General features: G+C 59.5%; 141 protein-coding genes, 2 tRNA genes and 1 other RNA gene. 58 read left to right on the top strand and 86 right to left on the bottom strand.

Annotated features, from left to right (window positions below):
• Positions 1–148 precede the first annotated feature (148 nt).
• The 9 genes from msrQ to mrcB all read right to left on the bottom strand — a co-directional run bounded on the left by msrQ (position 149) and on the right by mrcB (position 9966).
• Entirely contained in the window at positions 149–769 is a 621-nt protein-coding gene (gene msrQ, locus HX783_RS19685; protein ID WP_177017976.1) for a protein-methionine-sulfoxide reductase heme-binding subunit MsrQ, read from the bottom strand.
• Positions 769–1782 (bottom strand): protein-methionine-sulfoxide reductase catalytic subunit MsrP, encoded by a 1014-nt coding sequence (gene msrP / locus HX783_RS19690; RefSeq protein WP_177017977.1) that lies wholly within the window; start codon positions 1780–1782, stop codon positions 769–771. The genes msrQ and msrP overlap by 1 nt, the downstream gene beginning before the upstream one ends.
• Positions 1783–1845: 63 nt before the next feature.
• Positions 1846–2703: a CDP-diacylglycerol--serine O-phosphatidyltransferase gene (gene pssA / locus HX783_RS19695; RefSeq protein ID WP_159959887.1), complete on the bottom strand. Its 858-nt coding sequence runs from the start codon at positions 2701–2703 to the stop codon at positions 1846–1848.
• 144 nt (positions 2704–2847) lie between these two features.
• Positions 2848–3864 carry a ketol-acid reductoisomerase gene (gene ilvC / locus HX783_RS19700; protein WP_003194132.1) on the bottom strand — a complete coding sequence of 339 codons (1017 nt, stop codon included), beginning with the start codon at positions 3862–3864 and terminating at the stop codon, positions 2848–2850.
• A gap of 47 nt (positions 3865–3911) precedes the next feature.
• Positions 3912–4403: an acetolactate synthase small subunit gene (gene ilvN / locus HX783_RS19705; protein ID WP_003176102.1), complete on the bottom strand. Its 492-nt coding sequence runs from the start codon at positions 4401–4403 to the stop codon at positions 3912–3914.
• A gap of 2 nt (positions 4404–4405) precedes the next feature.
• Positions 4406–6130, bottom strand: a complete 1725-nt coding sequence (locus HX783_RS19710) for an acetolactate synthase 3 large subunit (RefSeq protein ID WP_159959891.1) — start codon at positions 6128–6130, stop codon at positions 4406–4408.
• 431 nt (positions 6131–6561) lie between these two features.
• Positions 6562–6891 carry a YqcC family protein gene (locus HX783_RS19715; protein WP_177017978.1) on the bottom strand — a complete coding sequence of 110 codons (330 nt, stop codon included), beginning with the start codon at positions 6889–6891 and terminating at the stop codon, positions 6562–6564.
• A complete protein-coding gene (locus HX783_RS19720; RefSeq protein ID WP_159959895.1) occupies positions 6891–7625 on the bottom strand; it encodes a M48 family metallopeptidase in 735 nt (244 codons plus the stop codon). Before HX783_RS19720 ends, HX783_RS19715 begins: the two co-directional genes overlap by 1 nt.
• 16 nt (positions 7626–7641) lie before the next feature.
• Positions 7642–9966, bottom strand: coding sequence for a penicillin-binding protein 1B (mrcB, locus tag HX783_RS19725; protein WP_159959897.1), 2325 nt, complete (start codon positions 9964–9966; stop codon positions 7642–7644).
• A 118-nt stretch (positions 9967–10084) separates the two neighbouring features.
• On the opposite strand from mrcB, the gene HX783_RS19730 reads away from it, so the two are divergent.
• The 3 genes from HX783_RS19730 (at position 10085) to HX783_RS19740 (ending at position 12557) form a co-directional block, all read left to right on the top strand.
• Complete coding sequence (locus tag HX783_RS19730) at positions 10085–11641, top strand: bifunctional aminoglycoside phosphotransferase/ATP-binding protein (protein WP_177017979.1); 1557 nt, start codon at positions 10085–10087, stop codon at positions 11639–11641.
• A gap of 93 nt (positions 11642–11734) precedes the next feature.
• Positions 11735–12079, top strand: a complete 345-nt coding sequence (locus HX783_RS19735) for a pentapeptide repeat-containing protein (protein ID WP_159959901.1) — start codon at positions 11735–11737, stop codon at positions 12077–12079.
• A gap of 205 nt (positions 12080–12284) precedes the next feature.
• Complete coding sequence (locus HX783_RS19740; protein ID WP_159959903.1) at positions 12285–12557, top strand: TfoX/Sxy family protein; 273 nt, start codon at positions 12285–12287, stop codon at positions 12555–12557.
• A gap of 257 nt (positions 12558–12814) precedes the next feature.
• Here HX783_RS19740 and HX783_RS19745 read toward each other — a convergent pair whose 3' ends face one another.
• Genes HX783_RS19745 through HX783_RS19755 form a run of 3 tightly spaced genes read right to left on the bottom strand, consistent with a single transcriptional unit; the run spans position 12815 to position 15494 of the window.
• On the bottom strand, positions 12815–13582 hold the full coding sequence (locus HX783_RS19745; protein ID WP_177017980.1) for a heme ABC transporter ATP-binding protein: 768 nt from the start codon (positions 13580–13582) through the stop codon (positions 12815–12817).
• The gene (locus tag HX783_RS19750) at positions 13582–14619 is read right to left on the bottom strand and encodes an iron ABC transporter permease (RefSeq protein WP_177017981.1); all 1038 of its coding nucleotides are present in this window, start codon (positions 14617–14619) and stop codon (positions 13582–13584) included. The genes HX783_RS19745 and HX783_RS19750 overlap by 1 nt, the downstream gene beginning before the upstream one ends.
• A complete protein-coding gene (locus HX783_RS19755) occupies positions 14616–15494 on the bottom strand; it encodes a hemin ABC transporter substrate-binding protein (protein ID WP_177017982.1) in 879 nt (292 codons plus the stop codon). The genes HX783_RS19750 and HX783_RS19755 overlap by 4 nt, the downstream gene beginning before the upstream one ends.
• Before the next feature lie 83 nt (positions 15495–15577).
• On the opposite strand from HX783_RS19755, the gene HX783_RS19760 reads away from it, so the two are divergent.
• Entirely contained in the window at positions 15578–15895 is a 318-nt protein-coding gene (locus tag HX783_RS19760) for a Rieske 2Fe-2S domain-containing protein (protein ID WP_159959911.1), read from the top strand.
• Here the strand turns inward: HX783_RS19760 and sfsA are convergent.
• Together sfsA and HX783_RS19770 are read right to left on the bottom strand one after the other, a co-directional pair.
• Positions 15892–16605: a DNA/RNA nuclease SfsA gene (gene sfsA, locus HX783_RS19765; protein WP_177017983.1), complete on the bottom strand. Its 714-nt coding sequence runs from the start codon at positions 16603–16605 to the stop codon at positions 15892–15894. The genes HX783_RS19760 and sfsA overlap by 4 nt on opposite strands.
• The gene (locus tag HX783_RS19770) at positions 16605–17777 is read right to left on the bottom strand and encodes a pyridoxal phosphate-dependent aminotransferase (protein WP_177017984.1); all 1173 of its coding nucleotides are present in this window, start codon (positions 17775–17777) and stop codon (positions 16605–16607) included. The genes sfsA and HX783_RS19770 overlap by 1 nt, the downstream gene beginning before the upstream one ends.
• A 320-nt stretch (positions 17778–18097) precedes the next feature.
• On the opposite strand from HX783_RS19770, the gene dksA reads away from it, so the two are divergent.
• From dksA to HX783_RS19840, 14 genes are all read left to right on the top strand, one after another.
• Positions 18098–18538 (top strand): RNA polymerase-binding protein DksA, encoded by a 441-nt coding sequence (gene dksA, locus HX783_RS19775; RefSeq protein ID WP_034100675.1) that lies wholly within the window; start codon positions 18098–18100, stop codon positions 18536–18538.
• An 83-nt stretch (positions 18539–18621) separates the two neighbouring features.
• Positions 18622–19509, top strand: coding sequence for a tRNA glutamyl-Q(34) synthetase GluQRS (gluQRS, locus tag HX783_RS19780; RefSeq protein WP_159959917.1), 888 nt, complete (start codon positions 18622–18624; stop codon positions 19507–19509).
• 62 nt (positions 19510–19571) lie between these two features.
• Positions 19572–19748, top strand: a complete 177-nt coding sequence (locus HX783_RS19785) for a hypothetical protein (protein WP_003176118.1) — start codon at positions 19572–19574, stop codon at positions 19746–19748.
• A complete protein-coding gene (locus HX783_RS19790) occupies positions 19732–22686 on the top strand; it encodes a sensor histidine kinase (RefSeq protein ID WP_162530298.1) in 2955 nt (984 codons plus the stop codon). The genes HX783_RS19785 and HX783_RS19790 overlap by 17 nt, the downstream gene beginning before the upstream one ends.
• Positions 22687–22708: 22 nt before the next feature.
• Entirely contained in the window at positions 22709–24139 is a 1431-nt protein-coding gene (locus tag HX783_RS19795; RefSeq protein WP_159959919.1) for a sigma-54 dependent transcriptional regulator, read from the top strand.
• Between the two features lie 709 nt (positions 24140–24848).
• A complete protein-coding gene (locus HX783_RS19800) occupies positions 24849–26252 on the top strand; it encodes a polynucleotide adenylyltransferase PcnB (protein ID WP_159959921.1) in 1404 nt (467 codons plus the stop codon).
• A gap of 2 nt (positions 26253–26254) precedes the next feature.
• Complete coding sequence (gene folK, locus HX783_RS19805) at positions 26255–26740, top strand: 2-amino-4-hydroxy-6-hydroxymethyldihydropteridine diphosphokinase (RefSeq protein WP_177017985.1); 486 nt, start codon at positions 26255–26257, stop codon at positions 26738–26740.
• Between the two features lie 229 nt (positions 26741–26969).
• A complete protein-coding gene (gene panB, locus HX783_RS19810) occupies positions 26970–27770 on the top strand; it encodes a 3-methyl-2-oxobutanoate hydroxymethyltransferase (protein WP_177017986.1) in 801 nt (266 codons plus the stop codon).
• Positions 27767–28618 (top strand): pantoate--beta-alanine ligase, encoded by an 852-nt coding sequence (gene panC / locus HX783_RS19815; RefSeq protein ID WP_177017987.1) that lies wholly within the window; start codon positions 27767–27769, stop codon positions 28616–28618. The genes panB and panC overlap by 4 nt, the downstream gene beginning before the upstream one ends.
• Before the next feature lie 242 nt (positions 28619–28860).
• A complete protein-coding gene (pgi, locus tag HX783_RS19820; RefSeq protein WP_177017988.1) occupies positions 28861–30525 on the top strand; it encodes a glucose-6-phosphate isomerase in 1665 nt (554 codons plus the stop codon).
• A gap of 105 nt (positions 30526–30630) precedes the next feature.
• Positions 30631–32568, top strand: a complete 1938-nt coding sequence (gene acs, locus HX783_RS19825; protein WP_177017989.1) for an acetate--CoA ligase — start codon at positions 30631–30633, stop codon at positions 32566–32568.
• 16 nt (positions 32569–32584) lie between these two features.
• Positions 32585–33454, top strand: a complete 870-nt coding sequence (locus HX783_RS19830) for an oxygenase MpaB family protein (protein ID WP_177017990.1) — start codon at positions 32585–32587, stop codon at positions 33452–33454.
• A gap of 58 nt (positions 33455–33512) precedes the next feature.
• Positions 33513–34529 carry a class I SAM-dependent rRNA methyltransferase gene (locus HX783_RS19835; RefSeq protein ID WP_159959933.1) on the top strand — a complete coding sequence of 339 codons (1017 nt, stop codon included), beginning with the start codon at positions 33513–33515 and terminating at the stop codon, positions 34527–34529.
• Positions 34530–34616: 87 nt separating this feature from the next.
• Positions 34617–37550, top strand: a complete 2934-nt coding sequence (locus HX783_RS19840; protein ID WP_177017991.1) for a DUF748 domain-containing protein — start codon at positions 34617–34619, stop codon at positions 37548–37550.
• A gap of 297 nt (positions 37551–37847) precedes the next feature.
• On the opposite strand, the gene HX783_RS19845 is transcribed toward HX783_RS19840, so the two are convergent.
• The 16 genes from HX783_RS19845 to rlmE form a co-directional block, all read right to left on the bottom strand.
• Positions 37848–38468, bottom strand: coding sequence for a BON domain-containing protein (locus tag HX783_RS19845; protein ID WP_159959937.1), 621 nt, complete (start codon positions 38466–38468; stop codon positions 37848–37850).
• Between the two features lie 294 nt (positions 38469–38762).
• On the bottom strand, positions 38763–40868 hold the full coding sequence (gene pnp / locus HX783_RS19850; protein WP_177017992.1) for a polyribonucleotide nucleotidyltransferase: 2106 nt from the start codon (positions 40866–40868) through the stop codon (positions 38763–38765).
• Positions 40869–41063: 195 nt separating this feature from the next.
• The gene (rpsO, locus tag HX783_RS19855; protein ID WP_003176135.1) at positions 41064–41333 is read right to left on the bottom strand and encodes a 30S ribosomal protein S15; all 270 of its coding nucleotides are present in this window, start codon (positions 41331–41333) and stop codon (positions 41064–41066) included.
• Positions 41334–41448: 115 nt separating this feature from the next.
• A complete protein-coding gene (truB, locus tag HX783_RS19860; protein WP_015885916.1) occupies positions 41449–42366 on the bottom strand; it encodes a tRNA pseudouridine(55) synthase TruB in 918 nt (305 codons plus the stop codon).
• Between the two features lie 3 nt (positions 42367–42369).
• Positions 42370–42765 carry a 30S ribosome-binding factor RbfA gene (rbfA, locus tag HX783_RS19865; RefSeq protein WP_016973761.1) on the bottom strand — a complete coding sequence of 132 codons (396 nt, stop codon included), beginning with the start codon at positions 42763–42765 and terminating at the stop codon, positions 42370–42372.
• A 159-nt stretch (positions 42766–42924) separates the two neighbouring features.
• Positions 42925–45450: a translation initiation factor IF-2 gene (gene infB, locus HX783_RS19870; protein ID WP_159959941.1), complete on the bottom strand. Its 2526-nt coding sequence runs from the start codon at positions 45448–45450 to the stop codon at positions 42925–42927.
• 27 nt (positions 45451–45477) lie between these two features.
• Positions 45478–46959, bottom strand: a complete 1482-nt coding sequence (gene nusA, locus HX783_RS19875) for a transcription termination factor NusA (protein ID WP_008057419.1) — start codon at positions 46957–46959, stop codon at positions 45478–45480.
• 47 nt (positions 46960–47006) lie between these two features.
• Positions 47007–47465, bottom strand: coding sequence for a ribosome maturation factor RimP (gene rimP, locus HX783_RS19880; RefSeq protein ID WP_003235029.1), 459 nt, complete (start codon positions 47463–47465; stop codon positions 47007–47009).
• Between the two features lie 140 nt (positions 47466–47605).
• Positions 47606–47682, bottom strand: a tRNA-Met gene (locus tag HX783_RS19885).
• Between the two features lie 96 nt (positions 47683–47778).
• Positions 47779–47864 (bottom strand) — tRNA-Leu (locus tag HX783_RS19890).
• Positions 47865–47886: 22 nt separating this feature from the next.
• Positions 47887–48270: a preprotein translocase subunit SecG gene (gene secG, locus HX783_RS19895; RefSeq protein ID WP_010206600.1), complete on the bottom strand. Its 384-nt coding sequence runs from the start codon at positions 48268–48270 to the stop codon at positions 47887–47889.
• Positions 48271–48274: 4 nt separating this feature from the next.
• On the bottom strand, positions 48275–49030 hold the full coding sequence (tpiA, locus tag HX783_RS19900; protein WP_003194193.1) for a triose-phosphate isomerase: 756 nt from the start codon (positions 49028–49030) through the stop codon (positions 48275–48277).
• A 66-nt stretch (positions 49031–49096) separates the two neighbouring features.
• Positions 49097–50434, bottom strand: coding sequence for a phosphoglucosamine mutase (glmM, locus tag HX783_RS19905; RefSeq protein WP_159959945.1), 1338 nt, complete (start codon positions 50432–50434; stop codon positions 49097–49099).
• A gap of 16 nt (positions 50435–50450) precedes the next feature.
• Positions 50451–51302 carry a dihydropteroate synthase gene (gene folP / locus HX783_RS19910; RefSeq protein ID WP_177017993.1) on the bottom strand — a complete coding sequence of 284 codons (852 nt, stop codon included), beginning with the start codon at positions 51300–51302 and terminating at the stop codon, positions 50451–50453.
• Between the two features lie 8 nt (positions 51303–51310).
• Positions 51311–53221 carry an ATP-dependent zinc metalloprotease FtsH gene (ftsH, locus tag HX783_RS19915; protein ID WP_032803717.1) on the bottom strand — a complete coding sequence of 637 codons (1911 nt, stop codon included), beginning with the start codon at positions 53219–53221 and terminating at the stop codon, positions 51311–51313.
• 200 nt (positions 53222–53421) lie between these two features.
• The gene (gene rlmE, locus HX783_RS19920; protein WP_032862906.1) at positions 53422–54072 is read right to left on the bottom strand and encodes a 23S rRNA (uridine(2552)-2'-O)-methyltransferase RlmE; all 651 of its coding nucleotides are present in this window, start codon (positions 54070–54072) and stop codon (positions 53422–53424) included.
• Between the two features lie 106 nt (positions 54073–54178).
• Between rlmE and HX783_RS19925 the strand changes: the two genes are divergently transcribed.
• Positions 54179–54487, top strand: a complete 309-nt coding sequence (locus HX783_RS19925) for a YhbY family RNA-binding protein (protein ID WP_017139256.1) — start codon at positions 54179–54181, stop codon at positions 54485–54487.
• Positions 54488–54496: 9 nt separating this feature from the next.
• Here the strand turns inward: HX783_RS19925 and HX783_RS19930 are convergent, their stop codons facing one another.
• The 8 genes from HX783_RS19930 to grpE form a co-directional block, all read right to left on the bottom strand.
• A complete protein-coding gene (locus HX783_RS19930; RefSeq protein ID WP_159959951.1) occupies positions 54497–54901 on the bottom strand; it encodes an MFS transporter in 405 nt (134 codons plus the stop codon).
• A 28-nt stretch (positions 54902–54929) separates the two neighbouring features.
• On the bottom strand, positions 54930–55406 hold the full coding sequence (greA, locus tag HX783_RS19935; RefSeq protein WP_083356716.1) for a transcription elongation factor GreA: 477 nt from the start codon (positions 55404–55406) through the stop codon (positions 54930–54932).
• Positions 55403–58624: a carbamoyl-phosphate synthase large subunit gene (gene carB, locus HX783_RS19940; protein ID WP_177017994.1), complete on the bottom strand. Its 3222-nt coding sequence runs from the start codon at positions 58622–58624 to the stop codon at positions 55403–55405. The genes greA and carB overlap by 4 nt, the downstream gene beginning before the upstream one ends.
• Positions 58625–58729: 105 nt before the next feature.
• Complete coding sequence (gene carA / locus HX783_RS19945) at positions 58730–59866, bottom strand: glutamine-hydrolyzing carbamoyl-phosphate synthase small subunit (RefSeq protein WP_177017995.1); 1137 nt, start codon at positions 59864–59866, stop codon at positions 58730–58732.
• Between the two features lie 259 nt (positions 59867–60125).
• Positions 60126–60932: a 4-hydroxy-tetrahydrodipicolinate reductase gene (gene dapB / locus HX783_RS19950; RefSeq protein WP_177017996.1), complete on the bottom strand. Its 807-nt coding sequence runs from the start codon at positions 60930–60932 to the stop codon at positions 60126–60128.
• A gap of 10 nt (positions 60933–60942) precedes the next feature.
• On the bottom strand, positions 60943–62067 hold the full coding sequence (dnaJ, locus tag HX783_RS19955; protein WP_177017997.1) for a molecular chaperone DnaJ: 1125 nt from the start codon (positions 62065–62067) through the stop codon (positions 60943–60945).
• Positions 62068–62383: 316 nt separating this feature from the next.
• Positions 62384–64297, bottom strand: coding sequence for a molecular chaperone DnaK (gene dnaK, locus HX783_RS19960; protein ID WP_159959958.1), 1914 nt, complete (start codon positions 64295–64297; stop codon positions 62384–62386).
• Between the two features lie 102 nt (positions 64298–64399).
• A complete protein-coding gene (gene grpE / locus HX783_RS19965) occupies positions 64400–64960 on the bottom strand; it encodes a nucleotide exchange factor GrpE (protein ID WP_094951702.1) in 561 nt (186 codons plus the stop codon).
• A gap of 253 nt (positions 64961–65213) precedes the next feature.
• Between grpE and recN the strand changes: the two genes are divergently transcribed.
• Positions 65214–66887, top strand: coding sequence for a DNA repair protein RecN (gene recN / locus HX783_RS19970; protein ID WP_159959960.1), 1674 nt, complete (start codon positions 65214–65216; stop codon positions 66885–66887).
• A gap of 85 nt (positions 66888–66972) precedes the next feature.
• Here the strand turns inward: recN and fur are convergent, their stop codons facing one another.
• Positions 66973–67377 (bottom strand): ferric iron uptake transcriptional regulator, encoded by a 405-nt coding sequence (gene fur, locus HX783_RS19975; RefSeq protein WP_017139266.1) that lies wholly within the window; start codon positions 67375–67377, stop codon positions 66973–66975.
• Positions 67378–67475: 98 nt separating this feature from the next.
• On the opposite strand from fur, the gene HX783_RS19980 reads away from it, so the two are divergent.
• Positions 67476–68003 (top strand): outer membrane protein assembly factor BamE, encoded by a 528-nt coding sequence (locus HX783_RS19980; protein WP_053258086.1) that lies wholly within the window; start codon positions 67476–67478, stop codon positions 68001–68003.
• A gap of 63 nt (positions 68004–68066) precedes the next feature.
• Here HX783_RS19980 and HX783_RS19985 read toward each other — a convergent pair whose 3' ends face one another.
• Together HX783_RS19985 and HX783_RS19990 are read right to left on the bottom strand one after the other, a co-directional pair.
• The gene (locus tag HX783_RS19985) at positions 68067–68369 is read right to left on the bottom strand and encodes an RnfH family protein (protein ID WP_177017998.1); all 303 of its coding nucleotides are present in this window, start codon (positions 68367–68369) and stop codon (positions 68067–68069) included.
• Positions 68362–68796 (bottom strand): type II toxin-antitoxin system RatA family toxin, encoded by a 435-nt coding sequence (locus HX783_RS19990; RefSeq protein ID WP_159959962.1) that lies wholly within the window; start codon positions 68794–68796, stop codon positions 68362–68364. The genes HX783_RS19985 and HX783_RS19990 overlap by 8 nt, the downstream gene beginning before the upstream one ends.
• 166 nt (positions 68797–68962) lie before the next feature.
• Between HX783_RS19990 and smpB the strand changes: the two genes are divergently transcribed.
• A complete protein-coding gene (gene smpB / locus HX783_RS19995) occupies positions 68963–69445 on the top strand; it encodes an SsrA-binding protein SmpB (RefSeq protein WP_003235073.1) in 483 nt (160 codons plus the stop codon).
• Between the two features lie 37 nt (positions 69446–69482).
• On the opposite strand, the gene HX783_RS20000 is transcribed toward smpB, so the two are convergent.
• The gene (locus tag HX783_RS20000) at positions 69483–70250 is read right to left on the bottom strand and encodes a GntR family transcriptional regulator (RefSeq protein WP_177017999.1); all 768 of its coding nucleotides are present in this window, start codon (positions 70248–70250) and stop codon (positions 69483–69485) included.
• 251 nt (positions 70251–70501) lie between these two features.
• On the opposite strand from HX783_RS20000, the gene HX783_RS20005 reads away from it, so the two are divergent.
• The 9 genes from HX783_RS20005 (at position 70502) to HX783_RS20045 (ending at position 84323) form a co-directional block, all read left to right on the top strand.
• Entirely contained in the window at positions 70502–72196 is a 1695-nt protein-coding gene (locus tag HX783_RS20005; protein WP_177018000.1) for a lactate permease LctP family transporter, read from the top strand.
• A gap of 70 nt (positions 72197–72266) precedes the next feature.
• Positions 72267–75077, top strand: a complete 2811-nt coding sequence (locus tag HX783_RS20010) for an FAD-binding and (Fe-S)-binding domain-containing protein (RefSeq protein ID WP_177018001.1) — start codon at positions 72267–72269, stop codon at positions 75075–75077.
• A 136-nt stretch (positions 75078–75213) separates the two neighbouring features.
• A complete protein-coding gene (locus HX783_RS20015; protein ID WP_159959967.1) occupies positions 75214–75492 on the top strand; it encodes a hypothetical protein in 279 nt (92 codons plus the stop codon).
• A 104-nt stretch (positions 75493–75596) separates the two neighbouring features.
• Positions 75597–75993, top strand: a transfer-messenger RNA (tmRNA) gene (gene ssrA, locus HX783_RS20020).
• A 382-nt stretch (positions 75994–76375) separates the two neighbouring features.
• The gene (locus HX783_RS20025; protein ID WP_177018002.1) at positions 76376–76636 is read left to right on the top strand and encodes a DUF6124 family protein; all 261 of its coding nucleotides are present in this window, start codon (positions 76376–76378) and stop codon (positions 76634–76636) included.
• A gap of 785 nt (positions 76637–77421) precedes the next feature.
• Positions 77422–79143, top strand: coding sequence for a site-specific DNA-methyltransferase (locus tag HX783_RS20030; protein WP_177018003.1), 1722 nt, complete (start codon positions 77422–77424; stop codon positions 79141–79143).
• Positions 79140–81641: a DEAD/DEAH box helicase family protein gene (locus HX783_RS20035; RefSeq protein WP_177018004.1), complete on the top strand. Its 2502-nt coding sequence runs from the start codon at positions 79140–79142 to the stop codon at positions 81639–81641. Before HX783_RS20030 ends, HX783_RS20035 begins: the two co-directional genes overlap by 4 nt.
• A 571-nt stretch (positions 81642–82212) precedes the next feature.
• Complete coding sequence (locus HX783_RS20040; RefSeq protein ID WP_177018005.1) at positions 82213–82734, top strand: hypothetical protein; 522 nt, start codon at positions 82213–82215, stop codon at positions 82732–82734.
• A gap of 155 nt (positions 82735–82889) precedes the next feature.
• A complete protein-coding gene (locus HX783_RS20045; protein ID WP_177018006.1) occupies positions 82890–84323 on the top strand; it encodes a glycosyltransferase family 39 protein in 1434 nt (477 codons plus the stop codon).
• A gap of 15 nt (positions 84324–84338) precedes the next feature.
• Here the strand turns inward: HX783_RS20045 and HX783_RS20050 are convergent, their stop codons facing one another.
• Entirely contained in the window at positions 84339–84827 is a 489-nt protein-coding gene (locus tag HX783_RS20050; RefSeq protein WP_017139291.1) for a TIGR00645 family protein, read from the bottom strand.
• Between the two features lie 162 nt (positions 84828–84989).
• Here HX783_RS20050 and HX783_RS20055 point away from each other — a divergent pair, with 162 nt between their 5' ends.
• Positions 84990–86813 carry a hypothetical protein gene (locus HX783_RS20055; RefSeq protein WP_177018007.1) on the top strand — a complete coding sequence of 608 codons (1824 nt, stop codon included), beginning with the start codon at positions 84990–84992 and terminating at the stop codon, positions 86811–86813.
• A gap of 135 nt (positions 86814–86948) precedes the next feature.
• Here the strand turns inward: HX783_RS20055 and HX783_RS20060 are convergent, their stop codons facing one another.
• Both HX783_RS20060 and HX783_RS20065 read right to left on the bottom strand, forming a co-directional pair.
• Positions 86949–87266: a hypothetical protein gene (locus HX783_RS20060; protein WP_159960002.1), complete on the bottom strand. Its 318-nt coding sequence runs from the start codon at positions 87264–87266 to the stop codon at positions 86949–86951.
• A 318-nt stretch (positions 87267–87584) separates the two neighbouring features.
• Positions 87585–90023, bottom strand: coding sequence for a Lon protease family protein (locus tag HX783_RS20065; protein ID WP_177018008.1), 2439 nt, complete (start codon positions 90021–90023; stop codon positions 87585–87587).
• 281 nt (positions 90024–90304) lie between these two features.
• On the opposite strand from HX783_RS20065, the gene HX783_RS20070 reads away from it, so the two are divergent.
• From HX783_RS20070 to HX783_RS20090, 5 genes are all read left to right on the top strand, one after another.
• Positions 90305–90793, top strand: coding sequence for a DUF3015 domain-containing protein (locus tag HX783_RS20070; RefSeq protein ID WP_016973832.1), 489 nt, complete (start codon positions 90305–90307; stop codon positions 90791–90793).
• Positions 90794–90883: 90 nt separating this feature from the next.
• Positions 90884–92737, top strand: a complete 1854-nt coding sequence (locus HX783_RS20075; RefSeq protein ID WP_177018009.1) for a DUF4105 domain-containing protein — start codon at positions 90884–90886, stop codon at positions 92735–92737.
• A gap of 259 nt (positions 92738–92996) precedes the next feature.
• Positions 92997–93302, top strand: a complete 306-nt coding sequence (locus HX783_RS20080; protein WP_177018010.1) for a chorismate mutase — start codon at positions 92997–92999, stop codon at positions 93300–93302.
• Positions 93303–93491: 189 nt separating this feature from the next.
• On the top strand, positions 93492–93848 hold the full coding sequence (locus HX783_RS20085; RefSeq protein ID WP_177018011.1) for a hypothetical protein: 357 nt from the start codon (positions 93492–93494) through the stop codon (positions 93846–93848).
• A gap of 160 nt (positions 93849–94008) precedes the next feature.
• Complete coding sequence (locus HX783_RS20090) at positions 94009–94497, top strand: GreA/GreB family elongation factor (RefSeq protein ID WP_177018012.1); 489 nt, start codon at positions 94009–94011, stop codon at positions 94495–94497.
• On the opposite strand, the gene gdhA is transcribed toward HX783_RS20090, so the two are convergent.
• The gene (gene gdhA, locus HX783_RS20095) at positions 94494–95831 is read right to left on the bottom strand and encodes an NADP-specific glutamate dehydrogenase (protein ID WP_177018013.1); all 1338 of its coding nucleotides are present in this window, start codon (positions 95829–95831) and stop codon (positions 94494–94496) included. The genes HX783_RS20090 and gdhA overlap by 4 nt on opposite strands.
• A gap of 348 nt (positions 95832–96179) precedes the next feature.
• Complete coding sequence (gene ettA, locus HX783_RS20100) at positions 96180–97844, bottom strand: energy-dependent translational throttle protein EttA (RefSeq protein ID WP_053137900.1); 1665 nt, start codon at positions 97842–97844, stop codon at positions 96180–96182.
• Between the two features lie 284 nt (positions 97845–98128).
• Between ettA and HX783_RS20105 the strand changes: the two genes are divergently transcribed.
• Positions 98129–101980, top strand: a complete 3852-nt coding sequence (locus tag HX783_RS20105; RefSeq protein WP_177018014.1) for a bifunctional diguanylate cyclase/phosphodiesterase — start codon at positions 98129–98131, stop codon at positions 101978–101980.
• A gap of 240 nt (positions 101981–102220) precedes the next feature.
• On the top strand, positions 102221–103474 hold the full coding sequence (glyA, locus tag HX783_RS20110; protein ID WP_177018015.1) for a serine hydroxymethyltransferase: 1254 nt from the start codon (positions 102221–102223) through the stop codon (positions 103472–103474).
• A gap of 216 nt (positions 103475–103690) precedes the next feature.
• Here the strand turns inward: glyA and yjiA are convergent, their stop codons facing one another.
• From yjiA to HX783_RS20125, 3 genes are all read right to left on the bottom strand, one after another.
• Complete coding sequence (gene yjiA / locus HX783_RS20115; RefSeq protein WP_177018016.1) at positions 103691–104650, bottom strand: GTPase; 960 nt, start codon at positions 104648–104650, stop codon at positions 103691–103693.
• Positions 104651–104836: 186 nt separating this feature from the next.
• Entirely contained in the window at positions 104837–105034 is a 198-nt protein-coding gene (locus tag HX783_RS20120) for a YbdD/YjiX family protein (RefSeq protein ID WP_003176208.1), read from the bottom strand.
• 15 nt (positions 105035–105049) lie between these two features.
• Positions 105050–107116: a carbon starvation CstA family protein gene (locus HX783_RS20125; RefSeq protein ID WP_159960020.1), complete on the bottom strand. Its 2067-nt coding sequence runs from the start codon at positions 107114–107116 to the stop codon at positions 105050–105052.
• A gap of 174 nt (positions 107117–107290) precedes the next feature.
• On the opposite strand from HX783_RS20125, the gene HX783_RS20130 reads away from it, so the two are divergent.
• The gene (locus HX783_RS20130) at positions 107291–107659 is read left to right on the top strand and encodes a PilZ domain-containing protein (protein ID WP_177018017.1); all 369 of its coding nucleotides are present in this window, start codon (positions 107291–107293) and stop codon (positions 107657–107659) included.
• Positions 107660–107663: 4 nt separating this feature from the next.
• Here the strand turns inward: HX783_RS20130 and HX783_RS20135 are convergent, their stop codons facing one another.
• Genes HX783_RS20135 through katB form a run of 4 tightly spaced genes read right to left on the bottom strand, consistent with a single transcriptional unit; the run spans position 107664 to position 111967 of the window.
• A complete protein-coding gene (locus tag HX783_RS20135; protein WP_159960024.1) occupies positions 107664–108398 on the bottom strand; it encodes a hypothetical protein in 735 nt (244 codons plus the stop codon).
• Positions 108399–108425: 27 nt separating this feature from the next.
• Positions 108426–109793, bottom strand: a complete 1368-nt coding sequence (gene radA, locus HX783_RS20140) for a DNA repair protein RadA (protein WP_017139308.1) — start codon at positions 109791–109793, stop codon at positions 108426–108428.
• A 35-nt stretch (positions 109794–109828) separates the two neighbouring features.
• Positions 109829–110368: an ankyrin repeat domain-containing protein gene (locus HX783_RS20145; protein WP_159960026.1), complete on the bottom strand. Its 540-nt coding sequence runs from the start codon at positions 110366–110368 to the stop codon at positions 109829–109831.
• Positions 110369–110425: 57 nt separating this feature from the next.
• On the bottom strand, positions 110426–111967 hold the full coding sequence (gene katB / locus HX783_RS20150) for a catalase KatB (protein ID WP_159960028.1): 1542 nt from the start codon (positions 111965–111967) through the stop codon (positions 110426–110428).
• 287 nt (positions 111968–112254) lie between these two features.
• Between katB and mscL the strand changes: the two genes are divergently transcribed.
• Positions 112255–112671 (top strand): large-conductance mechanosensitive channel protein MscL, encoded by a 417-nt coding sequence (gene mscL / locus HX783_RS20155; RefSeq protein ID WP_159960030.1) that lies wholly within the window; start codon positions 112255–112257, stop codon positions 112669–112671.
• A 61-nt stretch (positions 112672–112732) separates the two neighbouring features.
• On the opposite strand, the gene HX783_RS20160 is transcribed toward mscL, so the two are convergent.
• On the bottom strand, positions 112733–113509 hold the full coding sequence (locus tag HX783_RS20160) for a ferredoxin--NADP reductase (RefSeq protein WP_159960032.1): 777 nt from the start codon (positions 113507–113509) through the stop codon (positions 112733–112735).
• A gap of 456 nt (positions 113510–113965) precedes the next feature.
• Between HX783_RS20160 and HX783_RS20165 the strand changes: the two genes are divergently transcribed.
• On the top strand, positions 113966–114676 hold the full coding sequence (locus tag HX783_RS20165) for a LuxR family transcriptional regulator (RefSeq protein WP_177018018.1): 711 nt from the start codon (positions 113966–113968) through the stop codon (positions 114674–114676).
• 172 nt (positions 114677–114848) lie between these two features.
• Positions 114849–115973, top strand: a complete 1125-nt coding sequence (locus HX783_RS20170; protein ID WP_177018019.1) for a class I SAM-dependent methyltransferase — start codon at positions 114849–114851, stop codon at positions 115971–115973.
• A 65-nt stretch (positions 115974–116038) separates the two neighbouring features.
• Here the strand turns inward: HX783_RS20170 and HX783_RS20175 are convergent, their stop codons facing one another.
• From HX783_RS20175 to HX783_RS20185, 3 genes are read right to left on the bottom strand one after another with little or no spacing between them, the layout of a single operon-like run.
• Positions 116039–116206 carry a DUF2474 domain-containing protein gene (locus tag HX783_RS20175; protein WP_081321503.1) on the bottom strand — a complete coding sequence of 56 codons (168 nt, stop codon included), beginning with the start codon at positions 116204–116206 and terminating at the stop codon, positions 116039–116041.
• A 12-nt stretch (positions 116207–116218) separates the two neighbouring features.
• A complete protein-coding gene (gene cydB / locus HX783_RS20180) occupies positions 116219–117226 on the bottom strand; it encodes a cytochrome d ubiquinol oxidase subunit II (RefSeq protein WP_106579299.1) in 1008 nt (335 codons plus the stop codon).
• Between the two features lies 1 nt (position 117227).
• On the bottom strand, positions 117228–118673 hold the full coding sequence (locus HX783_RS20185; RefSeq protein ID WP_177018020.1) for a cytochrome ubiquinol oxidase subunit I: 1446 nt from the start codon (positions 118671–118673) through the stop codon (positions 117228–117230).
• 319 nt (positions 118674–118992) lie between these two features.
• Between HX783_RS20185 and HX783_RS20190 the strand changes: the two genes are divergently transcribed.
• The gene (locus HX783_RS20190; protein ID WP_177018021.1) at positions 118993–120234 is read left to right on the top strand and encodes an MFS transporter; all 1242 of its coding nucleotides are present in this window, start codon (positions 118993–118995) and stop codon (positions 120232–120234) included.
• A gap of 155 nt (positions 120235–120389) precedes the next feature.
• Here HX783_RS20190 and HX783_RS20195 read toward each other — a convergent pair whose 3' ends face one another.
• The 4 genes from HX783_RS20195 to HX783_RS20210 all read right to left on the bottom strand — a co-directional run bounded on the left by HX783_RS20195 (position 120390) and on the right by HX783_RS20210 (position 124633).
• Positions 120390–122573, bottom strand: a complete 2184-nt coding sequence (locus tag HX783_RS20195; RefSeq protein WP_177018022.1) for a xanthine dehydrogenase family protein molybdopterin-binding subunit — start codon at positions 122571–122573, stop codon at positions 120390–120392.
• The gene (locus tag HX783_RS20200) at positions 122570–123559 is read right to left on the bottom strand and encodes a xanthine dehydrogenase family protein subunit M (RefSeq protein WP_177018023.1); all 990 of its coding nucleotides are present in this window, start codon (positions 123557–123559) and stop codon (positions 122570–122572) included. The genes HX783_RS20195 and HX783_RS20200 overlap by 4 nt, the downstream gene beginning before the upstream one ends.
• On the bottom strand, positions 123556–124080 hold the full coding sequence (locus tag HX783_RS20205; RefSeq protein WP_159960048.1) for a (2Fe-2S)-binding protein: 525 nt from the start codon (positions 124078–124080) through the stop codon (positions 123556–123558). The genes HX783_RS20200 and HX783_RS20205 overlap by 4 nt, the downstream gene beginning before the upstream one ends.
• 106 nt (positions 124081–124186) lie before the next feature.
• Entirely contained in the window at positions 124187–124633 is a 447-nt protein-coding gene (locus HX783_RS20210; RefSeq protein WP_177018024.1) for a DUF4879 domain-containing protein, read from the bottom strand.
• Positions 124634–124843: 210 nt separating this feature from the next.
• Here HX783_RS20210 and HX783_RS20215 point away from each other — a divergent pair, with 210 nt between their 5' ends.
• Positions 124844–126139: an NCS2 family permease gene (locus tag HX783_RS20215; protein WP_159960052.1), complete on the top strand. Its 1296-nt coding sequence runs from the start codon at positions 124844–124846 to the stop codon at positions 126137–126139.
• Positions 126136–127215 carry a tRNA (uridine(54)-C5)-methyltransferase TrmA gene (gene trmA, locus HX783_RS20220; RefSeq protein ID WP_159960054.1) on the top strand — a complete coding sequence of 360 codons (1080 nt, stop codon included), beginning with the start codon at positions 126136–126138 and terminating at the stop codon, positions 127213–127215. Before HX783_RS20215 ends, trmA begins: the two co-directional genes overlap by 4 nt.
• Here the strand turns inward: trmA and HX783_RS20225 are convergent.
• From HX783_RS20225 to HX783_RS20265, 9 genes are all read right to left on the bottom strand, one after another.
• Positions 127198–127665: a DUF2442 domain-containing protein gene (locus HX783_RS20225; RefSeq protein ID WP_177018025.1), complete on the bottom strand. Its 468-nt coding sequence runs from the start codon at positions 127663–127665 to the stop codon at positions 127198–127200. The two genes, trmA and HX783_RS20225, sit on opposite strands and share 18 nt — an antisense overlap.
• The gene (locus HX783_RS20230; RefSeq protein ID WP_177018026.1) at positions 127662–128090 is read right to left on the bottom strand and encodes a DUF4160 domain-containing protein; all 429 of its coding nucleotides are present in this window, start codon (positions 128088–128090) and stop codon (positions 127662–127664) included. The genes HX783_RS20225 and HX783_RS20230 overlap by 4 nt, the downstream gene beginning before the upstream one ends.
• A gap of 136 nt (positions 128091–128226) precedes the next feature.
• Complete coding sequence (locus HX783_RS20235; RefSeq protein ID WP_177018027.1) at positions 128227–129543, bottom strand: TolC family outer membrane protein; 1317 nt, start codon at positions 129541–129543, stop codon at positions 128227–128229.
• A complete protein-coding gene (locus HX783_RS20240; protein WP_177018028.1) occupies positions 129540–130865 on the bottom strand; it encodes an HlyD family type I secretion periplasmic adaptor subunit in 1326 nt (441 codons plus the stop codon). The genes HX783_RS20235 and HX783_RS20240 overlap by 4 nt, the downstream gene beginning before the upstream one ends.
• Positions 130862–132598 (bottom strand): type I secretion system permease/ATPase, encoded by a 1737-nt coding sequence (locus HX783_RS20245; RefSeq protein ID WP_177018029.1) that lies wholly within the window; start codon positions 132596–132598, stop codon positions 130862–130864. Before HX783_RS20245 ends, HX783_RS20240 begins: the two co-directional genes overlap by 4 nt.
• A 174-nt stretch (positions 132599–132772) precedes the next feature.
• Positions 132773–133393 (bottom strand): heme acquisition protein HasA, encoded by a 621-nt coding sequence (locus HX783_RS20250; RefSeq protein WP_177018030.1) that lies wholly within the window; start codon positions 133391–133393, stop codon positions 132773–132775.
• A 103-nt stretch (positions 133394–133496) separates the two neighbouring features.
• Entirely contained in the window at positions 133497–136247 is a 2751-nt protein-coding gene (locus HX783_RS20255) for a TonB-dependent receptor (RefSeq protein ID WP_177018031.1), read from the bottom strand.
• 150 nt (positions 136248–136397) lie between these two features.
• Complete coding sequence (locus HX783_RS20260; RefSeq protein ID WP_177018032.1) at positions 136398–137396, bottom strand: FecR family protein; 999 nt, start codon at positions 137394–137396, stop codon at positions 136398–136400.
• Positions 137397–137459: 63 nt separating this feature from the next.
• The gene (locus HX783_RS20265) at positions 137460–137981 is read right to left on the bottom strand and encodes an RNA polymerase sigma factor (RefSeq protein ID WP_159960072.1); all 522 of its coding nucleotides are present in this window, start codon (positions 137979–137981) and stop codon (positions 137460–137462) included.
• 207 nt (positions 137982–138188) lie between these two features.
• On the opposite strand from HX783_RS20265, the gene aroQ reads away from it, so the two are divergent.
• Both aroQ and HX783_RS20275 read left to right on the top strand, forming a co-directional pair.
• Positions 138189–138629 (top strand): type II 3-dehydroquinate dehydratase, encoded by a 441-nt coding sequence (gene aroQ / locus HX783_RS20270; RefSeq protein ID WP_145162258.1) that lies wholly within the window; start codon positions 138189–138191, stop codon positions 138627–138629.
• A 5-nt stretch (positions 138630–138634) separates the two neighbouring features.
• Positions 138635–139483, top strand: coding sequence for a shikimate dehydrogenase (locus HX783_RS20275; RefSeq protein ID WP_371317699.1), 849 nt, complete (start codon positions 138635–138637; stop codon positions 139481–139483).
• A 126-nt stretch (positions 139484–139609) separates the two neighbouring features.
• Here the strand turns inward: HX783_RS20275 and HX783_RS20280 are convergent, their stop codons facing one another.
• Both HX783_RS20280 and quiC read right to left on the bottom strand, forming a co-directional pair.
• Positions 139610–140275, bottom strand: coding sequence for a TetR/AcrR family transcriptional regulator (locus HX783_RS20280; RefSeq protein WP_177018033.1), 666 nt, complete (start codon positions 140273–140275; stop codon positions 139610–139612).
• 80 nt (positions 140276–140355) lie between these two features.
• Positions 140356–142257 carry a 3-dehydroshikimate dehydratase QuiC gene (gene quiC / locus HX783_RS20285; RefSeq protein ID WP_177018034.1) on the bottom strand — a complete coding sequence of 634 codons (1902 nt, stop codon included), beginning with the start codon at positions 142255–142257 and terminating at the stop codon, positions 140356–140358.
• A 212-nt stretch (positions 142258–142469) separates the two neighbouring features.
• Between quiC and HX783_RS20290 the strand changes: the two genes are divergently transcribed.
• The gene (locus HX783_RS20290) at positions 142470–143804 is read left to right on the top strand and encodes an MFS transporter (protein WP_177018035.1); all 1335 of its coding nucleotides are present in this window, start codon (positions 142470–142472) and stop codon (positions 143802–143804) included.
• A 1-nt stretch (position 143805) separates the two neighbouring features.
• On the opposite strand, the gene HX783_RS20295 is transcribed toward HX783_RS20290, so the two are convergent.
• Positions 143806–144684: a DMT family transporter gene (locus tag HX783_RS20295; RefSeq protein WP_159960082.1), complete on the bottom strand. Its 879-nt coding sequence runs from the start codon at positions 144682–144684 to the stop codon at positions 143806–143808.
• A gap of 199 nt (positions 144685–144883) precedes the next feature.
• Between HX783_RS20295 and HX783_RS20300 the strand changes: the two genes are divergently transcribed.
• From HX783_RS20300 to HX783_RS20310, 3 genes are all read left to right on the top strand, one after another.
• Entirely contained in the window at positions 144884–145300 is a 417-nt protein-coding gene (locus tag HX783_RS20300; RefSeq protein ID WP_159960084.1) for a lipoprotein, read from the top strand.
• 171 nt (positions 145301–145471) lie between these two features.
• Positions 145472–146359, top strand: coding sequence for a neutral zinc metallopeptidase (locus HX783_RS20305; protein ID WP_177018036.1), 888 nt, complete (start codon positions 145472–145474; stop codon positions 146357–146359).
• Positions 146360–147346, top strand: coding sequence for an alpha/beta hydrolase (locus HX783_RS20310; RefSeq protein WP_177018037.1), 987 nt, complete (start codon positions 146360–146362; stop codon positions 147344–147346). It abuts the gene before it with no gap.
• 137 nt (positions 147347–147483) lie between these two features.
• On the opposite strand, the gene HX783_RS20315 is transcribed toward HX783_RS20310, so the two are convergent.
• Genes HX783_RS20315 through HX783_RS20325 form a run of 3 tightly spaced genes read right to left on the bottom strand, consistent with a single transcriptional unit; the run spans position 147484 to position 149548 of the window.
• Positions 147484–148071 (bottom strand): HAD family hydrolase, encoded by a 588-nt coding sequence (locus HX783_RS20315; RefSeq protein WP_159960090.1) that lies wholly within the window; start codon positions 148069–148071, stop codon positions 147484–147486.
• The gene (gene tesB, locus HX783_RS20320) at positions 148068–148937 is read right to left on the bottom strand and encodes an acyl-CoA thioesterase II (RefSeq protein WP_159960092.1); all 870 of its coding nucleotides are present in this window, start codon (positions 148935–148937) and stop codon (positions 148068–148070) included. Before tesB ends, HX783_RS20315 begins: the two co-directional genes overlap by 4 nt.
• Positions 148938–148978: 41 nt before the next feature.
• Complete coding sequence (locus HX783_RS20325; RefSeq protein ID WP_177018038.1) at positions 148979–149548, bottom strand: GNAT family N-acetyltransferase; 570 nt, start codon at positions 149546–149548, stop codon at positions 148979–148981.
• 76 nt (positions 149549–149624) lie between these two features.
• Here HX783_RS20325 and HX783_RS20330 point away from each other — a divergent pair, with 76 nt between their 5' ends.
• Both HX783_RS20330 and HX783_RS20335 read left to right on the top strand, forming a co-directional pair.
• Positions 149625–150545 carry a histone deacetylase gene (locus HX783_RS20330; RefSeq protein WP_159960096.1) on the top strand — a complete coding sequence of 307 codons (921 nt, stop codon included), beginning with the start codon at positions 149625–149627 and terminating at the stop codon, positions 150543–150545.
• Between the two features lie 170 nt (positions 150546–150715).
• On the top strand, positions 150716–151990 hold the full coding sequence (locus HX783_RS20335; RefSeq protein ID WP_177018039.1) for a TIGR03862 family flavoprotein: 1275 nt from the start codon (positions 150716–150718) through the stop codon (positions 151988–151990).
• Positions 151991–152003: 13 nt separating this feature from the next.
• Here the strand turns inward: HX783_RS20335 and HX783_RS20340 are convergent, their stop codons facing one another.
• The 4 genes from HX783_RS20340 to yedA form a co-directional block, all read right to left on the bottom strand.
• Positions 152004–152237, bottom strand: coding sequence for a hypothetical protein (locus HX783_RS20340; RefSeq protein WP_177018040.1), 234 nt, complete (start codon positions 152235–152237; stop codon positions 152004–152006).
• 40 nt (positions 152238–152277) lie between these two features.
• Positions 152278–152628, bottom strand: coding sequence for a hypothetical protein (locus tag HX783_RS20345; RefSeq protein WP_177018041.1), 351 nt, complete (start codon positions 152626–152628; stop codon positions 152278–152280).
• Positions 152629–153039: 411 nt separating this feature from the next.
• Positions 153040–154377, bottom strand: coding sequence for a DEAD/DEAH box helicase (locus HX783_RS20350; RefSeq protein WP_159960100.1), 1338 nt, complete (start codon positions 154375–154377; stop codon positions 153040–153042).
• Positions 154378–154425: 48 nt separating this feature from the next.
• Positions 154426–155322 (bottom strand): drug/metabolite exporter YedA, encoded by an 897-nt coding sequence (yedA, locus tag HX783_RS20355; RefSeq protein WP_159960101.1) that lies wholly within the window; start codon positions 155320–155322, stop codon positions 154426–154428.
• 160 nt (positions 155323–155482) lie between these two features.
• Between yedA and HX783_RS20360 the strand changes: the two genes are divergently transcribed.
• Entirely contained in the window at positions 155483–155935 is a 453-nt protein-coding gene (locus HX783_RS20360) for an Lrp/AsnC family transcriptional regulator (protein WP_145162303.1), read from the top strand.
• A 128-nt stretch (positions 155936–156063) separates the two neighbouring features.
• Here HX783_RS20360 and HX783_RS20365 read toward each other — a convergent pair whose 3' ends face one another.
• Positions 156064–156333 (bottom strand): acyl carrier protein, encoded by a 270-nt coding sequence (locus HX783_RS20365; RefSeq protein ID WP_177018042.1) that lies wholly within the window; start codon positions 156331–156333, stop codon positions 156064–156066.
• 334 nt (positions 156334–156667) lie between these two features.
• On the opposite strand from HX783_RS20365, the gene HX783_RS20370 reads away from it, so the two are divergent.
• On the top strand, positions 156668–156976 hold the full coding sequence (locus HX783_RS20370) for a DUF3077 domain-containing protein (RefSeq protein ID WP_159960103.1): 309 nt from the start codon (positions 156668–156670) through the stop codon (positions 156974–156976).
• A gap of 300 nt (positions 156977–157276) precedes the next feature.
• On the opposite strand, the gene HX783_RS20375 is transcribed toward HX783_RS20370, so the two are convergent.
• From HX783_RS20375 to HX783_RS20385, 3 genes are all read right to left on the bottom strand, one after another.
• A complete protein-coding gene (locus tag HX783_RS20375; RefSeq protein WP_177018043.1) occupies positions 157277–157888 on the bottom strand; it encodes a PolC-type DNA polymerase III in 612 nt (203 codons plus the stop codon).
• Positions 157889–157917: 29 nt separating this feature from the next.
• Complete coding sequence (locus HX783_RS20380) at positions 157918–158394, bottom strand: NYN domain-containing protein (protein WP_017139349.1); 477 nt, start codon at positions 158392–158394, stop codon at positions 157918–157920.
• A gap of 117 nt (positions 158395–158511) precedes the next feature.
• The gene (locus tag HX783_RS20385; protein ID WP_177018044.1) at positions 158512–159276 is read right to left on the bottom strand and encodes a DUF2076 domain-containing protein; all 765 of its coding nucleotides are present in this window, start codon (positions 159274–159276) and stop codon (positions 158512–158514) included.
• Between the two features lie 180 nt (positions 159277–159456).
• Between HX783_RS20385 and HX783_RS20390 the strand changes: the two genes are divergently transcribed.
• Both HX783_RS20390 and HX783_RS20395 read left to right on the top strand, forming a co-directional pair.
• Entirely contained in the window at positions 159457–160116 is a 660-nt protein-coding gene (locus HX783_RS20390) for a YciC family protein (protein ID WP_177018045.1), read from the top strand.
• A gap of 40 nt (positions 160117–160156) precedes the next feature.
• Positions 160157–161245: an endonuclease/exonuclease/phosphatase family protein gene (locus HX783_RS20395; protein ID WP_177018046.1), complete on the top strand. Its 1089-nt coding sequence runs from the start codon at positions 160157–160159 to the stop codon at positions 161243–161245.
• Between the two features lie 172 nt (positions 161246–161417).
• Here HX783_RS20395 and hrpB read toward each other — a convergent pair whose 3' ends face one another.
• Entirely contained in the window at positions 161418–163925 is a 2508-nt protein-coding gene (gene hrpB / locus HX783_RS20400; protein ID WP_177018047.1) for an ATP-dependent helicase HrpB, read from the bottom strand.
• Positions 163926–164007 lie beyond the last annotated feature (82 nt).

Here is a 164007-nt window from a genome sequence, read left to right on the forward strand (position 1 = left end):
CTCTACCAACTCCTTCTGGGCTTCGATGAACTGAAGCAACTCGCTGTCGAATTCTGCGTAACTCTTTGTTTACCAAGGAGTTTTCCGTTTCGACTGCGCCGGAAGTGGGGCGAATTATAGACTTCCAGATTCTGCCGTCAAGCACTAATTACGTTTTTGTTGCAGAAACTGGTTTTTTCGCGATAAGGCGTGGAATACGGCGCATTACGGGTGGAATCCGCAATACCAAAAGCAGCGCGCCTATACATGCATAAATAGCCCACTCCTTGAGGTCGGCCCGCACAATCCACAGCATATGCAGCAAACCCAGCCCAAGAATCACATACACCAGACGATGCAGTTTCTTCCATCGGCTGCCCAACCGACGCTGGCTATAGCGATTGGAGGTCACCGCCAGCACCAATAAACAGAGGAAGCCCAGCGCGCCCACAATAATGTAAGGCCGCTTACGCAGCTCCACCCCGAATTGCGACCAATCAAGACCAAGAATAAAGACGCAGTAAGCCGCCAGGTGCAGAACCACATATGCAAAACACCAAAGCCCCAGCTGTCGGCGGACCGCTATCCACCCCGCCCATCCGCTCAGCTTCTGCAATGGCGTCATGCCCAGCGTAATCAGCAACAGAATTAACGTCCCAAGACCCAATCGGTCCATCAACACTTTGCCAGGGTCGGGCCCAAGCACAGAACTCCACGCCTCATACAGCCAGAAAAAAGGCCATATAGCCGCCGCTATAAAAACGCCTACGCGCCAGATGGGGTAACGCATCAGTAGTTCTTCCGCAGGTCGAGACCGGTATAAAGCGAGGCGACCTCATCCGAGTAGCCATTGAACATCTGGGTCTCGCGCACATTCGGGCTGAACAAACCACTCGGCAAGCGACGCTCCCGCGCCTGGGTCCAGCGTGGATGATCGACCGTAGGGTTCACGTTTGCGTAGAACCCATATTCATCCGCAGCGATACTCTGCCAGGTCGTTTTCGGTTGCTCGCTCACCAGGCTGATCCGCACAATGGATTTCACGCTCTTGAAGCCATACTTCCACGGCACCACCAGACGCAACGGTGCACCGTTCTGGTTAGGCAACTCACGGCCATACATACCTACGGCAAGGATCGCCAGCGGGTTCATCGCTTCGTCCAGACGCAGCCCTTCTATATAAGGCCAATCGATCAGACCAAAACTCGAGCGCTGGCCCGGCATGCTTTTCGGGTCCTGCAGGGTTTCAAAGCGGATGTACTTGGCCTTGGAGGTCGGCTCAACTTGCTTGAGCAAGGCCGAGATCGGGAAGCCGATCCATGGAATGACCATCGACCACGCCTCGACACAGCGTAAACGGTAGATACGCTCTTCTAACTGATAGGGCTTCATGAAGTCTTCGAGGGCATAACGCCCCGGTTTCCCGACTTCCCCATCAACCACCACACTCCAAGGTTCAGTCTTGAGTGAACCCGCATTCGTCGCCGGGTCGCCCTTGCCTGTACCGAACTCATAGAAGTTGTTGTAGTGGGTCGCGTCCTTGAATGGGGTGATGGCCTCGTCCTTCACGGTAACCGCCTGCCATTTCGTACTCGGCAGTTTTTCGGCAAACCAGTTCGGTGCTTTGCCCGGCTCCACGTCTGCGTAACGCGCAGCCTCCTCAGCGTTGGCCCAGCGCGGCAATGCACTGGCGGCCACGCCGGCAAGCGCACCACCGAGCACACTACGGCGAGAAAGATAGAAGGATTCAGGCGTGACATCCGATTCGTGACATTCGGACGCTTTGGGGATTTTGATTAACATGGCAACTCCGCAGCATTGGAGGACTGATGCACCAATAGACTGCGGAGTATGGCGGACATTACATTAAGGCAATGTTTTGTCGCGTCGCAGATGCAGAAGGTACTGAATCGGCCCCGAAGCGGCGTAAATCAGGAACGCCAGCAGCAGAATACGCGGCGGATCACTGAACACGACCGCGAACACCAGCACCACCACGAGGATCGCGACGAAAGGCACACGCCCCTTGAGGTCGAACTCCTTGAAACTGTTGTACTTGATATTGCTGACCATCAGCATGCCAGCAGCCGCAACCATCAAGGCCACCAGGAAGGACATCTTCGAACCCTGGATGCCGTAGTCACTGAAGGCCCAGACGATACCCGCCACTACACCCGCAGCAGCCGGGCTGGCCAGACCAATGAAGTAGCGCTTGTCGGCAGTGCCCACTTGGGTATTGAAGCGCGCCAGGCGCAACGCGGCACCGGCGACATAGATGAAGGCGACCATCCAGCCAACCTTGCCCATATCCCCCAGCGCCCAGGCAAATGCCAGCAATGCAGGCGCAACGCCGAAAGCAACCATGTCCGACAGCGAGTCGTACTCGGCACCGAAGGCACTCTGCGTATTGGTCATGCGCGCAACACGGCCATCCAGGCCATCAAGCACCATGGCCACGAAGATTGCGATGGCAGCAAAGCCGAAATACTTGCTGGCGCTCACCGCATCACCCGCCGCCAATGCACTTTGGGCGCTCATGGAGTTGATGATGGAATAGAACCCGGCGAACAGGTTCGCCGTAGTGAACAGATTGGGCAGAAGATAGATGCCACGATGCCGGACCTTGCGACCTTCCGCGTCATGCCCTTCTTCGACATGCTCATCGATCGGTAGCAGGCTTTCGGCGTCAGAGGCCTGGTGTGGCTCTTCGGGACGTTCGCTCATGGACTTTACCTTGCAACGGTGTGAAAAAATTCGACAAATACTTGCGGCGCTTGTTCGCCCGCAAACGATGCAGCTTTATACCAGAACCAGCCCCTCAAACGAAAAAACGCGGCCTAAGCCGCGTTTTCTCTTGATGCGTACGACTTAGTTTTTAGCTTTGTCGACGATCTTGTTGGCACCGATCCACGGCATCATGGAGCGCAGTTGCTCGCCGATGACTTCGATACCGTGAGCGGCGTTGTTACGACGCTTGGCGGTCATCGAAGGGTAGCCGGTTGCGCCTTCGCTGATGAACATTTTGGCGTATTCGCCGTCCTGAATACGTTTCAGGGCGTTGCGCATGGCCTGACGGGACTCGGCGTTGATCACTTCCGGGCCAGTCACGTACTCGCCGTATTCGGCGTTGTTGGAAATCGAGTAGTTCATGTTGGCGATACCGCCTTCGTACATGAGGTCAACGATCAGCTTCAGTTCGTGCAGGCATTCGAAGTAGGCCATTTCCGGCGCGTAGCCAGCTTCAACCAGGGTTTCGAAACCGGCTTTAACCAGCTCAACGGTACCGCCGCACAGAACGGCTTGTTCGCCGAACAGGTCGGTTTCAGTCTCGTCCTTGAAGGTGGTTTCGATGATGCCGGTACGACCGCCACCCACGCCTGCAGCGTAGGACAGTGCAACGTTTTTGGCGTTGCCCGAGGCGTCCTGGTAGATCGCGATCAGGTCAGGGATACCGCCGCCTTTGACGAACTCGGAACGCACGGTGTGGCCCGGCGCTTTCGGCGCGATCATGATCACGTCGAGGTCAGCACGCGGCACAACCTGGTTGTAGTGAATCGCGAAACCGTGGGAGAAGGCCAGGGTGGCGCCTTTCTTGATGTTCGGCTCGATTTCGTTCTTGTACAGCGAAGACTGGAACTCGTCCGGGGTCAGGATCATGACCAGGTCGGCAGCAGCAACGGCGGAAGCAACGTCAGTCACTTTCAGGCCATGGGCTTCAGCCTTGGCAACAGTGGCCGAGCCTTTGCGCAGGCCAACAGTCACGTCAACGCCGGAATCTTTCAGGTTGCACGCTTGAGCGTGGCCCTGGGAACCGTAGCCGATGATGGCGACTTTCTTGCCCTGGATGATCGACAGGTCACAATCTTTATCGTAATAAACTTTCATGAGGTTCCTCTATATATCCAGGCCGTAAGGCCATTCGCTAATTTGGGTTAGATGCTGAGTACTTTGTCGCCACGGGCAATCCCGGTGACACCACTGCGTACCGTTTCCAGAATCGAGGCCGTCCCGATCGACTGGATGAAGCTGTCCAGCTTGTCGCTCGTACCGGTCAGTTGAACGGTATAAACGCTGGCACTCACATCGACGATCTGCCCGCGATAAATGTCGGTAGTGCGTTTGATCTCGGCACGTTGGGCACCCGTGGCCTTGACCTTGACCAGCATCAGCTCGCGCTCGATGTGGGCACTTTCCGACAGGTCGACCAGCTTGACCACTTCGATCAGCTTGTTGAGGTTCTTGGTGATCTGCTCGATCACCTCATCGTGGCCCACGGTGGTCAACGTCAGACGCGACAGGGTCGGGTCTTCGGTTGGGGCCACGGTCAGGCTTTCGATGTTGTAGTTACGTTGCGAAAACAGGCCGACAACACGAGACAGAGCGCCGGGTTCGTTCTCCAGAAGCAGGGAGATAATGTGCCGCATGATTAAGTACGCTCCGTCTTGTTCAACCACATATCGCGCATGGAGCCGTCTTTGATCTGCATCGGGTAGACGTGCTCGCTGGTGTCCACTTGAATATCGAGGAACACCAGGCGGTCCTTCATGGCGAACGCCTCTTCCATCTTCGGCTTCAGATCTTTCAAATCGGTGATGCGAATGCCGACGTGGCCATAGGCTTCAACCAACTTGACGAAATCCGGCAACGACTCCATGTAGGAATGGGAGTGACGGCTGTTGTAACTCATGTCCTGCCACTGACGAACCATGCCCAGCACGCCGTTGTTCAGGCAGACGATCTTCACAGGAAGGCCGTACTGCAGGCACGTCGACAGTTCCTGGATGTTCATCTGGATGCTGCCTTCACCAGTGACGCACGCGACGTCGGTGTCGGGGAAGCTCAGCTTCACACCCATCGCCGCAGGGAAACCAAAGCCCATCGTGCCCAGGCCACCGGAGTTGATCCAGCGGTTAGGCTTGTCGAACTTGTAGTACTGCGCGGCGAACATTTGGTGCTGGCCCACGTCGGAGGTCACAAAGGCGTCGCCCTTGGTCACTTCGCACAGGGTTTCGATCACGGTTTGTGGCTTGATGATGCTGCCGTCGCCCTTGTCGTAAGGGAACAGGCCGCGGTCACCGCGCCATTCGTCGATCTGCTTCCACCAGCTGGCAACCGATTCCTTGTTCGGTGTTTCGCCGATGTCCTTCAGCGCGGCAACCATTTCGGTCAATACGCTTTCTACAGGACCCACGATCGGCACATCGGCCTTGATGGTCTTGGAGATAGATGCCGGGTCGATGTCAATGTGGATGATCTTGGCATTCGGGCAGAATTTGCTCGCGCCGTTGATCACTCGGTCATCGAACCGCGCGCCCACCGCCAGGATTACATCGGCGTGGTGCATGGCGAGGTTGGCGGTGTAGCTGCCGTGCATGCCGAGCATGCCGACGAACTGACGGTCCGAACCCGGGAATGCGCCGAGGCCCATCAAGGTGTTGGTAACCGGCAGGTTGAGCAGCTTGGCCAGTTCGGTCAACGGTGCGGAACCGCCGCCCAGAATCACGCCGCCACCCGAGTACAGCACTGGGCGCTTGGCCGCCAAGAGCATTTCTGCCGCCTTGCGGATTTGCCCCGAGTGCCCACGAACGGCCGGGCTGTAGGAGCGCAGCTTGGCTTTCTTCGGGAAGACGTATTCGAATTTTTCAGCCGGGTTGGTCATGTCTTTCGGGATATCTACAACAACAGGCCCCGGACGACCGGACTGTGCGAGGTAGAAGGCCTTTTTCATGACTTCCGGGATTTCCGACGCATGCTTGATCATGAAGCTGTGTTTCACGATCGGCCGGGAAATACCGATCATGTCGGTTTCCTGGAATGCATCGGTACCGACCATGGTGCTTGCGACCTGGCCAGAAATGATCACCATCGGGATGGAGTCCATATAAGCAGTCGCGATGCCGGTAATGGCATTGGTTGCGCCTGGGCCGGACGTTACCAGTACCACGCCGGCTTTACCGGTGGCACGGGCATAACCGTCAGCCATATGGGTCGCGGCCTGTTCGTGGCGAACCAGGATGTGGGTAACAGCCGGTTCCTTGAACAGTGCGTCGTAAACATGCAGCAGAGCACCACCTGGGTACCCGTAGATATAGTCGACGCCTTCGTCACGCAAAAAGCGGACGAGCATCTCACCGCCAGATAAAAGCTCCACGTTGTTCACCTCTAAAACGCCAGAATACCGTCCGTTAAAAACCGACGGGTCTTAATAGGTTTACTTCTCAACAGAGCATGAGCGACGGTGGTCGCCGACTACGTCAGCACTGACTGAGCAAGTATTGGGATCGTCCCAAGTGTTGCGGGCTTTTCCCACCCAGCGCGAGGTAACGCGTTGCGGGTGTTACAGGTCGGCGCGGATATGCGCCTCATGATCTGCTGAGCGGGCCTGCTTCTGGCAGTCCCGATACAGCGGACTTTGGATTCTTCTGTTTCAGCCCCTTCAAGTCAAGCAATAATTGCGCTTTTTTCCAACTAAGCGCATGAGAACGCATAAGAAAGGGGTTTGAGGAGGGATAAAACTCGCCTGAATGTCGTCAAGCGGTAGAAATGTGCGCAAGACTGCCGGAAAACCCGGCAGTCAGGCAATTAACGAGCGTCGACGATCAATTGGTCGAACTTTTTCAGCGCATTACGCAAGCCAAGGCTTTCCAGCGGCCGATCGGCGTAAACCATCTCGGCCATTTCCAGGATCCCTGATGCATTGGGCAATGGCAGGTCCTGCTCGAGGATCTGCTTCATGCGCACCAGGAAAATCCATTGCAGCCATTGGTGGAAATCCAGAGTGTCGACCGAAAAAGGCTCGACACTGCTGAGCGCCTCGGCGCTGGGGGACTCCTCGTCCCACCAGCCCTGCACGCGCAATTCGCGCTCAATCAGCAATAACTGTTCGGCAATCGCTGGAAAACGCGCATCCATCAGAGGCTGACCTTGGCTTTTTGACGTGCCTGGGCGGCACCGGCGGCGTCGCCTTGTGCGGCACGTGCATCACCAATCAAGGCCCACAGATTGGCTTGCAGGTCTGGGCGACCATTGGCAAGGGTCAGGCCGCGACGGGCGAACTGCTCGGCTTGCGGCGCATCGCCCTGGGCCATGCGCACTTGGGCCAGGCGATACAGCACTTGCGGCTCACGTGGAGCAACGCGTTGGGCGCGCTCGAGGCTCGACGATGCACCATTCAAGTCGCCACCGGCCTGTTGCTGCTGGGCGGTGGTCAATAACGCCAGAACCGGCCCGTCCAATTGCTCGTCCGCTGAAAGGCCGCCAGCGCTGGACGCCGATGGAATGCCACTCGGCGTGGAAGGCATGTTGTAGGTGCCCTGATTGACCGGCGCCGTTTGAATCGGCGTGGAGTCAACCGGCCCCGATGTGCTTGGCCCTGGCGTCCACGGCTCGGCACTGATCGGTGCGGAGGTCGCAGCACCACCGCCCGGCACCATCACCACTACACCCGAATCCTGGGGAATGGATTGAGGGGTGGCTTGGGCAGGACGCTTGACCACGGTCTGACGGAAACCGCCGTTGGCCGAGATGCGATCGTTATTCGAAACCGTCGTGCTCGAGTCCACAACGGGAATCGAGCCGCGCTGCACGCTTGAGCAACCGCTGAGCACCGCGAGAGCTGTAATAGCTGGAATCAACCACTTGTTCACTTGAAACCCTCTTTGCTTAATTCATCCAGCCCTTGACCCAATCCATCACCGATTCCGCGTCAGCGGGGGCGCTGCCACCGCATGCGGCGCCGGGTGGTGGCTCGCTGCCGCGAATATACGGCATCTGCACTGCGCCCGGACAGTTGGCATCGGAGCCCTGCCCCGTGTGCGGATCAATCCAGGCCTGCACGATGTTGTCCGGTTGCGGCATATTCAGCGGCAGCGGGTCGGCCTTGCGCATGAAACTGGTCCAGACCTGCAGCGCACCGGTGGCACCGGTGAACGGCGTCTTGCCATTGTCGTCACGCCCCAGCCACACCACGGCCAGTACATCCTGGCCGAAGCCGGCGAACCAGCTGTCACGCGAATCGTTACTGGTGCCGGTCTTACCCGCCAGCGTCAGGTTTGACGGCAGCACGCTGTAGACCGAGCGCCCTGTACCTTCACGCATGACGCGCTGCATGGCGTTCTGGATCAGGTAAATGGAGCCCGCATCGAAACGCTGCTGAATCTGGAACGGGTACCGCTTGAGCGGCTCGCCCTCGGCAGTCAGCACGCTGCGAATGCCGCGCATCGGTGTATTGAAACCACCGTTGGCCAGCGTCTGGTACATCGTGGCCACTTCCATCGGCGTCATGGCGCCAGCGCCCAGCAGCATCGATGGGAACGCCGGGAACTCACGGTTGATGCCCAGGCGACCCAAGGTTTTCAACACATTCGGCACACCCACTTCCAGCCCGAGGCGAGAGGTGGAAATGTTGTAGGAATGGGCCAGGCCTTGATACAGGAACACGGTGCCGTGGGATCGACGATCGAAGTTCTGCGGGGTCCACACCTGGCCATCGGCACCTTTGACCGACAGCGGGTCATCCGAGAGCCAACTGGTCAACGTGTATTTGCTCGGTTTTTCCAGGGCCGTCAGATAGACCGCCGGCTTGACCAGCGAGCCGATCGGCCGCACAGCATCCAATGCGCGGTTAAAACCGGCAAAGCTGGCCTGGCGACTGCCGATCATGGCCTGCACTTCACCGGTTTCCGGGTTGGTCACGACCATGGCCGCTTCGACCTCATCGGAGCCTTTACGGCCGGTCAAGCGCTTGAAGGTGTCGTTGACCGAAGCTTCGGCTTTCATCTGCAGAATCGGGTCGAAACTGGTGAAGATCCGCAGCCCCTCTTCGGTCAAGTCTTCGTCGCGATAGTCTTCACGCAACTGGCGTTTGACCAGGTCGATAAAGCCTGGGAACGAGCTGTCGGCCAGCTTGCCGCGGGTTGTAACGCCCAGTGGCATTTTCTTCGCCGCCGCGACTTGCTCGGCCGTAGCCACACCCTGCTGCTCGAGCACGTCCAGCACCAGGTTCCGACGCTCAAGGGCGCGCTCCGGGTTGCGACGCGGGTTGTAATAGGACGGGCCCTTGACCATGCCCACCAGCAATGCAACTTGATGCAATTTCAATTCGGACAACGGCTGGCCAAAGAAGAACTGGCTGGCCAAGCCAAACCCGTGAACGGCGCGCTGGCCATCCTGACCGACGAAAACCTCATTGAGGTAAGCCTCAAGGATTTCCTGCTTGCTGTAATGCAGCTCCAGCAGCATTGCCATCATGGCTTCGGTCAGTTTACGGGTCAGGCTGCGCTCGTTGGTCAGGTAGAAGTTCTTGACCAATTGTTGCGTCAGCGTACTGCCGCCCTGAGTCATCTTGCCGCCGGAGGTGTTGACCCAAATGGCGCGGGCAATCGACTTCGGCGACACGCCCCAGTGGCTGTAGAAATCACGGTCTTCCACGGCAACCAGGGTTTCGAGCAGATACGGCGGCACCTGATCAAGTTTGATCAGGATGCGATCTTCAAGATTTTTCGGGTAAATGCCGCCGATCATCAGCGGTTCAAGGCGTACCACCGGCAGCTTCGAACCGTTGAGAGACGACAGTTCGGCGACGTAATCGCCAGAGAAACGCACGCGCACCGGCTGGGCTTTTTCCAGGCCTTCATAGAACTGGAAACCGCGGGTGTTCAAGTCAACGGTATTGCCGCTGACGGCAGCTGCGCCCGGGCCATTGCTCACTGGCTCGCGGCGGTAGCCCAGTGCATCGAGTTCGGTAAGGAAGTCATCCTTGCTCAGCTTCTGGCCGGTGAACAGTTCCAGCGGGCGTGCGTACACCTTGGCCGGAATGGTCCAGCGCTTGCCGGAGAATTTCTCCTGGACCACGGCGTCGAGGTACACCGCGAAGCCGGCGAGCACCACCAGGCCTACCAGGCTTAGCTTGAGTGCCCAGCCCAGCCACGGGCGCAGGCCGCGGGAAGGAGGTTTTTTACGGGAACGGGGAGATCGGGTTCGAGTCATGGCGGCGGATTATACGCACTTTATTGATGATCAACATGAGCCGGACAGCGGTTTGCACGACCGGCTGTAACCGCCATAATGCCCGCCATGATTTCCCCCCGACTTTGAAGGATCGCCCGTGAGCCAGTCCCTGATCGCTGCCCTGCAAAACCCGGCTTTGTATCCCCATCCGGTTGAAGCGTTTCAAGTTATCGAGACCCATATTTCCTGGGTCATTCTGACCGGCCCCTTCGCCTATAAACTGAAGAAGCCGATGAACTTCGGCTTCCTGGATTTCACCCAACTGGATGACCGTGGGCACTTCTGCAATGAAGAACTGCGCCTCAACCAGCGCCTGACTGAAGATTTGTATCTTGAAGTGTTGCCAATCACCGGCAGCGCCGAAGCCCCACAACTGGGCGGCGACGGCCCGGTGATCGAGTACGCGCTGAAAATGCGCCAGTTCCCGCAAAGCCAACTGCTCAGCACCTTGCAAGCCAACGGCGAACTGACCAGCGCGCACATTGATGAAATGGCCAGGCAGATTGCGCATTTCCACCTCAGCGCACCGAAGGTTCCACAGGAGCACCCGGCCGGCACGCCGGACGAGGTGATGGCACCGGTACGCCAGAACTTCGAGCAGATCCGCCCCTTCCTCAGCGAAAAAGCCGACCTGGCTCAACTGGAAGCCCTGCAAGCCTGGGCTGAAAGCAGCTTCGAGCGCCTCAAACCACTGTTGGTACAGCGCAAGCTCGATGGCTTCACCCGCGAATGCCACGGCGATATCCACTTGGGGAACGCCACGCTGATCGACGGCCAAGTGGTGATCTTTGACTGCATCGAGTTCAACGAGCCGTTCCGCTTCACCGATGTGTACGCCGACACCGGCTTCCTGGCGATGGACCTGGAAGACCGCGGCCTCAAATCCCTGGCGCGCCGCTTTATCAGCCAATACCTGGAATTGACCGGCGACTACCAAGGCCTGGAAGTGCTGAACTTCTATAAAGCCTATCGCGCACTGGTACGCGCCAAGATTGCGCTGTTCAGCATGCCCAGCGAGGCAAGCCCGGTACAACGCGCCACCACCCTGCGCCAGTACCGCAACTACGCCAACCTGGCAGAAAGTTACAGCACGATTCCTTCACGCTTCCTGGCGATTACCCACGGTGTCTCGGCCGTCGGCAAAAGCCACGTGGCCATGCGCCTGGTGGAAGCATTGGGCGCCGTACGCCTGCGTTCGGATGTGGAGCGCAAGCGTCTGTTTGGTGAGCAGCAGGTAGAGAACACGCCACAGGCCGGTATCTATGCCGCCGACGCCAGCGCAGCCACCTATGCTCGTCTGAACGAAATCGCCGATACCGTGTTGCGTGCCGGCTACCCGGTGGTGCTGGATGCCACCTTCCTTAAAAGCGCACAACGTGACGCAGCCGCCAAAATTGCTGAGGCCACCGGCGCGCCCTTCCTGATCCTGGATTGCAACGCGCCGCAAGCTGTTATCGCCAGCTGGTTGGAACAACGTCAGGCGGATAAAAACGATCCTTCCGACGCGACACTGGCCGTAATCGAAGAACAGCAGGCCAATCGCGACCCGCTGACAGCCCAAGAGCTGCTGCTCAGCAAACGCGTCGAGACCAATGAGAGCGGAACCCTGGATGCCTTGGTGGCGCACATCCGCCAAGCCCTGCCAGGTTTGTAAGAAATATTTCTTGGTCGTGTCACCGATCTACCGTGCACGACCGAGAAATAGTGGCATTATAATGGCGTCATAATTCCAACAGGAGTCGCCGTCATGAGTCAGCCCAAGCTTCTTGATACCCCGCTCTACGCGCTCCTGCACAAGGACGACATTCGAGGCTTCAACCAGGAACGCCCCAAAGACGGGACCATCGACATGCGCGGTGGCGACTTCCGCGGGCTGGACCTGCGCGACCTGGACGCCACCGGTGTCGACTTCACCGACGCCTACTTCCGCTCCGCCGACCTGCGCGGCCTGGACTTGCGCGACTGCTCATTGGAAGGCGCCAGCCTGGCCCACGCACAGATCTCCGGCACTTACTTCCCGCCTGAACTGACTGCGGACGAGATTCTGATGTCGGTCAATTTCGGCACGCGCCTGCGCTACCGCACCAAGTGACGCCCCCTGTGGAACCCCGGCTACGCATCCAGCGCGCCGGGTGATTCGCACCTGCCCACATACAAACACTCAGCGCCATTCTTATAAGCGTTTCAGCCGTTCCTGACCAAAGAACTACGCTTTTCCTACTGAGCGCTACACTCCTTTTCAGGCTTGCCTGGTCACGAATACCCACCGCACCATTCGGCCGTCGCAAGGAGGCTTGATGAACGATGAGCTGCAACACCTGAAAAACCTTGGCAAGACGTCGGCGCAGTGGCTGCACGCGGTGGGCATCCACAGCGCGTCCGACTTGCGCCGCCTGGGAGCGGTCGATGCCTACCGAGCCGTACGAACTCGCGGCTTCCGGGCATCGAAAGTGTTGCTGTATGCAATTGAGGGCGCATTGATGGATGTGCACTGGAACGACATTCCCGCGGAGCGCAAGGAAGCACTGAACCGCCAGTTGGATGCTATTTCAGCGCGTCAGAAGATTTAGTTCGGCGATCAGGCCCAGTGTTTACGGGCGTTGCGAACACGTATTGAAGAAATCAGCAGGACGCACGAAAACAAATGTTGACTCTCAAATGAGAATCGTTATGATTATCACAACTGGTCGCGAGATCAGCCGATAACTGAAAGACCATTGGTTCGGACTCTCAGATTATCTCCTCATCAGGCTAATCACGGTTATTTGACCCGGCTCTTGCCGGGTCTTTTTTTGCCTGTAGAAAGCTGCCTGTAAAAAAGCCAGCCTCAGCGTGCAATGATCAGCGGATGACCACGCTCCGGATGCGGCTGCACCAGCACATCCAAACCAAACACAGCCTTGAGCGGTTCCGGTCGCAAGACTTCCGCGGGCGTGTCCAGGGCATGTTGGCGCCCGTCCTGCAGCAGCAAGATCCGGTCACAGTAGCGCGCCGCCAGGTTCAGGTCATGGAGGATCACCAGCACCGCCGCGCCTCGATCAGCGAAACTGCGAATAGCCTGCAACGTCGTGTGCTGGTGCAAAGGGTCAAGCATTGATGTGGGTTCATCCAACAGCAGCGTCTGCCCCGCTTCACCCGGCCATAACTGCGCCAATACCCGCGCCAGGTGCACACGTTGGCGCTCGCCACCGGACAACGCCAGGTAACTGCGACCGCTCAAGTGCCCGACGTCCGCTGCGTGCAAGGCCGCGCTGATGATTTCGTCATCACGCACTCGCCCGGTCTGATGCGGCAAACGCCCCATGCCGACGACTTCTTCGACCCTGAACGCAAAGTCCAGGGTCGAGGTTTGCGGCAACACCGCCAGCCGTTGCGCACGCTGCGAGCCGCTCCAACTGCTTAGCGCTTGTTGGTCCAGCCACACATTGCCCTGATCAGGGTGCAACTCACCGCACAGCGCGCCCAGCAGGGTACTTTTGCCGGCACCATTGGGCCCCAGCACGCCCAGCACCTGGCCCGGCAACAGGTCCAGGCTGACATCGGCCAAGACAGTCTTGCGACCGCGCCGAATCTGCAGCGCTTCGACTCGCAGCATCAGGCACGCCCCCGCAACAACAGGTAAAGAAAAAACGGCGCGCCAATAAACGCCGTCACGATGCCGATCGGTAACTCCGCCGGCGCCAAGGCGAGGCGCGCCACCAAGTCCGCAAACAGCAGCAAACTCGCGCCCGCCAGCACCGAGGCCGGCAATAGCACCCGATGATCCGGCCCCGCCAGCAGCCGCACCAAATGCGGCACCACCAGCCCAACAAACCCAATCATCCCTGCCGCCGCTACCGCCGCGCCCACGCCCAGAGCGGTGCAAAACACCAGTTCACGCTTGAGCCCTTCAACATCAATGCCAAGGTGGCTGGCCTCGGACTCACCCAACAACAGTGCATTCAGCGCCTTGGCCCGGCGCGGCAGCCACAGCGCCACACCGGCGCTCACCAGCAACAAAGGCCACAACCGCGAATAGCTCGCGCCATTGAGGCTTCCCAGGTTCCAGAAGGTCAGGGTGCGCAAGGTGGCGTCGTCGGCCAAATAGGTAAACAACCCCACCGCCGAGCTGGCGAGGGCCGTGAGGGCAATACCGGCGAGCAGCATCGTCGCCACATTGGTCTGGCCGTTGCGGCGCCCGAGGCGATAGACCAGGGCCGTGACGCCCAACCCACCGAGAAACGCACACAACGACAATAAATAAGGCCCGAATGCATCCGGCAACCCGCCAAAAAACGCGCCGCCGACAATCGCCACCGCAGCGCCCAGCGCCGCACCACTGGACACACCCACCAAGCCAGGATCGGCCAGCGGGTTTCGAAACAACCCCTGCATCGCCACACCCGACAACGCCAGCACACCGCCGACCGCCAAACCAAGCAATGTGCGCGGCAGGCGAATCTGCCCCAGGATCAACTCCGCCTGCTCAAGGCCTTGGGCATCTATCGGCAACCCCATCAAACGCAAGGCGGCCCTGAGCGTGTCCAGCAACGGCAGGCTGACCGGCCCCAAGGCCAGTGAGAGCCAGATCGCCAATACACACAACAGCGTCAGCCCGATAAACAGCGTTTTCGGTTTAACCAGAGTGGTCATGGGGCAGGTTTAGCCTGGGACGGATAAAACCCGGCAGACAGCTTCACCAGGTTTTGCGGCAAACGCGGCCCCAGCCCGCCGACCAGCAGCGTCGGGTCGAGCTCAAATACGCGGCCACGCTTGGCCGCCGGCGTTGAAGCCAAAATCGGGTTTTCCTTGAACAACGCCGCGCGGGCTGCATCACCGGTGAGGGCACGATCCGCAAACACCAGCACATCCGGACTCAACCCCGCCAGCGACTCCACCGAAAACGGCTTATAGCCTGTGTGAGTCGCCAGGTTCCGCCCGCCCGCCTGTTGCAGCAGCCAATCTGCGGCGGTGTCTTTGCCTGCAATCAGCGGCTTGCCGCCCGCATGGCCAAGCAACAACAGCACGCCTGGCGCCTTTTGTGTGGCCTGCGCTTTGGTGACCCAGGTTTTTTGCCGCTCAAGCGCCTGTTCATATCCGGTAAACAATTCGTTGGCTTTGGCCTCGCTGCCGAGCAACTTGCCCAAGTGCTGCAGGTTGCCCTTCAGGGTAGGAAGATCCGCTTCGGCCGAAAACATCTCCACCTGCACGCCCGCGCCACGAATTTGCGCGAGCACCGGCGGCGGGCCCATTTCTTCTGTGCCTACCAGCACCTGCGGGCGCAGGCTGAGAATGCCTTCGGCCGACAACTGCCGCTGATAACCGATGCTGGGCAACGCTTTCAGCGATTCCGGGTGCTGGCTGGTAGTATCAACGCCCACCAGTTTCGATTCCCCGCCCAAGGCCGTCACCCATTCCGATAGCGCCCCACCGGCACTGACCCAGCGTTGTGGCAGTTCAGAGGCTTGCGCCCCTTGGTGGACCAGCAGTGAGGCAACGAGCGCGATAGCGCTGGTACTCAGGCGCATAACAGGGTTTCCTTCCAAGGGCAGGGCGAAGCCGGCATTTGATAATTGTTTGCATTTGCACGTCAAGGCACTTAAGGATTGAAATGAAGTTTCTCTGCCCCTCCGACACCCTCGCGCCCAACAGCAGCCTCGGCTTTGAGATCGACGGCTGCAAGCTGTTGGCCGTGCGCCGGGATGGCGTTGCCTACTTCTATATCAACCGTTGCCCCCATCGCGGCATCCCGCTGGAATGGCAGCCCAATCAGTTCCTCGACACCAGCGCCAGCCTGATCCAGTGCGCCACCCACGGCGCGCTGTTCCTCATCGAGAGCGGCGAATGCATCGCCGGCCCGTGCGCCGGCCAAAGCCTCACCGCCCTGCCCGGCCGCGAAGACGCACAGGGCTTGTGGGTGGAACTCTAGTCGCCGATCAGCACTTCCAAGCGCCGGTCGAGGTAAATTTCCTCAGGCGTGACGTGCACGCCGTAAGCCAGCACCTCCACACCCGCAGCCTTGGCCTCGCGCAACGCCGCAGCGTAACCGGCGTCGATCTCCACGGCTGGGCGTACCGCCTCGATTCCCGACAGGTTGACGCAATACAACTGCACCGCCCGCACGCCGTCGCGCGCCAGGTACGCCAGTTCACGCAAATGCTTGGCACCGCGCTGGGTCACGGCATCGGGAAAGGCGGCCACCGCAGTGCCGTCAAAGCCCAGGGTGACACTTTTGACTTCGACAAACGCCGCGCCCTGTGGGTAATCCAGGCGAAAGTCGATACGGCTTTTCTCCTGGCCGTAAGGCACTTCACGCTTAAGCGCGGTAAAGCCATTGAGCTCGGTGATGACGCCGGCGCGCAACGCCTCCTCAACCAGCTGATTGGCGCGCGCCGTGTTCACGCACGCCAGCCGGCCTTGCGGCGTTTCGGCAATCTCCCAGGTGCCCGGCAGCTTGCGCTTGGGATCGGTGGAGCGACTGAACCAGACCTGGCCGCCTTCCACCATGCAATTAAGCATCGACCCGGTGTTCGGGCAGTGAATGGTCAGCAACTCGCCGGTAACGGTTTCGATATCGGTGAGAAAGCGCTTGTAGCGGCGAATCAGCCGCCCTTCTTCGAGGGGAGGATGAAAACGCATCAGCCTTGCCAGCTCCGTAAGCCACGGGCGATTCGTTCGACTGCCTCTTGTAGCCGTTCGAGGTTTTGCGTGTAGGCAAAACGCACATGATGACCGGCCTGATAACGGCCGAAATCCAGCCCTGGCGTAAAGGCTACGTGTTCGGTCTCGAGGAAATGACGGCAGAACGCGAAGGCATCGCCGCCGAACGCGCTGATATCGGCGTACAAGTAGAAGGCGCCTTCCGGCTCGACGGCGATGCCGAATCCAAGCTCACGCAGGGCGGGTAGAAGGAAATCACGACGGCGACCGAACTCGGCGCGGCGCTCTTCCAGAATGCTCAACGTTTGCGGGGTAAAACAGGCCAGCGCCGCGTACTGGGCCATGCTCGGCGCGCTGATGTAGAGGTTTTGCGCCAGCTTCTCCAACTCGCCCACCGCAGCGGGCGGCGCTACCAGCCAGCCGAGGCGCCAGCCGGTCATGCCGAAATACTTCGAAAAACTATTTAGGACGAACGCATCGTCATCGACTTCCAGCACGCTGGCGGCGTCGGTGCCATAAGTGAGGCCGTGATAGATCTCATCCACCACCAAGTGGCCGTCACGCGCCTTGATCGCACTCGACAATTGCGCCAATTCGTCCCGCGTGAGGATGGTGCCGGTGGGGTTGGCAGGCGACGCAACCAGGGCGCCCACGCTGTCCTGGTTCCAATGCTTGGCCACCAGGTCGGCGGTCAATTGGTAACGCACGTCCGGGCCGACCGGCACCAGTTGTGCCGCACCTTCCACCAAGCGCAGGAAATGCCGGTTACACGGGTAGCCGGGGTCGGCCAACAACCAATGTTTACCGGGGTCGACCAACAGACTGCTGGCCAACAACAAGGCGCCCGAGCCACCGGGGGTGATCAGAATGCGCTCAGGGTCGACATTCAGCCCGTAACGCTGCTGGTAAAAACCACTGATAGCCTCGCGCAGTTCAGGCAGCCCACGGGCTGCGGTGTAACGAGTCTTGCCATTCGCCAGCGCCGCCTGGCCGGCCTGGATGATGGGCTCGGCCGTGGTGAAATCCGGCTCGCCGATTTCCAGGTGGATCACATCGTGGCCGGCCGCCTGCAGCTCGTTCGCTCGCGCCAGCAACGCCATGACATGAAAAGGTTCGATGGCGCGACTGCGCGCACTGTAGGGCTGAGCCATTAGCCTTCCTTAACGGTGAGGACAAAATCAGGATTCTACCGAACCCTCACGGTAAAACATGCTCTATTGCCTGCTCGGCCATCCACGATGAACCGAGCAAGCGCTTGCAAAACGACTAAAATCAACAATCGAGACACGCTATACCCAGCCATGGCGGGCTGTTGCTGTTTGCACCCCCGCCAAGTTGGGCCTCGACAACCGGGAGTGGCGCACCCCGAATCTATCTGGTAAGTTCGCCCGCTTGCAGCCGCAGGGCCGGCAGGTGTCGGTGACGTTGCAATCCTGCGCAATGGATTAGAAGAGTGAGAGGCGGTCTATTCATGTCCACCCAAGCAAAGCAACAGCAGCAGAGCCTCAGTGGCTTCACACCTTACGTTGAAACGAAGGGTGAGGAGTACATGGGCAAGCCCATGCGCCAGCACTTCACCAAGATCCTGCAAAAGTGGAAGCAGGACTTGATGCAAGAGGTCGACCGTACCGTTGACCACATGAAGGACGAAGCCGCCAACTTCCCGGACCCGGCAGACCGTGCCAGCCAGGAAGAGGAATTCGCCCTCGAACTGCGCGCCCGTGATCGTGAACGCAAGCTGATCAAGAAAATCGACAAAACGCTGCAACTGATCGAAGACGAGGAATATGGCTGGTGCGAATCCTGCGGCGTCGAGATTGGTATTCGCCGCCTGGAAGCCCGCCCAACCGCGGACCTGTGCGTAGACTGCAAGACCTTGGCTGAAATCAAGGAAAAACAGGTCGGCAAGTAATCCTGTCGAGCTGAACGAATGGGGCGTGCAAACGCCCCATTTTTGTTTCTGGCGTTTACCGATTTTCCAGTAGTATCCGGCCCATGACAGCCTCTACCTATATTGGGCGTTTCGCCCCCACGCCCAGCGGCCATTTGCATTTCGGCTCGCTGGTTGCCGCCCTCGCCTCCTACCTTGATGCCCGCGCCAATCACGGCCGCTGGCTGATGCGCATGGAAGACCTCGACCCACCCCGAGAAGAACCCGGCGCCCAGGCGGCGATCCTGCACGCCCTGGAAAGCTACGGCTTTGAATGGGATGGTGAACTGGTCCGACAAAGCGAGCGGCATGACGCCTACGCCAAAGTCCTCAACGACATGTTCAACCATGGCCTGGCCTACGCCTGCACTTGCTCGCGCAAGCAACTGGAGCCGTATCACGGGATTTACCCGGGTTTGTGTCGCAACGCCGGGCATGCTCAGCACGATGCGGCCATCCGCCTGCGCGTGCCTGAGCTGGAATACCACTTTACCGACCGCGTGCAGGGCGAATTCCGACAGCACTTGGGCCGCGATGTAGGCGATTTCGTCATCCGTCGCCGCGACGGCCTGTATGCCTATCAACTGGCCGTGGTGCTCGATGATGCCTGGCAAGGCGTGACCGATATCGTACGCGGCGCCGACCTGCTCGATTCCACGCCGCGCCAGCTCTATCTGCAGGAATTGCTGGGCTTGCGCCAGCCGCGCTACCTGCACGTGCCGCTGATCGTCCAGCCGGACGGTAACAAGTTGGGCAAATCCTACCGCTCGCCGCCGTTGACACCCGACCAGGCTACGCCTTTGCTGTTAAGGGCATTGCGCGCCCTCGGCCAGCCGGCCGGCGCTGAACTGCTGCACGCCAGCCCGCGCGAACTGCTGGATTGGGGCATTGCGCACTGGGATGCCAGCCGGATCCCGCGCACACTCACGCTGGCCGAAGCGCAATTGAGCTGAAGGCGCTTGCAGCTTGCCAGCCATCCGTTACCATCGCCGCAGTTTTTTAATCAGAGGCCAACATGTACATCTATCGATTGGTCCTGCTGCTGGTCGTCGGGATCTACCTGTTTTCCCCCGCCATCATGGATTGGTGGATCGACGCCACGGGCGCCTGGTATCGCCCCTATCTGCTGTGGCTGATCCTGATCGTCGTGACCTTCATCCTGCAGAGCCAAAAAGATGCCGATGAGCTTTAGCCTCACCCAGATGCTGCTGATCAGCGCCGCCTACCTGGCCGCGCTGTTCGCCGTGGCCTGGATCAGTGAGCGTGGAATGATTCCGCGGGCGATCATTCGCCATCCGTTGACCTACACCTTGTCCTTGGGCGTCTACGCCAGCGCCTGGGCGTTTTATGGCACCGTGGGTCTGGCCTATCAGTACGGCTATGGCTTCCTGTCCAGTTACCTCGGGGTGTCCGGCGCATTCCTGCTGGCGCCGGTGTTGCTGTACCCGATCCTGAAGATCACGCGCACCTACCAGCTGTCATCCCTGGCGGACCTGTTTGCCTTCCGCTTTCGCAGCACCTGGGCTGGCGCGCTGACTACGATTTTCATGCTGCTCGGCGTGCTGCCGCTGCTGGCCTTGCAAATCCAGGCCGTGGCGGACTCCATCAGCATCCTCACCCGCGAGCCGGTGCAGCATCGCGTCGCCCTGGCGTTTTGCGCGTTGATCACGCTGTTCACGATTTTCTTCGGCTCACGCCATATCGCCACCCGCGAAAAACACGAAGGCCTGGTGTTTGCGATTGCCTTCGAATCGGTGATCAAGCTGATCGCCATCGGCGGCGTCGGCCTGTATGCGCTGTACGGCGTGTTCGACGGCCCGCAACAGCTGGAGTTGTGGCTGCTGCAAAACCAGACAGCCCTTGCCGCCTTGCACACGCCGCTGCAAGAAGGCCCATGGCGCACGCTGCTGCTGGTGTTCTTCGCCTCGGCGATTGTGATGCCGCACATGTACCACATGACGTTCACCGAGAACCTCAACCCGCGTTCATTAGTGAGTGCAAGCTGGGGCTTGCCGCTGTTCCTGCTGCTGATGAGCCTGGCAGTGCCGCTGATTCTGTGGGCCGGCCTCAAGCTGGGGGCGACCACCAACCCGGAATACTTCACCCTCGGCGTCGGTATTGCGGCCAACAGTAAATCCCTGGCGTTGCTGGCCTACGTCGGCGGTTTGTCGGCGGCCAGTGGCCTGATCATCGTCACCACGCTGGCGCTGTCGGGCATGGCGCTCAATCACCTGGTGCTGCCGCTGTATCAGCCGCCAGCCGAAGGCAATATCTACCGCTGGCTGAAGTGGACACGCCGCGCGCTGATCGTTGCGATCATCATGGCCGGTTATGGCTTCTACCTGTTGCTGGGCGCCGGGCAGGACCTGGCCAACCTCGGCATCGTCGCGTTTGTCGCCACCTTGCAGTTCCTGCCCGGCGTGTTGTCGGTGCTGTACTGGCCGACCGCCAACCGTCGGGGCTTCATCGCCGGGCTGCTGGCGGGGATTCTGGTATGGATTGTCACCATGCTGCTGCCGCTGGTCGGCAATTTGCAGGGCTTCTACATTCCGTTGCTGAACATGATTTACGTGCTCGACGACACCAGCTGGCACATGGCGGCGATTGCTTCGCTGGCGGCCAACGTGCTGATGTTCACCTTGATCTCGCTGTTCACCAACGCCAGCCCTGAAGAAACCAGCGCCGCCGAAGCCTGCGCGGTGGACAACGTGCGCCGCCCGCAACGCCGCGAACTGCATGCCGCCTCGCCCCAGGAATTTGCCACGCAACTGGCCAAGCCGCTGGGCGCCAAAGCCGCACAGAAGGAAGTCGAACAGGCGCTGCGCGATCTGTACCTGCCCTTCGACGAACGCCGCCCGTATGCGCTGCGACGCTTGCGCGACCGGATCGAGGCCAACCTGTCCGGGCTGATGGGGCCGAGCGTGTCCCAGGACATGGTTGAAACCTTCCTGCCTTACAAGGCCGGCGGCGAAAACTACGTCACCGAAGACATCCATTTCATCGAGAGCCGGCTGGAGGATTACCACTCACGCCTCACCGGTCTCGCTGCCGAACTCGATGCATTGCGCCGCTACCACCGCCAGACCCTGCAGGAGCTGCCGATGGGTGTGTGCTCCCTGGCCAAGGATCAAGAGATCCTGATGTGGAACAAGGCCATGGAAGAACTGACCGGAATCGCCGCCCAGCGGGTAGTGGGTTCGCGCCTGAACACCCTGGGCGACCCGTGGAAAGAACTGCTGCAAGGCTTTATCAACCTGCCCGACGAGCATTTGCACAAACAGCACCTGGCGCTGGACGGCCAGACCCGCTGGCTCAACCTGCACAAAGCAGCGATCGACGAGCCGCTGGCGCCCGGCAACAGCGGCCTGGTGTTGTTGGTCGAAGATTTGACCGACACGCAAATGCTCGAAGACAAGCTGGTGCACTCCGAGCGCCTGGCGAGCATTGGTCGTTTGGCCGCAGGCGTAGCCCACGAGATTGGCAACCCGATCACCGGTATCGCGTGCCTGGCGCAGAACCTGCGCGAAGAGCGCGAAGAAGACGGTGAAATCACCGAAATCAGCGGGCAGATCCTTGAGCAGACCAAGCGCGTTTCACGCATCGTGCAGTCGTTGATGAGCTTCGCCCATGCCGGCGCGCATCAGAATCAGGATGAGGCCGTGTGCCTGGCCGAAGTCGCGCAGGATGCCATTGGGCTGCTGGCCTTGAACCGGCGCAATTTCGAAGTACAGTTCTTTAATCTGTGCGACCCGGACCACTGGGTCGACGGCGACTCCCAACGCTTGGCGCAGGTGTTGATCAACCTGCTGTCCAACGCCCGTGACGCGTCCCCGCCGCACAGCGCGGTACGCGTCAAGAGCGAGGCTTTCGAGCACACGGTCGATCTGATCGTGGAAGACGAAGGCAGCGGTATTCCACAGAACATCATGGATCGATTGTTCGAACCTTTCTTCACCACCAAGGACCCAGGTGAAGGCACCGGTCTGGGCCTTGCACTGGTCTATTCCATCGTTGAAGAGCATTATGGACAAATCACCATCGACAGCCCGGCTGACACCGAAAGCCAACGCGGCACCCGTATTCGGGTGACCTTGCCGCGTCATGTCGAAGCGACGTCCGCTGTGAACTGAGACCGTCGAGAGAATTGAATCAATGCCGCACATTTTGATCGTCGAAGACGAAACAATTATCCGCTCTGCCTTGCGTCGCCTGCTTGAACGTAATCAGTACCAGGTCAGCGAAGCCGGCTCGGTGCAGGAAGCCCAAGAGCGGTTCAGCATTCCCACGTTCGACCTGATTGTCAGCGACCTGCGTCTGCCGGGCGCGCCCGGTACAGAGCTGATCAAGCTTGGCCAGGGCACCCCGGTGCTGATCATGACCAGCTACGCCAGCCTGCGCTCGGCCGTGGACTCGATGAAGATGGGCGCGGTGGACTACATCGCCAAGCCTTTCGACCACGACGAAATGCTCCAGGCCGTGGCCCGCATCCTGCGCGACCGCCAGTCGGCTGGCAGTGCGCCCGCCGAACAGCGCCCCGCCGGCAAGGCCGCCGAGAAACCCGGTGTCGACAACAGCAACGGCGAGATTGGCATTATTGGCTCCTGCCCACCGATGCAGGATCTGTACAGCAAGATCCGCAAAGTCGCGCCAACCGATTCCAATGTATTGATTCAGGGCGAATCGGGCACCGGTAAAGAGCTGGTGGCCCGCGCCCTGCACAACCTGTCCAAACGCGCCAAGGCGCCGATGATTTCGGTGAACTGCGCGGCGATTCCTGAATCCCTGATCGAGTCCGAACTGTTCGGCCACGAGAAAGGCGCGTTTACCGGCGCCAGCGCCGGGCGTGCGGGCCTGGTGGAAGCGGCGGACGGCGGCACCTTGTTCCTTGACGAAATCGGCGAACTGCCCCTGGAAGCCCAGGCGCGCCTGCTGCGTGTGTTGCAGGAAGGCGAAATTCGCCGCGTAGGTTCGGTGCAGTCGCAAAAGGTCGATGTGCGCCTGATCGCCGCGACCCACCGTGACCTGAAGAGCCTGGCCAAGATCGGCCAGTTCCGTGAAGACTTGTATTACCGCCTGCACGTGATCGCTCTCAAGCTGCCGGCCCTGCGTGAGCGTGGCGCCGACGTCAACGAGATCGCCAGCGCTTTCCTGCTGCGCCAGAGTGCGCGCATCAACCGTACCGACCTCAAGTTTGCTCCGGACGCCGAGCAAGCCATTCGGCATTACTCGTGGCCGGGTAACGTGCGCGAGCTGGAGAACGCAGTTGAGCGCGCGGTCATCCTGTCGGAGAGCCCGGAGATTTCTGCCGAGCTGCTGGGCATCGACATCGAGCTGAGCGACTTGGAGGACGACGATTTCATCGGCCTGGCCCCACAACAGGGCGGCGGTAGCAATACCAGCCATGAGCCGACGGAAGATTTGTCACTGGAAGATTACTTCCAGCATTTTGTCCTTGAGCACCAGGACCACATGACCGAGACCGAGCTGGCGCGCAAGCTGGGCGTGAGCCGCAAGTGCCTGTGGGAACGGCGCCAGCGCCTGGGCATTCCACGGCGCAAGACCGGGGTGGCCAGCGAGAGTTGAGGGCGCGCCCCCACAGGTAACACCCTCAGATGTGAAAAAACTGTTACCGCAGCTTTTTCACGTAACAAAAGCCGGGGCTTACGGTAACGAAGCCCCGGTTTTTTTTGGCCCTCAAAAAACCCGAAACCACCTAAAACCCCCGGTTTTGCTGGGCGGCACAAAAGTTGGCACGCACCCTGCTATATGCTTAGTACAAAAACAATAACAAGCTCAGTACCAGACAATAAAAATAAGACGAATCGACTCACGCACAATAAAAACAACACGGCGGAGGCGCAGCTAACTGATTCTTTTGGAGAGGCGTTGCATTTGGGGCTTGCCCCGCAACCAGGCCGAGAACAACAAAAACTGCCCTAAGGCAGAGCCTGAACTGGTTGGATCGTAGATCAGCAACACAGCGACCAAAGCAATCCGTTTGCTCTTGACTCCCGATTGGGAGTGTCATGAAGGTGAAATGTCATGGCGAGGGCGATCAACAAAAACAAGAAGCCCGCAATCAATAATAAAAATAGAGCACGCAACTACTTCTGGGGGAGCTTCGGCTCCCCTTGTAGTTTCCGGCATTTGGCCAACCTTCCCTTTCTTTTAAGCATATGGCGCAACGCCTGCAGCTTGTTCCTACACCATCCCTCGACTAAATGCTAGAATCCCGGCCCATCATGCGGTCATTCTTCGTTATGGCCGAACATTCCTTCAAACAGTGCATCCCATGCTGAAGAAGTTGTTCCAGTCATTCCGTTCTCCCTTGCGTCGTACGCAACACATTCGCAGCACGCCTGAAGTGCTTAACAGCAATCAGCATTCATTGCAGCGCGCTCAGTTCAGCCGTTATGCGGTGAACATCGTCGAACGTTTGCAGAACGCCGGCTACCAGGCCTATCTGGTGGGCGGCTGTGTACGTGACATGATGCTCAATATCACGCCCAAGGATTTCGACGTCGCCACCAGCGCCACGCCCGAGCAGGTACGCGCCGAGTTTCGCAATGCGCGCATCATCGGCCGCCGCTTCAAATTGGTGCATATCCACTTCGGTCGCGAAATCATCGAGGTCGCAACCTTCCGCGCCGGCCATCCGCAAAACGATGACGAGGAAGACACTAACCAGTCCTCCCGCAACGAGAGCGGCCGTATCCTGCGTGACAACGTTTACGGCACCCTGGAAGAAGATGCGCAACGCCGCGACTTCACCATCAATGCCTTGTATTACGACCCGGTCAGCGAACGCATCCTCGATTACGCCAATGGCGTACACGATATTCGCAACAACCTGATCCGCCTGATCGGCGACCCGACCCAGCGCTATCAGGAAGACCCGGTGCGCATGCTGCGAGCGGTGCGTTTTGCCGCCAAGCTGAACTTCGGTATCGAAAAACATACTGCCGCGCCAATTCGCGAGCTGGCACCGATGCTGCGGGAAATTCCCTCGGCACGCCTGTTCGAAGAAGTGCTCAAGCTGTTCCTCTCGGGGTATGCCGCCGACACCTTCGAAATGCTCGTCGACTTGCAGTTGTTCGATCCATTGTTCCCGGCCAGCGCCGAGGCCCTGGAATACAACCCGACGTACACCCACACGCTGATCAGCGAAGCCTTGATCAACACCGACCTGCGCATCAAACAGAACAAACCGGTGACCCCGGCGTTCCTGTTTGCCGCCCTGTTGTGGCCAGCCCTGCCCAAGCGTGTACTGCGCTTGCAAGACCGTGGCATGCCGCCGATCCCAGCCATGCAAGAGGCTGCGCACGAGCTGATCGCCGAGCAGTGTCAGCGCATTGCTATCCCGAAACGTTTCACCCTGCCGATCCGCGAGATCTGGGACATGCAGGAGCGTCTGCCGCGCCGCAGTGGCAAACGTGCCGACCTGCTGCTGGACAACCCGCGCTTCCGCGCCGGCTACGACTTCCTGCTGCTGCGTGAAAGCGCCGGCGAGCAGACCGACGGCCTGGGCGAATGGTGGACCGATTACCAGGACGCCAATGACAGCCAGCGCCGCGACATGATTCGTGACCTTGGCAGCAAAGGCGATGGTGCGGGCGAAGGCCCGAAAAAGCGTCGCCGCAGCTCCGGCAGCAAGCGTAAGCGCAGTGCTGATGCCTCGGGCGCTGCAGGCGAATAAACGTGGAACGCATCTACATCGGCATGGGCAGCAACCTGGCTGCCCCGGAGCAGCAATTGCGCAGCGCCACCCAGGCGCTGGCGCAGTTGCCAGGCACTACGCTGGCTGGCGTGTCGGCCTTCTATCAAAGTGATTCCCTGCTCCCAGGCCAACCGCGCTACACCAATGCAGTTGCCGCCCTGGACAGCACCCTCGCACCACTGGCGCTGCTTGATGCGCTGCAAGCCATCGAAAACGACCAGGGCCGCGAACGCCTTGAGCGTTGGGGCCCGCGCACCCTTGATCTGGATATCCTGTTGTTTGGCGAGCGTCTTATCGACGAGCCGCGCCTGAAGGTGCCTCATTACCAGATGCACCTGCGCGCGTTTGTGTTGTACCCGCTGGCTGAACTCGCACCCGCCGACCTGCAATTGCCAAATGGCCAAACGCTTGAAGAGCTGCTGACGGCCTGCCCGTTTGTCGGCCTGGAACGCCTCACCACCGCTTGACTCGATCCCTGTAACAGCGGTAACACCGCCCTCGTAACAATGCGGTAACACATCCAATTGACTTCCCGAGTCCTCATCACGACTATAGGCGTCCCGCTGCCGCCAACCCGGCGCTGAAGGGCGCAATCCAGGCCTTATAAGCACTGCTCTCAAGACGGTGCGCCTGTATAGAACGAAGACTCACGCGCGTTACTCGCTGTTTCCAAGCGCCTGAACGAGGACCCTTTTCATGCCAGACATTACCCTGACCACCTTGCAGAGCCTCAAGCTCAAAGGTGAAAAAATCACCATGCTGACCTGCTATGACGCCACCTTCGCCCAGGCCAGCTGCCAGGCCGGGGTCGAGGTGCTGCTGGTGGGTGACTCCCTGGGCATGGTTCTTCAAGGGCATGACAGCACCCTGCCCGTCACCACCGATGAACTCGCCTACCACACCGCCAGCGTCAAGCGCGGTAACGACGGCGCCTTTATCATCGCCGACCTGCCGTTCATGGGTTACGCCACGGTGGAACAGACATTCCAGAACGCCGGCAAACTGATGCAAGCCGGTGCGCACATGATCAAAGTGGAAGGCGCCGTATGGCTCGCCGAGTCGATTCGACTGCTGGCTGAGCGTGGCGTCCCCGTGTGTGTGCACATGGGCCTGACGCCACAGTCGGTGAACATCCTTGGCGGCTATAAAGTACAAGGCCGCAATGAAGCCCAGGCGCGCCAGATGCGTGCGGACGCCATCGCCCTGGAACAAGCAGGTGCTGCGATGATTCTGCTGGAGTGCGTACCGAGCGAACTGGCCGCAGAGATCACCCAGGCCGTCAAAGTGCCGGTAATTGGCATCGGCGCAGGTTCCGCCACCGACGGCCAGGTCCTGGTGGTGCACGACATGCTCGGTCTGTCGCTGACCGGCCGAGCACCTAAGTTCGTGAAAAACTTCATGGCCGGCAAGGACAGCATTCAGGCTGCACTGAGCGCCTACGTCGACGAAGTCAAAGCCGTGACATTCCCTGGCGACGAACACGGATTCTCTGCATGAATACCGTTAAAACCGTAAGAGAACTGCGCTCCGCCGTCGCCCACGCGCGCAGTGCCGGTAAACGCATCGGCTTCGTGCCCACCATGGGCAACCTGCACAGCGGCCATGCCACCTTGGTGACCAAAGCCGCGCAGCAGTCGGACTTTGTGGTGGCAAGCATCTTCGTCAACCCACTGCAATTCGGTGCCGGCGAAGACCTGGACAAATACCCGCGTACGCTGGCTGCCGACCAGGAAAAGCTGCTGCAAGCCGGCTGCAACCTGTTGTTCGCACCCACCGTCGAGGAAATGTACCCAGGCGGCATGACCGGCCAGACCCGCGTCAGTGTTCCGCAACTGTCCGAAGGCCTGTGCGGCGCCAGCCGTCCGGGGCACTTCGAAGGTGTGGCCACGGTGGTCAGCAAGCTGTTCAATATGGTCCAGCCGGACATGGCTGTGTTTGGCCAGAAGGATTACCAGCAACTGGCGGTGATCCGCGCGATGGTGCATGACCTGAACATGCCTATCCAGATCATCGGCGAGCCGACCGTGCGGGCTGCCGACGGCCTCGCGCTGTCGTCGCGCAACGGCTACCTCAGCGACGAGCAGCGCGCCATTGCGCCGGTGCTGTACCGCAGCCTCAGCCAGATTGCCGACGCGATAAAAGCCGGTGACCACGATTTTGCCAAGCTGCGTGCCGAGCAGATCCAGCACATCGAAGCCGCGGGGCTGCGCATGGATTACCTCGAAGTGCGCCAAGGCGTGCACTTGCGCCCGGCCACGGCCGAGGATCGCGATGTGGTGATCCTGGTGGCCGCGTACCTGGGTGCGACGCGCCTGATCGACAATTTGCACCTGAACCTGGCCTGACCACTCCCGCCTTTTCTGCTTCAAAAACAGCGCACCTGTTGCCCTCCCCGCTGTGCCGGTATAAAAAAGTACCGGCTACAGCGCAGACAAAGCCAAGACATATCGACACGCTAGGTTTAATGTAATCGCCCTGCGCTCTTGGTTAGCGCTGTCCGGAACCCAGCGCTTGAGAAAAGACTGGACGTTCCGAACCCTGAAGTGTCCTAAAGGCAGTCCCCGTAATAAAAAGGAAACCCGCAGCGATGGCGTACTACCGCACTCCTCATGACGTTACCGCTCTGCCCGCCTGGCAAGCGCTCAATCAACATCGCCAAGCCATGCAGGATTTCAGCATGCGCGAAGCCTTCAATGCCGATCCCCAGCGCTTTTCGCAGTTCACCCTGAGCAGCTGCGGGCTTTTCCTCGATTATTCGAAAAACCTGATCACCACCGAAACCCGTGACCTGTTGGTGGCGCTGGCCAAGGAAGTCGACCTTAAAGCCGCCATCGACGCGCTGTACGCGGGCGAACCGGTCAACTCCTCCGAAGGCCGCCCGGCCCTGCACACCGCCCTGCGCCGCCCAGTGGGTGACAAGTTGTCGGTCAATGGCGTGAACATCATGCCCGACGTGCACAAGGTGCTGAACCAGATCACCGACCTCGTGGGCCGCATCCACGATGGCCTGTGGCGTGGCTACACCGAGAAGCCGATCACTGACGTGGTGAACATCGGCATCGGTGGCTCGTTCCTCGGCCCGGAGCTGGTCTCCGAAGCGCTGTTGTCCTACGCGCATAAAGGCGTGCGCTGCCACTACCTGGCGAACATCGACGGCAGCGAGTTCCACGAGCTGACCATGAAGCTGCGCGCCGAGACCACGTTGTTCATCGTTTCGTCGAAATCCTTCAATACGCTGGAAACCCTGAAAAACGCCCAGGCCGCACGCGCCTGGTACTTGGCCCAGGGTGGCTCGGAAGCCGAGCTGTACCGCCACTTCATCGCCGTATCGAGCAACAACGCGGCAGCCGTGGCGTTCGGTATTCGCGAAGAAAACATTTTCCCGATGTGGGACTGGGTCGGCGGCCGTTACTCGCTGTGGTCGGCCATTGGTTTGCCAATCGCCCTGGCCATCGGCATGTCCAACTTCAAGGAACTGCTGTCCGGTGCCTACACCATGGACCAGCACTTCCAGAACGCCCCGTTCGAACAGAACATGCCGGTGCTGCTGGGCCTGCTGGGCGTGTGGTACGGCAACTTCTGGGGTGCGCAGAGCCATGCGATCCTGCCGTACGACCACTACCTGCGTAACATCACCAAACACTTGCAGCAGCTGGACATGGAATCCAACGGCAAAAGCGTGCGCCAGGACGGCACGCCGGTGTCCACCGATACCGGCCCGGTTATCTGGGGCGGCGTAGGCTGCAACGGTCAGCACGCGTACCACCAGTTGCTGCACCAAGGGACCCAACTGATCCCGGCTGACTTCATCGTGCCGATCGTCAGCTTCAACCCGGTTTCCGACCACCATCAGTGGCTGTACGCCAACTGCCTGTCCCAAAGCCAGGCACTGATGCTCGGCAAGACCCGCAGCGAAGCCGAAGCCGAGCTGCGCGAGAAGGGCCTGCCGGAAGCCGAAGTACAGAAGCTGGCGCCACACAAGGTGATCCCGGGCAACCGTCCGAGCAACACCCTGGTGGTGGAGCGCATCAGCCCGCGGCGCCTGGGTGCACTGGTGGCCATGTATGAACACAAAGTGTTCGTGCAGAGCGTGATCTGGGGCATCAACGCCTTTGACCAATGGGGCGTGGAGCTGGGCAAGGAGCTGGGCAAGGGCGTTTACAACCGCCTGACCGGCGCCGAAGAAACCGTGGCTGACGATGCGTCGACCCAGGGTTTGATCAACTACTTCCGCGGCCGTCACCGCGGCTGAGGCCGGTAGCCCAAGGCCAACGTCCGTTTGGACGTTGGCCTTGAACCCTCTTCCCACAGCGTTCATCTTTATGCCTTGTCCCGAAAACAAGAATAAGGACCGCTCATGTTCGATATCAGCACATTTCCCGCCGCCGATGCCGTGCGCCGGGCTGCGCAACTCAGTCAAGCCGAGTACCAGCGCCTCTACCGCCAATCCATCGAACAACCGGACACCTTCTGGGCCGAACAGGCCAAGGGCTTTCTCGACTGGATAACACCCTGGCATACCGTTCAACAGTCAAACATCAAGACCGGAGCCGCCCAATGGTTTGCCGGTGGCCAACTGAACGTCAGCTACAACTGCATCGACCGTCACCTCGCCCAACGCGCCGATCAACCGGCCTTCATCTGGGAAGGCGATGATCCTGCAACATCTTCCAAAATTACCTACCGCCAACTGCATCAAAACGTCAGCCGCCTGGCCAATGTGCTGAAAAACCGTGGCGTGAAGAAAGGCGACCGGGTGTGCATCTACATGCCAATGATCCCGGAAGCCGCCTACGCGATGCTCGCCTGTACGCGGATTGGCGCGGTGCATTCCGTGGTCTTCGGTGGTTTCTCACCGGACGCGCTGCGCGACCGCATTCTCGACGCCGACTGCCGCACCGTGATCACCGCCGATGAAGGCGTGCGCGGCGGCAAGCCGGTGGCGTTGAAAAAGAATGTCGACAAGGCCCTGGCCAGTTGCCCGAACGTCAGCACCGTATTGGTCGTCGAGCGCACGGGCGCGGACCTAATCTGGGTCAAAGACCGCGACCTCAAGTACCAGCAAGCCCTGGATGCCGCCAGCGACGACTGCCCGCCCGAGCCGATGGATGCCGAAGACCCGCTGTTTATCCTCTACACCTCCGGCAGCACCGGCAAACCCAAGGGCGTGTTGCACACCACCGGCGGCTACCTGCTGCAAGCGGCAATGACCTTCAAATATGTTCTCGATTACCGTGACGGCGAAGTGTTCTGGTGCACCGCCGACGTCGGTTGGGTGACCGGCCACAGCTACATCGTGTATGGCCCGCTGGCCAACGGCGCCACCTCGCTGATGTTCGAAGGCGTGCCGAGCTACCCGGACAGCTCACGCTTCTGGCAGGTGATCGACAAACACCAGGTGAATATCTTCTATACCGCGCCCACCGCGCTGCGCGCCTTGATGCGCGAGGGCCACGGGCCACTGGAAAACACTTCCCGCGCCAGCCTGCGCCTGTTGGGCAGCGTCGGCGAGCCGATCAACCCGGAAGCCTGGGACTGGTACTTCAATGCCGTTGGCGAACAGCGCTGCCCGATTGTCGACACCTGGTGGCAGACTGAAACCGGCGGCATCATGCTCAGCCCGCTGGTCAGCGCCCAACGCATCAAACCCGGCTGCGCGACCCAGCCGATGTTTGGCGTGCAGCCCGTGCTGCTGGATGAGCAAGGCAAAGAAATCAGCGGCGCCGGCAGTGGCGTACTGGCGATCAAAGCCAGCTGGCCGGGGCAGATTCGCAGCGTCTATGGCGACCCGCAACGCATGATCGACACCTATTTCAAACCCTACCCCGGTTACTACTTCACCGGCGACGGCGCGCGCCGCGATGAAGACGGCGACTACTGGATCACCGGGCGTATCGATGACGTGATCAACGTGTCCGGCCACCGTATCGGCACCGCCGAGGTGGAAAGTGCGCTGGTGCTGCATGACCAGGTGGCCGAAGCCGCCGTGGTTGGCTATCCCCACGACGTCAAAGGCCAGGGGATATACGCCTTCGTCACGCCAATGAACGGCGTCGAGCCCAGCGACGAGTTGAAAAAGCACCTGCTCGAACTGGTCAGCAAGGAAATCGGCAGCTTTGCCAAGCCGGAACTGATCCAATGGGCACCGGCCTTGCCGAAAACCCGCTCCGGCAAGATCATGCGACGAATTTTGCGCAAGATCGCCTGCAACGAACTGGACAGCCTGGGTGATACCTCGACCCTGGCCGACCCCAGCGTCGTCGACGGCCTGATCGACAAACGCCTGAACCGCTAGGAACCCCTGAGTCGCCATGGAATTTATCCGCAGCCGCATCGAATCCCAGTTGATGAGCCTTACCGGCCTGTCGCTGGGCCAGCTGGACCTGGAAAACCCCAAAGGCGACCCAGGCCTGTTCGGGCCGGACTCGGTCTGTTGGCAAGTACATGGCGACTTCAGCAGCATGCTTATTGGCGGCATCAGCGCCTTGATGCTGCAAGCGCTGCACCCGCTGGCACTGGCAGGCGTGTGGGACCACTCGAACTTTCGCCAGGACATGCTCGGGCGCCTGCGGCGCACGTCGCAATTTATTTCCGGCACCACCTTCGGTTCGCGCAAGGACGCCGAATGGTTGATTGAGAAAGTGCGCACCATCCACTTGCAGGTAACAGGGCATGCCCCGGACGGGCGGCCTTACGCGGCCAGCGACCCGGAGTTGCTGACGTGGGTACATGTGGCGGAAGTCAGCAACTTCCTCGCGGCCCACTTGCGTTATCTCAACCCACATCTGTCGGGCCGCGACCAGGACCGCTACTACAGTGAAATCGCGCTGGTGGCCGAACGCTTGGGCGCGCGGCATGTTCCGCGTTCACGGCAGGAAATTTCGGATTACCTGGCGCGTATTCGTCCGCAACTGCTGTGCGACGAGCGCAGCCGCGAGGTGTTGCGCCTGCTGGTCAATGCGCCCGCGCCCAGTGCGCTGGCCAAACCTTTTGGCAGCTTGATGATGCAGGCCGGCATCGACTTGCTGCCGGACTGGGCAAGCAGCTTGCTCGAACAGCACCAGAGCGCGCTGCAGCGCCAGATGATCCGCCTCGGGGTCAAGCGCAGCGCGCCGATGCTGCGCTGGGCAATGCGCAATGGTTCGGTGCAGCGCGCCCATCGGCGGATGGGGTTGATGTAGGCGGCGCCCCATAACTGTTAAACTCCGCGCCCATATTTACGCAAGCAAGGCGCGCTCCATGACTCCCTTGAATCAGGCGCTGCGCGCCGCCCTCGATCACCGCGAAGACCTGATCAACCAGCTGCACGCCCAGGGCACCGACTGCTACCGGTTGTTCCACGGCAGCCAGGAAGGCGCCGGCGGCCTGACCATCGACCGTTACGGCCCGCAATTGCTGGTGCAGAGCTTTCACCAGTCGCTGGAAACCGCCGACCTTTTGGACCTGCACCAGCAGATCAACCAGTTCATGGGCCTGGAGTTGCTGCTGGTGTACAACGACCGCTCCCGTGGCAACTCGCGGATCGACCGTGAAGACACGGTGTACCGCGCCGAACCTGCGGCGCTGGAAGACTTGGTCGGCCACGAATGGGGCCTCAATTACCGCGTGCGTGGTCGCCACGCCGGGCAAGACCCGCTGCTGTTTCTCGACCTGCGCAACACCCGCGGTTGGGTCAAGGACCACAGCGCCGGCAAAAGCGTGCTCAACCTGTTCGCCTACACCTGCGGCGTCGGCCTGAGCGCAGCAGCCGGTGGCGCCCGCGAGGTGTGCAACCTGGACTTCGCCGAAGGCAACCTGGCGGTCGGTCGCGAAAACGGCCTGCTCAACCCGCAATTGCCGGCCATGGAATTCGTGCAGTCCGACTACTTCCCGGCGATTCGCCAACTGGCGGGCTTGCCGATCACCCAGCGGCGCGGGCAAAAGCTGCCGAGCTATCCGCGCCTTGAGCAGCGCCAGTTTGACCTGGTACTGCTCGACCCGCCGGCCTGGGCCAAAAGTGCCTTCGGCACCGTCGACCTGTTGCGCGATTACCAAAGTCTGCTCAAACCTGCGCTGTTGGCTACTGCCGACGATGGCGTGCTGATCTGCTGCAACAACCTGGCAAAAGTCAGCATGGAGGATTGGCGTGAACAGGTGCTGCGTTGCGCCGAAAAAGCCGGTCGGCCGGTACGCGACTGGCAAATCATGACGCCGGGAGCGGACTTCCCCTCGCAGGACCAACAGCCGCCGTTGAAAACCCTGATCCTGCAGTTGTAGTACTTTTCCCAAGAGCTCCGGTGCTTCGGAACCGAAAACCCGTGCCATACTCCAAGGCACTCCTGTTCGACATAGATGGCGTCACTCATGCCCAAAGGATTGATCCGCGCCGCTGGCGCCTTGTTGACCGCCCTGGCTCTGTACAGCTTGCTGGGCTTTCTGATTCTGCCGGGCATCGCCCTTCGCATTGCCAACCAACAGTTGGCCAACTACGCCACGGTGCCGGCCCGCCTCGAGCGCATCGAGCTCAACCCGTTCAGCCTGGAAGTCACGGCATGGGGCTTGAAGATCGGCGAACCGGGCAAGGAGCAAGTGGGTTTCGAGCGCCTTTACGCCAACCTGCAGATCGACAGCCTCTGGACCCGCGCCCTGCACCTGGCCGATGTGCAACTCGACCAGCCCAAGACCGAGCTGCTGTTCGACAAGTCCGGCAAGTTGAACCTGGCGCAATTGTTCAAGCTGCCGCCGAGTGAACCCACCCCGACCGCCCCCAACGCCAAGCCGTTTCCGCTGCGCATCGACAGCATCAAGCTGGCCGGTGGCTACGTGCATTTTCAGGATTTGCGCCCCAGCGAACCGATCGAATTCCTCTACAACAAACTCGACTTTGAGCTGAAAAACCTCAGCACCTTGCCGGAAGACAATGCCGACATGACCTTGGTCGCGGCCGGCCCTGAGGGCGGGCAGATCGACTGGAAAGGCAATTTCAGCCTGGTGCCGATCACGTCCGAAGGCACGCTGAAAGTCACCGACGGCAAGATGAAAGCCTGGTGGCCGTATGTGCGGGACTCGGTTCCGCTGGTGCTTGAAGACGGCGTGCTGAATTTCAGCACCGACTACAAATTCAGTCTGGCCAAAGAAACCGAACTGAACCTGACCAACACCGCCGCCAGCATCGCGCCATTTGCGATCAAGGCACCGGATGGTCGGCCACTGGTGCGCCTGGAACGCCTGGACGTCAGCGAAACCACAGTGGACCTGGCCAAGCAGCAGGTCGTAGTCGGCAAGATTCGCAGTAACAAGCTGGAAACCTGGGCCGCCCGTGAGGCCGATGGCCAACTGGACTGGCAGAAATTGTTTGCCAGCCAGCCGAGCAAACCAGCCAAGGCGCCGGAGCCTGCCACAGCACCGGCGACTGCCGACTCGCCGAAAGCTGAACCTGCAGCCCCGAGCAAACCTTGGCAAGTACTGCTCAAGGATGTGCAACTGCGTAACTATCAGGTGCACCTGGCCGACCGTGCGGCCAAACCTGCCGTGGCGTTGGAACTGGGCCCATTGAATGTCGACGTGCAGAACTTCGACAGCCTCAACAAAAGCCCTTTTACCTTGAAGGTCGACACCGGCCTGGGTAAACAAGGCAAGATCCAGGCAACCGGCGAGGTCAACCTCAACCCGGTCAGCGCCAAACTCAAAGTGAATACACAGGACATCGACCTGCGCGTCGCCCAGTCGTATATCAGCCCGTTCATTCGCCTGGAATTGCGCAGCGGCATGCTCGGTAGCAACCTGGATGTGAACCTGAAAAGCACTGAGCCATTGGCGCTTCAGGTCACCGGCCGCGCTCAGGTCGACCAATTGCATACCCTGGACACACTCAAGACCCGCGACTTCCTAAAGTGGCAGCGGCTGGTGCTCGAAGGTGTGAACTACCAGCACGGCGATAGCTTGTCGATCGACAAGGTCAACCTGCTGCAGCCGTATGCGCGTTTCATGATCAACGATGACCGCACCACCAACATCGACGACTTGCTGATCCCGCAGCCGGCCGACAGTGGCGCTAAATCAGCAGGCAAACCTGCGGCCAGTAAAGACAAGCCGTTGGGCATTCATATCGGCCAGATCGCGATCAACGACGGCTCGGCCAACTTCGCCGACTTCAGCCTCACCCCGAACTTCGCCACGGCCATTCAACAGCTCAACGGCCAGATCGGCACCATTGACAGTCGCCAGGCCAAACCGGCCAGCGTCGACATCAAGGGCAAGGTTGATCGCTATGCGCCGGTGACTATCAAAGGCAGCGTGAACCCGTTTGATCCGATGGCGGCGCTGGACATCGCCACCAGCTTCAAACGCGTCGAGCTGACCACGTTGACGCCGTATTCCGGCAAGTTCGCCGGTTTCCGTATTCGCAAGGGCCGCCTCAACCTTGACCTGCATTATGTGATTACCAAAGGCCAGTTGAAGGCTGAAAACAAAGTGGTGGTTGAACAGCTGCAACTCGGTGAGAAAGTCGACAGCGCCGATGCCGTGGATTTGCCGATTCGCCTGGCTATCGCCCTGCTCAAGGACTCTGACGGCAAGATCTCCATTGAACTGCCAGTGACCGGCGACCTGAACAACCCGCAATTCAGCGTGATGCCGATCGTGTGGCAGACCCTGCGTAACCTGGTGGTGCGCGCAGCGACGGCGCCGTTCAAGTTTATCGGCGGGCTGGTGACTGGCGGGGGCTCGGAAGACCTGGGCAATGTGTCGTTCGCCCCAGGCTCCAGCGAATTGAACAAAGACGCCGAAGGCGCGCTGAACACCCTGGCCAAAGCGCTGAAAGAGCGCCCTACCCTGCGCCTGGAAATCGAAGGCACGGCGGCGGCCAGCAGCGACGGGCCGTTCCTGGCCGCTGAGCGTCTGGAACGTGAATATCAGTACAACTACTACAAAATCCTCCAGCGTCGTGGCGACAAAGTCCCGGCCCAGGCTTCATTGCTGGTGGTGCCAGAGAAGGAAAAGGCGCCGTTGCTGGAAGGCATCTACCGCACGCGCTTGAAACAACAGCCGCCAGCCGAATGGAAAGACTTGAGCAGCGATGAGCGCACCGCGAAGCTGCGTGATGGCTTGATCAAGTTCTGGGGCGCCAGCGACGTACTGCTGCGCCAACTGGGCCAAGACCGGGCCAGCACCATCAAGGACTATCTGGTGGACAAGGGGCAGCTGGAAGATGATCGGGTGTACTTCATCGACGCTAACCTTGGGCAGGCGGAGAAGGATGGTCGAGTGGTAACGCCGATGCATCTGGATGCTGAGTAACCGGCAACCAGCACTGATCTAAATGTGGGAGCGGGCTTGCTCGCGAAGACGGAGTGTCAGTCACCAGATGTACCGACTGGCCCACCGCGTTCGCGAGCAAGCCCGCTCCCACATTTTTCTGATCTTTGTCGGCCTGGCGATTTTGTGTTCTGCCCACAATAGAACAGGCCCCGACACAAGTGCCGGGGCCTGTAATGACCACATCCGTGTGGCCGGTCGCATGAACTCCAGAGGTGCTGGGTGGATAACTAACTCACCTTAAGCCGCCGCCGTCTCGTTCAGACGAATAGTTAAGCGTTACTCTGCTTTCAGGCCATCGGCCGATACAGCTTTAACGCCTTTGATTTTCTTGGTGATGTTCACCGCAGTAGTTTTCTGAGCTTCAGTCACTGCGACGGAAGAGGACAGGGAAACTACGCCTTTGTTGGTTTCGACTTTGATGTCGGTGCCAGGAATGCCTTTCTCGGTTACCAGGTCAGCTTTCACTTTGGTGGTAATCCAGGTGTCAGAGGTAGCACCTTTGGCGTCAGCGGCTGCGCCTTTGGTCTTGTCGATGTTGTCTGCTTTAGTAGCGCCGCCAGCCATCAGGCCGTCAGCGGAAACAGCGGTAACACCTTTGATTTTCTTGGTGATCGCTACGGCAGTGGCTTTCTGCGAGTCAGAGATCGCAACTGTCGAGGACAGGGAAACCACACCTTTGTTGGTTTCAACCTTGATGTCCGAGCCAGGAATGCCTTTTTCAGTCAGCAGGTCGGATTTAACTTTGGTGGTGATCCAAGTATCCGAAACGCTTTCTTTAGCCTTGGTAGCTTCACCAGCCGCCATGGTCATTGGGGCTTGGGAAGTCTGAGCAAAGGCTACGTTAGCACCCATGGCCAGAGTCAGAGCGGTAGCAGTAGCGAGAGCGAACTTCTTCATACGAGTAACTCCTGTTTTATTAAAAGTCTGCAGCGTGTATACCTTGATGCTGCAGCGTTAACAGGGTTATTGCAGGCAGCGTGCCAAGTACCAATTGAAAATATTATCTATATAAATCAATGACTTATAAAAACAGCTGATTTTCGGAATCGTGCAACTTGCATGAAGTCGATCGTGCCTGCGTGCAAGTTGCGGCTTTTGAGATTTACTAAGCGCCTGATTTACCGGCATTTTCCTATGGGCATAAAAAAAGGACTCCGAAGAGTCCTTTTTTCAGCGTGAGCTGGCGGGTGATTAAACGCCCGAAGCCTTGGCTGCTGCTACGTCCTTGATGGACAGCTTGATACGGCCGCGGTTGTCCACGTCCAGTACCAGCACTTCCACTTCCTGGCCTTCTTTCAGAATGTCGGTCACTTTCTCAACACGAGCGTCGCTCAGCATGGAGATGTGAACCAGACCGTCTTTGCCCGGCAGGATGTTGACGAATGCGCCGAAGTCGACGATGCGCTCAACTTTACCGACGTAGATTTTGCCGATCTCGGCTTCAGCGGTGATGCCCAGAACGCGCTGACGTGCAGCTTCAGCAGCTTCCTTGGTTTCGCCGAAGATCTTGATCGAGCCGTCGTCTTCGATGTCGATCGAAGCCTTGGTCTCTTCACAGATCGCACGAATGGTCGCGCCGCCTTTACCGATAACATCACGGATTTTGTCGGTGTCGATTTTCATCGCGATCATGGTCGGAGCATTTTCCGACAGTTCGGTACGGGACTGACCGATGATCTGGTTCATCTGACCGAGGATGTTCAGGCGCGCTTCCAGGGCTTGGCCCAGAGCGATTTCCATGATTTCTTCGGTGATGCCTTTGATCTTGATGTCCATCTGCAGCGCGGTAACACCTTTAGCGGTACCGGCTACTTTGAAGTCCATGTCGCCCAGGTGGTCTTCGTCACCCAGGATGTCGGTCAGGATGGCGAACTTCTCGCCTTCTTTAACCAGGCCCATGGCGATGCCGGCAACCGGTGCCTTCATCGGTACACCAGCGTCCATCAATGCCAGGGAAGCACCGCAAACGGAGGCCATGGAGCTGGAACCGTTGGACTCGGTGATTTCCGACACAACACGAATGGTGTACGGGAACACGTCGGCGGCAGGCAGCATGGCGGCAATCGAACGACGGGCCAGACGGCCGTGACCGATTTCGCGACGGCCAGCACCACCCATGCGACCACACTCACCTACCGAGAACGGAGGGAAGTTGTAGTGCAGCATGAACGGGTCTTTTTTCTCGCCTTCCAGGGTGTCCAGCAGCTGTGCGTCACGGGCGGTGCCCAGGGTCGCGACTACCAGGGCCTGGGTTTCACCACGGGTGAACAGGGCCGAACCGTGAGTTTTCGGCAGAACGCCGACTTCGATGTTCAGCGGGCGTACGGTGCGAGTGTCGCGACCGTCGATACGTGGCTTGCCGTTAACGATGTTTTCGCGAACGGTGCGGTATTCGATTTCGCCGAATGCAGCTTTGACGTCGCTGGCGGAAGGCTGGCCTTCTTCACCGGACAGCTTGGCCACAACCTGGTCCTTCAACTCGCCCAGGCGAGCGTAACGGTCGGCCTTGACGGTGATGGTGTAGGCGTCGGAGATGGCTGCGCCGAACTCGGAGCGGATCGCGCCCAGCAGTTCAGTCGCTTCAGCTTGTGGAGCCCAGGACCAAGTAGGCTTGGCGGCTTCAGCGGCCAGCTCTTTAACGGCGTTGATCACAACCTGGAACTCGTCGTGAGCAAACAGTACCGCGCCCAGCATCTGGTCTTCGGTCAGCTCTTTGGCTTCCGATTCAACCATCAACACGGCTTCCGAAGTACCGGCAACGACCATGTCCAGGCTCGAAGCTTTCTGTTGTTCGTAAGTCGGGTTCAGCAGGTAGCCAGTGCTTTCGTGGAACGCAACGCGGGCAGCGCCGATCGGGCCATCGAAAGGAATACCGGAGATGGCCAGGGCAGCCGAGGTACCGATCATCGCAGCGATGTCCGGATCGGTCTTTTTGCTGGTGGAAACGACGGTGCAGACAACCTGCACTTCGTTCATGAAGCCTTCTGGGAACAGCGGACGGATCGGACGGTCGATCAGTCGGGAAGTCAGGGTTTCTTTTTCGGAAGGACGCCCTTCGCGCTTGAAGAAACCGCCAGGGATCTTACCGGCAGCGTAAGTCTTTTCCTGGTAATGAACGGAAAGAGGGAAGAAGCCTTTGCTTGGGTCAGCGGTCTTGGCGCCAACAACGGTCACCAATACGGTGACGTCGTCGTCAACGGTAACCAGCACTGCGCCGGAGGCTTGACGGGCGATACGGCCTGTCTCGAGGGTAACGGTCGACTGACCGAACTGGAATGTTTTGATAACCGGGTTCACGGTGTCCTACCTTCTTTGTGGCTCTTGGGGGAACTTGTTTTCTTGCGAAATTCTTGGGCAATGTCGGGAATCGGCCCGACCCTCGTCCAGGGTAAAACGTGTATCCAGATAAAACTTGAGGCTGGGAGCCTGCCATGGGCCAGCGGGAATCCCACTGACACACGGCAAACAACCAACCTCTAGCGCAATCGCTTATTAGCGACGCAGACCCAGGCGACCGATCAGAGCCTGATAACGACCCAGATCCTTGCCTTTCAGGTAGTCCAGCAGCTTACGGCGCTGGTTTACCATGCGGATCAGACCACGACGGGAGTGGTGATCTTTACCGTTGGCCTTGAAGTGACCTTGCAGCTTGTTGATGTTGTGGGTCAGCAGTGCAACTTGCACTTCTGGCGAACCAGTGTCACCAACAGCTTGCTGATAGTCAGCAACGATTTGTGCTTTTTCTTGAACGTCGAGAGCCATGAGGCAATCCTTTTTTCAGGAAACCACCCAAAGGGCAGTTTCAACAGGCCAGGGACAAATCCCTGTATCTAAAAATGAGTGTTGACCGTGCCTGTTAACAGCCACACTCGTTCGGTCATTCTGACCGAATCAGTCGACGCGGCGCGATGCGCCCGTCTTCGCTCACTTCACCGATACCGATGAAGCGACCGTTATGATCCTGTACCCGCACCATGCCGAACTTCGGAGCGTCCGGGGCACGTACCGGCTGGCCGTTGAGCCAGTAGAACGCGCTGTGCTCCGAGAAGTGCAGCAATGGCCAATCGAGCAAACCGCTGTCCGATGGCATCAGGAAGCGATCAACTGCTTCATTGCCGCCTTCGGCGTGTACGGCTTCCAACTCTTCCAGCGTAACCGTCTGGGCCAGGCTGAAAGGCCCGGCCTGGGTGCGTCGCAGTTCTGCAACGTACGCGCCGCAACCGAGCTTTTCACCAATATCTTCCACCAGGGTACGGATATAGGTGCCTTTGCTGCAGTCCACGGCCAGTCGGGCAGTGTCGCCTTCATGGGCGAGCAATTCCAAGCGCGCAATAGTAACAGAACGCGGTTCGCGCTCCACTACTTCGCCCGCACGTGCCAGCTTGTAAAGAGGCTGGCCATCACGCTTGAGTGCCGAGTACATCGGCGGTATCTGACTGATTTCCCCACGAAAACCGGGTAAAGCAGCTTCAATATCAGCACGACCAACGGTCACATCGCGAACCTGCAAAACATCACCCTCGGCGTCGGCCGTGGTGGTGGTCTTGCCCAGCTGCATCAGGGTTTCGTAACCCTTGTCGGAATCGAGCAGGTATTGCGAGAACTTGGTCGCCTCACCAAAGCACAACGGCAGCACGCCGGTGGCCAGTGGGTCGAGGCTGCCGGTGTGCCCGGCCTTCTCCGCATTGAGCAGCCAGCGAACCTTCTGCAAGGCAGCATTGGAGGTAAAGCCAATGGGCTTGTCGAGCAGAATGATGCCGCTGACGTTGCGACGGATACGTTTGACCTGAGCCACCGCTTACTCCTTGGCGTCTTCAGGTGTGGACGGGTGCTGGCTGTCTTCAGCCACGGCGCGCTCGATCAGGGCCGACAGGTGCGCGCCACGCACGACGCTTTCGTCGTAGTGGAAGTGCAACTGAGGCACGCTGCGCAGCTTCATTTCACGGGCCAACTGCATACGCAGGAAACCTGCGGCCGAATTGAGCACCTTGATGCTTTGCGCGATTTCCTCGCTGCTGTCCTGCCCCATCACGGTGATGAAGATTTTGGCGTGGCCCACGTCACGGCTCACTTCAACGGCGGTGATGGTGACCAGGCCAACACGGGGATCTTTGACTTCGCGACGGATCAGTTGGGCCAGCTCGCGCTGCATCTGATCGCCGATACGCTGGGTACGGCTGTATTCTTTTGCCATGTCTTGTTACCTGTTACTGCCACACGGTGAAACCCGTGGGGTCTGAAAGCGGCAAACGCCCGGCCTGACAAAAGCCAGACCGGGCGTTGCGTTTAGAGTCCGTACGCTGCGCGGGGCATTTGCATGCCCACACGCGGCGTGGCTCCGGAAGTGCGCGAGTTAGAGGCTGCGAGCAACCTGAACCTTCTCGTAGACTTCGATCTTGTCGCCAGCCTTGACGTCGTTGTAGCTCTTGACGCCGATACCGCATTCCATGCCGGCACGTACTTCAGACGCGTCATCCTTGAAGCGGCGCAGGGATTCCAGCTCGCCTTCGAAGATAACGATGTCTTCACGCAGTACACGGATTGGACGGTTACGGTACACGGTGCCTTCGACAACCATGCAGCCGGCAATCGCGCCGAACTTCGGCGAACGGAACACATCACGCACCTCGGCGATACCCAGGATGTTCTCCCGAACGTCGCTGCCAAGCATGCCGGTAAGGGCTTTCTTGACGTCTTCGATGATGTCGTAGATGACGTTGTAGTAACGCATGTCCAGGCCTTCCTGCTCGACGATCTTGCGAGCGCCGGCATCGGCACGCACGTTGAAGCCGAACAGTACAGCGTTGGAAGCCAGTGCCAGGTTGGCGTCGGATTCGGTGATACCACCGACACCGCCACCGACAACGCGCACTTGCACTTCGTCGTTACCCAGGCCGTTCAAGGCGCCGTTCAACGCTTCGAGGGAACCACGAACGTCAGATTTGAGGACGATGTTAAGCGTCTTCTTCTCTTCCTGGCCCATGTTTTCGAAGATGTTTTCCAGCTTGCCGGCGTGAGCACGGGCCAGTTTGACTTCGCGGAACTTGCCTTGACGGAACAGAGCCACTTCACGGGCTTTCTTCTCGTCGGCAACTACGCTCATCTCGTCGCCAGCGTCCGGGGTGCCGTCCAGGCCGAGGATCTCGACCGGGATAGCCGGGCCGGCTTCCTTGATTGGCTTGCCGTTCTCGTCGAGCATGGCACGTACACGGCCGTAGTTCGAACCGACCAGCACCATGTCGCCTTGGCGCAGAGTACCGTCTTGAACCAGAACGGTCGCAACCGGGCCACGGCCCTTGTCCAGGCGGGATTCAACAACAACACCACGGCCAGGAGCCGATGGAGTCGCGGTCAATTCCAGAACTTCGGCTTGCAGCAGTACGGCTTCGAGCAGTTCGTCAACGCCGGTACCCATTTTCGCGGAAACCGATACGAATGGCGTCTCGCCGCCCCACTCTTCAGACGTCACGCCGTGAACCGACAGTTCGCTACGGATGCGATCGAGATCAGCGCCCGGCTTGTCGATTTTGTTCACAGCCACGACCAAAGGAACACCGGCAGCCTTGGCGTGCTGGACAGCTTCAATGGTCTGCGGCATCACGCCGTCGTCCGCTGCAACTACCAGAATCACGATGTCGGTCGCCTTGGCACCACGGGCACGCATCGCGGTAAACGCGGCGTGACCAGGGGTGTCGAGGAAGGTGACCATGCCGCGCTCGGTTTCAACGTGGTACGCACCGATGTGCTGGGTAATACCGCCGGCTTCGCCTGCAGCAACCTTGGCACGACGGATGTAGTCGAGCAGGGAAGTTTTACCGTGGTCAACGTGGCCCATTACGGTCACAACCGGTGCACGGGAAACTGCCTCACCTTCAAACTTCAGGGACTCAGCCAGGGAATCTTCCAGGGCGGTGTCGCTGACCAGGGTCACTTTGTGGCCGAGCTCTTCAGCAACCAGTTGGGCAGTTTCCTGATCCAGTACCTGGTTGATGGTGGCCGGAGTACCCAGCTTGAACATGAACTTGATGATTTCAGCTGCCTTGACCGACATCTGCTGGGCGAGATCGCCAACAGTGATGGTCTCGCCGATCTTCACTTCACGCACGACAGGGCCGGTTGGGCTCTGGAAACCGTGGGCGTTGCGTTTTTTCAGCTTGGCCTTGCCGCGACCACCACGACGGAAGCCATCGCTTTCTTCGTCGGTAGTACGTGGAGCAACGCGTGGAGCAGGCGCTTTCTCTTTGACCGAGGCACGATGTGGAGCGTTTTTACGCTCGCCATCGCCACCACCACCGCGACGATTGTTATCGTCGGCACGTGGCTTGTCCGGACGACGAGGCTCGTCGCGCTTGCGAGCGTCTGCTGCAGGAGCAGGTGCAGCGGCAACCGGAGCGGCCTCACGCACAGCTTCAACAGGCGCTACAGGCGCGGCGGCCGCTTCAGTACCAGCAGGTTGCGCAGCAGCAGGCTGGCGACGCGCTTCTTCTTCGGCGCGACGCTTGGCTTCTTCTTCAGCCTTCTGACGAGCAGCATTTTCTACTGCGCGACGTTCTTCCAGTTCGCGTTTGCGCTCGGCTTCGATTTCTTCCGGGCTGCGCTGTACGAAGACTTTCTTCTTGCGTACTTCAACGCTGATGCTCTTGCTGCCAGCAACACGCAGGGTGCTGGTGGTTTTGCGCTGCAATGTAATCTTGCGCGGTTCTTCCACTTTCGCCTTGTGGCTGCTCTTCAAGTGAGTCAGCAAAGACTGCTTCTCACTGTCGCTCACACCTTCGTCGGCGGCGGTGTGCGGCAGACCTGCCTCACGCATCTGCTGCAACAGGCGCTCCACCGGTGTTTTGACCTCATCGGCCAGTTGTTTCACCGTGACTTGCGTCATGCACTTCTCTCCTCAGGCCGCGCCTAGTTACTCGAACCAATGGGCTCGGGCGGCCATGATCAACTTGCCGGCACGATCATCGTCAATGCCGTCGATGTCGAGCAGATCGTCAATAGACTGCTCGGCCAGGTCTTCGCGGGTAATTACGCCGCGCACCGCCAGTTCCATCGCCAAATCCTTGTCCATACCCTCAAGCGAGAGCAGGTCTTCGGCCGGATGGGCGTCTGCCAGCTTTTCCTCAGTAGCGATGGCTTTAGTCAACAAACGATCCTTGGCCCGAGCGCGAAGCTCGTTGACGGTGTCTTCGTCAAAGCCGTCGATGTTGAGCATTTCTTCCAACGGTACGTAGGCAATCTCTTCCAGGCTGGTGAAGCCTTCATCTACCAGCACCTGTGCCAGGTCTTCGTCGACTTCCAGCTCGTCGATGAAGTTGCGCAGGATGTCACCGGTTTCAGCTTGCTGCTTAGCCTGGATGTCCGATTCGGTCATCACGTTCAGGGTCCAGCCGGTCAGTTGGCTGGCCAGACGCACGTTCTGACCACCACGACCAATGGCCTGAGCCAGATTGTCTGCGCCAACGGCGATGTCCATTGCATGGGCATCCTCGTCAACGATAATTGCCGCCACTTCAGCTGGCGACATGGCGTTGATCACGAACTGCGCCGGGTTATCGTCCCACAGGACGATGTCCACACGCTCACCGCCCAATTCGCCCGACACTGCCTGGACGCGCGAACCGCGCATACCAATGCAAGCGCCCTGCGGGTCGATGCGTTTGTCCTTGGAGCGGACCGCGATCTTGGCGCGCGAACCCGGGTCGCGGGACGCAGCCATGACTTCGATCAGGCCTTCGGCGATTTCCGGCACTTCGATACGGAACAGTTCGATCAGCATTTCCGGCGCGGTACGCGACAGGATCAACTGAGGGCCGCGGTTCTCGGTGCGGATTTCCTTGAGCAGCGCACGCAGACGCACGCCGACACGGAAGGTTTCGCGAGAGATGATGTCTTCGCGAGCCAGCAACGCTTCAGCGTTGTTGCCCAGGTCGACGATCACGTTGTCGCGGGTTACTTTTTTCACGGTGCCGGAGATGATTTCACCCAGGCGTTCGCGATAAGCGTCAACGACTTGAGCGCGCTCGGCTTCGCGAACCTTCTGCACAATGACCTGCTTGGCGGTCTGTGCAGCAATACGGCCGAATTCGATCGACTCGATCTTTTCTTCGACGACATCACCGACCTTGGCGCCAGGGTGCGTTTCGGCAACCTTGCTCGGCCAGGTTTCGATGGCCGGATCATCAAGATCGGCTTCTTCGACGACCGTCCAGCGACGGAAAGTCTCATAGGCACCGGTGTGGCGGTTGATTTCCACACGCAGATCAACTTCGTCTTCAAAACGCTTTTTGGTAGCAGTGGCCAGGGCCAGCTCCAGCGCTTCAAAAATCACGTTTGCCGGTACGCCCTTTTCATTGGATACCGACTCAACAACCAGCAGTACTTCTTTGCTCATCGTACGCCTCGCCTTTCGCAAGCCATTGGATCCGCGGGATCCGCGTCTCAGTCAAAACTGGGAATAATGTTGGCCTTGTCGATCATATCGATCGGCAACAGGAACTCATGGTCTTCTACCTGCACCACGACATCCTGTTCTTCTACACCGCGCAGAAGGCCCTGAAAGTTGCGTCGCCCTTCAAAGGGAGAACGCAGCTTGATCTTCACTTGTTCACCGGCAAATTTTGCAAACTGATCAATAGTGAACAGTGGGCGTTCCATGCCAGGCGAGGAAACTTCGAGGGTGTATTCAACGGAAATTGGATCTTCAACATCCAGGACACCGCTGATCTGACGGCTGACAATGGCACAATCGTCCACCAGCACGCCGCCCTCTTTATCGATATAAACGCGCAACATTGAGTGGCGACCTTGAGCCGAAAACTCAATACCCCAGCATTCATAGCCTAGGGCCACGACCACCGGGGCCAGCAAGGCCTGCAACTCTTCTAGCTTGCTCGACACCTGAACCCCCTCGTGCATGTATGTGCATGCTGTGCAAAATAAAAAAATGGGCGAAACGCCCATCCTTGAAACGCCGTCGAACAGCGGCGTTGAAAGTGTCCAGCTAACAAAAAGCCCCTTAAAAGGGGCTCCGCTAAAACTGGTTGCGGGGGCCGGATTTGAACCGACGACCTTCGGGTTATGAGCCCGACGAGCTACCAGACTGCTCCACCCCGCGACAAAGCTGGGGCGGAAGTATACGACCGATCCCTTACAGGGTCAATGTAACCTTCCACCTACAAGAAAGCCCGCAACAGCGGGCTCTCCTGATAATTGGTACCGAGAAGGGGACTCGAACCCCTACACCCTATGGGCACAACCACCTCAAGGTTGCGTGTCTACCAATTCCACCACCTCGGCAATACAGCGTTTACAACCCTTCTTACTTCTGCTCTTGAGCTGGAGGTACGTCAGTCGCTGGAGTAGCCGACTTTTGCTCTTGAAGCACCGGGACATCATCAGAAGCCGGTTTTGCTTTTGGTACTTCCAACACTGCTGGGTTTGGGAGACCTACTTGAGTCAGCACATGAGCTTTCTCTTTAGCAAAGTAACCTAACCCTAAGCTGGTTATGAAGAAACCGGCGGCAAGTATAGCAGTAAACTTACTAAGAAAGGTAGAGGAACCTTGGCTTCCGAACACAGTATTTGAAGCACCTGCACCGAAAGACGCACCAGCATCCGCACCTTTACCCTGTTGCAACAAAACCAGGGCAACTACGCCCAGGGCAGCCAACAGATGAAAAACGACTACGACTGTTTCCAGCATTTTTTCAGTTTCCCGCGGCGCGACAGATCGCACCGAACTCATCTGCATTCAGGGAAGCTCCACCAATGAGCCCCCCATCGATATCCGGCATGCCGAACAGTTCGACCGCATTGGCCGCCTTCACGCTGCCGCCGTATAGAAGCCGCACACCTTGTGCGACTTCAGAATTCTCTGCCGCCAACTGAGCGCGGATGGCTGCGTGCACATCCTGCGCCTGTTGCGGTGTAGCAGTCAGCCCGGTGCCAATGGCCCAGACCGGCTCGTAAGCAATTACTGCCTTTGCAAATGCACCGACACCCAGCTCCTCGATGATGCTGCCCAGCTGACGCGAGACAACTTCAAGAGTCTTGCCTGATTCACGCTGCTCAAGGGTCTCCCCTATGCACAACACCGGAATCAAGCCACAAGCCTGTGCCGCTGCGAACTTGCGGTTGAGTGTCCCATCACGCTCGCCCATCATCTGACGGCGCTCGGAGTGCCCGACAAGCACATAGGAACAACCCGCATCAACCAGCTGACTCGGTGAAATCTCACCGGTCAACGCACCTTGCATGGGCTCCACCGCAGAATTCTGCGCGCCGACCTGAATCGACTTGCCTTTCAAGCCATCAACCACTTGGTTGATATGCAAGCAAGGCGGGAAAACCGCAACATCAACACCGCTAGGCAAGGCCAAGTGACGAAGGCCATTGATCAGCTCAGCGACACTGGCGCGGGTACCGTGCATCTTCCAGTTACCAGCTACCATAGTGCGACGCATGCTGTACCTCGTCGGTCAAAGTGGGCGCAGATGTTACCCAACCACATCATCACTGGCAAGCCGAATTCAGGCGCAAATTTCAGTTACCAGTTTTGCCAGGTCTTCGGCATGGCCGCGAACCTGTACTTCGTCTTCACCTTCGACCATGACACGCACCAGTGGCTCTGTGCCGGACTTGCGCAACAACACTCGCCCGCGCCCCGCCATTGCCAGGGTTACACGCTCGCAGGCATCTTTGACAGCAGGGTGCTCGATAGGGTTTTCGCCGCCCGCAAAACGCACATTGAGCAAAACTTGCGGGCACTTGCGCAGCGCTTGACGCGCCTGAGCCAGGCTCTCTTCACGGCGACGCAAAGACAGCAACACTTGCAGCGCGGCAATAATGGCATCGCCTGTGGTGGTGTGCTGGAAGCAGACAACATGCCCGGAGTTCTCACCGCCCACCTGCCAGTTACGCTCCAGCAACTCGGCGATCACATAACGGTCACCGACATTGGCACGAACAAACGGGATCCCCAGCTCAGCGAGGGCCAGCTCAAGCCCAAGGTTGCTCATCAGCGTACCGACGACACCGCCTTGCAGCTTGTTACGCTCGTGCAGGTCGCGGGCAATAATGAATAACAGGTCATCACCGTCAACCACCGTACCGGTGTGATCCACCATCAGCACACGGTCACCGTCGCCGTCAAAGGCGATACCCAGGTCGGCATGCTCAGCCAGGACCGCAGCCTGCAGCTGCTCCATATGGGTGGAGCCGCAATTTTCGTTGATGTTCAAACCATTCGGCTGAGCCGACAGCACCGTTACGTCCGCGCCCAGCTCTTTGAAGACACTCGGCGCAACCTTGTAGGTTGCACCGTGGGCACAATCGACAACGATCTTCAGCCCGGCGAAATTGGTGCTGGTAGGCACGCTGCTCTTGCAGAATTCGATATACCGGCCAGACGCGTCGTTGATGCGTGACACCTTGCCCAGCTTGCTGGACTCGACCACCGTCATCGGTGCATCCAGCAGCTCTTCGATCATCAGCTCGATCTCGTCCGGCAATTTGGTGCCCTGGCCCGAGAAAAACTTGATGCCGTTATCATCATGAGGGTTATGCGAGGCGCTGATCACGATACCGGCTTCAGCGTGAAAGGTACGCGTCAGGTAGGCGATAGCAGGCGTCGGCATTGGCCCCAACAGCATCACATCAGCACCGGCGGCGGACAAACCCGCCTCAAGTGCGGACTCAAACATATACCCCGAAATTCGGGTGTCCTTGCCTACCAGGATGCGGCACGCGCCCATGCTGCGGAACGCCATACCTGCCGCCCAACCCAGCTTGAGCATGAAATCAGGAGTAATCGGAAACTCGCCGACCCGACCACGAATACCGTCGGTGCCAAAATATTTTTTAGTCATAAGTGCTCCATCATTCTTATTCGGCTGATTCTACAGCGGCAATCATGCGCACCACATCAACCGTCTCGGCGACGTCATGCACACGCAAAATACGCGCACCCTTGGTCACGGCAAGCGCCGCCAACGCCAGACCACCGTAAAGCCGCTCGCCGACGGGACGGTTCAGGGCCAGACCTATCATGCTCTTGCGCGAAACGCCGACCAACAGGGGCCGACCAAGGGCGTGCAAGGATTCCATATGCTTGAACAGACTCAAATTGTGCTGCAGGGTCTTGGCGAAGCCAAACCCGGGATCAAGGATGATCTTTTCGGCCGCAATGCCCACCGTGGCGCATTGAGCGATCCTTTCAGCCAGAAAGCCACTCACCTCGCCAACAAGGTCATCGTAGTGTGGGCTGTCCTGCATATTCCCGGGCTCTCCGAGCATATGCATCAGGCACACAGGAAGACCGGTTGCCGCCGCTGCATCCAGGGCACCATCGCGTCGAAGAGCTCGCACATCATTGATTAACCCCGCCCCCAGGCGCGCCGTCTCACGCATCACTGCCGGGGTCGACGTATCAACCGAGATGATCACATCCAACTCGCGAGCAATAAGCTCGACTATTGGCGCCACTCGCTCAAGCTCCTCCAGGGGAGAAACCACACGAGCACCGGGACGAGTCGACTCGCCACCCACATCAATCAACGTGGCGCCAGCCAGAACCATCGCTTCGGCATGACGCAGTGCGGCATCCAGCTGGTTGAAACGGCCACCATCGGAGAAAGAATCGGGGGTTACGTTAAGAATGCCCATGACATGCGTATGGGCCAAATCAAGAACCCGGTTGCCGCAAGGCAACCGGATGGAGGACAACACAGAAGTCATTTCAAACCTTAGTGGTCAGCTGCCGGGCCGCCGATCGGGGTTTCAGGGCGTTCGTTCTGTACTACCGGCGGAGTTCCCGACGTACCCGAACCACCTTCCCAATCGCGAGGCTCACGCGGTGTACGACCCGCCATGATGTCGTCGATCTGGTCGGCATCAATGGTTTCGTACTTCATCAGCGCATCAGCCATGGCGTCCAGTTTGTCGCGGTTGTCGGTCAGGATCTGCTTGGCCGTGCCGTAGCACTGGTCAATGATGCTGCGCACTTCGGAGTCGATCAGCTTGGCTGTCTCGCCGGAGAAGCTCGCGCTTTGACCGCCACCGCCACGACCCAGGAACACTTCACCTTCTTCCTCGGCATACATCAAAGGACCGAGTTTTTCCGACAAGCCCCACTTGGTCACCATGTTCCGCGCAATCTGGCTGGCACGCATGATGTCGTTGGAAGCACCAGTGGTGACACCGTCAAAGCCCAGGGTCATTTCTTCGGCAATTCGACCACCGTACAGCGAGCAGATCTGGCTGATCAGCGCACGCTTGGAGAGGCTGTAGCGATCCTCCTCCGGCAGGAACATGGTGACACCCAATGCTCTACCACGAGGAATGATCGACACTTTGTAGACCGGGTCGTGCTCAGGCACGACGCGACCGACAATGGCGTGACCGGCTTCGTGATAAGCGGTGTTCTGCTTCTCTTTCTCGGACATCACCATCGATTTGCGCTCAGCGCCCATCATGATTTTGTCTTTCGCCAGTTCGAACTCTTTCATTTCTACGATGCGCTTGCCGGTACGGGCTGCGAACAACGAAGCCTCGTTCACCAGGTTGGCAAGGTCCGCACCGGAGAAGCCCGGCGTACCACGGGCAATCACGGCCGGAGCCACGTCGTCACCCATCGGCACTTTGCGCATGTGCACTTTCAAAATCTGCTCACGGCCACGGATGTCCGGCAGGCCAACCACAACCTGGCGGTCGAAACGGCCTGGACGCAGCAGCGCAGGGTCCAATACGTCCGGACGGTTGGTGGCGGCGATGACGATGATGCCGTCATTCATTTCGAAGCCGTCCATCTCCACCAGCAATTGGTTGAGGGTCTGCTCACGCTCATCGTGACCACCGCCCATGCCGGCACCACGATGGCGACCAACGGCATCGATTTCGTCGATGAAGATGATGCAAGGCGCGTGTTTCTTGGCCTGCTCAAACATATCTCGAACACGGCTGGCACCGACACCGACGAACATCTCGACGAAGTCAGAACCGGAAATGGTGAAGAAAGGCACTTTGGCTTCGCCGGCAATAGCCTTGGCCAGCAAGGTTTTACCGGTACCCGGAGGACCGACCATCAGTACGCCACGAGGAATGCGGCCGCCCAAGCGCTGGAACTTGCCCGGATCCCGCAGGAACTCGACCAACTCGCCAACTTCTTCCTTGGCTTCGTCGCAACCCGCGACGTCAGCCAGGGTGGTCTTCACCTGATCTTCGGAGAGCAGGCGTGCCTTGCTCTTGCCGAAACTCATCGGCCCGCCCTTGCCTCCCGCACCACCTTGCATCTGGCGCATGAAGAACATGAACACGGCGATAATCACCAGGATCGGGAAGCTGGCCACCAGGAGTTGAGTCCAGATGCTCTGCTGCTCAGGCTGCTTGCCCTCAACGACAACGTGGTTATCTACCAGGTCGCCGATCAGACCGTTGTCCTGGATTGCCGGACGGATGGTCTTGAAGCTGTCGCCATCGTTGCGCTTGCCGGTAATCACGTAGCCATCAACCGCTACGCGCTCGACCTTGCCATCCTTAACTTGCTGGATGAAGTCGGAATAGTTGAGGGTCTGCGGCTCGTTAGGGCTGGAGAAGTTGTTCATCACCGTCACCAGGACTGCCGCGATGATCAACCACAGGATCAGATTCTTTGCCATATCGTTCAATTAACTACCCTCTGAAGCAAGCTCCGCTACTGGCGCGCGCTTCGCATGATATTCACCGGCCTAACTTACTACATTACCTACAACTCTGGCAGGCGCCGTCTGTAACCCTTTGTGAAACTTTGACTACACAATATTCGTAAAGCTTCGTGTCGAAAGCGATATAAAAAAACCTATCGCCCCCCTCAAATTCCTCAAAAACGCTCTTCGCTCGCTGCCCCTTCAACACCGCGGAAGCCACGGCACAGCAGGTATTGCTCGCGAGACCTGTCCCGGGAAGAGTCAGGCTTGCGTGTTTGCACCTTGTCGAACAACTTGCGGATGTTCTTGTGGTACTCGTCAAAACCTTCGCCCTGGAAGACTTTCACCAGAAAATCACCCCCAGGACGCAACACCCGACCTGCCAAATCCAGCGCCAGTTCACACAGGAACATTGCGCGCGGCATATCGACAGCCGGTAATCCACTCATATTGGGGGCCATGTCGGAAATCACAAGGTCTACCTGCGAATTTCCCACAGCTTCAAGAATCTGTGCGAGCACGGCGTCCTGGGTAAAGTCGCCATGAACAAAGGTCACATCGGGGATGCTGTCCATTTCCAGGATGTCGGAAGCGATCAAGCGACCCTGCCCACCAATCAGACGACTGGTCACTTGGGACCAGCCACCGGGGGCCGCGCCAAGGTCAATAACGCTCATGCCCGGCCGGATCAATTTGTCCTTGTCCTGGATCTCCAGCAGCTTGTAGCTGGCCCGCGAACGGTAGCCGTCCTTCTGCGCCTTTTTGACGTAAGGATCGTTGAAATGCTCTTGCAGCCACTTAAGGCTAGTTTTGGAACGGGCCACGGGCCACCTCGAAAAATAAAACGGGTCGTGATTAACTGGGCGGTCCCGGACTCGCTCGGGTAAACTGGCCGCCGCTTTTTACAAGATCAGACGCAGGGGTCAGATTATGCCGCTCACTCAAGAGCAGAAGAAACAGTACAAATCCATTGGCCACCATCTGAAACCAGTTCTGATTGTGGCAGACAACGGTTTGACTGAAGGTGTGTTAGCCGAACTTGAACGCGCATTGGGCGATCACGAACTGATCAAGATCAAGGTCAACATCCTTGACCGCGAAGCGCGTTTGGCCGCCATTGCAGAACTGTGCAAGGTCGGCAAAGCGGACCTGGTTCAGGTCATCGGCAAGATGGCGCTGCTGTATCGCAAGAATTTCAGCGTCAACAAGCAACTGTCGAACGTACACCGCTTCAAGTAACAAAAAGGGTCACGGGCGTGCTTCGCGCGCCCCGCCACTCCATCCCGGCGCCGGCTGTATCACCAGCACCAGGCCGGAGAACCCTAGCACAAGATAGCTGAAAAGCTGCCAGCGCAACGCTTCCGGCAGCCACACATGCACCACGCAAAACATTGCGCATGCATACAGCGCCATCAACAGCAGTTGGCCGCGAATATCCCGCCACAAACTCCCCAAGCCTTCGGCCTTGATCAGCACCAGCACCTGGAGCGTCACGCACGCCGCCGCAAAACCCACCAGCAACGCACTCAGCAATCCGTCGATCTCATCGATCAGCAACGGCGCCAGGCCAATCAGGCCCAGCGTCGGCAATATACCAATGTGCAACAACCACACGCCGCCAACCCAAAGCATCTGGGCAAGCTGCCAAAGCATGGCGCCCGCACGAAGCGGGCGCCGTCTTTCAGATGTGACGAACTTCAACAATCTCGTACTCGATTACGCCACCAGGCGTTTTCACAGCCACCACGTCACCCTCTTCCTTGGCAATCAAGGCACGGGCGAGTGGCGAACCGACGGAGATTTTGCCGAGTTTGAAGTCGGCTTCGTCTTCACCCACGATGTGGTAAACAACGCGCTCATCGGTCTCGACGTTGGCGATTTCCACGGTAGTACCGAAAATAACCTTGCCGGTATGCGGGATGGTCGTGACATCGATGATCACCGCATTCTGCATACGGCCTTCGATGTCACGGATACGCGCCTCAACCATACCCTGCTGCTCGCGAGCAGCGTGGTATTCAGCGTTTTCCTTCAAGTCGCCCAGCTCGCGGGCCGTCCCGATGTCCTGGCTCAGCTTCGGACGGACGACCTTGGTCAGATGGGCGTGTTCCTCTTCCAGGGCCTTGGCGCCCTGGACGGTCATTGGGTATTTGGTCATGCCTTCAATCCTGCGTGTAGATCCTGCAAGCGACGCACGGTCTTTTCCGGACCGAACTTGAGCGCTTCGCAGATGGCTTCGCCAGCAGCAATGGTAGTGGTGCAGTAGATCTTGTGCTGCAAGGCATTACGACGAATGGAGTAGGAGTCCGCGATCGACTGGCGACCTTCGGTGGTGTTGATGATCAAAGTGACTTCGTCATTCTTGATCATGTCGACCACGTGCGGACGGCCTTCCGTCACCTTGTTCACGCGACGCACTTTCAGGCCGGCAGCTTCGATCAGCTTGGCGGTCCCGGCGGTAGCCACGACTTCAAAGCCCAAGTTGATCAGATCACGGGCCACGCCTGCAACCAGTGGCTTGTCATCATCACGCACGCTGATAAACGCAGTACCACCGGTCGGCAACACTTCGCTGGCACCCATCTGAGCCTTGGCGAACGCCTCACCGAAGGTATCGCCCACGCCCATCACTTCACCGGTGGACTTCATCTCTGGGCCCAGGATCGGGTCCACACCAGGGAACTTGGCGAAGGGGAACACCGCCTCTTTCACGCTGTAGAAGTTTGGAATGATTTCCTTGGTGAAGCCGATTTCCTTCAAGGTCTTACCGGCCATCACGCGGGCAGCGATCATCGCCAGGGACACACCGATGCACTTGGAAACAAATGGCACGGTACGCGAAGCGCGCGGGTTGACTTCAATGACGTAGATGTCTTCGCCTTGCAGCGCCAACTGAACGTTCATCAGGCCGACAACGCCCAGCTCCAATGCCATTTTCTTGACCTGTTCGCGCATCTCATCCTGGATGTGCGCCGGCAACGAGTACGGCGGCAGCGAGCACGCGGAGTCACCGGAGTGCACGCCGGCCTGCTCGATGTGCTGCATGATTGCGCCGATCACCACGTCGGTGCCGTCGCAGACAGCATCCACGTCCATTTCGATGGCGCAGTTGAGGAAGTGGTCCAGCAGCACCGGGCTGTCATTGGACACTTTCACCGCATCGCGCAGGTAACGCTTGAGCTCTTCTTCTTCGTAAACGATTTCCATCGCACGGCCGCCCAGTACGTAGGACGGACGCACCACCAGCGGGTAACCGATCTTGCTGGCTGCGCGGATGGCTTCGTCTTCGCTGCGCACGGTAGCGTTTGGCGGCTGACGCAAGTTCAGGCGCTCAACCATTTGCTGGAAGCGCTCACGGTCTTCGGCGCGGTCGATGGCGTCAGGGCTGGTGCCGATGATCGGTACGCCGGCAGCTTCCAGAGCGCGAGCCAGTTTCAGCGGGGTTTGGCCGCCGTACTGGACGATCACGCCTTTTGGCTTCTCGACGCGACAGATCTCCAGCACGTCTTCCAGGGTTACCGGCTCGAAGTACAGGCGGTCGGAAGTGTCGTAGTCAGTGGAAACGGTTTCGGGGTTGCAGTTGACCATGATGGTCTCGTACCCGTCTTCGCGCAGGGCGAGAGCGGCGTGTACGCAGCAGTAGTCGAACTCGATGCCCTGGCCGATGCGGTTTGGACCGCCACCCAGGATAATGATCTTGTCGCGGCCCGACGGCGCGGCTTCGCACTCTTCCTCGTAAGTGGAGTACAGGTAGGCGGTGTCGGTGGCGAACTCGGCCGCGCAGGTGTCAACGCGCTTGTAGACCGGGAAGATTTCCAGCTTGTGGCGATGCGTGCGCAGGTTTTTCTCGGTCACACCCAGCAGCTTGGCCAGACGCTGGTCGGAGAAACCTTTGCGCTTGAGGCGGAACATCAGGTCGCGGTCGATAGAGGACAGACCGAGGGTCTTGACCTTCTCTTCTTCCTTGATCAGATCTTCGATCTGTACCAGGAACCACGGGTCGATCATGTTCATGCCGAAGATGTCTTCGACGGTCATGCCCGCGCGGAAGGCGTCAGCGACGTACCAGATACGCTCAGCGCCCGGCACAGTCAGTTCGCGCTTGAGCACGCTCATGCTTTCCGGGTTGCTCAGGTCGAGCTTCTCGTCCAGGCCGCAAACACCCACTTCCAGGCCACGCAGGGCTTTCTGCAAGGACTCCTGGAAGGTCCGGCCGATGGCCATGACTTCACCCACGGACTTCATCTGAGTGGTCAGGCGCGCGTCAGCCTTGGCAAATTTCTCGAAGGCAAAACGTGGCAGCTTGGTCACGACGTAGTCGATCGACGGCTCGAAGGACGCCGGCGTAGCGCCGCCAGTGATTTCGTTTTGCAACTCATCCAGGGTGTAACCGATCGCCAGCTTGGCAGCGATGCGCGCAATCGGGAAGCCGGTAGCTTTCGATGCCAGCGCCGAAGAGCGCGATACACGCGGGTTCATCTCGATCACGACCATGCGGCCGGTGTCCGGGCAAATACCGAACTGAACGTTGGAACCGCCGGTTTCAACGCCGATCTCACGCAGTACCGCCAACGAGGCGTTACGCATGATCTGGTATTCCTTGTCCGTCAGGGTCTGAGCCGGAGCAACGGTGATCGAGTCACCGGTGTGCACGCCCATCGGGTCGAAGTTTTCGATCGAGCAGACGATGATGCAGTTGTCCTTTTTGTCGCGGACAACCTCCATCTCGTACTCTTTCCAGCCGATCAGGGATTCGTCGATCAGCAGTTCCTTGGTCGGCGACAGGTCCAGACCGCGAGCGCAGATTTCTTCGAACTCTTCACGGTTGTAAGCGATACCGCCACCGGTGCCGCCCATGGTGAAGGACGGACGAATGATGCACGGGAAGCCCAGCTTCTCGAGGACCGCATTGGCCTCTTCCATGCTGTGGGCGATACCGGAACGCGGGCAGTCAAGGCCGATGGACTTCATGGCCTTGTCGAAACGCGAACGGTCCTCAGCCTTGTCGATGGTGTCGGCGTTGGCGCCAATCATCTCTACGCCGAACTTTTCCAGAACGCCTTCGCGCTCCAGGTCCAGGGCGCAGTTCAGTGCAGTCTGGCCACCCATGGTCGGCAGCAGTGCGTCCGGACGCTCCTTCTCGATGATCTTGGCAACGGTCTGCCACTTGATCGGTTCGATGTAGGTGGCGTCGGCCATGTCCGGGTCGGTCATGATGGTGGCCGGGTTGGAGTTCACCAGGATGACGCGGTAACCCTCCTCGCGCAGGGCTTTACAGGCCTGGGCGCCGGAGTAGTCGAATTCGCAGGCCTGGCCGATCACGATCGGGCCAGCGCCGAGAATCAGGATGCTTTTTATGTCTGTACGTTTTGGCATGGGTTTGTCACTCAAATCCGCAGGTCAGTCGGCAAGCCGTCTTGAACAATCTTTGAAGAGCCTGCGGGGGCCACCGACATTCGGGGCCGCCCGCACGCCACTCAGTCAGCGTCGCTTGGCCATCTCATTGATGAAACGGTCGAACAGCGGCGCTACGTCGTTCGGGCCCGGGCTTGCTTCAGGGTGGCCCTGGAAGCTGAACGCGCTCTTGTCGGTGCGTTCGATGCCTTGCAGGGAACCATCGAACAGCGACTTGTGAATCGCGCGCACGTTAGCCGGCAAGGTCGCTTCATCCACCGCAAAGCCGTGGTTCTGGCTGGTGATCATCACCACACCTGTGTCCAGGTCTTGCACTGGGTGGTTGGCACCGTGATGGCCATGGCCCATTTTCAGGGTCTTGGCGCCGGAGGCCAGGGCCAGCAGTTGGTGACCGAGGCAAATACCGAACACCGGGATCTCGGTTTCCAGCACGTCCTTGATGGCCTGGATGGCGTAGTCGCACGGCTCCGGGTCACCCGGGCCGTTGGACAGGAACACGCCGTCCGGTTGCAGGGCCAGTACGTCGCTGGCCGGCGTTTGCGCCGGTACGACGGTCACGCGGCAGCCGCGCTCAACCAGCATGCGCAGGATGTTGTACTTAACGCCGTAGTCATAAGCGACCACGTGATAAGGCAACTCGCTGGCTTCGATGGTCGCATGGCTGTCGGTCTTCAAGTCCCAGACAGTGGAGCGCCACTCATACTTCTCTTTGACGCTGACAACTTTCGCCAGGTCCATGCCCTTCAGGCCAGGGAAGCCTTGCGCTGCAGCAATCGCTGCTTCTTCGGAAATATTGTCACCGACCATGATGCAGCCGTTCTGCGAGCCTTTTTCACGCAGGATGCGCGTGAGGCGGCGCGTATCGATACCGGCGATCGCCACAACGTTGTTGGCTTTCAGGTAATCGGACAGCGACATCGTGTTACGCCAGTTGCTCGCAACCAGTGGCAGGTCACGAATCACCAGACCGGCCGACCAGACACGATCAGACTCGACGTCTTCCGGTGTAGTACCGGTGTTGCCGATGTGCGGATAGGTCAGGGTAACGATCTGTTGGGCGTAGGAAGGATCGGTAAGGATTTCCTGATAGCCGGTCATGGCAGTGTTAAACACTACCTCTCCAACGGTTTGACCGTCGGCTCCAATGGCTTCGCCGCGAAAAATGCTGCCATCAGCAAGGGCGAGTATGGCTGGCTTAGTCAAGAAGACCTCCCGTAAATAAAGCCTGAAAGGGCGATCGCAGGTTGTAAAAAAGCGGAGTGACGTATGGACACGTCACCCCGCTTCTTCACTGAATTATTCTGCGCGCTTTTAGTGGACACACTAAAGCTGTAGCTTACAGAAAAAGGCTTTTTTGGTCCACCGCTAATGAGCCTTAAAGGCAGGGGAATGCGACAGGACGTCGCTTAGCGGGTAAAAACGGGGCCTCAGGATAATCCTGAGACCCCGTTTTAGCTACTGATTAGTGCAGATCCAGCACATCACGCATGTCATACAGCCCCGCCTCGCGACCTTCCAACCAGAGCGCGGCACGTACCGCCCCCTTGGCAAAGGTCATGCGGCTTGACGCTTTATGCGTGATCTCCAGGCGCTCACCTTCCGTGGCGAACAGCACGGTGTGATCGCCGACCACATCACCGCCGCGCACAGTGGCGAAGCCGATGGTGTCACGCGCACGCTCACCGGTATGCCCTTCACGGCCGTAAACAGCGACTTTCGACAGGTCACGCCCCAGCGCGTCGGCAATCGCCTCACCCATACGCAACGCAGTACCCGACGGCGCATCGATCTTGTGACGGTGATGGGTTTCGATAATCTCGATATCCGCCTCATCGCCCAGCACACGCGCCGCCAGGTCCAGCAACTTGAGCGACAGGTTCACGCCGACACTGAAGTTGGCCGCGAAGACGATCGGAATATCCTTGCCCGCCTCGACCAGCAACTGCTTCTGCTCAACGCTCAAGCCCGTGGTACCGATCACCATGGCCTTGCCCGCCTTGCGGCAGAACGCCAGGTTTTTCAGCATCACTTCCGGCAGGGTGAAGTCGATCAGCACGTCGAACTCATCAGCCACCTGCTCAAGGTTACCCGACAACGAAACACCGATACGCCCCAGCGAGGCCAACTCACCGGCATCCGCACCGATCAACGTGCTGCCTGGGCGAACGATCGCCGCGGTCAACCCGGAGGCCGGCGAGCGCTGCTGCACCGCTTCGACCAGCGTCTTGCCCATGCGCCCGGCAGCGCCCATTACGGCTATACGTCGCATACTCACTTCCTTACAGGTCGCCGAAGAAGCGCTTCACACCATCGAAAAAACCGGTGGTTTTCGGCGAATGGGAGTCATCGCCTTCCAACGAGCTACGGAATTCCTCCAGCAGTTCGCGCTGACGACGGCCCAGGTTGACGGGTGTTTCCACCGCTACGCGGCACATCAGGTCGCCAGCACCGCCTCCGCGCACAGGCGCAACGCCTTTGCCTCGGATACGGAACTGCTTGCCGGTTTGCGTACCTTCGGGAATCTTGAGCTTGACCCGACCGTCCAGCGTCGGAATTTCCAACTCGCCACCCAAGGCCGCGTCGACAAAGCTGATCGGCACTTCGCAGAACAGGTGCTTGCCGTCGCGCTGGAAGATCGAGTGCTCGCGCACATTGATCACCACGTACAGATCGCCCGTAGGGCCACCCTGAGTCCCCGCCTCACCTTCGCCCGACAGGCGAATGCGGTCACCGGTATCCACGCCCGCCGGCACTTTGACCGAGAGGGTTTTGTACTCTTCGACGCGGCCTTCGCCGTGGCAGGAATCGCACGGATCGGAAATGATCTTGCCCTGGCCATGGCAACGCGGGCAGGTCTGCTGCACCGAGAAGAAGCCCTGCTGCATACGCACTTGGCCAATACCGCCGCACGTCGGGCAGGTAATCGGCGAGGAGCCTTTCTTGGCACCCGAGCCATCGCACGGCTTGCAATTGACCAGCGTCGGCACCCGAATATTGACGGTGGTGCCGCGTACGGCTTCCTCCAGGTTCAATTCCAGGGTGTAACGCAAGTCACTGCCACGCTGTGCGCCGCCACGCTGACCGCCACGGCCACCGCCGAAGAAGTCACTGAATACGTCGCCGAAAATATCGGAGAAATTCTGACCGCCAAAACCGGCACCGCCGCCACCCATGCTTGGGTCAACGCCGGCATGGCCGTACTGGTCGTAGGCCGCGCGCTTGTTGGGATCAGACAGGCACTCGTAGGCCTCATTGGCCTCTTTGAACAGCTCTTCGGATTCTTTGCTATCCGGATTACGGTCCGGGTGGTGCTTCATCGCCAGGCGACGGTAAGCCTTTTTCAGGTCCGCCTCGCTGGAGCCACGCTCCACACCCAACACTTCGTAATAGTCACGCTTTGCCATAAGTCTTTGCACTCTTAAGGACGTTCGGCGAGACCCTCCTGAGCCTTGCCAAACTCGTTGAGCCCCAATACAGGCCCGGACCCAACTCACGTCAATTCAACGATCCTGGTCATTACTGCTTTCAGCCAGGGACCCGGCCAAAAACGCGGTGACTGTCGCCAGGAAGCAGGAGCATTCCCGATCACACCGCCAACATCCGAACCTTGTCGCATGTTGTAAAAATTCGCATACCCCAGACACGCCAACGCGGGAGCAAGCTCCCGCGCGGCGACATCCTACCAGTCACCGCTTGATAGCGGTCAACCGGGCGACCAACTTACTTCTGGTCTTTGACTTCTTCGAACTCGGCATCGACAACGTCGTCGTGCTTGGCTTCAGGCTCTGCGTGTGCCGCACCCTCTGCCGGCTGGCCTTGCTCGGCGTACATTTTCTGAGCAACCGGCGCGGAGACTTTCGACAGCTCCTCAACCTTGGCTTCGATGGCAGCCTTGTCGTCGCCTTTGATGGCGGCTTCCAGGGCAACCACAGCAGCTTCGATCGCGGTTTTCTCTTCAGCAGTCACTTTTTCGCCCGCGTCGGCGATCATTTTGCGCGTCGAGTGAACCAGGGCATCGCCTTGGTTACGGGCGGCGGCCAGCTCAGCGAACTTGGCATCTGCATCAGCGTTGGCTTCAGCATCACGAATCATCTGTTGAATTTCTTCATCAGACAGACCGGAGTTGGCCTTGATGGTGATCTTCTGCTCTTTGCCGGTGGCCTTGTCTTTAGCACCTACGTGCAGGATGCCGTTGGCGTCGATGTCGAAGGTCACTTCAATTTGTGGCACGCCACGTGGTGCTGGTGGAATCTCAGCCAGGTCGAACTTGCCCAGGGACTTGTTCTGAGCGGCTTGCTTACGCTCACCTTGCAGCACGTGAATGGTCACCGCGCCCTGGTTGTCGTCGGCAGTCGAGAACACTTGCGATTTCTTGGTAGGAATCGTGGTGTTTTTCTCGATCAGCGCGGTCATCACGCCGCCCATGGTTTCGATACCCAGGGTCAGCGGGCTGACGTCCAGCAGCAACACGTCTTTCACGTCGCCGGCCAGTACCGCGCCTTGGATAGCAGCACCCATGGCAACAGCTTCGTCCGGGTTCACGTCTTTACGTGCTTCTTTGCCGAAGAACTCGGTAACCAGCTTCTGAACCAGTGGCATACGGGTTTGACCGCCGACCAGGATCACGTCATTGATCGAACCCACGTCGATACCGGAGTCTTTCAGCGCGATGCGGCAAGGCTCGATGGTACGTTGAACCAGGTCTTCAACCAGTGCTTCCAGCTTGGAGCGCGAGATCTTCACGTTCAAGTGCTTAGGACCGGTAGCGTCTGCAGTGATGTACGGCAGGTTCACGTCGGTCGACTGAGCGGAAGACAGCTCGATCTTGGCTTTCTCAGCGGCTTCTTTCAGACGCTGCATGGCCAGCGGGTCACCTTTGAGGTTCATGCCGCTTTCTTTCTTGAATTCGTCAACGAGGTAGTCGATCAGACGAATGTCAAAGTCTTCACCACCCAGGAAGGTGTCACCGTTGGTGGCCAACACTTCAAACTGGTGCTCGCCGTCAACTTCAGCGATCTCGATCACGGAGACGTCGAAAGTACCGCCACCCAGGTCGTAAACGATCACGGTGTGGTCGCCCTTGGCCTTGTCCATACCGTAAGCCAGAGCGGCTGCGGTTGGTTCGTTGATGATACGTTTTACGTCCAGACCCGCGATGCGGCCGGCGTCTTTGGTCGCCTGGCGCTGGCTGTCGTTGAAGTAGGCCGGAACGGTGATCACCGCCTCAGTCACGGCTTCACCGAGGTAGTCTTCGGCGGTTTTCTTCATCTTTTTCAAGATTTCAGCCGAGATTTGCGGCGGCGACATTTTCTGGCCGTTTACTTCAACCCAGGCGTCACCGTTGTCAGCCTTGGCGATTTTGTAAGGGACCATCTTGATGTCTTTCTGTACGACTTCTTCGTCGAACTTACGACCGATCAGACGCTTCACCGCGTACAGGGTGTTATGCGGGTTGGTCACAGCCTGACGCTTGGCCGACTGACCGACGAGGATTTCACCGTCGTTGGCGTAAGCAATGATCGACGGCGTGGTACGCGCGCCTTCGGCGTTTTCGATAACTTTAGCAACACCGTTTTCCAGCACGGAGACGCAGGAGTTGGTAGTCCCCAGGTCGATACCGATAATTTTGCCCATGATTTACTCTCCCGAAACTTTAATTTGGTTGCCGCAGCAGTGGTGGCTAACTGCGGTAGCACTTAAACGCTTGACTTATAAATGGGGGCCTTGCGGCGGATTTCAAGCCTGCTCATCAATAGAAGGTGCAACAGGTGCAGGAGCCTTGCTCACTACCACCATTGCCGGGCGCAGCAAGCGACCGTTGAGCTGGTAACCCTTCTGGAATACTTTCAATACGCTGTTCGGCTCAAGGTCATGGCTTTCCTGCATGGCCATGGCTTGGTGATGCTCTGCATTGAACGGCTCGCCGCCTTGCGGATCGATGGCTTCCAACTGATAACGCTTCAGGGTGTCCTGGAACATTTTCAGGGTCAGCTCGATCCCTTCGCGCATCGGGCGGATGTTTTCGTCGTCCGGGTTGGACAATTCAAGGCCACGCTCCAGGCTGTCGATGATCGGCAGCAGGTCATTGGCGAATTTTTCCAACGCGAATTTGTGAGCCTTCTCGACATCCTGCTCGGCGCGGCGGCGGACGTTCTGCAGATCAGCGGCGACACGCAACGACTGATCCTGCGCAGCAGCCAATTGCTCTTCGAGCACTTGCACACGAGTCGCCAGTTCATCACCGACAGCCGAATTGGCGTCTGGAGTTTGCGTATCCTGCGTCTGTTCGTCAGCCATAGATTTCTCCTTTCAAAATCATGCGCGAACTCAACTCGCGCTTCTGTTCCGGTATATGGGGCCACAATTTCCAGGTTCAAGAGCGCAAGCGTTACCAAAAGTCTTTCACCTGCCATGGATCAATTCCTGCACGCTCATTCCCCATCGCGCTAAAAAAGCGACTCAATCAAGCAAATCGAGCTAAGCCTCAGGATTGTCAGCCCCGAACAAAACACTGTATAAATAACCAGACCTAACGCCTGGGAGCGCCGTCATGCTCGTGCACCTGTCTGTACATAACTACGCCATCGTTGAACATCTGGACCTCGAACTGGATCGCGGAATGAGCGTAATCACAGGCGAAACCGGTGCCGGCAAGTCGATCATGCTCGACGCCCTGGGCCTGACGCTCGGTGACCGAGCCGACAGTGGCGTAGTGCGCCCTGGCGCGGACAAGGCCGATATCCTGGCCACCTTCGACCTGGCGGACATCCCCGAAGCTGAAACCTGGCTGGCCGAGCGCGACCTTAATAATGAAGGCCCGTGCATCCTGCGCCGCGTTATCACTGCGGAAGGGCGCTCACGTGGCTACATCAACGGCACGCCCTGCCCCCTTGGCGACTTGAAAGCCCTGGGCGAGTTGCTCATCGATATCCACAGTCAGCATGAACACCAATCCCTGCTGAAAACCGACACCCATCGCCGCCTGCTCGATGAATACGCCGGCGCCACCGACCTGGCCCGACAGGTCCAGCTTGCCGCCCAGCGTTGGCGCCAGACCCGCCAGGAGCTGGAGCGTCTCTCCAACTCCGGCGACGAGCAGCGCGCCCGCCATCAATTGCTGAGCTATCAGCTTGAAGAGCTGGAAAGCCTCGGCCTGGGCGAAACCGAGCTGGAGCAGTTGGAGCAGGAACACAAGAACCTCACCAACGCCGAGACCTTGCTGGGCATTTGCCGCCAAGTGGTAGAGCAATGCAGCGAAAGTGATTCAGGCAATGTGCTTAACGCGCTGACGGCGAGTCTTAATCGCCTGTCCAGCGTGAACAACGCCTCCGGCTCGCTGAATGAAGCCACCACGCTGCTGACCAGCGCACAGATCCAGGTCGAAGAAGCCGTAGGAGAGCTGAACCGCTTCCTCGATCACTTCGATGCAGACCCGGCTCGCTTGCAGGAGATAGAAGAACGCCTGGATACCATCTACACCCTGGCGCGCAAGCATCGCATCCAGCCCACCGAAGTGGCGACCATGCAGCAAAAACTGCTGGATGAAATCGAAACCCTGAACGCCAATGACGAATCCATTGAGCGCCTGGGCGACGAACTCGCGTCTTTCGCCCGGCATTACCACGAGAAAGCCCGCGAACTGAGCGAGCTGCGCCAACAAGCCGCCACAAGCCTGGCCAATGCCGTAGAGCAGGAGATTCAGCGCCTGGGCATGCCCGGCGGGCGTTTCACTATCGAATTGCATGCCAACACCAGCAACGAACTGCAACCTCACGGCCTGGAGCAGGTAGAGCTGCTGGTCAGCGCCAACCCTGGCCAGCCACTCAAGGCACTGGCGAAAGTGGCGTCTGGTGGCGAGCTGTCGCGGATCAGCCTGGCGATCCAGGTGATTACCGCACAGACCTCTCGCGTCCCCACATTAGTGTTCGATGAAGTGGACGTGGGTATCGGCGGGCCGACTGCGGAGATTGTCGGCCAATTACTGCGCCGTTTGGGGGAACGCGGCCAGGTCTTGACCGTGACTCACTTGCCACAAGTGGCCGCCCAGGGGCATCAACATTTATTTGTACATAAAGTACGCGGCAGCGATGCGACGCACACCGCTGTGTCGAAGCTGAATAAGTCGGAACGCGTGGAAGAAGTGGCACGAATGCTCGGCGGCATCGACCTGACCAAAGAATCTTTGGCACACGCGAAGAAAATGGTCGTGGCAGCCAAGGCGTAACCCGACAATTTCTTCTATTTAGAAAGCACGAAGGCGACCCTAGGGTCGCCTTCAATCGTTTTGCAGAGCAAATCTGCGTCGATTTTTACTTTTTCTTACGGATGTAAAGAACCAGATTATGGTCCACCAAATCGAAACCATGCTGCTCAGCGATCTGGTGCTGGAGCTTCTCGATTTCCGGACTGGTGAACTCGATAACCTCATTGGTATCCAGGTCAACCATGTGATCGTGATGACCACCGTCAGCCAATTCGAACACCGCATGACCGCCGTCGAAATTATGACGAACCACCAGCCCTGCGGCTTCAAACTGGGTCAGCACACGGTAAACCGTGGCCAGGCCAACGTCCTCGTTAGACTCCATCAGCGCCTTGTAAACATCCTCGGCACTCATGTGGCGCTGCTCAGCAGAATCGAGCATTTGTAGAATCTTGACTCGTGGCAGAGTCACTTTAAGACCGGCTTTGCGTAGTTCGCTATTTTCAACCATGGTTAGCTTTCTCGCGGATGCTGCTTCGCAGCTTCTCTTAATACGGGTATGATCGGCGTTTACGTTGTCCCAGCCAAGATAGTGGAAGTCGCCCACCGATGCAAAACACCAAGCTCTTGCTAACCAGTTTCACCCTTGTGGGACTGCTCGCACTCGCCGGTTGTTCATTCCCCGGGGTTTACAAAATCGACATCCAGCAGGGCAATGTCGTCACGCAGGACATGATAGACCAGTTACGTCCGGGAATGACCCGACGGCAAGTACGGTTTATCATGGGCAATCCCCTGCTGACCGACACTTTTCATGCCGATCGCTGGGATTATCTCTACAGCATCCAGCCTGGTGGCGGTGAACGCCAGCAGGAGCGCGTCAGCGTCATCTTCAATGGCAATGACCAGCTTGTCAGCCTGTCCGGTGACTTCATGCCCGGCGTAAGCCGTGATGAAGCCTTGCTGGGCAAGGACAACGGCACCAACGTGACTGCGCCTGCGCAGGAAGCGGAGAAGCCGAAGTCCGAGGTTCCGGCCAAGCCTGGCTCCTTGCTGGATCAGATCCAGAAGGACGTCGACGGCGTGCAAACCGTTCCAGTCCCGACGCCACAGCCTCTGGACACCGCCCCGCAGTAATTTTGCGGCGCACAACAAAAAGCCCGGCATGCCGGGCTTTTTGTTGCCTGCCGATTGGCAGACTCAGGAATTGCGTTGCTTGGCCATCGCCGCTTTGACCGCGCGTAGCCTGCGCACTTCTTTAGGGTCTGCCAGCAAGGGCCGATAAATCTCAATACGATCACCCGGCTGCACGGCGCGCGCATCCGCATCGGTAACCACTTTACCGAATATCCCCAAGGGGCAATCAGCCAGCGTCAGTTGCGGAAACTGCGCTGCAATTCCCGACGCCTGCACCGCCGCCCTCAGGCTCGTGCCCGACGGCACCGTCACCGCCAACAGGACCTGGCGATCCTCAGCGGCATACACCACTTCAATCTCAACCATGCAGTTGCTTGGCCCGCTGACAAAATGCATCCACCAACGTATTGGCAGCCTGATTGAACAAAGGCCCCAACGTCGCCCGCACGATGGGCCCCGCGTAATCAAAGGACAAATCGAGGCTTATCTTGCAGGCCTTGTCAGTCAACGCCTTGAATACCCACACACCGTGCAGTTGCGTGAACGGCCCTTCCTGCAGGTTCATTTCAATGGATTGCCCAGGCACCAGGATATTGCGCGTAACAAAATGCTGACTCATACCCGCCTTGGCGACGCCGACACTGGCAACCATATGCTCGTCGCTGCTCTCCAGCACCTCGGCGGCAGAGCACCACGGCAGGAATTCCGGGTAACGCGCCACGTCGTTGACCAGGTCATAGAGCGCCTGTGCCGGATAAGGCAGTAAGGCCGAACGTTGAATGTGCGTCGTCATGTGCGCGTTACTTCCACTGCTGAGGCAAACATCGCGAAAGAACAGCCCAATCCGCGAGAGAAAAAAACCGAAGAACTGCCGGTATTGTCCGGGATTCGTCCAACACGCTCAAGCACGCAGGTTGACCGTAGCCGACACGCTCGCAACTCCCTATAATGCCGCCCCTATGGCTAAACAAAAGAAACACCCCACAGGGACCATCGCGCAAAATAAAAAGGCGCGACACGATTACTTCATCGAACATCGGTTCGAGGCTGGTCTGGTCCTGGCCGGCTGGGAAGTAAAAAGTCTGCGCGCCAGCAAGCTGCAACTGGTCGACAGCTACGTATTGCTCAAAGATGGCGAGGCCTGGCTGCTCGGCAGTCATATCACCCCGCTGACCACCGCGAGCACCCACGTGATTGCCGACCCGGTGCGCACGCGCAAGCTATTGCTCAATGCACGCGAACTGGAAAAGCTCGCCGCCGCCGTACAGCAGAAAGGCTATGCCTGCATCTGCCTGTCCTGGTATTGGAGCAAGCACTTGGTCAAGTGTGAGATCGCACTGGGCAAGGGTAAAAAGGAATACGACAAGCGCGATACCGAGCGTGAACGCGACTCCAACCGTGAGCTGCATCGCGCCGTGCGCAACAAGGGCAAGGAAGACTAGCCCTTGTGACGATGTAGCCTGGGGTGAACACCCCGGGCTACATGCCTTTACGTCGCTCCGCCCGAGCCACGCGCTGAACTTCCTGACGCACTTCTTCCAACACTTCCTGCACATACAGCAGGTGACGTGTTGAGACTTCTCGCGCCTGCTCGGCCCGCCCCTCAATAATCGCCAGGTACAAATCCCGATGCTGACTGATCAGCATGTCGCGGGTTTCTGTGCGCTGCTGGTACATGCCGCCGATGTTGGTCACCACATTACGCTTGAGCAGGTCGAACAACCCGCGAATGGTGTGCAGCAACACGGCGTTATGACTGGCCTCGGCAATGGCCAAGTGAAACCGCGCATCCGCCGCGCCCTCTTCCGCCCGGCTCACTTCATCAACGCGCGTGTAGCAATCCTGTAACGCCTCAAACGCTGCGGTCAAACGCTCGCGGTCGACCTCCGTGGCGCGCTGCGCGGCGTAATACGCACATGACGCTTCAAGGGTCTGGCGAAACTCCAGCAGATCACGCTGAGCCTCGGGGTTATTTTCCAGAAGGTGCAGCAGCGGGTCACTGAACGTCGACCCCAAGGAATCCGCCACATAGTTGCCGCCGCCCTGGCGGCTGACCAGCAACCCCTTGGCCGCCAGCTTCTGGATCGCCTCACGCAACGATGGGCGCGACACGCCAAACTGCTCGGCCAGAGCGCGCTCGGCCGGCAAGCGCTCGCCCGACTTCAGCGTGCCCTCAAGGATCATGCCCTCAAGCTGCTCGACGATATCGTCAGACAAACGGCGCTGACGCACCTGATCAAACCCCATAACTCACTCTCCACAATCCCGACCACTCGCCGGGCCCTCTATTCTGGCCTATCCCCGCGCTTGCAGCACCTATCAGAACGCCTTCGATTGATCAGACCAGATCCCCTCGCCGCCTCACCAGCGCCTCATATTTCGCGAGCGGCAAATTGACACACCCCACCCAAGGCTTTTACTCTAGCCGACAGCGACTGTAAATTGGTATTACCAATTATCCAAGCTGACCAAACAACAACAATCAGGGGCCACCCCATATGCAAACCTGGCAACAGCTCTACAGCCCTCTCGGCAGCCTCGGCCTGTCCGCACTGGCCGCCGTTATTCCGATCGTGTTCTTCTTCCTCGCGCTGGCGGTTTTTCGGCTCAAAGGCCACGTCGCCGGCAGCATCACCTTGGCGCTGTCGATCCTGGTAGCGATCTTTGCCTTCCAGATGCCCGTGGACATGGCGCTGGCTGCTGCCGGTTATGGATTTGCCTACGGCCTGTGGCCTATCGCGTGGATCATCGTTGCGGCCGTATTCCTTTACAAACTGACGGTCAAGAGCGGCCAGTTCGAGATCATCCGCAGCTCGGTTTTGTCGATCACCGACGACCAACGCTTGCAGGTCTTGCTGATCGGCTTTTGCTTCGGCGCTTTCCTGGAAGGTGCCGCCGGTTTCGGTGCACCCGTGGCCATCACTGCTGCACTGCTGGTCGGCCTGGGTTTCAACCCACTGTACGCCGCCGGCCTATGCCTGATCGCCAACACCGCGCCAGTGGCCTTCGGCGCACTGGGCATTCCGATCATTGTCGCCGGGCAAGTCACCGGCATCGACGCGTTTAAAATCGGCGCCATGACCGGTCGCCAGCTGCCACTGCTGTCGCTGTTCGTGCCGTTCTGGCTGGTGTTCATGATGGACGGCCTGCGCGGCGTTCGCGAAACCTGGCCAGCCGCACTGGTGGCCGGCCTGAGCTTTGCCGTCACTCAATACTTCACTTCCAACTTCATCGGCCCGGAACTGCCGGACATCACCTCAGCCCTGGCCAGCCTGATTGCCCTGACGCTGTTCCTGAAAGTCTGGCAACCCAAGCGCACCGCGGGCGCGCAGATTGCCGGCGCCACGTCCAGCGCCGTGGTTACCGCCAGTGTCGGCGGCTTTGGTCAGCCGCGCCAAACGGTCGCTTCGCCCTACAGCCTGGGGCAAATTTTCAAGGCCTGGTCGCCGTTCCTGATCCTGACCGTATTGGTCACCATCTGGACGCTCAAGCCGTTCAAGGCGATGTTCGCGGCGGGCGGTTCGATGTACAGCTGGGTCTTCAACTTTGCGATCCCGCACCTGGATCAATTGGTGATCAAAGTCGCCCCCATCGTTACCAACCCGACGGCAATCCCAGCCGTGTTCAAGCTGGACCCGATTTCAGCCACCGGCACCGCAATTTTCTTTTCCGCACTGGTTTCGATGCTGGTGCTTAAAATCGACGTTAAAACTGGTCTTACCACTTTAAAAGAGACCTTCTACGAGCTGCGCTGGCCGATTCTGTCGATCGGCATGGTGCTGGCGTTCGCCTTCGTCACCAACTACTCCGGCATGTCCTCGACCATGGCACTGGTGTTGGCTGGCACCGGCGCGGCTTTCCCGTTCTTCTCGCCTTTCCTCGGCTGGCTGGGGGTTTTCCTGACGGGCTCCGACACCTCGTCCAACGCCCTGTTCAGCTCGCTGCAAGCCACCACCGCGCACCAGATCGGCGTCAACGACGTGTTGTTGGTTGCCGCCAATACCAGCGGCGGCGTGACCGGCAAGATGATCTCGCCGCAGTCGATTGCCGTGGCCTGTGCGGCTACCGGCCTGGTCGGCAAAGAATCTGATCTGTTCCGCTTTACCCTCAAGCACAGCCTGTTCTTCGCCACCATCGTCGGGCTGATCACGCTGGCGCAGGCCTACTGGTTCACCGGTATGCTGGTGCACTGAGACCTGCACGCAATAGGGTAAGAATCGACGCCGGACAACCATGCCGGCGTCTGCTATTTCTGGAGGACCGATGAGCCTGCCTGCTGCTTTCCTGAGCGACGTCGCACAACTGATCCCGAAAGATCGCCGCTTCGACGATCCACTTTCCACCCTCGCTTTCGGCACCGACGCCAGCTTTTACCGACTCATCCCACAGCTGGTGATTCGCGTCGAGTCGGAAGACGAAGTGGTGGCGCTGCTGCAATTGGCCCAGCGTGATCGCGTGTCCGTCACCTTCCGCGCGGCGGGCACCAGCTTGTCCGGTCAAGCCATCAGCGACTCGGTGCTGATCGTGCTGGGTGACAACTGGAATGGCCGCGAGATTCGCGGCCAAGGCACGCAGATTCGCCTGCAACCCGGCGTGATCGGCGCACAGGCCAATGCCTGGCTCGCACCGTTCGGGCGCAAGATCGGGCCGGACCCGGCGTCGATCAATGCGTGCAAAATCGGTGGCATCGTCGCCAACAACGCCAGCGGCATGTGCTGTGGCACGGCGCAAAACACCTACCACACCCTGGCCGGTATTCGCCTGGTACTGGCTGACGGCAGCCGCCTGGATACCGAAGACGCCGCCAGCGTCAGCGCGTTTCGCAACCAACACGGCGCGCTGCTTGAGCGCCTGGCCACTCTCGGCCGCGAGACGCGGGCAAACGCTGAATTGGCCGCCAAAATCCGCCACAAATACCGTCTGAAAAATACCACCGGCCTGTCACTCAATGCCTTGGTGGATTTTGACGAGCCCCTGGATATCCTCAGCCACCTGCTGGTGGGTTCCGAAGGCACCTTGGGCTTTATCAGTGCGGTGACGTACGACACGGTGATTGATCACCCGAACAAAGCCTCGGCGCTAATTGTGTTTCCGGATGTCGAGACCTGCTGCAACGCCGTTACGGTGCTCAAGACCCAACCGGTCTCGGCCGTCGAGCTGCTCGACCGGCGCAGCATGCGCTCGGTACAGGACAAACCGGGCATGCCCGCTTTCGTACAGCAGCTATCGGAAAATGCCTGCGCGCTGCTGATTGAATCCCGCGCCGCGTCGCCGTCATTGCTGCACGAACAACTGGCGCTGATCATGGCATCACTGGCGCCGTTCCCTGTGGAAAAACAGGTCGATTTCACCGAAGACCCAACCGAAAACGCGCGCCTGTGGGCCATCCGCAAAGACACCTTCCCCGCCGTCGGCGCCGTGCGTAAAACCGGCACCACGGTGATCATCGAAGACGTGACCTTCCCGGTCGAGCAGTTGGCCATCGGCGTGAACCGCCTGATCGAGCTGTTCGACAAACATCACTACGACGAAGCCATCCTTTTCGGACACGCCCTGGAAGGCAATCTGCATTTTGTGTTCACCCAGGGCTTCAACAGCAGCGAAGAAGTCGCACGCTACCAAGCATTCATGGACGACGTAGCTCAGTTGGTCGCGGTGGAGTTCGGCGGTTCGTTGAAAGCCGAGCACGGCACCGGCCGCAACATGGCGCCGTACGTCGAGCTGGAATGGGGCAGCGACGCGTATCAGTTGATGTGGCAGCTCAAACGCCTGCTCGATCCGAACGGCATTCTCAACCCCGACGTGGTGCTTAGCGAAGACCCGCAAATTCACTTAAAACATCTCAAGCCATTGCCTGCCGCCGATGAGATTGTGGATAAGTGCATCGAGTGCGGTTTCTGCGAGCCGGTCTGCCCATCGAAGGGCCTGACCTTGAGCCCGCGCCAGCGCATCGTGATCTGGCGCGACATTCAGGCGAAGAAACGCGCAGGCGTCGACACCACCGAATTGGAAGCGGCCTACCACTACCAAGGCATCGACACCTGCGCCGCCACCGGGTTGTGCGCGCAACGCTGCCCTGTAGGCATCAATACCGGCGACCTGGTGAAAAAGCTGCGCGCACGTGATGCCGACCGTACGAAAACTGCCGACTGGCTGGCCAGCCATTTCGCCACCGCGCTGCAAGGTGCGCGGTTTACCCTGCATGTCGCCAATGGCGCGCGCATGCTCCTGGGCGCGCCGCGCCTGGCCAAGTTGTCAGCAACGGTGACCAAACTGTCCAAGGGGCAAATCCCGCAGTGGACCAGCGCCATGCCGCAGCCGGAAAAAGCCATTCGCTTCAGCCCGGCCGTGGCCGATGAGCGACCACGGGTGGTCTACCTCGCAGCTTGCGTCTCACGCGCCATGGGCCCGGCGGCGGGTGATAACGAGCAGATGTCGCTGTACGACAAAACCCGTGGCCTGTTGGAAAAAGCCGGCTACCAAGTCGTGTTCCCCGACAACCAGGACAGCCTGTGCTGCGGCCAGCCCTTCGCCTCCAAAGGCTATGCCGAACAGGCCGAACACAAACGCCAGGAACTGATCGGCGCCCTGCTCCACGCCAGCCGTGGCGGCCTCGACCCGATCTATTGCGACACCAGCCCGTGCACCCTGCGATTGGTGCAAGACCTCGCCGAAACCCGCCTGGACCTCTACGACCCGGTAAGGTTTATCCGCACGCATCTGATGGACCGCCTCGACTTTACGCCGCAAGAAGCCCCCATCGCCGTGCACGTCACCTGCAGCACCCAGCACTTGGGCGAAAGCCAGGCATTGATTGATCTCGCGCGGCGCTGCTCAAAAAATGTGGTGATCCCGGAAGGCATCCACTGCTGCGGCTTTGCCGGCGACAAAGGCTTTACCACGCCGGAACTCAACGCCCATTCACTGCGCTCACTCAAGGACGCGGTGCAATATTGCAGCGAAGGCATCTCCACCAGCCGCACGTGCGAGATCGGCCTGAGCCAGCATGGAGGCATTGATTATCATGGCTTGGTGTACCTCGTGGACCGGGTTACCCAGGCGCGGGCGCATTAAATAGCCAATGAAACCGAACCCCTGCGCGCCGGCGTAGTCATCTGCATAGGCCTCGTTGAACGAGGCTCATCAGTGATGTCACTGGCAGCCCTTGATCGCCAGTAGCGTCGAGCCCTTTTTCGCAAGGAGATACCCTATGAAGCGTTCCGCTCTTGCTGGCTTGTTCATTACCGCTGCGATGATGGCCGCCCCTGTGTTTGCAGCCGGTGACAAAGACCTCTGCCAGATCAACCTGGACAAAATCAACAATGGTAAAGCGCTGCTCGCCACCGACACCAGCGGTAAAAGCGGCGAGATTGACACTGCGGTCTCCCAGGCAAAGGCTGCCCACGCGGCCGGCGATGACAAGAAGTGCATCGAGATCACCTCCAAAGCCATCCAGGATTTGCAGAACAGCGAGAAAGGCGGCCAGTAAGCCCCTGACTGGCTCGCGGCCAACCTTCGGGTTGGCCTTCTGCGAACGTTTGGCGTACACTGCACAGGCTTGTCACTCACTAAGAAACAACGAGTTACAAGCACGGGGCCGTTTAGGATTCGACGCCGGTCGCGAAACTTTAGGTGCATGCCGAGTTGGTAACAGAACTCGTAAATCCACTGTTGCAACTTCTTATAGTTGCCAATGACGAAAACTACGGCCAGGAATTCGCTCTCGCTGCGTAAGCAGCCTTAGCCCTGAGCTTCTGGTACCTTCGGGTCCAGCAATCACCAGGGGATGTCTGTAAACCCAAAGTGATTGTCATATAGAACAGAATCGCCGTGCAGTACGTTGTGGACGAAGCGGCTAAAACTTACACAACTCGCCCAAAGCACCCTGCCCTTCGGGTCGCTGAGGGTTAACTTAATAGAAACGGCTACGCATGTAGTACCGACAGCGGAGTACTGGCGGACGGGGGTTCAAATCCCCCCGGCTCCACCACTTCGAAGCATCGACAGAACCCGCCTAGTGCGGGTTTTGTTGTTTCTGGGGTTTGGAAAACCCGGCCGGTGGGCCTTCGGAATTTTCCTTCAACATATCGCGCTGTTGGTGAACTGGCGTAACCCCATCCACAACGCTAACTTTTCCCCCGTCGCTGCCTATCAGCGACCGGCTTTGACAGGCCGAAAAGTGTAACCTTTCACACCCCTTGATTTAGCGGCATGCTTTGCATGTTCCGTCTCGTTCATGGCGGCTGTGCGTGGGGCATCTTCGGGTGCGCCGGGTTCCTACACTTCCGGTCTGTCAACCCGCGTACAGCTGCCACCCAATCCTGTTTGACAGCAGGGGGCGGTAGCTCCTTAAACAGTGTGGGAGCTTCATCATGAAAAAAATCACCCCCAATCCCCCAACAACCCTCTTCACCCTCGCCTCAGACATTCCGACAGAAACCCTGCTGATCCAAGCCAGCGAAACCCTCGCTTCGCTGAACGCCATCACCACCGATCTTGCCTTCGAACTCGGAGGTGCACACCGTCAAAAGCTATTGGCCAGCCAACAATTAATCGTGTTGGGTGAACTACTCGTCGAAAGTTTATTGAACACGCTTGCGCCCACTAACGACGCACAATCGTCTCCGCAGTAGCAAAACCCAAAAGGGCCGAGTCGCTTTACAGCAACCCGGCCTTAAGAAATCTCCGCACGCGACGCCCATCGAGATAATCGTGGCCTAAACATGAAGGATCCCCAATTTTTCTTACCAAAAATCGATAAATTGGAAAATTTAAAACACCTTCATGAGTCGGCAATTTAGGTTGCACCACACAAAAAAGACCCAAATCCATGGAAGCCGTCGGATACTTATACAGATCTATCAGGGGCTGATCCTATTTCACTTGCGGATCACCAGCCCAGTCAGGCGTTAGGTTTGCAGTACTCGACCGTCCGCATATGCTTACCCAACAGCTTGGCCGTATCAAAATCTAGGACGGAACCAAGGGCGGACACTGCTATTGCCATGAACGCGACTTTGATCAACAAGCGCGGCCACAGATCGGCTTTCAGCTCGGTCATAACCGGATTGATATTGATGCTTGGCCAAATTGAAGGTCGAGCGTGAACACGGCACTCCTATAGACTTACTTTGCTGTTGATCTGGAAGCGGATGGGACGACCAGCTCTCGCTTAGAATAGGCGCGTAGACACATTAAGAGCCGTCCGGCTCCGTGGGCTGGCCCTGTTGACAAACCAACGTTCTCATACACCTCATCGACGGACTGTTGGAGCAGCACGGAAGCACTCAACCACTAAAATTTGCGCCGGAATAGCTCCGCAAAAAACTGAGAATTTTGATCAGGTGGGAGTATTCAGGGGAGCTTTAGTGGCAAACTGGGCGGTCAGAAGATCCTATCCGATTGAGACGCTTTAAGCATGGCCGATAATTATGATGACTATTCCCGTGAGCAGCTGTTACGCCTAATCCGTGAACGCGATCGTGCCCCTAGGCTTGGCCTTGTATGGGAGCGGGACGAAATTGACCACGACTTGTCGGTTAATAACGATTTTGTGGCACTGGATTGGGATGAAAAATTGTCTTGCGGAGATGGGCCGCAGCAGAACCTGATCATCGAAGGTGATAATTTCGACGCCCTGCGCACCTTGCGCATGACTCACGCCGGCCGTGTGAAAGGTATCTATATTGACCCGCCATACAATACCGGAAACCGCGATTTTATTTACAACGACCGTTTTATTGACAAGGATGATAATTACCGCCACACAAAATGGCTAGAATTCATGTTCAGACGGTTGGAACTAGCTAAGGAGTTGTTAGCTGAGGACGGTGTAATTTTTGTATCTATTGACGACAATGAGGTGTTTCACCTTGGCCTGTTGATGGAACAGGTGTTTGGAGAAAAAAATTGTTTGGCAAAACTGATATGGCAAACGGATGGAAATTTCGATAATCAAGCTAGATTTAAAGTCTGTCATGAATACGTGCTTGTTTATGCGGTTGCAGAAAGTCAGGTAGGAGCACCGCCTACAATCGACCCCAACGCAGAGGAGACCGGCAAGCTTTTCCGTGACGTGATTCGGAATACTATTGTGAAGAACGGCCCCAAAAACCCGGTCTCAGAAATCCACCTGCCTGCTGGTTTTCCCGCCGACTTTGAGAGCGGTACAATCCCCGCTCGAATCGACAAATGGCCGCACTTTCTCTCAGACGCAGTGATCGAGGACGGAAAGCTCTCGACAGCTGTCATAGTAAAGAGTGGATGGGCGAACAAGCACCTTTGCGAACGCTTTATAGCAACCGGATTTGCTCCAGTTTGGGATACAAAGAATCAACTCACAACGTTCAAGCTCACGAGTACCGGAGCGATAGAAAATGTGAAGGTGAGGTCTGAAAATCAATCACACGTCATTTCGGTGATCAAAAATGTCGGCAGTGTTCAGTCCTCGGGGGCTGATCTGCTTGCGCAAGGCATAGATTTCACATATCCAAAACCAGTTGGCTTGATCAAATATCTCATCAGCATGATTGAAGATAAAAATGCCTTAGTTCTCGATTTCTTCGCGGGATCAGGGACAACAGGGCAAGCAGTTTTAGAACTCAACGCCGAAGATGGTGGCAACCGCAATTTTATTCTGGTTTCTAACACCGAAGCGACGCCAGACTTGCCAACCAAGAACATATGCCGCGACGTGTGCGCAAAACGTGTCAGTCAGGCTGTTACAGGCTACCAGAGAAAGAAGGGCGGAACTGTTGCCGCGCTTGGTGGTAGCTTCGCCTATCTGCGTTGCCGTCGTGTTCCAGCAGCAAACGTATTTCGCAGCATACAACACACACAAATATGGACGGCGCTACAACTAATTCATGAGGTGCCACTTACTCTTTACAAAGCCGCGTCCTCCCTGCAAATAGCACAAGGTAAGCGTGGCCTATTTATCTATGTGCCGAAGATAAGCGAAACAGTGTTGGACTTACTAAAAACGGCTATCTCCTCCGCGCCGGAGGCTGTGATTTATTCCTGGCAACCAGCTTTGCTCGCGCAGCGACTGTACGATCCGCGCATTTCTTTCGAGCCAATACCAGCGTTTTTAGTCAACCGCTTCGGCGCAAGATCTACTGCTAAAGGAGGCCGCTCGTGAGCGCACCAGCACCCAAGGGTTACCAGCGCGAAGCGGTCAGCAATGCGCTAGAGATATTTCGTTATGCGGAAAACCAACTTCGGCAAACCGATGATGTTGCCAGCAAGGCAGCAGCCACAGCGTTTAACGGCTGCTTACTGCTAGAAGCACCTACAGGGTCAGGCAAAACCCTTATGGCAGGGATGATTGCCGAAGCCTTTGCTGCACCTGACCGCGAGAGCAATGCGCAAATTGTTTGGTTCTGGTTCACGCCATTTTCAGGGCTGGTGGAGCAGGCCAAAGGAGCCATTAAGTCCACATTTTCGGGTCTCCGCGTGCGGGACCTGCAAGGCGACCGTATTACACGAGGCACCAAAAGTGGCGATGTATTTGTAACCACTTGGGCATCGGTAGCAGCCTCCAATCCCGCGAAACGCAAAGTCCACAATGGAGGCGAATTCACGCTCGCACTGGATGAGTTGATCCAAGAACTGCGAAGTGACGGTTTCAGGATTGGCGTGCTAGTGGACGAGGCGCACCATGGCTTCGCAAAAGCACCGGAGGCCGTACGTTTCTATCGTGAAACACTGCGCCCTGAGTTCACGCTAATGATTACCGCAACGCCGGATGATCATGATGTGGAGAAATTCAAGACGGCCGCAGGTATAAGCCATTTACACCGAATTTGTGTTAGCCGTAAAGAAGCGGTGGACGCAGGGCTCATCAAAGACGGGATAAAATCGATTGCTTACCTTGCTGCGGACGATCAAAAAGCACTAGTTGACTTCGCTGCAACTGCGCTTGCCGACGGATGGAGCATGCACAACGCCGTCAAACAATGCTTGCAGTCCGCAGGTATCAGCTTAGTGCCCTTGATGCTGGTGCAAGTAAGCAATAGCAGCACCTCGGTGGATGAGGCCCGTACGCGATTAGCCGCGCTTGGCGTCCCTGACTCAAAAGTAGCTTGGTATACCTCAACCGATCCGAATGACGATTTGTTATCGGTGGCAATTGACGAAAAAAAGGAAGTGTTGATTTTCAAGGTTGCGGTGGCGCTGGGGTTTGATGCGCCGCGCGCCTTCACTCTCGTATCCATGCGCGGCGCGAAAGACACTGATTTTGGCATACAGGTGGTGGGACGCATTCTACGCGTTCATAGCCGTCTGCAGGGACCCACCCTGGAAAATACACTTCCCGAGCTGCTTCGCTGTGGATATGTGTTTTTGGCGGATGCCGCGAACCAAGTTGGGCTAGTCAACGCCGGACAAAAAATCAACTCCATTCAAAGCGAGTTATCTAAAGTTTGCCCATTCACCATGGTGGTGACGATCGCGGGCAGCAATGAGATTCAAGTCAACCAAAACGGCCAAACCCAACTGCTATCTGTGCCGTATGTTCCACACCCATGGCCAACACAGACGACAAATTTGAGCAATCCTACGGATGACAACTCAGGTGCCGTTCCGATAAACGACAATCCGCTTTGGAAGCATACGGGGATTTTGACGAATTTGGTTCTGATGCCCACGGACCCAGGGCCGAGAACACAGAAAAAATCAGATGTACTCCATTCACCGTCAGTTGCGCCTGGCAACCAGCAATATTACGCTCGCGCCGATCTGCCGCGCACCTACAAGTCAGAGAAACTGCCTCTGTCTACCGGAGACTTATTGAACTGCATTGCGGCCAACATCGGCATTGACGATAAGGTGTTTAACGCAGGGTTTCGCCAGTCGGTAAAGGTGACTCGGCAGACAGTCGACTTGTTTGTCAAAGACAGCGATCACATGGAGGCTATGCAGGCTCGCTTGTCTGATTTGGAAATGGCGCGACGCGCGCAAAACGTGTTGTTCGATGCCGAATATTTAGACCCACGTGACCTCCATAATATCTTGTTAAGTCGGCTCAAAACTGAATACAACCATCGTGGCATTGATACGGATGACGCGGGCTTGGAAAACGCTTTGAACCGCATCATGGCCACTTACCCTAATCTCATTCGCTTGGCTGCGCGTGGTTGTGCGGCCAAATTTAAGGAAGTGTTTGATGCGGCCCCTTTGCCCCAATTTGTGGAGCTACCTGCAGGTTCAAGGAAGTCACGCCATAATATCTATGGTGTGATGCCTCAAGATTTAAATGGGCCAGAGAAATTATTTGCGGAAATGCTTGATTCTGACACCTCCGGATCGGTGGAATACTGGTTCCGTAATGAACCACGTAAGCCGTGGTCAATTGGTATTGTGATGCCAGGAGGCGAACGCTACTTTCCTGACTTCGCAATCAAGGTTGCAGGCCGTTCTGCGGGTGACGGCATCTTACTGGTGGAAATTAAAGGCAATCACATCCTAAACGGTGACGACACGCTGGACAAAATACTGGCATCCCACAAACTATATGGGTTGCCTGTGATGCTTGTTCAGGACTCTGGAGGGCGCTTCATGACCGTGAAGCACATCGAGAAAACAGGTCGCAATGAGCAGGATCAGATTTTCAGGATCGAAAGCCTCTCAGGGTATTAGTTTGCATATTTCAAAATAGTTATTAACACGCCTGCGGCGGCTAATGGGCAACTCTGGAAATGGTTGCTTCAATACTCCTAAGGCGAAAGATACAGTCGAAGGCTATGGGAGGTGTCCTGAAAACCACCTCCCGTATTTCCACTTGCATCGGTTGATGGGTCGACTTTAGCCGAGATAAAACGGAAACGAACGAAGCTGATCTAAAAACCAGATTTTACCGGGAGAGAATAGACTGAGGGTAGCACCTTTGTACTGTACCTCGATGACCCAACAAAGAAACATCTAGCGATCGTAGAAGCGGCGTACTGACTCTTGGCAAAGTGGGCTGAATAAACATCTCACTTTCTAGGCTCACGGTACGACGCATAATGATCCGAGCAAATGCAAACGGGTGGTCAATTAGAATATGCAGTATTCCAATTGGTATTGGGGGAAAAAATAATTCGTAATTAACACTATAAATAAAAACTTGCGAAATCAATTCCCCCCAGTTCAAAGCATCGGCAAAACGCACTTAGCGCGGGTTTTGTTGTATCTGGGGGTCGGAAAACCCGCAGTAAACGCTGCAAGGATGAGCACTGAGTTGAATAAAAATTCCTACGCCTACCTGATACCCGTCGTCATTGGCGCGCAAGCTGTCCTGGCCTTCACGCTGATCTGGCAAATCGGCATCTGGCCGACGATTCACTTCAACGCCTTGGCTGAAAAAGCCTGCCTGATCGCCTCGTTGTGGGTGACGCTGGTTGCGGTCGTGCTGCTGTGGCGCTACAAGAAGCCGCTTATCCAGCAGAAGAAAAAACGCGAATGGCCGAAGCTGGTGCTTGGGGTGTTTATCGCCAGTGGTGTGGTGCTGGTGCACCTGTTTGCAGCGGCGATTTACCTGACGAGTGCGGTGCCCGGCAGCTACATCAGCACGTATGAATATTCGCCGTCCGGACGCTATAGCTGCAGTGGTATCAAGGTGTTCGACGCGCAGTTAAACAAACGCATCAAAGTCTGTCAGCCGGGAGGGAGCTACGGCGGCGGTCAGGCTCGCGTCGATAAACGCAGCGGGCCTCTGGGGATAGTGGTGACATCGTCCGCGTTGCTCTGATCGCGGAAATGGCTGGAACGCCTGCCTCGGTTTCTCCTCAGCGAGCCTTACAAAAAACTGACACTCATTCATGAAATATTCAGAAGTGCTGACAGATACTACCCGATCGCCACGGCCGTTCCCCCGAACGGTCCCTTGCTTCGGTAGCCAGAACCATGACGCGTCCCGCTCCTCTGCTGCTCCTTCTCGCCGGTTTGTTGTTCTTCTTTGCCCTCGGTGGCCATGAGCTGCAAGGCTCCACCGAAGCCCGTGTCGCCGGGATCGCCATGGCCATGCACCTGGACAATGACTGGGTCATCCCCCGCCTGTTTCGCGAGCCCTTCCTGGAAAAACCGCCCCTGAGCCTGTGGCTGGACGCCGGTGCGATTCGCCTGTTTGGCGCAACCAGCGGGGCCGTGCGCCTGGCGTCGGCGTTTGCCGGGCTGTTCAGTGTGATGCTGTTTTACGCAATGCTGCGCAGGTTCGGGCGGCCGAAAAACATGGCGTTCTGCGCTGCGTTGATCCTGGCGACCATGGCCAGCTACTGGGGCAATGTGCGCGGCGTGGGTGAAGACTCACTGCTGAGCCTCGGCGTGACCACGGCGCTGCTGGCGTTCTACCAGGCCGTGCGGCCCGAGCGTGAAGGTTCCAGTGTGTGGGCCTGGGCGTTGTTTACGCTCGGGATGGTCATTGCGACCTTGAGCAAAGGTGTACTGGGCCTGGCGATGCCGGGCATTGTGATTTTTGTGTACCTGGCCAGCACCAGCATCATGGACAAACGTCTGCGCATCGGTGACTGGCTCAAGCCAGCGCTATTCACGCTGCTGGCGCTGGTGCCGCTGCTGATCTGGCTGGGGTTCCTGTTCCAGCGCGGCGGCATGCAAGCCGTGGCCGAGGTGTTGTGGACCAACAGCGTCGGGCGTTTCAGCGGCTCGTTTGTCGAGGCCGGGCATTACGAACCGTTTTACTACTACATCGCCAAACTGCCCGAAGCCTTCCTGCCGTGGAACATCCTGGTGTACCTGGGCCTGTGGCACTTCCGTAAAAGCCTGGTACAAAACCGCTACCGCCTGTTTTTCAGCGTGTGGCTGGTGGCGCAGTTCACCCTGTTGACGCTGGCGTCGAGCAAGCGCGTGGTTTACCTGATGGCGCTGACACCCGCCGCTGCGGTGCTTGCTGCGGAGTACGCGGGAGTGGTGTTGGAGTGGCTCAAAGCGAACAAGCCGGCGCTGTACCGTTATCACCGTGGCGTGATCGGCGGGGTGTTCACGCTGCTGATCGTCAGCTACATGACCGCCGCCTTCTGGTTTGCCCCCAAGGCCGACAAACGTGAGTCTTTCGTACCGGTGATCAGCCAGGCCAAGGCCTTCCAGACCGAAGGCAAAGAGGTGGTGTTGTTCCAGCCCAACGAACGCATCGCCGGGGCCAGCGTGTTTTATCTGCAGGCCTACTTGCCGATCCTGCAAACCGAAGCTGAGCTGCGCAGCTATCTTGCGGCCAAACCCGGTAACGTGGCGTTGCTGGATCGCACCGAGCAACTGAGCGAGAAGGTCACGGTCATCAAGGAAATGTCGATCAACCGCCAGCCTTACTTCTTCGTCGAGCAGTAAGGCCGGCGCAGGGCATCAATGCTTGGTGAGCTTGTCCAGGTAACCCATGGCAAACGCCGAGACCACGAAGGTCATGTGGATGATCACGTACCACATCAAATGCTGCGGATCGACGTTCTTGGCGTCCATGAAGATTCGCAGCAGGTGAATCGACGAAATCGCCACGATGGAGGCGGCCACTTTCATCTTCAGCGATGAAGAGTCCATGGTGCCAAGCCAGTTGAGCTTTTCCTTGTTCTCATCGATATCCAGCTGCGAGACGAAGTTCTCGTAGCCGGAAATCATCACCATCACCAGCAAGCCGCCCACCAGGGCCATGTCGATCAACGACAGCAGCAGCAGGATCACTTCCGACTCCAACATGGTGAAGATGTTAGGCAGGACGTGGATGATTTCCTGGAAGAACTTCAGCGCCAGAATCAGCAAGCCCAGGGAAAGCCCCAAGTAGATCGGCGCCAGCAGCCAGCGTGAGGCGTACATAGTATTTTCGATAAAGCGTTCCATTGGATCTCACACAGCTATGCTAAAAATGGCCGCGAGTATACCAGCCGCGTCCAAACACCTGTAACCGCGAGAAAACTGACCTGGGCGGCATCTGTAAGAGAATTTTTCTGCTAGTGTCGAGCCCATCAAATCAGCTCAATGCTGTGGAACAGGAAAACTCAGATGATGGATGTGCGATCCCCTTTGGCCTCTTTCGGCCTGTGTGCGGTGTTGCTGATGGCCGGCGGCTGCTCCCCCAAAGAAGAGCAGAAGCAGGCCACCCTCGAAGAGAAAACCGCGAAATTCGAGCAATCGCTGGACAGCATTCAAGACCCCAAACTGCGCGATGCCATCGCCGACCTTGGCGGCTCGCTGCTGTTGCTGGAACGGGCGCGAACCAAGCTGGCCACCAAGCCCATCGAAGCCGAATACGGCGAAGACACCCTGGCCCTGCTCAAGCACTACCCCACGCCCCAAGCCTTGGTCGACACCTACATCAACGGCCTGTTCGTGCTGCGCAAAGCCTCGCATTCCGACTACTTGACCGACTTGCAGCCGGTGTTTCCGTTCAACTTCAACACCCCGGACCAATTCCCCTTCCCCCACGGCCTGGAATGGCAGTCGGTGACGTTGAGCAACAACAAAGTCATCCCCTTCCAGCCGGAATGGTCGGAAACCGATCCGGGCATCCAGCTGAGCCCCAGCAGCTCCAACCTGACCAACCCCGATGACCTGACGGTGACGTACCCGTTCATCGAAGGCGTGGAGACCGAGAACAAAAGCCAGCCACAGCCCGTCAGCCTCAAGGGCGCGGTGGAGGTGGTGGCGCCGGGCAAGGTGTTGACCTTCGACTTGACGAAAAAGGACGTGGGCCACAAGCGCACCGAGGGCAATATCACCCTCAACCTGCTGCTGCTTGAGAAAAACTACGCCGAGATCGAGCTGACCAACAGCGCGCCACTGGCGCCGGAAGTCGGCGACGAATCGCCGAACCCATTGCTGGTGCAAGCGCGCGACAGCACCGGGCAATTTCTTACCCGCTCGGGTTCGATCAACGAAAACGCCGCGCAAGTGGCGTTCTACGAAAAACAATTGGCCGAGATGCAAAAGCAGACGGCCTGGTCGGACGCCTTTGAAAAGCAACTGACAGACGAGCAAAAAGCCCTCGAACACAAGCAGACCAGCCATTACGCCAAGGTGTACTTCAATGGCCTGATCGAAAACCTGCAAGTCAACGTGCTGGATTTTTCCAAGGCCACGCTCACCCGCAAAGACCTCGACCTGCCGGTGCTGCGCTTCGACAAGAACAGCCTGCAGAGCACCGTGCAAGCCTTGCCGATGCCGGTCACGGTGTATGACGACAGCGCGCCGAGCTGGCTCAAGGATGCGTCAATGACCGAGGAGCAGCTGAAAAAAAGCGTCACCATCAGTCAATCGACCGAAGACGCCAGCGCCGCGAAGATCGTGTTTGACCACCCGTTCACGTTCAACGACGACCTGGTCGGCGCCGAGCGCAACAACAGCGATGCGCCGATTACCTTCTTCACGGCGGACGACAAAGGCGAACGCGGCGAGCCTATTGAGCTGCCGACTGAAGCCTTTGAGATGAATGCAGGAAGCGGCACGCTCACCTACGACCTCAACCTGTTCCCGGAAACCCCAGCGTTTGCGGTGGGTTCGGTGCCGCTGTTCCTGGCCACCATCGAGAAAGCCACGATTGATATCGCCAAGCTGCCCAAGGGCCTGTCGCTCAAGGACAACGCGCTGATCGTCGATCAAAAGGAATTTCCCGCCGACAGCTGGCGCTTCTACGCCAAGGACGCCAGTGGCAACTACCTCAAGGAAATCCTCAGCGTCAGCCACCGCGCCGAGGAATACGGCACAGCGCTGTTTGACGTGCATTATTTCTACGGCCAGCCGACCACACTGGAAAGCTACCAGCGCACCGACCTCGACACCGTGCAATACGGTTTTGAGGTCAAGCTGGACAAGCCCGAGAGCAAATAAGCCTTAGTGAACCGATCGTTCCCACGCTCTGCGTGGGAACACATCCTGTGACGCTCCGCGTCACCCCGCGCAAGGCTGGAGCCGCACGCAGAGCGTCGAGGGCGGCGTTACCACGCAGAGCGTGGGAACGATCATTCACAAGGCTAGGCGCTCATGTCCGCCGTTGAGCTGTCGCAGATGGGCCTGTAAGTGCAGGCACCAGATCTGCGGGTCATCCGCCAGCTCATAGCCGTGCAGCGTCAGGCTTTCGACGATTGATCCCAGAATGGTTTCTGCCACAAAAGGCCCATGGAACGGGCCTTGGGACTTGATGGTGGAAGGCTGTTCACCGGTCATTCCGGCGGCAAACAACAACGTCCACATCCCGTTATCCCCCGCGAGAGGGCGAATGGAGCATTCGATACGGGTGACCAGGCCCAGGCATTGGCGGGTAAGGCAAAGGTTGCGCGGCATGGCGGCGACCCTCGGTAGATCGGTGTTCAACCTCAATTACACGGCGAGGCTGTCTCTATCCTGCGACTCCAGTGGATATCCTTAGAACTCAGAATAGAAGAAAACCAGTACAAACCAAGGTTGTAGGGACCAACGGGCGTTGGTGCCGTAGATTAGAGTCAAAATTGTGGCGAATTAGCGGAGGATTCCGAATGTGCCGACGATCCAATGTGGGAGCGGGCTTGCTCGCGAATGCAGTCTGTCAGACACATTGATACTGACTGATCCACCGCTTTCGCGAGCAAGCCCGCTCCCACATTAACCGCGTGCTGACAACAATCAGGTTGGCTTGGCTTCGGCCAGCGCCTGCTGCGCCAACTCCTTCTCGGCCTCCTTCAGATCATCCTCGCTGATCATCTCGGCAATCGCGCGCAAACGCTCGACCACGCGCGCATTCACGCTGCCTTCGGGGAATTGCCCTTCTTCGTCCGGCTCACCCGCAGGCTCACCGACCAACAAGCTCAACGCCTCATCCGCCTGACGCACGGCATAGATGTGGAACTGCCCGTTGCGCACGGCCTGCAGCACCTTCTCGTCGAGCATCAGCGTGGCGACGTTGGCCTGCGGAATGATCGCGCCTTGCTCACCGGTCAACCCGCGCGCTTCGCAGAGGCGGAAGAAGCCTTCGATCTTCTCGTTGACCCCGCCCACCGCCTGCACTTCACCGAACTGGTTGATCGAGCCGGTGATGGCAAAGCACTGCTTGAGCGGCGTCTTCGACAAGGCCGAAATCAAGGTGCATGCCTCGCCCAAGGATGCACTGTCGCCGTCCACGTACCCGTAGGACTGCTCCAGCGCGATACTCGCCGAAATCGCCAACGGGAATTCCTGGGCGTACCGGCTACCGAGGTAACCGGTGAGGATCATCACACCCTTGGAGTGGATCGGCTGGCCGAGGTTAACTTCACGCTCGATGTCGACAATGCCGCTGCCGCCCGGGTATACCGTGGCGGAAATCCGTGCCGGCACGCCGAACGCCGAATCCCCCACCTCCAGCACCGTCAGCCCGTTGCACTTGCCGACCGCCGCACCGGCGGTATCAATCAGGATCACCCCGGCGAGCATGTCGTCGAGAATCCGCGCCGATACACGACCAGTGCGCGTGGCCTTGGCCTTGAGCGCGCGCTCGATATGGCCGGCATCGGTCATCTCATCGCCTGCCAGGTGGCGGATAAAGTCCGCCTCGCTGACCAGTTGAAACAGGTCGCCGATGCGCGCCGACAAACGCCCCTGGTGTTCAGCCAAACGTGCGCTGTAAGTCGCCAACCGCGCGACCGCGTCCGACGTCAGCGGCGCCATGCCTTCTTCCGAGGTGCGGGTTTTGAGCAACTGGGCGAACTGCTCCAGGCTTTCGTCGACCATCGGGATGTCTTCGTCGAAGTCCACCAGTACGCGGAACATCTCCTGGAAGTCCGGATCGGCGTCTTGCAACGCGTAGTACAGCTGGCGCGAACCGATGATGATCACCTTGACCTGCAACGGAATCATTTGCGGGTTAAGCGTCACGGTGGCCAAGCGGCCCAGCTCACCCAGCGGCGATTCCATCTTCAGCTTGCGCGACTGCAGGGAACGCTTGAGGGCGTCCCACACAAACGGCTCGCCGAGCATTTTTTCGGCTTCCAGGATCAGGAAACCGCCATTGGCACGGTGCAAAGCGCCCGGGCGCAGTTGGCGGTAGGTGGTGTACAGCGCGCCCTGGTCGGTGCTGTATTCAATACGGCCGAACAGGTTGTCGTAAGTCGGGTGCGGCTCAAACACCACGGGCGCGCCGCCGTTGACCGGGTGGCCGACCACCAGGCTCGGGCAGTATTGCTCTTCGAGCAGCTTGCGCGCCTGGGCGTCGGTCTTGGCGTCATCCACCAATTGCTCGACCACGGTTTTGAGCAGGTACACCTGCATGGCTTGCAGGTAACCGCAGACGGCGGCGTTTTCCGCGTACTTTTCCGACAGCGGCGCCAGCAAAGGCTGCAGGGCCAGGGTGATGGTTTCTTCGTTGAATTGGCGCAGTTGGTTGTTCGACTCGCGCTTCCACTGCGGCAGGCTGGCCAACTCTTCGTTGAGGCGTTCTTCCAGCTCGGAAATATCCGTGTGGAAGCGCTCGCGATCAGCTTCCGGCAGTTGCGAAAACTCCGCTTCGTCCAGCGCCTTGCCGTCGAGCATCGGCGTGAACGCGATGTTGGAGCTGTCGCGGTACAGCGCCACGTCTTTTTCCAGGGCCAGGCGTTCGATCACGTCCAAGGCCTTGTCGTAACGCTGGTTGAAGGCACGGTCGATGGCGCTTTTGCGCTGTTGATAAGTCGGGTGTTCGAATACCGCCGGGAAGGTGGCGACGAGGTTATCGACCAAAGCGTTGATATCGGCGATGAACGCCGCCGCGCCGCCGCCCGGCAATTCGAGGGCACGCGGCTCGCGCGGCTCATCAAAATTATTCACGTAGACCCAGTCCGCCGGGGTCTGCAGGCGTTTGCCTTCGGCCTTCAGGTAGCGTTTTACGAACGAAAAGCGGCCGGTTCCCGGCTCGCCCATGACAAACACGTTGTAACCGGGGCGTGGCATGGCCACACCGAACTGCAAGGCTTCAACCGCACGTTCCTGGCCAAGCACACCGCGAAAGGGCTCCAAATCATTGGTGGTCGAGAAGCTGAACTGTTCAGCGGAGAAAGGGCGAGTCAGCGCTTCGGGCGCTAGACGCAAGCTGGCAGCAACAGGATCAGGCATCGGGCTTCCTTACATCAGGCGGGGCAGATGACGGCATTCTGGCTCCCGGTTACGCGCTCTGGCAAGGCGCGACTTTGGGAAAGCATAGCCAGGGGATGGGTCTTACAAAAAAATCGCGGCGGCTGTTTGCAAAAACACTGTTTGTTTTATAAAAAATCACGGAACCCCTGGAACGTGCCTAAACTCCAAACTGCGCGGGTTGGACTAATAACTGGCCCCTAGGGCGCTATGAAGTGCCTGAACCCTTGTCCATTGGTTTTGCACACAAAGAGAACAAAGCTATGAAACGGATCCTTCTTGGTACTCTCTTCACCGTCGTCTCCCTCAATGCAATGGCTGAAGCACCCGGTGGCCCGAACTGCGGTTGGGGCAACATGTTGTTCGAAGGCCAGCGCGGTACTCCTGCGCACTTCCTCGCTTCCACCACCAACGGTACCTCCGGTAACGCCACCTTCGGCATGACCTCTGGCACCAACGGTTGCAGCACCAATAGCGCCCTGACCTACGGCGGCAAGTCCTGGATTGCCATGAATGGCATGATGAACGAGCTGTCCGAAGACATGGCCAAAGGCAACGGCGAAGCACTGACCACCTACGCGGTGGTACTGGGCGTTGCACCGGAAGATCGCGAGCACTTCGCTGCCGTGACTCACGAGCACTTCCAGCAGATCTTCAGCAAAGCTGACGTAACCGCTGACGACGTGCACAACAACACCCTGGCTGTACTGAAAAGTGATGCCCGCCTGGCGAAATACGCTACCCAGGCTTAAGCTCGACCCGCCCGCGCCTTTCGAGGCGCGGGTTTTATTTTGGACCCGCCTCCCCTTTGGGTCTCACTATTTCCGACTTAAGTTGCCCCTATGCTCAAACGCTTTGCCTGGTTGGCACTCTTCGCCTGCGCCCCGCTGTATGCGGCCCCGCATATTGATGATCAACGTTTGCAGCAATTGGCCAACGATCCGTTCTGGCTGTCTTTGGGCCATTACGAAGCCGGCAAGCTCAAAGGCTGGCGCAGCTATGTCAGCGACAAGAAGTTCTTCCTCGCCGCCGATGGCGCACACCATCCGGACCAGGAACTGAAAGCCACCGTAGACGCGCTGTATGCCCCCGCCAGCCTCGGTGAAAAACACGCCCAATGCGTTTACCCCGCACGCACCCGCTGGCTCAAGGATCAGCTGCAGCTGACCGACCTGCCCGCCGTGGACTGCAAAGAATTCAAGCAATGGTTCAAGGACGTCGCGCCCCATAGCGCGGTGATGATCTTCCCGGCGGCCTACCTCAACAGCCCGTCGTCGATGTTCGGCCACACCCTGCTGCGCATCGACCAGGCTGACGTGCAGAGAGACAAGACCGCCCTGCTCAGCTACGCGATCAACTTCGGCGCCTACATTGAAGGCTCCGACAACAGCATTCTCTACGCCTGGAAAGGCCTGATGGGCGGCTACCCCGGCCTGTTCGCGCTGGTGCCGTATCAGGAAAAACTCTCGGAATACCGTAGCCTCGAGAACCGCGACCTGTGGGAATACCGCCTGAATCTCACCCAAGTCGAGACCGAGCGCATGGTCGAGCACGTGTGGGAGCTCAAGCAGATCCAGTTCGACTACTTCTTCTTCGACGAAAACTGCTCCTACCGCCTGCTTGAACTGCTGCAAGTGGCGCGCCCGAGCCTGCGCCTGACCGAGCAATTCCCACTGACAGCCATCCCGACCGACACCGTGAAAGCGGTGAAAGAAGCTGGCCTGGTGGAGAAAATCGACTATCGCCCGTCCCGTGAACGCGAGCTGCTTGAACGCGCCAAGCCGTTGGATGGCGATGAGCAGCAATGGGTGCTGAAAATCAGCGATGACCAGAAGCAATTGCAGGAGCCGGCCTTCAAAGCCCTGCCCCGCGACCGCCAGGCGCTGATCATCGACGCGGCTTATCGCCTTGGCCGCTACCGCGCCAACGGCCTGGAGCGCGACACCGAGCGCTCGCAACGCAGCTTCGAACTGCTGCGCGCAATTAACCAGAACCCTGCGCCCGACCTGCAGATCGAACGCCCCGGCTTGCCGGAAGACGGCCATGAATCGCGTACCTGGCAAGCCGGCATCGGCACCCGCGGCAGCAAAACCTTCGGCGAGTACGGCCTGCGCATGGCCTACCACGACCTCAACGACAACGCCGAAGGCTTCCCGCTGGGCGCGCAGATTGAAATCCTGCAAATGAAACTGCGCCAGTACGAAGGCAACCACTGGCAACTGCAACAACTGGACTTGGCCACCATCCGCTCCCTGACCCCGCGCAACGCGCTGTTGCAGCCGTGGTCATGGCAAGTGACCGGCGGCCTGGAACGCGTGCCGGGCAAACACGACGACGAAACCCTGGTGGCTCACGTCAACGGCGGCGCCGGTGGCACCTGGCAACTCACCGACGACATGCTCGGCTTCGCCCTCGGCACCGTGCGCGTGGAACACAACAACGACTTCAGTGAGGCCATCTCCCCGGCAGCCGGCTTTAACACCGGTGTGTTGTGGAAAAACCCGCTGGGGAATTTGAGCCTGGAAGCCAAGGGCGACTTCTTCACCAATGGCGAAGTGCGGCGCAGTGTCAGCTTGAACCAGCAGTGGGAGTTGTCGCGCAACCTCGGGCTACGCCTGAGCGCCCAGCGCGAGTACAGCCATTTGTCTACGCCGGTGAATGAAGTGATGCTGGAAGTGAAGTGGTATCACTACTGACCAAAACGATACAAAGATGATCATTCCCACGCTCCGCGTGGGAATGCATCCTGTGACGCTCCGCGTCACGACCTTGAAATCGGACGCAGAGCGTCCACGGCGGCATTCCCACGCAGAGCGTGGGAACGATCAGTGCCGGTGTATCAGTCACTGATTTTCAGCAGACCCACCGCCTTCGCAGGCAAGCCCGCTCCCACATTTTTGCCTCGCGTATAGTCAGATGCATCCCATTGCCCGCCCAATCAGGAGCTCCATCAACATGGCTGTTAACTGCACCACGCTCGAAGAAATCCGCGACAACATCGACCGCCTCGACCAACAAATTGTCACCCTGCTGGCCGAACGCGGCCGCTTTGTCTCCCAAGCCGCGCGCTTCAAAAAAGACACCGATGGCGTCAAGGCGCCACAACGGGTTGAACAGGTGATCGCCAAGGTGCGGGGTTTATCCGAGGCGGTGGGTGCCAACCCTGAAGTGACTGAGCAGGTGTATCGCGCGATGATTGCGGCGTTTATTGAGCAGGAATTGGCAGAGCATGCTGCGCTGGCGAGCTTAGCCACGGATTAGATCGTTCCCACGCTCCGCGTGGGCACGCATCCTGTGACGCTCCGCGTCACGACCTTAAAGCAGACGCAGAGCGTGGGAACGAGCACTGGCCCTTTAACCCAACACCTTTCTCACCTCGCTTTCACGCCTCCCCGACAATTCCCTGACTAGACTCCTTTCATCAGCCGTGAAACGGCCAGGGAGTACGCCATGTGGCGGTCTGCGGTAATGCTGTGCGCGGTAGTGTGGTTGGCGGGTTGCCAATCAACCCATCAGGAGTTACTGGCCAAAGGTTATCCACCGGCCTTTGCCGATGGCTTTGATGACGGTTGCAGCAGCGGTCGCCAGGCTGCTGGAGTGATCAGCGGGGAGTTTCGCAAGAATGTGCCGCGCTATCTGAAAGACCGTGAGTACGCCGGAGGCTGGGAAGATGGCTTTCGCCAGTGCAAGGCGATGCGCGAGAACGAAGAGTTGCGCGACTACAAGGACAACCACTGGGACGAGCGTGAGCGGGCTTGGCAACAGGAGAAGGACCGTGACGCCGCCAGGGCTTATCGGTCGCAATAGGTCGCTGATCGTTCCCACGGTCCCCGTGGGAATGCACCCTGTGACGCTCCGCGTCGCAATCTCAAAATAGGACGCAGAGCGTCCAGTGCTGCATTCCCACGCAGAACGTGGGAACGATCGCGCGGCGACCATGGCCCAAACTCCATAGAGGGAGAATGTCATGAGCCGAGCTTTTGTTAACGAAGACAACGCCGCCGCCCAGGCCGATCAACCGGTGGAGCGTCAGGTCAGTGAGCAACCCAATCACCTGACTGCGCAAGGGTTGGCGCAATTGCAGGCCAAGGTCGCGCAGTTGCAGCACGAATACAGCGTCGAGTCCGCCAAGGACGACAAGCAGCGTCAGGCGGATCTTGAGCGGGATTTGCGCTACTTCAACCAGCGGGTGCAAAGCGCCCAAGTGGTGGCGCCGGCGACCTCAACCGAAAAGGTGCAGATCGGCAGCTGGGTGACTTTTGCCAACGAACAGGACGAACAGCAGCGCATTCAATTGGTCGGTGAAGACCAGGCCGACGCCAGCGCCAACCTGATCAACTGGGGTTCGCCGCTGGGCCGTGCATTGCTGGGCGCCGAGGTCGGCGACGAGGTGCTGTGGAAGCGTCCCGTCGGTGATCAGGTGATTGAAGTGCTGCGCGTGGAGCCCGAGGCTTAGACGATGCCCTGGGCCAGCATCGCGTCGGCGACTTTCACGAAGCCCGCGATGTTCGCGCCCTTCACGTAATTGACCCGGCCATTTTCTTCGCCGTAGTGCACGCACGCGTGGTGGATCGACTGCATGATTGCGTGCAATTTGCTGTCGACTTCGCCTGCTGTCCACAGCAGGCGCATGGCGTTCTGCGACATCTCCAGGCCACTTACGGCCACGCCGCCCGCATTGGAGGCTTTGCCCGGCGCGAACAGAATGCCCGCCTCGATGAAGATATCCACAGCCTCCAAAGTGGTCGGCATGTTGGCGCCTTCGGCGACGCACATACAGCCGTTGCGCAACAGCGTGCGGGCGGCCTCGCCGTCGAGTTCGTTCTGGGTCGCACAGGGCAAGGCGATGTCGCAGGCCAGTTCCCAGGGCGTTTCACCGGCGCGAAATTCCAGCCCGTAACGGGAAGCCAATTCACTGATGCGCCCGCGTTGCACGTTTTTCAGCTCCAGCAGCGCCGACCATTGCTCCTCGGTCAAACCGCTTTCGGCGTACAGGGTGCCTTCGGAGTCGGACAGGGAAATCACTTTGCCGCCCAGGTCCATGACTTTGCGCGCCGCGTATTGCGCGACGTTACCGGAGCCGGAGACCGCCACGCGCTTGCCTTCAACCCGCTGGCCGTTGCGCTTGAGCATTTCTTCGGCGAAGTACACACAGCCGAAACCCGTGGCCTCAGGGCGGATCAGGCTGCCGCCGTAGGTCATGCCTTTGCCGGTCAGCACCGAGGTGAACTGGTTGCTGAGGCGCTTGTACTGGCCAAACAGGAAGCCGATTTCACGCGCGCCCACGCCGATATCGCCGGCCGGCACGTCCACGTCGGCGCCGATGTGGCGGTACAGCTCACTCATGAACGCTTGGCAGAAACGCATCACTTCGGCGTCGCTCTTGCCCTTGGGGTCGAAGTCCGAGCCGCCTTTGCCGCCGCCCATAGGCAACGAGGTGAGGGAGTTCTTGAAGGTCTGTTCGAAGGCGAGGAATTTCAGCACGCCGAGGTTCACCGACGGGTGAAAGCGCAGGCCGCCTTTGTAGGGGCCGATGGCGCTGTTCATCTGGATACGGAAGCCACGATTGACCTGGACCTTGCCGTGATCATCCACCCACGACACCCGAAAGGTAATCGCACGTTCCGGCTCGCAGATGCGCTCCAGAATGCCCGAGCTCAGGTAGTGCGGGTTGGCTTCAAGAAACGGCCACAGGCTGCGCAGGACTTCTTCTACGGCCTGGTGGAATTCCGGTTGGTCGGGGTCGCGTTTCTTGAGGCGGGAAAGGAAGGATTCGACAGATTCGATCATGGAAACGTCTCGGCAAATTGATTGTTTTTAAGGGAGATTGAGCCGGACCTTAGCAATTCATGTTGCACCTGAAAAGCGCAAAATGTCGCCTTTGTGAATTTAAATGGTGCATTGGATATAAATAAGTGGCCTTATTTGCACCAGGAAAGGGATTTCAACTGAGGGAATGCACCAAAGGTTAAACCGCCTTCGCGAGCAAGCCCGCTCCCACATTTGATCGATTTCCAACTATGGAATGCGGTCGAATGTGGGAGCGGGCTTGCTCGCGAATGAATTCACCTCGGTTCAGCTGAATAGCACGCAAAAAAAACGGAGCCCGAAGGCTCCGCTCTTTCCAACCTACCCAAATCAGGCCAGTTTTTTGTGCCGTACACGATGCGGCTGGGCTGCTGCTTCGCCCAAGCGCTTTTTACGGTCCGCTTCGTACTCGGTGTAGTTACCTTCGAAGAACACCGCTTGCGAGTCGTCTTCGTACGCCAGGATGTGGGTCGCGACGCGGTCAAGGAACCACCGATCGTGAGAGATCACAATGGCGGCGCCCGGGAAGTCCAGCAGGGCTTCTTCCAGGGAACGCAGGGTTTCAACGTCGAGGTCGTTGGACGGTTCGTCGAGCAGCAAGACGTTGCCGCCTTCTTTCAAGGTCAGGGCCAGGTGCAAGCGACCGCGCTCACCACCGGACAGGTCCTTGACGAACTTCTGCTGGTCGCCGCCTTTGAAGTTGAAACGGCCGACGTAGGTACGCGACGGGATTTCATAGTTGCCGATGCGGATCTGGTCGGAACCGTCGGAGATTTGCTGGAACACAGTCTTGCTGCCGTCCAGGTCTTCGCGGCTCTGATCAACGCAAGCAAGCTGCACGGTTTCGCCGACTTCGATGGTGCCCGAATCCGGGGTTTCCTTGCCCATCAGCATGCGGAACAGGGTGGATTTACCCGCACCGTTACCGCCGATAACGCCGACGATCGCGCCTTTTGGCATCGAGAACGACAGGTTGTCGATCAACACGCGATCGCCGTAGCCTTTGGTGACGTTCTTGAACTCGATGACCTTGTCACCCAGGCGTGGGCCGGCCGGGATGTAGATCTCGTTGGTTTCGCTGCGCTTCTGGAATTCCTGCGACTGCATTTCTTCGAAGCGTTGCAGACGTGCCTTGGATTTGGACTGTCGGGCCTTGGCGCCTTTGCGCACCCACTCCAGTTCTTCCTTCATGGCTTTTTCGTGGGCCGATTGCTGCTTGGATTCAGCGGCCAGACGGTCGGACTTGGCTTCCAGCCAACCGGAGTAGTTGCCCTCGTAAGGGATACCGGCGCCACGGTCGAGCTCGAGGATCCAGCCGGCAACGTTGTCCAGGAAGTACCGGTCGTGCGTGATCGCAACCACGGTGCCCGGGAAATCGTGAAGGAAGTGTTCCAGCCAGGCGACGGAATCGGCGTCCAAGTGGTTGGTTGGTTCGTCGAGCAGCAGCATGTCGGGGGCCGACAGCAGCAGGCGGCACAGGGCCACCCGACGTTTTTCACCACCGGAGAGGAATTCGACCTTGGCGTCCCACGCCGGCAGGCGCAGCGCATCGGCGGCGACTTCCAGTTGGCGCTCCAGGTTGTGACCGTCGCCGGCCTGCAAGATGGCTTCGAGCTTGGCCTGTTCGGCGGCCAGCTTGTCGAAGTCGGCATCCGGTTCGGCGTAGGCAGCGTAGACCTCGTCCAGGCGCGCCTGGGCGTCCTTGATGACGCTGACAGCCTCTTCGACCACTTCACGCACGGTCTTGGTCGGGTCCAGGATCGGCTCTTGCGGCAGGTAGCCGATGTTCAGTTCCGGCATCGGGCGGGCTTCGCCTTCGAACTCGGTGTCGACGCCAGCCATGATTTTCAGCAGCGTGGACTTACCCGAACCGTTGAGGCCGAGCACGCCGATCTTGGCGCCGGGGAAGAAGGACAGCGAAATGTTTTTCAGGATTTCCCGCTTCGGCGGAACAACTTTTCCCAGCCGATGCATGGTGAAGACGTATTGAGCCATGGTGAACCTAGCGTCAGTGACTGATGAATTAAGCGGGCGAAGCCCGTGCAGGCCATGCGCCGCGCGGGCCGTTGACGGTGGTCAATGCCTTCGTGCGCAAAAAGCCTGAATGTCTGGGGCTGGAACGCCCCCGCGTAACCGGCAAAGCTACCTGAATGCGCTTGGTCAGTCCAGCCAGGCGGGGCTGGCACTTTGCCACAAGTCAAGGCATGCTAGCCGCCCTCCGGGCGTCCGGCTTATAGTGCACGTCGCGCGCCAGTCCAGCCAAACCGCAGGATCACAGCTTGTCCAAAGTCACGCCGCCCACTCCCCTGCGCGCCGCTCATATTGCGCCGGGAGCGCCCCTGCACGGCACCCTCAAAGGCGCATTGGCGACGCTTGTCCTGATGTTGCTCGCGTTATTGTTCTGGCAGTTGCTGGACCAACTGCAGCAAAACCAGAAAAACCAGCAGCAATACACCATCGACTACAGCGCCGACCTGGCTGAACAGATCAGCCTGAACATGGCCCTGAGCGCAAAAATCGCCCTGAATTTGCTGCCGATGGTCGAGCCACCGCGCAACGACGAACAGCAACAGGCCTTGATGCGCACCTTGCAGCGCTCGCTGCCGGAACTGCGCAGTGTCGCCCTGCTCGCCCCCAGCGGCGCGATGATCAGTGACAGCGCCAAAGACAGCCAGGACAGCGCCTGGCTGGAAGAACTGGTGCAACGCAGCCATTCGCAACCTTATTACCTGAGCAACAACCCCGACGGCACCATCATCTATTTGTTGCTGCACCAACCCAGCGGCGGCTCGCGGATGTACTGGGCGCTGCGCCTGGCGCCCAACTACCTGAGCAACCTGACCCGCCAGGACGGCCAGGGCCAGCGCCCGATGTGGGCCATCGAGAACCGTCTGAACCACCGCGTGGTCAGCCGTGACAGCGGCATGCCGGCACAGTGGACCTCTGCGCTCACCCCAGACGAATTGAATAAAAGCGTGTTGGTCACGCCCCTGAGCAAAAGCGACTGGCAGTTGCGCGGGCTGTTTGACCGCAGCGCCGTGCTGGAGCAGTTGCTGCCGGCGTTTATCGGCAAATGCCTGTTGGGCCTGGCCTTCTCGCTGATCCCGGTGATCGTGCTGCTGAACATGCGCCGTCGCCAGCGCCAGGTGCATGAAGGCCGGCGGCGCTATCAGGACATTTTCGAAGGCACCGGCGTGGCGCTTTGCGTGCTCGACCTGTCGGGCCTGAAGGCGTTCTTCGACAAGGCCCACATGCAAACCCGCGAGCACTTGCAGGCCTGGCTGCACAACAACGCCCAAGAACGCCAGCAACTGCTCAAGGAATTGCGCGTCACCGAGGTCAACCAGGTGGCTGTGCGCCTGTTGAACGTCAGTTCTTGCGAGCAGGCCTGGGAGCGCCTGATCGATGACTGCCCGCGTAACGCCACGGCCATCGGCTACCAGGTATTGGAAGCGGTATTGACTCAGCAAAAACAGCTGGAACTGGAAATCCAGCTCAGCGACGTCGCCGGCAATGATCAATACCTGTGGCTGGTGATGCGCCTGCCCGAGCAGCACGATGACTTCAAGGCCGTGATCCTGAGCATCAGCGACATCACCAGCCGCAAGCTGATCGAACTGTCGCTGGTGGAGCGTGAGAGTTTCTGGTCGGACGTGGTGCGCACCGTGCCGGATCACCTGTATGTGCAGGACGTAATCAGCCAGCGGATGATTTTCAGCAACCACCATTTGGGCCACACCCTCGGCTACAACCGCGCCGAACTGCAGCAAATGGGCGAATACTTCTGGGAAATCCTGCTGCACCCCGAAGATGCCGAGTATTACCACGACTTGCGCCAGCAACAGCGCGAGGTCGGCTACACCACCCAACTGCAATGCCAGCTGCGCTTTCGCCATCGCAATAACCAATGGCGGCGCTTCGATATCCGCGAGCAGGCCCTGGCCCGCGACAAAACGGCCGTGGTCACGCGAATCATCGGCGTGGCCAAGGACATCACCGACCAGATCGAAGCCAGTGAATCCCTGCGTGACAGCGAGCAACGCTACCGCATGCTGGCCGAAAGCATCAGCGACGTGATCTGCTCTACCGACAGCCAGCTTGCGCTTAATTACATCAGCCCGTCGGTCAATGCCGTGCTGGGTTATGACGTGGATTGGGTGTTCAAGAACGGCTGGCAGTCGATCATCGCCAACCCGCAACAACTGACCGGCATCTATAGCCTGGTGGAGCAAGTCAGCCGCTCGCTGGGCGACGCGACGGCGCTGAACACGCTGCGCGACGAAGTACAGACGCAGTTGTTCCTGTTCGACTGCCTGCGCGCCGATGGCCGCAAAGTGCCGATCGAATTGCGCCTGGTGCTGGTGTGGGATGAGCACGGCGCATTTGAGGGCATCCTGGGTGTAGGCCGCGATATCAGCCAGCAACGCCGCGCCGAGAAAGACCTGCGCATGGCGGCCACCGTATTCGAACACTCTACTTCAGCGATCCTGATCACTGACCCGGCGGGTTACATCGTGCAGGCCAACGAGGCGTTCAGCCGAGTCAGCGGCTATGCCGTGGCGGATGTGCTCGATCAGTTGCCGAACATGCTCACTGTCGACGAACAGCAGGAAGCCCACCTGCGTTATGTGCTCAAGCAACTGCACCAGCACAGCACTTGGGAAGGCGAAGTGTGGCTGAAACGGCGCAATGGCGAACATTACCCGGCCTGGGTCGGCATTACCGCCGTGTTCGACGATGAAGGCGACCTGGCCAGCTACGTGTGTTTCTTCAGTGATATCAGTGAGCGCAAGGCCAGCGAACAGCGCATCCACCGCCTTGCCTATTACGACGCCCTGACCCACCTGCCCAACCGCACGCTGTTCCAGGACCGCCTGCACACTGCCTTGCAGGCGGCGGAACGGCAGAAGTCGTGGGTGGTGCTGATGTTCCTCGACCTCGACCGTTTCAAGCCGATCAACGACTCCCTCGGCCACGCCGCCGGCGACCGCATGCTCAAGGAAATGGCCACGCGCCTGCTGGGCTGCGTGGCCGAAGACGACACCGTGGCGCGCATGGGCGGCGACGAGTTCACCTTGCTCCTGCAACCGCGCGTCAGCCGTGAGATGGCGCTGAATCGCGCGATCACCGTGGCCGAGCAGATTCTGGCCAGCCTGGTGAAGCCGTTTGTGCTTGAGGGCCGCGAGTTCTTCGTGACCGCCAGTATCGGCATCGCCCTGAGCCCGCAGGACGGCAACGAGCTGAGCCAGCTGATGAAAAACGCCGACACCGCGATGTACCACGCCAAGGAACGCGGCAAGAACAACTTCCAGTTCTATCAGGCGGACATGAACGCCAGTGCGCTTGAACGCCTGGAGCTGGAAAGCGACTTGCGCCACGCGCTGGAGCAGAACGAATTCGTGCTGTATTACCAGCCGCAGTTCAGCGGCGATGGCAAACGCTTGACCGGCGCCGAAGCCTTGCTGCGCTGGCGCCACCCGCGCCGTGGGCTGGTGCCACCGGGGGATTTCATTCCGGTGCTGGAAGAGTTGGGGCTGGTGGTGGACGTCGGCGACTGGGTACTCAGCGAAGCCTGCCGCCAACTCAAGACCTGGCACCAGAACAAGGTGCGCGTGCCGAAAGTCTCGGTGAACATCTCGGCGCGGCAGTTCTCGGACGGCCAGTTGGGCGAGCGTATCGCCACCATCCTGAGGGACACGGGCCTGCCGCCCGCGTGCCTGGAGTTGGAGTTGACCGAAAGTATCCTGATGCGCGAGGTCAACGAAGCCCTGCAAATCCTCGCCAGCCTGAAAAACCTCGGCCTGAGCATTGCGGTGGACGACTTCGGCACGGGCTATTCGTCGCTGAACTACCTCAAGCAGTTCCCTATCGACGTGCTGAAGATCGACCGCACGTTTGTCGACGGCTTGCCGTCCGGCGAGCAGGACGCGCAAATCGCCCGCGCCATTATCGCCATGGCCCACAGCCTCAACCTGGCGGTGATCGCCGAAGGCGTGGAAACCCATGAGCAGCTGGACTTCCTGCGCGAGCATGGTTGCGATGAGGTGCAGGGTTATCTGTTCGGGCGGCCGATGCCGGCGAATCGGTTTGAGGCGCAGTTCAGCAATGATGCGCTGTTCATGTTTGACTGAGGTTTTGCAGCGCTTTGGATGGCCTCTTCGCGAGCAAGCCCGCTCCCACATTCGAGCGCATTTCAAAGATGGAACTCGGTCAAGTGTGGGAGCGGGCTTGCTCGCGAAGAGGGCCGCACAGACACCGCCCATCCCTGGATGAGCCCCACTTGTCCGCGACATGATGTCCTTTCATATGCCATCTAAAACCCATTGGGTTAGAATGCCCTCCTTTTCTGCCCCCGATCCTTGAGGACCGCCATGTTCAGCCGTGATTTGACTATTGCCAAGTACGACGCCGATCTCTTTGCCGCCATGGAGCAAGAAGCCGTGCGCCAGGAAGAGCACATTGAGCTGATCGCTTCGGAAAACTACACCAGCCCTGCGGTCATGGAGGCTCAAGGTTCGGTTCTGACCAACAAGTACGCCGAAGGCTACCCAGGCAAGCGCTACTACGGCGGTTGCGAGTACGTCGACGTGGTTGAGCAACTGGCCATCGACCGTGCCAAGGAACTGTTCGGCGCCGATTACGCCAACGTCCAGCCGCACGCCGGCTCCCAAGCCAACAGCGCCGTTTACCTGGCCCTGCTGCAAGCGGGCGACACCATCCTGGGCATGAGCCTGGCCCACGGCGGTCACCTGACCCACGGTGCCAGCGTTTCCTCCTCCGGCAAGCTGTACAACGCCGTTCAGTACGGCATCGACGGCAATGGCCTGATCGACTACGACGAAGTCGAGCGCCTGGCGGTTGAGCACAAGCCAAAAATGATCGTGGCCGGTTTCTCTGCCTACTCGCAGATCCTGGATTTCCCACGCTTCCGCGCAATCGCTGACAAAGTCGGCGCCTACCTGTTCGTCGACATGGCCCACGTGGCCGGTCTGGTCGCCGCTGGCGTCTACCCGAACCCTGTGCCATTCGCTGACGTAGTGACCACCACGACCCACAAGACCCTGCGCGGTCCACGTGGCGGCCTGATCCTGGCGCGCGCCAACGCCGAGATCGAGAAGAAGCTGAACTCCGCCGTATTCCCGGGCGGCCAAGGTGGCCCGCTGGAGCACGTGATCGCCGCCAAAGCGATCTGCTTCAAGGAAGCCCTGCAGCCTGAGTTCAAGACCTACCAGCAGCAAGTGGTGAAAAACGCCAAGGCCATGGCCGGTGTATTCATCGAGCGCGGTTTTGACGTGGTGTCCGGCGGTACTGAAAACCACCTGTTCCTGCTGTCGCTGATCAAGCAGGACATCTCCGGTAAAGACGCTGACGCCGCACTGGGCAAAGCCTTCATCACCGTGAACAAGAACTCGGTACCGAACGACCCACGTTCGCCGTTCGTCACCTCCGGCCTGCGCTTCGGCACCCCGGCTGTGACCACTCGCGGCTTCAAGGAAGCAGAGTGCAAGGAACTGGCCGGCTGGATCTGCGACATCCTGGCAGACCTGAACAACGAAGCCGTGATCGACGCGGTGCGTGAGAAGGTCAAGGCCATCTGCAAAAAGCTGCCGGTATACGGCGCTTGATTGCAGTTGCTTGAATAAAAAGCCCGGCTCAAGAGCCGGGCTTTTTTATGCTTGAGATGTCGATCGTTCCTACGCTCCGCGTGGGAACGCAGCCCAGGACGCTCCGCGTCCCAAAGCGTGACGCAGAGCGTCACAAGAGGCGTTCCCACGCGGAGCGTGGGAACGATCAACAGCAATCGCAGGCAAGCCAGCTCCCACAGTGGATTGTATTTCAAGTCAGGGTTGGTAAACCTTGGCAAAACCGTCGCGAATTTTCTGCTCCGGCAACTCATCGGCAATAAACACAATCACGCTTTCGCGCGCCTCGCCCTCGGCCCATTCGGTGTCCCAATCGAAGCCGTAGAGTTTCAGCACACCCTGAAACACCATCCGCCGGTCTTCCCCGGCAATGTTCAGCACGCCCTTGTAGCGCAGCAGTTGCTTGCCGTGGTCTTCCAGCAGCTCGTTCATAAACTCGCTGAGGCGGTCGATATCCAGCGGCTGGTCGGTGCGCAGCACCAGGCTGGAAATGCGGTCGATGGACGGCGCGGCGCTGACCGGGCGCAGGTTCATGCCGGCGTTGAGGTTGAAACCGCGCACATCGAGCAATTCAGCCAGGTCGATGGCGCCGTGGTCGACCACTCGAATTGGCGCGCGGCGGTTGATGCGGGTCAGGCGCTGGCTGAGGGCGTCGAAGGTCGCTTCGTCGACCAAGTCGCGCTTGCTCACCAGCAGGCGGTCGGCAAAACCGATCTGCGCCTGGGCGATGGTCTGGGTCAGGTGGTGTTCGGCGTGAGCTGCGTCTACCAGCGTGATGATGCCATCGAGGATGTAGCGCTCGCGCAGTTCTTCATCAATGAAAAAGGTCTGGGCCACGGGCGCCGGGTCAGCCAGGCCGGTGCACTCGATCACCAGGCGGTCGAAGGCTATCTCGCCACTGTCCAGGCGTTCAAGCAGCAGGTACAGGGCTTTAGTCAGGTCGGTGTGGATGGTGCAGCACACGCAACCGTTGGACAGGGTCATGACTTGCACGGGTTCTGCGCCCAGCAGTTGGGTGTCGATGCCGGCGTCACTGAATTCGTTTTCGATCACGGCGATTTTGAGGCCGTGCTCGGCTTTGAGCAGGTGGCGCAGCAAGGTGGTTTTGCCGGCGCCGAGGAAGCCGCTGAGGATGGTGACGGGGATGGGAGAGGACAAAGACAATTCTCCTGAAAACTGAAGGAACACAAAACAAATGTGGGAGCAGACCTATGTGGGAGCTGGCTTGCCTGCGATGCAGACAACTCGGTCTTTCTAGCAGACCAAGTTGATGCTATCGCAGGCAAGCCAGCTCCCACACAAGCCCGCTCCCACATGGGATCACCGCTAGCCCAACTTATCGGGCTAGCAGCATTTAGGCCCACCCTTGCCACCGTAACGGGCTTCCTGGCGTTCCCGGAAGAACGCCTTGTAGTCCATCATCGGTTTGTCCGGGTGTTTGGTTTGCATATGCTCGACGTACGTATCGTAGTCGGGCATGCCGACCATCAGGCGCGCGGCCTGACCGAGGTATTTACCGAGGCGACTGATGTCATTGAACATGCTTGCAATCCTCGATTACGCGTCCGGTACGGCCTGGAACGGGGCTTCTTTATCCGTACGTTCTTTGTTGCCCCAGGCGGCGACGCCGACCTTGAGCGCATAGAACAGGATGCTGAACACCACGAACAGGAACAGTGCCGTGAGCGTTGCGTTGGTGTAGGCGTTCCAGATCACGTGTTGCATCTGGTCGATGTTCTTGGCCGGCGCGAGGATCTGGCCGTTGGCCAGGGCGTCGCTGTACTTCTTGGCCAGCGACAGGAAGCCGATCGCCGGGTTGGCGTCGAACAGCTTGATGAAGCCCGCCGTGGTGGTGCAAATCAGCAGCCAGACGGCCGGCAGCATGGTCACCCAAATGTAGCGCTGGCGTTTCATTTTGATCAGCACAACGGTGGCGAGCATCAGCGCGATACCGGCCAGCATCTGGTTGGAGATACCGAACAGCGGCCACAAGGTGTTGATACCGCCCAGTGGGTCGATCACACCTTGGTACAGCAGATAACCCCACATCGCTACGCAACCTGCGGTTGCAATCAGGTTGGCGGTCCAGGACTCGGTACGCTTGAGCGACGGCACGAAAGAGCCGAGCAAATCCTGGAGCATGAAGCGACCGGCACGGGTGCCGGCGTCGACGGCCGTCAGGATAAACAGCGCTTCAAACAGGATCGCAAAGTGGTACCAGAACGCCATGGTGTTTTCACCTGGCAGCACACTGTGCAGGATCTGCGCGATACCCACCGCCAAGGTCGGCGCACCGCCGGCACGCGCCAGTATGGTGGTTTCACCGATGTCATGGGCCACCGCCGTCAAGGCTTCCGGGGTAATGGCGAAGCCCCAGCTGCTGACGGTTTGCGCCACCGTCACCACGTCAGCACCGACCACCGCAGCCGGGCTGTTCATGGCGAAGTACACGCCGGGTTCGATCACCGAAGCGGCAACCATGGCCATGATCGCCACGAACGACTCCATCAGCATCGCGCCGTAACCGATGTAGCGCGAGTTGACTTCGTTATCCAGCAGCTTGGGCGTGGTGCCCGACGAAATCAGCGCGTGGAAACCCGAGACCGCGCCGCAGGCAATGGTGATGAACAGGAACGGGAACAGGCCGCCCTTCCACACCGGGCCGGTGCCGTCGATGAATTGGGTCAGGGCCGGCATTTTCAGCTCTGGCATGGTGACCAGGATGCCGATCGCCAGGGCGATGATGGTGCCGATTTTGAGGAAGGTGGAGAGGTAGTCACGCGGCGCCAGAATCAGCCACACCGGCAGCACTGCGGCAACGAAACCGTAGCCGATCAGCATCCAGGTGATCTGGATCCCGGTGAAGGAGAAGGCCTTGGCCCAGACCGGGTCAGCAGCAATCTGCCCGCCCAGCCAGATTGAACCGAGCAGCAACAGCACGCCGATGATCGAGATTTCGCCGATGCGGCCCGGGCGGATGTAGCGCATGTACACGCCCATGAACATCGCGATCGGAATGGTCGCCATCACCGTGAAGATGCCCCATGGGCTTTCGGCCAGGGCCTTGACCACGATCAGCGCCAGCACCGCGAGGATGATGATCATGATCAGGAAGCAGCCGAACAGCGCGATGGTCCCGGGGATGCGACCCATTTCTTCGCGCACCATGTCGCCCAGGGAGCGGCCATTGCGACGGGTGGACAGGAACAGGACCATGAAGTCTTGCACCGCACCGGCCAGCACCACGCCGGCAATCAGCCACAGCGTGCCTGGCAGGTAGCCCATTTGCGCCGCCAGTACCGGGCCGACCAGCGGGCCTGCACCGGCAATCGCCGCAAAGTGGTGACCAAAAAGAATGTGTTTGTTGGTCGGCACATAGTCCAGACCGTCATTGTTGAGCACTGCGGGGGTGGCCCGCCGTGGATCGAGTTGCATCACGTTGTTAGCGATGAACAGACTGTAGTAACGGTACGCAACCAGGTAGATGGCCACAGCAGCGACCACAATCCACAAGGCGTTGATCGCCTCGCCGCGGCGCAAGGCCACTACGCCCAGGGCGCACGCTCCTACGATTGCCAGCACCAGCCAGGGTAGGTGGCGTAGCAGGCTATTATTATTTTTCATTTTTATATTCCAGCCAGGGTGGACAGAAAGGACAGCCAGTCCGAGTTTAGCGCTACTGGCCTTAAAGGCCACCCCCCTACATTGGTCTAGAGCCTTGCAACGGTAAAAAAAGCAGAAATAAAAGCCCGATGATGGCGCAGGGCTACAATCCTCCTATCCACAGAGGAATCGACCATGAGCGAACAGCCGTCTGATCGCCGCCGTTTTCGGCGTATCGCCTTCGATGCACGCACGACTATTGCGCAAAACGGCTGGAATTGGCCGGTGCAATTGGTGGACTTGTCGCTGAAAGGATTGTTGGTGCAACGCCCGGCTGACTGGCAGGGTAATCGCGCCGAGGCGTTCGAGGTGGATATCCGCCTTGACCCCCAGGCGCATATCAAGATGCAGGTGAAGCTGGCCCATGATGACCCTGAGCAGTTGGGCTTTGTGTGCGAGCACATCGACCTGGAGTCGATCAGCCATTTGCGCCGGCTGATCGAACTGAACCTCGGCGATCAGGAAGAACTTGAGCGCGAGCTCCGCGCACTGCTGCAGGTGTGAGGCTTTACGGAAACGCCGTACGTGCCGGGAATTCGTTTTCTGCGTCCCAGTAGCCCGCCTTTTGACTCGAGGTGGCTTGCCATTGGCCGTCGACAAACCGGTAGGTTTCAAACCGCGTGGCGAAATCATCATCGCCGTCGCCGTCCATAAATGACGAGACTTGCAACAACTCATCTGCGCCGCCGTCAGCGGGCGTTGCAATCTGCCACGCGGCTTTGCCGGTCTGGGCCAGGGTCAATGGCTCGACCTTACCGTCGGCGCCCTTGTAGCTCACGGGTTTGAGTTGCTGTTTGGCTGGCAGCAGCAGTTGCGTCGCAGGGCCGCTGTAACTGCCCATCGGCGCCGTCTGATCAATGCTCAAAAAATACACAGGGTCCGGCAGCCCTTTGAGCGGGGCCTTCTCGACTTTGGCCAATGGGTAACCAAGCTCTTCGCTGGCCAGCACCTCGCCGGACGCCGACAGCAAACGCACGCGGGCTTTGAGCAACGGGTTTTCGACCAGATCACCGGGCTCGTCAAACGAGTCCTCGTCCAGGCCATTGCCCCAACTGTCTTTGTGCAATTGGGCGCTGATGCGTTGGTCTTCCAGCACTTGCAGCACGCTGCCGTCCTGGGTCGCCAACTTCTGCGCAGACCGGTAACCGGCCGGCAGCTTGGCCGACTCGGCCAAGGCGATGCCCGGCAAACCCACCAAGGCCATGAACAGGGCAACGGCTGCCCAGCGATTCGTGTTGTGCATTGCACTCATCCCTGACTGATCCATGAATTATTCGAACAGTGCATCCAACGCCTGCTCCAGGCGCGTGACGCCAATCACCTTTAACCCAGCGGGCATTTCTTTTGGCGCGTTGCCCTTGGGCACAATCGCACGCTTGAAGCCGTGTTTGGCGGCTTCTTTAAGGCGCTCCTGGCCACTCGGCACCGGGCGCACTTCGCCGGACAGGCCGACTTCACCAAACACCAGCAAATCATGGGGCAGCGGCTTATTGCGCAGGCTGGACATCACCGCCGCCATCAACGCCAGGTCGGAGGCGGTTTCCAACACCTTGACCCCGCCGACCACGTTAAGGAACACGTCCTGGTCGTGGGTGGGAATGCCGCCGTGACGGTGCAACACCGCCAGCAGCATCGCCAAGCGGTTCTGATCCAGCCCGAGGGTGACCCGGCGCGGGTTGGCCAGGTGGCTGTCATCCACCAGCGCCTGGACTTCCACCAGCATCGGCCGGGTGCCTTCCCACGTGGCCATCACCACACTGCCCGGGACTTCTTCCTGGGCACGCGTGAGAAAAATCGCCGATGGGTTGGAGACTTCTTTCAGGCCTCGGTCAGTCATGGCGAACACGCCCAATTCGTTGACCGCGCCAAAGCGGTTTTTCACCGCCCGCAGCAAGCGTAGCCGACCATCGGATTCGCCTTCGAAATACAGCACGGTGTCGACCATGTGCTCCAGCACTCGTGGCCCGGCCAGCGCACCTTCTTTGGTCACGTGGCCGACCAGAAAGATCGCCGTGCCGCTCTGCTTGGCATACCGCACCAGCAGCGCCGCACTCTCGCGCACCTGGGATACGCCGCCCGGTGCCGATTGCAGCTGCTCGGTGAAAATTGTCTGGATCGAGTCGATCACCATGACCTTGGGCTTTTCGATGCGGGCCGTGGCGATGATGCTTTCGATGCAGGTTTCGGTCATCACCCGCAGTTGGTCCTGGGGCAAGCCCAGGCGCCGGGCGCGCATGGCCACTTGCTGCTGGGATTCCTCACCGGTGACGTAGAGCGCCGGCATGCGGCTGGCGATGCTGCACAGGGTTTGCAGCAGGATGGTCGATTTGCCGATGCCGGGGTCACCGCCGATCAGCACCACCGAGCCATCCACCAGGCCGCCGCCGAGTACGCGGTCCAGCTCGCCGGAGGCGGTGGAGAAGCGCGGGATCTCTTCAACGCTGACTTCGGCCAGGGTTTTGATCTGCGCCTGTTGCCCGGTCCAGCCGGCACGGCCGGTGGGGGCCGCAGCGCCGCCGCTTTCAATCATGGTTTCCGTCAGGGTGTTCCACGCGCCGCACTCGGTGCACTGGCCGGCCCACTTGGGAAAGGTCGCGCCGCACTCTGTGCAGCCGTACATGCGCTTGGCCTTTGCCATTTGAGAACCTCCAACCGAAAAACCGCGATGATAGCTCAGCGCGGCGCCGGGGTCCGGATTTCACCACTGGCCAATCGTGAAGCGCTGTTGCCAATTGGGTCTTCGGCGTTGAGGTCGGCGCCTTTGGCTTTTAATTCATCCAGCAGCTCGACGCGCTTGAACAGCCCGGCGTACATGGCCGCGGTCTGCCCGGCGCCATTTCGTTGGTCGGGGTTGCAGTCGGTGGCCAGCAGGCGCTGGGCGATTTTCAGCTCGCCCTTGAAGATCGCGCCCATCAGCGCGGTGTTGCCGCGTTTGTCCTGCACACAGGCGTCGGCGCCGGCGTTGAGCAAGCGCTCCACAAAAGAGCCCTGGCCGTGATAAGCAGCGAGGATCAGCGCGGTGTAGCCCTTGTCGTCCTGAGTGTTGAGGCTGTAGCCGGACTCGATGAAAGTGTTGAGCATGTCGATATCGCCACGGCGGGCGGCGTCGAAGTAGTAGTCCTGCAATTGCGCCTTGAGCGCGACCGGGTCAGGCGACTCGGCATGGGCGACAAAAGCCAGCATCGCCATCAATAAACCAATCGAAATACGCATGGGGTGTTCTCCTGCCAGGAGTCGACGCCCGTGCAAGGGCGCCGACGGGAACGGACGTCAGTCGGTCAGTTTGTCTGCCAGCGCTTTCACGCGCGCCAGGTCACCTTTGGCGACTTTGGTCACGCCAGTGCCGTATTCAGGGTCCGCCTTGTAGAGGAACGACAGGATGATGTGCTTGCTCTCATCGTCAGTCGTCGCCAGCGAGCCGCCGAAGTTTTCGATCAAGTCCTGGCGCTCTTTCTTACTGTAGGAACGATACAAATCACCGGCTTGCTTGAAGTTCTGCTCACGCTGGATCTTCGCTTGCTGGGTGCTGCCCGACAGCGCCGACTGGCTGTAGCGCGCGGTTTGCGGCTCTTCGCGTGGCAGCAGGCGGCTTGGCTGGTAGTTCACGCCGGTGGTGGTTTTGCCTGAGTTCATCGCACCGTCCTGGTTACCGTTGTTGACGGTCACACGTGGAGCGTTGATCGGCAGTTGCAGGGCATTCGGCCCAAGGCGGTACATCTGTGTGTCGGCGTAGGAGAACACTCGGCCTTGCAGCAGGCGATCTTCCGACGGCTCGATGCCCGGCACGAGGTTGGCCGGGGCCATGGCCACTTGCTCGGTTTCCTGGAAGACATTCGCCGGGTTGCGGTTCAGCACCATCTGGCCAACTTTGCGTTCCGGCACATTCGGCCAGATTTTGGTGGCGTCCAATGGGTCGAAGTCAAACTTTGCCAAGTCTTCAGGTTTAAGGACTTGCACGTACAAGTCCCACTTGGGGAAGTCGCCTTTATTGATGTGGGTGACCAAGTCGTTGGTCATATGGCTGTAGTCGCGCCCTTGCACGTCGGTGACTTGTTTGGGGTCGAGGTTCTTGATGCCTTGCAGGCTCTTCCAGTGGAACTTGACGTAGTGCACTTCGCCCTTGGCGTTAATCAACTTGTAGGCATGTACGCCGTTGCCGTCCATTTCACGGTAACTGGCCGGGGTGCCGGAGTCGGAATACAGCTCGGTCAGCGTGCGGGTGGACTCGGGCACATGGGAGAAGAAATCGAAACGGCGGGAATCGTCGTCCAGGTTAGTGCGCGGGTCGGGCTTGAACGCGTGGACCATGTCCGGGAACTTGATCGCATCGCGAATAAAGAACGTCGGGAAGTTATTGCCGACCAAGTCCCAGTTACCTTCGGCGGTATAGAACTTGGTGGCAAAGCCGCGTGGGTCGCGCAGGGTTTCCGGGGAATGGTTGCCGTGGACCACGGCGGAGAAACGCACAAACACCGGCGTGGCCTCACCGGCCGCGAACACTTTGGCTTTGGTCAGGTCGCTGAGGTTGTCGGTGACGGTGAAGGTGCCGTGGGCGCCGGTGCCACGGGCGTGCACCACGCGCTCGGGGATGCGTTCACGGTCAAAACGCTGCAATTTTTGAATCAGTTGCACGTCTTGCAGCAGCACCGGGCCGTTGGCACCGGCGGTTTGCGAGTTCTGGTTGTCGCCCACGGCGGCACCGTTATCGCGCGTGAGGTTGGCGGCGTGTACGGAGAGCGACAGCAGGCTGGCGCTTGCGAGCATCAGCGCATGTCGCGCGAGAACCGGGCCGCGCTTCATTGGATTGTTCATCGAGGTTTCCTCTGGTTTTTTTAGTGCACATTCAGTTGTGCTTGCCAGAGGCTAGTGACCCGCGAGTCAGAAGATAAATAGAAAAACCCCACCGGGCCGATTAGGAAAATACGGTGGTAAGCCACTGAAATAGCGAGTATTCCGCGCGCGATTGGTGGCACTTTGCAAACTATTTGCGATTTAATGTGTCGATAAAAATTGACAGTGTTAACGGTTGTGTCGCGCAAGCCTTCTGCGACTGACTTACACTGACCTCCACCCTTCTCATCTGTAACAAGGAATAACCTATGGGCGTGATCAGTGAGTTCAAGGCCTTCGCGGTCAAAGGCAATGTGGTCGATATGGCCGTCGGTATCATCATCGGCGCCGCTTTCGGCAAAATTGTTTCCTCGTTTGTGGGCGACGTGGTGATGCCGCCTATCGGTCTGCTGATCGGTGGCGTGGATTTCGGGGACTTGGCGATAACGCTCAAAGCCGCGCAGGGTAACGTGCCCGCCGTGGTGCTGGCGTACGGCAAGTTCATCCAGAGCGTGATCGACTTCGTGATCGTGGCCTTTGCAATCTTCATGGGCGTAAAGGCGATCAACCGCCTGAAGCGCGAAGAGGCTGTGGCCCCCAGCTTGCCGCCAACGCCAAGCAAGGAAGAAGTGTTACTGGGTGAGATCCGCGATCTGCTCAAGGCACAGAACGACAAGCCGCTTTAATCAGCCCGGGCTTGGCAAAAAAAGGCGCCTATTGCAGGCGCCTTTTTTTTACCCCGGCGGTTTACCAGTAGTTTTCCACTGCCACCTGGCCAGGACGGCGGCTCAGGCTCAGTTGCATGTCGCGTTGCTTGAGCAGTTGGCGGGTGTCATCGACCATCTGCGGGTTGCCGCAAATCAGTACGCGGGAGTGTTCCGGGGTCAGTTCAACGCCGGCAGCGCGCTCCAACTCGCCATTCTCGATAAGGGTGGTAATACGCCCATTCAGCGCCCCCGGATGCTGCTCACGGGTCACGGTAGGAATGTAGACGAGCTTGTGAGCGTGCTCGGCTAGGTACTCACGCTCGCCCAGTTCCTTGATCAACGCCTGATACGCCAGCTCCTGGGCCTCCCGAGCGCTGTACACCAGCACAATGCGCTCGAATTTTTCCCACACCTCAAAGTCCTGCAGGATCGATAGGAATGGCGCCACGCCCGTCCCGGTGCCCAGCAACCACAAATCACGTCCGTCGACAAAGCGGTTAAGTGTCAGGAAGCCCGTGGCTTGACGCTCCACCAGCAGCGTATCGCCCACCTGCAGGCGACTCAGCTCACTGGTGAATTCGCCGCCCGGTACAACGATGGAAAAGAAGTCGAGGTGCTCGTCAAACGGCGAAGACACAATCGAATAGGCACGCCATACGGTGCTGCCATCCGCCTTGGCGACGCCCAAACGCACGAATTGGCCTGCCGTAAACCGGAAACCCGGGTCGCGCGTAGTGCGCAAGGTAAACAGGCTGGGGGTCAGCGATTGCACGTCGAGCAAGGTCTGGCGGGTAAATTTCTCAGCACTGGCCGTCATGAGGAGCTCCGTTTAACAGGTGCCCTAGTGTCCCTCAAAGTCGCGCGGGGAAACACCGCTGGTTTGTACTGGCATTGCGATTGTTCGACAGTCTTACAGGCAGGCATGAGGTTAGGCTGTTCAGCTACTTGTAACAATTAAATACAAGGCGGCTGTCTAGTTCGAACTAATCATTTAGCTATTTCCTCGCTTACTTCATGTCATTAGATGAGGCCTTAAATTTAAAGGCCATCAATTTAACATCGCCGGCAAGCTATTAAAAACAATGAAATTTTCCGGGCAGTAAGTCGCCCTGTACAAAAATAAGCATCCTGTACACATTAGAGAAAATGAAATGCGGATATCAGGCAAATTTTTTTCACACAAAATACGTAGGACATGTCCTACACTAATTTTCGTGCCGCATTGGGGGCCAGGACGTACCCAAGTCACACTAACACCCATGGAGAGTTACCAATGGTTAACTGGCGCAATACAAGACTCCCCAAACTGGAGGGTGAGAACAAGATCACCACTGTTTATGAGATGGTCATCAATCACACGTACCAGCTAGGGTTTGAATACTGTTCTTTCACAATGAGCTCACAACAATCCAACCATCAGACGAAGCCGATCAATTTAAATAACTACCCGAATGAATGGAACACACTTTATAACCAAGCGCACTTTTTTGATGTAGACCCTGTCGTTGCTCACTGCAAACGTAGCGTGCTGCCGATTGTGTGGGAGCAGAAGACCTTCAACGCCTCACCGGATTTATGGGCGTTGGCCCAATCGTTTGGCGTGCACTTGGGCTGGACCCAGGCAGTGCATGACTTCCAGGGCGTGTTCAGCATGCTGACCCTGGGTCGAAGTACCGGCAAAGTCACCCCCGAAGAACTTTACGAGAAAGCCGGCCAGGTACTGTGGCTCTGCCATGCGATGCACGCAGTGGTTTCACATAAATATGCCGACAAACCGGGCATCTCGCCCCCTTGCAAGCTGACGCCACGGGAAACGGACATCCTCAGATGGTCAGCCATGGGCAAGACTGCATCAGACATCGCCACGATCCTGTGCCTGTCAGAGCGTACCGTGGGCTTTCATATCAGCAGTTGCCTCAGGAAACTGGGCGTTAATAACAAGATCGCCGCCGTGCTCTGTGCCTCGAAAGCCGGGTTGTTTTAGCTGCTTTAGAAACACCGCATGTAATCCCATCGAAAAAAAAGTAACATTTACGGCCAATTCTGAGTGTTGACGCAGTTCCCGTTGCGGAAGTCGCCTCGCAGTTCACTCAGATGGTTGCGCCGGCTGCCCACAGCCGCCGAACACCCATCGATGACCCAGAGCCTCCCCCGCCATGCCCCTGCTTGACAGCCCCTTCGCCCAGCTCGACCTGATTCGCCAGCCTGAGCAACACAATGATCCGCTGCAGGCCTTCGACGCCGCCGACGAGTACCTGCTCAGCTATCTGGCCGATCAGCAGCCCGGCGCTGCAACCCGTGTGCTGGTGCTCAATGACAGTTTCGGCGCTTTGGCGGCCAGCCTGGAAGGCCAGGTGCAGCTCACGTCCAGCGGCGATTCGTTTCTCGCAGCCCTTGGCCTTGAGAAAAACCTGGTGCGCAACGGCAAGGCATTTGACGCGGTGACGTTTGTGCCTGCCAGCCAGGTGCCAGTGGGGCCATTCGACCGCGTGCTGATCCGCGTGCCCAAAACCCTGGCGCTGCTCGAAGAGCAATTGATCCGTCTGCAAGGGCAATTGGCACCGGGCGCCGAAGTGGTCGCCTCGGCAATGATCAAGCACTTGCCACGGGCCGCAGGCGAGTTGCTGGAGCGGTACATCGGGCCGATGCACGCGTCTCTCGCGGTAAAAAAAGCACGGCTGCTGATCGCGACCGCAGAGGCTCGCCCTAACGCCGTGTCGCCCTACCCCACCCGTTACAGCCTGGACACACCGAGCATCGAACTGCTCAACCACGCCAATGTATTCTGCCGCGAAGGCCTGGACATCGGCACCCGCGCCTTCCTCCCACACCTGCCGAAAAACCTCGGCAGCGCCCGCGTGGCGGACCTGGGCTGTGGCAACGGCGTATTGGCAATCGCCAGCGCGCTGCAAAACCCCGAGGCGCGGTACACCTTGGTGGATGAGTCCTACATGGCCGTGCAATCAGCACTCGAAAACTGGCAAGCGGCTCTGGGTGCACGCGATGTGACGGTGCGCGCCGACGATGGCCTGGCCGGCCAGGAGCAAGACTCCCTGGACGTGGTGCTATGCAATCCACCCTTCCACCAACAGCAGGTAGTGGGCGATTTCCTCGCCTGGCGCATGTTCCAGCAAGCGCGATCATCACTGGTGGTTGGCGGCGCCCTTTATATAGTCGGCAACCGTCACTTGGGTTATCACACCAAACTGGCGCGGTTATTCCGTGGCGTCGAGCAAGTCGCTACCACACCAAAATTCGTGATCCTCAAAGCGCGCAAATAAAAAAACCCTGCCTTTCTTGCAAAAGGCAGGGCTGAAAGCCGGGCCGCGAGGCCCGGATTGGGATGTCAGTGGGTCGTCAGGCCGGCCGCGTTCATGAACATACGCATCAGGCTGGCGACGACGAACAGCGCCAGCACACTGCCAGTCCAGATCATCGCCAACCACCCCAGGCGCCGCCACAGCGGCTGTTTCTCGGCCTGTTCGATCTCTTGCAACGACGGTTTGCCGGACATGAACCAACCCTCCTAGTGATAGCCGTCTTCGTGGGTGACCTTGCCGCGGAACACGTAGTAGCTCCAGAAGGTGTAGCCCAGGATGAACGGAATGATGAACAGCGTGCCCACCAGCATGAAGCCCTGGCTCTGCGGCGGCGCGGCGGCGTCCCAGATCGAGACTGACGGCGGAATGATGTTCGGCCACAGGCTGATGCCCAAGCCGCTGTAGCCGAGGAAGATCAGCACCAGCGTCAGCAAAAACGGCGTGTAGTGGGCATTACGCGCCACGGCGCGAATCAAACCGTACATGGTCACCAGCACCAGGATCGGCACCGGCAGGAACCAGAACAGGTTCGGCAGAGTAAACCAGCGCGAAGCGATTTCCGGGTGCGCCAGCGGCGTCCACAGGCTGACGATGCCGATCACCGCCAACACCACGAAAGCCAATGGCCGCGCCAGGTTGTGCATCTGCTCCTGCAACTTGCCTTCGGTCTTCATGATCAGCCAGGTGCAGCCGAGCAAGGCATAGGCGATGACCAAGGCAACGCCACAGAACATCGTGAACGGCGTGAGCCAGTCCAGCGAACCACCGGCAAACTGACGGTCGACCACCGGGATGCCGTCGATAAACGCCCCCAGCGCCACGCCCTGGAAGAACGTCGCCGCAATCGAGCCGCCGATAAATGCCTTGTCCCACAGGTGACGCTTGTCGTCCTTGGCCTTGAAGCGGAACTCGAAGGCCACGCCCCGGAAGATCAGCCCGATCAGCATCAGGATCAGCGGCAAGTACAACGCCGACAACACCACCGAATAGGCCAGCGGGAACGCGCCGAACAGCGCCGCGCCGCCGAGTACCAGCCAGGTTTCGTTACCGTCCCAGACCGGGGCGACAGTGTTCATCATCACGTCACGGTCGACTTTTCCCGGAATGAACGGGAAGAGGATGCCGATACCCAGGTCAAAACCGTCCATGACCACGTACATCATGATGCCGAAGATGATGATCACGGCCCAGATCAGCGGAAGATCAATACCCATCTCAATTCCCCTTGTGCTGGATGTGGGCGTGGTCGTGGTCGTCATCGCTGCCATCATCGGCGGCAGACAACGGACGCGCCGGTGTGCGTTTCTGGCCAGGGCCACCGTGGGTCGGCTCGCTGCCTTCGTGGGTCTGCGGCCCTTTGCGCACCAGGCGCATCATGTAGCCCAACCCTGCGCCGAACAGCGCGAAGTACACCACCACGAACAGCACCAGCGTAATCGTCATCTGCGCCAGGCTATGCCCGGACGATGCATCCGCCGTGCGCATCAGCCCATAGACCACCCACGGCTGGCGGCCGATTTCGGTGGTGAACCAACCGGCGAGAATCGCGATCAGGCCGGACGGGCCCATCCACAGCGCCAGGTACAGGAACGGCTTGGACGTGTACATCTTGTCGCCCCGGCGCAGCCAGAGGCTGAACAGGCCGGTGAAGATCATCAGGAAACCCAGGCCGACCATGACCCGGAACGACCAGAACACGATGGTCGAGTTAGGCCGGTCTTGCGGTGGAAACTCCTTGAGCGCCGGCACCTGTTTATCCAGCGAGTGCGTCAGGATCAGGCTGCCGAGGTACGGAATCTCGACCGCGTATTTGGTTTTCTCGGCCTTCATGTCGGGCCAGCCGAACAGGATCAGCGGCGTCGGCTCGTTGCCGATATTTTCCCAGTGGCCTTCAATCGCGGCGATTTTCGCCGGTTGATGCTTGAGCGTGTTGAGGCCGTGGAAGTCACCGATCACCGCCTGGATAGGCGCCACGATCAGGGCCATCCACATCGCCATCGACAGCATGGTGCGGATCGCCGGGTTGTCCCTGCCGCGCAGCAAGTGCCAGGCCGCCGAAGAGCCGACGAAAAACGCCGTGGCCACAAATGCCGCCGTGGCCATGTGCATCAGGCGGTAGGGGAACGATGGGTTGAAGATTACCGCAAGCCAGTCGGTCGGAATCACGCGGCCATCGATGATTTCAAAGCCCTGCGGCGTCTGCATCCAGCTGTTGGACGCGAGAATCCAGAAGGTTGAGATCAACGTACCCACGGCCACCATCACCGTGGCAAAAAAGTGCAATTTGCGCCCGACCTTGTTCCAGCCGAACAGCATCACCCCCAGGAACCCGGCCTCAAGGAAGAAGGCCGTCAGCACCTCATAGGTCAGCAATGGCCCGGTCACCGCGCCGGCGAAGTCCGAGAAACGGCTCCAGTTGGTGCCGAACTGGTAGGCCATGACCAACCCCGAGACCACACCCATGCCGAAGTTGACGGCAAAGATCTTCGACCAGAAATGGTAGAGGTCACGGTAGGTGTCGTTATGGGTCTTGAGCCACAAGCCTTCCAGCACCGCGAGGTAACTGGCCAGGCCGATGGTGATCGCCGGGAACAGGATGTGGAATGAGATGGTGAACGCGAATTGAATTCGGGCGAGATCTAGCGCCTCCAAACCGAACATAAGTCTTCCTCTGTCAGGTAATACCGGCTGCTGGCTGGGAGCCTGCACCCACTGCCCCCACGGATATGGAGTGTGGCGAATTTCAATTCGTTTCTTTTTTTAACCAACCACGCAGGGAGTCTGGCCTTTCGGCCGCCAGAGCAATCCCGGGGCAGGGTTTGATCTGGATCAAGCATTGATGAAAGAGTAGTCCCATTTTGGCTGTAGGACTGTGTGGTCTTTTGCCGCGTGACAGGCTGCCTCAGTCGACTTCTTGCAACTATTTGTTACAGCTTGATGCTAATCTCGGCATTCCCTCTGCTCCCGACCTGAATTCCCGATGCCTACCCGTGAACCTGCGTTGCTATTGCGTCACCATCGCCCTTTCATCGCGTTCTGGCTGGCACGGATCTTCACCGCCAGCGGCTTCCAGATGCTCACCGTGGCCATCGGCTGGAACCTCTACCAACTGACCGGTAACGTGCTGGACCTGGGTTTGGTCGGCCTGGTGGAATTCGTACCGCGTGTACTGTTCATGCTGCACACCGGGCATGTGGCCGACCGCTATGACCGGCGCAAGGTCGCTGCGATCTGCCAGACCGTGCAGGCGCTGATCGCCTTGTCCCTGGCCATCGGCGGCCTGACCGGCAACGTGACCCGCGAGATGATCTTCATCCTCGCCTTCCTGCTCGGCGCTGCGCGCTCGTTTGAAATGCCGACCACCCAGGCGCTGCTGCCGAGCATCGTGCCCAGCGCGCTGTTCCCGCGCGCCGTGGCGTCGTCGCAATCGGCGCAGCAACTGGCGACCATCGTCGCGCCGGCCCTCGGCGGTTTGCTGTATGCGTTTGGCAGCGTGTGGGTGTATGGCCCGACAGTGGCGTTGTACCTGATCGCCTGCGTATTGACCCTCAACCTGCCCGCCCGCCAGACCCCATTGAATAAAGCCAAGGCCACCATGGACTCGTTGCTGGCCGGGATTCGCTTTATCCGTAGCCGCCCGGACATCCTCGGCGCCATCTCACTCGACCTGTTCGCCGTGCTGCTGGGCGGCGCGACCGCCTTGCTGCCGGTGTTTGCCAAAGACATCCTGCTGACCGGCGCCTGGGGCCTGGGCCTGCTGCGCTCGGCACCGGCGGTGGGCGCCTTGTTGATGTCGCTGTGGCTGGCGCGGTTTTCGGTGGACCGGAAAGTCGGGCGGGTGATGTTTACGGCTGTCGGCGTGTTCGGCGTAGCGACTATTGCCTTTGGCCTGTCGACCTCGTTCTGGTTTTCGCTGGCGGTGCTGGTGGTGCTCGGCGCGGCGGACATGATCAGCATGGTGATCCGCGCCTCGTTCGTGCAGTTGGAGACGCCGGATGAAATGCGCGGCCGCGTGAGTGCGGTCAACGGCCTGTTTATCGGCGCTTCCAATCAACTCGGCGAATTTGAATCGGGGATTACCGCCCACTGGTTCGGCACTGTGCCTGCCGTTGTGATGGGCGGGATTGGCACGCTGGTGGTGACGGGGGTGTGGATAAAACTGTTCCCGACCCTGGCCAACCGCGACCGTATGCATGTGCCGGTGGAAGAGACCAAGGTCTAAGCCCCGCCGCCTGATCTGATGTTGGAATACAGAAAATGTGGGAGCGGGCTTGCTCGCGAATGCGGTGTGTCAGTTAAGGAATAGGTGACTGACACTCCGTATTCGCGAGCAAGCCCGCTCCCACATTTTGATCTTCGGCGGGTTTAAGGTTTGCGCTACAGCACCTTATCCAGGGTGATGGGAAAGTCCCGCACGCGCTTGCCGGTGGCGTGATAAATCGCATTCGCCACCGCCGCCGCGACCCCGACGATACCAATCTCACCGACACCCTTGGACCCGAGGGCGTTGACGACTTCGTCGTGTTCTTCGACAAAAATCACGTCAATTTCGCCAATATCGGCGTTCACCGGGATGTGGTATTCGGCCAGGCTGTGGTTCATGTGGCGACCCAGTTGATGATCCGTCTGGGTTTCCTCATGCAACGCCATGCCAATGCCCCACACCACGCCGCCGAGGATCTGGCTGCGGGCCATCTTCGGATTAACCACGCGCCCGGCCGCAATCGCACTGACCACCCGGCGGACCTTGATGGTGCCCAGGTCTTCATCGACCCGAACCTCGACAAACACCGCCGAATGGGTGGCCGTGGCGTAGCCTTCACGTTTTTTGTCCGGCTCGCTGTCGACCTGTACCTCCAATGCCTCTTCGCCGCTGTCCTTGATCAGTTGGGCCAACGACACACTCACATCCCCCGTGTGCAACTGGCCGTCTTCAAAGCGCACGACCTCTGCGTCCTTGAACACCGGGTAAGTCTGCCGGGCGATCTTCAGCAATTTGGCATTCAGCGCTTCGCACGCCTGCTGCACGGCGGTGCCGACGGACGACACAGTGAACGAGCCGCCCTGCAAAGGCGCGGTGGGCAAGGACGAGTCGCCCAGCAAAAACTGGATATCGCCCATTGGCACGCCGCTGGCCTGGGCGGCAATCTGGGTCATGACCGTGTAGGTGCCGGTGCCGATATCGGTGGTGGCGCTGCTCACCGTCAGTTTGCCCTCGGTGTCGATGCGCGCCTTGGCGCTGGCCTTCATTTGCATGGCTTCCCACACGCCGCCGGCCATGCCCCAGCCGATCAACTGGTTACCGTCACGCATACTGCGCGGCTCCGGGTTGCGCTGGCTCCAGCCGAAGCGTTCGGCGCCTTCGCTGTAGCATTCGCGCAGGGCTTTGCTCGACCAGGGTTTGTCTTCGGCCTGGTTGCGCTCGGCGTAGTTGATCAGGCGCAGTTGCACCGGGTCCATGCCCAGCGCACACGCCAGTTCATCCATGGCGCATTCCAGGCCGATCACGCCCAACGCGGCGCCGGGCGCGCGCATGTCCATTGGCGTGTACACATCCAGCGGCACCAGTTTGTAGGTCAATTGCACGTTGTCACACTGGTAGAGCATGCCGCTCCATTCCACCACGTGTTCGCTGAAATCTTCGAAGCGCGACGTCTGGCCAATCGCGGTATGCCCCAGCGCGAGCAGGCGGCCATTGGCGGCGGCGCCCATCTGCAAACGCTGCAAGGTGCGCGGGCGGTAGCCGAAGGTGAACATTTGTTGGCGTGTCAGGGTGACGCGCACCGATCGTTTGAGTGCCAGCGCGCCCATCACCGCCAACGGCAGTTGATATTGCGGGCGCAGGCCCGAGCCAAAGGCGCCGCCGACAAACGCGGCAAAAATCCGCACCTGGCTTTTATCCAAGCCGAAGACTTTTTGCACATAAGCCTGGCAGTTCTGCGGGCCTTGGGTCTTGTCGTGGATATGCAGGGTGCCGTCCGCTTGGTACAGCACGGTGCTGGCGTGGGGCTCCATCGGGTTGTGGTGTTCGATCGGCGTGCTGTAGTGCATGTCGAGGCTGACGGCGGCCGCGGCCCATTCGGCCTGGAAGTTGCCGCGTGGCGCAGGTGGCGTTTGCGGCGAAGGGTACGCCTGCTCCTGCAGGGCCACCAGGTCGGTGTCGAAGGCTTCGCTGGCGTACTCGATCTCGACCAGCGAGCCAGCATGCCGCGCCAGTTCCAGGTTATCCGCAATCACCAGCGCCAACGGCTGGCCGCTGTACAGCACGCGGTCGTTATACAGCGGGCGAAATGGCGAGCCATCCGCCGCATCGGCGTCGACGAAAGCCTCATCGTAGCTGGCGAGTTTGGGCCGGTTGAGGTGATCAAGCACCATGACCACGCCCGGCAGCGCCAAGGCTTTGGACGCATCGATCCTGACGACCCGGCCTTTGGCGATGGTGCTGGAGACCACACTGCCATGCAGCAAGCCTTTTTCGGGATACTCACCGGCATAGCGTGCCTGGCCAGTCACTTTGAGCAGACCGTCGACGCGGTCCAAGGGTTTGCCGACAGCGGTCATGGGCGTTCTCCTGCGACAGCGGCATCGCTCAGGGCGCGAATAATTGCGCGGCGCGCCAGCTTGATCTTGAAGCCGTTGTGTTCCAAGGGCTCGGCGTCTTGCAGCAAGGCGTCGGCGGCGGCGCTGAAGGTTTCACGGCTGACGGACTGGCCAATCAGTGCGGCTTCCACCGCGCGGTCACGCCACGGTTTGTGCGCCACGCCGCCGAGGGCCAGGCGTGCATCGACGATGCGGTCGCCGTCCAGCTCAAGGGCGGCGGCGACGGAAACCAAGGCGAAGGCATAGGAGGCCCGGTCGCGAATTTTCAGGTAATGGCTGTGATTGGCCAGATGGTCGGCAGGCAACTCGATGGCAGTAATCAACTCATCGTCAGCCAGCAGGTTGTCGCGCTGCGGCGTATCGCCGGGCAGTCGATGGAAGTCGGCAAACTCGATAATCCGCGCACCACCACGGCCCTCTACGTGTACCCGCGCGTCCAGCGCGGCCAAGGCCACACACATGTCCGAGGGATGCGTGGCCACGCAGTGCTCGCTGGCGCCGAGGATCGCGTGGATGCGGTTCAAGCCGGTGCGCGCCGGGCAGCCGCTGCCAGGCTCACGCTTGTTGCACGGCACATTGGCGTCATAGAAGTAGTAACAACGGGTGCGCTGCAACAGGTTGCCACCGGTGCTGGCCATATTGCGCAATTGCGGCGAGGCGCCGGCCAGGATGGCCTGGGACAGCAACGGGTAACGCTGCTCGATCAACGGGTGCCAGGCCAGGTCGGCGTTGCTCACCAGCGCGCCGATGCGCAAGCCACCGTCGGCGGTTTCTTCAACCTCATGCAACGGCAGGCCGGTGATATCGATCAAGTGTTCGGGGCGGCTGATGTTTTCTTTCATCAGGTCCAGCAGGTTGGTGCCACCGGCGATAAAGCGCGACGCGGCGCTGCTCAGGTGCACGGCCTCGTGCACATCGGCGGGCTTGCTGTACTGGAAGGGGTTCATTGCTCACCTCCCTGGGCGCGACAGGCCGGCAAGGCGTCTTCGATGGCATCACGGATGTTGTTGTAGGCGCCGCAGCGGCACAGGTTGCCGCTCATCAGTTCCTGGATCTGCGCGGTGTCGTGGGCACGGCCTTCATTGGCCAGGCCGACGGCGGAGCAGATTTGGCCGGGGGTGCAGTAGCCGCACTGGAAGGCGTCATGCTTGATAAAGGCCTGCTGCATTGGGTGCAACACGTCGCCCTGGGCCAAGCCTTCGATGGTGGTCAGCTCGGCGCCATCGCACATCACCGCCAGGGTCAGGCAGGCGTTCACGCGTTTGCCATCGCGCAATACGGTGCAGGCGCCACATTGGCCGTGGTCGCAGCCCTTTTTGCTGCCGACCAGGTCGAGTTGCTCACGCAACAGGTCGAGCAAGGTGGTCCAGGGCAACACGTCCAGTTGGCGACTCTGACCGTTCAGAGTCAGGCGTATCGGGTGGCTGACGAACGGCTTGGCCGCCGCGCCATTAGGGGTTGCGCTCATAAACACCTCACGGGTTGGTATCCATCCGCGGCGTTCAGGAAAGTCGCCGTCTCAGGGGTACGACTTCCCGGGGTTTTGAGCGTTCAAGGCAATTGATAGGTGGCGATCAGCGAATGCTGAGGGTGGTGACCAGTTGATTGCGCGGCGGGTTGATCGAGGTGTTGCTGTACTGGAAGGTGCCGCCAGCTTGGATATTCAACTGGAACGTATAGATGTAGCCCATCAACGTGCCCGCGCCGCTGCACGCCTGGCTGACCGAGCCCACCTGGCAGATGGCGGTGCTGGTGCCGGACACTGGCGCGCCATCGAAGAACGCCTGGGAGCTATTGCCCAGCCCGACTTCCATCACGTACACCAGCGTTTGCCCACGATGTGTGCACATTTGGGTGCTGACCGCGCGTTCAGGGATGGTTTCGGTGCAACTGGCCGACTGCACCTTGAACACCCGCACCTCGCTCAACGCCGGTGCAGACGCGCCCCACGCCGGTGCTGCACCGAGCCACAGGCCGAGAATGGCGAACAGAGCTAGACTGCTGGCGTTGGCTTTTTTCATGCTGGTAACGACCCTGGATTAAACGTCGGCGCAGTATGCCTCAAGGCCATGAACCCACAAAACCAAGCCTATACGCCATTGGCCTTCGGCTGCTGGTATGATGCGCCGCTTTTTCCGATCCTCTCTGAAACCACAGGCGCTTGGCGCAGTTTGTGCTTTGACTTAGAGGTCAACAAATAACGACGCAAAATAGCGTCACAGGGAGCCGGCATGCTGGAAAAGCTGTTTCAACTCAAGGCACACAACACCAATGTGCGCACCGAGATTCTCGCGGGGATCACGACCTTTCTGGCCATGGCCTACATTCTGTTCGTGAACCCGAGCATCCTCGGCGAGACCGGCATGGACAAGGGCGCGGTGTTCGTCGCGACTTGCCTGGCCGCCGCCATCGGTTCGACCGTGATGGGCCTGATCGCCAACTACCCGATCGCACTGGCGCCGGGCATGGGCCTCAACGCCTTCTTTACCTACACCGTGGTCCTGCACATGGGCCACACCTGGCAAGTAGCGCTGGGTGCGGTGTTCATTTCGGCGGTGCTGTTCTTCCTGCTGTCGATCTTTCGCATCCGTGAATGGATCATCAACAGCATCCCACTGCCCCTGCGTTCGGCGATTGCGGCCGGTATCGGCTTGTTCCTGGCGCTGATCGCCCTGCATAACGCCGGCATCGTGGTCGGCAACCCGAATACCCTGGTGGGCTTGGGCGACCTGAAACAACCCGCGCCGATCCTGGCCACCTTTGGTTTTATCCTCATCGTGGCCCTGGAAGCCCTGGCCGTGCGCGGTGCGGTGCTGATCGGCATCTTGGCAGTGACCATTGTTTCGATCCTGTTGAATGTCACCCCGTTCGGCGGCGTGATCTCGGTGCCGCCATCCCTGGCCCCGACCTTCCTGCAACTGGATATCAAAGGCGCGCTGGATATTGGCCTGGTCAGCGTGATCTTCGCGTTCCTGTTCGTTGACCTGTTCGACAACTCCGGCACTCTGATCGGCGTCGCCAAGCGCGCCGGCCTGATGGGCAAGGACGGCCACATGCCGAAAATGGGCCGTGCCCTGATCGCCGACAGCACCGCGGCCATGGCCGGTTCGCTGCTGGGTACGTCGACCACCACCAGCTACATCGAGTCCGCTGCGGGCGTGAGTGCTGGTGGCCGTACCGGTTTGACCGCCATCGTGGTCGCCATCCTGTTCCTGCTGGCGCTGTTCTTCTCGCCGCTGGCTGCCAGTGTGCCTGCCTTCGCCACCGCACCGGCGCTGCTGTTCGTGGCCGTGCTGATGACCTCCGGCCTGGCCGAAATCGACTGGGACGACATTACTGTTGCAGCGCCGGTGGTGATCACCGCCCTGGCAATGCCCTTCACTTACTCCATCGCCAACGGCATCGCCTTCGGTTTCATCGCCTGGACCGCCATCAAGCTGCTTTCGGGCCGCTACCGTGAGCTGAACCCGGCACTGGTGATTCTGTCGATTCTGTTTGTGATCAAGCTGGGCTGGTTCAACGCATGACTTTTGACGCCGCAAGCTACACCGCTCAACTGCAAGACAAGGTCACGCGCCTGCGTGACCTGCTGGCACCGTTCGACGCCCCCGAGCCGCAGGTCTTCGATTCGCCGCTGCAGAACTTCCGCCTGCGCGCAGAGTTCCGCCTGTGGCGCGAAGGCGGCGAGCGCCACTACGCGATGTTTTCCCAGGACGACAAGCGCACGCCGATCCTGATCGAAGAATTCCCCATCGCAAGCCAGCGCATCAACCAGTTGATGCCGCAACTCAAGGCCGCCTGGCAAGCCAGCGCGGCGCTGAGCCACAAGCTGTTCCAGGTGGAGTTCCTCACCACCTTGGCCGGCGACGCGATGATCACCCTGTGTTATCACCGCCCGCTGGACGAGCACTGGCACACAGCCGCGAACAAGCTCGCGGCCGACTTGAATGTGAGCATCATCGGCCGCTCCAAGGGCAAGCGCGATGTGATCGGCCACGATTATGTGGTGGAAAAACTCGAAGTCGGCGGGCGCACGTTCAGCTATCGCCAACCCGAAGGCGCGTTCACCCAGCCCAACGGCACGGTGAACCAGAAGATGCTCAATTGGGCTTACGCAGCCTTGGGCGATCGCCCGGATGACTTGCTGGAGCTGTACTGCGGCAACGGTAACTTCACCCTGCCGTTGGCGACCCGCGTGCGCAAAGTGCTGGCCACCGAGATCAGCAAGACCTCAGTGAATGCGGCCCTGAGCAACCTCGATGAAAACGCTGTGGATAACGTTACCTTGGTGCGCCTGTCTGCCGAAGAACTCACCGAGGCGCTCAACGAAGTGCGCCCATTCCGCCGCCTGCACGGCATCGACCTGAAAAGCTACGAATTCGGCAGCGTGTTCGTCGACCCGCCGCGCGCCGGCATGGACCCGGACACCTGCGAGCTGACCCGTCGCTTCGATAACATCCTGTACATCTCCTGCAACCCGGAGACGTTGGCGGCGAACATTGCGCAACTGCATGACACGCACCGCATTACCCAGTGTGCGATGTTTGACCAGTTCCCGTGGACGCACCATATGGAGTCCGGGGTGTTACTGACCCGGCGGTAATTCAGCGCCATCCTCTTCTTTCTTGCGTGGACGACCGCCCTTCTTGCCATTGGCTCGGGCGGCCGCCGACTTGGCGGCGCTGCTTTTGCGACCGTTGCGCGAGGCTACCAGGCTTGTCGCAAGGTCCATCAAGGGCTGGCTGGTGGCGATGAGGCCGGTGATCGACACGTCCAGATCCTGCGCCTCACAGCACAACGCCTTGCCGCCAAAGCCGACCTCAAGTTGCTGAAAGTCCTCCTGGGAAAACCCTTCGAACTCCGGTAGCCCCGCCACAGGCAACATGACGCGGCTGCCGTCGCTGAAGCCGATGGAAATGCACTCGCTTTCATAGCGCACGTCGCTGGCGTTGGCGTACAGACGTTTGAGCTTGCGCCCACGGGCGATTGCCTTGTCGACATCGGCCTCAGTGAGCGGCTTATAGGGCACAGTTTTCGCTTTTACAATTTTCATAAATTAATCCCCACGCAATCTGGCGCTCTTACCAGATTCAAAATTGTCCGTTGCTCTACAACGTCGTGCCAGGCACTTGCGATGACATAGACACCACGTCGAATGACCAACCCTTGAACCAATTCACCAGCGTCCCAATCCCAGGAATGATTCTCCAGGCAAACCGTTTGCAGTTTTTCCCACCAAATCCTGCGTGCCCGCGCCAAGTAGTGCCGCTGCATGATCGCCTCGCGTATTTCCTTCAGGATCGCTGTGGGTGGTCGCCTTCGTTCAGGTTCCACATCCCACAACTCCACTTCCCCATCCAGAAAACTGAAACGAAACCGTGCATCCCATGCCTTGCCCCTGACATGCACGTGAGGCGGGCAATGCTCATCCCTGACGAACACCGAAATTACATATCCTTTATAAGCACCTACTCTCATCGTAACCCATCCGTTAGGTTATTCTCCGTCGAGTTACACTTTTCCTCGTGCAGCCCGACAACCGGCTCCAAAATCCCGAAGCTGTTTCACAGATTAGTAACGACGAACAACCCGGCGAATGCCCGGTTGTAACCACTCATGCCGACGGCTGGAAATACCCCGCCAACGCCCGCAAGTCCTGCTCGTTCAGCAACCCCGCGTAATACTTCAGCTGAATCCGCGCCAGCAAATACGCATGTCGCGCATTCGCCAGATCACGGCGGGCGGTGAACAGTTGTTGCTCGGCGTCGAGCACATCGAGGTTGACCCGCTCGCCGCCGCTGACGCTTTTTTTCGTGGCCGTCACCAACGCCGTGGCAGAGCTGACGGCCATCTCATAGGCACGCACTTTCGCCGCGCCGCTGGTGTTGAGGTTGAATTGCTTGCGCAGCTCCACCAGTGTGGCGGCGGTTTGCGCGTCCAATTCATAGTGGGCCTGGGACAGCTGGTTCGCCGCCTGGCGCGTGGACGCCGACACCGAGCCACCGGCAAACAGCGGCAAGCTGACCTGGATGCCGACGCTGTTGGTGTCGTACCTCTGGTTGTAGCTGCTTTCCGAATCGGAGCTGGTTTTTCGGCTGCTGGCGTACAGGCTGACTTTGGGCAGATGCCCGGCGCGTTTGCGCTCCACTTCATAAGCGGCCACGTCCAGCGCGTGATGCTGGGACTTGAGTTCAGGGTTGTTGGCCATGGCCAATTCGCGCCAGGTGTCGAAGCGGTTCGGCTCCAACGGCGGGATCTCGAATTGACTGGCCAGCGGCGCCAGTTCCTCAATCTGCAACGGTTGGCCGACGATGGCTTCCAGCTCGCGCAGGGCGCTGTCCTGGGCATCCAGAGATTCGATCTCTTCGGCCTGGGCCAGGCTCAGCCGCGCCTGGGTTTCCAGCACATCCGTGCGCGTACCTTCGCCGCCCTTCAGCAAGCGGTCATTGAGCTGCAAACGTTCGACAAACGCACGCCTCTGCGCGCGGCTCAACTCGATGCGCTCCTGGGCCAGCAAGGCCTGGCTGTAGGCACTGAGCACACGCACGGCCAGCTCCTGGCTTTTGCCGCGAAAGCGCTCATCCGCCATCAGCGCCTGGGCAGTGCCCTGGCGAAAGCGCGCGTAGGCTTCGTAATCCAACAGCGGTTGCTGCAAGGTGAGGGTCGATGCGTAGCTGCGGTAGTCGCGGTCGCTGGTGACATCACCCGCCGTCACTTCGGACTCGTTGCGCGAGTTGTTGTAACTCCACGACAAATTCGGCAATAACCCAGCCCGCCCGATCACGCGATTTTCTTCACCGGCTTCGCGTTCCTGAATGGCCGCCTGAAACGTCGGATCGTTGCGCAGGGCCAGGTCATAAGCGTCCAGCAAACCCAAAGCGTTCGCCGCCGGGGCACAGCTCAAAAACACGCTAAACAACAGCGCCTTCATTCTTCCACCAGGGCCATGTGGGTGCGATCCAGCAAGGGTTTGAACAGATAGTTGAGCATCGAGCGCTCGCCGGTTTTGACGAAGGTTTCCACCGGCATGCCGGGGCGAACCTGCACGCCGTCCAGTTGCTGCATACCCGCCGCGCTGACCTGGGCGCGCAGCGTGTAATACGGCTCATCGGTGCGTTCATCGACCTGGCGGTCCGCCGAAACCATTGTCACTTCACCGGCCACCCGAGGCGTGGTGGCTTGGTTGAACGCCGAGAACAGCAACTCCACCGGCAAGCCAGGGTGCACCTTGTCGATCATCTGCACCGGCACGCGCGCTTCCACCAGCAGCGGTTCACCTTGCGGCACGATATCCAGCAACGCCTGGCCAGGCTTGATCACGCCGCCTTCGGTGTACACCTGCAGCCCTACGACGACGCCGGAAGCCGGCGCGCGCACCAAGCTGTTGGCCAACTCAAACTCAGCCGAGGCCAGGCGATTGCGCAGGTCGTCGCTGCGGGTGCGGGTGTCGGCCAACTGGCTGCGCAGGTCTTTCTGGAAGTCTTCACCGAGTTGGCGAATGCGCAGGCGCAGCTCGAGGACCTGGCGTTGCAGCTGGCCGATGCGGCCGAAATCCTCGGCGATGGTGCCGTCGATTTGCGCGTACAGGCGCTCGCTGTCGAGCAGGCGATTGCGCGGGATATAGCCGTCGCGCGCCAACTCGCGCAGGCCTTGCAGTTGCTCGTTCAGTGCGGCCCTTTGCTGGACTTTGCTCGCTTGCGAATCCCGTGTGCCACGCAACTGCGCCTCGGCCCCGGCAATGGTTTCGCGCAGGGCTTGCTGCTCGGTGGCCAGCGCCTGGGCGCGGCTAATGAACAATTGCCGCTGCAAATTCAGAAGGCTGGCGGCATCCGGCTCATTGAGCAGTTCGGGGCCAAAAGCGATCGCCGATAAACCTTCGCTTTCGGCAGTCAAGCGCGCTTCGCTGGCCAGTGAAGCCAGGTACTGACTGCGCAAGGATTGCATCTGCCCGCGCAGCGGCGTTTCCTTCAAACGCAGCAGCACCTGGCCCGCCTTGACCGTTTCACCGTCGCGCACCTCGATGCGTTCAACGATGCCGCCGGTGGGGTGCTGCACGGTTTTGCGATGGCCCGAGACCATCACCTTTCCGGACACCGCCACGCCCTTGTCCAATGGCGCCAACGCCGCCCAGCCGAGAAACCCGGCAAAACCACCGAGCACCAGCAACCAGCCCAGGCGTGCGTATTTTTTGTCGTCCAGCGCCAGCACATTATTGGGCTGACCGCTGACCAGCAGCGGTTTGCTTTGGCTCATGCCTGTTTTCCTTCACTGAGGCGGTAACTCATGCTCATGCTCGACACCGGTTTGCTTGGCGTGGGTTTCTGCCGCGCCTCCAATACCCGCGCGGTCGGGCCGAAGGCCTGCAGCTGGCCGTCCTTGAGGATCAGCAACTGATCGGTCAGGGTCAGCACGTTGGCTTTGTGGGTAATCAGAATCACGGTGCGCCGCTGCTGCTTGAGTTGCGCAATGGCCTGGAGCAACGCCTGTTCACCGACTTCGTCGAGATTGGCGTTGGGCTCATCCAGCACGATCAGCGCGGGCAGGCCGTACAACGCACGCGCCAGCGCCACACGTTGTTTCTGGCCGCCGGACAAACCGGCGCCGCCTTCGCCCAGTGGTGTGTCGTAGCCTTGGGGCAATTGCAGGATCAGCTCGTGTACACCCGCCATCTGTGCAGCGGCGAGGACCTTGTCGGCCTGCACCACGGCAAACCGCGCGATGTTTTGCGCGATGCTGCCCGCGAACAGTTGGATGTCCTGCGGCAGGTAGCCGATGTGCGGGCCGAGTTGCTGCTTGTCCCACTGAGTCAGGTCGGCGCCGTCCAGGCGCACCTTGCCGGCCAGCGGTGCCCAGGCGCCGACCAGCACGCGCGCCAACGTGGATTTGCCGCAACCCGACGGTCCGATCACGCCCAGCACTTCGCCGGCCGGCAGGTCGAAACCGAGGTTGGCCAACGCCGGCCGACGGCTGCCCGGCGCGCAGGCGCTGACGAGCTCGACGGTCAATTGGCCTTTGGGCACCGGCAAACTCATGCGCACCGGGCGCGCCGGGTTGTCCGCCAGCAGCTGCGACAACCGCTCATAGGCCAGGCGCGCCGAACCCCATTGCTTCCACACGCCGATCAACTGGTCGATAGGGCTGAGCACCCGGCCCATCAGGATCGAGCCGGCGATCATCATCCCCGGCGTGATATCGCCCTGCACCGCCAGCAATGCGCCCAACCCCAGCACCAGTGATTGCAGCGCCAGGCGCACGCCCTTGGACCAGGCGGTGACGGCGGCGGTCTTTTCACTGGCCATGTTCTGCTGGGCGAGAAACCCTTGATGCTGGCTGAACCAACGCCCGCGCAACGTGGCGAGCATGCCCATGGCCTCGATGGTTTCAGCGTTACGCAAGTTGGCCGTGGCCTGCTGGCTGGCGCTGATGGCGAGCTGGCTGGCCTGGGCCATTGGCGCCTGGCTGACGTAATGATTGACCCATGCCAGCGCGATCAACAACACCGCACCGCCCAACGCCAACAGGCCGAGCCAGGGATGGAACAGGAAAATCACCAGCAGGTACACCGGAAACCACGGCGCATCAAAAAATGCGAACAGTGCCTGGCCGGTGGCGAACTGGCGCAGGGTGGTCAGGTCTTGCAACGCCTGGCCTGCCGCTTGGGTACTGCCCTTGAGTTGCGCTTCGAACGCGGCGTCGTACACCCGCTGGTTCAAGCGCATGTCCATTTGTGTGCCGAGGCGGATCACCACCTGGCTGCGCACCCACTCCAACGCGCCCATCAGGCCGAACAGGCCGAGGATCATCAACGTCAGCATCAGCAGGGTCATCTGATTGCCCGAAGCCAGCACCCGGTCGTACACCTGCAGCATGTAGAGCGCCGGGGCCAGCATCAGCAGGTTGATCACCGCCGAGAACAGGCCGATGTTGAAGAAGCCACTTTTATAGGCCGTGAGGGCGGCCAGGGTTTCGTTGCCGACGTGGCGCATCTGGGATTCTCAAAGGGTTAAGCGGGCAACGCCGCCGCGTTGACAGGCGATACGGCGCTGCGCAGAATTTGGCACCGCCGCCGCTTGAAGAAGTAGAAGGCTTTAGCGACGGCGGTGTGTCATGCGGCGAACGGGAGAGCGATCTCCCCTTCGCTTTTTTCATGCAGCAGTGATTCAGGCAGCGAGTGCCCAGTCCTGCGCCACATCTTGCACGCCGACCAGGGCGACGTCCGCGCTGGCTGCACTGGCGTGTGCCGCCAGGCCCGCCGACACTTCGTCGAAGGTGCTGGCAGTGGACAGGCCAAAGTCGTCGAGCACGTTGTTGAGCACGGTTTCCAGCGCAGTGGTGTTGCCCTGCATCAGGCCGAAGATCACGCTTTGCACATCGTTGCCCGCACGGCCGGCACCTTCGGCGGCGCTCAGGTCGAGGCCGTTGAATGCGACTTTGAAGTCGTTCAAGGTGAAGTCGCTGCCGCTACCGCCGGCCAGGCCGGTGCCCAGTTGCACGTTGTCCAGGTCGCCCCACAGGTAGTGGTTCAGGTTGTTGCCGGCAGGCAGCGAAGGGTTGAACACATAGTGCAGGCCATTGCTGGTGTCGCTGTCGGCGATAAACGCGTATTCGGAGCCGCTGGCGCCGTGGGTCGAATACTGATCGCCGCTGAGGGTGCCGTTGCTGAAACCACCGGTGTTGCTGGCGCCGTGGCCAGCCGTGTTGAACCCAACAGCCCAAGCGCTCAGGTAGTCGGAGACCGACAGTGAACCCAGGCCCGAATCGTAGCTAACAGAAATAGTCATCGCTAAACCTCGTTAAACAACGTTTTTGATGAGCACGCCAAAGCGGCGCGCTTTTTTGCCCAGCCTTGGGCAAAACCTTTGATCGCGTGCCGTGGCACACGGATCAGAACTTGTATTCCAGCATCCCGCTCAGCGTCCGCCCGCGCGCCAGGCTGAGGTTGTTGGCATCGCCCATGGCGACGAAATAGGCTTCGTCGGTGGCGTTTTCCAACGCCAGCGCGATGTTCAGGTGATCGGTCATCCAGTAACTGGCGTACAGGTCATAGAGGGTGTATTGCGGCCACATCGCCTGGTCCATCAGCTCGTAGCCTTGCTGATTGAGGTTTTCGCCGTTACCCGCGCTGTAACGCACACGCACGCCGGTATCCAGGCGCTTTTCCAGGAAGCGCGCGCCCAGCGTCAGCGAGCCGCGATCGGCAGGCATGTAGGTGGCGTTGCCCATGATTCGGCCGCAGCTTTCCTTGTTGTTGGCGACGTTGTCGTCCAGCACTTCGTAGGTTGTGACCGGCCGCAGGCTGATGCGCCCGTTCGGCAGCGTGAAGCGTTCCAGGCGCGTGGTTCTTGGCCCGGTGGTCTTGGCCCCGCCCATGTAATAGTTCTTCGAGCAGAACTCATTGCTGCCGATCATGTGCGTATAGCTGAGGTTGGCGTATGCGCGGCCCATGTCGTAATTGAGCTGGTATTCCAAACCGCGAAAGCGCGTCGGGTTGGTGTTGTTGACGTAGGCCATGGTCCCGAGAAAACCGCCTACTTGGGTTTCCGGCAAGCTGACGCTGGTGTTGAGGAAGGAGAAGTTTTCAATTCGGGTATCGAAGTACGCCACCTTCATGCCGAGGCGGTCGTCATTGAAGAACAAGCCCTCCTTGAACACGTTCGTGCCCACTTCCCAATCCCGCGATTCTTCAGGCTTGAGGTACGGGTTGGGGAACACCCGCTCCCCGGTACCTCCGCCGTGGGGGCGGCCGGTCATGAAGGTCTCGGTGACCGCCGGCGGGCGCCAGCCCTTGCCCCAACGGGTATAGAGTTGCAACCAGTCAACGCCCGGCTTGACCGCGATACCGAAGGTGGGGGAGAACTTTCCTTCTTCACGGTCCACATCGATCACTTCCGACACACGCTTTGCGCCCACCAGGCTATTGAAGAAGCGGTCGCGCCGGTACAAGGTCATGCCGGTCTGGCCTTCGAGCCGATAGCGGTCGTAACGCAGGCCTGCATCCAGGGTCAGCCAATCGCCGTATTCGTATTGCAGGTTGTTGAACAGGCTGGCGATGGTGCGCTTGCCACTCGGCGTACTGCCTTCGGCATAGGGCAGCAGTGCGAGGTCGTTGGCGGCCTCAACTTTGTTGGTGCGTGGTTTGAACTCGTCCTGGTACATCTCCAGGCCGTAGTTCCAGCTCAGATGGCCGCGCTCTCCGAAATCAAAGCGCGAGGTGTTGTCACCCTGCAGCCCCCAGGTGTCGGTCTGGAAGTGGTCGGTGTAGGCGCCCACGTAGTTCCCCGTGCCTGGCGTGGACAGCGTGGGCGTATTGGCGCGATCCAGCTGAGTGGTGACGTAGTAGACCTTGGCTTTCAGGTCGATCAGCGGGTCATCCGGCGTGTAGCTGTAGTCCAGCGCGAAGTTCTTGGCGTTGAGGTTGTTCTTGCTCACGCGATGGTAGTAGACGCTCTGCAGGTCATCGGCGATGTAAGCCCAGGCATCATTGCTGTCGCTGTCGCTTTCCAGGTAGCTCAGCTGCACGCGCTGGTCATTGGGCAGGTTCAGACCGAACTTGACGATCTGCGAACGGGTGACACTGCCCATATCGCCAACTTCGCTGTTCAACCAATCATCAAAGGCCGCCGGCGCGTATTTACGCGCGCGCATATGGGTGCCTAGCTTTTGATCGTTATGGGTGCCCGCGCGGTAGTTGCCGAAATGCCGCTCGCTGTAACCCAGCAGCACATCGCCGCGCTCATCCCCAAAGGCAACCACCCCGCTGCCGTTGAAGTAGGTGCCGTTACCCAGCTCGCCGATGCCGCTGCCGGCGCGAAAACGCCCGCCGATCTCTTTGCCATCTTTAAGAAATTCGCTGGCGTCCAAGGTCTTGAACGAAGCAATCCCGCCCAGCACTGCCGCCCCGCCCTGGCCCGACTGGCTGCCCTTGTCGATCTCGATGCTGGAGATGAATTCCGGGTCGATCAACATCGTGCCGTTGCGCTGCTGGTGGCCGTTGACGTTGAAGTTCTGGCGCATGCCGTCGATGTTCATGTTCACCCGGCCATAATCCTGCACGCCGCGAATGTTTACAGAGAGGCCAGGGTCGCGCTGATTGACGGCGGTGTAGACGCCAGCGGTTTCTTCGAGCATGTCGGCGGCGTGACGGGGCGGGCGTTTGTCGATCATGTCACGGCTGATGACGGCCACGGACTTTGGGCTCTGATACACCCAATCGCCGGCCTGGCCGTTGGTGTTGCCGGTGATGGTGGTGGTGCCGACGGTCATGGCGCCGTCGTGGGTGTCAGCGACGCGATTGAGGGTGACCTGCCGCTCGCCGGTAAAGCGATACTCCACCGGTGCGCCGCCGAGCAAACGGCCAAGGCCTTCCTGCACGCTGAAGCTGCCCTTCAGTGCCGTACTGCTCAAGCCTTGCAGACGCTGGCTGTCGAACAGCACTTGCAGGCCGGCTTGATCAGCAAACGCCAGCACGGCGCTGCCCAAAGGTTGCGCCGGAATATCGAACATCTGCACCGCAGGCTGGGTGGCGCCCGCTTGGGGTTGCGCGGCATACACCGGAGCTGTTATGGCGAACAGTCCCAAGTGAATGGCAAGGGCTAACCGGCTACCGGTGACACGCCCCTTGGTGAGTGCTGACATTTCTGGTTTCCCTGCGCTGAGCGTTTTTGTTTGTGCGAATGCTTCTCACCTAGCAAGACGTACGAGGCCCAGGAAGTCAGTAAGTGTTTTGGGAAAGTTTTTCAGGAAGGTGTGTCGCGCACGGCGGGAGGCAGGTCTCCCACCGGCTTATCAATAGATCAGGCTGAGGCCCGCCAGGTCCAAGCGTTGCACTTGGAGTTCCTGGGTCAAGGTGCCCAGAGCGGTATCGAGCATGTCGAGGCGGAACACGCCGCTGACTTCGCGATCGCCCAAGGTCGGGTTGGTCAACACCACGTGGCCTGGGCGATAGCGGTTGAGTTGCTCGATGACCTTGGCCAGTGGCAACCGGTCAAAAATCAACACACCGCGCCGCCAACTGGTGGCGCGTTCTACATCGAATCGATCAAGCGCCACCACGCCGTCCCGGGGACTGTAGCGCGCGACCTGGCCCTCCTTGAGCACGGATTCGCTCGGGCCGTTTTTGGGTGCGGTTTGCAGAGACACTTCAACGCTGTGCTGTAGCACGCCAACCCAGGCCTGGCTGGCCCCTTCACGCTCGACCACAAACCGCGTGCCCAACGCACGCGTCTGCCCGGCGGCACTTTGCACCACGAACGGCCGCGTTTCCTGCCCGGTCATGGGCGCCACATCAAAAATCGCCGAGCCCTGAATCAGGCTGATGCGCCGCTGTACGCCGTCGTAGTCCAAGCGGATGGCGCTGGCAGAATCCAGCACGACAGCGCTGCCGTCGGCCAGGTGCACCGTACGCACTTCGCCTTTCTGGGTGACATAGTCAGCCTGCAGGCGCAGCAAGGCATCCGGCCCACGCACCCAGCCAACGCCCGCCACCAGCACAACCACCGCGACGGCCGCCACGCGCTGCCAGAGTCTGCGCCGTTTGGGCCGGCGCACCGGCAACGGTGCTGAAGATGGGCGCTGGCGATGCACCGGTTCGTCCTTGTGCAACTCGCCCAAGGCGGCCCACGTCTGCTCGGCAAAACGCAATGCGGCCTCATGGCGACTGTCGCAGGCGATCCAATGTCGCAGCTCGGCCTGCTCCTGTTCGGTCAGGGCACCGGCGTGCAGGCGCACCGCCCACTCGGCGGCCGCCTCGGTAATGCTGTGCTGTTGCGGACCCTGGCTATTCACGTGTGAATCTCGAATTTTCGTTATGTAAACGCTGTGACGTCTGGCCCGGCGCTTTTCGGTAATTCATTCGTCGGATGGCTTCACCTCGCCTTCCTGCAAGCGTTGCATCACATACGCCAAGGCCTTGGCCAGATGCTTCTGCACAGAGCTGTCGGAGATCTCCAGGCGCCGGGCAACCTGGGCATGGGTCATGCCTTCGATGCGGTTCAGACGGAAAACCTGCTGGGTGCGTTCCGGCAACTCCGCCAGTGCCTGCTTCAATGCCTGTCGCTGCTGCTGCGCCATTGCCTGCGCCTCCAAGCCGGCCACGTCGTCTTCAATCTCGGCCAGCGCCTCGTGGGGCACGGAGTCTGTCTTGCGCCGCGCTTCCTGGCGAATATGGTCGATCAGCAGATTGCTCGCCGTTCGATAGAGATAGCCCTGGGAGTTGTCGATGCGCTCGCCGGCCGGTTTTTCCGCCAGGCGCAGGAAACTCTCCTGCACCAGGTCTGCGGCCAATTGCGGGTCCCGCACCTTGCGCGCCAGATACCCGCGCAGGGTATCGGCGTGCTTGAGAAACAGGCCTTTGAGATCCACGTCCGACAAACCGACTCCCTGGAATGTGATGGAAACAGACCGGCATCTTAAGCGTTGTCGAGAATGATTTTCAATTGATATCTAATCTGATTATCCAGTACGAACGTGCTGAATAACGGTTCGATAATCGAACACATCCGCCGCCATCAATTGACCAAATTAACCATCCAGTACATTTTATCTTCACAACCTATAAGAACTGTGGAGAACCCCTAAATGCCGCCTATCGTGCTGGTGCTCAACGGCCCCAACCTCAACCTGCTCGGCACTCGCGAGCCCGCCACCTATGGCCATGAAACCCTGGCCGACATCGCCGCCCTGTGCGGCCGCAGCGCGGAAAAACTCGGGCTGAAAATCGAGTTCCGCCAGACCAACCATGAAGGTGAATTACTCGACTGGATCCACGGCGCCCGCGCCCGGTGCGCCGGCATCGTGATCAACCCCGCGGCCTGGACCCACACTTCGGTAGCGATTCGCGACGCCCTCGTCGCCAGTGAAGTGCCGGTGATCGAAGTGCATTTATCCAACGTGCACGCACGTGAGGCGTTTCGGCATCACTCCTTTGTCTCACCCATTGCCAAGGCAGTGCTCGCAGGCTTCGGCAGCCACGGCTACCACCTGGCCCTGGAACATTTCAGCCACACGTTGAAAGGGTGACCTTGATGAAACCGCGCATCCTCGCCGGCCTGATCGGCTCGGGCATCCAAGCCTCCCGCACCCCTGCCCTGCATGAACAGGAAGGTGACGCCCAGGGCCTGCGTTATCTGTACCGCCTGATTGATTTGGAACCGCTGCAACTGAACATCAACGCCCTGCCCGACCTGCTGGACGCCGCCGAGCGGATGCAGTTCACCGGGTTGAACATTACCTACCCGTGCAAGCAAGCGATCCTACCGTTACTCGATGAGTTATCCGACGAAGCTCGAGGCATTGGCGCGGTCAACACCGTGGTGTTCAGGAACGGCAAACGCATCGGTCACAACACCGACTGCCTGGGTTTCGCCGAAGGGTTTCGGCGCAATTTAAGTGATGTTGCGCGTCAACGCGTGGTGCAGATGGGCGCCGGCGGTGCAGGTGCGGCAGTGGCCCATGCGTTGCTGGCGGAAGGCGTGGAACAGTTGAGCATTTTCGACGTAGACAAGGCTCGCGCCCGCGACCTTGTGGATAACCTCACGCAGCATTTCGGCAGCGGCCGCGCCCAGGTCGGCAACCATTTGGAAAGCGCCATCGCTGAGGCGGATGGTTTGGTCAACACCACGCCGATGGGCATGGCCAAACTGCCCGGCACGCCGGTGCCGAGCAGCCTGTTGCGGGCGCAATTATGGGTTGCGGAAATCGTGTATTTCCCGCTCGAAACCGAGCTGCTGCGCGACGCCCGCGCCTTGGGTTGCCGCACGCTGGATGGCGGCAACATGGCGGTGTTTCAGGCCGTGAAGGCGTTCGAGTTGTTCAGTGGCGAAGCGCCGGATGCGCAGAGGATGTTGGCGCACTTTCAGAGCATGAATACTTAACTGGCGAAACCCAATCCAACTGTGGGAGCGGGCTTGCTCGCGAATACGGTGTGTCAGTCACCGGATGCATTGACTGACACACTGCATTCGCGAGCAAGCCCGCTCCCACTGAGGTAACTCGCTGAATCAAGCCTGGAGGTAGCGCATCACCGAGTCACAAATCATCTCGCGGTGCCGTTGTTTAACCGCTTCGTCCGCCAGCTCGATCTGAAAAATCTCACTGAATGTATGACGGTTGGACACCCGGTAAAAACTGAATGAGTTGATCAGCAGGTGCACGTCCAACGGGTCTAACCCCTGGCGGAACAACCCCATCTCGGCGCCCCGCCGCAACGTTGCCCCCAGCCCTTCGAGAATATTGCTGTTCATCGCCTTGATCGAGTCCGAGCGCTTTACGTACTCGGCGTTGTTGATATTTTCGATGCTGACGATCCGCACGAAATCCACGTTCTGGTCATGGTGATCAAAGGTGAATTCCACCAGCCGCCGTATCGCTTCGCGCGGTTCCAGGGCCGTGAGGTTCATGCGGGTTTCGGTGTTGCGAATGTCGCCGTAGAGTTTCTCCAGCACTTCGACGTACAACTGCTCCTTGCTGCCGAAGTAGTAATAGATCATGCGCTTGGAGGTGTGGATACGCTCGGCGATGGCATCCACGCGAGCGCCGGACAGGCCCTGCTGAACAAACTCGACAATGGCTTCCTGAAGGATATTTTCGCGGGTCTTTTCCGGGTTGTTCTTACGACTCTTGCGCGGTGCGTCTGACACAGCGGAGAGGTCGGGGGTCAGGGTCATGGTGCGCTCACGGCCATTTTTGTTGTGCAGGCCGCGATTATGGGCCGAGGCGCTCCCCGAAGGAAGCACCCGGCCGTCAGTCATAACCGTGCTTGGCGCACCGCGCCGCTGCGGGATTTGGCCATCGCCGCCAGGCGCACCGCCACGTTGGCCGCGCCGTACCCGGCGTAGCCGTTTTTGCGTTGGATGATCTCGAAGAAAAACCGCCCCTCGAAAGGCTCGGTGTACACGTGAAACAGCTCACCACCTTGGGCGTCACGGTCGTACAGCACGTTGTAGTACGCCAACTCGCTGAGGAACTCATCGTCGAAATCAAACCGCGCGGCCAAGTCGTCGTAGTAATTGAGCGGAATGTCCAGCAACGGCACACCTGCCTCTTTAGCCCGGCTTACCTCGGCGAAAATATCCGCGCAGTCGAAGGCAATATGGTGCACACCCGAGCCGCGATAGCTCGACAGCGCGTGGGAAATGGCGGTGTTGCGGTTCTCGGAAATATTCAGCGGCAGGCGGATCGAGCTGCAGCGGCTGCGTAGCGCGCGGCTTTTTACCAGGCCATAAGGGTCGGGCAGTACCACCTCGTCGTCGGCTTCGAAATCCAGCAGGCTCTTGTAGAACAGCACCCAGCTGTCGAGGCTGTCGGCCGGCAGCGCCATGGCCATATGGTCGATGCGCAGCAGCCCGCCGCTTGAGGCAGTATTCGCTTGCAGGTTGAAGTCGGTGTCATACAGCCCGCCTTCGCTTGGGTCCACCAGGTAAATCAGGCTGCCGTCCGGCGCGCGCACGGCGGCCAGCTCAAGCTCATTTGGCCCCACGAGACCGCGATAAGGCTGGCCCTTGTAGGCCACCGCCCGCTGCAACGCCTTGACGCTGTCCTTGACCCGAATGGCCGTGGCGCATAGCGACGGCCCATGGGCTTCGAAAAAGTTGTGGGCAAAGGAATAGGGTTCGCAGTTGAGGATCAGGTTGATGTCACCCTGGCGCAACAGGCTCACACTCTTGGAACGATGCTGCCCGGCTTTGACGAACCCCAGGCGCTCCAGCCACTGTGTGAGCTTGGCGCCGAGGTTTTCATCCACGGCAAATTCGAGGAATTCGATGCCGTCGTATTCACTGGCAGCCGGGGTTTCAAACAGAATATCGACCGGCTTGGCAGGTTGCTCCTGCGCCAGGCGCTGACGGGTTTTCTCTTCAAGGTACAGCAGCGAACGCAAGCCATCCGCCGCATTGGCCCGGGTCGGGGCCGCACGGAAGCCGTCGTTGAAAATTTCCAGGGACAGCGGTCCGGTGTAGCCACTCTTGATGATTGGCGCGAGAAAGCCCGCCAGGTCGAACTCGCCCTGCCCCGGGAAGCAGCGGAAATGCCGGCTCCACTCCAGCACATCCATGGCCAGGATCGGCGCATCGGCCATTTGCACAAAGAAGATTTTGTCACCGGGAATATCGGCGATTCCACTCGGGTCGCCCTTGAGTGACAGGGTGTGAAAACTGTCGAGCAACACGCCGAGGCTCGGGTGGTCGACCTGCCGCACCAGGTTCCACACCTGCTGCCAGGTGTTCACATGCTTGCCCCAGGCCAGGGCTTCATAGCCGATGCGCAGACCACGGCGGCCGGCGTGTTCGGCGAGCAGGCTGAGGTCGTCGAGCAAAATACGTTCATCGCCGACGCAATCGGCGGAAGCATTGCTGCACACCAAGACCAGGTCAGTGCCCAGTTCCTGCATCAAGTCGAACTTGCGTTCGGCGCGTTCCAGGTTGCGCGCCAGGCGGTCGCGGCGGCAGCCTTCAAAGTCGCGGAACGGCTGGAACAAGGTGATGGCGATGCCGAGGTCGGCGCACATCTGCCTAACTTCCCGTGGGCTGCCATCGTAATACAACAAATCGTTTTCGAAGATTTCGACCCCATCAAAACCGGCGGCGGAAATGGCTTCGAGCTTCTCCGGCAGGGTGCCGCTCAAGGAAACGGTGGCAATGGAACGTTGCATGGGGCGACTCCCGGCAATTGTTGTTTGCGACAAATTATTCGCCCCTAGCCTACACGCAGCAATTAAAATGTACGAACCAGTTAGTTTTTCGGGCGATTACCGAACACTATGCCGGTTTGGCGAATTGACGATGTTTTAACCGCTGCGCACCATCGAACCTGCACCAAGACCCAGAACACACCATAAAAATTTCAAAAAACGGGTACGACCTCATGCCTCTGCAAAATCCCGCCCTGGCCGCGCGCCCGGGCAACCCGCAAGCCGGTATCGGCGACAAAATCCGCGGCGCCATGGCCGTGGGTAAAACGCGCTGGGGCATGCTGGCCCTGGTGTTCTTCGCCACCACGCTTAACTACATCGACCGCGCCGCGCTCGGCGTGATGCAGCCGATCCTGGCCAAGGAGATGAGCTGGACGGCGATGGACTACGCCAACATCAACTTCTGGTTCCAGGTCGGCTACGCCATCGGCTTTGTGTTGCAAGGCCGGCTGATTGACCGAGTCGGCGTGAAGCGCGTGTTCTTCTGCGCGGTGCTGCTGTGGAGTCTGGCCACCGGCGCCCACGGCCTGGCCACCTCGGCCGTAGGGTTTATGGTCTGCCGCTTTATTCTCGGGCTGACCGAGGCCGCCAACTACCCCGCCTGCGTCAAGACCACCCGCCTGTGGTTTCCGGCCGGTGAGCGTGCGGTGGCCACGGGTATCTTCAACGCGGGCACTAACGTTGGCGCAATGATGACGCCGATGCTGCTGCCGCTGATCCTGCACGTGTGGGGCTGGCAGGCGGCGTTCCTGTGCATGGCATCGTTGGGGGCTATCTGGCTGGTGTTCTGGGGCTTGAAGTACTACAACCCGGAAGACCATCCGACGGCCAAACAATCCGAATTGGACTACGTGCAACAGGAGGTCGAACCCGACCAACCCAGCGTGCCTTTCAGCCGCATCCTGCGTATGCGTGGCACCTGGGCCTTCGCCCTCGCCTACGCGATGACCGCGCCGGTGTTCTGGTTCTACCTGTACTGGCTGCCGCCGTTTTTGAACCAGCAATACAACCTGGGCATCAACGTAACCCAAATGGGCATCCCGCTGATCATCATCTACCTGACCGCCGACTTCGGCAGCGTGGGCGGAGGGATTCTGTCCTCGTTCCTGATCGGCCGCGGGATGAACCCGATCAAGGCGCGGTTGTTGTCGATGTTGCTGTTTGCCTGCTGCATCGTCGGCGTCATCATGGCCGCGGGCTCCAGCCAGCTGTGGGTCGCCGTGTTCGCCATCTCCCTGGCCATCGGCGCGCACCAGGCCTGGACCGCCAACATCTGGAGCCTGGTGATGGACTACACGCCCAAGCACATGATGAGCACGGTGTTCGGTTTCGGGGGTATGTGCGCGGCCATTGGCGGCATGTTCATGACCCAGATCGTCGGTCATATCCTCACGGTCACGAACAACAACTACACCGTACTGTTCACGCTGATCCCGGCGATGTACTTCATTGCGCTGACGTGGATGTACTTCATGGCACCGCGCAAAATTCCAAAAGTCGACGTTTGAGTCAACGCCGCCGCTGCTGCCAGGCAGCGGCCAACCCGCTCATGCAGATCACCCCGATGCCGACCACCGTGGTCATGTCGGGGGTATGCTTGAACACCAGCCAGCCCAACAACCCCGCAAACACGATCTGGCAATAGCCGAACGGCGCCAGCAAGGCCGGCGCCGCAAAGCGGAAGGCCTGGGTCAACATCAAGTGGGCGGTCATCCCGCACGTGCCCAGCGCCAACATCAGCACGCCGTGCCACAGCGTCGGCAGATGCCAGAAGAACGGCACCAGCGCACTCATCACCAAGGTATTGCACAGCCCGGCAAAAAAGTTGCTGGTGGTCGGCGTGTCGTACTGGCTGAGGATGCGCGTAAGCAGTTGGTAGAAGCAGAAGAACAGCGCCGAACACAGCGGCAGCAACACCGCCGGCGTGAACAGCTCACCGCCGGGATGGATGATGATCAGCACGCCGACAAACCCGCAGATCACCGCCAGCCATTGGCCGCGTGTCACGTGCTCCCCGAGCAGCGGCACCGATAGCGCCGTCACCAGGATTGGCGCGAGGAAGTTCACCGCCGTGGCTTCCGCCAACGGGATGTAATGCAACGCAGCGGTAAAAAACAGGCTGGTGCCCAACAGGCACAACGCCCGTACCACCTGCATGCCGGGGCGTTTGCTGCGCAGCACGCGCAAGCCCGATTGCGGCAGGAAGATGCCGGCCATCAACAAGGTATGCACCAGGTAACGCGCCCACACCACCATCACAATCGGATAGAACCCGGCCAGGTATTTCGACAGGGCGTCGTGGCTGGAAAACAGAAACGTCGCCACCACAATCAACAAAATGCCTTTGAAAGGATGGTTGACGCCGGAAAGGGGTGTACTGACAGTCATTGAATTCTCTTGCGTGGCGGGCTGATCGCTGAGCACTGAACGCAATAGCACTCAACCCGGTAATCTAGCAGGCGGGCCGGAGTCCGCCCCAAGAGCATAACCAAACACCGTGCGAACAGCGCACTAAATCACGGGATTTGAGTCCAACGCTGCACGTTTCCCCGCGCGTTGCACACTTTTTAACCAAGGCCTTGCCGCTATGAAAAAAACACTCTTCGTTCTTTCTGCCTTCGCCCTGCTCACTGCTTGTAACCAAGAGTCCAAGGAAGCCCCCAAACCCGCACCGGCGTCGGTGCAAGCCACCTTGGTGCCGGCTACCCCGCCCACCGACAAATGGGTCGGCAAATGGATTGGCGTCGAAGGCTTGAACCTGACCATCGCCAAGGACGACAGCATCGGCCGTGGTCATTACATTCTGACCATGAAGTATGGCCTCGACGCCGACGACGAAGGCACCTTCAAGGGTGAGGCTAACGAAGACGGCATCGCCTTTACCCGCCCGGACGGCCCGCAACAGCTGAGCGCCGGCGACGGTGAAGCCACCGGCCTGAAATGGCTGGCGGATAAAAAAGACTGCCTGATTGTCGATACCGGCGAAGGCTACTGCCGCGACTGACCCCGCGCAGCTGACACAACTTTCATCTGGCGCCCCTGCCTGCACGGCCTGACAGCAGCGATACTAGGCAACTCTCGTCTCTTGTCGGACAGCCGGGCTGGCGCCATTCATTCGCACCAACAACACTGCTCTTGGAAAAGTGTTCGACAGGTTCATCGAGAGGATTGCCCCATGCTATGGAAAAAAGGCCGACGCAGCGACAACGTGGTAGATGCCCGCGATGACAGTGGCGGCGGCGGTGGCGGCATGCGCTTTGGCGGCGGCAAGGGCCTGAGTTTGACGGCGATCGTGCTGATCGTCGGGATCGGCTGGCTGACCGGCCAGGACCCGCTGCAGATCCTCGGCCAGTTGACCGGCCAGGTCGAGCAAGCGCCGTCGGTGAGCACGCAATCACGCCAGGCACCGCCGGCCAACGACGAGCAAGCCGATTTTGTCCGCGCGGTACTGGGCGATACCGAAGACACCTGGGGCCAGGTGTTCAAGGAAAATGGGTTGGTCTACAAAAACCCGAAACTGATTCTGTTCCGGGGCCGGGTAAATTCCGCCTGCGGTGGCGCGACCTCAGCCAGCGGCCCGTTCTACTGCCCGGCTGACCAGCAAGTGTATCTGGACCTGGATTTCTTCCGGGAAATGTCGCAACGCTTCAAGGCCGCCGGTGATTTCGCCCAGGCCTACGTGATCGCCCACGAAGTCGGGCACCACGTGCAAACGCTGTTGGGCATCTCGGCCAAGATTCAAGCCGCACGCCAACAGGGCCGGCAGATGCAAGGCGACGGCGGCCTGCTGGTACGCCAGGAACTGCAAGCCGACTGTTTCGCCGGTGTGTGGGCCAACCGTGCGCAAAAGCGCCTGAACTGGCTGGAGCCCGGCGATATTGAAGAAGCACTGAATGCGGCCAACGCCATCGGCGATGACCGTTTACAGCAACAGGGTCAAGGCCGCGTAGTGCCGGACTCGTTTACCCACGGCACCTCGGCACAGCGGGTTCGCTGGTTCAAGACTGGCTTCGCCCAGGGCCAGATCACTCAATGCGACACTTTTACAGCGAAGAGTCTTTAGATGAATAAACGATTGGGTCTAGTGCTGAGTTTGATGATTGCCTGCTCTTCCTCCACCTGGGCTGCCGAAAAAGAACACGGCGTCAAAGTGGTCAGTCCCGATCGTTTTCAACTGGATGCCGGCGCCCTCAGCATGGGCCTGAGCCAGGACTGGAGCCAGCCGCTGCCCAATGTCACTCGCGCACTGATCATCGTGCACGGTCGCCTGCGTAATGCGCAGACCTACCTGCAAAGCGGTGAAGACGCGGCCAGCGCTGCCGGGGTTGCTGCCAACACCCTGGTGATTGCGCCGCAGTTTCTCAATGAGTCGGACATAAAGCGCAACCACCTCGACAACCAGGTGCTGCGCTGGAACGGCAATGACTGGATGGCCGGCGATCCCTCCACCGGGCCAGGCCAGATCAGCTCCTACGGCGCCCTCGACCAGATCATCAAGCACCTGGGCAACCGCAAGCTGTTCCCGGCACTCAAAGAAATCGTGGTGGCTGGCCATTCCGGCGGTGGGCAAGTGGTGCAGCGCTTCGCCCTCACCGGCCACGACCACCCAATGCTGCAAACCGAAGGCATCAGCCTGCGTTACGTGGCGGCCAACCCGTCGTCCTACGCCTACTTCAGCCCACAGCGCCCGGTCAAATTCGACGCGGCCAGTTGCCCAGGCTTCAACGACTGGAAATACGGCATGCAAAACCTGCCGGACTACGCCAAGGGCCAGAGCGCACAACAGCTTGAACAGGCCTACGTGTCACGCAACATCACTTACCTGCTGGGCCAGCAAGACACCGACCCGAACCACCCGGCGCTGGATAAAAGCTGCGAAGCCGAAACCCAGGGCGCGTATCGCCTGATTCGTGGGCACAACTACTTTGATTACCTCAAGGCGCGCCATCCGCAGCTGACCCAGAAGCTGGTGGAAGTGCCGGGGGTTGGGCATAACGGCGATGGGATGTTCACTTCGCCTGAAGGGCAGAAGGTACTGTTCGGGAAATAACAGTAGCTGACGAAGCCGGATTAAAAATGTGGGAGCGGGCTTGCTCGCGAATGCGGCCTTTCAGTCAACTTATCTGTGACTGACCCACCGCTTTCGCGAGCAAGCCCGCTCCCACATTTTGGTCTTCATCGCTTGAGCTAAATCATCCGGCGCAAAACCGCGCAATCCGCCGCATGCCAATCCGCCAACTCCGGCCACGGGTTCTCCGGCAAGTTCACCAACACCGTCCTGGTCCCCGCCGCCCGCCCGCAATCCAGGTCAAAGCGGTAATCCCCGACCATCACCATCTCACTGGGCGACACTGCCCACGCCGCCGCCAACTTCAGCAACCCACCCGGATCCGGCTTGGGCGGCGCATCATCACGCCCCAACACATCCTCGACGGCAAAGCAGTCCGCCAGGCCAATCGCCTCCAGGGTGATATGCGCCAACTCCCGCGCATTACGCGTGAGGATGCCGAGGCGATAACCGCGCCCGGCCAATTCGCGTACCAGTTCCACCGCGCCATCGGCCGCAATAGAACCCAGCGCCAGTTCGCGCTCATGCTCCAGCAGCCAGGCATGCTTGGCTGCCGCAACGTCTGCCGGCAAGGCCGCCAGATGGGTGAGGATGTCATCCTCGGGCGGAATCTCCAGCGCCACGCGAATCGCAGCAAAATCATGCACGGCCACCGTGAGGGTGCCGTCCATGTCAAACACCCAATGCTTAACGTCCGACAGGCTCATGCCCAATCCTTGCGATGGCGAATCAAGCCTTCCTGGGTCACCGACGCCACCAGTTGCCCGGCGCGGTTGTACACGCTGCCACGCGAGAAACCCCGCGAGTTGCCGGCCCACGGGCTGTCCATCGCATACAGCAACCAGTCATCGGCGCGCAGGTCAGCGTGGAACCACAGCGCATGGTCGAGGCTGGCGACCTGCATATCTTTCTGCCACACGGTCTTGCCGTGGGGCAGCAACGAGGTGGTCAACAGGCCGAAGTCCGAGGCGTAGGCCAGCAGGTATTTATGCAGCGCCGGCGCATCAGCCAAGGCGCCGTCGGCCCTGAACCACACGTATTTGACCGGGTCGGACGGCTGCGGGTTGTACGGGTCTTTTTCCGTGACCGGGCGCACTTCGATCGGCTTGGGGCACAGCAACTTGTCGCGCATGTGCTCAGGAATCAGGTGCGCACGCTGCTTGGTCAGTTCCAGCTCCGACGGCAGGTTTTCCGGGCCGACTACCACGGGCATGGTGGTCTGGTGCTCAAAGCCTTGCTCGTCGTACTGGAACGAGGTGGTGCAGGTGAAAATCGGGTTGCCCTTCTGGATCGCCGTGACGCGGCGGGTGCTGAAGCTGCCGCCATCGCGCACGCGGTCCACCGAGTACACCACCGGCAAAGACGCATCGCCGGGGCGCAGGAAATAACCGTGCAGGGAATGCACATGCCGCGCTTCTTCTACGGTCTGGCTGGCCGCCGACAGCGACTGGCCGAGTACTTGGCCGCCGAACAGCTGGCGAAAACCCAGGTCCTGGCTGCGGCCGCGAAAGAGGTTTTCCTCGATCGGCTCCAGGGTCAGCAAGTCCACCAGATCTTCCAATACTTGGCTCATAGAGCAACTCCTACAACAATCGATAGGGCATTCCGGGCTGCTTATCCGTGCAGCGTGTCCAACCATTGGGCGCGGGTGATGCGGTACAAAACATGATGGCGCAGCGGGTCATCGGCTGCGACCTTGGGGTGTTCAAAATCTGCCAGGGGATCGTAATGCATACCGATGGCCTGCATGACTTTTTGTGATGGCAGATTGGTTTCGGTGGTAAACGCGAGGATTTCATCCAGTTGCAGCCGGTCGAAACCACAGCGCAGCGCCGTCCAGGCCGCCTCGCTGGCGTAACCCAGGCCCCAATGCTCGCGAGCCAGGCGCCAGCCGATTTCTACCGCCGGGGTGAAGTCCGCTTCAAAGCTGACATTTTGCAGCCCGGTCAGGCCGATAAATTCGCCGGTGTCCTTGCGCTGCAAGGCCCACAGGCCAAAGCCGTATTCAGCGAAATGCCCGCGAATGCGGCCAATCAACGCGGCGCTTTCCAGATGGCTCAGCTTGGCCGGGAAATAACGCATCACCTGCGGGTCGGCGCACATGTGCGCAAATTCCGGTAAGTCGCTGTCGCGCCATTGGCGCAGCACCAGCCTTGCGCTTTCCAATTCCAGTATCGGCTCCATGGGTCCCCCTCCCTTGCCATGTGCGTGAGTGTACAGCGCTGGTAAGATCCTTCGCAGGTTCCCGTCAGAAAATCCCATGCCACTGCCATTGATCTACCACGATGATTACAGCCCGGAGTTCCCGGCGGACCACCGGTTCCCAATGGACAAGTTTCGCCTGTTGCGCGATCACCTGGTGGACAGCGGCCTGACCGAGGACCGCCAACTGCTGCGCCCCGAACTGTGCCCGCCCGAGATTCTGGCCCTGGCCCACGACGCTGGGTACATCGAACGCTACATGGGCGGCGAGTTGTCCCGCGAAGACCAGCGGCGCCTCGGCCTGCCGTGGAACGAAGCCCTGGCGCGGCGCACCGTGCGCGCGGTCGGCGGCTCGATACTCGCCGCCGAACAAGCACTTGAACACGGCCTGGCCTGCCACTTGGCGGGCGGCACCCACCACGCCCACTACGATTACCCGGCCGGCTTTTGCATCTTCAATGACCTCGCGGTGATCAGCCATTACCTGCTGGCCAGCGGCCGCGTTAACCGCGTGCTGATCTTCGACTGCGACGTGCACCAGGGCGACGGCACCGCGCGCATCCTCCACGACACGCCGGACGCCATCACCGTGTCGCTGCATTGCGAAAAGAACTTCCCCGCGCGCAAGGCCCAGAGTGACTGGGACATCCCACTGCCCATGGGCATGGGCGACGCCGATTACCTCAAGGTGGTCGACGACGCGCTCAACTACTTGCTGCCGCTGTACCAGCCCGACCTGGTGCTGTACGACGCCGGCGTCGATGTACACAAGGATGACGCCCTCGGGTACCTCAAGCTGACAGACGCAGGCGTCGCCGCCCGTGATGAAAGTGTGATGCGCCACTGCCTGGGCCGCGACATCCCGGTGATGGGCGTGATCGGCGGCGGCTACAGCAAGGACCGCCCCGCCCTGGCCCGCCGCCACGGCATCCTGCACCACAGCGCGCAGCGGGTGTGGACGTCATCAGGTTGTCATTGAAGTGTGCGCGTTACCCACAATGCCTGTGGAACGGCCTGTGGATAACTTGAGCGTAAGGGCCTGAGAGCGAGTAGCCGTATGGCCTGTAGGAAAGTGTACGTTTTTTGATCAGGCATCTACGTCGCCGTCGGGTAGAATGCTCGGCCTATTCAGCGACCGCAGCCTTGCCCATGCCTCAGACCTCTTCTCAACACGTCACTATCATCGGCGGCGGCCCTGCCGGGCTGATGGCCGCTGAAGTCTTGAGCCAGGCGGGCGTGCGCGTGGACCTGTATGACGGCATGCCGTCGGTGGGGCGCAAATTTCTGCTGGCGGGCGTGGGCGGTATGAACATCACCCACTCGGAGGCATACCCGGCGTTCCTGTCGCGCTATGCCGAACGCGCGCCGCACATGGCGCCGCTGCTGCGGGCGTTTGGTGCCGACGCCTTGTGCGAATGGATTCATGGCCTGGGCATACAAACCTTTATCGGCACCTCCGGCCGCGTGTTTCCTACCGACATGAAAGCCGCCCCACTGCTGCGCGCCTGGCTTAAGCGCCTGCGCGACCACGGCGTGGTTATCCACACCCGGCATCGCTGGCTGGGCTGGGCTGACGACGGTGGCTTACTTATCCACAGCCCGGACGGCGAGAAAACTGTCCACAGCGACGCGGTGCTGCTGGCCCTAGGCGGCGGCAGCTGGTCGCGCCTGGGCTCCGACGGCGCCTGGCTCAAGTTGCTGGAAGACAAAGGCGTGCCTTACGCCGCACTGCAACCGAGCAATTGCGGCTTCGAGGTGTCAGCCTGGAGTGAATTGATGGTGAGCAAATTCGCTGGCGCGCCGTTGAAAAACGTCGCCATCGGCCTGGCGGATGACAAGCCTCGGCTGGGCGAATGCGTGGTCACGGCCACCGGCATCGAAGGCAGCTTGATCTACGCGCTGTCGGCATCGATTCGTGAAGCCATCAATCGCGACGGCTCGGCCACGGTGCACATCGACCTGCTGCCGAGCAAGCCGCTGGACAAGGTGCAGGCTGCCTTGGCCAAGCCGCGTGGTTCGCGCTCGATGAGCAAGCATTTGCACAGCCAGTTGGGCCTGGACGGGGTCAAGGCGGCCCTGCTGCGCGAGTTGGCGCCCGCAGAACACTTCAATGACCCGGCGCAGCTGGCGGTGGCGATCAAGGCGCTGCCGCTGACCTTGGTGAAGACGCGGCCGCTGGATGAGGCGATCAGCACGGCGGGTGGCGTGCCGTTTGAGGCGCTGGATGAGCGGCTGATGCTCAAGCAATTGCCGGGGGTATTTTGTGCCGGGGAGATGCTGGATTGGGAAGCGCCGACCGGCGGGTATCTGCTGACAGGCTGTTTTGCCAGCGGGCGGGCGGCCGGGCGAGGCGTTCTAGAGTGGCTGGCCTTGCCCCACTCAACAACAGAACGCCGCGTAGTGGGGATACCGATTCAGGAATGACCCACACCGGGTTTTACTGCAAAGGTTTTCTCAGGCCACCCCGAAACAACGGCAAATCTGCTTTTTGTTTCGCGCGTAACGCCATAACGGCCGTGCGCATCCTCTCATTAGCCTGCTGCCAAACGTTGAGCAAATGCTCATCCATCGGAAATCGTTCTATCGCCTCCTCCGAAGCCGGTTGAGTGGGTGGCCGATAGACAGGCTCTAACGCTTCACGCTCCAAGTCGTCCAAATACGTTTTTTTCACCTTATACACCCTCCGCTACAGAACTATTCCACCTGCACAATCAATTGGTAATAGGGTATTTATAAGCCTTGTAACTAGCACCAAACTTGTTCTCCCACTCTTTAACCTTAGGTGCGTCTGGCCCCAGTAACGTTATCAATTTATCGATAAACTCCTTCTGCACCTGGTAGGGCTCATCGCCGCTTTCGTAAAGGGGGGCAACTGCTTTGTCGTAGTCACTGAGCAGTGTTTGGTACTCCTTTAACGCTGTTTTTCTCATGCCATCATATATATCTTCACCCTTCTGCTTTTCTTCGGGCGAGATATTAAAGTGGCTTCCCATATGTTCCAGGAACTTCCTGTATTCGCGAAAAGCGGGATACAGAGCCCCCTCCTCCTCATACTTCTTCACTCGGACCCACAGCTCTTGGCCTTTTAGTGATGCCTTTTCATATGCAACGATCTCCGCGGCTTTTTTTCCGCGGCATCCGCTGCCTTACTCTTCCGAGACTCATTAAGCCCTATTCCGGCGCCTATAACTAGCAGGCCCCCTACCACAGCTGCCCCAATCGGAACCAGAAAAACAGCCATACTCACCTCTCTATTTTAATTTGATATTTACAATAGATCAGTGGCGAGTAAGAAATCTAAGTTCCAAACACGTACAGGGCAGTTGATGACAAAAAGTTTCTACGCAGGGTGAAACACACAAATAAATTTATACAATTATTAACCTGTCGTTTCGACACCTTGCAGGGCGTCGAGTGAGCGGCATTGCACCGCTCACTTAATTCACCACGCCTTTGTTAATCAAACAAAAGACTTACTTCTTCTTACGCGGCCCCGTGTTAAAAACAGGCACTTTACGCACCGGCTTGATCGAAGGCTCCGACGGCGCCACGTCGCCACTGTCCACCCACTTGCCCAAATTGCGCTTACCACCGCCACCACCCGAAGCCTTGGGCTTCTTCGGTTTCTTCGGTTTCTTCACCACCTGGCCACTGGCATCGGTGTCCGGCACACGGTGCTCCGGTTCGAAGTCCGGCTCCATCTTGCGGGTCAAAGTCTGACGCGTCAGCATCTCGATGGCCGACAGCATGTTCACCTCATCGGCACACACCAGCGAAATCGCCTCGCCGGTATTGCCCGCCCGGCCGGTGCGGCCGATACGGTGGATGTAATCCTCGGCCACGATCGGCAGGTCAAAGTTGACCACCAACGGCAGGTCTTCGATATCCAGGCCACGCGCCGCCACGTCGGTGGCCACCAGAATCTGCACGTCGCTGGACTTGAAGCGGTCCAGCGCACGTTGGCGGGTTGCTTGGGGTTTGTCGCCGTGGATGCCGTCGGCATTGATGCCCAGGCCCTGCAACTTATCCACCAGCGCATCCACGCCGTTACGGGTTTTGGCGAACACCAGCACCTGCTTCCAGCGGCCCTTGCGCATCAGGTGCACAAACAGCTCCGGCTTGCGCTTCTTGTCCACCGGCACCACCCATTGCTTGACGGTGTTGGCAGCGACGTTGCGCGGGCTCACTTCGATGCTCAGCGGGTCGTTGAGCATCTGCCCGGCGAGCAGGCGGATGTCATCGGAGAAGGTCGCGGAGAACAGCAAGGTCTGGCGCTTTTTCGGCAGCATGCGGTAGATGTTCGCCAGCTCTTCGGAAAAGCCCAGGTCGAGCATGCGGTCGGCTTCATCCAGCACCAGGGTTTGCAGCTGGTTGAGCTTCAGCGCGTTCTGGCGGAACAGATCGATCAGGCGGCCCGGCGTGGCGACCAGAATGTCGACGCCCTTGCGCAGCTTCATCATCTGCGGGTTGATGCTCACGCCGCCGTACACCGCGTACGTGGTCAGCGGCAGGTGCTGGGCGTATTCGGCGACGCTGGCGTGAACCTGCTCGGCCAGCTCGCGGGTCGGGCACAGGATCAGGGCGCGCGCCGAGTTGGCGGCCACTTTCGGCCCTTCCATGGTCAGCAATTGCAGGAGCGGCAGGGCGAAACCTGCGGTCTTGCCGGTGCCGGTCTGGGCCGCGGCCATCAGGTCGCGACCGGCCAGCACCGCCGGAATGGCTTGCGCCTGCACCGGCGTCGGGGTCTGGTAGCCAAGCGTCTCGAGGGCGCGCAGCAAGGGTTCGATCAGGCCAAGTGTGGCGAAAGTCATGTGTTTACCGTAGGAAAAATTCAGCGCAAGGTCGCAATGCGCCGCAGTTTACCTTATTTCCGGCTTGGGCTTGCGCCACTGGGGCAGGCTGATCAACAGCACGGCGCTGATGATCACCAGCATCGCCAGGGCTTCTTCCATGCCGATGGTCTCGCCGACAAACACAATGCCCAGCAACACCGCCACGGCCGGGTTCACGTAGGCATAGCTGGTCGCGGCCGCTGGGCGTACGTGCTTGAGCAGGTACATGTAAGCATTGAAAGCGATGATCGAGCCGAACACAGCCAGATAGGCCAAGGCCAGCCAACCTTCAATCGGCGGGATTGAATGCAGGCGCTCACCGGTCAGCGCACTGCCCACCAGCAGCAAAGCACCGGCGATGATCATCTCGGCCGCACTGGCCATGGCGCCCGCCGGCAACGGCAAGTGCCTGCTCCACACCGAGCCGAAGGCCCAAGAGGCCGCAGCAAACAGCAACAGCATCGCCCCGGTCGGGCTCGACTGCAGGTTGGAACCCATGTTGAGCATGGCGATGCCGATAATCCCCAACACCACGCCAGCCCATTCCAGACGGGTATTGCGCGCGCCCCAGAAATACCCGCACAGCAAGGTAAACAACGGCACCGTCGCCACCGCCAACGCCGCCACGCCGGAGGCAACGCCCGTGTGCTCGGCCACCGTCACCGCGCCATTACCAAAGGTCAGCAGCAAAATGCCGATCTTGGCGGCGGCCTTCCACTGCACCCACGTCGGCGCAGGCGCCCCGCGCCAGCGCAAATAGCCATACATCGCCAGCCCCGCCACCAGGAATCGAATTCCGCCGAGCATCAACGGTGGCCAGTACTCCACGCCGATTCGAATCACCAGATAGGTGGAACCCCAAATCACATACAGCGCAAAAAAAGCGGCGATCAACGGTAAGGGAAAACGACGTGGGCCAGGCATTGGGTAGCTCTGCGGCAGAAGAAGGGAGGCTTATTCTAGAAAGGCAGTACGCTAAACATAAGTTACAAAACCTGTTTAAACCGCCCGTACACTTTTCAAAACATGGTTATGAAGGCTATAAACCGTGCATTCGAAAGCCACGCGTAACCGGAGCCTTATCATGGACAAATACGACCGCATGCTCCTCAGCGCTTTGCTCGAAGACGGCCGCGCTTCCTACGCGCAACTGGCCCGCACGGTAAACCTCTCCGCCCCCGCCGTGGCCGAGCGCGTGGCCAAGCTGGAAGCCAGTGGCGTGATCACCGGGTATCAGGCCAAGGTGGACTTGTCCAAAATCGGCCTGCCGATCCAATGCACGATCGAACTGCGCTTGACCAACAACGGCAGCCAGAAGGTGTACGACGCCCTCGCGGAAATCCCCGAGCTGACCGAATGTCATCGGGTAACGGGCGACCCGTGCGTGATCATGCAAGCGGCGGTGGGCTCGATGCCGGAGCTGGAGAACCTGATCAATCGAGTGGCGAAATTCGGCTTCAGCAAGACCTCGATTATTTTGTCGAGTGCGATAGCGCGGCGGGTGCCGTTGGGGCAGTTGGAAGGGAAAGCCACCTGACACCGATCGTTCCCACGCTCTGCGTGGGAATGCCGCCAAGGACGCTCTGCGTCCGCTCTTGAGGTCGTGACGCAGAGCGTCACAGGAGGCGTTCCCACGCGGAGCGTGGGAACGATCAAACAGGCAATTTACTGTGGGAGCCGGCTTGCCTGCGATGGCGTCAGTTGCCTCACAATCAAGTCGACAATCTGCTTGATGGTCGTGATGTGATCCCAGTCTTCCTGAGTCGCCTGCAGGTTGAATTGCCATTTGATCTGCATGACAAAGCACGTCAAATCCTCATCAATGATCTTGAAGTCATGGATGAAATCCGTTTGCTCAGTCACTTGGCTTCGGTCGATAAAACCAATGATATCGACGAACAGCTGAATCACTTTTTCGGTGATCTCATTTCTCATAAAACCAAATTCCTTTTCGCTACTAACGAGCAGGATCTTAATTGTTTGGAAGAAGTCAGCGTTTGGCGAAAGAGAAACCAGAAGAATCCGACATTGCAACAAGACTCAACCTACTGACTGTTCCGATATGTCGCAAAAGCCCCCTCCAAGGCGTGATGTTTCAGTGGCCAGCAAGACCGATCCCTTTCATTTGCGGGAAGTTTCCTAGCGACGTTTCATGCCTTGTCCCGGTTAAATTCCACCGCTAGTCTTCCCCACGTCATCGGCCCTTCGGTGACCGGAAGTGCAAGCCGAAATTGACGAAGGAGAGAGTTACAAGTCCCGGAGACTCAACATGGTCAAAACAACCTCTACTTCAACTGATAACCAGACAAACTTCCTCAGCGAAGACGCCCTGCTCAACCGCCGAGCCATTGACTACTACCTCAAAGCATCCGCCCCGGACGCACCCAACTTTGTTCTGAACGACAACCTGAGCTTCGAAGACGCCCTGGCCCATGCGGCGGATTTGCTGCATTGCGCGGTGGAGACGGCGCAGGTGGCGGGTGAGACGATCAGCGCGCAGCAGCGGGCGGTGATGCACTTGGTGGGGATGGCGAAGGAGGTGGTGGAGCGGGCGTTGGCGTGTGTGCAGCCGCGATAGGCAACCGCCGATCGTTCCCACGCTCTGCGTGGGAATGCCGCCAAGGACGCTCTGCGTCGGCTCTTGAGGTCGTGACGCAGAGCGTCACAGGATGCGTTACCACGCGGAGCGTGGGAACGATCAAAAGAAGTGGTGGGTCGGGCGTTGGCGTGTGTGCAGCCTCGATAGGCAACCACCGATCGTTCCCACGCTCTGCGTGGGCATGCAGCCCAGGACGCTCTGCGTCCGCTCTTGAGGTCGTGACGCGGAGCGTCACAGGAGGCGTTCCCACGCAGAGCGTGGGAACGATCATCGCAAGCGTCAGAACCCGCGATGCTTCTTCAGATGCTCATTGATCTTCGCCGCCGGCACTTTCTGCAGGGTGCATAGCAGGTCGTGGGACAGTTCGCGCAAACCGTGGGTACGGCGCAATTCTTCAGCCAGATGCGCCGTGAGGTTGGCCGCCATCTCCGCATCCGCCATCGCCCGGTGAGCCTTGCCGGTGTGGGGCAGTTGGGCGAACGAATTCAGCGTGCCGAGCTTGTGGTTCGGCGCCGAAGGCATCAAACGGCGCGCCAGCAGCAGCGAGCAGGCGAATTTTTGCAGGCGGGTGCGGCGGATCAGGCCCAGTTCGAAGTCCCAGAACTTCTGGTCGAACGCGGCGTTGTGCGCCAGCAGGGGCGTGGTGCCGACGAACTCATTCACTTCGTTCATCACCCGCTCGGCCGGCGGTGCGCTGCGCAGCATGGCGTTGCTGATCCCGGTGAGCTGTTCGATAAACCCCGGCACGCGCACGCCAGCATTCATCAGGCTCTGGTAGCGGTCCACGATTTGGCCGCGCTCAAGGATGACCACCGCAATTTCCGTGGCCCGGCAGTGGCTGCTCGGGGTGATGCCGGTGGTTTCAAAGTCGATGACCGCTATACGTTCCAAACCTGTTCCAACTCCGTCTGACAATTGACTTATTTGAGCAGCAACGCGCCTTCGATCGGCACGTAGCGGCTGGCGGCGCGTATCAGTGAATTGGCCGTCAGCCCCGGCACGCCGTAGGCCACGGCTTCGACGCCGTGCTTTTGGATGATGCGTTCGAGCAGCATGTCGAAATCACCGTCGCCGGAGGCCAGCACCACTTCGTCGACGTGGTCGGCGGCGTCCATGATGTCCAGGGTAATGCCCACGTCCCAGTCGCCCTTCGCCGAGCCGTCAGCACGCTGAATGTACGGCTTGAGTTTCACCGTAAAGCCCAGGTTGCGCAGGATCTGCTGGAATTGCTGCTGCTTGCTGTCGCCACGGTCGATGGCATACGCATACGCCTCGACGATCTGCCCGCGCGAACTGATGTCCGCCCACAGGGCCGCGTAGTTGAAGTGGCAGCCGTAGGCCTGGCGCACGGTGTAGTAGAGGTTTTGTACATCGGCGAACACCGCAATTTTCTTCACCGCACTTCCTCATGACAGCCAGGCGCCAGCGCCCGGAAAGGCGCCAGTATGCCAGCCATGGGGAAGTTTCAGCGAAAAATCAGCCCGGGGCGACGAAGCGCCCCGGTTGAGTGCGGGTCAGACGAAGGAGTCGTCGTCGCCAAAAGACGAGGAATCGTCGGAATAGTCGTTGTCGGCGAAGCTGTCCGAGGAATTGTCGTTGCCCCAGCTGTCATTGCCGGCGAACTTTTGGTCGTCGTTGCCCCAGTTGCCGTTGTCGCTGGCTGGCGCGGGCTCTTCGCGGATGATTTCTTCCACGACTTGTGGCTGTTGCGAGTTGTGGCTGAACAGGCTGCTGATGCCTTCAGCCAGCATCACACCACCGGCCACGCCGGCAGCAGTTTTCAGCGCGCCACCGAGGAAGCCGCTGCCAATCGGCGCGGCGGGTGCTTGCTGGGGCTGCTGGTAATTTTGCTGCGGCGCGCCGTAGTTTTGCTGGGGTGCAGGCTGACCGAAAGACGGCCGCGCCGGTTCACGCCAGCCACCGGAGGAGGGCGGAGCGCTTTGTGCCGGCTGCGAGTCACGGGAACCGCCGCCAAAGATGCTCGACAGGAAACCACCGCTGCTCGGCGCAGGTTGTGCGGCCTGAGACTTGGCCCGCTGCAACTCATCCTGCAATTGCTGGATCTGCTGCGCCTGTTGCTTGTTCTGCGCGTCGAGGCTTTTGATCGCGTGTTCTTGCACCAGGATCGACTGGGTCATGTAGTACCCGGCGGCCGGTTGGCGAGTCATGTGCTCCTTGATCCGCGCTTCAGCCAGGGCGTCGCGGGGGGCTGAGTCCGTTTCGGCTTGTTGCAACCGTGAAAACAGTCCATCGATCAGGGTTTGCTCTTCGCTGTTCATGGCGACCTCGTTAGATTGCCGGTAGAAATCATGGGCCTGCCTGTAATCAAGCAAGCTACGCCCTAGTTATGGGGCTCTTGACCGACGTTTCAATGGTCTTTACGCAAGGTTTACGTTTGCTTACGGCCGGCCATGATCGGTTAAAGTGTGGGCCTTGCTTTTAGGCCTGTGATGAACCTGATGAATCCGTTAGACGTATTGCGCGACTCCTTCCGTTTCACCCTGCGCAACCTGGGCGCCATCGTCCAGTTGTGCCTGCCGTTGGTGATTCTCGAAGCCTTCCTGCAACAGTTGCTCGACCACACGCTGGGCCCGAATACGTTCCCCGGTTCCCCCATGGTGGCGAGCTTGTTGGTGTACCCGCTGTACACCGGCGCCTTGATCCTGTTTCTTGACGCGCGTACCCGTGGCGAGTCGCCGCGCACTAAAGATGTGTGGGCGATGGCGCTGACCCTGTGGCCACGTTTGGCCCTGCTGACAGCCATCAGCTCGCTGCTGCTCGTGTATGCGTTTTCGTTGTATTACCTGCCGGGCCTGGGCCTGATGGTCATCCTGGCGTTTGCCGAATACGTGCTGGTATTACGCGGCATGTCGGCGCTGGAAGCGATAAAGGAAAGTGTGCGCCTGAGCCGTGGGCACTTCTGGCGAATTCTGGTGTGCCTGCTGTGCGTAATGACACCGCTATTGCTGCTCAAGGGCGTCAGCGAGGCGGCCTATCCTGATCCCGCGCCGCTGCTGGGCCTGTTGATCGACAGCGCCCAAAGCTTCCTGCAACTGTTTACCTGCGTGGTGATGTTTCGTTTATTCATGCTGATCGGTGGCGATGCCGACGCGCGGTGATATGCTCCGTGCCATTCCTGGAACGCTATAAGCCGAGCCGATGACCCGTTTAGTGCGCATCACCCTGTTGAGCCTGTTGATCATCGCGGGCCTGCTCGCCGCCCTGATCTACAGCCTGACCTGGCGCCCTGCCGACAAAGAAACCCTGCCCGTGAGCTGCGTCGCGCCCCGTGCGCCGACCTTGCTGCCGGGGCAGGCGCTCAAGGTCATGACCTGGAACGTGCAGTACCTGGCCGGCAAAAACTACGTGTTCTGGTACGACACCGCCGACGGCAGCGGCCCGGACGACCGTCCTACCGTGGAAGACATGGCCTCCAGCCTCGACGAAGTCGCGCGGGTGATCCGCGATGAACAACCCGACATCCTGTTGTTGCAGGAACTCGACGAAAACGCCAAGCCGTCGCACTACCAGGATCAAATCGCGCTGCTGCAAGAACGCCTGGTCGACCTTTACCCGTGCAGCGCCCAGGCCTTCGACTGGAAAGCCGACTTTGTGCCCAACCTGCATATCTTCGGCAGCGTCGGCCGCAAGCTGGTGACCCTCAGCCGCTACCAGATCGAACATGCCGAACGCCTGCAACTGCCGGTGTCCCCGGCCAACTTCATCAGCCGCCAGTTCCAACCCAAACCCGCGTTATTGCTGACCTACCTGCCGCTCAGCGATGGCGGCCAACTGGCCGTGCTCAATACCCGCCTGGATGGCGACAGGCCTGGGCGTTCGGCGGTGCAGGAGCAGGCTAAAGCCACGGTGAAATTGCTGGATAAGTTCGAAGGCCGTGGCACGCCCTGGCTGATCGGCGGGGATTTCAACTTGCTGCCACTGGGGCAATTCCTGCGCCTGGATGCCGGCAAGCGCGGCCAGTATTCGCCGGACAGCGAGCTGCATCTGCTGTGGGATAAATACCCGATGATCCCAAGCAACAGCGAATCCAGCGGCATCGACCGTGAGAAATGGCTGACGCACTTCCCAAATGACCCGAACGTGGATGGCCCGGATCGTACGTTGGATTATTTGTTTTACAGCCCACGGATCAAGCGGGTGGAGGCGAAAGTGCGGCAGGAAGATACGCTGCGTATTTCCAATCACCTGCCGGTGATAGCACGCTTCCTGTTGCCTGCCGCTCAATAACCCCACACCACAAAGCTCAATATGTATGGGGACTTTTGTGGGAAGGGGCTTTTGTGGGAGCTGGCTTGCCTGCGATAGCATCGCCTCGGTGAAACAGATAGACCGAGTCGTCTGCATCGCAGGCAAGCCAGCTCCCACACAAGCCAGCTCCCACATTAGATCTGCACAATGCCTACTTGCGCGGTTTGATCCTGGCCGTCGCTTCCGCCACCAACGGGTCATCCGGCCAGTAATGCTTCGGATACCGCCCCTTCAAATCCTTCTTCACCTCGGCATAGGTACTGCGCCAGAAATTCGCCAGGTCCTGCGTCACCTGCACCTGCCGCCGCGCCGGGGACAGCAGGTGCAGCTTGACCACCTGGCGCCCACCGGCAATGCGTGGTGTGTCCGCCAGCCCGAACAACTCCTGCAGGCGCACTGCCAGAATTGGCGGTTGTTCGCTGTAGTCCAAACGTACCGATGAGCCCGAGGGCACTTTCACGTGCTGGGGCGCCAGCTCGTCCAGGCGTTGCGGCAGCGGCCAGGGCAGCAGGTTGTGCAGGAAGCTTGCAATATCCAGGTTGGCGAAATGGCTGAGGCGCGAGACTTTGCCCAGGTAGGGCATCAGCCAGTGTTCCAGGCTGGCGAGCAGCGCCTTGTCGCTGATATCTGGCCATTCGCTGGTTTTGCCGGCGTCCAGTTGGCGCAGCAGCATGACGCGGGCCTGCCATTGGCGCAGCTCGGGCGTCCACGGCAGCAGTTCCAGGCCTTTGCGGCGCACGAGGTTGACCAGTGCCTGGCTACGCGCAGACTCGTCGAGGCCGGTGAGCGGTTCGCGGCTGAGCACCAGTTCGCCGACTTTGCGCTGGCGTTCGGCGCGCAACACGCCTTCGCGTTCGTCCCAGTCCAACTGGTCGACATTGCGCACTTGCTCGGCAAGGACCGTGTCGAACAGCGCCGGGTCAAAATCGGCGGCCAGGTAGATGCGTTCTTCGCGCTGGCCCTGGCGGCTGCCGAGGTCGGCAATCACCAGCCAGGGTTGTTTCATCAAGCTGTCGGCCTCGGCGAACAGCGCGGCGCGGCCGTTGGCCAGGCGGTATTCGGCGCCGCCGGGGCGGCGTTGCTGGGCGACGCGGTCCGGGTAGGCCAGCGCCAGCAAGGCGCCGAGCCAGCGCGGGTGATCGGGGTCGGCCACGGCTTGCGTCGCCTGGCCTCTTAAATAGCCGCGGTATTGCCGCGCCAGTTGCTTGGCTCGCTGCACGCCGCCTTGGGTGCCGCGCGCGCGTTCTTCGCCGGACATCAGCGCCAAGCGGCTGTGCAAATCCGCACCGCCGCCGCGCAAGATGTCGCGCTCGCCCAGCAACGCGGCGACATCACAGGCAGTGGCCGCCAGCCCGAGGTCCTGCCCACGCAACAACAAATGGGCGATACGCGGATGCGCCGGCAACTCGGCCATCTTCTGGCCGTGGGCGGTGAGTTTGTCGTCGTTCAAGGCGCCCAGGCGTACCAGCAAATCCTGGGCTTGGGCATACGCGGCGGTCGGCGGCACATCCAGCCACACCAACTGCGTCGGCGTGACGCCCCAACGCGCCAGTTGCAAGGCCAACCCGGCAAGGTCGGCGGCGAGGATTTCCGCGCTGCCATACGCCGCCAAGCCTTCATGCTGGTCTTCGGACCACAGCCGATAACACACGCCCGGTTCCAACCGCCCTGCCCGGCCGGCACGCTGGGTGGCGCTCGCGCGGGAGATGCGTTGGGTGTCGAGACGAGTCATGCCGCTGCCGGGGTCGAAACGCGGCACCCGCGCCAACCCGGCGTCGATCACCACGCGCACGCCATTGATGGTCAGGCTGGTCTCGGCAATGTTGGTGGCCAGCACCACTTTGCGTTTGCCGGCGGGTGCCGGGTCGATGGCGGCACGCTGGGCGTTGAGGTCGAGTTCACCGTGCAGTGGGCACAGCAACACATCGGGGCGATCACCCAGGGCGTCGGCCAGTTGCTGATTAACGCGGCGAATCTCGGCCTGGCCCGGCAGAAACACCAGGATGCTGCCGGTCTCGTCATGCACTGCCTCGAGAATGGTCTGCACCACACGCGGCTCAATAAATTCACCGGCCTGATACGGCCGGCCCCAGCGCATCTGCACCGGGAACATACGCCCTTCGCTGCGCAGGATCGGCGCGTCGTCCAGCAGCCCGGCCAGGCGTTCGCCTTCAAGGGTGGCGGACATCAACAGGATTTTCAGCGGCTGCTCATCGCGAAACAAATCGCGGCCGTTCAGGCTCAGGGCCAACGCCAGGTCGGCGTCGAGGCTGCGCTCATGGAATTCGTCGAAGATCAACAGGCCCACGCCGTCCAGCGCCGGGTCGTCCTGCAAACGCCGGGTGAGGATGCCTTCGGTGACCACTTCGATGCGCGTGTTGGGGCCGACTTTGCTGTCCAGACGAATGCGATAGCCGACGGTTTCGCCGACCTTTTCCCCCAGCTCACTGGCCAGGCGTTCGGCGGCGGCGCGGGCGGCGAGGCGGCGGGGTTCGAGCATCAGGATGGTTTGCCCGGCCAGCCACGGTTCGTTCAACAATGCCAGGGGCACGCGGGTGGTTTTACCGGCGCCGGGCGGCGCTTCCAGCACGGCTTCATGGCGAATCGCCAAGGCGTCACGCAGGGCGGGTAAAACATCATCGATCGGCAACGAATTCATACTGGCTCCAAAGCAGAGCGGCGAGTATAACGGCGAACTGCCGGATGCCGGTGGTGGTCTCAAAAACACCGCACACTCCCAC

It is taken from the genome of Pseudomonas sp. D2002, from assembly GCF_013385735.1.
GTDB lineage: Bacteria > Pseudomonadota > Gammaproteobacteria > Pseudomonadales > Pseudomonadaceae > Aquipseudomonas.

What these genes read in the sequence shown, in the direction of transcription:
- msrQ (WP_177017976.1), bottom strand. Translation starts at nt 769, where the DNA reads ATGCGTTACCCCATCTGGCGCGTAGGCGTTTTTATAGCGGCGGCTATA.
- msrP (WP_177017977.1), bottom strand. Translation starts at nt 1,782, where the DNA reads ATGTTAATCAAAATCCCCAAAGCGTCCGAATGTCACGAATCGGATGTC.
- pssA (WP_159959887.1), bottom strand. Translation starts at nt 2,703, where the DNA reads ATGAGCGAACGTCCCGAAGAGCCACACCAGGCCTCTGACGCCGAAAGC.
- ilvC (WP_003194132.1), bottom strand. Translation starts at nt 3,864, where the DNA reads ATGAAAGTTTATTACGATAAAGATTGTGACCTGTCGATCATCCAGGGC.
- ilvN (WP_003176102.1), bottom strand. Translation starts at nt 4,403, where the DNA reads ATGCGGCACATTATCTCCCTGCTTCTGGAGAACGAACCCGGCGCTCTG.
- HX783_RS19715 (WP_177017978.1), bottom strand. Translation starts at nt 6,891, where the DNA reads ATGGATGCGCGTTTTCCAGCGATTGCCGAACAGTTATTGCTGATTGAG.
- mrcB (WP_159959897.1), bottom strand. Translation starts at nt 9,966, where the DNA reads ATGACTCGAACCCGATCTCCCCGTTCCCGTAAAAAACCTCCTTCCCGC.
- HX783_RS19735 (WP_159959901.1), top strand. Translation starts at nt 11,735, where the DNA reads ATGAGTCAGCCCAAGCTTCTTGATACCCCGCTCTACGCGCTCCTGCAC.
- HX783_RS19740 (WP_159959903.1), top strand. Translation starts at nt 12,285, where the DNA reads ATGAACGATGAGCTGCAACACCTGAAAAACCTTGGCAAGACGTCGGCG.
- HX783_RS19745 (WP_177017980.1), bottom strand. Translation starts at nt 13,582, where the DNA reads ATGCTGCGAGTCGAAGCGCTGCAGATTCGGCGCGGTCGCAAGACTGTC.
- HX783_RS19750 (WP_177017981.1), bottom strand. Translation starts at nt 14,619, where the DNA reads ATGACCACTCTGGTTAAACCGAAAACGCTGTTTATCGGGCTGACGCTG.
- HX783_RS19755 (WP_177017982.1), bottom strand. Translation starts at nt 15,494, where the DNA reads ATGCGCCTGAGTACCAGCGCTATCGCGCTCGTTGCCTCACTGCTGGTC.
- HX783_RS19760 (WP_159959911.1), top strand. Translation starts at nt 15,578, where the DNA reads ATGAAGTTTCTCTGCCCCTCCGACACCCTCGCGCCCAACAGCAGCCTC.
- sfsA (WP_177017983.1), bottom strand. Translation starts at nt 16,605, where the DNA reads ATGCGTTTTCATCCTCCCCTCGAAGAAGGGCGGCTGATTCGCCGCTAC.
- HX783_RS19770 (WP_177017984.1), bottom strand. Translation starts at nt 17,777, where the DNA reads ATGGCTCAGCCCTACAGTGCGCGCAGTCGCGCCATCGAACCTTTTCAT.
- dksA (WP_034100675.1), top strand. Translation starts at nt 18,098, where the DNA reads ATGTCCACCCAAGCAAAGCAACAGCAGCAGAGCCTCAGTGGCTTCACA.
- gluQRS (WP_159959917.1), top strand. Translation starts at nt 18,622, where the DNA reads ATGACAGCCTCTACCTATATTGGGCGTTTCGCCCCCACGCCCAGCGGC.
- HX783_RS19785 (WP_003176118.1), top strand. Translation starts at nt 19,572, where the DNA reads ATGTACATCTATCGATTGGTCCTGCTGCTGGTCGTCGGGATCTACCTG.
- HX783_RS19790 (WP_162530298.1), top strand. Translation starts at nt 19,732, where the DNA reads ATGCCGATGAGCTTTAGCCTCACCCAGATGCTGCTGATCAGCGCCGCC.
- HX783_RS19795 (WP_159959919.1), top strand. Translation starts at nt 22,709, where the DNA reads ATGCCGCACATTTTGATCGTCGAAGACGAAACAATTATCCGCTCTGCC.
- HX783_RS19800 (WP_159959921.1), top strand. Translation starts at nt 24,849, where the DNA reads ATGCTGAAGAAGTTGTTCCAGTCATTCCGTTCTCCCTTGCGTCGTACG.
- panB (WP_177017986.1), top strand. Translation starts at nt 26,970, where the DNA reads ATGCCAGACATTACCCTGACCACCTTGCAGAGCCTCAAGCTCAAAGGT.
- panC (WP_177017987.1), top strand. Translation starts at nt 27,767, where the DNA reads ATGAATACCGTTAAAACCGTAAGAGAACTGCGCTCCGCCGTCGCCCAC.
- pgi (WP_177017988.1), top strand. Translation starts at nt 28,861, where the DNA reads ATGGCGTACTACCGCACTCCTCATGACGTTACCGCTCTGCCCGCCTGG.
- acs (WP_177017989.1), top strand. Translation starts at nt 30,631, where the DNA reads ATGTTCGATATCAGCACATTTCCCGCCGCCGATGCCGTGCGCCGGGCT.
- HX783_RS19830 (WP_177017990.1), top strand. Translation starts at nt 32,585, where the DNA reads ATGGAATTTATCCGCAGCCGCATCGAATCCCAGTTGATGAGCCTTACC.
- HX783_RS19835 (WP_159959933.1), top strand. Translation starts at nt 33,513, where the DNA reads ATGACTCCCTTGAATCAGGCGCTGCGCGCCGCCCTCGATCACCGCGAA.
- HX783_RS19840 (WP_177017991.1), top strand. Translation starts at nt 34,617, where the DNA reads ATGCCCAAAGGATTGATCCGCGCCGCTGGCGCCTTGTTGACCGCCCTG.
- HX783_RS19845 (WP_159959937.1), bottom strand. Translation starts at nt 38,468, where the DNA reads ATGAAGAAGTTCGCTCTCGCTACTGCTACCGCTCTGACTCTGGCCATG.
- rpsO (WP_003176135.1), bottom strand. Translation starts at nt 41,333, where the DNA reads ATGGCTCTCGACGTTCAAGAAAAAGCACAAATCGTTGCTGACTATCAG.
- rbfA (WP_016973761.1), bottom strand. Translation starts at nt 42,765, where the DNA reads ATGGCAAAAGAATACAGCCGTACCCAGCGTATCGGCGATCAGATGCAG.
- infB (WP_159959941.1), bottom strand. Translation starts at nt 45,450, where the DNA reads ATGACGCAAGTCACGGTGAAACAACTGGCCGATGAGGTCAAAACACCG.
- nusA (WP_008057419.1), bottom strand. Translation starts at nt 46,959, where the DNA reads ATGAGCAAAGAAGTACTGCTGGTTGTTGAGTCGGTATCCAATGAAAAG.
- secG (WP_010206600.1), bottom strand. Translation starts at nt 48,270, where the DNA reads ATGCTGGAAACAGTCGTAGTCGTTTTTCATCTGTTGGCTGCCCTGGGC.
- tpiA (WP_003194193.1), bottom strand. Translation starts at nt 49,030, where the DNA reads ATGCGTCGCACTATGGTAGCTGGTAACTGGAAGATGCACGGTACCCGC.
- glmM (WP_159959945.1), bottom strand. Translation starts at nt 50,434, where the DNA reads ATGACTAAAAAATATTTTGGCACCGACGGTATTCGTGGTCGGGTCGGC.
- folP (WP_177017993.1), bottom strand. Translation starts at nt 51,302, where the DNA reads ATGACTTCTGTGTTGTCCTCCATCCGGTTGCCTTGCGGCAACCGGGTT.
- ftsH (WP_032803717.1), bottom strand. Translation starts at nt 53,221, where the DNA reads ATGGCAAAGAATCTGATCCTGTGGTTGATCATCGCGGCAGTCCTGGTG.
- HX783_RS19925 (WP_017139256.1), top strand. Translation starts at nt 54,179, where the DNA reads ATGCCGCTCACTCAAGAGCAGAAGAAACAGTACAAATCCATTGGCCAC.
- HX783_RS19930 (WP_159959951.1), bottom strand. Translation starts at nt 54,901, where the DNA reads ATGCTTTGGCAGCTTGCCCAGATGCTTTGGGTTGGCGGCGTGTGGTTG.
- greA (WP_083356716.1), bottom strand. Translation starts at nt 55,406, where the DNA reads ATGACCAAATACCCAATGACCGTCCAGGGCGCCAAGGCCCTGGAAGAG.
- carB (WP_177017994.1), bottom strand. Translation starts at nt 58,624, where the DNA reads ATGCCAAAACGTACAGACATAAAAAGCATCCTGATTCTCGGCGCTGGC.
- dapB (WP_177017996.1), bottom strand. Translation starts at nt 60,932, where the DNA reads ATGCGACGTATAGCCGTAATGGGCGCTGCCGGGCGCATGGGCAAGACG.
- dnaJ (WP_177017997.1), bottom strand. Translation starts at nt 62,067, where the DNA reads ATGGCAAAGCGTGACTATTACGAAGTGTTGGGTGTGGAGCGTGGCTCC.
- dnaK (WP_159959958.1), bottom strand. Translation starts at nt 64,297, where the DNA reads ATGGGCAAAATTATCGGTATCGACCTGGGGACTACCAACTCCTGCGTC.
- grpE (WP_094951702.1), bottom strand. Translation starts at nt 64,960, where the DNA reads ATGGCTGACGAACAGACGCAGGATACGCAAACTCCAGACGCCAATTCG.
- recN (WP_159959960.1), top strand. Translation starts at nt 65,214, where the DNA reads ATGCTCGTGCACCTGTCTGTACATAACTACGCCATCGTTGAACATCTG.
- fur (WP_017139266.1), bottom strand. Translation starts at nt 67,377, where the DNA reads ATGGTTGAAAATAGCGAACTACGCAAAGCCGGTCTTAAAGTGACTCTG.
- HX783_RS19980 (WP_053258086.1), top strand. Translation starts at nt 67,476, where the DNA reads ATGCAAAACACCAAGCTCTTGCTAACCAGTTTCACCCTTGTGGGACTG.
- HX783_RS19985 (WP_177017998.1), bottom strand. Translation starts at nt 68,369, where the DNA reads ATGGTTGAGATTGAAGTGGTGTATGCCGCTGAGGATCGCCAGGTCCTG.
- HX783_RS19990 (WP_159959962.1), bottom strand. Translation starts at nt 68,796, where the DNA reads ATGACGACGCACATTCAACGTTCGGCCTTACTGCCTTATCCGGCACAG.
- smpB (WP_003235073.1), top strand. Translation starts at nt 68,963, where the DNA reads ATGGCTAAACAAAAGAAACACCCCACAGGGACCATCGCGCAAAATAAA.
- HX783_RS20000 (WP_177017999.1), bottom strand. Translation starts at nt 70,250, where the DNA reads ATGGGGTTTGATCAGGTGCGTCAGCGCCGTTTGTCTGACGATATCGTC.
- HX783_RS20005 (WP_177018000.1), top strand. Translation starts at nt 70,502, where the DNA reads ATGCAAACCTGGCAACAGCTCTACAGCCCTCTCGGCAGCCTCGGCCTG.
- HX783_RS20010 (WP_177018001.1), top strand. Translation starts at nt 72,267, where the DNA reads ATGAGCCTGCCTGCTGCTTTCCTGAGCGACGTCGCACAACTGATCCCG.
- HX783_RS20015 (WP_159959967.1), top strand. Translation starts at nt 75,214, where the DNA reads ATGAAGCGTTCCGCTCTTGCTGGCTTGTTCATTACCGCTGCGATGATG.
- HX783_RS20025 (WP_177018002.1), top strand. Translation starts at nt 76,376, where the DNA reads ATGAAAAAAATCACCCCCAATCCCCCAACAACCCTCTTCACCCTCGCC.
- HX783_RS20030 (WP_177018003.1), top strand. Translation starts at nt 77,422, where the DNA reads ATGGCCGATAATTATGATGACTATTCCCGTGAGCAGCTGTTACGCCTA.
- HX783_RS20040 (WP_177018005.1), top strand. Translation starts at nt 82,213, where the DNA reads ATGAGCACTGAGTTGAATAAAAATTCCTACGCCTACCTGATACCCGTC.
- HX783_RS20045 (WP_177018006.1), top strand. Translation starts at nt 82,890, where the DNA reads ATGACGCGTCCCGCTCCTCTGCTGCTCCTTCTCGCCGGTTTGTTGTTC.
- HX783_RS20050 (WP_017139291.1), bottom strand. Translation starts at nt 84,827, where the DNA reads ATGGAACGCTTTATCGAAAATACTATGTACGCCTCACGCTGGCTGCTG.
- HX783_RS20055 (WP_177018007.1), top strand. Translation starts at nt 84,990, where the DNA reads ATGATGGATGTGCGATCCCCTTTGGCCTCTTTCGGCCTGTGTGCGGTG.
- HX783_RS20060 (WP_159960002.1), bottom strand. Translation starts at nt 87,266, where the DNA reads ATGCCGCGCAACCTTTGCCTTACCCGCCAATGCCTGGGCCTGGTCACC.
- HX783_RS20065 (WP_177018008.1), bottom strand. Translation starts at nt 90,023, where the DNA reads ATGCCTGATCCTGTTGCTGCCAGCTTGCGTCTAGCGCCCGAAGCGCTG.
- HX783_RS20070 (WP_016973832.1), top strand. Translation starts at nt 90,305, where the DNA reads ATGAAACGGATCCTTCTTGGTACTCTCTTCACCGTCGTCTCCCTCAAT.
- HX783_RS20075 (WP_177018009.1), top strand. Translation starts at nt 90,884, where the DNA reads ATGCTCAAACGCTTTGCCTGGTTGGCACTCTTCGCCTGCGCCCCGCTG.
- HX783_RS20080 (WP_177018010.1), top strand. Translation starts at nt 92,997, where the DNA reads ATGGCTGTTAACTGCACCACGCTCGAAGAAATCCGCGACAACATCGAC.
- HX783_RS20085 (WP_177018011.1), top strand. Translation starts at nt 93,492, where the DNA reads ATGTGGCGGTCTGCGGTAATGCTGTGCGCGGTAGTGTGGTTGGCGGGT.
- HX783_RS20090 (WP_177018012.1), top strand. Translation starts at nt 94,009, where the DNA reads ATGAGCCGAGCTTTTGTTAACGAAGACAACGCCGCCGCCCAGGCCGAT.
- gdhA (WP_177018013.1), bottom strand. Translation starts at nt 95,831, where the DNA reads ATGATCGAATCTGTCGAATCCTTCCTTTCCCGCCTCAAGAAACGCGAC.
- ettA (WP_053137900.1), bottom strand. Translation starts at nt 97,844, where the DNA reads ATGGCTCAATACGTCTTCACCATGCATCGGCTGGGAAAAGTTGTTCCG.
- glyA (WP_177018015.1), top strand. Translation starts at nt 102,221, where the DNA reads ATGTTCAGCCGTGATTTGACTATTGCCAAGTACGACGCCGATCTCTTT.
- HX783_RS20120 (WP_003176208.1), bottom strand. Translation starts at nt 105,034, where the DNA reads ATGTTCAATGACATCAGTCGCCTCGGTAAATACCTCGGTCAGGCCGCG.
- HX783_RS20125 (WP_159960020.1), bottom strand. Translation starts at nt 107,116, where the DNA reads ATGAAAAATAATAATAGCCTGCTACGCCACCTACCCTGGCTGGTGCTG.
- HX783_RS20130 (WP_177018017.1), top strand. Translation starts at nt 107,291, where the DNA reads ATGAGCGAACAGCCGTCTGATCGCCGCCGTTTTCGGCGTATCGCCTTC.
- HX783_RS20135 (WP_159960024.1), bottom strand. Translation starts at nt 108,398, where the DNA reads ATGCACAACACGAATCGCTGGGCAGCCGTTGCCCTGTTCATGGCCTTG.
- radA (WP_017139308.1), bottom strand. Translation starts at nt 109,793, where the DNA reads ATGGCAAAGGCCAAGCGCATGTACGGCTGCACAGAGTGCGGCGCGACC.
- HX783_RS20145 (WP_159960026.1), bottom strand. Translation starts at nt 110,368, where the DNA reads ATGCGTATTTCGATTGGTTTATTGATGGCGATGCTGGCTTTTGTCGCC.
- katB (WP_159960028.1), bottom strand. Translation starts at nt 111,967, where the DNA reads ATGAACAATCCAATGAAGCGCGGCCCGGTTCTCGCGCGACATGCGCTG.
- mscL (WP_159960030.1), top strand. Translation starts at nt 112,255, where the DNA reads ATGGGCGTGATCAGTGAGTTCAAGGCCTTCGCGGTCAAAGGCAATGTG.
- HX783_RS20160 (WP_159960032.1), bottom strand. Translation starts at nt 113,509, where the DNA reads ATGACGGCCAGTGCTGAGAAATTTACCCGCCAGACCTTGCTCGACGTG.
- HX783_RS20165 (WP_177018018.1), top strand. Translation starts at nt 113,966, where the DNA reads ATGGTTAACTGGCGCAATACAAGACTCCCCAAACTGGAGGGTGAGAAC.
- HX783_RS20170 (WP_177018019.1), top strand. Translation starts at nt 114,849, where the DNA reads ATGCCCCTGCTTGACAGCCCCTTCGCCCAGCTCGACCTGATTCGCCAG.
- HX783_RS20175 (WP_081321503.1), bottom strand. Translation starts at nt 116,206, where the DNA reads ATGTCCGGCAAACCGTCGTTGCAAGAGATCGAACAGGCCGAGAAACAG.
- cydB (WP_106579299.1), bottom strand. Translation starts at nt 117,226, where the DNA reads ATGGGTATTGATCTTCCGCTGATCTGGGCCGTGATCATCATCTTCGGC.
- HX783_RS20185 (WP_177018020.1), bottom strand. Translation starts at nt 118,673, where the DNA reads ATGTTCGGTTTGGAGGCGCTAGATCTCGCCCGAATTCAATTCGCGTTC.
- HX783_RS20190 (WP_177018021.1), top strand. Translation starts at nt 118,993, where the DNA reads ATGCCTACCCGTGAACCTGCGTTGCTATTGCGTCACCATCGCCCTTTC.
- HX783_RS20195 (WP_177018022.1), bottom strand. Translation starts at nt 122,573, where the DNA reads ATGACCGCTGTCGGCAAACCCTTGGACCGCGTCGACGGTCTGCTCAAA.
- HX783_RS20200 (WP_177018023.1), bottom strand. Translation starts at nt 123,559, where the DNA reads ATGAACCCCTTCCAGTACAGCAAGCCCGCCGATGTGCACGAGGCCGTG.
- HX783_RS20205 (WP_159960048.1), bottom strand. Translation starts at nt 124,080, where the DNA reads ATGAGCGCAACCCCTAATGGCGCGGCGGCCAAGCCGTTCGTCAGCCAC.
- HX783_RS20210 (WP_177018024.1), bottom strand. Translation starts at nt 124,633, where the DNA reads ATGAAAAAAGCCAACGCCAGCAGTCTAGCTCTGTTCGCCATTCTCGGC.
- HX783_RS20215 (WP_159960052.1), top strand. Translation starts at nt 124,844, where the DNA reads ATGCTGGAAAAGCTGTTTCAACTCAAGGCACACAACACCAATGTGCGC.
- trmA (WP_159960054.1), top strand. Translation starts at nt 126,136, where the DNA reads ATGACTTTTGACGCCGCAAGCTACACCGCTCAACTGCAAGACAAGGTC.
- HX783_RS20225 (WP_177018025.1), bottom strand. Translation starts at nt 127,665, where the DNA reads ATGAAAATTGTAAAAGCGAAAACTGTGCCCTATAAGCCGCTCACTGAG.
- HX783_RS20230 (WP_177018026.1), bottom strand. Translation starts at nt 128,090, where the DNA reads ATGAGAGTAGGTGCTTATAAAGGATATGTAATTTCGGTGTTCGTCAGG.
- HX783_RS20235 (WP_177018027.1), bottom strand. Translation starts at nt 129,543, where the DNA reads ATGAAGGCGCTGTTGTTTAGCGTGTTTTTGAGCTGTGCCCCGGCGGCG.
- HX783_RS20240 (WP_177018028.1), bottom strand. Translation starts at nt 130,865, where the DNA reads ATGAGCCAAAGCAAACCGCTGCTGGTCAGCGGTCAGCCCAATAATGTG.
- HX783_RS20245 (WP_177018029.1), bottom strand. Translation starts at nt 132,598, where the DNA reads ATGCGCCACGTCGGCAACGAAACCCTGGCCGCCCTCACGGCCTATAAA.
- HX783_RS20250 (WP_177018030.1), bottom strand. Translation starts at nt 133,393, where the DNA reads ATGACTATTTCTGTTAGCTACGATTCGGGCCTGGGTTCACTGTCGGTC.
- HX783_RS20255 (WP_177018031.1), bottom strand. Translation starts at nt 136,247, where the DNA reads ATGTCAGCACTCACCAAGGGGCGTGTCACCGGTAGCCGGTTAGCCCTT.
- aroQ (WP_145162258.1), top strand. Translation starts at nt 138,189, where the DNA reads ATGCCGCCTATCGTGCTGGTGCTCAACGGCCCCAACCTCAACCTGCTC.
- HX783_RS20275 (WP_371317699.1), top strand. Translation starts at nt 138,635, where the DNA reads ATGAAACCGCGCATCCTCGCCGGCCTGATCGGCTCGGGCATCCAAGCC.
- HX783_RS20280 (WP_177018033.1), bottom strand. Translation starts at nt 140,275, where the DNA reads ATGACCCTGACCCCCGACCTCTCCGCTGTGTCAGACGCACCGCGCAAG.
- quiC (WP_177018034.1), bottom strand. Translation starts at nt 142,257, where the DNA reads ATGCAACGTTCCATTGCCACCGTTTCCTTGAGCGGCACCCTGCCGGAG.
- HX783_RS20290 (WP_177018035.1), top strand. Translation starts at nt 142,470, where the DNA reads ATGCCTCTGCAAAATCCCGCCCTGGCCGCGCGCCCGGGCAACCCGCAA.
- HX783_RS20295 (WP_159960082.1), bottom strand. Translation starts at nt 144,684, where the DNA reads ATGACTGTCAGTACACCCCTTTCCGGCGTCAACCATCCTTTCAAAGGC.
- HX783_RS20300 (WP_159960084.1), top strand. Translation starts at nt 144,884, where the DNA reads ATGAAAAAAACACTCTTCGTTCTTTCTGCCTTCGCCCTGCTCACTGCT.
- HX783_RS20305 (WP_177018036.1), top strand. Translation starts at nt 145,472, where the DNA reads ATGCTATGGAAAAAAGGCCGACGCAGCGACAACGTGGTAGATGCCCGC.
- HX783_RS20310 (WP_177018037.1), top strand. Translation starts at nt 146,360, where the DNA reads ATGAATAAACGATTGGGTCTAGTGCTGAGTTTGATGATTGCCTGCTCT.
- HX783_RS20315 (WP_159960090.1), bottom strand. Translation starts at nt 148,071, where the DNA reads ATGAGCCTGTCGGACGTTAAGCATTGGGTGTTTGACATGGACGGCACC.
- tesB (WP_159960092.1), bottom strand. Translation starts at nt 148,937, where the DNA reads ATGAGCCAAGTATTGGAAGATCTGGTGGACTTGCTGACCCTGGAGCCG.
- HX783_RS20325 (WP_177018038.1), bottom strand. Translation starts at nt 149,548, where the DNA reads ATGGAGCCGATACTGGAATTGGAAAGCGCAAGGCTGGTGCTGCGCCAA.
- HX783_RS20330 (WP_159960096.1), top strand. Translation starts at nt 149,625, where the DNA reads ATGCCACTGCCATTGATCTACCACGATGATTACAGCCCGGAGTTCCCG.
- HX783_RS20335 (WP_177018039.1), top strand. Translation starts at nt 150,716, where the DNA reads ATGCCTCAGACCTCTTCTCAACACGTCACTATCATCGGCGGCGGCCCT.
- HX783_RS20350 (WP_159960100.1), bottom strand. Translation starts at nt 154,377, where the DNA reads ATGACTTTCGCCACACTTGGCCTGATCGAACCCTTGCTGCGCGCCCTC.
- yedA (WP_159960101.1), bottom strand. Translation starts at nt 155,322, where the DNA reads ATGCCTGGCCCACGTCGTTTTCCCTTACCGTTGATCGCCGCTTTTTTT.
- HX783_RS20360 (WP_145162303.1), top strand. Translation starts at nt 155,483, where the DNA reads ATGGACAAATACGACCGCATGCTCCTCAGCGCTTTGCTCGAAGACGGC.
- HX783_RS20365 (WP_177018042.1), bottom strand. Translation starts at nt 156,333, where the DNA reads ATGAGAAATGAGATCACCGAAAAAGTGATTCAGCTGTTCGTCGATATC.
- HX783_RS20370 (WP_159960103.1), top strand. Translation starts at nt 156,668, where the DNA reads ATGGTCAAAACAACCTCTACTTCAACTGATAACCAGACAAACTTCCTC.
- HX783_RS20385 (WP_177018044.1), bottom strand. Translation starts at nt 159,276, where the DNA reads ATGAACAGCGAAGAGCAAACCCTGATCGATGGACTGTTTTCACGGTTG.
- HX783_RS20390 (WP_177018045.1), top strand. Translation starts at nt 159,457, where the DNA reads ATGAATCCGTTAGACGTATTGCGCGACTCCTTCCGTTTCACCCTGCGC.
- HX783_RS20395 (WP_177018046.1), top strand. Translation starts at nt 160,157, where the DNA reads ATGACCCGTTTAGTGCGCATCACCCTGTTGAGCCTGTTGATCATCGCG.
- hrpB (WP_177018047.1), bottom strand. Translation starts at nt 163,925, where the DNA reads ATGAATTCGTTGCCGATCGATGATGTTTTACCCGCCCTGCGTGACGCC.